Annotated in this window: 210 protein-coding genes and 3 pseudogenes (1 of these 213 only partly in view); 112 read left to right on the forward strand and 101 right to left on the reverse strand. The window is 60.0% G+C overall.

The annotated features are described in order from the left end of the window. The 5 genes and pseudogenes from FHT86_RS00005 to FHT86_RS00025 form a co-directional block, all read right to left on the reverse strand. Positions 1-621 (reverse strand): annotated as a pseudogene (locus tag FHT86_RS00005) (hypothetical protein); the annotation flags it as partial. A gap of 861 nt (positions 622-1,482) precedes the next feature. After that, positions 1,483-2,214: a TylF/MycF/NovP-related O-methyltransferase gene (locus FHT86_RS00010; protein WP_133704829.1), complete on the reverse strand. Its 732-nt coding sequence runs from the start codon at positions 2,212-2,214 to the stop codon at positions 1,483-1,485. Positions 2,215-2,335: 121 nt separating this feature from the next. Then, positions 2,336-2,578 carry a DUF982 domain-containing protein gene (locus FHT86_RS38725; protein ID WP_133704830.1) on the reverse strand — a complete coding sequence of 81 codons (243 nt, stop codon included), beginning with the start codon at positions 2,576-2,578 and terminating at the stop codon, positions 2,336-2,338. 114 nt (positions 2,579-2,692) lie between these two features. After that, positions 2,693-2,953 carry a DUF982 domain-containing protein gene (locus FHT86_RS00020; RefSeq protein WP_133704831.1) on the reverse strand — a complete coding sequence of 87 codons (261 nt, stop codon included), beginning with the start codon at positions 2,951-2,953 and terminating at the stop codon, positions 2,693-2,695. Positions 2,954-3,096: 143 nt separating this feature from the next. Beyond that, the gene (locus FHT86_RS00025; RefSeq protein WP_133704832.1) at positions 3,097-3,765 is read right to left on the reverse strand and encodes a TetR/AcrR family transcriptional regulator; all 669 of its coding nucleotides are present in this window, start codon (positions 3,763-3,765) and stop codon (positions 3,097-3,099) included. 323 nt (positions 3,766-4,088) lie between these two features. Between FHT86_RS00025 and FHT86_RS00030 the strand changes: the two genes are divergently transcribed. The 5 genes from FHT86_RS00030 (at position 4,089) to FHT86_RS00050 (ending at position 9,345) form a co-directional block, all read left to right on the forward strand. Next, positions 4,089-5,291 (forward strand): multidrug effflux MFS transporter, encoded by a 1,203-nt coding sequence (locus FHT86_RS00030; RefSeq protein ID WP_133704833.1) that lies wholly within the window; start codon positions 4,089-4,091, stop codon positions 5,289-5,291. A gap of 134 nt (positions 5,292-5,425) precedes the next feature. Then, positions 5,426-6,121 carry a DNA-3-methyladenine glycosylase I gene (locus FHT86_RS00035; RefSeq protein WP_133704834.1) on the forward strand — a complete coding sequence of 232 codons (696 nt, stop codon included), beginning with the start codon at positions 5,426-5,428 and terminating at the stop codon, positions 6,119-6,121. Positions 6,122-6,178: 57 nt separating this feature from the next. Then, the gene (locus FHT86_RS00040; protein ID WP_133704835.1) at positions 6,179-7,210 is read left to right on the forward strand and encodes a hydroxyacid dehydrogenase; all 1,032 of its coding nucleotides are present in this window, start codon (positions 6,179-6,181) and stop codon (positions 7,208-7,210) included. A gap of 123 nt (positions 7,211-7,333) precedes the next feature. Continuing rightward, positions 7,334-7,816, forward strand: coding sequence for a VOC family protein (locus tag FHT86_RS00045; protein ID WP_133704836.1), 483 nt, complete (start codon positions 7,334-7,336; stop codon positions 7,814-7,816). Between the two features lie 158 nt (positions 7,817-7,974). Further along, positions 7,975-9,345, forward strand: coding sequence for an LLM class flavin-dependent oxidoreductase (locus tag FHT86_RS00050; protein ID WP_133704837.1), 1,371 nt, complete (start codon positions 7,975-7,977; stop codon positions 9,343-9,345). Positions 9,346-9,354: 9 nt separating this feature from the next. Here FHT86_RS00050 and FHT86_RS00055 read toward each other — a convergent pair whose 3' ends face one another. The 4 genes from FHT86_RS00055 to FHT86_RS00070 form a co-directional block, all read right to left on the reverse strand. Beyond that, on the reverse strand, positions 9,355-10,011 hold the full coding sequence (locus tag FHT86_RS00055) for a methionine ABC transporter permease (protein WP_133704838.1): 657 nt from the start codon (positions 10,009-10,011) through the stop codon (positions 9,355-9,357). Further along, positions 10,001-11,086, reverse strand: coding sequence for a methionine ABC transporter ATP-binding protein (locus FHT86_RS00060; protein ID WP_133704839.1), 1,086 nt, complete (start codon positions 11,084-11,086; stop codon positions 10,001-10,003). The genes FHT86_RS00055 and FHT86_RS00060 overlap by 11 nt, the downstream gene beginning before the upstream one ends. A gap of 121 nt (positions 11,087-11,207) precedes the next feature. Beyond that, positions 11,208-12,053: a MetQ/NlpA family lipoprotein gene (locus tag FHT86_RS00065; RefSeq protein ID WP_133704840.1), complete on the reverse strand. Its 846-nt coding sequence runs from the start codon at positions 12,051-12,053 to the stop codon at positions 11,208-11,210. 213 nt (positions 12,054-12,266) lie between these two features. Next, positions 12,267-12,758 (reverse strand): cupin domain-containing protein, encoded by a 492-nt coding sequence (locus FHT86_RS00070; protein ID WP_133704841.1) that lies wholly within the window; start codon positions 12,756-12,758, stop codon positions 12,267-12,269. A 344-nt stretch (positions 12,759-13,102) separates the two neighbouring features. Here FHT86_RS00070 and FHT86_RS00075 point away from each other — a divergent pair, with 344 nt between their 5' ends. Next, a complete protein-coding gene (locus tag FHT86_RS00075; RefSeq protein WP_133704842.1) occupies positions 13,103-13,492 on the forward strand; it encodes a hypothetical protein in 390 nt (129 codons plus the stop codon). Between the two features lie 62 nt (positions 13,493-13,554). Here the strand turns inward: FHT86_RS00075 and FHT86_RS00080 are convergent, their stop codons facing one another. Beyond that, a complete protein-coding gene (locus FHT86_RS00080) occupies positions 13,555-13,968 on the reverse strand; it encodes a carboxymuconolactone decarboxylase family protein (protein WP_133704843.1) in 414 nt (137 codons plus the stop codon). 242 nt (positions 13,969-14,210) lie between these two features. Between FHT86_RS00080 and FHT86_RS00085 the strand changes: the two genes are divergently transcribed. The 4 genes from FHT86_RS00085 (at position 14,211) to FHT86_RS00100 (ending at position 19,682) form a co-directional block, all read left to right on the forward strand. Next, entirely contained in the window at positions 14,211-15,371 is a 1,161-nt protein-coding gene (locus FHT86_RS00085; RefSeq protein WP_133704844.1) for a CaiB/BaiF CoA-transferase family protein, read from the forward strand. Positions 15,372-15,413: 42 nt separating this feature from the next. Further along, positions 15,414-16,691: an L-fuconate dehydratase gene (locus FHT86_RS00090; RefSeq protein WP_133704845.1), complete on the forward strand. Its 1,278-nt coding sequence runs from the start codon at positions 15,414-15,416 to the stop codon at positions 16,689-16,691. A gap of 548 nt (positions 16,692-17,239) precedes the next feature. Continuing rightward, positions 17,240-18,733 (forward strand): ABC transporter substrate-binding protein, encoded by a 1,494-nt coding sequence (locus tag FHT86_RS00095; protein WP_133704846.1) that lies wholly within the window; start codon positions 17,240-17,242, stop codon positions 18,731-18,733. 10 nt (positions 18,734-18,743) lie between these two features. Further along, positions 18,744-19,682: an acetamidase/formamidase family protein gene (locus tag FHT86_RS00100; RefSeq protein WP_133704847.1), complete on the forward strand. Its 939-nt coding sequence runs from the start codon at positions 18,744-18,746 to the stop codon at positions 19,680-19,682. An 18-nt stretch (positions 19,683-19,700) separates the two neighbouring features. Here FHT86_RS00100 and FHT86_RS00105 read toward each other — a convergent pair whose 3' ends face one another. Further along, positions 19,701-21,254, reverse strand: a complete 1,554-nt coding sequence (locus FHT86_RS00105; protein ID WP_133704848.1) for an alpha/beta fold hydrolase — start codon at positions 21,252-21,254, stop codon at positions 19,701-19,703. A 144-nt stretch (positions 21,255-21,398) separates the two neighbouring features. After that, positions 21,399-21,626 carry a hypothetical protein gene (locus FHT86_RS00110; RefSeq protein WP_133704849.1) on the reverse strand — a complete coding sequence of 76 codons (228 nt, stop codon included), beginning with the start codon at positions 21,624-21,626 and terminating at the stop codon, positions 21,399-21,401. A gap of 511 nt (positions 21,627-22,137) precedes the next feature. Between FHT86_RS00110 and FHT86_RS00115 the strand changes: the two genes are divergently transcribed. Then, positions 22,138-22,347, forward strand: coding sequence for a cold-shock protein (locus FHT86_RS00115; RefSeq protein WP_065696414.1), 210 nt, complete (start codon positions 22,138-22,140; stop codon positions 22,345-22,347). A 166-nt stretch (positions 22,348-22,513) separates the two neighbouring features. Here the strand turns inward: FHT86_RS00115 and FHT86_RS00120 are convergent, their stop codons facing one another. The 4 genes from FHT86_RS00120 to FHT86_RS00135 form a co-directional block, all read right to left on the reverse strand. Then, complete coding sequence (locus FHT86_RS00120; protein WP_133704850.1) at positions 22,514-23,899, reverse strand: cytochrome c; 1,386 nt, start codon at positions 23,897-23,899, stop codon at positions 22,514-22,516. Beyond that, positions 23,896-26,199 (reverse strand): xanthine dehydrogenase family protein molybdopterin-binding subunit, encoded by a 2,304-nt coding sequence (locus FHT86_RS00125; RefSeq protein ID WP_133704851.1) that lies wholly within the window; start codon positions 26,197-26,199, stop codon positions 23,896-23,898. Before FHT86_RS00125 ends, FHT86_RS00120 begins: the two co-directional genes overlap by 4 nt. Then, positions 26,196-26,648, reverse strand: a complete 453-nt coding sequence (locus tag FHT86_RS00130; protein WP_133704852.1) for a (2Fe-2S)-binding protein — start codon at positions 26,646-26,648, stop codon at positions 26,196-26,198. Before FHT86_RS00130 ends, FHT86_RS00125 begins: the two co-directional genes overlap by 4 nt. Before the next feature lie 199 nt (positions 26,649-26,847). Next, on the reverse strand, positions 26,848-28,302 hold the full coding sequence (locus tag FHT86_RS00135) for an MFS transporter (RefSeq protein WP_133704853.1): 1,455 nt from the start codon (positions 28,300-28,302) through the stop codon (positions 26,848-26,850). 486 nt (positions 28,303-28,788) lie between these two features. On the opposite strand from FHT86_RS00135, the gene FHT86_RS00140 reads away from it, so the two are divergent. After that, on the forward strand, positions 28,789-29,658 hold the full coding sequence (locus tag FHT86_RS00140; RefSeq protein ID WP_133704854.1) for an NmrA family NAD(P)-binding protein: 870 nt from the start codon (positions 28,789-28,791) through the stop codon (positions 29,656-29,658). A gap of 3 nt (positions 29,659-29,661) precedes the next feature. On the opposite strand, the gene ggt is transcribed toward FHT86_RS00140, so the two are convergent. Together ggt and FHT86_RS00150 are read right to left on the reverse strand one after the other, a co-directional pair. Then, positions 29,662-31,407: a gamma-glutamyltransferase gene (gene ggt / locus FHT86_RS00145; protein ID WP_133704855.1), complete on the reverse strand. Its 1,746-nt coding sequence runs from the start codon at positions 31,405-31,407 to the stop codon at positions 29,662-29,664. Between the two features lie 78 nt (positions 31,408-31,485). Further along, positions 31,486-32,241, reverse strand: coding sequence for a DUF4239 domain-containing protein (locus FHT86_RS00150; protein ID WP_133704856.1), 756 nt, complete (start codon positions 32,239-32,241; stop codon positions 31,486-31,488). Between the two features lie 256 nt (positions 32,242-32,497). On the opposite strand from FHT86_RS00150, the gene FHT86_RS00155 reads away from it, so the two are divergent. Continuing rightward, positions 32,498-32,683, forward strand: a complete 186-nt coding sequence (locus tag FHT86_RS00155; protein ID WP_133704857.1) for a hypothetical protein — start codon at positions 32,498-32,500, stop codon at positions 32,681-32,683. Positions 32,684-32,700: 17 nt separating this feature from the next. Here the strand turns inward: FHT86_RS00155 and FHT86_RS00160 are convergent, their stop codons facing one another. Beyond that, a complete protein-coding gene (locus tag FHT86_RS00160) occupies positions 32,701-33,966 on the reverse strand; it encodes a glycerate kinase (protein WP_133707026.1) in 1,266 nt (421 codons plus the stop codon). Between the two features lie 152 nt (positions 33,967-34,118). On the opposite strand from FHT86_RS00160, the gene FHT86_RS00165 reads away from it, so the two are divergent. Continuing rightward, positions 34,119-34,547, forward strand: coding sequence for an OsmC family protein (locus FHT86_RS00165; RefSeq protein ID WP_034503705.1), 429 nt, complete (start codon positions 34,119-34,121; stop codon positions 34,545-34,547). 2 nt (positions 34,548-34,549) lie between these two features. Here FHT86_RS00165 and FHT86_RS00170 read toward each other — a convergent pair whose 3' ends face one another. The 3 genes from FHT86_RS00170 to FHT86_RS00180 form a co-directional block, all read right to left on the reverse strand. Next, the gene (locus FHT86_RS00170; protein WP_133704858.1) at positions 34,550-35,092 is read right to left on the reverse strand and encodes a hypothetical protein; all 543 of its coding nucleotides are present in this window, start codon (positions 35,090-35,092) and stop codon (positions 34,550-34,552) included. Positions 35,093-35,104: 12 nt separating this feature from the next. After that, entirely contained in the window at positions 35,105-36,451 is a 1,347-nt protein-coding gene (locus FHT86_RS00175) for an LLM class flavin-dependent oxidoreductase (RefSeq protein WP_133704859.1), read from the reverse strand. A gap of 140 nt (positions 36,452-36,591) precedes the next feature. Then, positions 36,592-37,503 (reverse strand): LysR family transcriptional regulator, encoded by a 912-nt coding sequence (locus tag FHT86_RS00180; RefSeq protein WP_133704860.1) that lies wholly within the window; start codon positions 37,501-37,503, stop codon positions 36,592-36,594. 124 nt (positions 37,504-37,627) lie between these two features. Between FHT86_RS00180 and FHT86_RS00185 the strand changes: the two genes are divergently transcribed. The 3 genes from FHT86_RS00185 (at position 37,628) to FHT86_RS00195 (ending at position 40,749) form a co-directional block, all read left to right on the forward strand. Beyond that, on the forward strand, positions 37,628-38,368 hold the full coding sequence (locus FHT86_RS00185; protein ID WP_133704861.1) for an SDR family oxidoreductase: 741 nt from the start codon (positions 37,628-37,630) through the stop codon (positions 38,366-38,368). Between the two features lie 107 nt (positions 38,369-38,475). Beyond that, positions 38,476-39,378 carry an SDR family oxidoreductase gene (locus FHT86_RS00190; RefSeq protein ID WP_133704862.1) on the forward strand — a complete coding sequence of 301 codons (903 nt, stop codon included), beginning with the start codon at positions 38,476-38,478 and terminating at the stop codon, positions 39,376-39,378. 159 nt (positions 39,379-39,537) lie between these two features. Further along, positions 39,538-40,749, forward strand: coding sequence for an adenylate/guanylate cyclase domain-containing protein (locus tag FHT86_RS00195; RefSeq protein ID WP_133704863.1), 1,212 nt, complete (start codon positions 39,538-39,540; stop codon positions 40,747-40,749). A 6-nt stretch (positions 40,750-40,755) separates the two neighbouring features. Here FHT86_RS00195 and FHT86_RS00200 read toward each other — a convergent pair whose 3' ends face one another. Genes FHT86_RS00200 through FHT86_RS00235 form a run of 8 tightly spaced genes read right to left on the reverse strand, consistent with a single transcriptional unit; the run spans position 40,756 to position 49,907 of the window. Beyond that, complete coding sequence (locus FHT86_RS00200) at positions 40,756-42,723, reverse strand: 3-hydroxyacyl-CoA dehydrogenase NAD-binding domain-containing protein (RefSeq protein WP_133704864.1); 1,968 nt, start codon at positions 42,721-42,723, stop codon at positions 40,756-40,758. A gap of 26 nt (positions 42,724-42,749) precedes the next feature. Continuing rightward, positions 42,750-43,145 carry a RidA family protein gene (locus tag FHT86_RS00205; RefSeq protein ID WP_133704865.1) on the reverse strand — a complete coding sequence of 132 codons (396 nt, stop codon included), beginning with the start codon at positions 43,143-43,145 and terminating at the stop codon, positions 42,750-42,752. Then, entirely contained in the window at positions 43,123-43,554 is a 432-nt protein-coding gene (locus FHT86_RS00210) for an acyl-CoA thioesterase (RefSeq protein WP_133704866.1), read from the reverse strand. The genes FHT86_RS00205 and FHT86_RS00210 overlap by 23 nt, the downstream gene beginning before the upstream one ends. A gap of 8 nt (positions 43,555-43,562) precedes the next feature. Next, positions 43,563-44,744 carry an acyl-CoA dehydrogenase gene (locus FHT86_RS00215; RefSeq protein WP_133704867.1) on the reverse strand — a complete coding sequence of 394 codons (1,182 nt, stop codon included), beginning with the start codon at positions 44,742-44,744 and terminating at the stop codon, positions 43,563-43,565. A gap of 14 nt (positions 44,745-44,758) precedes the next feature. Beyond that, entirely contained in the window at positions 44,759-45,940 is a 1,182-nt protein-coding gene (locus FHT86_RS00220; protein ID WP_133704868.1) for an acyl-CoA dehydrogenase family protein, read from the reverse strand. 4 nt (positions 45,941-45,944) lie between these two features. Then, complete coding sequence (locus FHT86_RS00225; protein ID WP_133704869.1) at positions 45,945-46,796, reverse strand: enoyl-CoA hydratase family protein; 852 nt, start codon at positions 46,794-46,796, stop codon at positions 45,945-45,947. Next, positions 46,793-47,581, reverse strand: a complete 789-nt coding sequence (locus FHT86_RS00230; protein ID WP_133704870.1) for an SDR family NAD(P)-dependent oxidoreductase — start codon at positions 47,579-47,581, stop codon at positions 46,793-46,795. The genes FHT86_RS00225 and FHT86_RS00230 overlap by 4 nt, the downstream gene beginning before the upstream one ends. A gap of 7 nt (positions 47,582-47,588) precedes the next feature. After that, positions 47,589-49,907 carry a bifunctional salicylyl-CoA 5-hydroxylase/oxidoreductase gene (locus FHT86_RS00235; protein WP_133704871.1) on the reverse strand — a complete coding sequence of 773 codons (2,319 nt, stop codon included), beginning with the start codon at positions 49,905-49,907 and terminating at the stop codon, positions 47,589-47,591. Positions 49,908-50,208: 301 nt separating this feature from the next. On the opposite strand from FHT86_RS00235, the gene FHT86_RS00240 reads away from it, so the two are divergent. Then, complete coding sequence (locus tag FHT86_RS00240; protein WP_133704872.1) at positions 50,209-51,819, forward strand: AMP-binding protein; 1,611 nt, start codon at positions 50,209-50,211, stop codon at positions 51,817-51,819. A 5-nt stretch (positions 51,820-51,824) separates the two neighbouring features. Here FHT86_RS00240 and FHT86_RS00245 read toward each other — a convergent pair whose 3' ends face one another. The 5 genes from FHT86_RS00245 to FHT86_RS00265 form a co-directional block, all read right to left on the reverse strand. Further along, positions 51,825-52,673, reverse strand: a complete 849-nt coding sequence (locus FHT86_RS00245) for an ABC transporter ATP-binding protein (protein ID WP_133704873.1) — start codon at positions 52,671-52,673, stop codon at positions 51,825-51,827. After that, positions 52,670-53,542 (reverse strand): ABC transporter ATP-binding protein, encoded by an 873-nt coding sequence (locus FHT86_RS00250; protein ID WP_133704874.1) that lies wholly within the window; start codon positions 53,540-53,542, stop codon positions 52,670-52,672. The genes FHT86_RS00245 and FHT86_RS00250 overlap by 4 nt, the downstream gene beginning before the upstream one ends. Then, positions 53,539-54,432: an ABC transporter permease gene (locus FHT86_RS00255; protein WP_133704875.1), complete on the reverse strand. Its 894-nt coding sequence runs from the start codon at positions 54,430-54,432 to the stop codon at positions 53,539-53,541. The genes FHT86_RS00250 and FHT86_RS00255 overlap by 4 nt, the downstream gene beginning before the upstream one ends. Continuing rightward, positions 54,425-55,432, reverse strand: a complete 1,008-nt coding sequence (locus FHT86_RS00260) for an ABC transporter permease (protein WP_133704876.1) — start codon at positions 55,430-55,432, stop codon at positions 54,425-54,427. Before FHT86_RS00260 ends, FHT86_RS00255 begins: the two co-directional genes overlap by 8 nt. 216 nt (positions 55,433-55,648) lie before the next feature. Next, positions 55,649-57,184, reverse strand: a complete 1,536-nt coding sequence (locus FHT86_RS00265; protein ID WP_133704877.1) for an ABC transporter substrate-binding protein — start codon at positions 57,182-57,184, stop codon at positions 55,649-55,651. 378 nt (positions 57,185-57,562) lie between these two features. On the opposite strand from FHT86_RS00265, the gene FHT86_RS00270 reads away from it, so the two are divergent. Both FHT86_RS00270 and FHT86_RS00275 read left to right on the forward strand, forming a co-directional pair. Continuing rightward, entirely contained in the window at positions 57,563-59,716 is a 2,154-nt protein-coding gene (locus FHT86_RS00270; RefSeq protein WP_133704878.1) for an indolepyruvate ferredoxin oxidoreductase subunit alpha, read from the forward strand. A gap of 9 nt (positions 59,717-59,725) precedes the next feature. Further along, entirely contained in the window at positions 59,726-61,285 is a 1,560-nt protein-coding gene (locus FHT86_RS00275; RefSeq protein ID WP_133704879.1) for an indolepyruvate oxidoreductase subunit beta family protein, read from the forward strand. Between the two features lie 35 nt (positions 61,286-61,320). Here the strand turns inward: FHT86_RS00275 and FHT86_RS00280 are convergent, their stop codons facing one another. The 3 genes from FHT86_RS00280 to FHT86_RS00290 form a co-directional block, all read right to left on the reverse strand. Then, entirely contained in the window at positions 61,321-61,827 is a 507-nt protein-coding gene (locus tag FHT86_RS00280; protein ID WP_133704880.1) for a MarR family winged helix-turn-helix transcriptional regulator, read from the reverse strand. Between the two features lie 27 nt (positions 61,828-61,854). Then, positions 61,855-63,444, reverse strand: a complete 1,590-nt coding sequence (locus tag FHT86_RS00285; RefSeq protein ID WP_133704881.1) for a phytoene desaturase family protein — start codon at positions 63,442-63,444, stop codon at positions 61,855-61,857. A 72-nt stretch (positions 63,445-63,516) separates the two neighbouring features. Beyond that, positions 63,517-64,299, reverse strand: a complete 783-nt coding sequence (locus FHT86_RS00290) for a cyclase family protein (RefSeq protein WP_133704882.1) — start codon at positions 64,297-64,299, stop codon at positions 63,517-63,519. A gap of 398 nt (positions 64,300-64,697) precedes the next feature. On the opposite strand from FHT86_RS00290, the gene FHT86_RS00295 reads away from it, so the two are divergent. Together FHT86_RS00295 and FHT86_RS00300 are read left to right on the forward strand one after the other, a co-directional pair. Next, a complete protein-coding gene (locus FHT86_RS00295; protein ID WP_133704883.1) occupies positions 64,698-66,266 on the forward strand; it encodes a phytoene desaturase family protein in 1,569 nt (522 codons plus the stop codon). 98 nt (positions 66,267-66,364) lie between these two features. Next, positions 66,365-66,874 carry a MarR family winged helix-turn-helix transcriptional regulator gene (locus FHT86_RS00300; RefSeq protein WP_133704884.1) on the forward strand — a complete coding sequence of 170 codons (510 nt, stop codon included), beginning with the start codon at positions 66,365-66,367 and terminating at the stop codon, positions 66,872-66,874. 11 nt (positions 66,875-66,885) lie between these two features. Here the strand turns inward: FHT86_RS00300 and FHT86_RS00305 are convergent, their stop codons facing one another. The 6 genes from FHT86_RS00305 to FHT86_RS00330 form a co-directional block, all read right to left on the reverse strand. After that, positions 66,886-67,560, reverse strand: coding sequence for an amino acid ABC transporter permease (locus FHT86_RS00305; protein ID WP_133704885.1), 675 nt, complete (start codon positions 67,558-67,560; stop codon positions 66,886-66,888). Positions 67,561-67,656: 96 nt separating this feature from the next. After that, positions 67,657-68,454: an ABC transporter substrate-binding protein gene (locus FHT86_RS00310; RefSeq protein ID WP_133704886.1), complete on the reverse strand. Its 798-nt coding sequence runs from the start codon at positions 68,452-68,454 to the stop codon at positions 67,657-67,659. Between the two features lie 80 nt (positions 68,455-68,534). Then, complete coding sequence (locus tag FHT86_RS00315) at positions 68,535-69,743, reverse strand: pyridoxal phosphate-dependent aminotransferase (RefSeq protein WP_246779347.1); 1,209 nt, start codon at positions 69,741-69,743, stop codon at positions 68,535-68,537. Between the two features lie 210 nt (positions 69,744-69,953). Then, entirely contained in the window at positions 69,954-70,430 is a 477-nt protein-coding gene (locus FHT86_RS00320) for a DoxX family protein (protein ID WP_133704887.1), read from the reverse strand. Positions 70,431-70,503: 73 nt separating this feature from the next. Beyond that, positions 70,504-70,965: a tetratricopeptide repeat protein gene (locus tag FHT86_RS00325; RefSeq protein WP_166656714.1), complete on the reverse strand. Its 462-nt coding sequence runs from the start codon at positions 70,963-70,965 to the stop codon at positions 70,504-70,506. A 19-nt stretch (positions 70,966-70,984) separates the two neighbouring features. After that, positions 70,985-71,962 (reverse strand): MBL fold metallo-hydrolase, encoded by a 978-nt coding sequence (locus FHT86_RS00330; protein ID WP_133704888.1) that lies wholly within the window; start codon positions 71,960-71,962, stop codon positions 70,985-70,987. A gap of 436 nt (positions 71,963-72,398) precedes the next feature. Here FHT86_RS00330 and FHT86_RS00335 point away from each other — a divergent pair, with 436 nt between their 5' ends. Both FHT86_RS00335 and FHT86_RS00340 read left to right on the forward strand, forming a co-directional pair. Then, positions 72,399-73,097 carry a sigma-70 family RNA polymerase sigma factor gene (locus FHT86_RS00335; protein ID WP_133707029.1) on the forward strand — a complete coding sequence of 233 codons (699 nt, stop codon included), beginning with the start codon at positions 72,399-72,401 and terminating at the stop codon, positions 73,095-73,097. After that, a complete protein-coding gene (locus FHT86_RS00340) occupies positions 73,094-73,897 on the forward strand; it encodes an anti-sigma factor family protein (protein WP_133704889.1) in 804 nt (267 codons plus the stop codon). Before FHT86_RS00335 ends, FHT86_RS00340 begins: the two co-directional genes overlap by 4 nt. 11 nt (positions 73,898-73,908) lie before the next feature. Here the strand turns inward: FHT86_RS00340 and FHT86_RS00345 are convergent, their stop codons facing one another. From FHT86_RS00345 to FHT86_RS00360, 4 genes are all read right to left on the reverse strand, one after another. Then, positions 73,909-74,679, reverse strand: a complete 771-nt coding sequence (locus FHT86_RS00345; RefSeq protein ID WP_133704890.1) for an HpcH/HpaI aldolase family protein — start codon at positions 74,677-74,679, stop codon at positions 73,909-73,911. Between the two features lie 180 nt (positions 74,680-74,859). Then, a complete protein-coding gene (locus FHT86_RS00350; protein WP_133704891.1) occupies positions 74,860-76,140 on the reverse strand; it encodes a cysteine desulfurase-like protein in 1,281 nt (426 codons plus the stop codon). 103 nt (positions 76,141-76,243) lie between these two features. Then, on the reverse strand, positions 76,244-76,972 hold the full coding sequence (locus FHT86_RS00355) for a GntR family transcriptional regulator (protein WP_133704892.1): 729 nt from the start codon (positions 76,970-76,972) through the stop codon (positions 76,244-76,246). Between the two features lie 97 nt (positions 76,973-77,069). Next, the gene (locus tag FHT86_RS00360; protein WP_133704893.1) at positions 77,070-78,041 is read right to left on the reverse strand and encodes a DMT family transporter; all 972 of its coding nucleotides are present in this window, start codon (positions 78,039-78,041) and stop codon (positions 77,070-77,072) included. A gap of 123 nt (positions 78,042-78,164) precedes the next feature. On the opposite strand from FHT86_RS00360, the gene FHT86_RS00365 reads away from it, so the two are divergent. After that, positions 78,165-78,926 (forward strand): AraC family transcriptional regulator, encoded by a 762-nt coding sequence (locus tag FHT86_RS00365; RefSeq protein ID WP_133704894.1) that lies wholly within the window; start codon positions 78,165-78,167, stop codon positions 78,924-78,926. 5 nt (positions 78,927-78,931) lie between these two features. Here FHT86_RS00365 and FHT86_RS00370 read toward each other — a convergent pair whose 3' ends face one another. Next, positions 78,932-79,816 carry a sigma-70 family RNA polymerase sigma factor gene (locus FHT86_RS00370; protein WP_133704895.1) on the reverse strand — a complete coding sequence of 295 codons (885 nt, stop codon included), beginning with the start codon at positions 79,814-79,816 and terminating at the stop codon, positions 78,932-78,934. Positions 79,817-79,955: 139 nt separating this feature from the next. On the opposite strand from FHT86_RS00370, the gene FHT86_RS00375 reads away from it, so the two are divergent. After that, positions 79,956-80,414, forward strand: a complete 459-nt coding sequence (locus FHT86_RS00375; protein WP_133704896.1) for a carboxymuconolactone decarboxylase family protein — start codon at positions 79,956-79,958, stop codon at positions 80,412-80,414. A 49-nt stretch (positions 80,415-80,463) separates the two neighbouring features. On the opposite strand, the gene FHT86_RS00380 is transcribed toward FHT86_RS00375, so the two are convergent. Continuing rightward, the gene (locus FHT86_RS00380) at positions 80,464-81,375 is read right to left on the reverse strand and encodes a LysR family transcriptional regulator (protein ID WP_133704897.1); all 912 of its coding nucleotides are present in this window, start codon (positions 81,373-81,375) and stop codon (positions 80,464-80,466) included. 233 nt (positions 81,376-81,608) lie between these two features. Here FHT86_RS00380 and FHT86_RS00385 point away from each other — a divergent pair, with 233 nt between their 5' ends. From FHT86_RS00385 to FHT86_RS00415, 7 genes are all read left to right on the forward strand, one after another. Then, positions 81,609-82,421, forward strand: coding sequence for an alpha/beta hydrolase fold domain-containing protein (locus FHT86_RS00385; protein WP_133707030.1), 813 nt, complete (start codon positions 81,609-81,611; stop codon positions 82,419-82,421). A gap of 79 nt (positions 82,422-82,500) precedes the next feature. After that, complete coding sequence (locus FHT86_RS00390) at positions 82,501-83,691, forward strand: efflux RND transporter periplasmic adaptor subunit (RefSeq protein WP_133704898.1); 1,191 nt, start codon at positions 82,501-82,503, stop codon at positions 83,689-83,691. Positions 83,692-83,811: 120 nt separating this feature from the next. Beyond that, positions 83,812-87,009: an efflux RND transporter permease subunit gene (locus tag FHT86_RS00395; RefSeq protein WP_133704899.1), complete on the forward strand. Its 3,198-nt coding sequence runs from the start codon at positions 83,812-83,814 to the stop codon at positions 87,007-87,009. Positions 87,010-87,267: 258 nt separating this feature from the next. After that, positions 87,268-88,254: a D-erythronate dehydrogenase gene (gene denD, locus FHT86_RS00400; protein WP_133704900.1), complete on the forward strand. Its 987-nt coding sequence runs from the start codon at positions 87,268-87,270 to the stop codon at positions 88,252-88,254. After that, positions 88,251-89,135, forward strand: a complete 885-nt coding sequence (locus tag FHT86_RS00405) for an NAD(P)-dependent oxidoreductase (protein WP_133704901.1) — start codon at positions 88,251-88,253, stop codon at positions 89,133-89,135. The genes denD and FHT86_RS00405 overlap by 4 nt, the downstream gene beginning before the upstream one ends. A 7-nt stretch (positions 89,136-89,142) precedes the next feature. After that, positions 89,143-90,927, forward strand: coding sequence for an IlvD/Edd family dehydratase (locus FHT86_RS00410; protein ID WP_133707031.1), 1,785 nt, complete (start codon positions 89,143-89,145; stop codon positions 90,925-90,927). 101 nt (positions 90,928-91,028) lie between these two features. Continuing rightward, on the forward strand, positions 91,029-92,906 hold the full coding sequence (locus FHT86_RS00415; protein WP_133704902.1) for a bifunctional diguanylate cyclase/phosphodiesterase: 1,878 nt from the start codon (positions 91,029-91,031) through the stop codon (positions 92,904-92,906). Here FHT86_RS00415 and FHT86_RS00420 read toward each other — a convergent pair. Next, positions 92,869-93,891 carry a YeiH family protein gene (locus FHT86_RS00420; protein WP_133704903.1) on the reverse strand — a complete coding sequence of 341 codons (1,023 nt, stop codon included), beginning with the start codon at positions 93,889-93,891 and terminating at the stop codon, positions 92,869-92,871. The genes FHT86_RS00415 and FHT86_RS00420 overlap by 38 nt on opposite strands. Before the next feature lie 117 nt (positions 93,892-94,008). On the opposite strand from FHT86_RS00420, the gene FHT86_RS00425 reads away from it, so the two are divergent. After that, positions 94,009-94,890 (forward strand): LysR substrate-binding domain-containing protein, encoded by an 882-nt coding sequence (locus tag FHT86_RS00425; RefSeq protein WP_133704904.1) that lies wholly within the window; start codon positions 94,009-94,011, stop codon positions 94,888-94,890. A 103-nt stretch (positions 94,891-94,993) separates the two neighbouring features. Here the strand turns inward: FHT86_RS00425 and FHT86_RS00430 are convergent, their stop codons facing one another. Beyond that, positions 94,994-95,803 carry a DeoR/GlpR family DNA-binding transcription regulator gene (locus FHT86_RS00430; RefSeq protein ID WP_133704905.1) on the reverse strand — a complete coding sequence of 270 codons (810 nt, stop codon included), beginning with the start codon at positions 95,801-95,803 and terminating at the stop codon, positions 94,994-94,996. 333 nt (positions 95,804-96,136) lie between these two features. On the opposite strand from FHT86_RS00430, the gene FHT86_RS00435 reads away from it, so the two are divergent. The 6 genes from FHT86_RS00435 (at position 96,137) to FHT86_RS00460 (ending at position 105,663) form a co-directional block, all read left to right on the forward strand. Then, positions 96,137-97,015 carry a choline kinase family protein gene (locus FHT86_RS00435; protein WP_133704906.1) on the forward strand — a complete coding sequence of 293 codons (879 nt, stop codon included), beginning with the start codon at positions 96,137-96,139 and terminating at the stop codon, positions 97,013-97,015. Between the two features lie 9 nt (positions 97,016-97,024). After that, entirely contained in the window at positions 97,025-99,472 is a 2,448-nt protein-coding gene (locus tag FHT86_RS00440; RefSeq protein WP_133704907.1) for an FAD-dependent oxidoreductase, read from the forward strand. 832 nt (positions 99,473-100,304) lie between these two features. Next, positions 100,305-102,722, forward strand: coding sequence for an arylsulfatase (locus FHT86_RS00445; RefSeq protein ID WP_246779432.1), 2,418 nt, complete (start codon positions 100,305-100,307; stop codon positions 102,720-102,722). A 538-nt stretch (positions 102,723-103,260) separates the two neighbouring features. Then, positions 103,261-103,962: a uracil-DNA glycosylase gene (gene ung / locus FHT86_RS00450; protein ID WP_133704909.1), complete on the forward strand. Its 702-nt coding sequence runs from the start codon at positions 103,261-103,263 to the stop codon at positions 103,960-103,962. A gap of 142 nt (positions 103,963-104,104) precedes the next feature. After that, on the forward strand, positions 104,105-105,037 hold the full coding sequence (locus FHT86_RS00455) for a VOC family protein (RefSeq protein ID WP_133704910.1): 933 nt from the start codon (positions 104,105-104,107) through the stop codon (positions 105,035-105,037). Between the two features lie 14 nt (positions 105,038-105,051). Next, positions 105,052-105,663 carry an alpha/beta hydrolase gene (locus FHT86_RS00460; RefSeq protein WP_133704911.1) on the forward strand — a complete coding sequence of 204 codons (612 nt, stop codon included), beginning with the start codon at positions 105,052-105,054 and terminating at the stop codon, positions 105,661-105,663. 49 nt (positions 105,664-105,712) lie between these two features. Here FHT86_RS00460 and FHT86_RS00465 read toward each other — a convergent pair whose 3' ends face one another. Continuing rightward, positions 105,713-106,237, reverse strand: a complete 525-nt coding sequence (locus tag FHT86_RS00465) for a hypothetical protein (protein WP_246779349.1) — start codon at positions 106,235-106,237, stop codon at positions 105,713-105,715. 110 nt (positions 106,238-106,347) lie between these two features. Between FHT86_RS00465 and FHT86_RS00470 the strand changes: the two genes are divergently transcribed. From FHT86_RS00470 to FHT86_RS00480, 3 genes are all read left to right on the forward strand, one after another. Beyond that, on the forward strand, positions 106,348-107,244 hold the full coding sequence (locus FHT86_RS00470; RefSeq protein WP_133704912.1) for a DMT family transporter: 897 nt from the start codon (positions 106,348-106,350) through the stop codon (positions 107,242-107,244). A gap of 62 nt (positions 107,245-107,306) precedes the next feature. Then, entirely contained in the window at positions 107,307-107,696 is a 390-nt protein-coding gene (locus FHT86_RS00475; protein ID WP_133704913.1) for a RidA family protein, read from the forward strand. 82 nt (positions 107,697-107,778) lie between these two features. Further along, positions 107,779-108,516 (forward strand): bifunctional 2-polyprenyl-6-hydroxyphenol methylase/3-demethylubiquinol 3-O-methyltransferase UbiG, encoded by a 738-nt coding sequence (locus FHT86_RS00480; RefSeq protein WP_133704914.1) that lies wholly within the window; start codon positions 107,779-107,781, stop codon positions 108,514-108,516. Positions 108,517-108,553: 37 nt separating this feature from the next. On the opposite strand, the gene FHT86_RS00485 is transcribed toward FHT86_RS00480, so the two are convergent. The 6 genes from FHT86_RS00485 to FHT86_RS00510 all read right to left on the reverse strand — a co-directional run bounded on the left by FHT86_RS00485 (position 108,554) and on the right by FHT86_RS00510 (position 114,709). Beyond that, positions 108,554-109,135: an NAD(P)H-dependent oxidoreductase gene (locus FHT86_RS00485; RefSeq protein WP_133704915.1), complete on the reverse strand. Its 582-nt coding sequence runs from the start codon at positions 109,133-109,135 to the stop codon at positions 108,554-108,556. Continuing rightward, positions 109,132-110,541, reverse strand: coding sequence for an FAD-binding oxidoreductase (locus FHT86_RS00490; protein WP_133704916.1), 1,410 nt, complete (start codon positions 110,539-110,541; stop codon positions 109,132-109,134). The genes FHT86_RS00485 and FHT86_RS00490 overlap by 4 nt, the downstream gene beginning before the upstream one ends. Position 110,542: 1 nt before the next feature. Then, positions 110,543-111,856 (reverse strand): cytosine deaminase, encoded by a 1,314-nt coding sequence (locus FHT86_RS00495; RefSeq protein WP_133704917.1) that lies wholly within the window; start codon positions 111,854-111,856, stop codon positions 110,543-110,545. Then, positions 111,856-112,722, reverse strand: coding sequence for an ABC transporter permease (locus FHT86_RS00500; protein ID WP_183868513.1), 867 nt, complete (start codon positions 112,720-112,722; stop codon positions 111,856-111,858). Before FHT86_RS00500 ends, FHT86_RS00495 begins: the two co-directional genes overlap by 1 nt. Continuing rightward, complete coding sequence (locus FHT86_RS00505) at positions 112,722-113,546, reverse strand: ABC transporter ATP-binding protein (RefSeq protein ID WP_133704918.1); 825 nt, start codon at positions 113,544-113,546, stop codon at positions 112,722-112,724. Before FHT86_RS00505 ends, FHT86_RS00500 begins: the two co-directional genes overlap by 1 nt. Positions 113,547-113,692: 146 nt before the next feature. After that, on the reverse strand, positions 113,693-114,709 hold the full coding sequence (locus tag FHT86_RS00510; protein WP_133704919.1) for an ABC transporter substrate-binding protein: 1,017 nt from the start codon (positions 114,707-114,709) through the stop codon (positions 113,693-113,695). A 184-nt stretch (positions 114,710-114,893) separates the two neighbouring features. On the opposite strand from FHT86_RS00510, the gene FHT86_RS00515 reads away from it, so the two are divergent. Beyond that, on the forward strand, positions 114,894-115,862 hold the full coding sequence (locus FHT86_RS00515) for a LysR substrate-binding domain-containing protein (RefSeq protein WP_133704920.1): 969 nt from the start codon (positions 114,894-114,896) through the stop codon (positions 115,860-115,862). Here FHT86_RS00515 and FHT86_RS00520 read toward each other — a convergent pair. The 3 genes from FHT86_RS00520 to FHT86_RS00530 form a co-directional block, all read right to left on the reverse strand. Next, positions 115,850-116,647 carry a creatininase family protein gene (locus FHT86_RS00520; RefSeq protein WP_133704921.1) on the reverse strand — a complete coding sequence of 266 codons (798 nt, stop codon included), beginning with the start codon at positions 116,645-116,647 and terminating at the stop codon, positions 115,850-115,852. The genes FHT86_RS00515 and FHT86_RS00520 overlap by 13 nt on opposite strands. Before the next feature lie 155 nt (positions 116,648-116,802). After that, a complete protein-coding gene (locus tag FHT86_RS00525; protein ID WP_133704922.1) occupies positions 116,803-117,672 on the reverse strand; it encodes an SDR family NAD(P)-dependent oxidoreductase in 870 nt (289 codons plus the stop codon). Between the two features lie 54 nt (positions 117,673-117,726). Further along, positions 117,727-118,299 carry a TetR/AcrR family transcriptional regulator gene (locus FHT86_RS00530; RefSeq protein ID WP_133704923.1) on the reverse strand — a complete coding sequence of 191 codons (573 nt, stop codon included), beginning with the start codon at positions 118,297-118,299 and terminating at the stop codon, positions 117,727-117,729. A 252-nt stretch (positions 118,300-118,551) separates the two neighbouring features. Between FHT86_RS00530 and FHT86_RS00535 the strand changes: the two genes are divergently transcribed. Then, positions 118,552-119,082: a flavin reductase gene (locus FHT86_RS00535; protein ID WP_133704924.1), complete on the forward strand. Its 531-nt coding sequence runs from the start codon at positions 118,552-118,554 to the stop codon at positions 119,080-119,082. 19 nt (positions 119,083-119,101) lie between these two features. Here the strand turns inward: FHT86_RS00535 and FHT86_RS00540 are convergent, their stop codons facing one another. Then, positions 119,102-120,106: an NAD-dependent epimerase gene (locus tag FHT86_RS00540; RefSeq protein WP_133704925.1), complete on the reverse strand. Its 1,005-nt coding sequence runs from the start codon at positions 120,104-120,106 to the stop codon at positions 119,102-119,104. Positions 120,107-120,120: 14 nt separating this feature from the next. Next, positions 120,121-121,443 (reverse strand): UDP-glucose/GDP-mannose dehydrogenase family protein, encoded by a 1,323-nt coding sequence (locus FHT86_RS00545; RefSeq protein ID WP_133704926.1) that lies wholly within the window; start codon positions 121,441-121,443, stop codon positions 120,121-120,123. Between the two features lie 257 nt (positions 121,444-121,700). On the opposite strand from FHT86_RS00545, the gene FHT86_RS00550 reads away from it, so the two are divergent. The 4 genes from FHT86_RS00550 to FHT86_RS00565 all read left to right on the forward strand — a co-directional run bounded on the left by FHT86_RS00550 (position 121,701) and on the right by FHT86_RS00565 (position 127,994). Further along, a complete protein-coding gene (locus tag FHT86_RS00550; RefSeq protein WP_133704927.1) occupies positions 121,701-123,008 on the forward strand; it encodes an amidohydrolase family protein in 1,308 nt (435 codons plus the stop codon). 102 nt (positions 123,009-123,110) lie between these two features. Then, positions 123,111-123,965, forward strand: coding sequence for a GNAT family N-acetyltransferase (locus tag FHT86_RS00555; protein WP_133704928.1), 855 nt, complete (start codon positions 123,111-123,113; stop codon positions 123,963-123,965). 359 nt (positions 123,966-124,324) lie between these two features. Then, complete coding sequence (locus FHT86_RS00560) at positions 124,325-125,620, forward strand: adenylosuccinate synthase (protein WP_133704929.1); 1,296 nt, start codon at positions 124,325-124,327, stop codon at positions 125,618-125,620. Between the two features lie 61 nt (positions 125,621-125,681). Next, complete coding sequence (locus FHT86_RS00565; protein WP_133704930.1) at positions 125,682-127,994, forward strand: hypothetical protein; 2,313 nt, start codon at positions 125,682-125,684, stop codon at positions 127,992-127,994. 102 nt (positions 127,995-128,096) lie between these two features. On the opposite strand, the gene rpoH is transcribed toward FHT86_RS00565, so the two are convergent. Continuing rightward, entirely contained in the window at positions 128,097-129,005 is a 909-nt protein-coding gene (gene rpoH, locus FHT86_RS00570; protein WP_133704931.1) for an RNA polymerase sigma factor RpoH, read from the reverse strand. A gap of 514 nt (positions 129,006-129,519) precedes the next feature. On the opposite strand from rpoH, the gene FHT86_RS00575 reads away from it, so the two are divergent. From FHT86_RS00575 to FHT86_RS00590, 4 genes are all read left to right on the forward strand, one after another. After that, complete coding sequence (locus FHT86_RS00575) at positions 129,520-130,401, forward strand: NmrA family NAD(P)-binding protein (protein ID WP_133704932.1); 882 nt, start codon at positions 129,520-129,522, stop codon at positions 130,399-130,401. A 30-nt stretch (positions 130,402-130,431) separates the two neighbouring features. Next, positions 130,432-130,806, forward strand: a complete 375-nt coding sequence (locus FHT86_RS00580; protein WP_133704933.1) for a hypothetical protein — start codon at positions 130,432-130,434, stop codon at positions 130,804-130,806. Positions 130,807-130,876: 70 nt separating this feature from the next. Next, positions 130,877-131,593 (forward strand): SDR family oxidoreductase, encoded by a 717-nt coding sequence (locus tag FHT86_RS00585; RefSeq protein ID WP_133704934.1) that lies wholly within the window; start codon positions 130,877-130,879, stop codon positions 131,591-131,593. Between the two features lie 94 nt (positions 131,594-131,687). Beyond that, positions 131,688-132,149: a MarR family winged helix-turn-helix transcriptional regulator gene (locus tag FHT86_RS00590; RefSeq protein WP_133704935.1), complete on the forward strand. Its 462-nt coding sequence runs from the start codon at positions 131,688-131,690 to the stop codon at positions 132,147-132,149. Between the two features lie 182 nt (positions 132,150-132,331). Here the strand turns inward: FHT86_RS00590 and FHT86_RS00595 are convergent, their stop codons facing one another. Next, positions 132,332-133,357: an RluA family pseudouridine synthase gene (locus FHT86_RS00595; protein ID WP_133704936.1), complete on the reverse strand. Its 1,026-nt coding sequence runs from the start codon at positions 133,355-133,357 to the stop codon at positions 132,332-132,334. 49 nt (positions 133,358-133,406) lie between these two features. Between FHT86_RS00595 and FHT86_RS00600 the strand changes: the two genes are divergently transcribed. Continuing rightward, positions 133,407-133,784 carry a hypothetical protein gene (locus tag FHT86_RS00600; RefSeq protein WP_133704937.1) on the forward strand — a complete coding sequence of 126 codons (378 nt, stop codon included), beginning with the start codon at positions 133,407-133,409 and terminating at the stop codon, positions 133,782-133,784. Between the two features lie 10 nt (positions 133,785-133,794). Then, positions 133,795-134,625, forward strand: a complete 831-nt coding sequence (locus FHT86_RS00605; RefSeq protein ID WP_133704938.1) for a TrmH family RNA methyltransferase — start codon at positions 133,795-133,797, stop codon at positions 134,623-134,625. Positions 134,626-134,649: 24 nt separating this feature from the next. On the opposite strand, the gene FHT86_RS00610 is transcribed toward FHT86_RS00605, so the two are convergent. Continuing rightward, a complete protein-coding gene (locus tag FHT86_RS00610; protein WP_133704939.1) occupies positions 134,650-135,843 on the reverse strand; it encodes a hypothetical protein in 1,194 nt (397 codons plus the stop codon). 190 nt (positions 135,844-136,033) lie between these two features. Next, the gene (locus tag FHT86_RS00615) at positions 136,034-136,645 is read right to left on the reverse strand and encodes a DUF1134 domain-containing protein (protein ID WP_409527559.1); all 612 of its coding nucleotides are present in this window, start codon (positions 136,643-136,645) and stop codon (positions 136,034-136,036) included. A gap of 307 nt (positions 136,646-136,952) precedes the next feature. Between FHT86_RS00615 and chpT the strand changes: the two genes are divergently transcribed. Further along, positions 136,953-137,600 (forward strand): histidine phosphotransferase ChpT, encoded by a 648-nt coding sequence (gene chpT / locus FHT86_RS00620; protein WP_133704940.1) that lies wholly within the window; start codon positions 136,953-136,955, stop codon positions 137,598-137,600. 208 nt (positions 137,601-137,808) lie between these two features. Beyond that, entirely contained in the window at positions 137,809-138,171 is a 363-nt protein-coding gene (locus FHT86_RS00625) for a PleD family two-component system response regulator (protein WP_133704941.1), read from the forward strand. 135 nt (positions 138,172-138,306) lie between these two features. On the opposite strand, the gene ctrA is transcribed toward FHT86_RS00625, so the two are convergent. Beyond that, positions 138,307-139,008 carry a response regulator transcription factor CtrA gene (gene ctrA, locus FHT86_RS00630; RefSeq protein WP_069611718.1) on the reverse strand — a complete coding sequence of 234 codons (702 nt, stop codon included), beginning with the start codon at positions 139,006-139,008 and terminating at the stop codon, positions 138,307-138,309. A 440-nt stretch (positions 139,009-139,448) separates the two neighbouring features. Here ctrA and FHT86_RS00635 point away from each other — a divergent pair, with 440 nt between their 5' ends. Further along, complete coding sequence (locus FHT86_RS00635) at positions 139,449-139,805, forward strand: flagellar export protein FliJ (protein WP_104824014.1); 357 nt, start codon at positions 139,449-139,451, stop codon at positions 139,803-139,805. A 191-nt stretch (positions 139,806-139,996) separates the two neighbouring features. On the opposite strand, the gene FHT86_RS00640 is transcribed toward FHT86_RS00635, so the two are convergent. Beyond that, positions 139,997-140,278, reverse strand: a complete 282-nt coding sequence (locus tag FHT86_RS00640) for a GNAT family N-acetyltransferase (RefSeq protein WP_133704942.1) — start codon at positions 140,276-140,278, stop codon at positions 139,997-139,999. Positions 140,279-140,482: 204 nt separating this feature from the next. On the opposite strand from FHT86_RS00640, the gene FHT86_RS00645 reads away from it, so the two are divergent. Then, the gene (locus FHT86_RS00645) at positions 140,483-140,944 is read left to right on the forward strand and encodes a paraquat-inducible protein A (RefSeq protein ID WP_246779351.1); all 462 of its coding nucleotides are present in this window, start codon (positions 140,483-140,485) and stop codon (positions 140,942-140,944) included. Between the two features lie 34 nt (positions 140,945-140,978). Here FHT86_RS00645 and FHT86_RS00650 read toward each other — a convergent pair whose 3' ends face one another. Beyond that, positions 140,979-141,254 carry a DUF1153 domain-containing protein gene (locus FHT86_RS00650; RefSeq protein ID WP_004107124.1) on the reverse strand — a complete coding sequence of 92 codons (276 nt, stop codon included), beginning with the start codon at positions 141,252-141,254 and terminating at the stop codon, positions 140,979-140,981. A 231-nt stretch (positions 141,255-141,485) separates the two neighbouring features. Then, positions 141,486-142,280: a 3'(2'),5'-bisphosphate nucleotidase CysQ gene (gene cysQ, locus FHT86_RS00655; RefSeq protein ID WP_133704944.1), complete on the reverse strand. Its 795-nt coding sequence runs from the start codon at positions 142,278-142,280 to the stop codon at positions 141,486-141,488. Positions 142,281-142,607: 327 nt separating this feature from the next. Here cysQ and FHT86_RS00660 point away from each other — a divergent pair, with 327 nt between their 5' ends. The 12 genes and pseudogenes from FHT86_RS00660 to FHT86_RS00715 all read left to right on the forward strand — a co-directional run bounded on the left by FHT86_RS00660 (position 142,608) and on the right by FHT86_RS00715 (position 157,323). Further along, a complete protein-coding gene (locus FHT86_RS00660) occupies positions 142,608-143,858 on the forward strand; it encodes a sarcosine oxidase subunit beta family protein (RefSeq protein ID WP_133704945.1) in 1,251 nt (416 codons plus the stop codon). 13 nt (positions 143,859-143,871) lie between these two features. Continuing rightward, complete coding sequence (locus FHT86_RS00665; RefSeq protein ID WP_133704946.1) at positions 143,872-144,150, forward strand: sarcosine oxidase subunit delta; 279 nt, start codon at positions 143,872-143,874, stop codon at positions 144,148-144,150. Beyond that, positions 144,147-147,104, forward strand: a complete 2,958-nt coding sequence (locus tag FHT86_RS00670; protein ID WP_133704947.1) for a sarcosine oxidase subunit alpha family protein — start codon at positions 144,147-144,149, stop codon at positions 147,102-147,104. The genes FHT86_RS00665 and FHT86_RS00670 overlap by 4 nt, the downstream gene beginning before the upstream one ends. Positions 147,105-147,111: 7 nt before the next feature. Then, complete coding sequence (locus FHT86_RS00675) at positions 147,112-147,666, forward strand: sarcosine oxidase subunit gamma (protein ID WP_133704948.1); 555 nt, start codon at positions 147,112-147,114, stop codon at positions 147,664-147,666. Between the two features lie 219 nt (positions 147,667-147,885). Beyond that, positions 147,886-150,312 carry an FAD-dependent oxidoreductase gene (locus tag FHT86_RS00680; RefSeq protein WP_133704949.1) on the forward strand — a complete coding sequence of 809 codons (2,427 nt, stop codon included), beginning with the start codon at positions 147,886-147,888 and terminating at the stop codon, positions 150,310-150,312. A 306-nt stretch (positions 150,313-150,618) separates the two neighbouring features. Continuing rightward, a complete protein-coding gene (locus FHT86_RS00685; RefSeq protein WP_133704950.1) occupies positions 150,619-151,521 on the forward strand; it encodes a branched-chain amino acid ABC transporter permease in 903 nt (300 codons plus the stop codon). A gap of 97 nt (positions 151,522-151,618) precedes the next feature. Further along, a pseudogene (gene livM, locus FHT86_RS00690) lies at positions 151,619-152,917 on the forward strand (high-affinity branched-chain amino acid ABC transporter permease LivM); the annotation flags it as partial. Continuing rightward, on the forward strand, positions 152,917-153,789 hold the full coding sequence (locus tag FHT86_RS00695) for an ABC transporter ATP-binding protein (protein ID WP_133704952.1): 873 nt from the start codon (positions 152,917-152,919) through the stop codon (positions 153,787-153,789). The pseudogene livM and the gene FHT86_RS00695, both read left to right, overlap by 1 nt. After that, positions 153,789-154,517 carry an ABC transporter ATP-binding protein gene (locus FHT86_RS00700; RefSeq protein WP_133704953.1) on the forward strand — a complete coding sequence of 243 codons (729 nt, stop codon included), beginning with the start codon at positions 153,789-153,791 and terminating at the stop codon, positions 154,515-154,517. The genes FHT86_RS00695 and FHT86_RS00700 overlap by 1 nt, the downstream gene beginning before the upstream one ends. 24 nt (positions 154,518-154,541) lie before the next feature. Beyond that, complete coding sequence (locus FHT86_RS00705) at positions 154,542-154,895, forward strand: DUF6867 family protein (RefSeq protein ID WP_133704954.1); 354 nt, start codon at positions 154,542-154,544, stop codon at positions 154,893-154,895. A gap of 183 nt (positions 154,896-155,078) precedes the next feature. Then, positions 155,079-156,200, forward strand: a complete 1,122-nt coding sequence (locus tag FHT86_RS00710; RefSeq protein WP_133704955.1) for a branched-chain amino acid ABC transporter substrate-binding protein — start codon at positions 155,079-155,081, stop codon at positions 156,198-156,200. A gap of 151 nt (positions 156,201-156,351) precedes the next feature. Beyond that, a complete protein-coding gene (locus FHT86_RS00715; RefSeq protein ID WP_133704956.1) occupies positions 156,352-157,323 on the forward strand; it encodes a D-glycerate dehydrogenase in 972 nt (323 codons plus the stop codon). Between the two features lie 29 nt (positions 157,324-157,352). On the opposite strand, the gene FHT86_RS00720 is transcribed toward FHT86_RS00715, so the two are convergent. Together FHT86_RS00720 and FHT86_RS00725 are read right to left on the reverse strand one after the other, a co-directional pair. Then, on the reverse strand, positions 157,353-158,276 hold the full coding sequence (locus FHT86_RS00720) for a response regulator transcription factor (RefSeq protein WP_133704957.1): 924 nt from the start codon (positions 158,274-158,276) through the stop codon (positions 157,353-157,355). Then, entirely contained in the window at positions 158,269-161,658 is a 3,390-nt protein-coding gene (locus tag FHT86_RS00725; RefSeq protein WP_133704958.1) for an ATP-binding protein, read from the reverse strand. Before FHT86_RS00725 ends, FHT86_RS00720 begins: the two co-directional genes overlap by 8 nt. A gap of 233 nt (positions 161,659-161,891) precedes the next feature. On the opposite strand from FHT86_RS00725, the gene urtA reads away from it, so the two are divergent. The 16 genes from urtA to ureG all read left to right on the forward strand — a co-directional run bounded on the left by urtA (position 161,892) and on the right by ureG (position 176,062). After that, on the forward strand, positions 161,892-163,181 hold the full coding sequence (gene urtA / locus FHT86_RS00730) for an urea ABC transporter substrate-binding protein (RefSeq protein ID WP_133704959.1): 1,290 nt from the start codon (positions 161,892-161,894) through the stop codon (positions 163,179-163,181). 177 nt (positions 163,182-163,358) lie between these two features. Further along, positions 163,359-164,984 carry an urea ABC transporter permease subunit UrtB gene (gene urtB / locus FHT86_RS00735; protein WP_133704960.1) on the forward strand — a complete coding sequence of 542 codons (1,626 nt, stop codon included), beginning with the start codon at positions 163,359-163,361 and terminating at the stop codon, positions 164,982-164,984. Then, positions 164,981-166,144, forward strand: coding sequence for an urea ABC transporter permease subunit UrtC (gene urtC / locus FHT86_RS00740; protein ID WP_133704961.1), 1,164 nt, complete (start codon positions 164,981-164,983; stop codon positions 166,142-166,144). Before urtB ends, urtC begins: the two co-directional genes overlap by 4 nt. A 4-nt stretch (positions 166,145-166,148) precedes the next feature. Beyond that, complete coding sequence (gene urtD / locus FHT86_RS00745) at positions 166,149-166,904, forward strand: urea ABC transporter ATP-binding protein UrtD (RefSeq protein ID WP_133704962.1); 756 nt, start codon at positions 166,149-166,151, stop codon at positions 166,902-166,904. A 1-nt stretch (position 166,905) separates the two neighbouring features. After that, on the forward strand, positions 166,906-167,601 hold the full coding sequence (urtE, locus tag FHT86_RS00750) for an urea ABC transporter ATP-binding subunit UrtE (RefSeq protein WP_133704963.1): 696 nt from the start codon (positions 166,906-166,908) through the stop codon (positions 167,599-167,601). Between the two features lie 165 nt (positions 167,602-167,766). After that, the gene (locus FHT86_RS00755) at positions 167,767-168,588 is read left to right on the forward strand and encodes an urease accessory protein UreD (protein ID WP_133704964.1); all 822 of its coding nucleotides are present in this window, start codon (positions 167,767-167,769) and stop codon (positions 168,586-168,588) included. Between the two features lie 31 nt (positions 168,589-168,619). Then, positions 168,620-168,922: an urease subunit gamma gene (locus FHT86_RS00760; protein ID WP_034503828.1), complete on the forward strand. Its 303-nt coding sequence runs from the start codon at positions 168,620-168,622 to the stop codon at positions 168,920-168,922. Positions 168,923-168,944: 22 nt separating this feature from the next. Next, positions 168,945-169,250, forward strand: a complete 306-nt coding sequence (locus tag FHT86_RS00765) for an urease subunit beta (RefSeq protein ID WP_133704965.1) — start codon at positions 168,945-168,947, stop codon at positions 169,248-169,250. A 20-nt stretch (positions 169,251-169,270) separates the two neighbouring features. Beyond that, complete coding sequence (locus FHT86_RS00770) at positions 169,271-169,708, forward strand: lysozyme inhibitor LprI family protein (protein WP_133704966.1); 438 nt, start codon at positions 169,271-169,273, stop codon at positions 169,706-169,708. 17 nt (positions 169,709-169,725) lie between these two features. Further along, on the forward strand, positions 169,726-170,349 hold the full coding sequence (locus FHT86_RS00775) for a Urease operon accessory protein (RefSeq protein WP_133707035.1): 624 nt from the start codon (positions 169,726-169,728) through the stop codon (positions 170,347-170,349). A gap of 3 nt (positions 170,350-170,352) precedes the next feature. Beyond that, on the forward strand, positions 170,353-172,065 hold the full coding sequence (gene ureC / locus FHT86_RS00780; protein WP_133704967.1) for an urease subunit alpha: 1,713 nt from the start codon (positions 170,353-170,355) through the stop codon (positions 172,063-172,065). 2 nt (positions 172,066-172,067) lie between these two features. Next, positions 172,068-172,838, forward strand: a complete 771-nt coding sequence (locus FHT86_RS00785) for a hypothetical protein (RefSeq protein WP_133704968.1) — start codon at positions 172,068-172,070, stop codon at positions 172,836-172,838. 357 nt (positions 172,839-173,195) lie between these two features. Next, positions 173,196-174,056 (forward strand): GGDEF domain-containing protein, encoded by an 861-nt coding sequence (locus FHT86_RS00790; RefSeq protein ID WP_133704969.1) that lies wholly within the window; start codon positions 173,196-173,198, stop codon positions 174,054-174,056. Positions 174,057-174,135: 79 nt separating this feature from the next. Next, the gene (gene ureE, locus FHT86_RS00795) at positions 174,136-174,651 is read left to right on the forward strand and encodes an urease accessory protein UreE (RefSeq protein ID WP_133704970.1); all 516 of its coding nucleotides are present in this window, start codon (positions 174,136-174,138) and stop codon (positions 174,649-174,651) included. Positions 174,652-174,657: 6 nt separating this feature from the next. Further along, complete coding sequence (locus FHT86_RS00800) at positions 174,658-175,344, forward strand: urease accessory protein UreF (protein ID WP_133704971.1); 687 nt, start codon at positions 174,658-174,660, stop codon at positions 175,342-175,344. A gap of 106 nt (positions 175,345-175,450) precedes the next feature. Next, positions 175,451-176,062, forward strand: a complete 612-nt coding sequence (gene ureG, locus FHT86_RS00805; protein ID WP_133704972.1) for an urease accessory protein UreG — start codon at positions 175,451-175,453, stop codon at positions 176,060-176,062. Between the two features lie 44 nt (positions 176,063-176,106). On the opposite strand, the gene FHT86_RS00810 is transcribed toward ureG, so the two are convergent. From FHT86_RS00810 to FHT86_RS00840, 7 genes are all read right to left on the reverse strand, one after another. After that, positions 176,107-179,433: an efflux RND transporter permease subunit gene (locus FHT86_RS00810; RefSeq protein WP_133704973.1), complete on the reverse strand. Its 3,327-nt coding sequence runs from the start codon at positions 179,431-179,433 to the stop codon at positions 176,107-176,109. A 14-nt stretch (positions 179,434-179,447) separates the two neighbouring features. After that, positions 179,448-180,599, reverse strand: a complete 1,152-nt coding sequence (locus tag FHT86_RS00815; RefSeq protein WP_246779435.1) for an efflux RND transporter periplasmic adaptor subunit — start codon at positions 180,597-180,599, stop codon at positions 179,448-179,450. 442 nt (positions 180,600-181,041) lie between these two features. Continuing rightward, on the reverse strand, positions 181,042-182,010 hold the full coding sequence (locus tag FHT86_RS00820; protein ID WP_133704975.1) for an ABC transporter substrate-binding protein: 969 nt from the start codon (positions 182,008-182,010) through the stop codon (positions 181,042-181,044). A gap of 57 nt (positions 182,011-182,067) precedes the next feature. After that, positions 182,068-183,201, reverse strand: a complete 1,134-nt coding sequence (locus tag FHT86_RS00825) for an ABC transporter permease (protein WP_133704976.1) — start codon at positions 183,199-183,201, stop codon at positions 182,068-182,070. Then, positions 183,198-184,085 carry an ABC transporter permease gene (locus tag FHT86_RS00830; protein WP_133704977.1) on the reverse strand — a complete coding sequence of 296 codons (888 nt, stop codon included), beginning with the start codon at positions 184,083-184,085 and terminating at the stop codon, positions 183,198-183,200. Before FHT86_RS00830 ends, FHT86_RS00825 begins: the two co-directional genes overlap by 4 nt. A gap of 2 nt (positions 184,086-184,087) precedes the next feature. Next, complete coding sequence (locus tag FHT86_RS00835; protein WP_133704978.1) at positions 184,088-184,423, reverse strand: hypothetical protein; 336 nt, start codon at positions 184,421-184,423, stop codon at positions 184,088-184,090. Positions 184,424-184,432: 9 nt separating this feature from the next. Then, on the reverse strand, positions 184,433-185,224 hold the full coding sequence (locus tag FHT86_RS00840; RefSeq protein WP_133704979.1) for an ABC transporter ATP-binding protein: 792 nt from the start codon (positions 185,222-185,224) through the stop codon (positions 184,433-184,435). Between the two features lie 124 nt (positions 185,225-185,348). Between FHT86_RS00840 and FHT86_RS00845 the strand changes: the two genes are divergently transcribed. Next, complete coding sequence (locus FHT86_RS00845) at positions 185,349-185,762, forward strand: cupin domain-containing protein (protein WP_133704980.1); 414 nt, start codon at positions 185,349-185,351, stop codon at positions 185,760-185,762. 30 nt (positions 185,763-185,792) lie between these two features. Here the strand turns inward: FHT86_RS00845 and hydA are convergent, their stop codons facing one another. Together hydA and FHT86_RS00855 are read right to left on the reverse strand one after the other, a co-directional pair. After that, a complete protein-coding gene (gene hydA, locus FHT86_RS00850; RefSeq protein ID WP_133704981.1) occupies positions 185,793-187,247 on the reverse strand; it encodes a dihydropyrimidinase in 1,455 nt (484 codons plus the stop codon). A 49-nt stretch (positions 187,248-187,296) separates the two neighbouring features. Further along, a complete protein-coding gene (locus FHT86_RS00855; protein ID WP_133704982.1) occupies positions 187,297-188,550 on the reverse strand; it encodes a Zn-dependent hydrolase in 1,254 nt (417 codons plus the stop codon). Positions 188,551-188,850: 300 nt separating this feature from the next. On the opposite strand from FHT86_RS00855, the gene FHT86_RS00860 reads away from it, so the two are divergent. After that, on the forward strand, positions 188,851-189,495 hold the full coding sequence (locus FHT86_RS00860) for a TetR family transcriptional regulator C-terminal domain-containing protein (protein ID WP_133704983.1): 645 nt from the start codon (positions 188,851-188,853) through the stop codon (positions 189,493-189,495). 83 nt (positions 189,496-189,578) lie between these two features. On the opposite strand, the gene preA is transcribed toward FHT86_RS00860, so the two are convergent. The 4 genes from preA to FHT86_RS00880 form a co-directional block, all read right to left on the reverse strand. Next, the gene (gene preA, locus FHT86_RS00865) at positions 189,579-190,892 is read right to left on the reverse strand and encodes an NAD-dependent dihydropyrimidine dehydrogenase subunit PreA (protein WP_133704984.1); all 1,314 of its coding nucleotides are present in this window, start codon (positions 190,890-190,892) and stop codon (positions 189,579-189,581) included. A 13-nt stretch (positions 190,893-190,905) separates the two neighbouring features. Then, entirely contained in the window at positions 190,906-192,267 is a 1,362-nt protein-coding gene (locus FHT86_RS00870) for an NAD(P)-dependent oxidoreductase (RefSeq protein ID WP_133704985.1), read from the reverse strand. A gap of 513 nt (positions 192,268-192,780) precedes the next feature. Beyond that, positions 192,781-193,734 carry a sensor histidine kinase gene (locus FHT86_RS00875; protein ID WP_183868738.1) on the reverse strand — a complete coding sequence of 318 codons (954 nt, stop codon included), beginning with the start codon at positions 193,732-193,734 and terminating at the stop codon, positions 192,781-192,783. 225 nt (positions 193,735-193,959) lie between these two features. Further along, the gene (locus FHT86_RS00880) at positions 193,960-194,754 is read right to left on the reverse strand and encodes a response regulator (RefSeq protein WP_133704987.1); all 795 of its coding nucleotides are present in this window, start codon (positions 194,752-194,754) and stop codon (positions 193,960-193,962) included. Between the two features lie 269 nt (positions 194,755-195,023). Between FHT86_RS00880 and FHT86_RS00885 the strand changes: the two genes are divergently transcribed. Then, entirely contained in the window at positions 195,024-195,230 is a 207-nt protein-coding gene (locus tag FHT86_RS00885; protein ID WP_133704988.1) for a NepR family anti-sigma factor, read from the forward strand. 12 nt (positions 195,231-195,242) lie between these two features. Beyond that, positions 195,243-195,794: an RNA polymerase sigma factor gene (locus tag FHT86_RS00890; protein WP_120705100.1), complete on the forward strand. Its 552-nt coding sequence runs from the start codon at positions 195,243-195,245 to the stop codon at positions 195,792-195,794. A gap of 207 nt (positions 195,795-196,001) precedes the next feature. Here the strand turns inward: FHT86_RS00890 and FHT86_RS00895 are convergent, their stop codons facing one another. The 7 genes from FHT86_RS00895 to hemP all read right to left on the reverse strand — a co-directional run bounded on the left by FHT86_RS00895 (position 196,002) and on the right by hemP (position 201,049). Next, complete coding sequence (locus tag FHT86_RS00895) at positions 196,002-196,406, reverse strand: hypothetical protein (protein ID WP_133704989.1); 405 nt, start codon at positions 196,404-196,406, stop codon at positions 196,002-196,004. Between the two features lie 9 nt (positions 196,407-196,415). Further along, a complete protein-coding gene (locus FHT86_RS00900) occupies positions 196,416-196,766 on the reverse strand; it encodes a DUF883 family protein (protein ID WP_133704990.1) in 351 nt (116 codons plus the stop codon). Positions 196,767-196,948: 182 nt separating this feature from the next. Beyond that, positions 196,949-197,740, reverse strand: a complete 792-nt coding sequence (locus FHT86_RS00905; RefSeq protein ID WP_133704991.1) for a heme ABC transporter ATP-binding protein — start codon at positions 197,738-197,740, stop codon at positions 196,949-196,951. Positions 197,741-197,747: 7 nt separating this feature from the next. After that, positions 197,748-198,854, reverse strand: a complete 1,107-nt coding sequence (locus FHT86_RS00910; protein WP_133704992.1) for an iron ABC transporter permease — start codon at positions 198,852-198,854, stop codon at positions 197,748-197,750. A 1-nt stretch (position 198,855) separates the two neighbouring features. Beyond that, positions 198,856-199,788: a hemin ABC transporter substrate-binding protein gene (locus FHT86_RS00915; protein WP_133704993.1), complete on the reverse strand. Its 933-nt coding sequence runs from the start codon at positions 199,786-199,788 to the stop codon at positions 198,856-198,858. A gap of 10 nt (positions 199,789-199,798) precedes the next feature. Further along, positions 199,799-200,866 (reverse strand): hemin-degrading factor, encoded by a 1,068-nt coding sequence (locus FHT86_RS00920; protein WP_133704994.1) that lies wholly within the window; start codon positions 200,864-200,866, stop codon positions 199,799-199,801. 9 nt (positions 200,867-200,875) lie between these two features. After that, entirely contained in the window at positions 200,876-201,049 is a 174-nt protein-coding gene (gene hemP, locus FHT86_RS00925) for a hemin uptake protein HemP (RefSeq protein ID WP_107109434.1), read from the reverse strand. Between the two features lie 194 nt (positions 201,050-201,243). Here hemP and FHT86_RS00930 point away from each other — a divergent pair, with 194 nt between their 5' ends. The 5 genes from FHT86_RS00930 to FHT86_RS00950 all read left to right on the forward strand — a co-directional run bounded on the left by FHT86_RS00930 (position 201,244) and on the right by FHT86_RS00950 (position 204,167). Next, on the forward strand, positions 201,244-201,693 hold the full coding sequence (locus FHT86_RS00930) for a hypothetical protein (RefSeq protein WP_133704995.1): 450 nt from the start codon (positions 201,244-201,246) through the stop codon (positions 201,691-201,693). A gap of 4 nt (positions 201,694-201,697) precedes the next feature. Continuing rightward, positions 201,698-203,038 carry an energy transducer TonB gene (locus tag FHT86_RS00935; protein WP_133704996.1) on the forward strand — a complete coding sequence of 447 codons (1,341 nt, stop codon included), beginning with the start codon at positions 201,698-201,700 and terminating at the stop codon, positions 203,036-203,038. A 122-nt stretch (positions 203,039-203,160) separates the two neighbouring features. Continuing rightward, positions 203,161-203,559, forward strand: a complete 399-nt coding sequence (locus tag FHT86_RS00940; RefSeq protein ID WP_133704997.1) for a DUF2325 domain-containing protein — start codon at positions 203,161-203,163, stop codon at positions 203,557-203,559. Continuing rightward, positions 203,556-203,834 carry a hypothetical protein gene (locus FHT86_RS00945; protein ID WP_133704998.1) on the forward strand — a complete coding sequence of 93 codons (279 nt, stop codon included), beginning with the start codon at positions 203,556-203,558 and terminating at the stop codon, positions 203,832-203,834. The genes FHT86_RS00940 and FHT86_RS00945 overlap by 4 nt, the downstream gene beginning before the upstream one ends. A gap of 18 nt (positions 203,835-203,852) precedes the next feature. Continuing rightward, a complete protein-coding gene (locus tag FHT86_RS00950) occupies positions 203,853-204,167 on the forward strand; it encodes an antibiotic biosynthesis monooxygenase family protein (protein ID WP_133704999.1) in 315 nt (104 codons plus the stop codon). Between the two features lie 102 nt (positions 204,168-204,269). On the opposite strand, the gene FHT86_RS00955 is transcribed toward FHT86_RS00950, so the two are convergent. The 3 genes from FHT86_RS00955 to FHT86_RS00965 all read right to left on the reverse strand — a co-directional run bounded on the left by FHT86_RS00955 (position 204,270) and on the right by FHT86_RS00965 (position 206,228). Beyond that, positions 204,270-204,647, reverse strand: coding sequence for a DUF423 domain-containing protein (locus tag FHT86_RS00955; protein WP_133705000.1), 378 nt, complete (start codon positions 204,645-204,647; stop codon positions 204,270-204,272). A gap of 8 nt (positions 204,648-204,655) precedes the next feature. Further along, positions 204,656-205,045 carry a group II truncated hemoglobin gene (locus tag FHT86_RS00960; RefSeq protein ID WP_133705001.1) on the reverse strand — a complete coding sequence of 130 codons (390 nt, stop codon included), beginning with the start codon at positions 205,043-205,045 and terminating at the stop codon, positions 204,656-204,658. Positions 205,046-205,184: 139 nt separating this feature from the next. Next, positions 205,185-206,228, reverse strand: coding sequence for a substrate-binding domain-containing protein (locus FHT86_RS00965; RefSeq protein ID WP_133705002.1), 1,044 nt, complete (start codon positions 206,226-206,228; stop codon positions 205,185-205,187). A gap of 134 nt (positions 206,229-206,362) precedes the next feature. Here FHT86_RS00965 and FHT86_RS00970 point away from each other — a divergent pair, with 134 nt between their 5' ends. From FHT86_RS00970 to FHT86_RS00995, 6 genes are all read left to right on the forward strand, one after another. Further along, positions 206,363-207,397, forward strand: coding sequence for a Gfo/Idh/MocA family protein (locus FHT86_RS00970; protein WP_133705003.1), 1,035 nt, complete (start codon positions 206,363-206,365; stop codon positions 207,395-207,397). A gap of 13 nt (positions 207,398-207,410) precedes the next feature. After that, positions 207,411-208,304, forward strand: coding sequence for a sugar phosphate isomerase/epimerase family protein (locus FHT86_RS00975; RefSeq protein WP_133705004.1), 894 nt, complete (start codon positions 207,411-207,413; stop codon positions 208,302-208,304). A gap of 248 nt (positions 208,305-208,552) precedes the next feature. Then, positions 208,553-209,821 carry an ABC transporter substrate-binding protein gene (locus FHT86_RS00980; protein WP_133705005.1) on the forward strand — a complete coding sequence of 423 codons (1,269 nt, stop codon included), beginning with the start codon at positions 208,553-208,555 and terminating at the stop codon, positions 209,819-209,821. Positions 209,822-209,893: 72 nt separating this feature from the next. Next, on the forward strand, positions 209,894-210,796 hold the full coding sequence (locus tag FHT86_RS00985; protein ID WP_133705006.1) for a carbohydrate ABC transporter permease: 903 nt from the start codon (positions 209,894-209,896) through the stop codon (positions 210,794-210,796). A 1-nt stretch (position 210,797) separates the two neighbouring features. Next, positions 210,798-211,682 (forward strand): carbohydrate ABC transporter permease, encoded by an 885-nt coding sequence (locus FHT86_RS00990; protein WP_133705007.1) that lies wholly within the window; start codon positions 210,798-210,800, stop codon positions 211,680-211,682. A gap of 53 nt (positions 211,683-211,735) precedes the next feature. After that, positions 211,736-212,848, forward strand: a complete 1,113-nt coding sequence (locus FHT86_RS00995; protein ID WP_133705008.1) for an ABC transporter ATP-binding protein — start codon at positions 211,736-211,738, stop codon at positions 212,846-212,848. Positions 212,849-212,949: 101 nt separating this feature from the next. Here FHT86_RS00995 and FHT86_RS01000 read toward each other — a convergent pair whose 3' ends face one another. Continuing rightward, on the reverse strand, positions 212,950-214,215 hold the full coding sequence (locus tag FHT86_RS01000; RefSeq protein ID WP_133705009.1) for a hypothetical protein: 1,266 nt from the start codon (positions 214,213-214,215) through the stop codon (positions 212,950-212,952). A gap of 190 nt (positions 214,216-214,405) precedes the next feature. Between FHT86_RS01000 and FHT86_RS01005 the strand changes: the two genes are divergently transcribed. The 10 genes and pseudogenes from FHT86_RS01005 (at position 214,406) to FHT86_RS01055 (ending at position 224,307) form a co-directional block, all read left to right on the forward strand. Then, a complete protein-coding gene (locus FHT86_RS01005; RefSeq protein WP_133705010.1) occupies positions 214,406-214,969 on the forward strand; it encodes a TetR/AcrR family transcriptional regulator in 564 nt (187 codons plus the stop codon). Between the two features lie 19 nt (positions 214,970-214,988). Beyond that, complete coding sequence (locus tag FHT86_RS01010; RefSeq protein ID WP_133705011.1) at positions 214,989-215,330, forward strand: SMR family transporter; 342 nt, start codon at positions 214,989-214,991, stop codon at positions 215,328-215,330. A 206-nt stretch (positions 215,331-215,536) separates the two neighbouring features. Next, the gene (locus tag FHT86_RS01015) at positions 215,537-216,322 is read left to right on the forward strand and encodes a ThuA domain-containing protein (RefSeq protein ID WP_133705012.1); all 786 of its coding nucleotides are present in this window, start codon (positions 215,537-215,539) and stop codon (positions 216,320-216,322) included. Between the two features lie 8 nt (positions 216,323-216,330). Then, positions 216,331-217,374, forward strand: coding sequence for a Gfo/Idh/MocA family protein (locus tag FHT86_RS01020; protein WP_133705013.1), 1,044 nt, complete (start codon positions 216,331-216,333; stop codon positions 217,372-217,374). Positions 217,375-217,673: 299 nt separating this feature from the next. Beyond that, a complete protein-coding gene (locus tag FHT86_RS01025) occupies positions 217,674-218,774 on the forward strand; it encodes a helix-turn-helix transcriptional regulator (RefSeq protein WP_133705014.1) in 1,101 nt (366 codons plus the stop codon). A 278-nt stretch (positions 218,775-219,052) separates the two neighbouring features. After that, positions 219,053-219,937: pseudogene (locus tag FHT86_RS01035) on the forward strand (SDR family NAD(P)-dependent oxidoreductase). A 124-nt stretch (positions 219,938-220,061) separates the two neighbouring features. Beyond that, positions 220,062-220,886 (forward strand): class I SAM-dependent methyltransferase, encoded by an 825-nt coding sequence (locus FHT86_RS01040; protein WP_133705017.1) that lies wholly within the window; start codon positions 220,062-220,064, stop codon positions 220,884-220,886. Between the two features lie 258 nt (positions 220,887-221,144). Then, positions 221,145-222,548 carry a voltage-gated chloride channel family protein gene (locus tag FHT86_RS01045; RefSeq protein ID WP_246779352.1) on the forward strand — a complete coding sequence of 468 codons (1,404 nt, stop codon included), beginning with the start codon at positions 221,145-221,147 and terminating at the stop codon, positions 222,546-222,548. A 160-nt stretch (positions 222,549-222,708) separates the two neighbouring features. Next, a complete protein-coding gene (crcB, locus tag FHT86_RS01050) occupies positions 222,709-223,098 on the forward strand; it encodes a fluoride efflux transporter CrcB (protein ID WP_133705018.1) in 390 nt (129 codons plus the stop codon). Positions 223,099-223,461: 363 nt separating this feature from the next. After that, on the forward strand, positions 223,462-224,307 hold the full coding sequence (locus tag FHT86_RS01055) for an aspartyl/asparaginyl beta-hydroxylase domain-containing protein (protein ID WP_133705019.1): 846 nt from the start codon (positions 223,462-223,464) through the stop codon (positions 224,305-224,307). A gap of 95 nt (positions 224,308-224,402) precedes the next feature. Here the strand turns inward: FHT86_RS01055 and FHT86_RS01060 are convergent, their stop codons facing one another. The 3 genes in view from FHT86_RS01060 to FHT86_RS01070 are tightly spaced (at most 5 nt apart) and all read right to left on the reverse strand, a layout consistent with a single transcriptional unit that may run on beyond the window. Next, positions 224,403-226,109, reverse strand: a complete 1,707-nt coding sequence (locus FHT86_RS01060) for a flotillin family protein (protein ID WP_133705020.1) — start codon at positions 226,107-226,109, stop codon at positions 224,403-224,405. Next, entirely contained in the window at positions 226,109-226,759 is a 651-nt protein-coding gene (locus FHT86_RS01065; protein ID WP_133705021.1) for an OB-fold-containig protein, read from the reverse strand. The genes FHT86_RS01060 and FHT86_RS01065 overlap by 1 nt, the downstream gene beginning before the upstream one ends. Before the next feature lie 5 nt (positions 226,760-226,764). Beyond that, a protein-coding gene (locus FHT86_RS01070; RefSeq protein ID WP_133705022.1) for a PspA/IM30 family protein crosses the window boundary here: on the reverse strand, positions 226,765-227,817 show its 3' portion. Its footprint extends 93 nt past the window's final position; the window shows 1,053 of its 1,146 coding nt (coding positions 94-1,146); its start codon lies off the right edge, out of view — the gene reads right to left on this strand; its stop codon occupies positions 226,765-226,767.

A 227,817-nucleotide genomic window follows, 5' to 3' on the forward strand; every position in this document is an offset into this window, starting at 1 on the left:
GCCCGCCAGAGCTGCGGTGCTGAGGGCGGCGATCTCGTCGGTGGAGAAGGTGGCGATGTCGGCAGTGGAGAGGGCGCCAACTTCGGTTGCCGTCAGGGCACCGATCTGCGAGCTCGTCAGAGCGGCGACCTGATCGGTGGAGAGGGCGGCGATCTGCGTCGACTTCAGCGCGGCGACCTGGGCGGTCTTCAAGACACCGATCTGATCGGTGGAGAGAGCCGTAACATCGGCGGTGGAGAGAACCGCAACCTGTTTCGTAGTTAAAGCGCCAAACTGCGTGGTCGTAAATGCGGCGATCTGATCGGTGGAGAGGGCCGCAACGTCGGTTGTCGAGAGCGCGGCGACCTGCTCCGTGGAGAGACCCCCTAACTGGGCCGTGGAAAGAACCGCCAGCTGGTCCAAGTTCAAGCCGAGAATGGCGGTCGCCGAAACGGCGCTCATCTGCTCGGAGGTGAAGGTCGAGATATCCCCCGTCTCGAAAGCGGAGATCTGCGTTGAGCTCAGCGCCTTGATCTGGGCGGTGCTCAGCGCCGCCACGTCATCCGTGGTCAGCTGTTTAATCGTTGTGGTGGCAAGAGCCTTAATCTGATTGATGCTCAGAGAAGAAATAACTGAAGTCATGGACGCGCGCCCCTTGAGTTAGCTGACTGCCAATATCATTCCCCTGCCGTCGGCCGCGCGAGAAGACCAGCAAAGCCTTTTTACGGCGCACTTAGGCGCACGCTTGCTGGCAGCGTTACCCGCTTAATCGGACACCAATATCGGTGTCGACAATTCGGGCGTCCTGTCGGAAGAAAATGAAATTACACGGAACATGGCTCGGACGAGCCGGCGCGTTGGAAGGGCATCATGCTTCCAGAGCCATGCAACGGCCCTGATCCCTACGCCAGTGGATGCGAACGTCTCGCCTTGCAACCCCGTTTCGCCCAGATCTGTCATCAACACATCGGCGAATCGCGTTCTTCAGCAGAACTCTCGCGACCAAGAAAACTTTTATTCTTTTGCTTTTAATTTTGAATTAACGGCTCGCCGCCCTCCGCTTTTTCCCTGCAACAGCTGCAGTCCAATACTTGCTCGCATTATTTTGCAAAAGCTGACAGGCGTGCGGGTTTCCGACGTGCGGGGCGCGTTACTGTGCATCTCACTCTTTTAATGCCGCGATGCCCTCTGATCGCTCGCGATCGAGAAGCCCGCAGTCATGGTGTCGAGAGATGATAGTAAAAGGTCTTGCCCGCAGGGAGGTGTTCGGAACGAGGCTATATGCTGGGCGCAGAAAGCTGCATTGAAGCTGTCCCCTTTTACAAGGGTCGAAACATCGTCCTGACTGAGAAGCATCGATCAGCCAACGGGTTTCCTATTCGGTGGCCGAGATCGCGCTCTATCGACCAGCGAAGTGAGCAGCAGGCGCGAACGCACACCTCGGCGATGAACGTGATGCCAGGGTCGATTCACCGAACGGATCGGCGTCGACCTTGGCCTGGCCTAAGCGGAGGGACGGCGATTATGGATGCCTGTAACGCGGACCACAACCTGCTGGTGATTGGGGTAAACGGCGATATACTCATACTGGAGACCGGCACTTTCTACGAACTCCTTGAACGCTTTGAATTCGTGCATCTCCCAGCCGGGATAGTTGAAATACTCGTCAAACACGATGATCGTCCCCGGCACGAACCGTTCGCGGAGCTGCGTCAAAACTGTTTGCGTCGAACTGTAGAGGTCGCAATCGATGTGTACGAGACACACCGGGCCAGGATGAGCGTCCAGGAACTGCGGCAAGGTCCTGTCGAACCATCCGACAACCAGTTCTACGTTGGACGCGACTTGGGGAAGATCCTTGCGGCCAAAGGCACCTTTGTCATACCCCTCGCGCCAGTTTTCCGGAAGCCCCTCGAAGCTGTCAAACCCGTAGACAGGACCCGATCTGCCCTGCGCGATGCGATTGATCGATCGGCCCGAGAAGACGCCGAATTCCAGCGCGAGCCCCTCAACGCTGGCGCAAGAAACGGCGTAGTCAATCAGTTCCACCGCGGTGTTGAGACGTTTTGCCCCGATCATGCGGGAATAAAGGTACTGTGAGGATGATACCGCGGCGGAAAGACGCGCGATTGTATCAAGGTTGAATGCGTCTCCTCGAGGATTCCCCAATATCTGCTCGACGATAACGGCCAGAAACTGCACAAATTGCGGGCTGTCTAGTGGTGGGACATTCATGTGTTGATGGCCTTCCGTGGCGCTGGCTAAAGCTTTTCTCCTCGATACACGTAGGGAGAGAAGCTTACCCGGAGCGTACGTCGATGAGGACCAGCAGCGACGATAAAGCGGCCTTCTGGCATCATGCACTTATCAGGGCATTTGCCTCGCGACAGGCGGCGACGAAGGCCACGCGGGTTTCATTTGCAGTCGTATAGCCTTCAAAGCAATCAATGCAGGCGCGCAAGGCCGCCTCATAGGCGTTTCCGCGGCGTATCGGCCAATCCACGGTCAAGCAATCTGTCGCCTCGGCTGCCGTCCGGATGATGCGGATATTTCTCGGCAGGCGCACGACGACAGGCTTTCTCCAGGCGGTTTGAAACATCGCGCTCCTCGTTTTGGCATTTCAAAACGGTATTGCGGCAGTTTCGTTCCAAGCATTGTTCCGGGTAGTGGCATGAAGTCGCAGCGCGGAGAGGGTTCGGTGGTGCAGCCGATCTTATTCTACCATCGTGGTTTCGATCGGTACGCCGGCTTCTTTGGCTGCGGCGACAAAGCTGTTGCGCGCGTCCAGCGGCTGCCTGATCCCGATTTCGACATCCGCACATATCTGCAAGGCCATCATGAACGCCTTGCCCTCAGCAACCGGCCATGCATTCAGCAGCATGTCCAACGCCTCTTTCGTGGTGCCAACGGTATAGATTTTTCCCGTTCGGTTGCAAATGACCATCACCGGGAAATTCCAATGTCTATTACTCATCGTTGCAAGCTCCGACCCTACGCCATGCAGGTTAACGCTAGGGGAGGCAAAGGCACAAGCAAATTTCGAGACGCCGTCGGATGCGCGTTTGGGAAGCGGGGGTTGTTGTTGAAATGGCTTGGAGAGTAGCGTGAATGCCGGGCTTAGAGCACGGGTTCGGTTCGAACTCCGTAACCACGCAAAAACATGTCGACCGCCTGCTCCGCCGCATCCCGAATCTCCTCCTCCTTCGGCGTTCCACCCAACAATGTGGTCATCTGCAGGTCGGCGTTGATCAGCGCGGTGAATTGGCGGGCGGCGAGGTCGCAGTCAGGGATGTGGAGGAGGCCCTGATGGTGGAGGCGGGCGAAGATGGCGCCTAGCGCCATACCGATCTTGCAGGGGCCATGTTCGCGCCAGGCTTCGAACAGGTGCGGATAGCGGGGACCTTCCGACTGGACGAGCTTGCGCAGGAATTTTCCGTCCTGGTTGTAGAGGCAGTTGCGGTTGAGATCGACGGCGAAGGCGATCAGGTCCTCTCGAAGGTTTTCTGGCTTGTCGGGGAAGGCGGCCAGAGCGGCGAACAGGGCGGTATTGGCGCGCGCCGTCACGTCGGCGACAACAGCAATGAACAATGTCTCTTTTTCGCGGTAGTGATTGTAGATGGTCTGGCGGGAGACGCAGGCTTCCTCTGCGATTTCGTCAATGCTTGCGCCGGAAAATCCCTCACGGCAAAAGACCTCCGCCGCAGCGTCGAGGATGGGAACACGCTTCAGGCATTGGGCGGGTCTTATTGTCTTTGCCTGCGAGGCGGCGGCGTTTCGGCTTTTCATGGAATGAAGATAATCCGCATTGACGGTTTGGACAATAGTGTCTATTTTTACATTCATGTCCAAAATGGTGGACGTGAATGTTAAGCGTATTTCGGGGCCCGCGCTTTCCTCCCAAGACCGTGTGGCGTTCCTATAACGCAATCCAAGAATCCGTCGGCATTCCGTCGATTTTCGGGTGGTTTGTTCGTCGAAGAGAAGGCAGTTGAGCCCTTGTTGGGCCTCGATTGCCTGGTGCAGCACATTGTTTTCAACGTCTCCCGTGGGAGATGCCGCGTGAGGGCAATTCGGCTTTCGCGCTCAAGATTTTCTGAAAGATCATCATCATGACGACGTCTTTCCTTCGCAATGCGATCATCCTTGGCCTGCTTTCGGCCATCGGTCCCTTCGCGATCGACATGTATCTCCCCGCTTTGCCGTCGATTGGCAAGGATCTCGCGGCTGAGAACAGTGTCGTTCAACTTAGCTTATTGTTCTTCTTCATTCCCTTCGCCGTCTTTCAGCTGCTCTATGGGCCGCTTTCGGACATGTGGGGCCGCAAGGCGCCGCTATATCTCGGCATCGGCCTGTTTGCGGTGGCCAGCATCGGCGCCGCCACGGCAAGCAATATCGAGACGCTGATCGCTTTTCGCTTTCTGCAGGGCATCGGCGGAGCGGCCGGCATGGTGGTGCCGCGCGCGATCGTGCGCGACATGCATACCGGTATACAGGCGGCACGGCTGATGTCGTTGCTGATGCTCGTCTTCAGCATTTCGCCGATTCTCGCGCCGCTGACGGGGAGCGCTGTCATCGTGTTCTATGGCTGGCGGGGTGTTTTCTGGGCGGTGACGATTGCGGCGGTCATCGGGCTGATCCTCTTGTCGACACAGCTCGAGGAAACTCGGACGAAGGCGGACCGCTCGGAAAGCGGCCTGCGCAGCGCGATGGCGGCTTATCGCCTGCTGCTCGGCGATCGCAATTTCCTGACGCTGACCTTCATCGGCGGTCTCGGCATCTCGGGCTTTCTGGTCTATCTCGCCAATTCGCCTTTCGTGCTGATCGATCACTACGGTCTTACGCCGATGCAATACAGCTTCGCCTTCTCGATCAATGCCGTCTCCTTCTTCGCGGTGTCGCAGCTGACCGGCTGGCTCGGTGAGCGTTTCGGCCTGGTGCGGGTGATGCGCGTCGCCGTTACCGCCTTCGCCACCACCATGGCGGCGCTGGTGGTGGTCATGAGCCTTGGTTTCAGCCAGTTGCCGGTGATGGTCGTGTTCCTGTTCGTCGGTTATGGTTTTCTCGGCCTGGTCATCCCGACGACGGCCGTACTGGCCTTGGAAGATCATGGAGAGATCGCCGGTACGGCCTCGGCCCTGATGGGCACGCTGCAGTTCGTCACTGCCGCCATAGCCATGGTCGTTGCCGGCCTGTTCTTCGATGGTACTGCCCTGCCTATGGCCGCCGGCATTGCGCTCTGCGCTGTCGCCGCGTTCCTGCTGACACAGGCGACCATTGCCCGCCGGCCGGTCGCGGAAGTGGCCGCGGAATAGGGCTGTTTTTCATGCAGGAATGGGGAAGGCCGGAGCATTGCTCCGGCCTTTTCGATTCAGGTGTCTGCAAGTGTCTCTTGCGGAGAGGGGCAAGATCATCAAAGACTTGGGATGCGACGGAAGGAGATAGGCGGATGGGTAGTTTCGCGGGGATTTTGGAGCGGGCGGAAAAGCGCAAGGGTGGGGCGGAGGCGCTGAAGGCGCTCATGCCAAAAGCGCCGGATCACCGTGCCTTGCGCGCCATGCCGGACGATCGGCTACTGTCGGAAATGACGCGCTATGTCTTCTATGCCGGTTTCGTGCGCAATGTCATCGATTCCAAATGGCCGGGTTTCGAAGCAGCTTTCTCCGGTTTCGACCCGGCATTCCTCAACCTCGCGCCCGATGATTATTGGCATGATCTGACCTCCGATGCGCGTGTCGTGCGCAACGGCGCCAAGATCATGTCGGTGCGAGCCAATGCACAGTTCGTTCGCCAGCTTGCCGATGAGCGTGGCAGTGCCGGCCGCTTCTTCGCCGATTGGCCGGTGGAGGATCATATCGGTCTGCTGGCTGTCCTCGATAAACGCGGCAACCGGCTCGGCGGCATGAGCGGCCAATATATCCTGCGTGCCATCGGCCGCGACAGTTTCGTTATGAGCCACGACGTGCTCGTCTGCCTGCGCCTCTCCGGTCTGCCGATCTCGGAGGCGAAGCCGACCAAGAAGGATCTCAAGCTGATCCAGGACCAATTCAATGCCTGGGGCACTGAGACGGGCTTGCCACAAACCTATCTCTCGCGCATCTGCGCCTTCTCTGTGGGCATGCCGGGGGAAGAGGAAGAGCTCTGATTGATTTGACTGGTCGAATGATATTGGATCGTCCTCGGGAATAGAGAGGAGACTATCATGTCGACCGACAACAGGCCTTTGGCCATCAGCGCGCCGGAGCCGCGCTCGCTTGAGCTTATCTTCAGCAAGGATGCGCTGTCGCTCCTCCATTCGAAATACCGGATCGTCGAGGCGGACCCGGAGAATATTGCTGGGCTTGGCGACGACGTGCTCGGCGAGGCGCGCTATATCATCGGCCAGCCGCCGCTGTCGAAGGAGACGCTCGACCGTATGCCGCGCCTGCGCTGCATCCTGAATGTCGAAAGCAATCTCATCAATAACATGCCCTATGACGTGCTGTTCGAGCGCGGCATTCATGTCGTCACCACCGGACAAGTGTTCGCCGAGCCGGTGGCGGAGATCGGGCTCGGGTTTGCGTTGAGCCTGGCACGCGGCATCGTCGATGCCGATCTCGATTTTCGGGAGGGCAGGGAGCTTTGGGGCGGTGACGGCAATGCCAAGGCGCGGCTGATCGCGGGGAGCGATATCGGTATCGTCGGTTTCGGTGATCTCGGCAAGGCACTGAACCGTGTGTTGTCGGGCTTTCGCGCGACGATCAGGGTGTTCGATCCCTGGATGCCGCCTTCGATCCTTAGGGAACACGGTGTCCAACCGGCTGGTCTCGACGAGGTGCTGTCGGGCAGCGATTTCATTTTTGTCGTCGCCTCCGTCACCAGCGAAAACAGGGGTTTTCTCGGCGCCGAGGCTTTTGCGCGCATGCGCAAGGGGGCGGCCTTCATCCTGCTTAGCCGCGCCGATGTCGTGGATTTCGAAGCGCTGATGGCCGCGGTTGCCTCCGGCCATATCGTCGCGGCGAGCGATGTCTATCCGGAGGAACCACTTGGCAAGGATCATCCGGTGCGCGGCCTCAAGGGTTTCATCCGCTCGGCTCACCGTGCCGGTGCCCTCGACAGTGCCTTCAAGAAAATGGGCGACATGGTGCTGGAAGATATGGACCTGATGGACCGTGGGCTGCCGCCGATGCGCTGCAAGCGGGCGGAGCGCGAAACGGTGTCGCGGATGCGTTCAAAGCCGGTCACGCGCAATTGACGGCGGTCTGGTCGATTCCGCTCTGTTGTCTCGACGGGACGGAGTCGGTTGATACAGTTTCTTCCAGGGCGCGGCCTCAGTGCAAACGCCGAGGCCGCTTTTTTGATTTGAAAGGATAATTCCATGCGAGAGCACCTTCTTGACGAAGATGCCATCATGCAGATCTGCTTTGTCACCGATGACGTACAGAAATCCGCGAGGTGGTTTTCCGATCTCGTCGGAAAGCCGGTACCGCCGGAAGGCAAAGCCGCCGACCCCGACGAGGCACAGGCAATTTATAACGGCAAGCCGGCCAGCGTGGGCTGCCGCATGATCATCTTCAAATTCGGCAATATCGATGTCGAATTCATCCAGCCCGGCCCGGAGAAAAGCGCCTGGCGCGATCTTCTGGAACAGAAAGGACCCGGCTGCCACCACATTGCCTTCAAGACCCGCAACCTTACCGAGCGCAATCGTTATCTGGAGGACAAGGGTCACGGGTTGCTGCAACGCGGCGAGTTCACAGGTGGCCGCTATGCCTACTACGACACCGTCCCGCAGCTGGGAGTCATGCTGGAGCTTTTGGAGTTCGACAATGACAAGGAGCCACAAACGACGGTCGTCTGAGGACGGTCAGGCGGTGGGTCACAGTCTGCTCAGGCGCATAGGTTTCTGACCAGTATTCGTCCGTGGTGAAAACCGCGGACGAAATGTTTTATCGATTGTAAAATATATAGAAATCATGGAGGTAATAGCCGTGTACTCTAGGGATTGAGGACTGTGCGATGAAGCCGATGCAGATCTATGCCTTCGACATGAACTGCGTCGGGCATATAAATCATGGTCTCTGGACGCATCCGCGCGACACGTCGCTGAGTTATACCGATCTCGACTATTGGGTCGATTTCGCGCTCACTGCGGAGCGCGGCAAACTGGACGGCATTTTCCTCGCCGATATTGTCGGCGTCTATGATGTTTACAAGGGCAGCCCCGAGACCTCGATCCGGACAGGCGCGCAGATACCGGTCAACGATCCGATCATTCCGTTGTCGGCTATGGCCTATGTAACCAAACATCTGGGCTTCGGCGTCACCGTCAATACGACTTACGAGCCACCCTTTCTGTTCGCGCGGCGCATGTCGACACTCGATCATCTGACCAAGGGCCGCATCGGCTGGAATATCGTCACCGGCTATCTCGATAGCGCGGCCCGCAGCATGGGCATGGAGCGCCAGCCGGATCACGATGCCCGTTATGACGCTGCCGAAGAGTACCTGGAGGTCGTCTACAAACTCTGGGAGGGAAGCTGGGACGACGATGCGGTCAGACGCGACAAGATGGGCGGTCTGTTTGCCGATCCCTCCAAGGTGCGCGCCGTCCGGCATGAAGGCAGCCATTATCGGATGGACGGTATTCACCTGAGCGAACCGTCGCCACAACGGACACCGTTGCTGTTTCAGGCCGGTGCTTCGGCGCGTGGGCAGGATTTTGCCGCGCGGCATGCCGAATGCGTCTTCATCGCCAGCCCCACGCCGCAGGGCGCGAAGCCGATGACGGACGCGCTCCGGCAGCGGGCCGTCGATTTCGGCCGGCGGGCCGACGATCTCAGTATCCTCAATCTCATCACCGTGGTCGTTGGCCGGACGGAGATGGAAGCCGAGGACAGACTGGAGGATTATCGCCGCCATGCCAGCGTCGAGGCGTCGCTTGCACATTATTCCAGCTCGATTGGCATCGATCTTTCCAAGTTCGGGATGGACGAACCGATCGAACAGAAGACCACGAATGCGCAGCAGGCTGCGCTTGCCGCGGTAACTGGTAAGAGCAGCGGCAAACCGGCGATGACGCCGCGCCAGATCATCGACCAGATGGTGCTCGGCAGCCGGCAGAAGCCGATGGTCGGCTCGCCGGAGCAGATCGCCGATCGCTTGCAGGTTTGGGTGGAGAAGGGCGGCATCGACGGCTTCAACTTGGCCCGGACGGTCGCGCCGGAAAGCCTGCGCGATTTCATCGATCTCGTCGTTCCCGTGTTACAGGAGCGCGGGCTATTCAAGGCCGATTATGCCGAAGGGACGTTGCGGGAAAAGTTGTTTGGCCGAGGCGATGGGCGGCTGCCCGAAAGCCATCCGGCAGCCGCGTTCCGTCATCGGATTTGACCGACCAGTTCAGCGATGATCGAGCTTCGCGACGAAGCGGTCGCCGAGCCATTGCATACCGCAGACGAGGATGATCAGCACGATGACGACGGCGATCATCACGCCGGTTTCAAAGCGCTGATAGCCGTAACGGATCGCTAGGTCGCCGAGGCCGCCGCCGCCGATGGTGCCGGCCATAGCCGAGGCGCCGATCAGGGTCACCAGCGTCACCGTAAAACCGGCGACGATACCGGGCAGTGCCTCCGGCACCAGCACTTCGCGAATGATTGTCCAGCGATTGCCGCCCATGGCGCGTACGGCGTCGATCAGGCCGCGATCGACTTCGCGCAGCGAGACTTCGGCGATACGAGCATAATAGGGGATCGCCGCGATGGTGAGCGGTACGATCGCCGCGGTCGTGCCGAGCGCGGTGCCGACGATCAGTCGCGTCAGCGGGATCAATGCGATCAACAGGATGATGAAAGGCACCGCGCGAAAGCCGTTGACCAGCGCCGCGAGGACACGATTGACGGTGAGTTGCTCAGCGATGCCGTCGCGACCGGTAATGACCAGGGCGAGGCCGAGTGGCAGGCCGATGACCAGCGAGATCAGGCCGGATGCGCCGGTCATCCAAATCGTCTCCCAGAAGGAGCGCCAGAGCAGGCCAAGGATGATGTCAGTTGTCATAGCCTAAAACCTCCACCCGGGCGGACCGGGCCGTCAGAAAATCAGTCACCTGCGCCGGCAGTTTCATATCGCGTGTCGGCACGGCGATGAAGAAACGGGCGACGGGCTGGTTTTGAATATGATCGATGCCGCCATGCACCAGGCGGAAGGAATGCGGCAGCGCCGCGGAAAGCTCGGCGAAAAGCGCGCCCTGCGCGGCCGGGCCGGCGAGATCGACGCTCAGAATCGCCTCGATCCCCGGCGTCTGCGACAGGCGTTCGGCGATATGTTCGGGGAGTTGCGGGCGAATGGTGCTGAGCAGGCTTGCGGTGATTTCGGTCTGCGGATTGGCGAAGATCTGCCAGACCGGGCCTTCCTCGACGATGCGACCGGCATCGATGACGGCCACACGGTCGGCAATCGAGCGCACCACTTCCATCTCATGGGTGATGAGCAGGATGGTCAGGCCGAGCTTGCGGTTGATATCCTTCAGCAGCGCTAGGATCGATCGCGTCGTCTCGGGATCGAGGGCGGAGGTCGCTTCGTCGGAAAGGAGGAGGGCTGGGCGGGCTGCTAGCGCTCGGGCGATGCCGACGCGTTGCTTCTGCCCGCCTGAGAGGGCCGAAGGATAGGCTTTTGCCTTTTCGGCTAGACCGACGAGTTCGAGCAATTCGCGGGCGCGCGCCAGGCGTTCGGCCTTGGCGACGCCTTCGATCTTCAGCGGCAATGCGACATTGTCTTCGACGGTCTTGGCCGAAAGCAGATTGAAATGCTGGAAGATCATGCCGATGCGGCGGCGCAGCGGCTGCAGTTCGTTTTCCGACAAGCCGGCGATATCGCGTCCTTCGATATGGATCTCACCGCTATCGGCCCGCTCCAGCCCGTTCAGGCAGCGGATCAGGGTCGATTTGCCAGCGCCGCTGCGGCCGATGATGCCGACGATTTCGCCGCGGCGGGCCGTCAGCGAAATACCGTCGAGCGCCGGGGTGGTCCCGAACCGGCGGCGAACATCGACGAGGCGGACGATCTCGTCACTCTCCGACGCGCCGGGCGGGGCATGTCCTTTGATGGCAGTGGCGGAAACGAAGGAATTCATGTCAATCTTCTCTCGGCTTTACGGCGTCGGGCGTTGATCTCCTGGAAACACCGAAGGCGGCCCGAGCAAAAATGCCCCGGCCGCCCTGGTGCTCAGCGCTGCCCCCGGCGCTGAATTGGTGTTAGTAGGCGCTGAGGCCCGTGCCCTTATAGACCTTGTCGAACTCGGCCTTGACCGTGTCATTCTGGTAGGAAGCCACCAGGGTCTTCACCCAGGACTCGTTCTCGCTGCCCTGCTTGACCGCGATAAAGTTGCGGTAGGGATTGCCGTCGATCGGCTCCTGCGCAATACGGTCCTTCGGCGAGAGGCCACTTTTCAGCGCCCAATCCGTGTTGACGACGGCAGCATCGAGATCGTCGATCGAGCGACCGACGATGCCGGCATCGAGTTCCTTGATTTCGACATTCTTCGGGTTCTCGACGATGTCGGCGGTGGTGGCGAGAATGCCGGTGCCGTCCTTGAGCTTGATGACGCCCTCATTCTGCAGCACACGCAAGGCGCGGCCTTCGTTGGACGGGTCGTTCGGCACGCCGATGACCGCGCCCTTCGGCAGGTCGGCCACCGTCTTGTATTTCTTGGTATAAAGGCCGATCGGCCAGACGCCGGTATAGCCGACACGGACGATGTGATAGCCGTGCTGCTTGATCTGGTTGTCGAGATAGGGCTGGTGCTGGAAGGCGTTGGCGTCGACTTCGCCGCGATCCAGCGCTTCGTTCGGCTGGGTATAGTCGTTGAAGACGACGGTCTCGATCTTCAGGCCCTTCTTGGCGGCTTCCGTGGTGACCACGCGCCAGACGTCTTCGTCTTCGCCGCTCATGATGCCAACCTTGATCGTCTTGTCCGCAGCAAACGAGGGGGCGGCTGCCGTCAAGCCGAAGACGGCGACAGCGGAGGCGATGAGGACTGCAAGGCCGGTCCGGCGCGGGAAGCGCAGCGCAGCGAGACCTTCAGAAGACTTTTTCGTCATGGGAAATCCTGTTCCATGTGATTGAGACGCCATTGTCTCGTTGACGGCGTGGATCATCTCAGACGGTTGTGGGTCGCGCGAAGCAGGATCATTTGTTGTGCGCCGCACTTCTGAAAAACTCTTTTTGGTGCGCGGCCGATCGGGAACTAATATTCTATAGACATAGTCGATTTTTGTGCATCGGAGATTCCGAGTGCATCGAAATTGTGCAAATCAGCGATGGATCGGGTCTTTCCAGAGCACTTCTTCCGGCTTTTCCACTGGTTCGATGTCGAGGTTGACGACAACGGGCTCTTGTCCGGAGCGGACCAGCACGCATTCCAACGTTTCGTCGCGGCTGGCGTTGATCTCCTGATGCGGCACGAAGGGCGGCACGAAGATGAAGTCGCCGGGGCCGGCTTCGGCGACGAATTCCAGGTTCTCGCCCCAGCGCATCCGCGCTTTCCCCTTGACGACATAGATGATGCTTTCGAGATCGCCGTGATGGTGGGCGCCGGTCTTCGCGTTGGCGTGAATCGTCACCGTTCCGGCCCAGATTTTCTCAGCACCCGCGCGGGCGTGATTGATCGCAGTGGCCCGGTTCATGCCCGGTGTCTGCGCAGTGTTCGGATCGAGCGCATTGCCAGGGATGATCTTGACGCCGTGCTCGCGCCAGTCGACCGGCTCGTGGTGTTCGTCGTGATCGTGTCCATGATCGTTGCTCATGGCTGTCCTTTCACTGCCGAGGAAGGGATTCGCATCACTTCCAGAAATAGGGTGTTACATCAGCCTACGGCGAAACCATTCAAAAATATAGGGAATTGCAGAAAATTTCAAAAGAGGCTTTTCAAGACGAGATTAATCTATAGACTCGATCAAGTTAGTTGACCGGCGGGAACATTCCGTGTTCGTCCCGCGTTGCGCCGGTCGCGAATAAACGATTTGCCGTGCCATTGTCCGATCAAATACGTTCGGGGCGCGCCAGATCCAGAAGCAGCGCGTCGGCCTCAGCCAGAGGCCGGATAATTTTTCAGATTATGCGCCGGACTTCCACTTGAAAGGAGACAGACATGAGCAATGCCTTGCCGCCCCTTCATGAGGGTCATGCCCCCATTACTTTGCAACAGCTCTTCAGGGAAGCGCTCTATGCTTTCGAGGAATGGGACACAGAAGTCACTGAACCGATCGTGACGTTCGAAGGGAAGATCCTTCCCGTCAGAGTTGTTTTCGAAGCCATGCGTGAATGCACTGACATCGTACCTAACAATATCGTCTCTGCTGTTACCGAACGGCTGACAAAACCTTGGGAAGGCGAAGGTCCTCTCGACACGATGACCTTTTCGACCGCAGCCCGAGTGATGGGTGTTCTCGTTCGCAAACGTCTTCTGGTCGTCAACAACGGTGTCGATGTCGCCGCCGTTGTTGCGGAGACACAGGCGACGGAAAAGTCGGACCGCTAAAGCAGTGCATGATTTATCAAAGAACCCGCCGGCTTGTGCCGGCGGGTTCTTTTTATGCGATATCAGCGACGGCTGACGTCGAATTCCGGATCGACGGGGATCTGCATCGCCGTCACCAGATGGTTCGTTTGTCCGGCAAGGCCGATGACGGCCAGCAACTCGCCATGTTGTGCGTCAGTCATGCCTTTTGCCCGGGCGGCAGCGGTATGGGAATGGATACAATAGGTGCAGCCGTTGGCCGTGGATACGGCGATATAGATCATTTCGCGCACCAGCGGATCGAGCGCGCCATCGGCCATCATGACCGCCTTCAGCCCCTCCCAGGTGCGCTTCAAGAGCGCTGGGTCATTGGCCAGACCCCGCCAGAAATTGTTGACGAAATCGGATTTTCTGACGGCGCGGATGTCATCGAATACGGCCTTGACCGCCGGGATGGCCTCGACCTCCGCATCATCTAGCAATTTGACTGTCGTCATCTCAAAGTCTCCTTTCAGCAATCCGAATTGGCGTGAAAGCTATAGCGCATTTTCGCGAGGTCTTCGCCGGATGGAAGCTGCCCACGTCACCTCTTTTTGTTTGCAAAAATCATCCATATGTGAAAATACTATTTACATAAGAAAAGTCGGTCGCGGGACGCGGGGAGTTTGGCAGACGGAAACGTCGGCCGAAGCGGAGATGTGCGGCCTGCCGGATTGATGCTAGGGAAGCGGAAATAATCATGGTGGTGGAAAAGGAATTGCCGCTGGCCGGCCTGGTGGTCGTGGATATGAGCCAGTTCCTGTCCGGGCCCTATTGCACTCTGAGATTGATGGATCTCGGCGCCAGGGTCATCAAGATCGAGCGGCCGGAGGGCGGCGATCTCTCGCGGCGGCTTTATCTAAGCGATAGCGAGAGCGGCGATTCGACCATTTTCCACGCGATCAACCGTTCGAAGGAAAGCCTGGCTATCGACTTGAAGAGCGAGCGCGACATGCGGGCGCTACGCAAGCTGATCTCCAAGGCCGATGTCTTAGTACAGAATTTCCGGCCGGGAGTGATCGAGCGGTTAGGGCTGGATTTTGAGGCTGCTCGGGAGATCAATCCGCGGCTCGTCTATTGCTCGATCAGCGGCTACGGCGACGAGGGTCCCTGGGTGTCGCGACCCGGGCAGGATTTGTTGGCGCAATCGCGCTCCGGCGTCATGTGGCTGAACGGCGATGAAGGGCAGGGGCCAGTGCCGTTCGGCCTGGCGATCGGCGATATGCTGGCGGGCGCGGCAGCAGTTCAGGGCATTCTAGCGGCTCTGGTGCGCCGCGGTGTCACCGGCAAAGGGGGGCTGGTGGAGACCAGCCTGTTGGAGGCGCTGGTCGATCTGCAGGTGGAGGTCCTGACCGTCCATATGAACAGCGGTAATAAACTGCCGCAGCGGTCCAGCTTTCGCAGTGCCCATGCTTACCTTTCCGCTCCCTACGGCGTCTATCCGGCCACCGACGGCTATCTCGCCATCGCCATGACGCCGATCTCGAAACTCGCCGACCTGCTCGGCATGGGTGAGCTCGCGCCCTACCGCGACGATCCGAAAGGCTGGTTTACGGCGCGAGACGAGATCAAGGCGCTGATCTCGGCGCGAATCGCCACCCGCACAGTGGATGAATGGCTGGCAATCCTGGAGCCGGCCGATATCTGGTGCGCCAAGGTGCTGAATTGGCCGGAACTGTTGCAGAGCGAGGGATTCGGCGTGCTCGACATGCTACAGACGGTCGGCCGCGACGACGGCATTTCCGTGCGTACCACGCGTTCGCCGGTTCGTATCGACGGGCAGCGGCCGAAATTCGAACGTGCGGCACCGCATGTCGGCGAGCATAATGCGGCGATCTGGGAAGAATTCGACCTCGGGTGATTGTCCGAGAGATCGCCCGACAGAATTAGAAGGAGTTTTCCCATGACGCGCATCACCAATCTCCGCGTATTCGACCTGCGCTTTCCGACCTCGCAGAGCTTGGACGGCTCCGACGCGATGAATCCGGACCCGGATTACTCCGCCGCCTATGTCATTCTGGACACCGACAAGCCAGGCCTAGAAGGCCATGGACTGACCTTTACGATCGGTCGCGGCAACGACATCTGCTGCATGGCGATCGAGGCGATGCGGCATCTGGTCGTCGGCACCGAGCTCGCGACCGTGCTGGAAAATCCCGGTAAATATTGGCGGCATCTGACCAGTGACAGCCAGTTGCGTTGGATCGGCCCGGAGAAGGGCGCGATGCATCTTGCCACCGGTGCCGTGGTCAACGCCGTCTGGGACCTGCTTGCCAAAGAGGCCGGCAAGCCGGTCTGGCGGCTGGTGGCCGAGATGGATGCGGAGCGCATCGCTGATATCGTCGATTATCGTTACCTGACCGACGTTCTGACTCGCGACGAGGCCGTCGCCATCCTGAAGAAGGCCGAGGCCGGCAAGGCGGAGCGTATCGCCGTCCTCGAGCGCGAGGGCTATGCCTGCTACACGACCTCGGCCGGTTGGCTCGGCTATGACGATGCCAAGCTGCGTCGCCTGTGCCAGGAGGCGATCGACGCCGGTTTCAACCATGTGAAAATGAAGGTCGGGCGCGATCTCGAGGACGATATCCGTCGTCTCACCATCGCCCGCGAGGTGATCGGTCCCGATCGCTACCTGATGATCGACGCCAACCAGGTGTGGGAAGTCGGCCAGGCGATCGACTGGGTGCAGAAGCTTGCCTTTGCAAAGCCCTTCTTCATCGAGGAGCCCACCAGCCCCGACGATGTCGCCGGCCATCGCAAGATCCGCCAGGCAATCGGGCCGGTAAAGGTCGCGACCGGCGAGATGTGCCAGAACCGCATCATGTTCAAGCAGTTCATCGCCGAAGGGGCGATCGACATCGTGCAAATCGATTCCTGCCGCATGGGCGGGCTGAACGAAGTCTTGGCCGTGCTGCTCGTCGCCGCGAAATACGGACTGCCTGTCTGGCCTCATGCCGGCGGCGTCGGGCTCTGCGAATATGTGCAGCACCTGTCGATGATCGACTATGTCGCCGTCTCCGGCACCAAGGATGGTCGGGTGATCGAATATGTCGATCACCTGCACGAACATTTCAAAGACCCGTGTATCATCCGCGACGCCGCCTACATGCCGCCGAAGCTGCCGGGTTTCTCGATCGAGATCAAGCCCGAGTCGATCGCTGCCTATACGTTCAAGGGGTGATCCATCACCCCATGAGGAGGAGAAGCAAAGGCCCGCCGAGCGGCGGGCTTTTGTTGTTTTGAGCGGGCAATCGCGGATCAATGCAGAATTGGTTCAAGAATTTGTTCGCCCCGTTGTAGGGTGCTGCATTACCGAAAATTGGCCCACGGCTATTTTCTATGCCGATTGGTCAATTAACGCGCAAATTGTGAGCTGCTCGGACTCCAATTGGATCATCGGCTTAGCGGCAGCCTGCCCATATTTTCAGCGTGGCCGTTGCCGGTGGCACAATCATTGATCAAATTTTCCAAAATAATCTTCCATTTCATGTGGTTAGATGACCGTCGAATGTCCCTTGACAGCCGCGAGAGCCTGGACTGTTATAGCCACCTATAACAAATTCAAAAGATTGACGGGATTTCGAGACAACCGACGGAACGGGCTCAGACACGAGGCCGGGCCGCCCAAAAGTTGCGTTTGAATGAGGCCGTGGCAATGGCGATCCAATCAGGAATTGGTTCACGAGCGGTCAGCAGCGCGATGGACCGTTTGAAACCAGGAGATTGAGAATGAGATTGATATTCGCACTTCCGCTGATGGCGATGCTATTGGCGGGTACGAGCACCTTAGCCAACGAAATGAAGATCGGCCTCCAGGACGATTTGGACGGGCTTGATCCGGTAAAATCGCGCACCTTCGTGGGGGAGGTGGTTTTCAAATCGCTTTGTGACAGTCTTGTCGACGTGGGGCAGGACCTGCAGGCCAAGCCGGAACTCGCCAGCAAATGGTCGTGGAACAGCGACATGACCGAGCTGACCATGACCCTTTTCCCGAACTTGACCTTTCATGACGGCTCGCCGATCAATGCGCAGGCGGTCAAGGCCAATCTCGATCGTGCGATCACCCAGCCGGACAGCATGCGCAAGAGTGAGCTGCAGTCGATTGACAGCGTGTCGGTGATCGACGATCTCAATTTCAAGATCAAGCTGAAGCGACCGGACCCGACGTTGCTGCCGCAGCTTTCCAATCGCGCCGGCATGATGGTGGCGCCGGCCCATTTCGATACGGCGGTGACCGCGCCAGTCTGCTCCGGGCCGTACAAGTTTGTCTCGCGCCAGCAGAACTACAGCATCTCGCTGGAAAAATTTCAGAATTATCGTGACGCCGCCGACTATCATTTCGACAAGGTGACGTTCATGATCATGCCGGATACGACCGTGCGCCTCGCCAATCTGCGTTCCGGCGGCCTCGACATGCTGGAGCGTTTGGCTCCGTCGGATATCCCTTCCGTCAAGTCCGATGCCAACCTCCAGCTCGCCGCGATCACCAGCGTCGGCTATCAGGGCCTCACCATCAATGTCGGCAATGGCTCAGGCGGCAAGAGCCCGCTCGGCAAGGATAAGCGTGTTCGCCAGGCTCTGCAGCTTGCCATTGACAAGGATGCCATCAATCAGGTCGTCGGTGCGGGCACCTTCGAGCCGGCCCAGCAGCCGTTCACCAGCGTCAGCCCTTTCCACAACACGGCGATCAAAGTCAGCGAGCATAATGTCGAGAAGGCCAAGGCACTCCTCGCCGAAGCTGGAACGCCGAAGGTTTCCTTCGAGATGATCTATGCCAATTCGACGACGAGCGACCAGATCGCCCAGATGATCCAGGCCATGGGCGCGGAAGCTGGCTTCGACATCAAGCTGCATGCCGTCGAATTCACCACGATGTTGACACAGGCTCAGAGCGGCGATTTCGACACCGTGTTGACTGGCTGGTCGGGACGCTACGATCCGGATGGCAATATCCATCAGTTTCTGGCCTGCAAGGACAGCCTCAACTATGCCGGCTATTGCAACAGCCAAGTCACGGGCGACCTGGACAAGGCCAAGGTCGAAGGCAATTTCGATGCCCGCAAGAAGCTCTATGACGACGCCCAGAACATCATTCAAGACGACCTGCCGATCATCTATCTCTATCATCAGCCCTGGCCCTTCGTTCTCTCCAAGAAGATCCACGGCTTCCAGCCGTTGCCGACGGGCCTCATCAGCCTCAAGGGCGTGACCAAGGACGACTAGGACATATCTCATGGATCATCATCTGCCTGCTTCTTCAGCAAACTGCGCTTGGGGTTATTTCGACCCCAAGCGTCCGCCGGCTCTGACGGTGGATAGCGGCGACACGGTCGTCATCGACACGGTATCCGGCGGGCCGGACGTGTTGCCGAAGGGTGAATTTTTCATCCCACCCGAGCTGCTGGACGTCCACAAGAACTCCATTCAGGAAATGCCCGGCCACATCCTCACCGGACCCGTGGCGATCCGTGGCGCCAAGCCTGGCCAGGTTTTGGAGGTACGCATCAAGGATGTGAAGCTTCGCCAGAACTGGGGCTACAATGCCATCCGTCCGCTGGCCGGTACTTTGCCCTACGACTTCGAGACGGCGCGCCTGCTGAATATCCCGCTCGACGTCGAGGCCAATGTCGCGCATCTGCCCTGGGGTTTGAAGCTGCCCCTGGCGCCGTTCTTCGGTGTCATGGGCGTCGCACCGCCACCGAATTGGGGCCGCATCTCCTCGATCATGCCGCGCGCCCATGCCGGCAATATCGACAATAAGGAACTGGTTGCCGGCACGACGCTCTATCTGCCGATCTTCAACGAAGGTGCTCTGTTTTCCTGCGGCGACGGCCACGGAGCGCAGGGTGATGGTGAGGTCTGCATCACGGCGATCGAAACGGCGCTGCGTGGTACCTTCCAGTTCATTGTCCGCGATGACCTCAGCTTTACCTATCCGCGCGCTGAAACACCCACCCACTACATCACCATGGGCATGGATCCGGACCTCGATCAATGCTCGATCATGGCGCTGCGCGACATGATCGTGCTGCTCGGCGAGAAGGCTGGGCTGTCGCGGGAAGATGCCTATACGCTTTGCAGCCTCGCCGGCGACCTGCACGTCACGCAGACAGTCAACGGCAACAAGGGTGTGCACATGATGATGGCGAAGAGCCTGTTGCAGCAAGCTTGATTGCCGGCGTTGAAGCGCTCAGTTCGAGCGCTTCAACCATGCCTGGATGATCGGCACGTCAGCGTCGGTCAGTTCGTGGCCATGGGGGATCGTTTGCAGGTTCACCGTCGCGCCGTCGGCACGGAGACGCTCGGCAAGTGGTTGCGCGTAGGGTCCATATTCGTCCTTCGCGCCGGCGATGATCAGGACATCTGCATCCGACATGTCCACCGGCGGTGGATCGGTGAGGACGGCCATGGAGCGCAGTAGCACGGCACGGCGGATCAGATGCGGATGTAGCGACAGCATGGCATTGATCAGGTTCGCGCCGTTCGAATAGCCAATATAGACGATGCGTTCGGGGTCGAGACCGTAGGCATGCGTCGCGCCGTCGATGAAAGCGGCAAAGGCTTCGGCTTCGCTGGCGATATCGGCCTGATCGAAGGTAAATGGGGTGATGCGGCGATACCAGCGTGGCGCGCCTTCCTCGAGTGCCCGGCCGCGCACGCCGAGCAGCGTCGCCTGCGCGTCTATCTTGTGGGCGATCGGCATCAGCGTCGTTTCGCTGGCGCCGGAGCCATGCAGCAAAATGAAGACAGTACCGTCCGGCTCCTGCGGCGTGAAGAAGCGATGCACGAACGGCAGGTCCCGATAAATGACGCGCGGCTCGCCGGGCATCGAGAACTGTGGCAGGATGACGCTAAGCTCCGCCAGGCGTTTCGGGTTGTCGTCGGGTGCGAACAGGCGTGTGCCGAGAGTCGCCTCGTCTTCGTCGACCAGCATGCCCGGCGCATCGGTCGCGAGCTCGAACAGGATGCGGCCAGGCTCGCGGACATAGAGTGAGCGGAAATATTTGCGGTCATGCATCGCTGTCGGCCAGGAATTGACCGCTTGCAGCGCCGTGCGCACCGATTGCAGCTCGGCATCGTCAGAGGCGCGAAACGCCACATGATCGACCGTGCCGGTTCCCGGTGCGCTCGCCCAGAAACCCCGCGCATCGCGGATGTCGATGATATCGCCGGGCTCGGAGACAAGGCGGCTGATCGCACCGTTGATCGCCTGCGGCTGGTAGTCGAAATGCTTCACGAGAAGATTTTGCGTCTCTTCGGGCGTCTCGCTGAACAGCGTTGCGCCGCGAATGCGCCGGATGGCGTGTTCAAGCGGGATTTTCTCGCTTGCCCAGGGTGCGGCCGATTGTAGATCCTTGGCGCCGACCAGTTTGACGATGACACCATCCGGGTCTTTCAATCGCAGCACCGGTTCGCCGAATTCGTCCGAAGGGCCTTCCGGTTTCAGTCCTGCACTTAAGGCACGCGTCAGCCAGAAGCCGATGCTCATGGGATCGATGGAAAGCGAGATCTCGCCGACCTGGCCGATGCCGGGACGACCGGGGGAACCGTCTTCCCATACGAGGAAAGTCACCAGCGAGCCCGGAGACCCCGTTGCATCGCCGTATAGGAGATGCAATTGCGTTGCGTCCTCGAAGCCGCCGGTGCGTTTGACCAGCCGTAGGCCAAGAAAGCCTGCATAGAAATCGACATTCGCCTGCACCTTACGTGTGATCAGCGTGATGTGGTGAATGCCGGCGACCATGTGATGCTCCAGGATGGATTGCGCAGTTGGTCGCTATCTAGGGCAGAAGCCGCGCTCAATTCAATGCGTCGTCCATGGAGGCTGTGTTCACGAAAAGCGCAACGTCAACCGCCGAAGCATGTCATAGATCGGATGGGGCTTTGCCTATTCCGATACTTTGGCGGTCTTTCGCTTGGCCTTGGCCTTTGGCTCCGGTACCGGCTGCAGCGCCTCTTTCTCAAGGCGAAGCTCCCGCAGGCGCGCCGTTTTGCGCTCGCGGATCGTCTGTTCGCTGGCGAGGATTTCCTTGACGGTGGAGTCGAGCTGGCTGGCCTTGACCAACGATGCCTGCTTCTTGGATCCGAACAGGTTGTCTTTGTTAGGTGGCGCCATCTTGGCCTCCATGGTTCGTGTCGGCGTTGGCGTTGCTTGTGGACTTTGGGCGGATGATCATCCGCGCCCACAACGCGGGAAGTCCCATCCTGTATCGGATGGCATTCGTATTGGCGATATAATTCTGTCGCTTTCCAAGAAATCCGGCGGAATTTTCGCGCAGAAATCCGGGAGATAAAAAGAAAAATGCCGACAAACCCTACATAGGATAGCGCAAAAATCCCGGAAATAGCGGGAGAAACACTATCGGATTTTGATCGTCAATAAGTGATTATTTTATGTCGCGCGGGCCATTTTGGGCGAAATATTTAGTCATTTTCGATATTTTACATGTTTTTCCTTGTGGCAAATTCAATCATCCGGTATAAGCCGTGCATCGATATTGCTGAATGAACTTTGCCTCGACGCACTCTGCGCGACACTGACGAACTTCCCTCTCAAAATCGGTCTACTGCACCCGGGCGGTTGCCTGGAATGCGATCTTTATATGAGTGATTGAAAGGTCATCGTTATGAGCACAGGTACTGTAAAGTGGTTCAATGCTGCCAAGGGTTTTGGTTTCATTCAGCCTGACGACGGCGCGACGGATGTTTTCGTGCACATTTCCGCGGTTGAACGCGCTGGAATGAGCAGCCTCCGTGACGGCCAGAAGATTTCCTACGAGCTTGTCAAGGACAAGCGTTCGGGCAAGATGTCGGCTGACCAGCTTGAATCCATGTAAGGCATTTGCTTCCGGTCTTTGACCACGGATGTACTGGCATCGATCGTTGAGGCGATGAAGGAAGAGGTCGGGTTAGCCCGGCCTTTTTTGTATTTTGCTCCAGGCGAGCAGCAGTGAATCGAAGAGCGCCGGTCTTGAACCGGCGCTCTTTTGTTTTTGCTGCGGCTCAGGCGGGATATGGCGTCTGGCGGCCGCGTCTGGTCACAAGCAGCGCGGCAATCACCAGCACAATCACCAGGATTGCGGGGATGATCCATTTGGCCAGCGCCAGGATGCCGAGATCCTGTTCGCCGCTGCGCATCTTCGCCACCGTCTCGGCGGTGATGCCGGCCTGCTTGCCGCCGAAGCGGTCGACGACGAAGTTGGCGACAGCGGCAATCTCCGTGTCCGTCAGTGCGTTGGCAAAGGCGGGCATACGCATGTCGCCATTGGCGGTATGAACCGTTTGGCCGTTCAGCACGACCTGCACAAGGTTCAGCGCTTCGGTGTCATTGGCTGCACCGCTGCCCTTCAGCGCGGCATAGGGCGTTTGCAGCCCGCTGCCGTCCCAGCCGTGACAGCTAGCGCAGGAGCCTTCGAAAATGCGTTGCCCGACCGAGGGATCGGTCGAGGACGGCACGTAGGCCGCATCGCGTAGAGCTGGCGGTTCGGGGTCAACGACGGGATCGTCGGAGCTTGCCTGCGGGGGCACCGAGCGCAAATAGGTGGCCAGCGCATGAATATCCTCTTTCGTTAGATGGCTGAGGCTGAGACGGACGACCTCTTCCATCGGTCCGGAGGCGGCGCCGCGGCCATCCGCGTGGCCGTTGGAAAGATAGGATTCCAACTGTTCGTCGGTCCAGTTGCCAAGACCGTGATCCTTGTCGGAACTGATATCATAGGCTCGCCAGCCATCGACAGGAGAGCCCGCAAAGGCCTTCGAACTATCGAGACCGTAAGCAGCGGTGCGTGGCGTGTGGCATTCGCCGCAATGACCGAGCACATTGGCGAGATAGTTGCCGCGATTCCAGTCCGCCGATTGCTTCGGATCAGGTTGGAAACGCGCGTCCGTGAAGTAGAGCGCATTCCAGAAGGTCATGCCCCAACGCTGATTGAAGGGAAAGGACAGCGCGTTTTGCTTTGCCGGCGCATGCATCGGCGGCAGGCTGAAGAGATAGGCTTTGATCGCCAGCGCATCCTCGCGGCTCATACCGGAATAGGAGGTGTAGGGGAAGGCCGGATAGAGGTGCTCACCGTCCTTGCCGATGCCCTGGTGCAGAGCGCGAACGAAATCGTCGTCGCTCCAGTTGCCGATGCCGGTGTCCTTGTCGGGCGTGATGTTCGGCGAATAGATAACGCCGAAGGGCAACTTGAAATCACGGCCACCGGTGAAGGGCTGGCCGCCGGGTACGGTGTGGCAGGCTTGGCAGTCCGCAGCCTGCGTCAGATATTGGCCGCGGGCGACCAATCCCGGGTCGGCGGTATTTTGAGCCACTGCAAGCGTGGCGCTGACAGCGAACATCACGCCAGAGACAATAGGCGTCGCCAGCCGGGAGAAGAGGGAATGGTTCATAGGCCTTCTCCCTCCCGACGCTCACTGCCCGCTTCCGATCGGCTGAGCGCTGTCTGCGCCAGCAGCGCCAGACCGGCGCCGCCGATAGGGGCGAGGTTGCCGACCACATGCTTGTCGGCACCCTGCGACATCAGTTGCATACGGTCGTAGGGCAGGCGGCGCAGCCGGACGCCGGTGGCGGCAAAGATGGCGTTGCCGAGGGCCGGGGCCGCAGACACCGTTCCGACCTCACCGATGCCACCCGGCTTTTCGGTGTTTTCGGCGCGATAGACTTCCAGCTTCGGTGCTTCGTCGATGCGCAGGATGCGATAGTCGTGGAAATTGCTCTGCACGGTGCGGCCGCGATCGAATTCGATGCCACTGTAAAGCGCCGCCGACAGGCCGAAGATCGTCCCACCTTCGATCTGCGCCACGACGGTATCGGGATTGACGGTGTAGCCGCAATCGATCGCTGCGATGGCCTTGTTCATGCGGATATCGCCCTGTGGCGAGACTTCGACCTCCAACACCAGGGCGCAGAAGCTGCCGAAGGCCTGATGCAGGCTGATGCCGCGGCCGCTGCGCGCCGGCAGCGGCTGACCCCAGCCGGATTTTTCCGCCGCAAGATTGAGCATGGCGAGCGCGCGCGGATTATCCGCCAGCATCTTGCGGCGGTAGTCGACCGGGTCGTCCTTGGCGGCATGCGCCAGTTCGTCGATGAAGCTTTCGATGACGAAGACATTGTGGTTCGGGCCGACGCCGCGCCACCAAGAGATAGGAAAATGCTCCGGCGGGTCCTGGCGGACATATTCGACCAGATGCTTCTCGATCTTGTAGGGCGTTTCCGTCGAGCCTTCGACAGCGTCGCGGTCGAGCCCGTTTTTCGGGAGCGCGCCCGGGGCGTAATGCGCGAGTACCGAGCCGCCTGTGACACGATGCCAGAGCGCGGTCGGTACGCCATCCGGGCCGAGGGAAGCCGAGATGCGATCATGATAGGCCGGCCGGTAGTAATCGTGCCGGATATCCTCTTCGCGCGTCCAGACGACCTGCAGGGGGAAATCGACCTGTTTTGCCAAGGCGACCGCCTGGGCGATCGAATCCGCTTCCAGACGCCGGCCGAAGCCGCCGCCGAGGAGCTGGTTGTGCACGTTGACGCTTTCCGGCGGCAGGCCGGTGATCTTGGCAGCAATCGCCGTGGCCGTGGCCGGTACCTGCGTGCCGCACCAGATATCGCAGCCGTCCGCGCGGACATGGACGATGGTGTTGATCGGCTCCATTGTCGCATGCGCGAGAAAGGGGAGGTCGTAGATTGCGTCGATCCGCTTGTTGTCCTTCTCGATCGCGTCGCGCGCGCCGCCTTCGTCCAGCGCCACGATCGGCGAGCCCTGTTCCAAGCTTTGTGCCAGTTGGGCGTGGATGTCGGAGGAGGAGTGCGCGACATTCGCCCCTTCGTCCCAGGTGATGTTCAGCAACCGCGCTGCCTTCTGCGCAGCCCATGTATTGTCGCCGACGACGGCGACGGCATTATCGATGGTCAACACCTTGATGGCGCCCGGGACGGCCAGCGCCGCCGTGCTGTCGACGGCCTTCAGCGTGCCGCCGAAGACGGGACAGGCAATCACGTTCGCAACTTTCATGCCGGGCACGCGGATGTCGAGACCGAACTTCGCCGTTCCATTGACTTTGGCTGGCGTGTCGAGCCGCTTCATCGGTTTGCCGACGATGCGGAAGGTGGAGGGATCTTTCAGCGGCACATCTGCCGGAACGGGCAGATTGGCGGCGTCGGCGGCGATGGCGGTGTAGGCGATCGTACGGCTGCTTGCGGGATGCAGCACGGCGCCGCGTTCGGCCTTGCAGCTTGCCGGATCGACCTGCCATTGATTGGCGGCGGCTGATATCAGCATGGTGCGGGCACCTGCGCCTGCCTTGCGCAGCGGTTCCCACCAACTGCGAATGGATGTGGAGCCGCCGGTTCCCTGCGAATGGAGCAGGGCGGTGGCATAGAGTTTCGGGTTGGCCGGAGCTGCTTCCAACTGGATCTGGTCGAGATCGACCTCCAGCTCCTCGGCCATCAGCATGGCTTCGGCGGTGTAGATGCCCTGGCCCATTTCGACATTCGGGATAACGAGGGTGATGCCGCTCCTATCGATTCTAATGAGACCGTAGGGGTGGAAGGCAGCGTTGTCGCCTGCACCGACAGCCGCTGCTTCCGCAAGCGCTGCGGCGCGCAGCCTGCCGGTTGCGAGCGGCAGTGCGAAGGAGAGAACGAGCGCGCCCTTCAGCAGCGAGCGACGCGTGGGAGTAAAGACCTGATCGCTCATGCGCTTGCGGCCTCCTTGATGGCGCGGCGAATGCGCTCATAGGTGCCGCAACGACAGATGTTACCGGCCATGGCCGCATCGATCTCAGGGTCGGTCGGGTTGGGAACATGGGCCAGCAGGGCGGCGGCCGACATGATCTGCCCGGATTGACAGTAGCCGCATTGGACCACTTCTTCCTTCAGCCAGGCGGTCTGCACGCGATGGCCGGCATCGGTCTCGCCGATTTTCTCGATCGTCGTCACGTTGCGGTTACTGACAGCGGAAATGGGCAGCACGCAGGAGCGCATGGCCCTGCCGTCGATATGGACCGTGCAGGCGCCGCATTGGGCGATGCCGCAGCCGAATTTGGTACCGGTCATGCCAAGGGTGTCGCGCAGCACCCACAGCAAAGGCATATCGCCGGGCACGTCGACCTCGACGTTATGCCCGTTCACATTCAGTTGGATCATATTGAGGACTCCCCTGGGGCAGGATTCCAAATACCGTGAAGCGGTTTTGGATAAGATCGTGCCAAATCAAACGAATGGCAGGGGAGAAAGATAACACCGAAAACTTCGTTGCCTTTGTTAGTTTTCGTTCAAAGGCTTTGAAGTGTTCATCTTTTTGATCACAATGCAGTGAGCTTTTCGAGGCCTTTGTGCGACCAACTTAGTGCCCGCCGAGCGCATCCTCGGGCGACTTCTTGCGGTGTCCGCTGATTTCTGAGCCGGCAGTGCTCGAGAAGCGGGCATTCCAGACCATTGCGAGAAGCGCGATCAGGGTGACGACGATAAAGGCGACGGAGAAGTCGCTCATTTCGGCGGTCGCATGTTCACGCACATACATCGAGCCATGCAGGGCAAGGGCTGCGACGCAAATGCCGAGCGACAGCATCAACTGCTGGAACGTCGTGTAGAAGCTCGTTGCCGAGCTCATGCGGTCGCGCTCGATCTCGTCATAGGCGATGGTGTTGTAGGCCGTGAACTGGAACGACATGAAGAAGCCGCAGAAGAACAGAATCACGAAAATTAGCGGCAGCGGCCAGTCGGGCCGGAAAGTTGAGCAAAGCCCGTAGCCGAGTGTACCGATCACGCCGAAGATCAGCAGGCTGGTGCGGAAGCCGAGTGTACGCAGGATTCTCAATTGAATCGGCTTCATGGCCATCGAGCCGAGGGCTGTGGCGATGGAGATCTGGCCGGCAGAGGCGGCCGACAGGCCGAAGCCGAGCTGCAGCATCAGTGGAATGAGGAAGGGCGTGGCGCCCTGGCTGATGCGCGTCAGCGAGCCTGCTATGACCGATGCACCGAAGGTCGGCACCTTCATCAGCGAGAAATCCATGATCGGCGACGGATGCTTGCGAGCATGACGAAGGTAAGCGATGCCGAACAACAGGCCGATCGAAATCAGGAAGACGGCCAGATAACCTTCACCTTCGCGGCTCGACATTTCGAAGCCGAATAGCAGAGAGCCGAGTGAGATGCCGGAGAGGACGAAGCCCGACAAGTCGAAGCGGCCGTTCATCGGGCCCTTAACGTCTTCGATGAACATCGTCACGAGGCCGAAGCCGATAATGCCGATAGGCACGTTGATGTAGAAGATCCAGCGCCAATCCAGATAGGTGACGAACATGCCGCCGATCGGGGGGCCGAGAATCGGGCCGACAAGCGCCGGAATGAGCAGCCAGGACATGGCGGACACCATGTCCTTGCGCGCGACGCTGCGCATCAGCACGAGGCGGCCGACCGGGATCATCATAGCGCCGCCGAGGCCCTGGATCAGGCGGGCGACGACGAGGAAAAACAGGGTCGGCGCCTGGGCGCAGAGGAGCGAGCCGACGACGAAAACGGCGATGGCGGTGCGGAAGACCGTGCGCGAGCCATAGCGGTCGGCGATCGCGCCGCTTGCTGGAATGAAGATCGCGAGGCTAAGCAGATAGGAGGTGAGCGCTATGCTCATCGCCGGCGCGCTGACGCCGAAATCTCTCGCCATGGTCGGCAGCGCTGTGGCGAGCACGGTCGCGTCAAGCTGCTCCATGAACATGGCGCTTGCTACGATAAGCGCGATTACACGAAAACTAGGGGCGGCCCGCCGGGTTGGGGCGGCCTGGAAAATCTGGTCCGACATTGTCGGGGATCGCTCTCGATGGCGCGGTGGGGTCCAAAGACAGAACCGCAAGTCTGGTAACAGCGCAAAGGCCGATTGGAACGAGGGCTGTATACTCCCGCTCAGGCGTCATGGCTATATCCGAATTTGCAAATCTTATTGATCGAAATGGAAAAAACGACGCACGTGGGCAGGAATGTCACAGCCGATGAATGCCAGATGAACAGACGGTGATGCTCAGCGGTGGTTGTGTCGATCACGGTCTGTTTTCCCGCGTAAGATGGTGTGTTCAATTGTTGATTTTATGTCAGGAATCTACTGACATAATGGCGCTTAAGTCACGTTCTATCTTGTTGCATAAGGTTTCCGAAACCAAATCGGAGACCGGCCATGAACATCGAAGGGAGTGCATTCCACAGCATTCGCCGCGCGCATGCGATTTTTGCCGCCGGCCCGGCCTGGGCTACCTGACTTCCAACACTTAATCATATCTTCAAGGAGAAGATCATGTTTGCAATCACTGCCGTCACCGGCAAGGTCGGTGGCACGACCGCACGCGCCCTCATCAATGCCGGCCACAAGGTCCGGGCCATCGTTCGCGACCGGGCGAAGGGCGCGGAATGGGAAAGGCTGGGTGCGGAAGTTGCCGTCGCCACTTTCGATGATGCCGATGCGCTGACGCGGGCTTTCGAGGGCACCGAAGGCGTCTTCGTCATGGCCTCGCCGAATTTCGCACCCGATCCGGGCTTCCCGGGCGCCCGCAAGGATGCCGCGGCGCAAGCGGCCGCCATCCAGCGCGCGAGGCCGGGCAAGGTCGTGATGCTGTCGTCAATCGGCGGTCAGCGCACCTCCGGCCTCGGGCTCATCACCCAGGTACACATGCTGGAAGAGGCGCTGGCGCCGCTGACCATGCCGATTGCCATTCTGCGGCCGGCCTGGTTCATGGAGAATTCGTTGTGGGATATCGCACCGGCACGAGAAACCGGTGAAATGGCGAGCTATCTGGCGCCGCTCGACAAGCCTTATTCGATGATCGCCACAGCCGATATCGGTGCCATTGCTGCCAGGACGATGGCCGAGAGCTGGACCGGCCGCCGGGTGATTGAGATCGAAGGGCCGAAGCGTTATACGCAGGCCGAAATCGCGACCCTGATCGGCCAGGCCGTCGGTCGCCCGGTCGTCGCCAAGCCCGTCCCGCGCGCCGAGTGGGAAGAGCTTTTCCGGGCACAGGGCGCGGCTTGGCCTGAGCCGCGCATCGAGATGATCGAAAGCTTCAACTCCGACTGGATCGACTTCGAACCGGCTGGCGTCAACGAGCACGTGGTCGCGCCGACGCCCTTTGAAACCGTGTTGGCCGAGCTCGCCAAGATCGCCTGAGGATCAGTATCCTTCGGCGAGACCAGAACCGGCGCGGCTGTCCATCGCGCCGTTGTAGCGAGCTCCTCCACCCTCGGCGATATCGCTGAGACTCTTGCCGCCGACGAGAATGCCGGCGGCCTGACCCCAGACCGGCCAAGCGCCGCCCACCTGGACATTGTAGCCCATGCCGGTCAGCAGTTTGATCGTGTCGGGAGACAGCGCGTAGGGCTCGGTATAGACGTTATCCGGCAACCACTGATGATGGATACGCGGCGCGTCGATCGCCTGCTGAATATCCATACCGAAATCGACGACGTTGACGATCGCCTCGAGGGTGATGGTAATGATGCGCGCGCCACCCGGGCTGCCGATCACCATGAAGGGCTTACCGTCCTTTGCCACGATCGTCGGGCTCATCGAGGAGAGAGGCGTCTTCTTCGGCTGGATGGCGTTGGCCTCGCCTTGCACCAGACCATAAAGGTTTGGCACGCCCGGTTTTGAGGTAAAATCGTCCATCTCGTTGTTGAGCAGGATGCCGGTGCCTGGCGCGACCACGCCGGCGCCGAAGGAGCCGTTCAGCGTGTAGGTTACGGCAACCGCATTGCCGTCGTTGTCGATGATCGAATAATGCGTCGTCTCATGGCTTTCGCCGAGGCCTTTAGGCATCAGATCCTTGGAGACGCCGGCGCGATAGGAATCGATGCTGTCGCGAATCTTCTTGGCGTAGTCTTTATCCAGCAGCTTGCTGACGGGATTGTCGACGAAATCGGGATCGCCCAGCGCGGAATTGCGGTCGACATAGGCGTGGCGCATGGCCTCGACCATGAGATGCACGGTGTCGGCCGAACCGTATCCGGTATAGGAAAGCGGATAGCCTTCCAGCACGTTGAGGATCTCGCAGATGATCACGCCGCCGGAAGAGGGTGGCGGCGAGGAAATGATCTCGTAACCGCGGTAATTGCATTTGACCGGATCGAGCTCGCGGACCTTGTACTGCTCGAAATCCTCCTTTGCCAGGATGCCGCCCTTGTCGTGGCTGGCCTTGACGATGGCGTCGGCGGTTGACCCCTTGTAGAAGCCGTCCGGGCCTTGTTCCGAAATGCTGGAGAGGGCCGCGCCGAGCTCCGGCTGAACCAGGCGGTCGCCGGTGGAAAAGGGAGCGCCGTTCGGCTTGGTGAAGATCGCGGCCGTGGCTGGATCGCGCGACAGCCACTTCACGCGCTCGTTCAGCTGGGCAGCATCGGCCTGGTTCAGCGTAAAGCCTTCCTTGGCGTAGCGGATCGCCGGCGCCATCAGTTCCTGGCGGGTTTTCGTGCCGTATTTCTCGCGGGCCGTCTCGAAGCCCATGACGGAGCCCGGCACGCCGACGGCGAGATAGCCGTCCGTGCTTGCGCCTTTGACGACATTGCCTTTGTCGTCGAGATACATGGTTTTGGTCGAGGCGAGCGGTGCGCGTTCGCGGAAATCGAGGAAGGCCGTCTTGCCATCCTTCAGCCGGATGGTCATGAAGCCGCCGCCGCCAATATTGCCGGCGGTCGGATAGACCACAGCCAAGGCATAACCAACCGCAACTGCGGCATCTACGGCGTTGCCGCCGCTCTTCAGCACGTCGACGCCGACATCGGTCGCCAGATGCTGGGCAGTTACCACCATCCCGTGCTCAGCTTCGACCGGCTGTGGCGCGGCGGCTTGAACGGTGGTGATGGAAAAGAGCCAGAAGGCGAGGATGGTGGCTGAAGATATCGCCCGTTGGCGGAAATGGCGCATGATGGTCCCTCCCGAAAATCAGGTTTCGCTGTAAGGGAGCCTATCGGAAGCGTTGTGTCCAGTGGCGTTGCGCAATTTCTATTGCTGAAATTCCGCGAGCGCCCGCCGCATTGGCGCGTCGGAAACCTGGATCGGCCCGGAGAAAGGCACATCCAGATCGAGGATCAGATAAAGCGAAGCGGAAATTAGAAAGGCGGAAAGGACGAACATCGTTACGATGACCATGTTGCGCGGCGCACGATAACCGAAGCTGGCGAAGATCAGGATGAGCCATGCAACCAGCATGACGATCAGCAGCGGCGGAATTGACCCTTCGGACTGTTCGACAAGCACCCAGCGCTGCTCGACGATTTTCCGAAATTGTTGGCGGGCATCAGCCCAGAGCGCGGCTTGTTGGTCATCCGCTGGCTTGATGGCGTTCAAGCTCTTGCCGACGCTTTCCAGCATCGCCTCCGAGGTTCTGTCGCCCCTGACCAGTGGGTCTTCTGTGGTTTCGTCGACATTTACGGCACGTCGCACATAGGTGATCAAGCCTTCATGCACATCGTTCGCGGCAGGGCCGATTTCGCGGGCCGTTCTGTCGAAGAGGATCAAGGCGGTAGCATAGGCATGAACGTTGTGGTCAATTGCTTCGAAGGTGTTCTTCGCTGAATTGATCATGAGTCCGAGCACCAGCGACGTCATGACGACGAAGATATTGGCAACCAGCCGCACGGTAGTGTTCGTGTCTTCCTGACGATGGTGCGGGGCAAGCTTTCCATAGGTCAGCAAGGTTCCGAGCGAGGCACCGACCAGGCACACAAAGATCAGTGCCGCGACAATAATTTCGTGCATGAAACCCGCCTCCCGCTTCCAGCACAGTTTGCCGATTTGCCATCGCGCGATCAATCCACCGCCCAATTGGGTTATACCTGCCGATTCGGACTAACCTCACAGAATTAGATGGAAATTGCGCAACCGATCTTTCGTATTAGAACCCTTTAAAATCATAGGGATAAGCGCTATTTCGCACTCGCAATATTTCTTTGATCACAGCAGTCTACTTTAGGTAAGGCCTCATCGAGGCGGAAGTATTGCGTGGAGAATTGACATGACCGTCACGAAACTTGAGCAGTGGAAGAACGAACGCGACAATCAGCCGAAAACGTTCATCATCGCCAGGAAGACGCATGTCGTCGAAATCGAATGTGTGCATTGTCACCGCCACTTTTTCCGATGGATCTCGACGGCTCCGGCCTATTGGCGCTGTGAGGATTGCGCCACAACCAGTCATTGATCCGCCGGTCCTGCAGGTCAGCGGATCAAAATAGCGCGGAAATCGTTGACGTTAGTGCCGGTGGGGCCTGGGACGAAGAGGTCGCCGATCGCGTTGAATGCCGACCAGGCGTCGTTGTTTCTCAGCATCTCAGCAGGTACCAGCCCAGCCTTGCGCAGCCGCGCCACCGTGCTCGCGTCGGCAAAGGCGCCGGCATTGTCTTCGCTGCCGTCGATACCATCGGTATCGGCAGCCATGGCGTAAATGCCGGTGTGGCTGTCGATGTCGATCGCCAGCGACAGCAGGAATTCGGAGTTTCGCCCGCCCTTGCCTTTACCCGTCAGCGTCACGGTCGTCTCACCACCCGACAGCAACACGATCGGCTTGGCAAAAGGCCGGTTGCGATGAAGGATCTCGCGGGCGACGGCGGCATGCACATGCGCTGCCTCGCGCGCTTCGCCTTCGATCGCATCCGAAAGAATAGCCGCCTCGATGCCGGCCTGGCGCGCCACTTTGGCCGCAGCCTCCAGCGAGACGCCGGCGGATGCGATGACATGCACTTCGTTGCGTGCGAAGCGCGAATCATCCGGCCGCGGTGCATCGGCTTCCGGCTTTTCGATATGCGCGAGGACGGCGGCGGGCAGTTCGATGCGGTAGAGACGGATGAGGTCGAGCGCTTCGGCGCGCGTGCCGGCGCCGGGCACGGTCGGACCGGAGGCGACGAGAGCCGGATCGTCGCCTGGAATGTCGGAAACCACCAGTGAGACGACCTTTGCCGGATAGGCTGACGTTGCGAGGCGGCCGCCTTTGATGGTCGACAGATGTTTGCGGATGACGTTCATTGCCGAGATCGGCGCGCCGGACGCGAGCAGCGCCTTGTTGACGGCGATCTCGTCAGCAAGAGTAAGGGCGCCTGCCGGGGAGGGCAGTAGCGCCGAGCCACCGCCGGAGATCAGAGCGATCACCAGATCGTCCTCGGTCAGTCCCTCGACGAGCTTCAGCAGCCGCCTGGAAGCGACGAGGCCGGCCTCGTCCGGAACAGGATGGGCGGCTTCAATGATTTCGATGTGTCGGCAGGGAGCGGCAAAACCGTAGCGCGTCACCACCAGTCCTTGCAGCGGGCCGTCCCAGCATTGCTCCAAAGCGGCTGCCATCTGTGCCGATCCTTTGCCGGCACCGATGACGATCGTCCGCCCTTTTGGTTTTGCCGGCAGATGGGTGCGGATGCCGGTCATGGGATCGGCGGCGCGAACGGCTGCATCAAAGAGGGAGGTGAGGAAGGTGCGGGGATCGGAAACGGTCATGTCGAAATCTACCTGTCTGCGATGGGCTCTAGCCATTTGGTGGCTCAACTGACGCGAACACGCAAGGCCTGGTAACGCCGATTGTGTCGGGCGAGGTGAATCCCTATGTTTTAAGCAGCAGTTTCAACGATTTTACCTAAGGGATTTTCGATATGGCCGAATTGAAGGTGAAGACGAGACAGACGGGCGCTACGGCAACGGTCGGCCGCACCGGCCTTCCACATGTGACGTCGGTGACGGGCGGCGAGATCGATATCGTCACGTCGCCATCGCAGCCGGGCTTCAATCCGCTCGACCTGCTTTATTCGTCGCTGTCCGCCTGCCTCGTCCTTAGCGCCCGCATGGCTGCGAGCAGCCTCGGCGTGCTCGACAAACTGACGGAAGTGACCGCCGTCGTGACCGGCGAGAAGGCAACGGAAGGGCTGTCGCGCGTCGAAAAATTCAACATCGCCTTCACGATCAAAGGCGACTTCGGTGACGAGATCCGCAATGCCATCGCGCACGCCGCCGAGGATGAGATCTGCACGGTCAGCAATACAATCCGAGGAAATCCGAAATTCGAGACGGTGATTTCGGGGTGATTTCACCGTTCGGGCAGCTCAAACCCTTCGAGATATGGTCCAAGCTCGGGATCGACATCCACTTTCACGACGTTGTTGTAGACCGCCGTGGCGATCATGATGCCGGCGAAAGCCACGAGGTTGGCGAGAGTCGGTTCATCATAACGTGCCTTCAATCGGTCCCATAATTCTTCCGGCACGGCGTTGGAATCCCTGACGATGGCGTTGCCGAAATCGATCAGCAGCGCCTCGTCTTCGGTCGGCACGATCGTTTCCGGCTTCAGGCCTGCGTTGATCAACGCCCGACGGAAGAAACCGATCGGAATAGTCGAGCGGCTTTCCAGCGATATCGCGTGGCAGAAAAGCCAGACCGCGCGGTCGTCCAGCGCCGGGCGCAGTTCATCGCGTAGCGTGAACCATTCGGCATAGATACGGTGTGCCACTGGTGAGTGCAGCAGCGTCCGCTTCATATTGGTCATGCGGCCGCGTAGCTGGACTTCGCGATCATGTTCGGCGCGGACGGCTTCGGAGGCGGTGTCGTAATCGATCGGCGTGATATGGCTCATCGGCTTTGTCTTTCACTGCGCCGCTTTGGAAACCGGTGTAAAGAAGCGATTCTGCGGGCGCGGCAGGCCGAGATGGTCGCGCAATGTCGTGCCCTCGTATTCGCGACGGAAAATGCCGCGGCGCTGAAGTTCCGGAACGACGCGTGTGGTCACGTCCTGCAAGCCCTGCGGCAGGAAGGGGAAGATGACGTTGAAGCCATCGGACCCTTCTTCATGCAGCCATTGTTCCATCTCATCGGCGATCGTCTGCGGCGTGCCGATGAAAGCGAGTCCGGCATAGCCGCCAAGGCGCTGAGCAAGCTGTCGCACGGTCAGCTTCTCTTCCTCAGCCAATGCGATGACGCGCTCGCGGCCGCTCTTGCTTGCGTTGGTTTCCGGGATTGCGGGCAGCGGGCCATCAGGATCGAAGGCGGAGACATCGTGACCGAGCGCGATCGACAGGGAGGCGATGGCGCTGTCGTAATGCACGAGGCTATCGAGCTTGGCGCGCTTGGCCTTGGCCTCTTCGATGGTATCACCGACAACGATAAAGGCGGCGGGAAGGATCTTCAGATGATCCGGATTACGGCCGATATGCTTCATCCGGCCCTTGATATCGGCGAAGATGGCTTTGCCGTCGGCGAGATTGCGCGGGGCGGCGAACACCGCCTCCGCCGTTTCGGCGGCAAGCTGGCGACCGGCATCTGATTGTCCGGCCTGGACGATCACCGGCCAACCCTGTGGGGTGCGGGCAATATTGAGTGGTCCGCGCACGCTCAACTCCTCACCCTTGTGGGCAAGTACATGCATCTTTTCTGGATCGAAGAAGATGCCGCTTTCGACATCACGAAGAAAAGCGTCGTCGGCGAAGCTGTCCCAGAGGCCGGTGACGACATCATAGAACTCGCGGGCGCGGTGATAGCGCTCGCCATGCTCCATATGTTCGTCGAGGCCGAAATTCAGCGCCGCGTCCGGATTGGATGTCGTCACGATATTCCAGCCGGCGCGACCGCCGCTGATATGGTCGAGAGAGGCGAAGCGACGGGCGATGTGGTAGGGCTGGTCGAAGGTGGTGGATGCCGTGGCGACGAGACCGATCTTTTCAGTGACGGCGGCAAGCGCCGAGAGCAGCGTGAAAGGCTCAAAGGATGTCACGGTATGGCTGCGCTTCAACGCCTCGATGGGCATGTTCAGCACAGCGAGATGATCGGCCATGAAGAAGGCATCGAATTTCGCCTGTTCAAGCGCCTGCGCAAAACTCTTGATGTGCTTAAAATTGAAATTCGCATCCGGATAGGAGCCCGGATAGCGCCATGCGCCGGTATGCAGGCTGACGGGGCGCATGAAGGCCCCTAGCTTCAATTGCTTCTGTTCAGTCATGGGTCCCATCCCTCTCGAACATCACTGGTTCACGGCGGCATATAAGAAGGCGCCCGGCGTGAAGATCCCCTTCGACGTAGGAGCGCTGTCGGCGCATTCAAAGAGCCGATTTCATTTATTTGATCGGTTCCTGGGAATTTTCATCCAACACCGCTTTCCACATCGGTCTGTTGGGCAAAAACCCTGACGAGCCAGTCGATGAAGACGCGCACACGTGGGGAGAGCTGGCGGCTGCGGGGATAGAGCATCGAGACAGGCGTCTTCGTCAGCGGAAAGTCCTTGAGGACGTGAACCAGTTCGCCGGATTTCAAGGCGTATTCGGCGTGATAGCGTGGCACTTGAATCAGGCCGAGGCCGAGCTTGGCCGCTGAAAAATAGCTTTCGGCGGCATTGACTGAGACCGTTGCGGGCAGGGTGATATCGCGCACCGCGCCGTCGACGACGAATTCCAACGGCAGCAATCCGCCTGTGGCCGAAGAGCGGAAGCCGACCATGCGATGGCCATCGAGACCTTCCGGATGGAGAGGCATGCCGAAGCGCTCGATATAGGCGGGCGCAGCTAGCGTGATTTCCTCCAGCAGAGCGACTCGGCGGGCGATCATGTCAGTATCCTGCGGTGTGCCGACGCGTAGCACGCAATCGATGCCTTCGCGGATCAGGTCGACGAAGCGGTCGCCTTCCGTCATGTAAAGCTCGATCTCGGGATAGGTTTCGAGGAAAGTCGGCAGGTTCGGCAGTACGAAATGCCGAGCCAGAGTGCCGTGTACGTCGACGCGCAGAAGGCCCTTGGGCTTGGCACCGGCAAAGGCACCCTCGGCGTCTTCTATATCTGATAGAATGCGCAGGCAGCGCTGGTAATACGCCTCGCCGTCAAGCGTCGGGCTGACATGCCGCGTCGTTCGTTGCAGCAGGCGAACGCCGAGCCGCGCCTCCAGTTGTTTAACGGCATCCGTCACGGTGGAGCGCGGCAGACCGGTGTCTTCGGCCGCCAGCGTGAAGCTGCGCCTTTCCACGACGCGGGAAAACACCCGCATGGCATCGAATCTGTCCATTTTTATTTGTTCGGCTATTTCGGATAGTGATGTCAAATAATGGCTGATTATCCGCTGTCTGAAAAGAGGCATCTTCTTCTCATCGAAACGCGCTGCGGCGCAGACACAGCGAAGGATGAAGACAATGACGAACAATTCCAATAAAGTAGCTATCGTTACCGGCGCATCGCGAGGCATTGGCGCCGCTGTTGCGGAACGTCTCGCCCAAGACGGCTTCACCGTCGTCATCAATTACTCCGGCAGTGAAGCCGCCGCCGAGGAGCTGGCCCGCAAGATTGAAGAAAAGGGCGGCAAGGCGCTGACCGCCAAGGCAGACGTTTCCGATGCCGAAGCCGTGCGCCGCATGTTCGACGCAGCCGAGGCCGCTTTCGGTGGCGTCGACGTCCTGGTCAACAATGCCGGCATCATGCAGCTCGCCAAGATCGCCGATGCAGACGACGCCCATTTCGACCGGCACATCGCCATCAATCTGAAGGGTACGTTCAACACGCTGCGCGAAGCCGGCAAGCGTCTGCGTGACGGCGGCCGGATCATCAACTTCTCGACCAGCGTCGTCGGGCTCAAGCTTGAGACCTATGGCGTCTACGCTGCCACCAAGGCCGCCGTCGAAACGTTGACCGGCATCATGTCCAAGGAAATGCGCGGCCGCTCGATCACGGTCAACGCCGTCGCTCCCGGTCCGACGGCCACTGACCTCTTCCTCAACGGCAAGAGCGACGAGCTGATCGACCGCATGGCCAAGATGAACCCGCTGGAACGCCTGGGCACGCCGGAAGACATCTCCGCTGCCGTCTCCTTCCTTGCCGGCCCGGATGGCAGCTGGATCAACGGCCAGACGTTGCGCGCCAACGGCGGCATGATCTGAGCCTCCCAAGCAGCGGCGACGGGACAAGCCCCGTCGCCAATAGCCCATATCGACCTGAACCCATTTCACCCATTCGCAGCATAGCCATTTCGAAAAGGAACACGATCATGAGCAAGCAAGTTATTGTCATCACGGGTGCATCGAGCGGCTTCGGCGCTCTCACTGCCCGCGCTCTCGCCAAGGCCGGCCACACTGTCTACGCCACCATGCGCGAAACGGAAGGCCGCAACGCGCCGCAGGTGGCGGAAGTGGCCGCTTTCGCCAAGGAAAACGGCGCTGACCTCAAGGCCGTCGAGCTAGACGTTGCCTCGGACGCCTCCGTCGAGGCCGGCATCGCCAAGGTTATCGAGCAGGAGGGCCATATCGACGTCATCATCCACAATGCCGGGCACATGTCCTTCGGTCCGGCGGAAGCCTTCACGCCGGAACAGTTCGCCCAGCTCTACGACATCAACGTCCTGAGCACGCAGCGCGTCAACCGCGCAGCGCTTCCCCATCTGCGCAAGCAGGGCAAGGGCCTGGTGGTCTGGGTGTCGTCGTCCAGCACCCGCGGCGGAACGCCGCCGTACCTCTCGCCCTATTTCGCCGCCAAGGCTGCCATGGATTCGCTCGCCGTCTCCTACGCCTCCGAACTGACCCGCTGGGGCATCGAGACCGCCATCATCGTGCCCGGTGCCTTTACGAAGGGCACCAACCACTTTGCCCATTCCGGCTCTCCCGCCGACAAGGCGCGTGCTGCCGAATATGACGATGGCCCCTATGCCGGCGTTCCGGACCAAGCGCTGAAGGGTCTGGCTTCGCTGGAGCCCGCCGATGCCGACGCCGCCTCGGTTGCTGTCGCCATTGTCGATGTCGTCAACATGCCCTACGGCACGCGCCCGTTCCGCACTCATATCGATCCGTCGGAGGATGGCGCGGAAATCGTCAACGGTGTCGCCGACCGTGTCCGCGCCGAACTTTTCCGGCGCATCGGCCTGGAAGACCTGTTGAAGCCGCATGTGAAGGGTTGAACCGGCCGTCCTGCCGCACCATTTAAACGCGTCAAATCGCCGCTTCTGTTCCGCAGGAGCGGCGATCATTTGTTTTGATCGGACTATTTTGTGTTGTGCGGCATTCCAAGCCTATAAGTTTCGTATTAAAGCGAACCCTTTCTGAGTCAGGAGATATCCATGAACGATAAGGACATTGGCGAAATCGCCTCCTGGCTCATGCAGAGTGGCCTCAAAGGCATGGGCGAAGCCGACATTCTGGCCGGGTTCTGCGAGGCATGCCGCCAGCGTGGGCTAAACGTCGACCGCGCCATGGCGCTGATGGATACGCTGCATCCGGTCTATGAAGGCCGTGCCTTCCGCTGGGACGGCAACCAAGTGATCGAACGCGAGTTCGAATATGGTCCGTCGCATCAGGGGATCGCTGCCGAGAACTGGCTGCGTTCCTCCTTCTATCATTTGCTGGAGTCAGGCGGGGACGAGGTGCGTCGCCGCATCGGTTTTGGCGACCCGATCGATTTCTTCGGGCTCGATACGCTGAAGACTGATGGTCACACCGACTACCTCGCCATGGTGCATCGATTCGAGGAAGGGGGCACCATCGGCGAGATGGATTGTTTCTATTCTCATTTCGCTACCGCCTCGGGAGCGGGTTTCCTCGACGAGGACCTGCGCGTGCTGCGCAAGCTCACACCGGCTTTGGCATTGGCGATCAAATGCACCGCCATGGGTCGTATCGCCCGAACCATCGCCGAGGTCTATCTGGGCGAAGACGCCGCCCGGCAAGTTCTCGAGGGCAAGATCACACGCGGTAAGGCCGAGCGCATCTCGGCGGCGCTGTGGTTTTCCGACCTCGCCAACTATACACGGATCTCGGACACGGCCGAGCCCGATGAAATCATTCCGATGCTGAATGCTTACGCCGACGCTGTGATTTCCTCGATCCACGAGGCCGGCGGCAATGTGCTGAAACTGATCGGCGACGGCACGCTGGCGATCTTCAAGGCGCGCGATGCAGGTGATGCCTGCGCTGCGGCGCTGATGGCGGAATCGCTGCTGCGCCAGCGGTTGCGTGATCTCAATGCCCAACGGCAGATCGAGGGCAGACCAGTGACCGACGTCTATCTCGGCCTGCATATCGGCGATGTCTTCTACGGCAATATCGGCAGCATGGACCGGCTTGATTTCACCGTCATCGGCCCGGCAGTCAACGAGGTCAGCCGCATTGCCTCCATGTGCCGGTCGGCCGACCGCAATATCCTGATGTCGTCGAATTTCGTTGCGGCACTGTCGTCCAGCCAGAGCAACGATCTCGTCTCCGTCGGCCGCTACGCGTTGCGCGGCGTCAACCGGCCGCAGGAGTTGTTCACGTTGCTGTCGTCAGCGGCGTGATGGTTTTCACCGGCGGCCGGCGACGAACATCGGGCCGCCTTTGTGTGGCGGAAAACCGTAGCCGTTGATCATCACCAGATCGATGTCGCTGGCGCGGGCAGCTATGCCCTCGGTCAGGAGCGCATCGCCCTCAGCGGCCATGGCTTTCAGCAACCGGGTGACGATCTCGTCTGCAGTAAAGCTCTGAGGTGCAATGTCCTTTTCGGCGCGGGCAGTTGCGATCATGGCCGTGACTTCGGGGTCGACGGTACGCTTGCCATCGGGATAGGCATACCAGCCGCGTCCAGCCCTCTGACCGAAGCGGCCGGCTTCGCAGAGGCGGTCGGCGATGGCGACATAGCGGGCGGCGGGATCGCGCGTTGCCGCCTGGCGTTTGCGCCGCGCCCAGGCAATTTCGAGACCAGCCATGTCGTAGACCGCAAAGAGGCCCATCGGGAAGCCGTAGGCCTCCAGCGCCGCATCGATCTCATGCGGCAATGCGCCATCCTCCACCATGAATTCAGCCTCACGGCGATAGGCGGAGAAGATGCGGTTGCCGATGAACCCCGCGGTGACGCCGCAGACGATGGGGAGTTTTCCGAGGCCCTTGGCGAAGGCGAGAGCGCTCGCCAGCACATGCGGCGCAGTCTTTTCGCAATTCACCACTTCCAGCAATCGCATGATATTGGCAGGCGAGAAGAAGTGCAGGCCAACGATGCGCTCGGGATGGGCGGTTGCGGCAGCGATGACATTTGGATCGAGGTAGCTGGTGTTGGTCGCAAGGATCGCGTCGGCGCGAACAATGCCGTCGAGGCGTTGGAACAGCTCGGTCTTGACGGCCAGATCATCGAACACAGCCTCGATGACGAGATCGGCTTCCGCGAGCCCTTGCGCATCGGCGACGACCGCCAATCGGCCCAGGCGATCATCCCGACCTGCGATATCGAGGCGGCCTGATTGCACGGCTTTGTCCAGGATGCCAGTAATCCGCTCGCGGCCCTTTTGAGCGGCTTCCTGGGTTTGCTCGATGCCAATGATGCGATAGCCGGCGTTCAGCGCAGCCACCGCGATGCCGGAGCCCATCAGTCCGGTACCGACGATGCCGACGGTTTCGATCTTGCGTGGCGCGACGTTTTCCAGGCCTTCAACCTTGCCGGCGGCGCGCTCTGCGAAGAAGACGTGGCGCAATGCCGCCGCCTCTTCGCTGTCGCGGAGTTCGACAAACGTGCGGCGCTCTTCGGCCAGCCCTTCCGCCAGGGATGTCGCGGCGGCAAGGCGAACGAGACGGACAGCTTCGGCGGGGCCACGCTGACCGCGCGCCTTGCGAAGGGCTTCTGCGGCTGCCTTGTCGATGGCTTCCGTAGATTCTGGCGGGACGGGCAGCGTGCCGGTGCGCCGCAAGGGGGAATCGGCTGCGCTCCTGGCAATGGCAACAGCGGCATCGATCAGTGAGCTTTCGATAAGGCTATCGATGATACCGAGCTTGCATGCTTCGTTGGCCGAGACAATGCGTCCGTTGGAGATCAGTTCGATGGCGGCGACGGTGCCGATCAGGCGCGGCAGGCGCTGCGTACCGCCGGCACCGGGAACGATACCGAGTTTGACTTCGGGCAAGCCGATTTTCGCAGAGGGAACGGCATCGCGCTCGTGACAGGCAAGCGCCACTTCCAGGCCGCCGCCTAGAGCCGCACCGTTAATGGCGGCGACGACGGGTTTGGAAAAATCTTCGATCCGGGCAATAACTTCCGGCAGCAACGGCTCGACTGGCGGCTTGCCGAATTCCTTGATGTCGGCCCCGCCGATGAAGGTGTTGCCGGCCCCTATCAATACGACGGCGGCGATCGCGCTGTCTTTCTCGGCGTGACCGAGCGCCGCCATCAGGCCGGCGCGGACATCGGCCGAGAGCGCGTTGACGGGCGGATTGTCGATGGTGACAACGAGAACGCCATCCGTCAGCGTCGCCGAGATAGTGTCCGAAAAGCGCAATGCCGACATGGTTCGTTCAACCTAGCTAGGTGATCCTATTCCGGAATGACGGCGGTCGCCTGGATCTCGATCTTGGCGCGATCCTCGACGAGGGCGACGACCTGGACGGCGGCCATGGCCGGAAAATGCCGGCCGATGATCTCGCGATAAACCTGGCCGATACCCTTGAGATTGCCCAAATATTCGCTCTTATCGGTGAAATACCAGGTCATCGAGGTGATGTGCTGCGGCTTAGCACCGCCTTCGGCGAGGATGGCGACGACGTTCATCAGCGTCTGCCGCACCTGCTCGACGAAATCGTCGCTTTCGAATTCGCACGCGGCGTTCCAGCCGACCTGGCCGCCGACGAACACCATGCGGCCGGTCGCCGCCATGCCGTTGGCATATCCGATCGGTTTGGCCCAGCCTTCAGGTTGCAGGATGGTGTGCATCGGTCGTCTCCAGATGAGGGGTCAGTGCGGCACGGATATCGTCCGGCCATGCAAGCGATTGATGAGTGTCGAGGGAAGTGGAAACGACACGATGTCGAGCGGTCCACAGGACCTGGCCATTCGCCGAGACCTGATGTTCCAGATCAAGCGAGGAGCGACCGATGCCGCGCACCGCCACCGCAAAATCGAGTTCGTCGCCCTGAAAGCCGGGTCGCATAAAGGTCACATCGAGCCGCACGGTCGGCACGCCGATGCGGCGGTTACTAACCAGTGTCTTCCAGGGGAAGCCCAGAGAGGCAAAATAGTCCTCCAGCACCCCGACGAGGATGTTCAGATAGGACGGAAAATAGGCGATCCCCGAGGGATCGCAGTCTCCGAAGCGCAGAGGTCTGGTGGTTTTGAACGCCACGGCCGGCCTCAGTTCGAAAAAGCGGCGATGCCGGTGATGGCGCGGCCGAGGATGAGGGCATGAATGTCGTGGGTGCCTTCGTAGGTATTGACGACTTCGAGGTTGACGAGATGGCGGGCGATGCCGAACTCGTCGGATATGCCGTTGCCGCCGAGCATGTCACGGGCCGCACGGGCAATGTCGAGCGCCTTGCCACAGGAGTTGCGTTTCAGGATCGAGGTCAGCTCCACCGGCGGATGGCCGTCTTCCTTCATCCGGCCGAGCCGCAGGCAACCCTGCAGGCCAAGGGTGATCTCGGTCACCATGTCGGCAAGCTTCTTCTGGATGAGCTGGTTGGCGGCCAATGGCCGGCCGAACTGCTTGCGGTCCAGCACATATTGCCGCGCCTTGGCGTAGCAATCCTCAGCCGCTCCTAGAGCACCCCAGGCGATGCCGAAGCGGGCCGAGTTGAGGCAGGTGAAGGGACCTTTGAGACCCGATACGTTCGGCAGCAGGTTTTCTTCCGGCACGAAGACATTGTCCATGACGACTTCGCCGGTAATGGAGGCGCGCAATCCCACCTTGCCGTGGATGGCGGGGGCGGACAGGCCCTTCCAGCCCTTTTCCAGGATGAAACCTCTGATAACGCCGTCTTCGGTCTTCGCCCAGACGACGAAGACATCGGCTATCGGCGCATTGGAGATCCAGGTCTTGGCGCCGGTCAGGCTGTAGCCGCCATCGACTTTCTTGGCGCGAGTCACCATCGAGCCGGGATCGGAGCCATGGTTCGGTTCGGTGAGGCCGAAGCAGCCGATCCATTCGCCGGTGGCAAGCTTCGGCAGATATTTCTGCTTCTGCGCCTCGGAGCCGAAGGCATTGATCGGCACCATGACGAGCGAGGACTGCACACTCATCATCGAGCGATAACCGCTGTCGACGCGCTCTACCTCGCGGGCGATCAGGCCATAGGCGACATAACCGAGGCCGGCGCCGCCATATTCGGGAGCAATCGTCGGGCCGAGCAGGCCGAGTTCGCCCATTTCGCGGAAGATCGAAGGATCGGTCTTCTCATGGCGGAAGGCGTCGAGAACGCGGGGCGCCAACTTCTCCTGCGCATAGGCATGGGCCGTGTCGAGCACCATGCGTTCGTCATCGCTCAACTGCTCCGTCAGCCGGAACGGATCGGCCCAGTCGAAAATCTCGCGGCTCATGCTCGTATCTCCCATCAATTTGCCTTCAGAAGTTCGCGCGCGACGATGAGTTTCTGAACCTCCGTCGCACCTTCGTAGATGCGAAGCGCGCGAATTTCCCGATAGAGTTTTTCCGTTATCTCTCCCGCCTTGACGCCACGGCCGCCGAAAAGCTGGACGGCGCGGTCGATGACAGCTTGCGCGGTTTCCGTGGCCGTCATCTTGGCCATGGCCGCCTCGCGCGTCGTCGGCAGGTGCTGCACGTCGCGACGCCAGGCCGCCCGATAGGTGAGCAAGGCCGCGGCGTCGATGCCGGTCGCCATATCGCCGAGGGCGGCTTGCGTCAACTGGAGGTCGCCAAGCGTCGCGCCGAACATTGGCCGCGTGCGGACATGCGCCAGCGACTCGTCCAGCGCCCGCCGCGCAAAACCAAGGCTCGCGGCGGCAACGGAGGCGCGGAAAATATCGAGGGTGCGCATCGCAATCTTGAAGCCTTCGCCCGGCGCGCCGAGGCGCCGCGAAGCGGGAATGCGGCAATTCTCGAAACGGATCGTCGCGAGCGGATGCGGCGCAATCACCTCGATGCGCTCAACGATCGAGAAGCCCGGATCGTCGGCAAAAACGACGAAGGCGGAAATGCCACGTGTGCCCGGCGCCTCGCCTGTGCGGGCGAAGACGGTATAGACGTCAGCGATGCCGCCATTGGAAATCCAGGTTTTCTCACCGTCGAGGACATAGTGATCGCCATCGGTACGGGCCGCACAGCTCATCGCGGCGACATCCGAGCCGGCGTCCCTTTCCGACAATGCAAAGGCGGAAAGCCAGTCGCCGGCACCAACTTTCGGCAGTACGGCGGCGCGAAGCTCGGGCGAGCCGGAAAGGCCGATCGCGCCTGTGCCGAGGCCCTGCATGGCGAAGGCGAAATCGGCAAGGCCGTCATGCCAGGCGAGCGTTTCGCGGGCGAGGCAGACGAGGCGGGAGTCAATCAGCGGGGCGCTGTCTGATGTACCGGTCGCGGCCGCAAGGAGGCCGGCGTTGCCAAGCGCCTTGACCAGCTTGCGGCAGGCACTGTCGACATCCTTGTGGTCAATGGCTGCCATAGTCGGAGATTTGGCGAAAGCGTCCACTTCAGCCACGAATTCCCGGTGGCGTTCATCGAAGAACGGCCAATCCAGATGGTCCCGGGTCGGACCGGGAAGGCTTGATACAGCGGACATTGCCTCAATTCCCCTGGAATTCAGGCTTGCGCTTGGCGGCGAAGGCCTCGAAGGCGCGGCGGAAATCCTGGGTCGCCATGCAGACTGCCTGGGCCTGCGCCTCGGATTCGATCATCTCGTCGATCCCCATCGCCCATTCCTGGTTCAGCATGGTCTTGGTCATGCCATGCGCGAACCATGGCCCATCGGCCAACGAACGGGCGAGCTTGACGGCTTCCTGCTCCAGATCGGCGCTGGCATGCAGGGCGTTGTAGAATCCCCAGGCATGGCCTTCGGCTGATGTCATCGAACGGCCGGTGAACAGCAATTCGGCGGCGCGGCCCTGGCCGATGATGCGGGGAAGGATGCCGCATGCGCCCATGTCGGCGCCGGCAAGGCCGACGCGCGTGAAGAGGAATGCGGTCTTGGCTTCGGGCGTCGCAAGGCGCAGATCGGAAGCCATGGCCAGGATGGCGCCGGCGCCGGCGCAGATGCCATCGACGGCGGAGATGATCGGCTGCGGGCACTTGCGCATGGCCTTCACGAGATCGCCGGTCATGCGGGTAAAGGCGAGGAGTTCCGGCATGGCCATGCGGGTCAGCGGCTCGATGATTTCGAAGACATCGCCGCCGGAGGAGAAATTGCCGCCCGCGCCAGTCAGCACGACCGCGCGGACGTCGGAGGCATAGGCGAGATCGCGGAAGAGGTTGCGCAGCTCGGCGTAGCTCTCGAAGGTCAGCGGATTTTTGCGTTCCGGCCGGTTCAGCCGGATCGTGGCGACGCGGCCATCATCGCTGACTTCCCAGAGGAAATGTTGCGGCTTGTAGTCTCTGAAGGGCTTGAGATGGCCCTGCATCGTCATGTCCCGATCGCTCATCCCGCTAAAACCTCCCCACCGGCAACCGCGATTGCCTGTCCATTGATCGATGCCGCGGCCGGCGACGCCAGCCACAGAACGGTGTCGGCAACCTCCTCGGGCTTGACGAGCCGTCCCTGCGGATTGGATTTGGTGAATTCCGAAAGCGCCTGTTCCGCCGTGCGTCCTGTCTTGGCGACGATGGTGGCGATCGAGCGTTCGATGATCGGCGTATCGGTGAAACCGGGGCAGACCGCATTGACCGTGATGCCAGTCTTCGCCAGCTCCAGCGCCAGCGAGCGCGTCAGGCCGACGACGCCATGTTTGGCCGCGACATAGGCAGAGACATAAGCGTAGCCAGTCAGACCCGCCGTCGAAGCGATATTGATGATGCGGGCGCCGGCTCCATACGCTTTGAGATCGGGTAGGGCGGTTTGCGTTACCAGGAAAACACCGGTGAGATCGACCGTCAGGACGCGGTTCCACATGTCCAGGCTGGTCTTCTCGAAAGATGCACTCGGTGCCTCGCCGGCATTGTTGACGAGAATATCGACAGGGCCGAATTTTTCGCGGGCAGCGTTCAGCCCGCTGGCGATTGCCTCGACGCTGGTCACGTCGAAGCCGTCGACGACCACGGCGTTCGCGCCAATCTCTGCAGCGACGGCCTCAAGCGGTTCTCTTCTCCGCCCAGCCAGCGTCACGCGTGCACCTTCGGCCGCAAGTGCCCGCGCAATCGCGGCGCCAATGCCGCTGCCGGCGCCGGTGATGAGGGCGTGACGGCCCGCGAGTTTGTCGGTCGACGTCATCGGTTCCTCACTTCGCCGGCGCGGTGGAGGCCGCGCGGGCAAGGTTGGTTTCGTATTGCGTCTTGCCGGAGAGATATTGCTTCGGCCAGGGGATTGAGGTCAGGCCGATCTTGGCGGCTTCATGCAGCGACCAGGCGGGGTCGGCTAGATGCGGGCGGGCAACTGCGCAGAGATCGGCGCGGCCGGCGGCGATGATCGAATTGGCATGGTCGGCCTCCGAGATCGCACCGACTGCAATGGTCGGAATGCCGATCTCATTGCGGATCTTGTCCGAGAAAGGCGTCTGGAACAGGCGGCCATAGACCGGCTTTTCCTCTTTCGACACCTGGCCGGATGAACAATCGATCAGGTCCGCACCGGCTTCCTTGAACATGCTCGCGAAAATCGCTGCATCCTCCGGCGTGTTGCCGCCGTCCGTCCAGTCATGGCAGGAAAGGCGGACGGACATGGGCTTGTCCTCCGGCCAGATAGCACGCATGGCGTGGAAAACCTCCAGGGGATAACGAGCGCGGTTTTCATGGCTGCCGCCATATTCATCCCCGCGCAAATTGGTAAGTGGCGACAGAAAGCTCGACAGGAGATAGCCGTGGGCGCAGTGCAGTTCCAGCCAATCGGCGCCAGTGGTAATCGCCAGTTCGGTGGCGCGCACGAAATCGGCCTTGACGCGGTCCATGTCGGCACGGTCCATGGCCTTCGGTACCTGACTGTTCTTGAGATAGGGGACGGCGGAGGCTGAGATCAGCGGCCATTCGCCTTCGGCAACCGGCTGATCGATCCCCTCCCAAGCCACTTTCGTTGCCCCCTTGCGGCCGGCATGACCGAGCTGGATGCCTACCTTGGCTGCGCTGTTGGTATGGACGAATTCGACCAGCCGCTTCCACTGTGCCGCTTGTTCCTCGTTCCAGAGACCGAGGCAGCCGGGTGTGATACGGGCATCGGGCGTGACGCAGGTCATTTCCGCGAACACCAGACCAGCACCGCCGAGGGCGCGTGAGCCGAGATGGATGATGTGGAAATCGTTCATAACGCCGTTTTCCGCCGAATACATCGCCATCGGCGAGACGACGATGCGATTGATCAGCGACACGTCGCGTAGCTGATAGGGCGTGAACATCGGCGGCAGGCAGCGGTCGTTGCCGACTGCAAGGCCGGATTTCCTGGCGAACCAGCGCTCATAGCCTTCCAGCCAGTTTTTATCGCGCAGGCGCAGGTTCTCGTGGCTGATGCGCTGCGAGCGGGTCAGCATCGAATACATGAACTGCTCGGGTTCCAGCGTGTCGGCATAGCGGCGACCAACCACTTCGAACCATTCCATGGCGTTGCGCGCCGCATTCTGGATGCGGGCGACGTCGACGCGTCGGATCTCCTCATAGGTCTCGAGAACCGCCGGTATCTTGTCCTTGCTGTGCCCGTGAATCTGGAATTGCCGGGTCAGTTCGATAGCGTCGTCAATGGCGAGTTTGGTGCCGGAACCGATGGCGAAATGGGCGGTGTGGGCAGCGTCACCCATCAGCACCACATGCGAATTGCCGTTGAAATGGCTCCACTTGCCGCAAATCAGCCGGTTGAAGTTCAGCCAGGCGGACCCGCGGATATGGCGGGCATTGGTCATCAGCGAGGCGCCGTCGAGCACTTCCGAGAACAGGTGCTCACAAAAGGCGATCGAGCCGTCCTGGTCCATCTTGTCGAGGCCGTGGGCGAGATAGGCTTCCTCGGTGGTTTCGACGATGAAGGTCGAGGTCTTGTCATCGAACTTGTAGATATGCGCCTGGAACCAGCCATGCTCGCTCTTGCGGAAATCGAAGGTGAAGGCGTCGTACTGCTTATTGGTGCCGAGCCAGATATAGCGGTTCGGGCGCGTGATCATGTCCGGCTGGAAGACTTCGGGGTAGTGATTGCGGATCCGCGAGTTCAGGCCATCCGAACCAATGACAAGGTCGGCGTCGGGAAAATCGAGGTCGGAGGTGACGTCGGTTTCAAAGATCAGCTCGACGCCAAGCGCTTCGCAGCGCTTCTGCAGGATATTCAACAGCTTCTTGCGGCCGATGCCGACGAAGCCGTGGCCGGAGGTGCGCTGGCGCGTGCCCTTGAACCAGACTTCGATATCGTCCCAATGATTGAAGGCATCCTCGATTTCGGCGGCACTTTCCGGGTCCCATTCGCGCATCGACACCATGGTGGCATCGGAGAAAACGACGCCCCAGCCGAAGGTGTCATAGGGGCGGTTGCGCTCGACGACCTTGATGGAATGCTCGGGGTGCAGCTTCTTCATCAGAAGCCCGAAATAGAGCCCCGCGGGTCCGCCGCCGATACAGACGATTTGCATCGCTTATCCCTCCTGTGACGCCAAAGTCGGGTCACTCGAATTATTTAAGTTTAAAATATCTTGTCGGCGCCGTTCGTCAAGAGTTGTCTTGCGGGATTCTCCGCACGAAATACGATCCTGATGGCGCAACGAAATCAAAATACGCTTTTGAATCAATGCATATCCAGTATTATTTTAGGCTTAAAATTTCTTGCTTGAACATTTGCTTCTTCGGTGCAATCATTTTCCACAATGCTGCACACGCTGCCGGGAGATCGGCGTTGGGCGGCGAATTGGGTCGAGAAGAACGCGGGAGCGAGCCATGCTTGGACCGACTGGTCATGCCGATACATTCACGCGGGACAACCTGCCGCCAGCGGGAGAATGGCCAGAGCTATTGATGGATGGCTTCGACTATCCCGAATGGTTGAATGCCGGTGTCGAGCTCAGCGACCGCATGGTCGAGCGCGGCTTCGGCGATTATGTCGCGCTGATCGGCAATGGCCGCCGGCGGACCTACAAGGAACTGGCGGACTGGACCAATCGCATCGCTCATGCGCTCGTCGAGAATTTCGGCATCAAGCCCGGCAATCGTGTTCTCATCCGCTCGGGCAACAATCCGGCAATGATTGCCTGCTGGCTGGCGGTGACCAAGGTCGGCGCCGTCGCGGTCAACACCATGCCGATGTTGCGAGCGGGTGAGCTTTCAAAGATCATCGACAAGGCAGAAATCTCATTCGCCCTCTGTGATACGCGGCTGCTGGAAGAACTCGTTGCGGCGGCTAAGGACAGCCGGTTTCTGAAGCAGGTCGTCGGCTTCGACGGCACCGCCAATCACGATGCCGAGCTTGATCGTATCGCGCTCAACAAGCCGGTGCGTTTTGAGGCGGCAAAGACGGGGCGGGATGATGTGGCGCTGCTCGGATTCACCTCGGGGTCGACGGGCGTTCCCAAGGCCACCATGCATTTCCATCGGGACATCCTGATAATCGCCGATGCCTATGCCAAAGAAGTGCTGCAGGTCACACCCGATGATGTTTTCATCGGCTCGCCGCCGATAGCCTTTACCTTCGGGCTTGGCGGTCTGGTCGTGTTCCCGTTGCGATTCGGGGCATCGACGGCGCTGCTCGAAAATGCCTCGCCGAAGAATATGATCGAGATCATTCAGGAATACGGAGCGACGATCAGTTTCACCGCTCCAACCGCCTATCGCGCCATGCTCACGGCGCTGGAGGAGGGGGCGGACCTTTCTTCCCTCCGCGTTGCGGTTTCCGCCGGCGAGACGCTGCCGGGCCCGATCTTCGAAGAGTGGACGCGAAAGACCGGCAAGCCGATCCTCGACGGTATCGGCTCGACCGAGTTGCTGCATATCTTCATTTCCAACCGGGTTGATGATGCCAAGCCCAACTGCACCGGCAAGCCGCTCGCCGGCTATGAGGCGCGCGTCGTTGACGATGACATGAACGACGTCCCGTGTGGCACCATAGGCAAGCTCGCGGTTCGCGGCCCGATCGGTTGCCGCTACCTCGCCGACCACCGTCAGCCCGATTATGTCAGGGATGGCTGGAACCTGACGGGCGACAGCTTCATCGAGGACGAAGATGGCTATTTCCATTTCGCCGCGCGCTCTGACGATATTATTCTTTCGGCTGGCTACAATATCGCCGGGCCGGAAGTGGAGGCGGCACTTCTATCGCATTCCGACGTGCTGGAATGCGCCGTCGTCGGCAAGCCGGACGAAGATCGTGGCCATATCGTTCAGGCGCATGTGGTGCTGATGCCCGGCATCAGCGGGTCGGATCTGCTGGTGAAGACGCTGCAGGATCACGTCAAAACAGTGATCGCGCCTTATAAATATCCCCGGTCGATCCTCTTCGTGGACGCTTTGCCGAAGACGGAATCGGGCAAGATCCAGCGCTTCAGACTTAAATAGCCAGCTTAGGCTGCATCCTCCTGTTCGGTCTCGCGGCCGAGCCAGGTCGGGTCGATTTCCGGTAGCGGAATGGCGTCAAGCAGCATGCGGGTATAGCCGGAGGCGGGCGCGGCAAAGACGCGGTCACAGTCTCCTTCCTCCACCACCCGGCCGTGGCGCATCACATAGACGCGGTCGCAAATGGCGCGAATGACGGAGAGATCGTGGCTGATGAAGGCCATGGATAGGCCGAGGTCGCGAGAAAGCTCCTTCAGCAAGTTCAGCACCTGCGCCTGGGTCGAGACATCGAGGCCGGAGACGATTTCGTCGGCAAGCACGAAATCCGGTTCGAGCAGGGCGGCGCGGGCAATGCCGATGCGTTGGCGCTGGCCGCCGGAAAGTTCATGCGGATTGCGATCGAGACAGGTCTGCGGCAGCGTCACGCGTTCGAGGATCATGGCGACGCGACGTTCGGCAGCCTGCCGGTCAGTTTCCAGCCCATGCAGCAGCAGCGGTTCGACCAGGATGCGGCGGATCGTATGGCGCGGGTTGAGCGAGGCCATTGGGTCCTGGAAGATCATTTGCATGCGCCGACGTAGCGGCCGCATCTCGGCGTCCGGCATATGGGTAATGTCCCTGCCGTCGAAATGGATCGCACCGGCGGAGACGTCGACCAGCCGCAGAAGCGCTCGGCCGAGCGTCGTCTTGCCGGAACCGCTTTCGCCGACGATCCCCACGGTCTCGCCGCGACGGATATCGATATCGACGCCGTGCAGCACCTTGTTGCCGCCGTCAGCCGGGCCAAAAAGACGGCGCTTGGCGCCGTAGGTGACGCCGAGGCTTTTCGCGGAGAGGAGGGTCTCGGACAAACTCATTTTCCGCTCTCCCGAATACCGATTTCACGGCGCAATTGTTCGAAGACCACCTGCGGCACCGGCGTCAGCCCGGCGTCGGGCCGGTCATAGCGCGGGCCGGCGGCGATGAGGGATTTTGTATAGATGTGTTGGGGATTGCCGAGTACGTCTGATGTGCGGCCTTCCTCGATGACCTTGCCGGCGTAAAGCAGGGTGACAGTATCGCAGATCTGCGCGACGACGCCGAGATCGTGGGTGACGAAGATGACGGCTGTGCCGTGCGCCTCCTGCAGGCCGCGGATCAGCCGCAGGATCTGTTTCTGCACCGTGACGTCGAGAGCCGTGGTCGGCTCGTCGGCAACCACCAATTTCGGTTCCAGCGCGAAGGCGGCGGCGATCAATATGCGCTGACGCATGCCGCCAGAAAGCTCGTGCGGATAGGCGCGCAGCACACGTTCGGCATCGCGGATATGCACTTCCTCCAGCAATTTCAGAGCCCTTTGCCTGGCATCGCGCGACGACAGGCCGCGCTTCAACCGCAAGCCATCGGTCAGTTGTGCTTCGATACGGCGGCCGGGATTGAGGGCGGTTTGCGGGTCCTGCGGGATCAGCGAAATCTCGTTGCCCATGATGTCGCGAAGGTCCTTGGCGGACAGCTTCAGAAGATCGCGGTTTTCAAACAGAATGGAGCCGTTGGTAACGCGCACCGTGCGCGGCAGAATACCGAGCAGGGCTTTGGCGATGGTCGATTTTCCGGCGCCGCTTTCGCCGACGAGGCCGCGGACTTCGCCGCGTTCCAATGTCAGCGAGACGTCTCGCAGGATCGGCGCGCCACTATCCCGGTCGGAGACGGCGTTCAAGCCAGTGATGGAGAGAAGTGGCCCGGTCATCGGCGCATCACCGGATCGAGGGCGCGGCGCAGGCCGTCGCCGAGCTGGTTGAAGGCGAGCACCGTGGCGAAGAGGGCGATGAGCGGCACGACCAGCACCCACCAGCCTTCATAGATGATCTGTCGTCCCTCGGCGATCATGCCGCCCCAGGTCGGCGTGTCCGAGGAGACCGACAGACCGACAAAGGAAAGGATGGCTTCGACGATGACGGCGATGCCCATTTCCAAGCTGACGAGGGCGATCAGAACCGGCGCAACGTTCGGCAGGATTTCGCTGAATAGGATTTTCGCGCGCGAGAAGCCGATCGTGCGGGCGGCGGTGACATAGTCCATTTGAGCCTGCGCCTGAGTTTCGGAGCGCACGACGCGGCAGAAGCGCGTCCAGTCTATGATGACGATGGCGGCGATGACCGAATGCACGCCGGAGCCGAAGACGGCGACCAAGAGGATCGACAGCAATACCGGCGGAAAGGCCATCCAGATATCGACAAGGCGGGAGATCACCTTGTCGATCCAGCCGCCATACCAGCCGGCGACGAGGCCGAGCAGCGTGCCGATCAGTGCCGCCAGCCCAGCCGCGACGAAGGCGACGATGAGGGCGACGCGCGAGCCGAAGATGGCTCGGGACAGCACGTCGCGGCCAAGATCGTCAGTGCCAAGGAGAAAGCCCGGATCGGAACCGTCGAGCCAGACAGGCGGCAGGGTGCCCGACATCAGGTCCTGCTCCAGCGGGTCTTTCGGTGCGATATAGGGCGCGAAGATCGCAAGGACGATCAGGATCAAGATGAAGCCGCCCCCGAAGATCACCTTCGGTTCCGACAGCAGCGCGCGCAGGCGTCTGGCGGTGCGGGACGGCGGTTTGGGTGAGGCGGTCGCAGCGACGTCAGCCATGGGCGAGCCTCGGATTGAAGGCAGCCACCAACAGATCGACAGCCAGATTGATGAGAATGAAGAGGGCGCCGAAAACCAGCACAAGACCTTGGATCAGCGGCAGGTCGCGATTGATAACGGCGTCGATCGCCATGTTGCCGATGCCGGGATAGGCGAAGATGCGTTCGACGATGACGGTGCCGCCGATCAGGAAGGTGAATTGCACGCCTGTGAGTGCGATCGTCGGGCCGACAGCGTTGCGGAGCGCTTCCTGCAGCACCAGGCGCAGGTTCGACATGCCTTTGAGCTTGGCGAGCAGGATATAGTCCTGCACCATCGCTTCCGAGAGGGTCGCCTTCAACACGCGAGCGATGATGGCAGCGAGCGGCAAGCCGAGCGCCAGCACCGGCATGACCATGTGGGCGGCGATATCGGCTGACATCTGGAAGCGGAGGGTCACCAGGCTTTCGATGAGATAGAAGGATGTCGCGAATTGTGCATCGATGCTCGGATCGATGCGGCCGGAGAGCGGGAAGAGCGGAAAGAGAACGCCGAGGACCAGGACGAGGGCGAGTGCCCAGACGAAATCCGGGACGGCGAGAAAGAGGCCGTTGAGGCTGTCGATGATGGACTCCAGCGGTGTGCGCCGGACAAGCGTGCCTATAACCGCCACTGTACCGCCCAGGAGAACGGCAAGGACGAGGGCTGCAAAGGCAAGCTCCAGCGTCGCCGGCAGGCGCTCGCCGAGCAGGGAGAGAACGTCACGCTTCAAGGAGATCGACGTACCGAAATCGCCTGTCAGAACCGATTTCAGCCAGATGCCGAACTGCACGGGCAGGCTGGCGTCAAGGCCATAATGGGCACGGAGCGCGGCGATATCGGCGGGAGTTGCGCCCGGCGAAATCATCATCGCAATCGGATCGCCAGGTACGACGCGCAGTAGCACGAAGACGATCAACGCCACGCCGAACAGCGTTACCGCGGCCATGATCAGGCGATTGAGAATGGAGACTGCTAGCATTCGTTATGGATTCCGATCGCGCTTGCTGGTGGCGATGGAGAGCCTCAAGCCCCTCATCCGCCCTGTCAGGCACCTTCTCCCTGTGCCTACGGGGAGAAGGGGATAGGCGCACCCACAACCGTCCCCTCCAGCTATTTGCTCAGACGAGCGTACAGAGGCCGTCGCCTCTCCCCGCCTGCGGGGAGAGGGCCAGGGTGAGGGGCGAAACTCGCCCCATCAAGCCTTCGAAACCAGCGTCGGCTGCAGGGCACCCGAAACATTCGGCGTCACCTTTAGGCTCGACTTATAGACGATCGGCTGGACATATTGCAGTAGCGGGATCACGTAGCCCTGCTCGGCGATGTATTTAATCACCGCTTTCCAACCTGCGATGCGCTTCGCTTCGTCCTTTTCGACCCAAAGCGGCCCCATCATGTCGTCGACATCCTTGGTTTTCCAGGCCGAGTGCGGCGAAGGGCCAAACATGGCGAAGCCGGTGGAGGTCGTCGGATCGCCGATGGCGTTGCCCCAGTTGTAGAAGGCAGCCGGACCGAGCTGGTGTGCAGCACGCAGCTCGAAATGCTTGGCGATTTCGTAGACTTCGATGTCGGCCTCGATACCGACCTTGCGCCACATGCCGACGATCGCCTGGATCATCTCATAATCCTTCGGCTTGAAGCCGCGGGTGGTCTTGATGCTGAACTTCACCGGCTTCTCCGGCGAATAGCCGCTGGCGGCCAACAGCTTCTTCGCCTGGTCCGGATCGTAAGGAATTTTGACCGAAGGATCGTAGGCATCGTATTCCGGCGCCTCCAGGGTCGAGAGCGGCTTACCGTAGCCGCGCAGCAGGCGCTTGATGATCGCTTCCTTGTCGATCGCCATGTTGGCGGCGAGGCGGACGTTCTTGTCCAGCATCGGATCGACATTGCTGATGAAGATCATGCCGATATCGGAGATCGGCGTGGCGACCCCGGCAAGGCCCGACTTCTTCTTCAGGCGGTCGAAATCCTCATAGGGGATCTCGAGCGTCACGTCCGAGGAGCCGGATTCGATCTCGGCGACGCGGCTTGTTGTATCCGGCACGAATTTGAAGATGACGGTATCGAAGGCTGGCTTGCCGCCGAAATAGTTGGGGTTGGCTTTCAGCCGCAGGTAGGAATTGCCTTCATAGGCATCGACCATGTAGGGGCCGGTGCCGACGGGCTTCTTTTCGAAGCCTTCCGCACCGACCTTGCTATAGTATTCCTTGGGCAGGACATAGCCGGTGAGGAAAGCCATCCATTTGAAATAGGTGGGCTCGAAGCGGACGACATCGCCGGTGATGCGATTGCCCTCTACCTTATAATTGTTGGCCGTAGACCAGATGAACTGGATCGGATTGCCAGTCTCCTGCTTGGCGGCGCGTTCCAGCGACCAGACGATGTCGTCGGGCGTGAATTTGGAGCCGTCATGCCAGGTGACGCCCTCGCGGACGTCCATCCAGACCTTGGTCTTATCGTCGTTCCAGCCCCAGGCAGTGAGCAATCCCGGCTGGAACTTCAGGTCAGGGCCTTGGCCGATATATTGGTCGAAGACCGAGCGATAGATCGCCTGGATGGTCGGATTGACCGCCGATGGACCGGTGGTCGGATCGAAAGAGGGCAAATTGACGTTGAAGGCAATGGTCAGCGTGCCGGCTTCGGCGGCTTCCACGCTCGTTCTGCCTGCGAGAATTCCAGTAATGAAAGCAGCTGCGCCGAGGCTCAATGCCTCGCGCCGAGTAAGCGTTGTCATGGTCACTCCGTTCCCCTGTTAAGTGGTAGAAAAGCATGAAGCCCGCCTGCCACTGGCGATTTATTTTCGGAATGTTTTAATCTTAAAATAAGGCTTTTGAACCGGCAAGCGCTTTCTCAGGACATTTCGCAGATTCCGGCACGGCTTTTTGATCATGGATTTCGACAAGGAAGCCCATAATTTATGCATCTGCATATATGTACGTTCGTCATTTATGACTTAAAATGGTATTTTTCGATACCTCAACCCTGTGTATGGCTCTGGCAATAATATGGATCGCAGAGTTTCCCATTTGTTCATTGACAGTCGGACGAGGTTCAAAATATGATTTTGCAAATGATTTAAGAACAAGCCCGATAGGGCAAAGGGGTAACTTCGATGGCCGAACGGTCGTTTGCGCGCGAAGTCGAGGATCTCAAGCTCGGGGAAGGCGATATCTTCCGCGGCGAAGGCATTCTCGCAATCACCAAAGCGTTGTTGCAGTCCGGTGTTTCCTATGTCGGCGGTTACCAGGGATCTCCGATTTCCCACCTCATGGATGTGCTGGCCGATGCCAAGGACGTGATGGAGGATCTGGGCGTTCATTTCGAGACTTCGGCTTCGGAAGCCGCCGCTGCCGCCATGCTCTCGGCCTCGGTCATGTATCCGGTGCGCGGCGCCGTCACCTGGAAGTCGACGGCGGGCACTAATGTTGCATCCGACGCGCTCTCCAACCTGTCGTCTGGCGGCGTCACTGGCGGCGCGCTGATCATCATCGGTGAAGACTATGGCGAAGGCTCCTCGATCATGCAGGAGCGCAGCCACGCCTATGCGATGAAGTCGCAGATGTGGTTGCTCAATCCGCGCCCGAACCTGCCGTCGATCGTTCAGGCGGTCGAGGAGGGGTTCGAACTGTCGGAAGCCTCCAATACGCCGGTGATGCTGCAGGTCGGCATCCGCAGTTGCCATGTTCACGGCCAGTTCGAAGCCAAGGACAACAAGCGGCCGGCCTATACGCTGAAGCAAGCGCTGGAAAATCCGGTCCGCGACGTCAATCGCATCGTGCTGCCGCCGGCCTCCTTCTTGCATGAGAAGGAGAAACTGGAGAAGCGCTGGCCGGCCGCTGTCGAGTTCATCAAGAAGCGCCAGCTCAACGAATTCTTCGGTCCGTCCGAAGGCGAAGTCGGCATTATCCTGCTTGGCGGCATGTATAATGGCGTCATGCGCGCGCTGCAGCAGCTTGGCCTTGCCGATGTCTACGGCAACTCCGCCGTGCCACTCTACGTCCTCAATGTCGCCTATCCGTTGATCGACGATCAGATGGCCGAGTTCTGCGCGAACAAGAAGGCCGTGCTGATGGTCGAGGAAGGGGCGCCGGAATATATCGAGCAATCACTCAACACCATCCTGCGCCGCCGCGACATCCAGACCAGGGTTTCCGGCAAGGATGTGCTGCCGATGGGCGGTGAATATACCTCGCCGGTGTTGATGAAGGGCATCAAGAACTTCCTTGAAACGCATCAGAGAGTATTGCTCGGCAACCAGCCGCCTCTGCCGGACCCGACGCCTGTTCTCAACGACCCGAAGGTCAAGGCGCTGGCCGAAGTCGTGCCGCCACGCCCGCCGGGTTTCTGCATCGGCTGTCCCGAACGGCCGATCTTCGCGGCGATGAAGCTGGTCGAAAATGAACTCGGCCAACATCACATCTCCGGCGATATCGGCTGTCATCTCTTCTCGATCCTACCGCCTTTCAATATCGGCAGCACGACGATGGGCTATGGTCTCGGCCCCGCCGCCGCTTCCGCATTCAACGTCGCCGCCGATAAGCGTGCGATCTCGGTCATGGGCGACGGTGGCTTCTGGCACAATGGCCTTGCCACCTCGGTCGGCAACGCCGTCTTCAATAAGCAGGATGGCGTCATCCTCGTTGTCGACAACTACTATTCGGCGGCGACCGGCGGCCAGGATATCCCGTCATCCCGCGCGCTCAACCCGCGCCGCAAGACCAACAATTCCATCGTCAATGCCGTCAAGGGCATCGGCGCGACCTGGGTTCGCCAGATCGATCGCACCTACGATGTCGGCAAGATGCGCGACACGCTGCGCGAGGCGCTGACCTCGAAAGAGCCGGGTCCGAAGATCATCGTCGCCTCGTCGGAATGCATGCTGAACAAGCAGCGGCGCGTGAAGCCGCAATTCGCCAAGGCGGTGAAGGACGGCAAGCGTATGGTCAAGGAGCGCTTCGGCGTCGATGAGGACGTGTGCACGGGCGATCACGCCTGCATCCGTCTTTCCGGCTGTCCGTCGCTATCGGTCAAGCATACGGACGATCCGCTGAAGGACGATCCGGTGGCAGCGGTCGACAATAATTGCGTCGGCTGCGGCAATTGTGGCGAAGTGGCGGAGGCTGCCGTCCTCTGTCCCTCCTTCTACCGTGCCGATATCATCCACAATCCAACCGGCTGGGATCGCTTCCTTGCCCGCATGCGTGCCGCCGTCATCGGCTGGCTGCAGGCCCGCCGTCAGGCTGGCCGCATCGTTTTTGCGGATTGAGGGATCGATATGAACGAGCATGTCAGCATGACCGATATAGGTTCCAATCGTCTGTCGACCGACAAGCCGCTGTCGCTTGCCATCCTCGCAATGGGCGGGCAGGGTGGCGGTGTTTTGGCCGATTGGATCGTCGGGCTTGCCGAAGCCGAAGGCTGGATGGCGCAGACCACCTCTGTGCCCGGCGTCGCGCAGCGCACGGGCGCGACGATCTACTATATCGAAATGTTGCCCGCCCGTGACGGTCACGCGCCGATCTTTTCGCTGATGCCGACGCCCGGGGATGTCGATGTCGTCTTGGCGGCGGAGCTGATGGAAGCCGGCCGGTCGGTGCTGCGCGGCCTCGTCACGCCCGACAAGACGGTGCTGATCGCCTCGACCCATCGTTCTTTCGCTGTCGGCGAAAAGGAGAAACCGGGAGATGGGATCGGCAATCCGGAAGTGGTGGTCGACGCGACGGATTTTGCCGCCAAGCGCACCATCGCCTTCGACATGGAGACGCTGGCCGTCAAAAACGGCAGCGTGATTTCCGCCGCGATGTTCGGTGCGCTCGCGGCCTCGGGAGCACTGCCTTTCGCTAAACAAGCTTTTGAAGCCATGATCCGCGCCGGTGGCAAAGGCATAGAACCCAGCCTGAAGGCGTTCAATGCCGCTTTCGACCGCGCCAAGGACAAGCCGCGCGATGCGGTTTCCGCGACGCCGCCAAAACATTTCGACGCCTTGCCGGAGACGGCGGGCCACCCGGCGCTCGACCGTCTGGTGCATCGCATCCGCGCCGAATTCCCGCAGGAAGCGCGGCCGCTGCTGTTTGCCGGCGTCAAGAAGCTCACCGACTTTCAGGATCCGGCCTATGCCGACGAATACCTGACTCGTGTTGCAGCACTCTACGCCCTGGATCGCAAGGCAGGCGGTGCGGCCAAGGATTTCGCCTTCACCGTGCAGGCGGCGAAATATACCGCGGTCGCCATGGCTTATGATGATGTCATCCGCGTCGCCGATTTGAAGGTGCGCGCTTCGCGCTTCGATCGCGTGCGCAAGGAAGTCGGCGCCAAGGACGACCAGATCGTCTATATGACCGAATATATGCACCCACGCATGGAAGAGGTCTGCGGCACCTTGCCGAAAGGCCTCGGCCTCTGGATCGAGAGCCGGCCCAACCTCTTCAACCGTCTCGATCGCATCGTCAACAAGGGCCGTCGTGTGCAGACGGGCACGCTCTTCTGGTTCCTCGGGCTTTACATCGTCTCAGCGCTGCGCCGGACCCGCCGCGGTACACTGCGCCATATGCGTGAAGTCGAGCATCGCGAAGCCTGGCTCGCAGCCGCCACCAATCTTCTCAGCGTGAATTACGACCTCGCCGTCGAAGTCCTCAACAACCGCCGTCTGGTCAAAGGCTATTCCGACACGCATGCGCGTGGTCTGTCGAAGTTCGATCGCGTGATGTCGGCGCTGTCGATGCTGCGTGATCGTGACGATGGGGCTGCGTGGATGAAGCGGCTGAGGCAGGCGGCGCTGCTGGATGAGAACGGCATTGCGCTGGATGGGGCGCTGAAGACGGTGGCGACGCTGTGAGTCCATTCACCTCTCCTCGAGGAGAGGTGAATATCTCAAATCTCATGCTTGCGAATATTATGCAACACCTTGTGCAGCGTCGAGATAAACGCCCGGTACTCCGTCTCTTCCACCCCATCGAACATCTGCAAAAACAGATCGTACATAGTCGGCCAGACCTTTTCGAAGGCAGCGCGGCCTTCTTCGGTGATGGAGACGTCGCGGATGCGCATGTCCTCAACGCGAGGCTGGCGGCGGATGAAGCCTTGCTGCTCCAGGGAGTCCAGCGTGCGGCTCATCGTCGATTGTTCGGTGACGGCAAAGACGGATAGTTCGTTGATGGTGACCGAGGAAGAGACGCTGAGGACAGCGAGAGCGCGCATCTTCGCGGTCGTCATGTCATATTCGCGCAGCTCTTCCGACATGTTGATGTTCCAGCGGGCCATCAGCCGGTTCATCAGATAGGGGGCGAAATGATTGAGCCCGATTTCGCCCATGGTCGGACGTTTTCCGGTGCTCTCCTGGCTACGCCGTAAAACGGTGCCTGAAAACCGCTCCTCCATTGGACGATATCTCCCTGTGGAATCTTATTATTTTAACGATGATGCAAGCAGGAAGCCCGAGCCGCCGCCGAGCCCCGGACCGGGATGCGCCGAAGCACCAATGTGGTATAGGCCTGCTACATGGGTGCGGTGGTTAACAGACGACTTGAAGGGGCGCCAGAGGAAAAACTGGTCTATGCCGCAGTAGCCGCCATAGGGGTCGCCACCAACGAGATTCATGTTCATGGCTTCGAGATCTGCGGGTGAATAGCAGCGCCGGGCGAGCTTTATGCCGGAGAAATTCTCGATATGGCTTTTGAGCAGCGACTCGATGCGATCGGCATAGCGCTCGCGCACCTCTTCCGTCCAGCCGCCGTCCGCCGGTATCGTGATCTCGCCCGCCGCATCGCCCTTGATATGCCGCGGCGCTTCTGGAAGCTGCAGCCAGAGGATCGATTTACCTTCCGGCGCACGGCTGGGATCGAAGGAGGTGGGCTGACCGACGCAGATGGTCGGTTCAGCCGGCAGCAGCCCGCGTTCGCATTCATTGGCCGCGCGCGAAACGCCGTCGAGACCAGGCGTCAAATGAAGAAGCGCGACCTTGCCAAGCTCGGCATTGGCCTTCCAGCGCGGCGGTTCCGAGAGCGCGTAGTGGATCTGCATATTGCCCTTGCCATAACGATAGCGGGCAACCCCGGTCTTGACGTCGGCCGGAAGCGTCGTCGGCCAGTCTTTCATCAGCTGCTCGTAGAGCTGGTTTGGCGTCACCGAGCAGATGACGCCGGCATTGGCTTTCAGCGTTTCGCCATTGACAAGCTTGACGCCGCCGGCGCGTCCGCCGGGACCAGGAGTGACGCTTTCGACATCGGCGCCGGTGCGGATCTCGCCGCCATTGTCCCTGATCAGTCGTTCGAAAGTAGCGAGCAGCGCACTCGCGCCGCCTTTGACGACCGGAGCGCCCGCGAGCTCTATGGCAAAGCCGATGACCTTCAGCATTTCAGCCGAATAGGCGCTTTCCGGCCCGAGGCCGCAATGCAGCACCCAAGGCGCCCAGAGCGCGTGTATATCTTCCGAGCGATAGGTGGTTTCGAGGTAGCCCCGGGCTGGCGTCAACGCGTCGCCGAACCAGGCGGCGAGCTTGCGCAGGCCGCGGCCCCAGCCTTGCCTTGCGACTGTCCTCAAAGTAGGGCCTGACCAAAGCGCGCCGCCAAGCAACGAAAACAGGAAGGGGGCGTCGGCGCCGAGCGCATCCATCTCGCGCAAAAACGTCTGGCCGTCGCCGAGCGACAGCTCATCGAAAGTGGCGATGTTCCGCCGCCTGTCTTTCGAGAAGATGACGTGGGAACCATTCGGCTTCAGCACGCCGGTCGGCAGATCGGCATGCGCGAATTCGAGGCCACGGGCCTCCAGATCCCTGCCGATGGCGCCGTAGGCCGGCGACGTGAGGAACAGCACCATCGTCGTTGCCATGACGTCATGGATGAAGCCTGGCTCGGTGACCTCCTCGCTGCGCAGGCAACCGCCGATGCGGTCGTTGCGCTCGAGGACGAGCACCTTGCGGCCCTTCTTGCCCAGCATGGCAGCCGCGACCAGCGCGTTGATGCCGCTGCCAACGATAATGTAGTCATGGTCGCTCATGCCGCCGCCCTGGGCAAAGAGGAATGCAAGAAAGGGCCAAAGCGTCCCCGCGCTCCGACCCTTCCTGGTCCATCAGGCAATCAAGGCCAGCGCGCGCACCGGGGAGCCCGTACCCTTGACGAACTTCAGCGGCGCGGCGATCAACACGGCGCCCTTGGCCGGAAGCTGATCGAGGTTGGAGAGGCTGGCGAGACCGTAGCGGTTGTTCTTGTGCATCAGGTTATGGGCCGGGAAGGGCGGGTTCATGCCGCCGGCGGAACCGGCGTCGGTGCCGATCGTTTCCGAACCCCAGCCGATGATGCCCTTCGTCAGGAGATATTCGATCGCCTCAGCGGTCGGGCCCGGCGAATGCGGGCCGTTTTCGTCGGCGTTGAGGAAGGTTTCGGACGAGCCGTTGCGCTTGTACCAATCGGTACGCAGCAGCACCCAGGTGCCGGCTTCGATCGCGCCGTGCTCGGCTTCCCATTCCTTGATGCTGTCGACGGTCAGCAGATAGTCAGGATTGGCGGCAGCTTCCTTCGAACGGTCGATGACATTGACCGGAGCGACAAAATTTTGCGGCGGGATGGTGTCGGTCGTATTGTTCGGGTTGTCTTTGCCGGTGATCCAGTGGCAGGGCGCGTCGAAATGCGTGCCGGTGTGCTCGCCGAGTTCCAGCCAGTTCCAGGCCCAGAACGGACCATCCTGATTATATTCGGAAATCGTGTGTACTTTGACCGACGGCGTGTTCTTGCCGAACTGCGGCGGCAGGTAGAGCACCGGTGTTTCGGGGCCGAGCGGCGCGGTCAGGTCGACAACCTTGATGGAGCCCGAAACGAGGGCCGTGGCTAGGCTGGCAAGAGTATTGGTGGTCATGTTGCGTTCCCCTTAGTTTAGCGTGATCTTGCCCGAGACCCCCTGTCGGGACCTTCGATTCAGGACCAAGTTCGAAAGCCGATACCGCCGAGCGCACAGCGTGATTCCTCACATCGCAAAGCCGTGCGCGGCGGCTGGATGAGGGCGAGCCTATGTTACAATATATGATAATGCAAGCATTCCGCCGGTGTCCCAAGAGCCAAAAATAGCATAAGCCATCCGCACCCTGCAACTCATGCAATTGCCGGAAAATAAAGGCCATTTATGCGCTATTTTCCTGCGAAAACGACATCTGGTTGTGGTCTCTCAAGGCGATTTTCCGCCCCAGGTACTTGAAGCCTAAAGCTCAAAATGTATGCATGTGACAATAATAATCACGACATAAGAGGGATCAATCAATGAGCTATGATGCGATCATTGTGGGTGCTGGTCACAATGGCCTGGCGGCAGCGGTGCATCTGGCGGCGAAGGGCTGGAAGGTCGCCGTCATCGAAGGCAATGCCGAGCCGGGCGGTGCCGTGAAAACCCGTGAAGTGACCTTGCCGGGTTTTCGGCATGACCTCTGCGCCATGAACCTCTCGATGTTCGCGGGCTCCGCCTTTTTCGCGCAGTACAAGAATGAGTTGACCGCCGCAGGCCTCGGCTTCGTGCCGGCTGCCGATTGCTTTGCCAGCGTCTTCCGCGACGGCACCTATCTCGGCGTCAGCACCGATCTGGAAAAGACAACGGGCGCGATCGCCGATATCTCGCCGCAGGATGCCGCGGCCTGGCGGGCGATGCTGTCGGAGTTCGGTTCGGAAGCGCCGCACATCTTCGGCTTGCTCGGGGCACCCATGCCCTCGGCGGCGGCGGCACGAGTCGTCTGGAAGGCCTGGCGGGCAAAGGGGGCCGGCTGGCTCTATGAGACCGCACGCATGCTGTTTGCTTCGCCGCGCGATTTTCTCGATGCGCGGTTCCAGAATGCCAAGCTCAAGACAATGATGGCCGCCTGGGGCCTGCATCTCGATTTCGCGCCGGATGTCGCCGGTGGTGCGCTTTTTCCCTATCTTGAATCGATGGCCAACCAGGCCTTCGGCATGGTGATCGGGAAGGGTGGCGCCGATACGATCGTCAAGGCGATGGTGGGCGTGCTCAAAGCCAAAGGCGGCGAGCTGATGCTTGGCACGCGTGTCGACAAGATCGTCACCTCCGGCGGCAAGGCGACCGGTGTTGTGCTCGCCGATGGGCGCCGCTACGAAGCCAAGCGCGCTGTCATCGCCAATATCCACCCGCAGATCCTGTTTGGAAAGCTTCTCGATCAGGATGCCTCCCGTCAGGAGTTCGACCGGAAGCTTCTCCGCTTCCGCGCCGGCCCCGGCACGATGATGATCCATCTGGCGCTCTCCGGTCTACCGGACTGGACGGCGGGCAAGGAGCTCAAGACGTTCGCCTATGTCCACATCGCACCTGACCTTGAGATGATGTCGCGTGTCTATGCCGAGGCAATGGGTGGGTTTTTGCCGGCGGAACCGGCATTGGTGGTTGGCCAGCCAACGGCGATCGATCCGTCGCGTGCGCCAGATGGGCAGCATGTGCTCTGGGTGCAGGTGCGCGTCTTGCCGGCTGAGTTCAGTCGCGATGCGGTGGGCGAGATCAGCGGGCGGAATTGGGACGAGGTGAAGGATGCCTATGCCGAGCGGGTGCTCGACATCATCGAGCGCTACGCCCCGGGTTTGCGCGCGAAGATTTTGGGTAGATCGGTGTTTTCGCCCGTCGATCTCGAGCGTGAGAATCCCAATCTGATCGGCGGCGACAATCTTTCCGGCAGCCACCATCTAGACCAGAATTTCCTGTTTCGCCCTGTCGCCGGCTATTCGCGCTACAAGACACCTGTCGGTTCGCTCTATATGTGCGGCGCTTCTACCTGGCCGGGTGCGGGCACTGGCGCTGGCTCCGGTTTCTTGCTGGGGAAAATGCTGGCGAAGTGACCCTCTTCGGGCTTGACGCGTAAACCTTTGACATTTGAAATATTGCTCCGTAGACCGTTCATATATGAAATTGCAACGCGATGATTTGAGCTGACATCATGGCTGAGTCCGAGAGTGGAACCGTCGATCTGGAAATCATCGTCCAGGGGACGCAAGAGGGCAAAAAGCAGGAGCTGCGGCTCTGGCTACGCATGCTGTCGACCACAAAGCTTGTGTCGCAGGAGGTCCGCCGCCGCTTGCGGAACGAGTTCGGCGCAACCTTGCCGCAGTTCGACCTGATGGCGCAGCTTTATCGCGAGCGTGACGGCCTGCGGCTAGGTGAGCTTTCCAAACGTACGATGGTAACGAACGGCAATGTCACCGGTCTGGTCGAGCGGCTGGAAACGGACGGTCTGGTGTTGCGCGAAACCCCCGACGGCGACCGGCGCGTGACGGTCGCGAAATTGACGAAGAAGGGCGAGGAGCTTTTCGGCGCCATGGCTGCCGCCCACGAGGGCTGGCTGCGCGACATGATGGCGGATGTCGATCCCGCCATCGTCACTGAGCTATGGAAGGACATCGGCGAGGTGAAGTCGTCGGTCAACAACCACCTTTCGGGCGCCGATTGAGCGGGTAGCGATCACCGCGCCTTCTCGCTCTTGAATCTCTTTTCAAGCACGCTCACAAGCCGCACCATCGGCCAAAGCAGGATGATATAGATCACGGCGGCCATGATCAGCGGCGAAGGGTTGGCGTAGAAGCCCTGCGCGTTCTGTCCTTCTTTCAAAAGCTCCGGCAGCGCCACGGTCGAAGCGAGCGACGTATCCTTGAACATCGAGACGCAGTTGCTGGTGGTGGGCGGAATGACGATGCGGATCGCCTGCGGCAGCACGACCTTGTAGAGCGTTATCAGGAAGGGAATGCCGAGGGCGGCAGCCGCCTCGAATTGACCGCGCGGCACGCTCTCGATGCCCGACCGAAAGACTTCTGCCGAATAGGCGGCAAGCACAATGGAGAATCCCAGGATCGCGGACCACCAGGCGGAGAAGCTGATGCCGACAAACGGCAGGGCGTAATAGATCAGGATCAACACCACCAGCATCGGCATGGCGCGCATGATGTCGATATAGGCGACCATCAACAGCCGGATCGGCTTGGGCGCATAAAGGCGGATCAGGCTGACGACGAGACCGCCCGAAACGCCGATCAGAATGCTGACCACGCCAAGCGCTATCGTCATCCAGAGACCGCGCAGCAATTGGGGGAAGGCCGAAATCATGACGTCGGAATTGAAGAAGGTATCGACGAGCGACATTGGCACTCCCATTAGGCGGAATAAAATGAAGGTCTATCACAATTGCGCCGGCCGAAACGGCCGGCGTTAGAATTTGTTCTGGAAATGATCTTTTGATCACGCCTTGGGGATAGGCATTTCGGTGACGGTGGAGGAGCCGGCGGGAGCCTTGCTGCCGAACCACTTTTCGTGGATCTTTTCCAGCGTTCCGTCTTTCTTCATCGCAGTGATGGCGTCATTGATCTTGCCGACGAGCGGCGAGTCCTTGGTCATCATCAGGCCGTATTGTTCGCCGGTCTTGATGCGGTCCTTGATGGCAAAGCCCTTCGTCTTGACGAAGAGGTACTGCATGCCGGGAATATCGCTGACGACAGCGTCGATGCGGCCGGCGCCGAGGTCGAGGAACATGTCCTGCTGGGAATTATAGCCCTTGACGTCCCCAAAGCCGTTGGCGGCCTTGTTGTCGTTGACCCACTTTTCGCCAGTCGAGCCCGAGAGAACGCCAATGATCTTGCCCTTGAGATCGGTCAGGCCCTTGATCGCGCTGCCGTCCTTGGTGGCGATGCCCATGTCGGAGTCGTAATAGGGCTGGGTGAAGGACTGCGACTTCAGACGTTCCGGCGTGATGGTGATCGAGGAAATCGCCACATCGATGCGCTTGGAGCTGGTGGCGGCGAACAGTGCCTGGAAGCCATAGTCGGCAATGTTGGTCGTCATGCCGGCCCGCTTGGCGGCTTCGTTGACGATATCGACCTCGAAGCCCTCGAAGGTACCGCTGTCGGTCTTGTATTCGAAGGGCGGGTTGTTCGGGTAGGAGCCGACGTTCAGCACATCGGCGGCATAGGCGAAGTGGCTTCCGCCGGCCATGCCGACGACGGTCGCAAGGACCAGTAGATTACGACGGGTAAAATTCATTTGGTTTGTCTCCCTCTGGTTATGACCGCGGGCGCCATATGCCTGCGGGTATTGCCGGTCCGCCGATCTGGGCGGGTCCGTCATGTCATGGCGTCGACCATGCGATCGAGCGCGATACGCATCTGTTCGGTGTCGCGGAATGTACACATGCGCAGGAATGCGCGCGACGATTCCCCGAAATGATAACCGGGCGCCAGGCCGACGCGCGCGGTTTCGAGAATACGCTCGCAGACTGCCGTGGCATCGGCTTCGCCCTTTAGCGCGAAGAAAGCATACATGCCGCCGCGCGGTTTTTCCGGAAGGATGATGCCCGGTATCTGCGGTAGTTTTTCATAGGCAAGGTCGAGGCCGGCTTTGATCCTGGCGCGGATTCCGGCGATCAATGGCTCGCCGTCGCGTATGGCGGTCGCGGCGCCTGCCTGGATCATCGCTGATGTGCCGCTATTGACATATTGCGTCATCGCGCCGAGCTGATCGGCGACACCTGAGGGATGCGTCAGCCAGCCGATGCGCCAGCCGGTCATCGCCCAGGCCTTGGAGAAACTGTTGACGGCAATCACTCGGTCGCCGTCTTCGGCTACCTGAAGGATCGACGGTGCGATCTCGCCGTCGAAATAGAGGCGGGCATATACCTCGTCGGAGATGATCCAGATGCCGGTGCGACGGCTGAAGTCGAGCAACGCCTGCATTTCCTCGCGTGTCGCGGTCCATCCGGTCGGATTGGCCGGCGTCGACAGGAAAATGGCGCGGGTGCGGGCATCGCAGCGAGCGAAGAGCTTGTCGAGGTCGAGCCGCCAGTCGGTGTCGAAATCGAGCGATACTGGGCGCGGTTCGCCGCCGATCAGATGAATGGCATTGTGTATGTTGGGCCATTGCGGCGCCACATAGACGACATTGGTGCCGACATCGACCAGCAGCTCCAGTGCCATGTAGAGCGCCTGCATGCCGCCGGGAGCGACGGTGGTGCGCTCGATCGGAATCGGCCGGCCGTGCCATCGGGTCTGATAGTCGGACAGGGCCTCATTCAGTGCCGGCAGGCCGCGCATGTTCGGCACGTAGAAGGTCTGACCCTCGTCGAGCGCCTTTTTGGCGGCGTCGCGGATGAAGGCCGGCGTTACCATGTCGCCTTCGCCGAACCATAGCGGAATGACGCCGCCGAGCTCGCGAGCGCGCTTGGCGAGCACAGCGATATTATCGGTGCGCAGGTCACGAATCTGGGCGCGGATGCCCTCGAAGGCGTTGCGGTTGCGTGTCGTCTCGGACAAGCTGTGCGGTGGTAGAAGAGACAAAGAACGTTCCCTGGAAGCCTGATGTCAAAGGGTCGTTCCGTCGCGAATGACGGCGTTCAGATCGCCCTTCATTTTTGGATGGTTATCCAAAATGAGACGCATTTCAAGGAAAAAGTTTTAAGCTTAAAAAATCGGTGGAAATGCCGAAAACAACCCCGACGGAGGCTGTTTTCGACAGGCATTTCACGTGGATGGATATTTGTTAGGCATTTAGAGAATTCCCCTCTCGATTGCGCGGCGCAGCGGCCTGCGAGGCTTGTCGCCTGAGGCCATGATGCGGCGTTCGAGAAAGCGATCCACCGACAGAGCGCCGGCACCCACAGTCACCAGAACGAACATGCCGCCGGCGATCGCCAAGTCTTTTTCGAAATGCAGGATTTCGTTGTGGTTGGCGAAATCCGCATGGAACAGCAACGCTGTCGACAGGCAGAACAGTGCGAGCGACAACGCGCCGAGGCGGGTCAGCAAACCGAGGGCCACCGAAAGGCCGGCAGCAAGCTGCAAGCCAATCACGGCGACGACCAGCGGCTCGAAAATGCCGAGCTTCGCCATGGCGGTGACTGCGCCGTCGAAATTGAAGGCCAGCGCCATTCCTTCGTGCAAAAAAATCCACGCCAGCAACAGCCGGCCGGCCAGAAGCGTCATGTCCATTGGATGCAGGACATTTGCATTTTCCGAATAGTCCATGTGTCACCTCCCTTTGGGGCGATGCGCCTGCGAGGCGTCGTTCGGCTTCGCAGGCGCGTGCTTTGGTTTGAGGTTAGTTGGTAGTCTTGGCATCGATCGCCTTTTGCAGGTCTTCCAGCTCCTCGCAGCCGCTTGGGCAAAGCTGCTTTAGCGTCGCCAACTGTTCCTTTGCTTTGTCCATATTGCCGGTCTCGACATAGAGCTCGCCGAGATATTCACGGGCGCCCTTGTGATCGGGCTGCAACTCCAGCGCCTTGGTGTAGTAGGTCAGCGAGGTCTTGAAATCGCCGGTCTTTCTGAGCGTGAAGCCCAGTAGATTGTAGACATCCGCCTGCTGATGATCCTCCGCCAGGTCGCGAAGTTCAGCCAGTGCTCCGGTATAGTCCTTCGCGTCGATCTTGGCGCGGACGGAGGTCAGATCCGGCGCATCCGCAGTTTCCATGTTGTCGACGGCAAAAGCCGGGAGCGCGATGGCTGCAGGAAGGATGATGACGGCGCAAAGGCTGGCGGCGCCGAAGATTGCGTATTTGATCATGGTATATCTCCTTGAGTTTTCAGGCTTGTGCTGTCGGCGTAAAGCCATAGGCGTTGCCGTCCTTCACGAAGGTGCCGGAGCCCGGGAAGGGGAAGTGCGAACCGCAAATCCTGATATTGTCGGCGATGACGCGGTCGATCAGCTTGCGGCGCGTGACCACGGCTGTCGGTCCGTCCTGGTCGTAGCTGCCCTCCCATTCCGGATGGGGAGCGAGCAGCGCCGGCACGTACATGATGTCGGCGGAGACCAGAAGTTGCTCCTTGCCCGAGGCGACGAGGAAGGTGGAATGGCCGGGCGTGTGACCGGGTGCGGCGATGAGGTGAACGCCGGGAGCGACTTCCGCGCCGTCGCCAACCAGTTTCCAGTTCTTCCATTTTGGAAAGACTTCGGCGATGCGGCGTCCGGCGTCTTTGCGGCCTGCAGCAAGCTTGTCGACGCGGCCGGGCGCCGTCCACCAATTAAATTCGTCGGCGTTGGTGACGAGTTCGGCATGGGCGAAAACCGGCGCATTCGTGCCCTTTTCCATCAGGCCCCAGACGTGGTCGGGATGGAAATGCGAGATGATGACCGTATCGATGTTCTTGTAGTCGATGCCCGCGGCTGCCATGTTGCCCGGCAGATGGGTGGCGTTGGCCTGCCATTGGCCGACACCTGAGCCGGCGTCCATCATGATGAGCCGGTCGCCGATCTTCAGGACGACGACGGTGAGTGGGATCGGCATGAATTCTGTGGTCTGGCCGGCGGCGGCGAGCGCTTGCTTGGTATCCTCGATGGAGGCGTTCTTGATGAAAGCAGGATCATGCGGCTTGCGCCAGATGCCGTCATAAATGGCGGTGACTTCGACATCCCCGACCTTATAGCGATAGAAGCCGACGGTCGGCTCCAGCGGCGTTGCGGCCATGGCCAGCGACGGGATGAATTCCAGCTTCGCCGCCAGACCGAAGGCGGCTGCAGCGGCGGCCGAGCTGAGAACGGTGCGGCGTGTCATGTTGAACATTGTCTTATCTCCTCTTTGAGTGGCATCGCCACGCGAAGCGGAGGACAGGGGTCAATCAATGCCTCCGCTGTCGAAGGAGATCGCGGGTGCAGGGAGATTATTCTCAGCGCACGGCATCTTTCTGATAAGATTTTGATATGCTTGAGCTAATTCTACTGGCGGGGGTAGGCAGGCAGGTGCACAGTGGGGCAGCCGAGGGAAATACTGCCGCTCGGCGCTGTCGCTGACGAAAAATATTTGCAGGCCGCGAGAATAAAACGCGGTCTGAAACGATCTGGAGAATGAAGTGCAACATTCGCGTCAGAGCCGAGCCTGACCGAACCGACGCCGGAGCAATGCAGGGATCATGACGACGGATATCTATTTCGCCTTCTCCACATTTGGTGGTCGCACGCCGCCGCCGCTCGTTTCAGCCTTGAGTTGGCCGGTGATCGGGATGCGAGCTGTGGTCGCCTTTGTCCGGCAGACCGTCGCGCCATCCGCAAAGAGGTGCTCGGCCGTCGCCATCAATATCGTTGGTCCGATGCTGCAATCGCTGCACCACGAAAATCTTGGGAGCCTCTCGCCGGCGTCACGCGACCTGATGCTGCAGTTTCAAAATACCGTCGTTCCACACCTCGATGCCGCCTATAATTTCGCGCGGTTTCTGAGCCGGGATGCCGATGCGGCGCAGGATATCGTGCAGGAAGCCTTTTTGCGCGCCTATCGCAATTTCGAGGGCTATCGCGGTGGTGAGCCCCGCGCTTGGATGTTTGCCATCGTCCGGAACTGTTACTACGTCTGGCTGAGCGAAGGCAGGCGCAAGGCGCGCTTCGAAACGCCGTTCACGGAAAGCGAAGCGAAGGACGAGGAGCAGCTACGCGGCGGTGTTCACGACGTTGCCTCTGACGAAGATTCGCCCGAGGCGGCCTTGATCCGTAAGACGGAGTCGCAGAGGGTCCGGCAAGTTATCGGCTCTCTTCCGGACTTGTCGCGGGAAGTGTTGGTGCTCCGGGAGCTGGAAAACCTGTCCTATCGCCAGATCGCTGACATAACCGACGTGCCGATCGGAACCGTGATGTCGCGACTCGCCAGGGCGAGGCGTGAATTTGGCGAGGCATGGCAACTGGGCGAGAGAGGCGGGGCCGCGTCATGAGCGAGAAAACCCCGGAAAGCTGCCCGGAATGGGAAACGATCCTGCATAGCTATGTGGATGACGAACTCGACGCTGTCCACACCATCCAATTTGAACAGCATCTTGCAACGTGCCCGCATTGCACCGCCGCCTTGGAAGGGCTCAAAGACATGAAGCGGGTCGTCGGCCGGGATGGCGTGAAGTGGAAGGCTCCCGACGAGGTTCGCGCGCGTATCATGACGGCTATTTCTCTTGAAGAAGCGCAGCGGCCGGCGCCGGCTTCGGGGACGCGCCGTCAGCAAAGCGCGTGGTGGCGTGGCCTGCAAATGTTCGGGCAATGGAGCTTCGTACCCTCGCTGGCTGCTTTGGCGGCGAGCCTGATGCTGGTACTTGGCAATCCGCAGACAAGCGCGCCCATCCAGAATGAATTGCTCGCCAGCCATGTGCGCTCGATGCTCGCCAACCATCTGGTCGATGTGCAGACATCCGACCAGCATACGGTCAAGCCCTGGTTCAACGGCAAGATCGACTTCTCGCCGCCGGTGGTCGATCTTGCGGCGGACGGTTTTCCGCTGATCGGCGGCCGCGTGGATTACGTCAATGGTCGGGTTGTTGCGGCGCTTGTCTATCGCCGCCACGGCCATGTCATCAATCTCTTCGTCTGGCCGGGTGCAAAGGTCGAGCGGAGCGAGACGATGCACGACGGTTATAATCTCACCGAATGGTCAGGGGGAGGGCTGGTCTTCTGGGCGGTTTCGGACGTCAGCCCGCCCGATCTTGCCGCTTTTCGCGATAATTTTTCCCGAGCGGCAGGCCTTTAGGCGCTGTAATTCTAGCGTTTCGCCGTGCCTTGCTGACGTGCCTGGGCAACCCCGTCAGCAAGGCCGGCGCCAAGAAACATGGTGTCGCTGGCCAGCAGGAAGAAGCTGATGCCGGCTGCGGACCATGTGCCGATATCGTCCGACGAAGGCCGGAAGATGCCGACCGTGCGGCCGGCGGCGAGCGCGGTTCTGGTGATGGTTTCGATGGCCGTGTTAAGCTTGTCTTTCCCGGCCGGGCCCATGGCGTCGATCGAGACGGAGAGATCGCCGGGGCCGATGAAGATGATGTCGATGCCATCGACCGCGGCGATTTCCGCGATATTGGTGAGCCCCTCCGCGGTTTCAACCTGGACGGCAAGGACGAGTTCGGCATTGGCCTTTGCGAGATAATCTGGAATGCGATAGCCGTAGGCGGCCGCCCGACCGGGGCCGACGCCGCGCTCGCCGATCGGCGGATACCGCGTCGCGAGAACTGCAGCCGTCGCCTGCGCCGCCGTAGATACGCGGGGTACCAGCACGCCGGCCGCGCCTGCGTCCAGCACCGAGGCAATGGACTCCGGCGCATGGCCAGGTACACGGACCATAGCAGGAACACGATGGACGTCGGCGGCGCGGATCAGATCTTCTATTCGTTCGCGGCCGATCTGCGAATGCTCCCAATCGATGCAGAGGAAATCGACGCCGGATGCCGCCGTGACCTCGATCGCGACGGGATGCGGTATGGCGGCGAAGGTGCCAATGAGCAGATTTTTCTCGATGCAGTTTTTGCGGAAATTGCCCATTATTTTCTTCGCTCTCCAACGATCCCTGCGAAGAGGGATAACCGCAAATCAAACGTCTGCGAAGCGGCAATCCATTTTAGGCTTGAAGTATTTTATATACCCACGTCTTCGGGCAGGATTGGAGAGGAGAGAGATCGCGGTGGCGGAGTTGTTCGGGCGCCGCCACCGCTCATACGCGGCTTATTTGTGCCGCGCGATGACTTCGGTAAGCACTTTTTCGAAGCGGGCGATTTCTTCGACCTTGTTGTAGTGTACCAGAGATACACGGATTGCGCCGGTTTCCATGGAGAGACTGAGGCGTTTCATCAGGCGCGGGGCAAACATGTGGCCGTCGCGCAGCCCAATGCCGGCTTCACCCATCTCAGCAGCGAATTGCTGCGGCGTGATATCAGGCATGTTGAAGCAGATGGTCGGCACGCGCTGTTCGAGGCGAGCGTCATCGGAAATGCCATAGATGACGGCACCATGGCGCTTCAGAACGGCGATCATCTCGCGCGACAGCATCAATTCGTATTCGCGGATCGCGCCCATCGCGGCGGCAAGCGCTTCGCGGCGAGTATGTTGGCCGGCCGGCAGGAACCGGAGGCCGAGGGCTTCGAGATATTTGACGGCGGCGTTCATGCCCGCCACGTTTTCGTAGGTGAAGGTGCCGACTTCGATCTTGTAGGGCGGCACGTCCGGGATAAAGTCTTCCTTGAAGGTAGGCAGCTTCACCAGCGCATCGAAGCGGCCCCAGAGGAAGCCCATGTGCGGCGAGAAATTCTTGTAGCCCGAGCAAACGAGATAGTCGCAATTCCAGGCTTGTACATCCATCAGGCCATGCGGGCCATAGTGAACGCAATCGAGAAAGACCTCCGCGCCTGCCGCATGTGCCAGCTTGCCGACGGTCTTCACGTCGACGATCGTGCCGATGGAGTGGGCGGTCACGGTGCAGGCGACGAGGCGCGTCTTGTCGTTCAGAAGCGGCTTCAGGTCCTCGGTATGAAGCGTGCCGTCTTCGCGCATGCGCCACCAGACGATCTTCGCACCATCGGCCTCCAGCGCCAGCCAGGTGGCGATATTGGCGTCATGGTCCATGTCGGTGATGACGATTTCGTTGCGCTCGCCGAGCAGCTTGGCGATGCCGAGACTTACCAGGCGGATGAAGGACGTGGCGTTCTGACCGAAGGAGATTTCTTCGGGGCGGTAAGCATTGACCAGCATGGCAACGCTCTCGCGCGCTTCGGCCAGATTGCGGTCGACGCCCTGGCTGTGTTGGTATTTCGCCATGCGCTGGACGTTGTAGTCGATGAGATGGTTGGCGACCGCATCGACCACCGCCTGCGGCACCTGCGCACCGCCGGCATTGTCGAGAAACACGAAATCGCCGGCCTTCTGAATAGCCGGAAACATGGCGCGGACTTCATCGACCGGGAAGCTATTGTGGCCGGAAAATTTCGACGGGGAAGGAGAGGCGCTCATAAGGATCTCGCTACGAATGATGGGTTCAAAACTAACGTCATGATCATTTGATCACAAAGTATTTGAGGGTTCAACTAAATTCATGCCGTTGCGCCGGAATGTCTCACCGCCGTTGTGCGGAGGCCGGTCCTTTGGCGCGGGGTTCGTCTTCAGTTGCGGGGCAGTAATCGCGCAGGATCTCGTGGGTGCGGCGGATGTCGGCGACGACGCCATCCCGGGCGCGGGCGAAATCGCCGGCTTTCAGCGCTTCAATGATCGGAAAATGCGGACCGGCGGGATCGATTTCGCCGCTACGCATCAGCGGTTCGACAGAGGCTGACAACATGCGCATATAGGGACCGAAACGCAGCCATAGCGTTTCGATCAACTGCAGCAGCACATCCGAACCGGAAGCGCGGTAGATGGTGAAATGGAACTGTTGGTTCCTCGCCATGAGTTCGTAGACATTGCTGCTGCGGCCGATGGCGTGCTGTTCGGCTGCGATGCGCTCCAGTGTTTCGATGTCGGTGGCGGTCAGCCTGGGAATGCCGAGTTCGGCCGCCAGTCCTTCGACGGCGATGCGGGCGCGGCAGAGATCGTCGAGGCGGGCAAGTGTCACGATCGGGATGCGGGCCGAGCCGTTCGGCGCGACCTCCAGTGCATTTTCCGCCGCCAGCCGTCGCAAGGCTTCACGCACCGGCATGTTGCTGGTGCCGAACGTTTCGGCGAGCGAGGCGATGGTCAACGTCTGGCCGGGATCGAAATGGCCGGCCATCAGCGCATTGCGCAATTGCTGGTACACGCCCTCTTGGATGGTCGTTCTCGAAGACACCGGTTCCAGGGCTATGCGCACGCTCGTTTCCTTCTTGCTTGGGCGACTCCAGTCGTGGCTGGCATGGTAGAACGAAGGGCGGCTGGATGGAAAGTGTTTCGACGCGGAGATCGGAACGTCAAACCTCCTCAGTCTCCCAAGCCGCCTGATCGGCGCCTGGCTCCGTCTCGCCCCTGGCGATTTTCGCCTGCCTTAGACCGAGGCCGACACCGATGAGGGCGAGCGCGCCGCCGATGGCGTGATAGGCGTGCAACTGTTCGCGCAGGATCGCCCAGGCCAAGACCGCGACGATGATCGGCAGGAGATTGATGAGCAAGGAGGTGCGCGCGGCTCCAAGTTTCTGGATGCCGATCATCCAGCAAAGCGGCGCGACCAGCGATGTCGGGATAGCCGCATAGAGGATCAGCGGCAGATTGGCCGAGGTGATCGGCGAAATTTCGCCCATCAGGAAAACCGGGATCAACAGTATGGTCGAGAAGCCGATTTGCCAGAACAATTGCTGCCACATGGAAAGGGGCATCGCCCAGCGCTTCAACATCACGCCGTAGAGCGAGTTGGACAGCACGGCAATGATCATCAGGCCGTCGCCAATATGGAAGCCGCCACTCAGCAGTGTCACCGGGTGGCCCTGGGATGTCAGATAAATCAGGCCGATCAGCGAGATGGCCCCGCCTGCGAGGCTTGTGGCCGTCAGCCTTTCGCCGGCCAGAGCGCTTGCGAGCAACGTCGACAGCAGCGGCATCAGCGCCAGCATCACACCCATGTTGACCGCAGAGGTGGTCTTGGCGGCCTCATAGGCAAGACTTTGGTAGATGACCATACCGAGTGCGCCAAGCGTGGCGAGCTTCAGCCAGTATTGCTTGACGAGTGTGCGGTTTTGCCATGCAGCCCGGCCGACGAAAGGCAGGAGCACGAGAAAGGCCAGCAGCCAGCGATAGAAGGAGATTGAACCGGGCGAGATGACGCCGGATGCAGCCTTGGTGACGATGGTGTTGCCGGACCAGATGAGGACGGTGCAAAGCGGCGCAAGCGCTGCGCTCGTCATTATGGAGGCTGTGCCGGTGGCGGGAGAGGGCGGGTTGCTGCTCATGGCAGTCCTCCTGGAGGATGGTCGGACTGGTCGGATCGGTCGAGATTATATTGGTATCGCTTTTACCGTCTGTCTGATTACTGGTATATAGCGAGTTTCAGACATCGGTAGTGGATTACGGACATGAGCGCGCGCGAACCACGCGTAGAAGGAGACCCGCCGCAGCCGGTCTCCTTCCGGACGGAGAATTATAAAGGCGGCACGGTCTTTCCCGCAAAGCGTCAGACTTGGGGTGAGCTGAACTATGCGCTCGCCGGCGTCGTCGATTTCGATATTCAGGGTGTGCGTTATCTGTCGCCGCCGCATTATGCGATCTGGATTCCTCCCGATGTGCTGCACGAGGCGTGGAACCAGTATGACGTTCGCTATGTCACCGTCTATGTCGAGCGGTCGCTCTGCGCCAATCTTCCGGCAGCACCGGCAACGCTTGGCCTCAGCCCGCTTCTGAAGGCGATCCTTGCCGATTTCGCGGCCCGCGACATCACCTTGCCGAAGACCGAGGAGGACCTGCGGCTGGCACAGGTGCTGGTCGATCAGATACGCTTGGCACCGCGCAGCGAGAGTTACCTGCCGCTATCGGACGATGTGTTGCTCGGGCCGGTGCTCAAGGCGCTGCAGGCCGATCCCGGCGATCGGCATTCTCTGGCAGAATGGGCGCGCCGGATGAAAACGACCGAGCGGACGCTTTCCCGCCGCTGTCACGACGATCTCGGCATCTCCTTCAACGAGTGGCGCCAGCGGCTGAAACTGGTCGCGGCGCTGGCCCTGATCGAGGCCGGCCAGCCAGTGCAACGGATCGCGGCGCAACTGGGGTACAGCAACGCCTCCGCGTTCATCGCCATGTTTCGCCGGCTGACCGGGACGAGCCCGACGCAGATGCGCTAGCGCCTTCACGGATCAATCACCAACACATCGAGCTTGCGCAGTTGCTCTGGATCAGCCATCGCGTCCATGCCGATAATCCGGCCGTCATTGCCAACGGTGAGACGGAGCGCGATCCGCAATTGTCCGCCAAGGACGACGACGGCGCCGACAGCACCGTTGATGACGGCCGGCAGGGCCGCTTGGGCTCGGCCGCGGAAGGCTTCGGCCACTGCCGCCTGGCCGCGGATTTCCGCCAGCGAGCCCATTTGTGCGGCCACTGCATCGGCGCGGAAGATGACGTCGGGATCGAGAACGGCAAGAAGCGCATTCATGTCGCCGCCGCGCGAGGCCGTCAGGAAGGCGTCGACCACATGGCGCTGGCGGCTAAGATCGGCTTCCGCAATGACCGGTGCTCCCTGCACCCGGCGGCGGGCGCGGCTGGCGAGCTGGCGTGTGGCGATGGTGGTGCGTCCAACGATGGGGGCGATGTCGTCGAAGGGTATGTCGAACATATCGTGCAGCACAAAGGCCAGCCGCTCGGCAGGGGCAAGCTTTTCCAGCACCACCAGCAGTGCCAGCCCGACCGAATCGGCGAGCAGCGCGTCCTGCTCCGGGTCAGTGCCGGTGCCGTCCTCGTGGCTGACGACCGGTTCGGGGACACGGATGGTCAGCGGCTCCTCGCGCCTGGATTTGCGGGAGCGCAGCAAGTCGAGACAGATGCGGGCGGTAACCGTCGTCAGCCAGCCGCTGAGGTTTTCGACCTCCGAGGTATCCGCACGGCTGAGCCGTAGCCATGCCTCCTGCACGGCGTCCTCCGCCTCGGTGCGCGAGCCAAGCATACGGTAGGCGACCGCGCGCAAATGCGGCCGGTTGGCCTCGAATTTTTCTGCCTGCCATTTTTTTTCGTCCATCGGTCACATTCCTTGCGTGCGCTCCGTCATGCCTATGACGAACGAAACCAAGCTGGTGTGACAAAGGATCGGCATGGGACCGTGTCGTCAAGATCGGCCCCCTGTTGGGCTCACCTGAAAACACCTCAAGGAGAGAATAATGCAAGCCCGCATGAAGAACCCCGCCGTCATCCTACCGGAAACCCTGCAAGCCCTTTTGGCCGTCAGCGCTTCGATCAAGGATCGCGGCGTGTCCGAAAACACCATGGATCTCGTGCATCTGCGCGTCAGCCAGATCAATGGCTGCAGCGTCTGCACCGACATGGGCTTCCGCAAGCTGCAGAAGGAGGGGGAAACGATCGAACGCATGGTCGGCGTCTCCGCGTGGCGTGAAATGCCCTATTTTAGCGAGGCCGAACGCGCTGCCCTTGCGCTCGGCGAAGCCATGACTCGGCTTGCCGATCGGCCGGAGGCGGTAAGCGACGAGATCTGGAACGAGGCGGCCAAGCACTATGACGAAAAAGCACTGTCCGCTTTGATCGTCTCGATCGCCGTCGACAATGTCTGGAATCGGCTGAACTCGACGGTCCGGCAGCAGGCTGGAGCTTCCTGGAACTGATCGAAGCCACGTGCGCACCTTCTCCCGTCGGGAGAAGGTGTCCTACATCTCAAATCTCCCCAACCCTCGATGTTACAAGCAGTTTCGCCAGCCAGTCGACGAACACGCGCACCTTGTTGCTCAGGTGCCGGTTGGGGGGATAGACGATATGCAGTGGCAGGGGGCTGTGGCTCCAGCCGGGAAGGATGGGGATGAGATCGCCCTTGGTGAGCGCGTCACGAACCATGAAGGTCGGTGCCTGGGCGATGCCAAGGCCGGTCAATGCGGCGTTGACATAGCTGCGGCTGTCGTTGACCGAGAGGATGTAACGCGGGCTGATCTCGAGCGACTCGTTGCCGCGCTGGAATTCAAACGGAATGGTCCGTCCTGTCTGCGCCCGAAAATAGCTGACGGCATAGTGATTGCTCTCCAGCTCTTCCGGCCGTTCGGGTACGCCGAATTTTTCGATATAGCGCGGTGCGGCGCAAGTGATGAGTTGTATCTCTCCCACGCGCCGGGCAATCAGCGACTGATCGCTCGGCATGCCCGCACGCAGGGCGCAGTCGACATTCTCCGCCAGATAATCCACCAGGCGGTCGCCCACACCGAGGTCGATATGGATGTCCGGATAGCGCTGGTGAAAATCGCAAAGCGCCGGCATGACGATGTTGTCGGCGAAAGCGCCGGCCATTTCGACGCGTAAACGACCGCTCGGCAGACTCTGCGAATTGCTGATGCTGCCGTCCAGTTCCTCGATTTCGGAAAGGATCTGAATGGCACGTTCGTAGTAGAGCGCGCCGTCTGTTGTGACCATGACGCGGCGTGTCGTGCGGTTCAGGAGCTTGGTGTGCAGATGCGCCTCGAGCGACTGGATAAGCGTCGTCACGGTCGCCTTCGGCATGGAGAGGGTTGTGGCGGCGCGGGTGAAATTGCCCGTCTCCACCACGCGTGCAAATGCCCGCATTGCTGATAGCTGGTCCATTCTAAGGCGCCCTTCGACCATAGCGAAAAGAGGTCGATTGTTTGTTCTCATGAATAGTCTGATCGAATATAGGCTACTTATTCTCAGAACGGAATAACAATATGTTGTAGCCGTGAATGTTGCAACGCGGCATGGGGCGCTTGGGGCCGCGCAATCCGGAACATGATCCGAAACGTGTGGGAACAGTTTTCGGAAGAGATCATGTTCAATCGAATAGACAAGGATATGGGTCCATGAGTGCGCCGTGGAAAGATGTGATGCTGGAAAACGTGCCCACGGGGCCGGTGGCAGCGCGGGTCTACAACGGCGAAGGTCTCCAGAAGGCGGCACCCATCGTGCTTTACCTGCATGGTGGCGCTTTTCTCGATACCGAGCGTGCTATTGACCGCCCGGTGGCCGCAAGTCTTGCGGATGCCGGTGCGATCGTGGTTGCTGCTGATTATAGCAGCGGCAACCAGAATGCGTTTCCGCAGGTGCTGGAATGCGCCTACGGGATTCTCGCCTATCTCGGCAACAAGCGAAACATGCTTGCGCTGGGCGGGGCGAAAAAGTCGCTGCTCTTTGTCGCCGGTGAGGAATCGGGTGGCAACGTTGCGGCGGGCGTGGCTTTAAAAGCGCGCGATCAGATGCCGGGTTCGCTGGACGGACAGGTGCTGATATCGCCGCTGCTTGATCCTTTCATGGGATCGAAATCTTTCCTCCAGGCGGAGGAAAGCGGCATGCGCGAGCGTTGGACAGAGGGTTGGAACCGCTACCTGGGTTTTCTGGGCGGTGTCTGTCACCCCTATGCTGCGCCTCGATACTGTTCGCGGCTTTCGGGCCTCGCGCCGGCATTGGTGCTCACGGCCGAGGACGACCCGCTCCGCGACGAGGGCATGGAATACGGCAGCCGCCTGAAAGGGGCCGGCGTTCGTGTTCGCCAGCAAGTCCTTCCCGCCGGGACAGGCTGGCCCACCATTTACGGCGGGCAGTCGAAAGACAAGCCGACATGGCAGCAGGATGTCTGCTGTTGTTTCAGGCACTTTGTCGAGGATGTGCAGGCTTGATCGACTAAGTCTGATGATGTCGAGACGATAGGAATTTTCGGTCCCGTGTCCCAAGCCGGGATCAAAAGGAGAGACTAACATGAAGTCCAACGGTAAGCGCTGGGCCCTGTGGGGCGCCGGCATGGGTGTTGCTGCGGCCGTTGCAGGCACAGCCTTCTATCTGGATTTGCCGCGCGGCGCTCAAGCGACCGAAGCGGCCGCCCCGGCAGCGATGCCGGCCATCCCCGTTACTGTCGCCGCCGTCGAGGCGCGCGATATCACGACCTGGCAGGAGTTTTCCGGCCGGCTCGAAGCCATCGATCGTGTGGAGGTGCGCCCGCGTGTGGCCGGCGCCATCCAGTCGGTGCATTTCCGCGAAGGCGCGTTGGTCAAGCAGGGTGACCTGCTGGTGACGATCGACCCCGCACCCTATGAGGCGGCCGTCGCCCAGGCGCAGGCGGAAGTTGGTGCAGCTAGCGCCAAGCTGGATCTCGCCAAGGTCGAAGTCGACCGCGGCCAGAAGCTCTCCGATAACAAGACGATTTCGCAGAGCGACATGGATACGCGCGCCAGCAATTATGCCGAGGCGGTTGCCAATCTGAAGGCGGCGCAAGCTGCCCTGCAGACGGCACAGTTGAACCTCGACTATACGCAGGTTCGCGCTCCGATCGCCGGCCGCGTCGGTAAGATTGAGGTCACCGTGGGCAATCTTGTCGCGGCTGGTTCCTCCTCGCCCGCGTTGACGACGGTCGTATCCGTCGATCCGATCTATGCCAGCTTCAACGCCAACGAGCAGGTTGTCACCGGCGCGCTCGCCCAGCTGCCGGCCGGCGACGGCGCGGTGCCGCCGGTTGAGCAGATCCCGGTGCAGATCGGCACGGCCAGCGACGACGGCACGCCGATCACCGGCAAGCTTCAGCTCATCGACAACGAGGTGGATGCCGCCAGCGGCACGATCGTAGTGCGTGCCGTCTTCGACAATCCCGGCGGACGCTTGATCTCTGGCCAGTTCGTCCGCGTGCGCATGGGCCAGCCGAAGGCCGAGAATAGAATCGTCATCGATGACCGCGCAGTCGGCACCGACCAGGACAAGAAGTTCGTCTTCGTCGTGGATGGCGAAAACAAGGTCAATTACCGGCAGGTCCAACTCGGTTCGCTGGTCGACGGCCAGCGAGTGATCGAGAACGGCCTGAAAGTCGGCGAAAAGATCGTCGTCAACGGGCTGCAGCGCATCCGTCCTGGTGCAGTCGTCGCACCGCAGTTGGCAGAGAAGGTCGCGACCGCTCAGTAAGACTTCGCCTTCTGCCCGCGCGGGAGAAGGCCGATATCCGAAATCACATGATCCGCCGGCGGCTCTCAAATCGCCGGACGGGGATTTTGCATCCGTTTTCACCCCAGAGGGGGCTTTGATATGAACATCTCCAGATTCTTTGTTGACCGCCCGGTCTTTGCCGGTGTTCTTTCGGTCCTCATCGTGGTCGCCGGCCTGATCGGCCTCAGAGCGCTGCCGATCTCCGAATATCCCGAGGTCGTGCCGCCGTCGATCGTCGTGCGCGCCACCTATCCCGGCGCCAACCCGACCGTCATCGCCGAAACGGTGGCGACGCCGCTCGAAGAGCAGATCAACGGCGTCGACGGCATGCTCTACATGTCCAGCCAGGCGACTTCAGACGGCGTTCTCAACGTGACGGTAACATTTAAGCTTGGCACCGATCCGGATAAGGCGCAGCAGCTCGTGCAGAACCGCGTTTCGCAGGCCGAGCCGCGCCTGCCCGCGGAAGTCCGTGCCCTCGGCATCACGACCGTCAAGAGCTCGCCCAACTTCATCATGGTCGTCAACCTCGTCTCGGACGGGGCCGACCACGACATCACCTATCTGCGAAACTATGCGACCCTGAACGTCAAGGATCGGCTCGCCCGCATCGAAGGCGTCGGGCAGGTGCAGGTCTTCGGCGCCGGCGACTATTCCATGCGCGTGTGGATCGATCCGCAGAAGGCGGCCGAGCATAATCTTGCCGCCAGCGACATCAGCAATGCGATCAGCTCCCAGAACGTCCAGGCTGCGGCCGGCATCATCGGTGCCTCACCCAGCCGGCCGGGCGTGGATCTGCAGCTCAACGTCAATGCCCAGGGCCGCCTGCGCACACCCGAGGAGTTCGGCAACATCATCGTCAAGACGGGTGCCAACGGCGAGATCACCCGCCTTCGCGACGTCGCCCGCGTCGAGCTCGGTGCGGAAGACTATACGCTGCGCTCGCTGCTCGACGGCAAGCCGGCCGTCGCCGTCGCGGTTCTGCAGGCGCCCGGTTCGAACGCGATCGAGATCGCGAACAACGTGCGCTCGACCATGAACGAGCTGCAGCAGGCCATGCCGGCTGGTGTCAAGTACGAGATCGTCTACGACACGACGAAATTCGTCCGTGCCTCGATCGAGAAGGTGATCGACACGCTGCTCGAAGCCATCGCGCTCGTCGTCCTCGTCGTCATCCTGTTCCTCCAGACATGGCGCGCATCGATCATTCCGTTGATCGCCGTTCCGGTGTCGATCATCGGCACCTTTGCGGTAATGTATGTCTTCGGCTTCTCGATCAACGCGCTCAGTCTGTTCGGCCTGGTGCTGGCGATCGGTATCGTCGTGGACGACGCGATCGTGGTGGTCGAGAACGTCGAACGCAATATCGAGAACGGGCTCAGTCCGCGAGACGCCACCTACAAGGCCATGAAGGAAGTCTCCGGTCCGATCATCGCGATCGCGCTGGTCCTCGTCGCGGTCTTCGTGCCGCTCGCCTTCATCTCCGGCCTGTCGGGCCAGTTCTACCGCCAGTTCGCGCTGACGATCGCCATCTCGACCGTCATCTCGGCCTTCAACTCGCTCACCCTGTCTCCGGCACTGGCATCCCTGCTACTGAAGGGTCATCATGCGCCGAAGGATCGGCTGACGCGGGTCATGGACGCGATCTTCGGCTGGTTCTTCCGCGGCTTCAACCGGGCGTTCGGAGCCGGTTCGAAATACTACGGCAAGGGCGTCGGCGGCCTGCTGTCGCGCAAGAGCATCGTCATGGTGCTATATCTCGCGCTGGTGGGAGCGACCTATAGCCTGTTCACAACGGTTCCCGGCGGTTTCGTGCCGTCGCAGGACAAGCAGTATCTGATCGGCTTCGCACAACTTCCGGATGCCGCAAGCCTCGACCGCACGGAAGACGTGATTAAGCGCATGACGGACATCGCGCTGAAGCAGCCGGGCGTCGCCAATGCGATCGCCTTCCCAGGCCTGTCGATCAACGGCTTCACCAATTCCTCGAATGCCGGCATCGTTTTCGTCACGCTGAAGGACTTCGACGAGCGCAAGACGCCCGACCTTTCTGGCGGGGCGATCGCCATGGCGCTGAATCAGAAGTTCGGCGCCATCCAGGATGCCTTCATCGCCATGTTCCCGCCGCCGCCGGTCAACGGTCTCGGCACGACAGGCGGCTTCAAGCTGCAGATCGAGGATCGCGCCGGCCTCGGCAACCAGGCGCTCGACCAGGCGGCCAAGGCAGTGATCGCCAAGGCCTACCAGACGCCGGAACTCACCGGCATCTTCTCGAGCTTCCAGATCAACGTGCCGCAGCTCTTTGCCGATCTCGACCGCGCCAAGGCCGAGCAGCTCGGGGTCTCCGTCACCGACGTCTTCCAGACGCTGCAGATCTATCTCGGTTCGCTCTATGTGAACGACTTCAACGCCTTCGGCCGCACCTACAGCGTCCGCGTGCAGGCCGATGCCAAATTCCGCGCTCAGCCGGAAGATATCGGCCAGCTGAAGGTTCGTTCGGCATCGGGTCAAATGATCCCGCTTTCAGCCTTGCTGAAGGTGGACGCCACCACCGGTCCGGAACGCACGAACCGCTACAACGGCTTCCTGGCGGCCGACATCAACGGCGGTCCGGCGCCCGGCTTCTCGTCGGGCCAGGCACAGGCGGCGATCGAGAAGATCCTGCACGAGACGCTGCCGGCCGGCATCGACTTCGAGTGGACAGACCTGACCTACCAGCAGATCCTGGCCGGCAATTCGAGCGTCGTTGTCTTCCCGCTGGCGCTGCTCCTGGTCTTCCTCGTGCTGGCCGCCCAATACGAGAGCCTGACCTTGCCGTTGGCGATCATTATGATCGTGCCTATGGGCGTATTGGCCGCGCTGACAGGCGTCTGGCTCACGGGTGGAGACAACAACATCTTCACCCAGATCGGCCTGGTGGTGCTCGTCGGCCTGTCGGCGAAAAATGCGATCCTGATCGTGGAATTCGCCCGCGAGCTGGAATTCGAGGGCCGCACACCGGTTCAGGCGGCGATCGAGGCCAGCCGCCTGCGTCTACGCCCGATCCTGATGACCTCCATGGCCTTCATCATGGGTGTCGTGCCTTTGGTTACCTCGACCGGTGCCGGTGCCGAGATGCGTGCCGCCATGGGTGTGGCGGTGTTCTCGGGCATGATCGGCGTAACGTTCTTCGGCATCTTCATGACGCCGGTGTTCTACGTGCTGATCCGCAGGCTGACGGGCAACCGTCCGCTGAAGCAGCATCACCACAACGACAACAACCATTCGGCAGAGGTTCTTCCGATCGCCGCCGAATAGGAATGCCGTGTCGGGTAGTACCCCCAGTGCCCGATATGTCATGGGCGGGACCGCAAGGTCCCGCCCTTCTTTTTTGATCTCGTGTTGGTTTTGATATTTTCCGTTTCGGCCAATCTGTTTTTCGAAGATTTTGCCTCTCGCCCGCCAATTTCATTTGCATGCTGACGCCATGGGTTTATCAAACACCTAGGCAAAATGATTGACGTACATCGGGCCAGAGGAGCTGCCCGCTGGTGGTCATTTGCGAGGGAGGATTCCATGCACATAGCCATCATTGGAGCAGCCGGCATGATTGGCCGGAAACTAACGGCAAGGCTGGTGGCCGATGGCGGTCTCGGCGGCCGGGAGATCACGCGGCTGTCGCTGATCGACGTCATCGAGCCGCCTCTGCCTCAGGGTTTCACTGGCAAAATGAAGGCCCGTGCCCGGGATCTGTCAGCCCCAGGAGCGGCGGAGAAGATCGTGGCCCGCCGGCCGGATGTGATCTTCCATCTTGCGGCGATCGTCTCGGGCGAGGCGGAACTCGATTTCGACAAGGGTTATCGCATCAATCTCGACGGCACGCGGCAACTGTTCGAGGCGATTCGTGCCGCCCATGCGGAGGACGGCTATAAGCCGCGCGTCGTCTTTACCTCTTCATGCGCTGTTTTCGGCTCGCCCTTTCCGACGCCCATCCCCGACGATTTCCATCTGACGCCTCTGACCAGCTACGGTACACAGAAGGCAATGAGCGAGCTGCTGCTGGCTGACTACACGCGCCGCGGCATTTTCGACGGCGTCGGCATTCGCCTGCCGACGATCTGCATTCGTCCCGGCAAGCCGAATCGCGCCGCCTCGGGTTTCTTCTCCGGCATATTGCGGGAGCCGTTGATCGGCATGGAAGCTGTGCTGCCGGTGCCGGAAGACGTGCGGCATTGGCATGCTTCACCGCGTTCGGCGGTTGGCTTTCTCGTTCACGGCGCGACGATTGATCTTGCACCGCTTGGTGCCGACCGCAATCTTTCCATGCCGGGCGTCAGCGCCACGGTCGGCGAGCAGATCGAGGCTCTGCGCCGGATCGCGGGCGACAAGGCGGTGAAGTTGATCCGCCGCGAGCCGGACGAGCTTGTGATGCGGATCGTCTCCGGCTGGGCTCAGGGCTTTACGGCGACGCGGGCGAGGGAGCTCGGTTTTGTAGCGGAGAGCTCCTTCGACGAGATCATTCGTGCCCATATTGATGACGAGTTGGAGGGACGCCTTCCATGACCGATCGGAAGGTTGCTTTTCTCGGAACAGGGCTGATGGGCGCCCCGATGGCGCGGCGGTTGCTTGGGGCCGGCTTTGCCGTCACGGTCTGGAACCGCGATCGGAGCAAGGCCGACGCCTTGGCATCAGACGGAGCCACCGTTGCTGCGACAGCGGCGGAGGCGGCTAACGGTGCCTCTGTCTTGTTCACTATGTTGACCAATGCCGGCGCGGTTGGTGAGGTCCTGTTCGGAAGCGGTGTCGCCGAAGCATTGGAGCCCGGCGCCGTCGTGGTCGACAATAGCTCCATCCCGCCGCCAGTCGCCCGCGAGCACGCGGCAAAGCTGGCGGAGCGCGGTATCCGTCATATCGACGCGCCGGTTTCGGGCGGTGTGGTCGGCGCAGCGGCCGGTACACTGGCGATCATGGCGGGCGGCGACGCCGATGTCATCGATAGCATCCGCGATGTAATGGCCCCGCTCGGCCGCGTCACCCACGTGGGACCCAGCGGCGCCGGCCAGCTTGCCAAGCTCGGCAACCAGCAAATCGTCGCGGTTACCATCGGCGCGATTGCCGAAGCCATGCTTTTGGTCGAAGCTGGAGGAGGTTCGCGCGAGGCGTTTCGCGCCGCTATTCGCGGCGGCTTCGCCGAAAGCCGGATTCTGGAGCTGCACGGCCAGCGGATGATCGAGCGCAATTTCGTACCCGGCGGCACATCGCGTAATCAACTGAAAGATCTCGATGCCGTTCTTGCCGCCGCTCAAAGCTTGTCGCTTCATATGCCGTTGACCGAAGCCGTCAGGGCAGAGTTCGCCGAATTCGTAGAGAACGGCGGCGGTGAAAGCGACCACAGCGGCTTGCTACAGCATCTGGAAGAAAAGAATGCTCGAGGAAAGGCTTGAGGAAGACATGACCGACATCGGTACATCCAAACGTCGTCTGCGTTCGCAGGATTGGTTCGACAATCCCGATCATATCGACATGACCGCACTCTACCTCGAGCGCTTCATGAACTATGGCATCACGCCGGAAGAGCTGCGTTCCGGCAAGCCGATCATCGGCATCGCGCAGAGCGGCAGCGACCTGACGCCCTGCAATCGCCATCACCTCGATCTCGCCAAGCGCGTCCGCGACGGTATTCGCGATGCCGGCGGCATTCCGATCGAATTCCCGACCCATCCGATCTTCGAGAATTGCAAGCGCCCGACGGCGGCACTCGACCGCAATCTCGCCTATCTCGGCCTTGTCGAGGTGCTTTACGGCTATCCGCTCGACGGTGTGGTACTGACGACCGGTTGCGACAAGACCACGCCGTCGGCGCTGATGGCGGCTTCCACGGTCAATATTCCGGCGATCGTCCTTTCTGGCGGTCCTATGCTCGATGGCTGGCATGATGGCGAGTTGGCCGGTTCCGGCATGGCGATCTGGCGCTCGCGCCGCAGGCTTGCCGCCGGTGAGATCGATGAAGAAGAATTCATGGAAACCGCGCTTGCCTCCGCGCCCTCGGTGGGCCATTGCAACACGATGGGCACGGCCTCGACGATGAACGCCATGGCCGAGGCGCTCGGCATGTCGCTGACCGGCTGCGCCGCCATTCCTGGCGCCTATCGCGAACGCGGGCAGATGGCTTATCGCACCGGCCGCCGCGCCGTAGAACTGGTGATCGAAGACATCAAGCCGTCCGACGTCCTCAGCCGTTCGGCCTTCCTGAATGCCATCCGGGTCAATTCGGCGATCGGCGGCTCCACCAATGCGCAACCGCATCTGGCCGCCATGGCGAAGCATGCCGGCGTCGATCTTTACCCCGATGACTGGCAGGTGCATGGGTTCGACATTCCGCTGCTCGCCAACGTGCAGCCGGCGGGCGCTTATCTCGGCGAGCGCTTCCATCGCGCCGGCGGCGTGCCGGCCGTCATGTGGGAATTGCTGCAGGCGGGCAAGCTCGATGGCGACTGTCCGACGGTCACCGGCAAGACGATGGCGGAGAACCTGAAAGGCAGGGAAGCGACGGACCGCGAGGTCATCCGCCCCTTCGCCGAGCCCTTGAAGGAGCGGGCGGGATTTCTGGTGCTGAAGGGCAATCTCTTCGACTTCGCCATCATGAAGATGAGCGTCGTTTCGGAGGATTTCCGCCGCCGCTATCTGCAGGAGCCGGGCCGCGAGGGCGTATTCGAAGGCAGGGCTGTGGTTTTTGACGGCTCGGAGGACTATCACAAGCGCATCAACGATGAGGCCCTCGGCATTGATGAGAACACTATTCTCGTCATTCGCGGGGCCGGGCCGATCGGCTGGCCGGGGTCTGCCGAAGTCGTCAATATGCAGCCGCCGGATGCGCTGCTGAAGAGTGGCATCCGCAGCCTGCCGACGATCGGTGACGGCCGCCAGTCAGGTACAGCCGACAGTCCGTCGATCCTCAACGCCTCGCCGGAAAGTGCGGCAGGCGGTGGCCTCGCATGGCTGCGGACCGGCGATACCATCCGCATCGATTTCAACCACGGCCGCTGCGACATGTTGGTGGAAGAGGCGGAAATCGAGCGGCGCAAAGGCGATGGCATTCCGGCGGTTCCGCCGGACGCGACACCCTGGCAACGTATCTACCGGCGTTCAGTCACGCAACTTTCCGACGGCGCGGTGCTCGACGGCGCTGCTGACTTCCGCAACATCGCGGTCAATCCGCCGCGTCATAATCATTAACCAAGAAATGATTGCAGCGAGAGTTGCGGGGAAAAGCCCACAACTGTTGAGGGGTTATTAAATATCGCTAAAGGGAGTGGTGCAAAGATATCGCCGAAATCATGCAGACTTTCCATGTGTCCGGAGGGGGTTCGAACCCGGTGGAAGAGGCGGCGTCAGGGCGATCCGAGCAAGAATTCCAAGACCTTTTGAGGAGGCTGGAGTTGGCGTTGGAGACGTCGCAAATCGGGGTGTGGGAGCATCATCTCAACGAACAGGAAGTGCTTTGGGATCTGCAGATGCACAAGCTCTACCAGACCGGCCGTACCAATCGCAAGGTGTCGTCGTCGGTCTGGCTGAACGCCCTCCACCCCGACGATGTCGGGCGTGCAATTGCCGAGTTCGATGGAGCAATTGCCGAAAAGGGCTTCTACAATTCGCAATTTCGCATCATCCTGCCCAGCGGAGAGGTGCGCTATCTGCGCTCTCGCGCCCATTTCTACGAGGGGCCTGATGGCCAGCCGTCTTTCATCGGCGCGGAATGGGATGTCACCGCCGATGTCCTGCTCAATCGCGAACTGACCAACCAGAAGGCGGTCGCGGAAGCCCGGGCTATCGCACTGGAGCAGAGCCGCGCACGTATCGAACATGCCGCCGACCATGACTACCTGACCGGTCTCCCCAACCGCCGCTATTTCGATCGCCGGCTGGCGGAGCTGCGCGCCGATGCGGCGGTGAAGACGCTGGCGGTCCTTCATATCGATCTCGATTGTTTCAAGCAGATCAATGACAAATGGGGTCATGCTGCTGGCGATGTGACGTTGCAGAATGCGGCGGTGCGGATTTCCGGGGCGATTGCGGCTGATGATATGGTCGCTCGCGTCGGCGGTGACGAGTTCGTCGTGGTGCTGGTCAATATCGACACCGCCGATGAGCTCAGAACCATCGCCGAGGATATTCTGTGGCGGCTGCGGCGCGACATACGCTTCGGCCACGACATGCTGCAGGTGGGCGCCTCGATCGGCGCGGCCTGGAGCGCTGCCGACGGAGCCGGCAATCTATTGGCGGAATCCGATGTCGCGCTTTATCAAGCCAAGAAACTCGGCCGCAACCGCGTCGAATTCTTCACGCCGAAACTGCAATCCGATTTGCAGGCCGAACGACAACTGGCAGACGAATTGCGACTGGCGCTGATACGGCAAGAGATCGTACCTTTCTATCAAATCCAGGTGGATGCGCGCAGTCGACGGATCGTAGGGCTAGAGGCTCTGGCTCGGTGGTGGCATCCGGAGAAGGGGCTACTGGCACCGACGGCTTTCCTCAAGGTGGCTGAGGAGTACGGGCTGACGGCCGAGGTCGATGCGGCCATTCTCAACCGCGTATTGTTCGACCGCGCCACCTGGGCTTTGCAGGGCCTGACGCCACCGCGTATCGCCGTCAACATCTCCGGAAGCCGTCTTGCCGATCCAGCCCTGATCGAACGGCTACAGGCTCTGAACATACCGCGTCATGCCATCGCCTTCGAGTTGATCGAGACGATCTTTCTCGACGATCCCGACGATAACGTGCTCGCCAATATCGACGCGATCAAAAAGATGGGTATCGAGATCGAGATCGACGATTTTGGCTCCGGCCATGCCTCGCTGATCGGCCTGGTGAAGCTGAAGCCGAAGCGGCTGAAGATCGATCGGCAGTTGGTGACGGCAATTACCGTCTCGGACGAACAACGCCGCCTGGTCGGCTCGATCGTGGAAATAGCAAGAGCCCTCAGCGTTGAAGTCATCGCCGAAGGCGTGGAGACCGAAGACCATGCGCGGCTTCTCGCGCGCGCCGGCTGTGACGGACTTCAGGGCTATGCGATCGGCTATCCTTCGTCGGTAAACGAGATCGCGGTGCTGCTGACATCGGTTCAGCGACCGGATCTGCACCGGGCTTCCGACAATTCCCAAGGCAATGGCGGGCCTACTGGATTTGCAGGATGGCGATCAGCCCATAGCTGATGACGCCGAGCGTCAGCAGCGACAGCGTAGCTGCCGTGATCACCCGGCCGCCGGCATGCGCAACGGAGCGAATGTTCACCGACAGGCCGAGCGCGGCCATCGCAATGACCGTCAGTATGTTGGAGATCAGTGCCATCGGCGCGACCAATCCGTCAGGGATCAGGCCGAAAGAACGCAACGCCATCAGCCCCAGAAAGCCGCAGATGAACCAGGGAACCAGTGAGTGGCGGCGGCCTGTGCGGCTGTCCGCACCCGCCGTTTCGGTCTTGGTGATGACGCCAAGCAAGAAAATAACAGGCCCGAGCATCAGGACACGGACGAGCTTGACCAGGGTGCCGGTCTGCACGGCAAGGATGCTGACCGGTGCGGTAGCGGCAAGAACCTGCGGCACAGCGTAGACGGTCAGGCCGGCCAGCACGCCATATTGCGGCACGCTCATGCCGGCATGGAAATAAAGAAGCGGCAGCAGGAAGACGGCGGCGATGCCGAGCACGGCGGTGAAGGCAAGGGCGGCGGCGATCTCTTCCGAACCGGCCTCGATAACTGGGGCAACTGCGACGATGGCCGAATTGCCACAGATGGAGTTGCCGCAAGCAATCAGCGTAGCCAGTTTTGGCGGTAGGCCGAGCAGCCGGCCAATTGTATAGGTCGCTGCGATCGACAGAACGACGACGACGGCGATGCCGCCGATCAACCAGACACCGGCGCCACTGATGGCCGAGAGGCTGATCGAGGCACCGAGAAGGACGATGGCGATTTCCAGCAGAATCTTGGCGCTGAAATCGATGCCGGGGCGCAAGGCGGGCTTCAGCGGCTTTATGGTGCAGACGACAATGCCGAGCGCGATGGCGAGCACCAGGCTCTCGATCCATTTGCCGCCGAGAATACCGATCTCGACGCGCTCACCGGCATAGGCGAAAAGGGCTACGGCGCTCGTGAGGGCAAGGCCGGGGAGAATAAGGTTGGCTCGGTGAAAAAGGGGCATGCGGAACCGCCATTCGGCTATGGAGAACTTGATATGGCGGAGAAAGTCTCACCTCCTGACGTCGACATCCATCGAATATTATCCTATGTTTCATTCGATAAATTAGAATGATTTCCCATGACCTTCGAGCAACTCGCCATTTTTGTCGCCGTCGCCGAGCGGGAACATCTGACCCACGCGGCTGAGGCCATCCATCTGACACCGTCGGCGGTCAGCGCGGCCATTAAGAATCTCGAGGCGTATTACGGCGTAGAGCTGTTTCATCGCGTCGGCAGGCGGATCGAACTGACGGAGACCGGTCGCACCTTCCTCGGTGAGGCCAAGGCGACGCTCGCCCGCGTGCGTTCGGCTGAGCTCATGCTTTCCGAACTCGGGGGCCTGCAGCGCGGCCGGCTCAGCCTGCGCGCCAGCCAGACCATCGCCAGCTATTGGCTGCCGCCCGTGCTGATGCGCTTTCACCGCGACTATCCGGGTATCGACCTCGATTTGACGATCGGCAATACGCGTACGGTCACCGAGGCGGTGATCGAAGGCACCGCGGAACTGGGCTTCGTCGAAGGAGAGGTGGACGCGCCGGTTCTGTCGATGAAGGTCGTAGCGCAGGATGCGCTTGTCATCGTCGTGCCGCCAGATCATCCCTGGGCGGACGGCCGGCGGCTTACCGCTGCCGATCTTGCCACCGGCACGTCATGGGTGATGCGCGAGGAAGGTTCGGGCACGCGGTCCGAGTTCGAAAATGCCATCATCAAGCTCGGTACGTCACCGCATGATCTTGGCGTGGCTTTGGTGCTGCCGTCGAACGAGGCCGTGCTGTCGGCGGTCTGCTACGGACAGAGTGCGGCGGCGATCTCCAGCGCGGCGGCTATGGCTTATCTACAGCAGGGATTACTGGTTCGGGCAGCGTTCGACTTGCCCATCCGCAGTTTCCGCCTGCTGCGCCACAAAGAGCGCCACGCCAGCAAGGCGGCATTGACGCTGGAAGCCATGTGCAGGGATTAGAGCGGTTCAGCTTTTCACGGAATCGCAGAACCGTTCTATCTTTTTGTTTTTTCGCAATCCCGGACGGAAAACCGCTTTCGCACTTTTCCTCGTATTGCTTTAGTTAGCGCTGCTCCATCCGGCGCTGATTGGCGACGACGAGGTCGATTTCGTTGCGGTCGAGCATGGCACGAATATCCGGAGGCGGCACGTCGTCGGTGACCATCATGTCGTAGATGGAGGGATCGTCGATGATGATTGGGGCGCTACGGCCGAATTTGGCGCTGTCGGCGACGATGATGCGGTTTTCCGCGCGCCGCGCGGCTTCGCGTGAATATTCCGCCTCCTCCAGATCGTGCAGCATGAAGCCGGAGACGGCGTTGACGGCGCCGACCGACAATATGGCGTGGCGTACATTGAAGCGGCGCAGGAAATTAGTCGCTTCCATGCCGAAGGCGCCGCCGTCGTGGCTGCGCAGCTCGCCACCGGCGAAGAAGACGCGGTTGCCGTTGCGGGTCGCCAACGCGTGGGCGACTGAGACGGCATTGGTGACGATGAAAAGGTTCTGATGTTTCTGCAGCGCTACTGCAATGAAAGCCGTCGTGGAGCCGATGTCGAGGAAAAGCGTGTCGCCGTTCTGGATCATTGCCGCGACGCGGGCGGCGATCATGCGTTTGGCCTCCGCGTTCTCGTTCATTCGGAAATGCAGAGGCTGCTCTATGATCGAGTCCTTGATATGGACGCCGCCATGGACCTTGGTGACGAGACCGTTGGCCTCCAAGCTGCGGATATTGCGGCGGATGGTCTCTTCCGAGACGGCCAGTCGCTCGGCGAGGAACTGAATACGGCTTGCGCCGCCCGCAAGCCGTAACTCCTCCAGGATCTCGCGTTCCCGATGATTCGAATGAAGCGGCACCTGGGAGATGTCCGACATGGTATCGATCCTATCTAGGGCATGATCCCAAAAAGTGCGAAGCGGCTTTCGGATAAGACCATGCCTGATCAAACATCTAGAGCGCGATAACGACTCGAAGGCAAGTTATCTCGTTCCAATCACCTCGAGATTGAATTTTTAAGTCAAATCTCACCTACGGTGAAGCTTTCTGTTGCAAATATCCATAGCCCAATAGGGATTAGACCTTCATTCCCCGCATAATCCAACAAAAAACCAAATGATCGTTTCATTTTGTGGCTAGTTCTTGACAGTTCCCCTATTGTGGGGAACCTTTTGCATCCGAAAGACGCGCGCCGTCGCGCCGGAGGAGGGATGACCGTAACGCCCGAAGACAAGATACATGCTCTTGGCATTTGGCGCGGATCGATCGAGATCGCTCCGCTCGTGGGCGGCATCACCAATCGCAATTACCTTGTCACCAATGGCGGTCGGCGTTTTGTCGTCAGGCTGGGAACGGATATTCCTGTTCACCACATCAGCCGCGCCAACGAGCTAGCGGCGAGCAAGGCTGCCCATGCGGCCGGACTATCGCCCGCCGTCATTCACTATGAGCCGGGCATTCTTGTGCTGGATTACATCGACGCCAAGCCGCTTGCAGCGGAGGATATTCGCGAGCCCTCGATACTGCCGCGAATTGTACCGCTTGTCCGTTCATGCCACCAAAATGTCGCGAAACATTTTCGTGGCGCCGGCGTCATCTTCTGGGTTTTTCATGTCGTACGCGACTATGCCGCCGTTCTCGAAGAGGGTGGTAGTCGGCATGGAGCATTGCTGCCGACTTTCCTCGATATTGCCGAGCGACTGGAACGGGCCGCATCGCCCTTCGACATCGCTTTTGGCCACAATGATCTTTTGGCCGCCAATTTCCTCGACGATGGAAAAAGACTCTGGCTGATCGATTGGGATTATGCCGGTTTCAACACGCCGCTCTTCGACCTCGGCGGTCTTGCATCCAACAACGAATTTTCCGACGACCAGGAAACGACGATGCTGGAGGCTTATTTCGATGCGCCGGCAAGCGACGATCTGCGGCGGCGCTATCAGGCAATGAAATGCGCTTCGCTGTTGCGCGAGACGATGTGGAGCATGGTTTCGGAGATCCATTCCCGTATCGATTTCGATTATTCAGCCTATACGAGCGAAAATCTGGCGCGATTTGAACGTGCCTATCAATCATTCCGGAATTCTTGAGGTGATGCGATGAAAGAACTGCCCCAAACAGCGAAGGCGGTCGTCATCGGCGGGGGTATTGTTGGCTGTTCGACAGCCTATCACCTTGCCAAGCTCGGGCTAACAGACACGGTCCTGCTGGAGCGAAAGAAGCTGACCTCGGGCACCACGTTCCACGCCGCCGGTCTCGTCGGTCAATTGCGGACCAGCGCCAACATCACCCAGATGCTCGGCTATTCCGTCGATCTCTATAAAAGGCTGGAGGCCGAGACGGGGCTTGCCACCGGCTGGAAGATGAATGGCGGGCTGCGCCTTGCCTGCAACGAAGAACGCTGGACGGAGGTGAAGCGGCAGGCGACGACGGCGCAATCCTTCGGGCTGCAGATGCATCTGCTGACGCCGCAGGAAGCTTTCGATCTGTGGCCGCTGATGGATATAGACGATCTGGTCGGTGCGGCCTATCTGCCGACCGACGGGCAGGCCAATCCCTCCGATATCACCCAGGCGCTGGCGAAGGGTGCCCGCATGGCCGGCGTTTCCCTGTTCGAGGATACCGAAGTCCTCGATCTGGAGATCGACAAGGGCAGGATCCGCGCTGTCATCACCGACAAGGGCCGCATCGAATGCGAGCGCGTCGTGGTCTGCGCCGGGCAGTGGACGCGGAGCTTTGCGGCGCGCTTCGGCGTCAACGTGCCACTCGTCTCCGTCGAGCATCAGTACCTTATCACCGAATCCTTCGGCGTGCCCTCCAACCTGCCGACGCTGCGCGATCCCGACAGGTTGACCTATTATAAGGAAGAGGTCGGCGGGCTGGTCATGGGCGGCTATGAGCCGAATCCGATCCCCTGGGCGATCGACGGCATTCCGAAAGAGTTTCACTACACGCTGCTTGATAGCAATTTCAACCACTTCGAGCAGATCATGGAGCAAGCCTTGATGCGTGTGCCGGCACTGCAGACGGCGGGCATCAAGCAACTTCTGAACGGTCCCGAGAGCTTTACGCCCGACGGCAATTTTATCCTCGGCGAGGCACCGGAGCTCATGAACTTCTTCGTCGGAGCCGGCTTCAACGCCTTTGGCATCGCCTCAGCGGGCGGAGCGGGCATGGCGCTTGCCGAATGGGTAGCGAAGGGCGAGCCGCCCTATGATCTCTGGCCGGTCGATATCAGGCGCTTCGGCCGTCCGCATTTTGATACGGACTGGGTACGTACTCGCACGCTCGAGGCCTATGGCAAGCATTACACCATGGCCTGGCCGTTTGAGGAGCATTCGAGCGGCCGCCCCTGCCGCAAGTCGCCGCTTTACGATCGGCTGAAGGCGCAGGGCGCCTGTTTCGGGGAAAAGCTCGGCTGGGAGCGGCCGAACTGGTTTGCCGACCTCTTTGCCGGCGAGGAGCCGAAGGATATCTACACCTATGGCCGGCAGAACTGGTTCGATGCCGTCGGCCGCGAGCACAGGGCGGTGCGCGAGGCGGCCGTGATCTTCGATCAGACGTCTTTTGCAAAATTCGTGCTGAAGGGGCGAGATGCCGAAGCGGCGATCTCGTGGATCGCCTCCAACGATGTCGCCAAGCCGGTTGGCGCATTGACCTATACCCAGATGCTGAACGACAAGGGCGGTATCGAATGCGATGTCACCGTGGCGCGCGTCGCCGAGAACGAATTCTACATCACGACAGGCACCGGCTTCGCCACGCATGATTTCGACTGGATCGCCAGGAATATCCCGGCTGAGATGCATGCTGAACTGGTGGATATTACCTCCGCCTACTCTGTCCTGTCGTTGATGGGGCCGAATTCGCGCAGAGTGCTCGAAGCGGTTACGTCAGAGGATGTGTCGAACGCTGCATTTCCTTTCCTGCGGGTGAAGACCATCGGCATTGCCGGCTGCCCGGTTCGAGCGCTGCGTATGACCTATGTCGGCGAGCTTGGTTACGAGCTGCATGTGCCGGTGGAATATGCGGCTACGGTGTACGACGCTCTGATGGCCGCCGGCCGCGATCACGGGTTGGTCAATGCCGGCTACCGCGCGATCGAAAGCTGCCGGCTCGAAAAGGGCTATCGTGCCTGGGGCTCCGACATCGGCCCCGACCACACGCCGGTCGAGGCGGGGCTTAGCTGGGCGGTTAAGATTAAGAAGAATATCGCCTTTCGCGGCAGGGAGGCTATCGAGCGGCAACTGGTTTCGGGGGTAAAGAAGTTGTTCGCCAGCTTCGTGCCCGAGGATCCCGAAACTGTACTCCTCGGCCGCGAGACAATTTATCGCAACGGCCAGCGCGTCGGCTGGTTGTCCAGCGGCGGCTACGGCTACACGATCGGCAAGCCGATCGGCTACGGCTATGTCCGCGATCCCGATGGGGTTACCGAGGATTTCGTGCTCGGCGGCCGCTATGAGCTCGACGTTGCCCAACGCCGCGTGCCTTGCCAGGTGTCGCTGAAGCCGCTCTATGATCCGCAGATGGCGCGGATCAAGGGGTGATCGTTGAAGGGGAGAAGCGGTTTTCGGGTACGATCAAGCTGCGCTGTGTAGCAGATGCCACCAGCCCTCTCCGGAATTATCACCTTGGCCGGATTGCGCCATAAGCGGTCGGCGGGCCTTATGAAGTGTTCCCGGCATCTACCCTGTGCTCTCGTCCCGAACTTTTTCCTTGGCATAGTGCGGAATAGCCGCTCGTGTGCGCCAGTCCCGGATCCGACGCCCCTTCGCTCGCGTTCTTTTCGATACGCTCTGTCTATAAAGGGAGAGACCATCACATTGATGGCTACGGCGAGCATCCCGGCAAAAAAAGATCAAAGGCTGCCATGTTCGGCCGCTGGTTTCTGGGCCCCGGATTTCTGTCTCATCTTCGCTTCCTCCGATCGAGCTACGATGAGCCGGAAATCCTCTCTTCTCAATTAAGCCGCTTCTGTCTCATGGGCGCCGATCCGGGACAGGGAGACGAGGTACTAGGTTGAATCGCCAATCTAGCGGTCTCAGGCCAACGGCGTGTACCAGTAGTAGCACCCGTGGATGATTATCTTCCAATTCTTCCTCCCCTGGTCCGCCACCACGACAACATGATGGCCCTCGACCAGAACCTTGTGGGGTTAACGCTGAAATTGATTGCGTCAACGAGCCCTGCAACCGATGGCGTTTCGCGCTGCGACCGGGACGGAATTAATCCGATCTTACCGGCCGAACCGCTCGACCATTGTGCTATACTCGCGCGTTGGGCCTTAATGTTCAGACGTCGCCTACTGCAAGTGAATGAACCGTATGGAATGAAAGGAAATTCGATCATCACTTAGTTGGAGAAACCGTCATGAAACCTATGGGATTGATTTCATTGGCCTCGACCGCCGCAGCCTTCGCCTTGTCGGTTGGCTCGGCATGCGCACAGCAGGTCACCGGCACCCCAGGCTCGCCCGATGCAACGACGACGATTGATGGGAGATATTTGCCCCCACAACCGCCAGCGTTCGGGGGCGAGATCAACCTTCAGGCCAGCCAGTCGAAACCGTATTGGCCGCCTCAGGTGGTGCCGCCCAAGGGTGCTCCTAACATCCTCCTCATCATGACCGACGATCAGGGCTATGGCGTTTCAGGCACGTTCGGCGGTGTAATCCCGACACCGACAATGGATCGAATAGCGCAAATGGGGCTGCGTTACACGCAGTTCCACTCAACTGCTCTCTGCTCACCGACGCGGGCCGCATTGATCACCGGACGCAACCACCACTCGGTCGGCTTCGGCATCATTTCCGAACAATCCACCGGCTATCCTGGCTACGACAGCGTCATCGGCGTCGACAACGCCACCATCGGCGCGATCCTCAAGCAAAATGGCTACGCGACATCCTGGTTTGGCAAGAACCACAATACCCCGAGCTACCAGTACAGTGCGGCCGGCCCATTCGACCAATGGCCGAACGGGATGGGGTTCGACTATTTCTACGGCTTCATGGGCGGCGAGACCGACCAATGGACGCCCTACCTCTTTCAGAACCTCACGCAGATTTTCCCCTGGGTCGGGAAGCCCAACTACAACCTCACCACCGATCTGGCGGACGAAGCGATCCGCCATTTACGGCAGCTCAACTCAGCCGCGCCCGACAAGCCGTTCTTCCTCTACTATGTCCCAGGCGGTACCCATTCACCGCACCAGCCAACCAAGGAGTGGATCGACAAGTTCAAGGGCAAGTTCGACATGGGTTGGAACGCTCTGCGCGACCAGATCTTCGCCAACCAGAAGCGGCTCGGTGTGATCCCCGCGAACACCGAACTGACGCCCTGGCCGGATGATCTGAAGAAGTGGGACACGCTAACCGCTGACGAAAAGCGACTGTTCGCGCATCAAGCGGAAGTGTTCGGCGCCTATGCGGCCTACACCGACCATGAGATTGGCCGGGTAATCCAGGAGGTCGAGGATGAGGGAAAGCTCGACAACACTCTGATCATCTATATCAGCGGCGATAATGGCACCAGCGCCGAAGGCACCACTGTCGGCACGCCAAACCAGATGACCGCCTACAACGGCATTCTCGATCTTCCGATCGCGGATCAGTTGAAGGCCTATGACGCCTGGGGACTCCCCCCAACCTATCCGCACATGTCGGTCGCGTGGTCATGGGCGTTTGACACACCGTTCAAATGGACCAAGCAAGTGGCGTCGCATTTCGGCGGTACCCGGCAGGGTATGGTCATCGCATGGCCAAACCACATCACGGACGCGGGCGGGATCCGCACGCAGTTTCACCACATGATCGACATCGTGCCGACCATCCTGGAGGTGACCGGCATCCCGGCGCCTCTGGTTGTCAACGGCATCGCGCAAAAGCCGATCGAGGGGGTGAGCATGGAGTACACCTTCGACAAGGCTAACGCCAACGCTCCCTCGAAACGCACCACCCAATATTTCGAAATGTTCGCGAACCGCGCGATCTATCACGATGGCTGGATCGCGGCGACGACCCCACCAGCCCCACCCTGGCTCCTCGGCACCGCGAAGCTACCCGAGGATGTCATCAACGGCTATAAATGGGAGCTCTACAACCTCACCGACGACTATTCTGAGAACAACGACCTCGCCGCCAAAATGCCCGACAAGCTGCGCGAACTGCAGCAGCTGTTCCTGGTGGAGGCAGAGAAGTACAACGTATTTCCTCTCGACAACTCTGTCCTGCCACGCATCATAGCGCCACGGCCCAGCGCGACTGCAGGGCGAAGCCTCTTCACCTACCCGGGCGAGGTGTCCGGCATACCGGTTAGTGACGCACCGAGCATCCTGAACAAGTCCTATACCATAACCGCCGAAGTAGATGTTCCCCAGGGCGGGGCGGAGGGAATGATCACCACTTTGGGTGGCCGCTTCGGTGGCTATGGCCTCTATCTGCTCAAGGGCAAGCCGGTATTCCTCTATAACCTCGTCGATCTTGAACGCTTTCGCTGGCAAGGGCAGGACCCGCTGGCACCGGGCAAGCACACCATCGTTTTCGACTTCACCTACGATGGGCCGGGCTTCGGAAAAGGCGGCACCGGCGTGCTAAGGGTGGACGACAAGGAAGTCGCCAACCAGAAAGTCCCGCACACCGTGCCCTTCATCATGGCGATCGACGAAACCTTCGACGTGGGCGTCGATACCCGCACTCCCGTCGACGACGGCGACTACAACGTGCCTTTCCCCTTCACCGGAAAGCTCGACAAGGTTGCCTTCAAACTGGGGCCGACACAGCTAGGCGCGAATGAATAAGCAATTGTCCGGAGTGAGCTCGCCAACGCGAACAACTAGGCGCTATAGGATGGCGGGCTCCCTATCCGGGGTGCCCGTAAGTGCTTACGAAGGACCGGCGGCGCTAGTTTCATCCTAGTGTTCGAGAGTGGTGACGAGCGGGGGGCGATGTCGCCACCACCCTCGAGAGGAGGTAGTATACTCTTCCTACGGCTAACGGCGCACCGATAGGGTCGTAACCGCTATATCGATGTTTGCTCTTCTTCCTCCGCCTTGCTGACAGGGGGTAAATTCACTGGAGAGTTTGTCGAGAGTCGTCGCCACTTCCTTCGGACCCACTGAGGCAGAAGGCTTCAGCAGTCCTTCCGGGCTGCATGCTGTCTAAGGTCCGCTATGGGCCTGAAAGTTGCCATTGGTGGCATTTAACACATAAGATTGGAATCAAACCGCGCCACCCTTCAAAAACTGTGATCTCTCGGCCGCAGCACCGGCCATTTTCTTGACACGCCATCGCTTTCATCCTCAATCGAAATGCTGACGAAAGATGGAGGCAAGGGCGATGGCGGAAGCGGGTATCAAGCTGGAGGAAAGCTGGAAAGAGGCGCTGTCACAGGAATTCGTCAGCCCCTATATGCAGCAGCTCAAATCCTTTCTTGTCGAAGAGAAGCAGCGCGGCAAGGTGATTTTTCCACGCGGCAGCGAATATTTTCGAGCGTTGGACCTGACGCCGCTCGATGAAGTGCAAGTCGTGATCCTCGGGCAAGACCCCTATCATGGCATCGGCCAGGCGCATGGGCTGTGTTTCAGCGTTCGCCCCGGCGTGCGCATCCCGCCGTCGCTGGTCAACATCTACAAGGAACTGGAAACCGATCTCGGCATTCCGCCGGCGCGTCACGGCTTTCTCGAAGGCTGGGCGAAGCAGGGCGTGCTTCTGCTCAACAGCGTGCTCACGGTCGAGGAATCACAGGCCGCCTCGCATCAGGGCAAGGGCTGGGAGCGCTTCACCGATGCCGTTATCCGCAGGGTCAACGACGAATGTGACGGCGTCGTCTTCATGCTCTGGGGCTCCTACGCGCAGAAGAAAGCCGCGTTCGTCGATACGCAGCGGCATCTCGTGCTGAAAGCTGCGCACCCGTCGCCGCTCTCCGCCCACAACGGCTTCCTCGGCTGCCGGCATTTCTCCAAGGCCAATGCCTATCTGGTCGAGCACGGCAAGGATCCGATCGACTGGGCTCTGCCGAGCGATCCAAACAATAGCTGATGCCATATTGAACGACGGCTTTTCATCGTTCAACAATTGGAGACAATCCGTTTGGCTAATAGGGGCTATCGAAAAACGGCCTCTGCGACCATCTTCTACTCATCAGAAACGCCTGCCGTTGCGGGCGAGACAAGGGTTAGAGATGCTCAACCAGATCAAGGGTCTTCACCACGTTACCTCGATGGCGGAAGACGCCCGCACCAACAATAAGTTCTTCACGAATACGCTCGGCCTGCGCCGCGTCAAGAAGACGGTCAATTTCGACGCGCCCGATGTCTATCACCTCTACTACGGTGACGAGATCGGCACGCCCGGTACGATTATGACCTATTTCCCGTTTGCGAAGATGGCCCGTGGCCGTCCGGGCACCGGCGAAGTCGGCAATACCGTTTTCTCCGTTCCGGAAGGCGCGATCGGCTATTGGACCGACCGGCTTGGCAAGCAGGGCGTCGAAGCTCTGAAGACCGATGAGTCCTTCGGCCAGAAGCGCCTGCATTTCGCCGGCCCCGATGGTGACGGCTTTGCGCTTGTCGAGGTCAAGGACGACCATCGCGAGCCCTGGACCCATGGCGGCGTCGATGCAGAACATGCGATCAGAGGCTTTCATTCCGTCGCCATGCGGCTGCGGGACGAGGGCGCCACGGCTGAGCTGTTGAAATATATGGGTTATGAAGTGGTCGACACGCATGAAGGCGTCAAGCGGCTCGCCATTCCCGGCGGCAACGGCGCAGATTTCGTTGATCTCGAAACCATGCCGAACATCGGCCGCGCGCTTCCCGGTGCGGGTTCCGTTCACCACGTCGCCTTTGCCGTCGAGAACCGCGCAAAGCAGCTCGAAGTCCGCAAGGCGCTGATGGATACGGGATACCAGGTCACGCCGGTCATCGACCGCGACTACTTCTGGGCGATCTATTTCCGCACGCCAGGCGGCGTACTGTTCGAAGTCGCCACCAACGAGCCCGGTTTCAACCGTGACGAGGATACGGCCCATCTCGGCGAGGCGCTGAAGCTGCCGGAACAGCACGCTCATCTGCGTGCGTTGCTCGAGCAGCATCTTGAACCGTTGGACGCTTAATTAAGGGGGATATCATGACGGATACGACCTATGTGCACCGGGTGAAGCCCGGTGCACCCGGCAAGCCCATTCTATTCACCTTTCACGGTACGGGTGGTGACGAGAACCAGTTTTTCGATTTCGCCAACCGCCTGCTGCCGGAAGCGACCATTGTCTCGCCGCGTGGCGACGTTTCGGAACATGGCGCGGCGCGCTTCTTCCGGCGCACGGGCGAGGGCGTTTACGACATGGCCGACCTTGCCCGCGCAACGGAGAAGATGGCCGCCTATGTTAAAAGCCTGGCGGTCGACCACGGCGCCTCAAAGGTTCTTGGTCTCGGCTTTTCCAATGGCGCGAATATTCTTGCCAATGTGCTGATCGTACACGGCGACCTCTTCGATGCCGCCGTGTTGATGCATCCGCTGATCCCGTTCCAGCCGCGCGACAACGCCAAGCTCGACGGCAGCCGGGTATTGATTACCGCCGGCGAACGCGACCCGATCTCGCCGGCGCCGGTGACCAAAGCGCTGGCGGATTATTTCACGCGGCAGAAGGCTGAGGTGACACTCGAATGGCATCCGGGCGGCCATGATATCCGCCCGAACGAGATCGAGGCGATCCGCAGCTTCTTCGCGCCCTACGCCTGAATATGAACGAAACCGGGCGCATAGCGATTATCGATCGCAATGCGCCCGGCTATTTCCCGATGAGTTCCAGCATTGTCTTTGCCTGGGCCTCGGCTGCGCGTCGTCCCACTTGATCGACATAAGTCGACCCGCAGAAATGCTTGAGATTCATGGTGTCGGTACGATCCTGCTCCGCGTGTCTGGAGTTGATGATCACGAGGCGCCAGGCGCAGCCGAGGATCTTGTCGGGTTGAATGGCGTTGTCGCAGCCCGTGCTCAGGCAGAATGCGACATTTCTCTGGCCCTGATACTTTCCGGCCGTGGCGTCATCGTATTCTGTTTTCCACATATCCCGCGTGTGCTGACAATTACCTGGATTGCCGCTTTGACTGCATACCATCGTCGAATTGATGTAGCTTTCGGCAGCCGGCCACAGCGGGGCGTCGACCAAGCTCACGCAGCCGCACGCAAACAGACCTGCCAGCAATAGCTGCATTGATTCTCCCTCTGCCGAATATTCATACCCTAAAGGCACCCGGAATATCCGCAAGACAAAGGAGTATTTGGGGCCGAGATAGGCGTGGCGGTTCTGCAACCGCTGCCTCCTCTTCTTGTGCCAGCGACATCTCTCGCCGCAAGCTTCGCTTGTAGGCTCTCCCGGCGCTCGATAATAGTCGAGGCTTAAAGGGGTTGGGGAGATTCGTCGTGACGCTGGCGGAGCAGCAGCAATATCGGCTGGGCGTGATCTATGTGGCGTTTTCAGCCCTGGCATGGTCGACGTCTGGTCTTTTCGTGCGCTCGATCCACGCCGATCTGATGACCATCCTCTTCTGCCGCGGCATCGTATCCGGCCTCGGCGTCTTCACGCTGTTTTTCTATATCGAGCGGGGTAATGCCTGGCGCATTCTTCGCTCCATGCGCGGGCCGTCGCTGGCCGCGACGGTGTTTTCCACCGCGTCGATGATCAGCGGCATCGGCTCGATCTATTACACCTCCGTCGCCGATGCGATGGTGATCTACGCGACTGTGCCTTTCGTCACTGCCGGTGTCGCCTATGTCTTCATCAAGGAACGCCCAAGTGTGGCGACGTTGGTCGCCAGCGCCGTGGCACTCCTTGGCGTGCTCGTGATGCTGTCCGGCGAGGCGGCCGGCAGCGGTGGTTGGCTTGGCAAGGTCTTGGCCGGCGTCATGACGTTTACGGTCGCCGGTCTCGCCGTCGTCATGCGGCAGCACCGGGATGTGCCGATGCTGCCGGCGATGGCCTTGTCCGCGTGGCTCTGCTCCTTCATCACCTTCTGGTTCGCTTCGCCGTTGACAGTATCGGGCCATGATCTCGGCCTGATCATCGCCTTCGGCATCATCCAGAACGCAATGGGTCTCAGCCTTTATACATTCGGTTCGCGACTGATCCCGGCCGCCGATGCCAGCTTGCTGACATCGCTCGAAGTGCCGCTGACGCCTTTGTGGGTCTGGATATTCCTCGCCGAGCGGCCGTCGCAGGCAACATTGATCGGTGGCCCGATCGTGCTTGCCGCGCTCTTCGGCCATATCCTGCTGGAAGTGAGGCGAAATCGGGCGGAAGAACCGGCGCAAGCACTCTGAGCGGCTTGCCCGGCTGCCAGCGAAATGCTGAAGTCGGCCCGATCAAATGGGAACCGACGACGATGAAAAAGACCTTCAATCCGCCCTCCGTCCGCCGTCCCTTCGGCAACTACAATCATGGCCTGCTGGTGCCGCCCGGCGCGAGCCTCTTGGTCACGTCCGGCCAACTCGGCATTGCGCTTGACGATAGCGTTCCACCTGACATCACCAGGCAGGCGGAACTCTGCTTCGAGGCGATCAAGGTGATCCTCGAGGAGGCGGGCATGAGCTTCGCCGACGTCATCCGCATTTCCGGCTTCGTCACCAGACGCGAGGATTTTCCCGCCTATATGGCTGTCCGTGACCGCTACACGCTCGACCCGAAACCGGTTTCGACGCTGATCATTGTCGGCGGATTCACGCGGCCGGAGTTTCTGGTGGAGGTTGAGGTTACCGCAGCGAAGGTAACGTAAAAGCACCCTGCAGCGAGCAGATGGTTGACCTGTGAGGTCGACGCAGGTTTGGGCGGATGCTATCGGGCGTTTGGAGGCGAATGTGACCCAGAACATCTACGACGATCCGGACTTTTTCGAAGGCTACTCCCAGCTTCAACGATCGATCGACGGATTGGCGGGCGCGGCGGAATGGCCGTCGATGCGGGCGATGCTGCCCGAGTTGCATGGCCTTGATATCGTTGATCTTGGCTGCGGCTTTGGTTGGTTCTGCCGCTGGGCGAGGGAGCACGGCGCCTCCGGCATATTGGGTTTGGATGTCTCCGACAATATGCTGGCACGCGCCCAGGCCGAAACGGAAGGTGAGGGTATTCGCTACGCCAAGGCCGATCTTGAAAATCTCCAGCTTCCGGCGGCTGCTTTCGATCTCGTCTACAGTTCGCTTGCTTTTCACTACATCAGAAACTTTGCCGGGCTTCTGGCCACAATCCATCAGGCGTTGAAGCCAGGCGGTCGACTGATTTTCTCGATCGAGCACCCGATCTACATGGCGCCGCGACGTCCGGATTGGCTGGTCGATGCCGAAGGCTATAAGACGTGGCCGCTTGACAGCTATCAGATGGAGGGACCGCGGGTGACGAACTGGCTCGCGGAAGGTGTCGTAAAGCAGCACCGCACGATGGGAACGACGCTCAACCTACTGATAGGCAGTGGTTTTCGGATTATGCATGTCGAAGAGTGGACGCCGACCGACGAGGACCTGGCCATGTATCCGGATCGAGTAATCGAGCGCGAGCGACCGATGTTCCTGTTGATATCGACGTTAAAGCCGTCGTACTGACGTCGGGTGCTCATCGCCAAGATGGGCGGTGCGATTTCTAGAAGCGCTCCATTTCCCGCTTCACCTTTTCCAGGAACCGCTTTCTCGTCTCATCCGTCGAGCGGTTCATGTCGTAGTGTGCGAGGAAGACGACCGGGGCAAAGGGTTTGATCATCGCGCGGAGCATGCGCTTGATGATCTTCTTCGGCGGGTTGCCGACGATGAAGGCGCGGAAGGGATCGGCGCCGTAGGTCATCACGGCGCCGAGCTTGCGGATGTGCCGCAATTTCGAGGTCACTTTGCCGTTTACAAGTTCGAAGGTCACACCCGGCAACCAGACGCGGTCGAAATAGCCCTTCAGGATCGCCGGAAAACCGAAATTCCAGACTGGCGTCACGATGACGAGCGCTTCCGCCCGCTGCAGGCGCTCGACATAGGATTTCACCGCCTCGGTATTTTCCGGATAATCGTGATAGATCATCCGGTCGTGGCGGGAGAGCACGGGGTCGAAGCCCTCGGCATAGAGATTGCAGTCGTCGACCTCATGACCGGCCGTTTTCAGGCTCTCGATCGTCTGCCGGTGCAGGGCTGCGCCAAAACTTTCCTCGACGGGATGCGAATGGAGGACGAGAACCCTCATGAGGCCTCCATCAGCGCCGCAAGGCCAGGAAAGAGATAGTTCTTGCCGGCCTTGAAATCGAAGTTCGGGTTGTCCCAGGCGATCATCTTGCCGGGGTTCAGCAGGCCCTTCGGGTCAGTCTCTTTCTTGAAGGCGAGCTGGACGATATCCGTCTGCTTCATGCCGCCTTCTTCTAGCGTATAGCGGTGCGGATTGAAGATCGGGCAGCCATGGTCCTGATGGATGCGGATGATCTCTTCCAGCCGCGCCTCCGTCGTGTAGCGCACCAGCGGCAGACCGGAGCACTGGATCTGGCCGTCGAACTTGATGAATTCGAGATGGCCTGGCACTTCGTCGCCGAAGATCTCGACCATCTTCTGTACCTTCGCGACGTGATCCGGACCCGGATACTGCACTTGCAGATAGGTGATGGTTGGGTCGACCTTGATGGCGCGCAGCGTCGTGTGGTTCCAGGCGAGCTCATAGGCATGCGGGATGCCCTTCATGCTCTCGACCTTGTCGGAGCGGAAGGTGATTTCGCCCTTCTGCTGGCCGGTAAAAGCCAGGAACGGGTCCATGGAATGCGGCGCGATCATCAGTGCCACGATCGATTGGCCCTGACGGATATAGGGCTTGTGCCGGCTGAAATATTCGAAAGGGATGGGCGCGGCGATCGGTGCGATTTCCTTGACCAGGATGCCGTTGCATTTGGCGAGCGCGTCGGAGAAGCGGACGGCTTCCATGAAATCATCATAGCCGACCAGCACGTCCACCCAGTCGTAGGCCGGGGCGAGCGGCATTTCGATCTCGGTGATGATGCCGTTGGTGCCGTAGGCGTGGCTGACCTTGGTCAGGTCCCAGCCGGTGAGATCGAGCACGCGCGGCTCGGCCTCCATTGTGACGACGCGGAGCCGCAGGATATTGCCGATATCGCGCAACCCGCCCCAGGTGATCGAGCCAACGCCGCCGGAACCGCCGGCGATGAAGCCGCCGATCGTCGCCGTCTGCGCGGTCGAGGGGTGAAAGCGAAGTTCCTGTCCGGAATGCGCCTTTGTCTGGCGGTCGAGCTCGGCGATGACGATGCCTGGCTCGCAGATGACGCGGCCGGGGTGGATTTCCTTGATCTTGTTCATGGCCGCGAGGTTCAAGACGATGCCGCCGGAAAGCGGCATGGCCTGGCCGTAATTGCCGGTGCCGGCGCCGCGCGGGGTAACCGGCACATCATGGGCATAGGCGACCCTCAGCGTTCGGATTACCTCTTCCTCGGTCTTCGGTGTCACGACGAGGTCGGCGGTGACATTGTCGAGCTGTGCCTTCAGGATCGGCGAATACCAGTAGAAATCCCGACTCTTCTGGCGCACCAGCGCCGGATTGTCTTCGACGGCGATGCCCTCGAGTTCTTTCTTGATGAGCTGATAATCCGGCATGTCACGCTCCAATAACGGTATCGAGTTCACGGTAATCCGGCAGGCTGCGGTCGATCACCTTGCCTTTGCGAAGGACGACGCGGTCGGACTGCGGACGGGAGAGGAATTCGCTCCAGCGCCTGGCGCTGAAGAGAACGAGATCGGCAGGGCTGCCGACGGCGATGCGGCCGATATCGGAGCGGCCGAGAATATCGGCAGGCGAGGTGGTGATAACCCGGGCAGCCGTATCCAGCGGATGATCGAGATGCAGGATGCGCACGGCCTCGCGGAAGACCTCGACGGGATCGAGATCGCCGTAGGCGTAGAAGGGGTCGCGGGTATTGTCGGAGGCGACGGCAGTCGGCACGCCGGCGGCGGCTAGCTCATGCAGCAAGGTGACGCCGCGCCAGCGGGGCGTGCGGCCCGGTCGGCGGTCCTGCAAATACATGTTGCACATCGGGAGGGAGACGACGGAGATCCCGGCCTTGGCAACGAGATCGATCGTGGCCGCGGCGACATCCTCGTCCTGGCGGGCGAGCGAGCAGCAATGGCCGGCGGTGACCTTGCCGGTGAAGCCGTTGCGCAGCACCGCCTCGGCAATCACTTTCAGCGTCAGCACCTGTTTGTCCTCGGTCTCATCGACATGCAGGTCGATATCGAGGCCGCTGTCCATCGCGGCGTGGATCAGCTTGTCGAGCTGGCGGTCGATATCGGGGTTCATCTGCATGACGCCGCCGATCAGGCCACCGGCATCGCGGATCACCATGAGGAGATCGGCGAAGAAGGCGTCCTCGGCCATGGCATCGAGCGGGAACAGGGCGACAGCCTGCAGCGCGATCTTGTCTTTCCAGGCCTCGCGCACCTCCGAGAACACTTCGAAGGAAATGCGGTGCTGCGGCGCCAGCGAATCGAGATGGGTGCGGATCAGGCTGGTGCCGTGGGCATAGGCCGAGCGCAGTGAGAATTCCATGCGCTTCCTGACATCGGCAGCCGACCAGTTGGCCTCGCGGTCAGCGCGCACGGCGTCGAGGGCGCCCACGAAACTGCCGTCCGGATTGGCGCGGCGCTCCCAGATGTGGCCCTTGTCGAGATGGGTATGCATGTCGGCGAAGGTTGGCCAGATCATGCCGTCTCTCATGTCGGCCTTGGCGAATTCCGACGGCGCGCTGCCGGCCGGCAGGATGTCCTTGATGAGGCCATCCGCAACCACGATGTCGGCTTTCATAAGGCCCTCGCTTGAGGGGCCGCTGAAGCCGGCGACAGTCACGGCCGGGACAGTGGCGTTGCTCAGCACGAAGCGCGCCGCGTTCGGCGGGGACATGAAGGAATAGGACATCAGTTTTCCCGCTTGAGGCTGCTTTCATGCCAGCGATGCAGGCTCAGCCATGAGATGAAGGAGGTGAGGGCGAAGATGGCGACGCCAAGCGCCGAAAGGAGCAGCAGGGCGGCAAACAGGCGGGGCATGTTCTGACGGTATTGCGCCTCGAGAAGGCGGAAGGCGAGGCCGGAATTGGGACCACCGGAACCGGCGGCGAATTCAGCGACCACGGAGGCGATCAGTGACAGGCCGCCGCCGATCCTGAGGCCCGTCATGAAATAGGGCTGGGCCGCCGGCAGCTTCAGATGCAACAGCATCTGCCAGCGCGAGGCGCCGTAAAGATCGAAGAGGTTCAGGAGATTATGGTCGACGCTCTTCAGGCCTTGCACCATGTTGGAGAGGATTGGAAAGAAGGCGACGAGGAAGCCGCAGATCAGCAGCGCGGATTCGCGGGTCGGCGCGTAGATCAGGATCAACGGTGCGATCGCAACGATCGGCGTCACCTGCAGGATGACGGCGAGCGGATAGAAGGCGAGTTCGATCCAGCGCGATTGCACCAGGAAAATCGCAAAGCCGACGCCGCCGATCAGCGCCAGTGCCAGCGAGATGAAGGTGATCTCGGTTGTCACCCAAAGCGCCGGTGAGAGAATGCCCCAATCGGACACCAGCGATTTCGCGACGGCGAGCGGACTCGGCAGGATATATTGCGGAATTTCGGCGCCGATGACGAGAAGCTGCCAGAGGACGACCAAGACGACAACGGTCAAGATCGGTACGATAATGCCGAGGGAGCGTTCGGCAATCCTGGTCCGCACGGCCGCTTCCGGTGGCGCATCGGCCGCTTCTGCGGAGAGGTTGACGGATAGGCTGGTGCTGTCACTCATCAATGGGCCTCCGGCCAACCAATGGCCTCGATCAGGGAACGGGACACCTTTTCACAAACTTGCCGGTATTCCTCGGAAGACCGGTAGAGGGGATCGCGCTCGCCGCTGGTGTCCAAGGGAAAGTCTGTATGCACACGGCCGGGCCGCGCCTTCATGACCACGATGCGGTTTGAAAGATAGGCGGACTCGTAGACGGAATGGGTGACGAAGATCACCGTGATGCCGGTGGTCTTCCACAGCCGCAGCACATCGTCGTTGAGCTTCTGGCGGGTGATCTCGTCGAGTGCTGCAAAGGGTTCGTCCATCAGCAGCAGCTTCGGCTTGGTGACCAGCGCACGGGCGATGGACACGCGCATCTTCATGCCACCAGACAATTCGCGTGGATAGGCGTCGGCGAAATCCTGCAGACCGACGGTCGCCAATGTGCCCATGATCTGGTCGTAGGCGGCCACTTTGGAAACGCCGCGTAGCTTCAGCGGTAGATGGACATTGCCGAAGACGGTCTTCCAGGGCAGCAGCGTCGGTTCCTGAAAGACGAAGCTGATGTCGCCCTCCGGAAGGCCCTTGGAATTGATGCGTGAACTCGGCCAGTCGATCGTGCCGCTGGAGGCTCCGCCAAGGCCGGCGATGATGCGCAGCGCCGTCGACTTGCCACAGCCGGAGGGACCAAGCAGGCTGATGAACTCACCGCTTTCAACATTGATCGACATGCCGGAGAGCGCCAGCGTGCCGTTGGAGAAGAGTTTGGAGACCTGCTCCATAACGACCAGCGGCCGCTTGCGCAGCTCGGTCTTGGTGGTTGCAATTGCTTCAGACGGGGTCATGGTTCGGCTCATTGTTGATCCACCCTCCCCTTGAGGGGGAGGGTCGGAGCGAAGCTCCGGGGTGGGGTGATCCCTAGCATCTCCGGGTGTTACCCCCACCCGCCACTTTGCGGCGACCTCCCCCCTTCAAGGCGGAGGTACTGAACTTACTTCTTCAGCGCCATCCCGACACCCTTGCAGACGAACTGCGAGTCGAAAGCCTTCTTGTAATCCGTGTCGGCGTCGAAGAGCTTGATCTGCACCATTTGGTCGAAGAACTTCTTGTAGTGCGCGTCGGTGATACAGCCGATGCCCTTGTCGACGGCGTCGCCGGATTCCACGATGCCGTACTCCTTCATCTTGGCGATGGAATAGGCGATCTGTTCGTCCGTCATATCGGGATTGTCTTTCTTGATCAGATCGTTGGCCGCCTTGTTGTCGCCGTAGAGATAATTGTACCAGCCTTCGATTGAGGCGTTGACGAAGCGCTGCACAAGGTCGGGATTCTTCTGAACCAATGACGTCTGCGTCGTGATCATCGTCGCGTAGGGCGAATAGCCGGCGTCGGCGAGCAGGAACACCTTCGGCTCCCAGCCGGTCTGCTTCTGGATTTCATAGGGTTCGGAGGTCAGAAAGCCCTGCTGAGCCGACTGCTTGTCGGCAAGGAACGGCGCCGGGCTGAAATTATAAGGCTTGAACTGCTCGTCCTTGAAGCCGGGGAAGTTCGCCTTCATCCACTCGAAATAGGTGATGTAGCCGTCCTTGCTCATGAACAGGGTCGGCAGCTTGGCGAGGTCCTCGAATTTCTCCACGCCGGCGTCCGGATGGGCGATCAGCACCTGCGGATACTTCTGGAATATCGCGGCGACATCGACAATTGGGATGCCTTGTTTGACGGCATCGATTTCCTGCTGCGGGCCGCCCATATAAAAGTCGATCTTGCCGGAGATCAGCAGCGCCTGGTTGGCAGCGTTCGGGCCGCCCTGGACAATTTCAACATCCAGGCCGTATTTTTTGTAGGTGCCGTCGGCGATCGCCTGGTAGAAGCCGCCATGTTCAGCCTCGGCCAGCCAATTGGTCCCATACGTCACCTTGTCGAGGGCACTCGCGGGCTCAGCCGCGGCAATAGAGGCCAGCAGGCCCATGACGGCGAGAAATGCTTTGGTCTTCAATGCATTGGACATGGCCGGTTGTTCCCCTTATCTGCCATGGGACGCCGCCAGTGACGCCCATTTTCTGCATTTGAGCGATTGCCTTGCGCTTTGAAAAGCATCAAAATTCGTGCGCATTGATGCCTTTTAGGCATCTCAGCCCGCGCCTGTGCCTAAATTGTGCGGCCTGGGCAAATTTTATGCAATGGGGATGTGTATGCTGCACTCGAGGCGACTTCTTTACATCAACGAGATTGCCCGCTGCGGCTCGATCCGCAAAGCGGCGGCTAGGCTCAATGTGGCATCCTCGGCGGTCAACCGGCAGATCCTGGCGTTGGAAGAAGAGATGGGAGCGCCATTGTTTGAGCGGCTGCCGCGTGGGCTCAGGCTGACGGCGGCGGGTGAGCTCTGCATCGAGCATATTCGCGAGGTGCTGAAGAATTACGAACGGCTGGAAGGGCGCATCCGCAGTCTCAAGATGCAGCAGGCCGGCAAAGTCAGGATCGTTACGACGGTCGGGCTCGCCTCCGGGCCGCTGCCGGAGATCATCGCGCGTTTTCTCTCCGAACATCCGCGTGTCTTCATCCAATTGCGAAATGATTCCGGCTCGACGACCGTGGCGCCGGTCCTGTCGGGCGAAGTCGATATCGGCCTCGGCTTCAACATCCCGGCGACACCCGGCATCCGTTCGCTTGGCAATTTCGATATTCCGATCGGCGTCGTGCTGCCGCCGGGTCATCCGCTGATCGGGCCTGGGCCGATCAGCCTCGCCGATGTCGTGGAGGAGCGGCTACTGCTGGCGCAGCCGGGCACCAGCCTGCGCGAGATCATCAATTTGACGCTGGCGCGGCTGTCGGTACAAGTCGAGCCGGTGCTGGAAAGCAATGCATCGGAGATGCTTAAACAGCTAGTCAAATGCGGAGCAGGGCTGACGCTGCTGAACCCGCTCGACGTCATCACCGAATGCCGCCGGGGCGAACTGGTGTTCCGGCCGATTGCCGAGCCGCATTCGCGGCATCAGCCGATGAAACTATTTGCCCGCACACGTGCGCCGCTCGATGCGGCGACCAGCCTGTTCGTGGAATATCTGCTCGCCGAACTGGCCGGCCTGGTGGAGGAGCTGCAGGCGAAAGGACATATCCTGATCGCGTCGGAACGCCGCCGGCCAGATGCCTACTTCGAATAGAGGTTCGACAACGGGTAGTCCCTGAGATCGCGCAGCATTTCGATGAAACCCTTGACCTGATGGCGGCAGATGAGCGCGCCCTTTTCTGCCGTGCCGTTGGCGGCATTGCCGACGACGCCGTTGGGATTGAGATCGTGAGCGATCCAGGCGAGCGAATGCGGCGGCAGCGGCTGCAGATAGTTCGACTGCTCCTTCATCCATTCCGCCTTGGAGACGAAGTTCTCGGCCTTGTCCATGCGCACCAGTTCAGGGCGGAAATGCAGCATCAGCGAGGTCTCGACGTCGCCGCCATGGATGCCGTAGCGCTGCTCATGGTCGCTGATCATGCCGTCAGGCGTGCCGAAACGCGTCCATTGCGTGGCAACGACGGCCATCCGGTAGCGTACGCGTAGTTCGCGCGCAACGATGCCCATGATGTCGAGATTGCCGCCATGGGAATTGACGATCACCATCTTGCGAATGCCGGCCTCGGCAACCTTCGCGCCGATCGCCGTCCAGACCGGGATCAGCAGTTCGGCGCCGAGGGAGAGCGTGCCGGGTCCGTAGATATGTTCGTTGGCCTTGCCGATTTCTTGGGTCGGCAGCACCAGGAAGTCCAGGTCGTCTGGGCGCTGCGCCTTCATTTCGGCCAGCATGCCGTTGGCGATGGCCACGTCGGTCGCGATCGGCAGATGCGGGCCATGCTGTTCGGTCGAGGCGATCGGCAGTACGGCGATGGTGGTGTCGGGCGAGAGGCCGGCGAAATCATAGGTGGTCAGTTCGTTCCAATAGAAGGGCTTCGCCATCGCCATTTCCTCTCATGTGCTTCTCTTTCATAACGGATACGGCAAGGATTATGGCGGGGGAAAGCATCAATTTGCGGGCGTGCTGCTGCCTTTTTGTGTGCACGCTCTGCGGAATGGGCATCGCGACCGTTGCCGCCCGCGATGCCGTCCACTGTTCATTCGATCGCGCCGCCGGTGAATACCGAGACGTCGCTGCCGTCGAAATCGGTTGAGCGGCTGACTTGTTCCCATTCCGCCGCTGCCTTGGTGCGTGCGGCTTCCGCCAGGCCGAAGACGAAGAGAGCGTCGCTGCCGAGGAGGAGGTGGTTGGGAAGAGTGTCCCTTTGGGCCAGATCGAGGATCACTTCCGAGATCTTCTGGGGATCGCCGAATTCCTTGCCCGCGAGGTGCTTCAGCATACCGTAGACAGCACCGACGCTCGGCTGGTATTCGGGCAACAGCTCGACATCAGCACCGGCAGCGGTCTGCGCCCAGTTGGTGCGCATGCCGCCGGGCTCGAGCGCAATGACCTTGACGCCAAAGGCCGCGACTTCCTTGGCGAGGACCTCGGTGAAGCCGCCGACCGCCCATTTAGCCGCCTGATAGGCACTGAGGCCCGGTGTGCTGACGCGACCGCCGACCGAGGAGATGTTGATGATGTGGCCGGAGCGCTGCGCGCGCATCACGGGCAGGGCGGCTCGCGTCAGGTTGACGACGCCGTAGAAGTTCGTGTCGATCTGCGCTTTGAACTCGTCTTCCGATGCCTGTTCGAACGGCGACATATGTCCGAAGCCGGCATTGTTGACGAGCACGTCGAGGCCACCGAAGGTATCGACTGCCATTTGAACAGCCGCTTTCGCCGCCGCAGCGTCGGTGACGTCAAGGGCGACGATCTTGATCCGATCGCCATATTGCTTTTCCAGGTCGTCGAGCCGGCCCGGATTGCGTGCCGTCGCCACCAGGCGGTCGCCGGCGCCGAGAACAGCCTCGGCCAGCGTGCGTCCGAGTCCGTTGGCGCTTCCTGTTATTAACCACGTCTTTGTCATTTCTGTCTCCTTTTGAGTGAGTACATGCTCATTATTCGTAGAAATAAAAAGGGCTCAATTGTTGGAAATCGCCCCCCAATAGGTCTGGAAGCCTGCACGCCGATAATTCTCGATATTGCCGGGATCCCGATGGATGAATTCGAGGACCATATCGGTCAGCACCTCAGTGGTGGCGCTAAGCATGTCTTTTGGCTGCTGGCGCAAGATGCCTGATCGAAACCCTTCTTCGAGCATCGATTGGATGTCGCGAAAGGCAGCCATGCCGGTCTTGCGGCTCGCCTCGGTCACTTTGTCCGAAACGCCGAGCTGCCGTATGGCTTTCCGCTTTGCCGGGTTTTTCGCCCCCCAATCGATTGATTGGTTCCAAAGATGCTCGCAACGCTCTTTCACGCTCGCCTCTGTCGGATAGCCGGCGGCAATGGCGGCCCTCATGTCTGCCTTGAGCGCAAGGTAGAGTTCGTTGAGCAGGTCGTCCTTCGTCGGGAAATAGACGAACAATGTTCCCTCGGCGATGCCGGCATCCTTGGCGATCTTCGCGGTGGAGGCGGAAACGCCAAGCGACGCCACGGCTTCGGCCGCCGCCGCCAATATGGCGTTACGCTTTTCTTCGCTGAGGGGACGTGCCATGGCTTCATTTAATGAGTGAGTACATCCTCAGCTATAAAATCTTCAGTCGGCGATGTCAACAATGGTTGGCTTTTCCAAATTTAGGGAATGTGCGATATGGGGGAGGAGGGAATTGCTTTTCTTTTGTCTATAGATTTTATAGAAAACTAATTGCTCTTCAAATGCGGGTTCCGTGAAACAGCGTTGCTTGAGACTAGCGTCTTGACCCACTACTTTTGCCCGCATCCGGCGCGAGTTGTGGGGATGATGGGAATGAACATGAAAACATCCGTGGCGATCGAGAAGGCGGTGCCTGTCGCCGATCCCGATGTGGTCAAATCAGAGTTCCGTAACGCTATGGCGCGGATGGCGGCGGCTGTCAGTATCGTGACGACCAACGGACCGGCTGGACTGGCCGGTTTTGCCGCGACCGCCGTCTGCAGTGTCTCCGATAGTCCGCCGACGCTGCTCGTCTGTCTCAACCGCACCGCTTCGGTTCATCCTGCTGTCACGGAAAACGGTGTTCTTTGCGTCAACGTGCTTTCGGAGGGACATCAGGACTTGTCGCGCCTCTTCGGGGGCAAGACGCCGGTGGCGGAGCGTTTTGCCGCGGCCGCATGGTCGGAACTTTCGACCGGCTCGCCGGCATTGGAGGATGCGCTCGTCTCGTTCGACTGCCGCATCGTGCACCGCGCCGATGGCGGTACGCACGATATCCTGATGTGCGAAGTCGATGCTATCCGTCTGCGTGACGGCGGGCAGGGGCTCATCTATTTCGACCGGGCCTATCACCGGGCCGGATAGGCCGGATCAGCCAGCTTTCTCAGTAGTTTTCCTGATACCATTCGACGAAGCGGCGCACACCTTCTTCGACTTCGATCTGCGGCTTGAAACCGGTCAAAGCCATCAGCAGGTCGGGCACGGCATAGGTATTGTGCACGTCGCCGGGCTGCATTGGCAGCATGTGTCGGATCGCCTTTTTGCCGAGCATCGCCTCGATGGTCTCGACAAAGGTCATCAGCCCGACCGGCTGGCCGCCGCCGATGTTGACGACGCGGAACGGCGCGTGTTTCGACAATGTGTCGCAGATGGTTTCCGAAACGATCCGGTTGTCTTCCGACGGCACGACGTCGATCAGCCGCACGATGCCTTCCACCAGATCGTCGATATAGGTGAAATCGCGGCTCATCTTGCCTTCACCGTAGATTTCGATCGGCCGATCGTTCCTGATGGCGTCGACGAATTTGAACAGCGCCATGTCGGGACGGCCCCAGGGACCGTAGACGGTGAAAAAGCGGAAAGCGGTGGTCGGCACGCGAAAGAGATGGGCGTAGCTATGCGCCATCAGTTCCATGCTCTTCTTGGTCGCCGCATAGATCGTCATCTGCTCGTCGGCCTTGTCGCTTTCCGCGAAGGGGATCTTCTCGTTGGCGCCATAGACAGAGGAGGTGGAGGCAAGCAGCAGGTGTTTCGGCTGCAGGCTTCTCGCCAGCTCCAACACGTTAAACGAGCCGGTGACGTTGGAATCCACATAGGACCGCGGATTTTCCAGGCTGTAGCGTACGCCTGCCTGGGCTGCGAAGTGGACGATGACGTCGGGTTCCGCGAGCTCCGCGGCGTGATCCAGCGCCGCCTTGTCTTCCAGCATGCCGGTGACAGCCTTGAAGCCATTGGAGCGGGCAAGGATGGCGGTGCGCTTTTCCTTGAGCTTGACGTCATAGTAAGGCGTCATGCCGTCGAAGCCGACAACGAAATGCCCATCGTCGAGCAGGCGCTTTGCGAGATGGAAACCAATGAACCCGGCGGTTCCGGTAATAAGATAGCGCATTCGTCGGCCTTTGCTTACAGTTCGGCCCCGCCCATGGGTCTGCCGATGCTGGTATAGGCAAACCCGTGCTTTGTGACCTCGTCATGGCGATAGATGTTTCTGAGGTCGACAAGAACGGGGGCCCTCATGACGGCCTTCAGCCGGCTGAAGTCGAGCGCGCGGAACTGGTTCCATTCGGTGACGATGACGAGAGCGTCGGCGCCGCGCGCCGCTCCGTAGGCGTCATCGGCATAGACGATGTTGTCGATTACCTGGCGGGCGTTGTCCATGCCTTCGGGGTCGTAGCCGGTAACGGTCGCGCCGCCGTCCAGCAGAGTCTGGATGATCGAGATCGCCGGGCTGTCGCGCATGTCGTCGGTGTTCGGCTTGAAGGTCAGGCCGAGCACGGCAATAGCCTTGCCGCGGACATCGCCGCCCATGGCTGCGATCACCTTGCGGCCCATAGCGCGTTTGCGGCTGTCGTTGATCGAAATCGTCGTCTCAATCAGGCGCACCGGGCTATCGTAGTCCTGTGCAGTCTTGGCCAGCGCCAGCGTGTCCTTAGGGAAGCACGAGCCGCCGTAGCCTGGACCGGCATGCAGGAATTTCGAGCCGATGCGGCCGTCGAGGCCGATGCCGCGCGACACTTCCTGTACGTTGGCGCCGACCCTCTCGCAAAGATCAGCCATCTCGTTGATGAACGTGATCTTCATGGCGAGGAAGGCGTTGGCGGCGTATTTGATCAGCTCCGAGGTGCGGCGGGCGGTAAAGAGCAGCGGCGCCTGGTTGAGATAGAGCGGCCGGTAGACCTCTGTCATGACGCCGCGGGCGCGGTCATCGTTGAGGCCGATGACGATGCGGTCGGGGCGCTTGAAGTCCTCGATGGCCGCGCCTTCGCGCAGGAATTCCGGATTGGAGACGACCGCAACGTCGGCATTCGGATTGGTTTCGCGAATGATGCGTTCCACTTCGTCGCCGGTGCCGACCGGCACGGTCGATTTGGTGACGATGACGGTAAAACCTTTGACGTGCTGCGCGATCTCACGGGCGGCGGCATAGACATAGGAGAGATCGGCGTGACCGTCGCCGCGGCGCGACGGCGTGCCGACGGCGATGAAAACGACGTCGCTAGCGGCAACGCTGGTTTCGACTTCGGTCGAAAAAGAGAGGCGGCCGGCGCGGACATTGTCGGCGACGAGCTGTTCCAGACCGGGCTCGAAAATCGGGATTTCGCCGCGGTGCAACGCCTCGATCTTGCCGGCGTCCTTGTCGACGCAAATCACGTCGTGGCCGAAGTCGGCAAAGCAGACCCCAGACACAAGACCCACATAACCCGAACCGATCATGGTGATGTGCATGAAACTTCGTTCCTTTTGCTAGCGGCGGGCTCAGCGTCGGAACGCGATCCCGTCTTTGGCGATTGCCTGCGCTTATACACAGGATCGCCGGTGACGCCTATACGCGATGGTGCTTATCCAGGCGGTTGCGACAGAAGTGTCATAAAGACGATACCCGTCCTCACCGGCGTTGTTTCGACCGGTCGAGCGGCTTGTCTGCCCACCGCGGCATGCTAGACATGCCGATAAGGCTTCTCCTAATCCAAAGGCAATTCCCCATGACGTTCGATCTCATCGTCCGCAATGCCAGCCTTCCCGATGGTCGCCAGGGACAGGATATCGCCATTGCCGGCGGCAAGGTCGTGGCTGTTCAGTCGGGTATGGAGGGGGAGGCGGGGCGCGTGATCGATGCCGATGGGCAACTGGTTTCGCCGCCGTTCATCGATTGCCATTTCCATATGGACGCGACGCTGTCGCTCGGCCTGCCGCGGCTGAATACGTCGGGTACGCTGCTGGAGGGCATCGCGCTCTGGGGAGAGTTGAAGCCGTTGCTCACACATGAAGCGGTGGCGGAGCGAGCTTTGCGCTATTGCGACCTTGCTGTGTCGCAGGGGTTGCTGGCCGTGCGGACTCACGTCGATATCTGCGACGATCGCTTGCTTGCCGTCGAAGCACTGCTGGAGGTGAAGAAGCAAGTCGCGCCCTATCTCGATCTGCAGCTCGTCGCCTTCCCGCAGGACGGATATTACCGTTCGCCAACAGCTGTAGGGAATCTGGAGCGCGCTCTCGATCTTGGCGTCGATATCGTCGGCGGCATTCCGCATTTCGAGCGGACGATGGAGGACGGCGCGCGTTCCGTGCGTGCGCTCTGCGAGATCGCCGAAAGGCGCGGTTTGATGGTCGATATGCATTGCGACGAAACCGACGATCCGCTGTCGCGCCACATCGAGACGCTGGCCGCCGAAACGGTACGACTCGGGCTTCACGGCCGGGTGGCCGGCTCGCACCTGACCTCGATGCATTCGATGGACAATTACTACGTCTCCAAACTCCTGCCGTTGATCGCGGAGGCGGGGGTGCATGCGATCCCCAACCCGCTGATCAACATCGTGCTGCAGGGGAGGCATGATACCTATCCGAAGCGGCGCGGGCTGACCCGGGTCAAGGAGATGCGCGAATTCGGCATCAACATCGCCTTCGGCCAGGATTGCTGCATGGACCCGTGGTATTCGCTCGGCGGCGCCGACATGCTGGATGTCGCCCATATGGGATTGCATGTCGGGCAATTGACTTCGCGTGAAGCCATGCGCTTCTGTTTCGATGCGGTCACCGTCAATCCGGCCAAGGTGATGGGTATCGACGGTTATGGGCTGGAGGTTGGCTGCAACGGTGATCTCGTGGTGCTGCAGGCTCGGGATCCGATCGAAGCCGTCCGCATGCGCGCCGCCAGGCTCTTTGTCGTCCGACGCGGCAAGGTGATCAGCGAGACGCCGGCACGGATCGCAAAACTGTCGCTCCAAGGCCGGCCGCAATCGGTCGAACCGGCCGCTTATGCGCCCAACGCCACCACGAATTTGACCCGTTAGGCATACTGCAGCATACCGCTTGTGATTGCTATCGCGTTGCAGCAAGATAAATTGGGCGCAATCGTTCCGGCGGGGGACGAATGGGCGATTCGGGGCAGTTGCATGAAGTCGACTTTCGCCGTGCGTACAATGCGGGCTGGGGAATTGGAGCTCGCTCTCGAATGGGCGCGGCAAGAGGGATGGAATCCCGGTATCGACGACGCCCCGGCGTTTTGGGAAGCAGATCCTTCCGGATTCTTTGTCGGTGTGATCGGCGAGGTGCCGGTCGGTTGCATTTCCGTCGTGCGTTACGGTGAAAGCTTCGCCTTTCTCGGCCTCTACATCGTCCATCCCGAATTTCGCGGTAAGGGTTATGGCAAGGCGCTGTGGAACAAAGCTATGGCGTTCGCGGGCAATCGTACCATCGGTCTCGACGGCGTCGTCGCGCAGCAGGAGAACTACCGCCGCCGCGGCTTTGAAATGGCCTATCGCACCGTGCGCTATGGTGGCATCCCGGAAATGTCCGAAAAAGGCGGAGGGGGTGTAGACGTCGGTCCGGTCACGCAGACGAAGCTCGAAGGCTTGTTGCGGTACGATGCCGGCATTTTTCCGGGGCTGCGCTATTCGTTCCTCACCGCCTGGTGCGGCGCGCCGGAAAAACGAAAGTCCGTCATTGTCGGCGGCGGCAGCAAGATCCGTGGCTACGGCACGATTCGGCGCTGTTTCGATGGTTATAAGGTCGGTCCGCTGTTCGCAAATAGCCCCAAAGTGGCGACGGCCTTGTTGGCCAAATTGCTGCCGGAGGCCAAGGGCCGGTCTGTGTACCTTGACGTGCCCGCAGACAACACTGACGCGATCAGGCTTGCCGAGGCTTTCGGGCTGTTGCCAGTGTTCGAAACGGCACGAATGTATCGTGGTGAAGCACCCCAAATGCCACTTCACCGCGTCTTTGCCGTAACTACGCTCGAACTCGGTTAGATCCGTTCTTTTTCCTGCGAACGGGCGCGTGAAATCCCATGGGATCAAGAACCCCTGCGATGCTGCATGTCGCCTAACCCTTTGCATAGAGCGGGCGGGGCGTCTTCATCACCATCAAGCCAGCCATTTCCTAGAATCGCCAGCTGTTTCGGCAGGAGGCGTCGATAAACAGACTGCGGTCGTGACATTGCCTCCCATCAACGCGCGCAGAAGGGAAAAATCCTGTTGGAGGCGCTGATTCGTCACGTAAAAAGCCGAATCTCCTGAGACAACAGGGTCGCTTTCCCAAAAACAAAGCTTTATAGATGCGCGGGTTTGAGCAAGGCGCGCCTCTGTGCGCAGGAAGCGGGAATGGAGAAATGACGAACGTAGTTGTGATCGGTTCGCAATGGGGTGACGAAGGCAAGGGCAAAATTGTCGACTGGCTTTCGGAACGCGCCGATGTGATCGTGCGCTTTCAGGGTGGCCACAATGCCGGTCATACGCTGGTTGTCGACGGTGTCAGCTACAAGCTCGCGCTGCTGCCCTCGGGACTGGTTCGCGGCAAGCTCAGCGTCATTGGCAATGGCGTCGTCGTCGACCCCCATCATTTTGTCGCTGAGGTCGAAAAGCTGCGTGCCCAGGGCATCGCGGTGACGCCCGACGTGCTGCGCATCGCCGAAAACGCCCCGTTGATTCTGTCGCTCCATCGTGACCTCGACGCTCTGCGCGAGGACGCCGCCTCCAACAGCGGCACGAAGATCGGCACGACGCGCCGTGGCATCGGCCCGGCCTATGAAGACAAGGTCGGCCGGCGGGCCATCCGCGTCATAGATCTGACCGAGCCGGAAACGCTGCCGGCCAAGATCGATCGCCTTTTGACGCATCACAATGCGCTGCGCCGCGGCATGGGCCTTGCCGAAATTTCCTTCGACGCGCTGCATGAGGAATTGAGTTCGGTCGCAGAACATATTCTTCCCTATGTCGACCACGTCTGGCGGCTGCTCGACGAGCAGCGCAAGGCCGGTGCGCGCATTCTTTTCGAAGGCGCGCAGGGCGCTTTGCTCGACAACGATCACGGCACCTATCCCTACGTGACCTCGTCAAACACGGTTGCAGGCCAGGCCGCTGCCGGGTCCGGTCTTGGCCCGACAGCGCTCGGCTATGTGCTGGGCATCACCAAGGCCTATACGACGCGCGTCGGTGAAGGGCCGTTCCCATGCGAACTGCACGATGAGATCGGCAAGCACCTGTCGACGGTCGGTCGCGAGGTCGGCGTCAACACCGGTCGTCCGCGCCGTTGCGGCTGGTTCGATGCCGTGCTGGTTCGCCAGACGGTGAAGACTTCCGGCATTACCGGCATCGCGCTGACCAAGCTCGATGTGCTCGACGGTCTCGACGAGTTGAAGATCTGCGTCGGCTACAAACTGGACGGCGAGGAGATCGATTACCTGCCGGCGAGCCAGGCCGCGCAGGCCCGCGTCGAGCCGATCTACATCACGCTCGAAGGCTGGAAGGAATCGACCGTCGGTGCCCGTAAATGGGCCGATCTGCCGGCGCAGGCGATCAAATATGTCCGGCAAGTCGAGGAATTGATCGGTGCGCCCGTAGCGATGCTTTCGACCAGTCCTGAGCGCGAAGACACCATACTTGTGACCGATCCGTTTGAGGACTAATGTCGCGGATCAATGACGAATCCCGGTCCGGCCACGTGCCGGGCATCATGAGAAAGTACTGATGGCGGATTTTGTAGCAGTCATTCGACGGGCCGTGGATGGCTTGGCCGATAATACTCCCGAGATGCGGGTCAAGGTTTACGAGCGGGCTCGCGGTGCCGTTCAGCGGCAGCTTGAGAGCATGAAGCCGCGCCCGCCGGAGGAGATGCTGCGCCGTCAGCTCGACAAGCTGGAAGCCGCGATCGTTGAGGTGGAAGCCGAGCATGCGGAGGCGTTGCCGCTTGCTGAAGAGCCTGTTGCGGAAGCGCCTGCAGTGCAGGAGGAGCCGCAGCATGCGCCTCCTGAAGAGCATCACGCTGCGGACGAGCCTCATGTAGAGCAACCGGAGCCAGCCTATGCGGAGGCCCATGCGCAGGAGGAGCCTGCCGCTTACGAGCCGGTGCACGAAGAGCCTGCCTACGAAGATCCCGCGCATGTTCAGCAGTCCGCTGACCACCACGAGCCGGTAGAGGAGTGGGTCGATGCGCCGCAGGAGCACGCGCCTGCACTGGCTCATCACGCCGAGGCCTATGTCGAGCCTGTTGCTGAGCCAGCTCATCAAGAAGAACCGGAGCACTACGCAGAGGACGTGCCGGTCGTTGCCGCCGAGCCCGAGCCTGTTGCTCCACAGACGCATGCCGCTCAGGCACCGGCCGATGACGTTATCAGTCAGGTCGAAGAGATTTGGGCCGAGGTTGATGCGCCTGTAAAGCGTGGTGCATCCGAGCCGGTGACCGAAGCTGTCATGCCTGCTGCCGCCTTTGTACCGGCTCCCTTCGGTCATCCCGTGGAGCAGCCTGCCGCGGCGAAGGCACCGGCAGCCGACAAGGCTTTTGCCTGGGATGCGGACGTTTTCGAGGAGCTGGAGGCGGCGGTACCGGCGCCAGCCGTCAAACCGGCCCAGCCCGGCCGACAGATGCCGGACAATGCCTTTGACGATGTCGATCTCTTCGCCGATGTGCATTCTTCGCCCAGAGCAACACCGAAGAACGATGGCGATGGCTGGCGCGAGCTCAAGGAGCTTGCGGGTTTCGACAAGTTCGCCGATGGGGAGCGTGGTGGCGGTTCTTCCATACCGCCGGACCTCGATCAGGCTATGGCATCGAAGCTGCAGGGTAAGAGCTTCCGCATGGAGCCGAAGCGTCGCCGCTTCAGCGTGACCGGCGTTGTTCTGACGCTTCTCGGGCTTGCGATCGTCGCTGGCGGCGGCTATGCCGCCTGGCTGAACCGCGAAGCGCTCAACAAGATGGTCGCCGACCTTATCAGTTCGGCACCGAAAACCGCGACCAGCACCGCTCCGGCTTCCGACACGGCCAACAACAATGCGGCGGCTCCGGCCGCGACCGCGCCTGCGGCATCGACGCCGGCTACGACCGCTCCTGCACAAAGCAATAATGCAGCCGCGCAGCCGCCCGCAGCGGCCAACACCAATGTTGCCTCGCTCGACAACGATGCCAATACGGTCAGCACGAAGTTCACCCAGCGCCTGTTGGCCAACGGCACCGAAGAGGATGAGGGTCCACCAGCAGGTGGACAGCCGGGTGTGGCCGAAGGCAAGTCTGTGGCGGAACAGAATGTAGCCGCTGCCGCCCCTCCGGCCGGAGTGGCGACGGCGCCCGCCAACAATGCGAATGCTGCGCAAACACCGGCTGCGACTGCGCCGGACTCTGCACCGCCTTCGGGGGACCAGCAGGCATCCGCTGCAGCCCAACAACCGCCTGCCAACCAACAGCAGCCGCCCGCCGCGCAACAGCAGACGGCGCCGGTTACGGATGGGCAGAAAGTATTCCTCTATGAGGAGCGTCTCGGCCAGACGTCGCCGACGGCTTTCGAAGGCACGATCACCTGGTCGCTGCAGGAAGGCAAAGGCGAGGATGGCCGGCCGGAACCTTCCGTCCAGGGTCTCATCAGTGTTCCCGTGCGTGGTTTGACTGCAACGATCACGGTGTCGCGCAATACGGACGCCTCATTGCCGGCAAGCCATCTGGTTGAGCTTGCCTTCCAGGTTCCGCCGAATTTCGAAGGCGGCGCTATCGACAGCGTTCAGCGCATCGCGCTCAAGTCGACCGAACAGGATCGTGGCGACGCTCTGATCGCGGTGCCAGCCAAGGTTACCGACGACGTTTATATGGTCGCGCTCAACGATTTTCCGGATGCGCGCAAGACCAATCTCGATCTCCTGAAAACCCGCAACTGGATGGACATTCCCGTGGTCTACCGCAATGGCCGTCGCGCATTGCTGACCATGGAGAAGGGGCCGGCCGGTACCGACGCCTTCAACAAGGCGATCGCCGAGTGGCAGGCGCTTGGCGGTGTCGCTTCGAGCGGCCAATAAGCGGTTTTAAATCACCGGAATCAAAAAGGCGGACTTTTCAGTCCGCCTTTTTGTTTGAATTCAGTCGGTAACGTTTCACGGTAACGGCTGATATCCGAAGAGTTAAGCGGTGGCTTCAACCACACGCAGTGCCTTGGCGCGTTCCAGCGCATCCTTCTGCACGGCTTCCTGCACCTTTTCGAAGGCGCGGACTTCGATCTGGCGGACGCGTTCGCGGCTGATATCGAATTCAGCCGACAGATCTTCCAAGGTCACCGGATCTTCGGCGAGGCGGCGAGCCTCGAAGATGCGGCGCTCGCGGTCGTTCAAGACGCTCATGGCGCGGGCCAGCATGCGGCGGCGCGTGTCAAGTTCGTCCTGTTCGATCAGCACGTCTTCCTGGCTGTCGTGATCGTCTACAAGCCAATCCTGCCACTGGCCGGAATCACCCTCAGCGGCTTTGATCGGCGCATTCAACGAAGCGTCGCCCGAGAGGCGGCGGTTCATCGAAACGACCTCTTCCTCGGAGACGTTCAGCTTGGTGGCGATCTCCGCAACATGCTCCGGCTTCAGATCGCCGTCATCGATGGCCTGGATGCGGCCCTTGAGACGGCGCAGGTTGAAGAACAGACGCTTCTGGTTGGCGGTCGTGCCCATCTTCACCAGCGACCATGAGCGCAGGATATATTCCTGGATCGAGGCCTTGATCCACCACATGGCATAGGTTGCCAGGCGGAAGCCGCGTTCCGGATCAAACTTCTTGACGGCCTGCATGAGGCCGACGTTGCCTTCCGACACGACTTCGCCGATCGGCAGGCCGTAGCCGCGATAACCCATGGCAATCTTCGCCACGAGGCGCAGATGGCTGGTGACGAGCTTATGCGCGGCCTGACGGTCGGCATGTTCCGCATAGCGCTTGGCGAGCATGTACTCTTCCTGCGGCTCCAGCATCGGGAACTTGCGGATTTCGTCGAGATAACGGTTGAGGCCGGCTTCACCGGCGGTAATGGACGGCAAGGTATTACGGGTCATGAATGCACCCTCCTATTCGAGATCTGGCCCCTTCTAGAGGCGTATTGCGCGCCCTTTGCGAAGCAGACCAAGGCGTGCAGGTCCTGAAGACCCCGCACTAAACCAATATGTAGATAAGTACGGCAAAACAGTGATTCAAGAACGTAGTCACGCAAGAGTTACACCGGCGTGACAGCTATGTCCGCCGTAATGTTTGCCCTTGAGACTATCCTCCCGAATGCTCCGGTCTTGTGAGATTTTGCCGCTTCAATACCAAAAACGCGTTGGCTTTTGGATGACTGAGGGACGCGTGCCGGAGATCGGTTTCTTTGTTATTATAGGCGGCGAAGGGCCGGGCGTCCAGTCACGCATTTGCGGTATTCGCCAAAAATTGCAACCAGTGGTGATCAACCTTTCCTTTTCGGTCCATCAAGGCGAAGGGTGCATTCATGAAAAAGCTTGACAATAGGGGCATATGCTCCTATATCGACATCAGTAAGAGCATATGCTCTCATTTAGCAATGGAGAAGCGATCATGAGCGAAGCTGAGATACTTGTAAGCGGTGCAACGGGACGGACCGGAGGCGCGGCTATCGATGAACTCCTGAAGATGGGCAAAAGTGTGCGTGCCTATGTGCGCTTGGACGATGAGCGGGCAGCGGCTCTCAGGCAGCGAGGGGTCGATATTGCCGTTGGAGACTTTACGGATATAGACGACATTCGAGCCGCCATGGAAGGCGTCGGATCGGCATATTTCCTTCATCCCATCGCGCCAGGAATCATTGGTGCCGCGGCTTACTTCGCACAGGCCGCAAAGGAGGCAGGCGTCACGGCAATCGTCAACATGTCGCAGATTTCGGCGCGCCGGGAGTCGGCAAGCCATGCAGCGCAGGACCACTGGATATCCGAGCGGGTCTTCGACTGGTCAGGTGTTCCGACGACGCATCTTCGCCCTACCTTCTTTGCTGACTGGCTCGTCTATCCGCATTTCGCAAAGCAAATCTGGGCCACAAAGAAGATCGAGTTCCCCTTTGAAAGCGGGCGGCACGCGCCCATCTCCTCCGATGATCAGGGTCGGGTGATCGCTCATGTCCTGGCGAATCCGAAGGGGCATGAAGGTAAGATCTATCCGCTCCATGGTCCGGTCGAGATGAACCACACGGAGATCGCCGCCGTCATGAGCGAAGTGCTTGGCGCGAAGATCGAATATGCGCCGCCCTCGATAGAGGCGTTCAAGGACAAGATGGAAAATCTCTACAAGTTTCCGCCGTTCCTTGTGCAGCACCTCGTCGAAGTCGCCCAGAACTATCGCGACGGCATCTTCTCGGGAACCAATGATGTGGTCGAGACGATTACCGGAACTCCGGCTCTCTCGGTCCAGCAATTTGTCTCCAACAATCGCGCCGCCTTCGCGTGAATTCCACAAAGAAAAATCGGAGATTCTACAATGTCACATGCTCAAGATGAACGTCATCCCTTTCTGGATGACCTGACCACCGACGCGGAGCTGACCAGCTCTGTGTTGCGCGGTTCCGTCATCGGACGCGACGAGATCAGGCTCGCCGTGAATGCCGTCGGAACCTTCTATGCCTCGCAGACGCCGACGTTCCTTCAGATCGTCGGCTCCCGGCTCTTCCTCGAATATGAGGCCGTTCTGACGAACGGGGAGAAGCTGACCGCCGGCGTGGTCGTCGATCACGCCTCCGACGGCTCGGTGCCCCGGGTCAGCGTGCGGATGAGCCCGCTTGGCTCTGTTCTATCACTCGCCGACCATTTGCGCGGGGCGCTCTCCGGGCAGTTGCCCGAAGACCTTTTTCTTTGAACCCAACCGACCGCCAGGCCAGCGACAAACATCTGTACGCTGACCTGTGGCCCTAGAAAGGAAAATTGCTATGGACGTCACCAACAACACAGTCTTCATTACCGGTGCCAATCGTGGCCTGGGCCTAGCCTTCGCACGCGAGGCACTCCGCCGCGGAGCATCGAAGGTCTACGCGGGCATGCGCAACACGAGCGGCTTCAACGAGCCGGGCATCGTCCCGGTCAGGATCGATGTCACGGATAAAGCATCGATCGCCGCAGCGGCAGGATTGGCAACGGATACGACGCTATTGATCAACAACGCAGGGATCGCCGCCCTAATCGACGGGCCTCTGGCAGACGATGTCGAAGCGCAGTCGCAGCGCCTCTTTGACACCAATTATTATGGCGTGGTGCGCGTCTCGCAGGCCTTCGAGCAAATCCTGTCGGCCAAACCACATGCCGCCATCATCAATGTGCTGTCCGACATCGTCTGGCTTCCGCGGCCCTTCCTGACACCTTATGCGGCATCCAAAGCGGCGGCATGGAGCTATACGAACCAGCTTCGCTTCCACCTTCGCGATCGCGGCATCGAGGTCCTTGGCTTGCATGTCGGATTCGTGGATACCGATCTGACCAGCGGCATAGACGTGCCGAAGGCCAGCCCGGAGGACGTTGTGCGCCAGACCTATGACGCACTCGCTGCTGGCAAGAGTGAGATCATGGCCGATCAAGGGACGGCACTGCTGAAGAGCACACTTGCGGACGAAGTGCCCGGCTACATCGCCCCGCCGGAGGGGCTATTCTAAATCCGGCGATGCCGGGAATTGCTATGGGACGCGGAGATTCCTTGAGCTTCGCGCCCATGGCTCGGGTAAAGAATGAAATCGAAAGGAAACTGAAATGTTGTCGGCCAACCAACCGCTTGGAATCGATCAGTGCAACTGTTCCGCCATGAGAAAGGCGAGCCGACAGATTACGCGGTTTTATGATGACCATCTTGAGCCGGTCGGGCTGCGCATCACGCAGTTTCTAATTTTGGCGGCTCTTGAGGAGGCTGACGGTGCCACGGTCAACGTTCTCGCCGAGCGGCTCGACATCGAGCGGACGGCGATGGGAAAGATGGTCGGCTTCCTGGAACGCGACGGGTTCGTTACCATCAAGCCGTCTCCTGCAGATGGCAGGGTTCGTATCGTTGAACTCACCAAGGACGGCCGTCTCCTGCACAAGAGAGCGGAGCCTCTCTGGGAGAAGGCCCAGCAAGAATTCGAGCAGTTAAACGGGGCCGCAAACGTCGCAACTCTGCGCCAGGGACTGAGACAAATCACGGGCGGCGATTTCGCGAAGGTCTCATCCGAAGACTAAAGCCTCGGATTGATTGCCGTGACAGCGTGGGACTACCTCCGCAGAGGATGGTCTCCTCGCGCACGGCTTAACCGAGGATGTCGAATAGCTTCTCCCGCGAATTGCAAGCCATACCAGTGGCACTATGGGGAGGGCCGGTCACCAATCTGCCATGGCCCTTTCAAGCAGTTTGAGGCCGCTCTTCAACCCCGCAAGGCTGCGGCCAGCTCCTCCATATCGTCCGGCAGAGGCGCTTCGAAATGCATCACTTCGCCGGTGCGGGGATGTTCGAATTGCAGGAGATAGGCGTGGAGTGCCTGACGGGGGAAGCGGTTGACGACTAGCTTGGCAGCCTCCGGCAGGAGGTTGGCCTTGGTCTTGAAACCGCCGCCATAGACGGCGTCGCCGAGCAGAGGATGGCCGATATGCGCCATGTGGACGCGAATCTGATGAGTGCGGCCGGTTTCGAGGTGGCAGTCGATCAACGAGGCGAGTGCGGTGGCGTCCGGAGCCTCGTGAAAACGTTCCAGCACTTCGTAATGCGTGATGGCCTCGTCGGCGTCCTGATTATCCGGACGCTTGACGGCGCGTCGGGTCCGGTCGCCAGTGGAGCGGCCGAGCGGCGCGTCGATGGTGCCGATCAGTTGGCGGGGGCGGCCCCAGACGATCGCCTGATAGGCGCGTTCCAGCGACGTGGTGCGGCCGTGGTCGGCGAATTGCTGGGACAGATGGCGATGGGCAATATCATTCTTAGCTACGACCATGACGCCGGTGGTGTCCTTGTCCAGCCGGTGGACGATGCCGGGTCGGCGTACGCCGCCGATGCCGGAGAGGCTGTCGCCGCAATGATGGATCAGCGCGTTGACCAGCGTGCCCGTCCAGTTGCCAGCGGCGGGGTGAACCACGAGGCCGGCCGGCTTGGAGATGACGATGACGTCGTCGTCCTCGTAGAGTACATCGAGCGGAATGTCTTCGCCCTGCGGCGTCGGGTCTTCGGGTTCGGGCAGGGTGATCTGGTAGGTATCACCCGGGCGCACCTTGCGCTTAGCGTCGGTAACCGGTGCGCCGTTGAGCAGGACGGCATTGTCCTTGATCAAGGCCTGGATGCGGCTGCGTGAAAACTCCTCGCCGACCTGCGCCGTCAGCCATGCGTCGAGCCGGCCTTCGGCGGATTCATCGGCGGTTAGGACTTTTCTAATGCCCGCGGCTTCTTTAAAGGGGTCGCTCAAACGCATTTCTCCGGCGCATAGGCGCTCTCTAGGGAATAAGGACGCATCGATGACGAATCTCGAGCCAGACGATCAAGAGGAAAAGCCCCTCGATCCGGCCCTGGAAAATGTCCGACGCAAGATGGTCCGCCTGCAGATCGTCTCGGCCGCCATCATGGTGGTGAGCCTTATGGCGGTGTTCGGCGCCGTTGTCTACAAGACGATGCGCGCCGCGCCGAAGGCAGCGGGCTCTGCCGCTTCGAATATTCCCTCCGATGCACCCGTCGCCGTGACCGCAGCGCTGCCACAGGGTTTTACCGTGCAGTCCACGGCGCTCTCGGGAAGCCAGGTGCTGTTCTATGGCACGCTCGCCAGCGGCCAGCGCCAGGCTCTGGTCTTCGACTACGGCATCGGCCGCATCGTTGCGACCATATCGCTTTCCAACTGATGGCTTTGCGATGACGGGCGACCGGCTGATCGAGATCACGCATCCCGACGATCCGCGCATCACCGAATTTCGCGATATCCGCGAGCGCGATCTGACTGGCCGCGAGAGCCGCTTCATTGCCGAGGGTACGGTGGTGTTGCGGCTTCTGGCCGAGGCGCATGTGGCAGGCGGAGACTTCGTGGCCGAAAAGGTGCTGCTACTGCGCAACCGCGTCGCGGGGCTGGAGGAGATCATCGCGGCCTTTCCGCCTGATGTGCCGGTCTATGTTGCAGAAGCCTCGGTGCTGGACGGCATTGTCGGCTTCCATCTGCACCGCGGCGTGCTCGCACTCGGTCGACGCAAGGCGGAAAGGGATATCGCTGCCTTCCTCGATCAGTTGCCGGAGCGGGCGCTCGTCCTTGCAGGCAGCGGCATTTCCAATCACGACAACGTCGGATCGATGTTCCGCAATGCCGCCGCCTTCGGGGCCGATGCGGTGCTGCTCGACGAAACCTGCTGCGATCCGCTGTATCGCAAAGCGCTGCGCGTCTCGGTGGGTTCGGTGCTGACTGTCCCATATTGTCGTCAACTGAGCGGTGTCGATCTGCTCACCGCGCTGATGGAGCGCGGCTTTTCCGTCTGGAGTCTCTCGCCACGCGGCGAGGTCGATATTCGCGCCGTCCCGCCGGCTGATCGCATGGCGCTGGTGGTTGGCACTGAAGGAGAGGGACTGCCGCAGAAGATCTTATCTACCTTTGGCAGCCTGCGGATACCGCAGGCGCCGGGCCTCGACAGCTTGAACGTCGCGACGGCGAGCGGCATCGCGCTCTTCGCGTTGGCGTCCCTGACCAAACGCGTCTGAACTTTCCGTCTTTGTACTAAGCCCTTATTGCTGCTTGGGCAGCAGGGCCGCAGTGCGTTCAGCAAGGCTGACGCGTGCGCCTTGCTCGGCGGCACCCGTTTCCTTTGGCAGGAGATCGAAGATTGGCGATTTGTCGCCTTCTCTCAAGGCGGTCAGTGCCACCATGTTGGCAGCGATGGTGGCGATCTCCTCGCGCATGGCTTGGTCATGCGAGGGCGAGCGTGATTTGAGCAGGCGATCGGAAAGGGCTGCGGCACGGTTGCGCACCTCTTCCGTCATTTGAGCGATGTCGTCTTCCACGTTGCGCTCCGGTTCTGCTGCGTTGGCGTCATGGCTGGCAATTTCCACGATTCTCGGTCCGGCCGGCGGCTTCGAGCCGTTGGTCAGCTTGCCGGATGGGACTAGACCGGCGGCCCGCAGCGCCCGCCCGGCTTCCTGCGCCTCGGCATTGGCCGTTTCCAGCTTTTCCTTCAGGCGCACCACGTCCTGAACGTGGCGTTCGATCGCGGTTTCCTTGTCGGCATTGCCGGCGATCTCACGGTCCAGCCGTTCCTCAAGCCGCTGCGCCTTGTCGCTTTCCTGGCCCAGCCGCAATTCTGCATCCTTGGCACGCAGGCTTGCAAGGTTCAGGTCCTGGCGCAGTGTGTCGCGCTCGTCCCGCAGTGTGTTGATGCGAAGCTTCAGGCTCTCGATCTCGGTCTCGCGGGTCGCGAGATCGATCTTCAGATTGTCGGCGTCGGCCGCCATCTTGGTCATCCGCTTGCGCAAGCCGTCGATGTCGGCATCCTTCTCAGCGCCGACCTGTTCAGCGGCATGAATGCCGGATTTGAGCTGGCTGATATAGCTCTCCTCGCGGCGCAGGCGCGAGCGCAGTTCACCGGCTTCGACCTCCATGTCGTCGATCCTGGTCCGCAATTCGCTGTTTTCAGAGGCGAAGCGACCAGCTTCCTGCTGAAGTTTGCCGTTGCGGATTTGCAGGGCGACGCTCTTGTCGCGTTCCTGCGTCAGCACCTGTTCGGTTTTGGCGTTTTCGGCGGCGAAGAGGGCGCGTGCCATATCCTTCTGCGCGCGCACCTCTTGCGGGCTCAGCGGCATGGTCGCCTTCAGTCGTTTTTCCGTGAACCAGACGACCCGGCGATGCACCGCAGGCGCGATAAGGAAGACCAGAAAAGCCGCGGTCAGAAAGCCCAATCCAAACAGTAGAGCGAATTCAATCACGGCGCAGCCAGCATTTAGGAGTTGTTTTCGGTCTCAATAAAGTGATTAAGCAAATGATTAAGCATGAGGTCGGCGCGTGGGCAAGCATTTAAATCGGATATGGTTTACCGGCGCGTGCCGGAAGTTCGTCACGAAAAAAGGCCCGCGATCCGCGCGGGCCAGGGGGAAATTGGGGAATATCGCCTGGGGATCAGAAAGGATTCCACGTCGGGTTCGGTGTAACCTTCAGGTAGCCGAGGTTGACGCCAAGACGAGCGCCGAGGCCGGTGCGGATCGGCACCAGCACGATGTCGTTGTTTTTCAGCACTGTCATGCCGACGCCCGCGACAACGAAGGCCTGTCCGCTGACGCCGCCAAAGCGGGTATAAACGCTGTTGATGCTCGGCAGGTCGTAGACCAGCATCATGACGCGGGTACCTTGACCGCCGTAATCGAGGCCGACCGACGGACCCTGCCAATAGAGCGGGTGTTCGCCGGCATTCTTGGTGTTGAGCTGGCCCTCTCCATAGGTCAGGCCGGCGATGAAGGCGCCGGAACCTTCCTGGCCGAGGATGTAGCCGTTCGGCAGGCCATATTGCTGAAAGGCCCGCTCGACCACCTTGGCGAGGCCGCCGCTGGTGGAGCCGAAGAAGGAATGGCCGGCGTCGACGATTTCCTGCATCGAATATTGGTTATTGGCCGCAGCCGCCGCCTGACGAATCGGCAACGCGAAGCTTACGAGCGCAACGAAAGTTAAGATCAGGCCGAGGCCGACCGTTCTCGTGCCGAGGCTTGGCATTCTCTTCAGGAGTTGATAGCGCATGACAGTCATCCGTTCATCATGGTCGGTGCGAAGGGGAGCGGATGCGCTGCGCATTCGCATGAACGCGCCGAGTACACCTTGCTCCTCGGTCCAGACCGTTCCGCCCCATGTTCCGCACCGCGAATCGCGCGCGTAAGGGTCTGGTGGTGATGAATGCATTTTGCGTCGATCATCTTAACAATCGGTTTACCAAATATGGTGTCTTTATGGCGTGCGGTACGCCGCCTGCGGCAACCCTCGGGCAATCTTGCCGTGGCAACGTAGAATTATACTGCGTTCCGCCTTGCCAGCATTCAGGAGACAATGAATGTCGAAGAATCCGAACCTCACCTTGACCGGACCAGATCTGGCAGCGCTGCTGTGCAGCCGCGTTTGCCATGATGTGATCTCTCCGGTCGGTGCGATCAACAACGGCCTGGAGCTGCTCGACGAGGGCGGCGCCGATGCCGACGCGATGGACCTGATCCGCACCAGCGCCCTCAACGCCTCCGTCCGCCTCAAATTTGCTCGCCTTGCCTTTGGCGCATCCGGCTCTGTCGGTGCCTCGATCGATACCGGCGAAGCCGAACGCGCCGCCAAGGATTTCGCCGCCGCCGAAAAGAAGACCGAGGTCAGTTGGATCGGCCCGCGCGCCATCGTCGCCAAAAACCGTGTGAAATTGCTGCTCAATCTCTTCCTCGTCGCCTATGGCTCGATTCCGCGCGGCGGCAATATCGAGGTCGCGCTGGAAAATCCCGAACTCGACGCGAAATTCACGATCACGGCCAAGGGCCGGATGATGCGGGTGCCACCGAAATTCGCGGAGATCTGCTCGGGTACACTGGAAGAGGCAGTCGATGCCCACTCTATCCAGCCCTATTATACCGTGCTTCTGGCCGATGAGAGCGGAATGGAACTCTCTTATAACGCCACGCCGGAAGAGCTGACTTTTATCGCGACCATGCGCGGCGAATAAATACGATTCACACGACTTATATCGATAATGCTGCAGCCGCATATCCAGTTGCAGCATTATCTCTAGCTGTATTATTTCTGTTCCTGTAGACTTTCGGTTGTCGCGCAATTAAGAATACAACGGTAACGAATCCTTAGCCTCGTGCGCCTATCGTCCCAATTTGAGGTTGGTGCCCGATCGATGGCAGCCGGGCGCGAAGGAGCTGACAATGCAGCGGTTCATGATTACGGATACGTCGGATGTCGTACGCAAGGTCGGCAAGCGAATTCTGTCCGAACTCGATTTTCTCGTCAGCGAAGCCGGCGATGCCCGCGAGGCGTTGACGCGCTGCCAGGCTGAAATCCCCGATTATCTGATCGTTGATGCCGGCATGGAGGGCGCCCTCGACCTGATCGCCGCCATTCGCGCCATGCCGAACGGCAAGGACGTGAAAATCTATTATTGTGTCATCGAAGCGGACCTGCGCAAGCTGATGGCCGGCAAGCGCGCCGGTGCTACCGATTTCCTGCTGAAGCCTTTCGACCGCAAGATACTGACCGCCGTCTTCGGCAATCGCGCCGTCGCCGCCTGATTGTTTCTAAGACTGTTGAAGCCATGATGGCCGCCTCTTCGGGCGGCCTTATTTTTTTGGTGTTTGAAAACACGGCATAAAAAATCCCGCCTGAGAAGGCGGGATTTTGATGTTTCGGCGGTGGGGGGAGGAGGCTCAGGCGCTTTCGGCGAAATCGCTGCTGTCGGGCTCGCGCAGCACATAACCACGGCCCCAGACGGTTTCGATGTAGTTGGCGCCGCCGGCGGCGTTGGCGAGTTTCTTGCGCAGTTTGCAGATGAAGACGTCGATGATCTTCAGTTCCGGCTCATCCATACCGCCATAAAGGTGATTGAGGAACATTTCCTTGGTGAGCGTGGTGCCCTTGCGGAGCGAAAGCAGCTCCAGCATCTGGTATTCCTTGCCGGTCAGATGCACGCGCTGGCCGCCGACTTCGACGGTCTTGGCGTCGAGATTGACGATCAGTTCGCCGGTCATGATCACCGACTGGGCATGGCCCTTGGAGCGGCGGACGATAGCGTGAATTCGCGCGACCAATTCATCCTTGTGAAAGGGTTTGGTCATATAGTCGTCCGCACCGAAGCCGAGACCGCGAACCTTGTCTTCAATACCGGCCATGCCGGAGAGGATGAGGATCGGTGTCTTGACCTTCGACAGGCGCAGCGTGCGAAGCACTTCATAGCCGGACATGTCGGGAAGGTTAAGATCGAGCAGAATGATATCGTAGTCGTAGAGCTTTCCGAGATCGACGCCTTCTTCACCGAGATCGGTGGTGTAAACGTTGAAACTTTCGGATTTGAGCATCAGTTCGATGCTCTGCGCTGTCGCGCTGTCGTCTTCAATAAGTAGAACCCGCATAATTATCCCCTTTACCGCCGCCGAAAGGTCGTCAGCCCCCTACGCGATACCGAACAAATCACTGCCTGATTTGGAAGCTGCCACGGAATGGTTAACAAATTCTGATTCACTCTGGCAAGACGTATCGAATTTATTAAATAATTTTTCCATTGCACTGTTTTCCAAAGACAATCAGCAAATATCATTCCTAAAGTGTTGCATTAAGAAGACACGCTAAATGATTCATTCGACTCACCAATGCCGACATCTCGAATTCCGACCGTGACATTTACTGACCCTTAAATGATCGTCCCTATCATTAACGATGCCCGTAAACGAAAGGTTACCAGCGGTAGGTTTTTATTAAGATCGCTGGAATTTTTTTTAACCAAGCCGTTTCAAAGCGGTGCGGTGGGTCAACATATCGAGAGCCGGGGTCTCGCATCACGGGAGTAATGCGTATGAAGTCACGTGAGAGCCTAACTCGCCTGAAAGAGTTTCAGGTGAACGAAAAACGTCGTCAACTGCAGCAATTGCAGATGATGATGGCGGAATTCGACCGCATGACAAAGGATCTGGAAAGCCAGATCGTGCTGGAAGAGAAAAAGTCCGGCATTTCCGATCCAAACCACTTCGCCTACCCGACCTTTGCAAAGGCCGCACGTCAGCGTGCGGACAACCTGCAGGTGTCGATCCGGGAGTTGCAGGTGCAGGAAGAGGCGCTGGAAACATCGCTGGAAGAAATGCAGGCCGAATACGCCAAAGCCGCAGCGCTCGAAGAGCGCGATGGTTCGGGCCCTGTAAGGGCACGCGCCTGAATTAACCATTCCGTCGCCCTTTCTTGATTTCGCATAATTCCGTTCCAAAATCGGAACGATTTTCGAGGTTATGCGAGAAGCGGCGGAAACGGCTCGAAAGCCGTGCATGACTGGCCATGGTGGGTGGCCGGCCATGCACGGCTTTTGGTGTTTTCAAATGGAGACGCCGACTATCTGTGCTGACGGCGTGGCTACATGTTCACCACATCGCGCCATTCCTCGTGACGCTGGGCTTGCGCCTTGAAAAACGGGCAGAGCGGGATGATCTTCCAGCCGCCGCGGCGTGCCTCTTCGACGGCGTGAAGAGCGAGGGCCTGGCCGACTCCCCTGCCGCGAAGTGCATCCGGAACCGCGGTATGGTCGATGATGATGAGCTTGGGGGAGGCGCGGGAAAAGGTCATTTCCGCCTCGTGGCCTTCAACCGTTGCGGCATAGCGGCCGCCCGATGCGTTGTCTTCGTTGCGAATGTCCATGATTTTCCCTTTGACTACCAATGTTTTCGGCTCGACGTGGGTAAGCGTCTTGTCTTAGACCGATGCTAACAAACCTGCTGCCGGTGGCAAGCCGCGGTCACGCGCAGCCATTCCAGCGTTCGAAAAACGATTTGGATTTCCGGTCTCATGCGCTATGCGGCTGTGAAACGGGCGATGCAACCAGTTGGGAGGTTTCAGGCACCAATGCGCAATCTGCAAGCCGTGCTTTTGGTTACCGTCCCGTTCCTGCTGGCTTTCGGTCTGGTATTGCCGTTGGTTCGTTTCGAAAAGCTTTACTTCTTTAGCGATACGCCATCCCTGCTCGGGATCATCGCTTCTCTCTGGCGGACGGAAAACTATCTTCTCGCCGCCATCGTCGCTCTGGTCTCAGTGGCGCTGCCGATTTTGAAGACCGTGAGCCTGGCGATTGAAGCGGTGGGGACGCAGAGAAAAAGCGAGGGAGGGTTCTTTTTCGACCATATCGTGCCGCAGTTGGCGCGTTGGTCGATGGCGGATGTGCTGCTGGTGGCAATCGTCATTGCCGCCGCCAAGACCAGTGGGCTCGCCACCGCGTTTTCGCAGCCGGGCCTTTGGTTCTATGCGAGTTCCACCATGTTTTCGGGCCTTCTTCATATCCTGTTGAGGAAGGAAAAAGGCCCGAAGTGAAGATCAAACGAATGTCGCGTCTAGCTAGCAGTCGTCAGTGACGATACTGCTGTATGCGGGTCGTCCTGAGGCCGGCGAGGCCATGGGTATTGATGGACGACTGCCAGGAGAGAAATTCTTCGACAGTGAGCGTATAACGTTCGCAGGCTTCTTCCAAGCTCAGCAGGCCACCGCGCACGGCGGCGACAACCTCGGCCTTACGACGGATAACCCAGCGGCGCGTATTCGGCGGCGGAAGGTCAGCAATCGTCAGCGGGCTGCCATCGGGGCCGATGACATACTTCACTCGGGGACGTATCATTTCGGTCATTGGACTCTCTACACATACTCAAGACCACGAGAGCCACTCTAACTTGCCACATTTAAAAATTGCCTAAGCGCTTAGTAACACTTTGCTAAGAATTTTAAGGAAAGCCGATACAGACTGATTTGCCCGTATCACGATGACGCCACAAGCCATGCAATCCGCTGTTATTGCAGCGGAAAAGTCGATCGTTCTATGACATTTCGTCAGTGAAAACTTACGCTTCCGGACCGATGCTCACGCACCGACCAGGTTCTTCTTGCCGCCCCAGCAGATGAAATTGGGGTTGGCAAAATCGCAATCTTCGCTCTGATCGGTCTTGCCATAGGAGAGCGGACGACCGTCGAGAGTAAGGGTAGCACCGCCTGCAGCACGCAATACGGCGTCACCAGCCGCCGTGTCCCATTCCATCGTGCGGGTGAAGCGCGGATAGACATCGGCCTTGCCTTCGGCAAGGAGGCAGAATTTCAGCGACGAGCCGATCGAGGTGCAGGCGGAGACGGCATTTTCCGCCAGAAAGCTATCCGTCTTTGGGCTGGTGTTGCAGCGGCTGGCAAGCGCCAGCAAATTCTCAGGCCGCGCCCGCACCGCGATTACAGAGCGGTCGGCAACCGTGAAGTGGTCGGTGATGACGAGCTTCCGCGCCTTGCCGGATTCGCCGGTGAAGGCAACGCCGAGTGCTGGCGCAAAGACGATCCCCGTGACGGGAACGCCATTCTGGATATAAGCGATGTTGACGGTGAACTCGTCACGATGCTCTATGAATTCGCGCGTGCCGTCGAGCGGATCGACGAGGAAGAAGGGGCGGCCGCGAATGTCGGGAACCTTGCCGGCGGCCACCGATTCCTCGGCAATTGCGGGAATGTCCGGAAAGTCGCGCGTCAGATGTTCGAGAATAATGTGCTCGGCGCGTTCGTCAGCGATGGTGACGGGGCTCATGTCCTGCTTCAAGGCGACAGCGTAGCCTGCGCGGTAGACCTCCAGGATGGCCTTACCTGCCTCAAGGGCTGCTTTTTCAAATGTCGCGAGCATTCGCCTGTTCGTCTTTCCGCAGCTCGTCTGCGTTTCGCACCTTGAACATATATAGTTATGAAATCTTCGCCATGAAGTTTAGACCTTGCGCCGATCACGTTTTTACCGCGTAGCGATTGCATCGTGACTTCGCAACAGGGCTTTGCATCCCAATGCAGAAGTCGGCGACATCTGCGGGGGTTGCGTGTTTTTTGAGATACAGTGCTCCGCTTTGCTGCGCATTCGGGAAAGAACATGTTCTGTTTGCGAAGGTTTTCCGTCCTTTCCGGACTTGTCGTTTTTGTTGCATATGCGAATGTGTGCCCGGCAAGAGACTGGGATTAATACATGCGTTATTCGGCATATCAGGTTCTGAAACAGGCGCTTTCAGGAAACCGTCATTGGCAGCCTGTCTGGCGAACCCCGGAGCCGAAACCGTATTATGACGTGATCATCGTCGGCGGCGGCGGGCATGGACTGGCGACGGCCTATTATCTCGCCAAGGAGTTCGGCATCACCAATGTTGCCGTGCTGGAAAAGAGCTATCTCGGCTCCGGCAATGTCGGCCGCAACACCACCATCATCCGCTCCAACTATCTCCTGCCTGGTAACGAGCCCTTCTACGAATTCTCGATGCGGCTTTGGGAGGGACTGGAGCAGGACTTCAACTACAATGCCATGGTCTCCCAGCGCGGCGTCATCAACCTTTTCCACTCCGATGGCCAACGCGACGCCTATGCCCGGCGCGGGAATGCCATGCGCATGCACGGGGTCGATGCGGAACTTTTGAACCGCGATCAGGTCCGCAAGATGATGCCCTATCTCAACTTCGACCACGCCCGGTTTCCGATCCTCGGCGGGCTGCTGCAGGCACGCGGCGGCACGGCGCGGCACGATGCCGTCGCCTGGGGTTATGCGCGCGGCGCCGACAGCCGCGGCGTCGATCTCATCCAGCAATGCGAAGTGATCGGTATCCGCCGCGAAGGCGGTGCCGTGACCGGCGTCGAGACAACGCGCGGCTTCATCGGCTGCAATAAGCTGGCACTGGCGGCAGCAGGCCATACCTCGATCCTCGGACGCATGGCGGATCTGGAACTGCCAATCGAAACCCATGTGCTGCAGGCTTTCGTCTCGGAGGGGCTGAAGCCGGTGATCGATCATGTCATCACCTACGGTGCCGGCCACTTCTATATATCGCAGTCGGACAAGGGCGGTTTGGTCTTTGGCGCCGATATTGATTATTACAGCTCCTATGCCCAGCGCGGTAATCTCGCCACCGTCGAGCATACGATGGAGGAGGGGGTGTCGTTGATTCCCGGCCTGTCACGCGTCCGCGTGCTGCGTAGCTGGGGCGGGGTGATGGATATGAGCATGGACGGCTCACCGATCATCGACCGCACGCCCGTCGAGAATCTCTATCTGAACTGCGGCTGGAACTATGGTGGCTTCAAGGCCACGCCCGCCTCCGGCTTCTGCTTCGCTCATCTGATCGCCAAGGGCGAAAGCCACGAGGTCAGCCGCTTCCTGCGCCTCGACCGTTTTGAACGCGGTTTTGCGATCGACGAAGGCGGCAAGGGTCCGCAGCCTAATCTGCATTGAGGGCACGAAACCAATGGCAAGCTTGATCACCTGCCCGCATTGCGGTGCGCGCCCGAAAGAAGAGTTCAGCATTCGCGGCTCTGCATCCGTCGTCCGTCCGGCGCCGTCTGCTCCAGATGAGGATTGGCATCGCTATGTCCATGTCCGCGACAACGAGCGCGGGCGCATTCTCGAATATTGGCATCATGCGGCCGGTTGCCGCCGCTGGCTGATCGTCGATCGCAGCAATGTCACGCACGAGGTCTTTTCCGTCACCGATGCCGCGGACAAGGCGCGGGAGGCGGCGCAATGACAGCCTATCGTCTTTCCTCCGGCGGGCTCATCAATCGCAGCCGGCCGCTTTCGTTCAAGTTCGACGGCAGGGATATGAAAGGGATGGAGGGCGACACGCTCGCCGCAGCCCTTCTTGCCAACGACCAGTTACTTGTCGGCCGTAGCTTCAAGTACCACCGCCCGCGCGGCATTCTGACGGCGGGTTCTGCTGAACCGAACGCGCTCGTGACAATCGGCAAGGACGGACGTGCGGAGCCGAACACCCGCGCTACCGTCGCCGAGCTCTATCAGGGCATGAACGCCGTCAGCCAAAACCGCTGGCCGTCACTGAAGCATGACTTTGCCTCGATCAACGGCCTGTTCTCGCCTTTCTTCGGCGCCGGCTTCTACTACAAGACCTTCATGTGGCCGGCGGCTTTCTGGGAGAGGGTTTATGAGCCCCTGATCCGCCGCGCAGCCGGTCTCGGCAAGGCGGCTATGCAGGCCGATCCCGATCGCTATGAGAAGGCCTGGGCGCATTGCGATCTGTTGGTGATCGGCTCCGGTCCCGCAGGGCTGATGGCGGCGCTGACGGCGGCGCGCGCTGGACTGCGCATCATCCTTGCCGACGAAGGATTTCGTCTGGGTGGATCACTGCTGTCGGAGAGACTATCGATTGGCGGCGTTTCCGCGGATGCCTTTGTGCACACAGCGCTCGAGGAACTCCAGAGCTTCGAGAATGTCACTTTGATGCCGCGCACCACGGTGTTCGGATGGTACGACGACAATGTCTTCGGCGCGGTCGAAAAAGTGCAGAAGCATGTGGCGATGCCGTCACCCGATCTGCCGGCCGAGCGTCTCTGGCGCATTGCCGCCAAACGCGCCATCCTTGCTACCGGCGCGGAAGAGCGGCCGTTGGTTTTCGGCGGCAATGACAAACCCGGCGTGATGATGGCTGGCGCCATGCGCAGCTATCTCAATCGCTATGGTGTGGTGGCGGGGCAGAAGGTGGCGGTGTTTACCAATGGCGGGTCCGGCTATCGCACCGCGTTGGATCTGGCTGCGGAAGGCGTCGAAATATCGGCCATCATAGATACGCGCAGCGCGTCATCAGACGCTGCACCACAGGGCGTTCGCATCATCCATGGCGGCAGTATACAGGCCACGAAGGGACGGCATCGGATTAGTGGTGTGATTGCCGATCGTGGTGGCCTGGACGAGCTCATCGCCTGCGATGCACTCGCCATGTCCGGCGGCTGGTCGCCGATTATTCATCTTGCCTGTCAGCGTGGCGCAAAGCCGGTATGGTCGGAAGAGAGACAGGCTTTCATGGCGCCGACGGTCGGCGGTGAAATGGAGATTGCCGGATCGGTTGCGGGCATCGACAATGTTCCGGGCTGTCTTGCCGATGGCGCCGAAAAAGCGCGGCGGGTGGTCGAAAGCCTCGGACGCAAGGCACAGGAGGCTGAGATGCCGGAGGTCGAAGGCGATTACGATCCGACCTTCGCGGCCATCTGGCATGTGCCGGGCGCCAAGGACAAAGCCTTCGTCGACTTCCAGAACGATGTCCACACCAAAGATCTAGGCCTAGCCTTGCGCGAAGGCTTTGGCCATGCGGAGCACGCCAAGCGCTATACGACGAGCGGGATGGCGACCGATCAAGGTAAACTCGGCAATGTCAACGCTGCCGGTATCATCGCGGGCATGCGCGGCGTCAGTCCGGCCGCTGTCGGCACGACGACATTCCGGCCTTTTTATACGCCCGTCTCGTTCGGTGCCTTGGCAGGCACGGCGCGCGACAAGCATGCGCAGCCGGTGCGGGAATCGCCGCTGCATGGTTGGGCGAAGAAAAATGGCGCGACTTTTGTCGAAGCCGGCCTTTGGTATCGCTCGGCCTTGTTTGCGCGTCCGGGGGAAAAGACCTGGCGCGACAGCGTCGACCGTGAGGTCCTGAATGTCCGCAACAATGTCGGCCTCTGCGATGTCTCGACGCTCGGCAAGATCGAAGTGTTCGGCAAGGATGCGGCGGAGTTTCTCAACCGGCTCTATTCCAACGCCTTCCTGAAACTGCCGATCGGCAAGGCGCGCTACGGGCTGATGTTGCGCGAGGACGGCATGGTCTTCGACGATGGCACGACGAGCCGACTGTCGCCGAATCATTTCTTCCTCACCACCACGACCGCGATGGCCGGCGAGGTGATGACCCATATGGAATTCTGCGTCCAGACCCTCTGGCCGCAACTCGATGTGCGTTTCGTCTCCTCGTCGGATCAATGGGCACAGATGGCGATCGCCGGACCGAAGGCGCGTCAGGTTCTGGAACAGATTGTCGAAGACGACATCTCCGACGAATTCTTCCCGTTCCTGGCCGCCGCTGAGGTGATGCTGAAGGGCGGGCTGAAGGCGCGGCTGTTCCGCATCTCCTTCTCCGGCGAGCTGGCCTACGAGCTCGCGGTTCCCGCTGGCTATGGCGAAGCGGTGGCGGATGCGATCATGGAGGCGGGTAAGGCGCATGGAATCTGCGCTTACGGAGTCGAGGCGCTGAATGTGCTCCGCATCGAGAAGGGGCATGTCACCCATAGTGAGCTCGATGGCCGCACCACGCCCGACGATGTCGGCCTCGGCCGGATGATGGCGACGCAGAAGCCGGATTTCATCGGCAAGCGGCTTTCGACCCGCTTCGGCCTCACTGCGGCCGATCGCGTCCAGCTTGTCGGGCTCAAGCCGGTCGATGCCACCAAGGAGATTCGGGCAGGCGCCCATCTCTTGAAGGAAGGCGCCAAGCCTTCGACGGCGAATGACCAGGGGCATGTTTCTTCCGCCTGCTTCTCCCCGGTTCTCGGTCATGCCATCGCATTGGCTTTCCTAAAATCCGGCCGCGAGCGAATCGGTGAACATCTGATTGTCTGGGACGGGCTGCGCGGTGAGGAGGTGCTTGCCGAAGTCTGCAATCCGATCTTCGTCGATCCTGACAACAAAAAGCTTTTAGGATGAGAGGCCGATGAGCGTCGCATATCAAAACCGGCACGTGCTGGAAGATCACATCTCCGGCTTCGAAGGCGAGCCCAATCCGAACCATCTTGCCGTCGTCCGCCGTCCCGTCATCTTCTCCGTGCTCGCCCATGCCGGACAGGGAAATTGGACGTTGGCGGCGCTGAAAGCGATGTCTGATATTTCGGTGCGCCATGCCGGGCCGGATGAATGGCTGGCGGTATCGGAGGTGTTGGCGGCCGAGACCCTGGCGCGCGATCTTGCCATTCTGGATGCCGGTCGCGTTTCCTTCTTCGAACAGAGCGATGGCCGGGGGATATTGCGCATTTCAGGCCCGAGTGTCCGCCGCATCCTGGCGAAATGCGTGGCCGTCGACCTGCATCCGCAGGTCTTCGCCGAGGGACAGTCGGCCAACATGCTATGTTGCCATGTCAGCGCCAATCTGGCCCGCACCGGTCCCGACTGCTTCGAGATCATCGTCCCGCGCTCCTATGCCGGCAGCGTGTTCGAGGAACTGATGGAGATGGGGCGCGAGTTCGCGCTGACGGCTGGATTTGCGGATTGAGCGCATAAATCGAAAAGGCGTGAAGCGGTTTTCCGAAGGGCTTGTGCGTCGGAGAGAAGATGGCGCGATCCGAACAATTGCGATGGCGCAAACAGGCAGATCGGTTTCGCAGTTCGGGCTATTTGGCTTCCGGGATAGTCTCTAGGCTGCCCTGCAAATGCGGCCGGTCACATGGGAAAACCCCCCGCAGACTTCGCGCCGAACACAGGGGATTTTTAGATGAAAAGCCATGCCAAAGTCGTCGTCATCGGCGGTGGGGTCGTCGGATGTTCGGTGCTCTATCACCTGACGAAATTCGGCTGGACGGATGTCGTGCTGCTCGAGCGTTCCGAGCTGACCTCCGGGTCGACATGGCATGCGGCCGGCGGCATGCACACGATCAATGGCGATCCCAACGTCGCCAAGCTGCAGAAATACACGGTCGAGCTCTATAAGGAGATTCAGGACTATTCCGGCCAGGATATAGGCCTGCACATGACGTCCGGCTTGATGCTGGCGGCGACGCCGCAGCGTTTCGACTGGCTGAAATCGATTCTTGCCAAGGGCCGCTACAATGGCCTTGAGGCGACCTTGCTGACGCCGAAGGAAGCGCATGAAATGATGCCGCTTCTCGATCCCGATCAGTTCGTCGGCGCTCTCTACGATCCCGTCGAAGGCCATCTCGACCCTTATGGCACCACACATGCCTATGCCCGCTCGGCGAAGAAGAACGGCGCCGACATTTACCTGCATACTAAGGTCGAAGAACTGGTGCAGCGCGAGGATGGTTCCTGGCGGGTGATCACCAATCAGGGCGAGATTATCGCCGAACATGTCGTCAACGCCGCCGGTCTCTGGGCGCGCGAGGTCGGACGTATGGTCGGGCTGGAGCTGCCGGTGCTTGCCATGGAGCACATGTATCTGATCACCGAGGACATGCCTGAGGTCGCCGACTTCAACAAGTCGAGCGGCAAGGAACTGATGCACTGCGTCGATTTCGATGGCGAGATCTATCTGCGCCAGGAGCGGCAAGGCATGCTGATGGGCACCTATGAAAAGGCTTGCCGACCCTGGTCGCCGGTGACCACACCCTGGGATTTCGGCCATGAGCTGCTGGCCGAGGATATCGAGCGCATCACGCCGGAGCTCGAAGTCGGCTTCCGACATTTCCCCGCCTTCAACAACGCTGGCATCAAGAAGATCATCAACGGCCCCTTCACCTTCTCGCCGGACGGCAATCCTCTGGTCGGGCCGGTGCGGGGGCTGACGAACTACTGGTCGGCCTGCGCCGTGATGGCTGGCTTTAGTCAGGGCGGCGGCGTGGGGCTGGCACTCGCCAACTGGATGATCCATGGCGATCCCGGCTTCGACGTCTTCGCTATGGACGTCTCGCGCTATGGTGACTATGCGACGCTTGCCTATACCAATGCAAAGGTGCGCGAGAACTACGCCCGGCGGTTCTCCATCCGCTATCCCAATGAGGAATTGCCGGCGGCACGGCCGCTGCTGACCACGCCGATTTACGACAGGCTCAAGGCCGCGGGTGGCGTCTTCGGCGCCTCCTACGGGCTGGAGCAGGCGCTGTGGTTCGCGCCCGCGGGCGAAGCGGATGAATTCTCCTGGCGGCGCTCCAATGATTTCGATGTGGTTGGCGCCGAGGCGAAGGCGGTGCGCGACAGCGTCGGGCTGATGGAGACCTCCGGCTTTGCCAAATATTCGGTCAAGGGGCCGGGCGCGGAAGCTTTTCTCGACCGGCTGCTCGCCTGCCGCATTCCTGCCGTCGGCCGCATGACGCTGGCGCCGATGTTGAAGCATGATGGCAAGCTGATTGGCGATTTCACACTCGCCAAATTGGGCGAGGGCGATTTCCTGGTCATCGGCTCCGGCATTGCCGAAGCCTATCATATGCGCTGGTTCGAGAGCCAACTGCCCAAGGACGGATCGGTAGAACTGAAGGCGCTCGGTCTGTCGCTGCTTGGACTTTCGATTGCGGGGCCGAACGCGCGCAAGCTCCTGGAAAAGCTGACGCACCAGGATGTCTCTGCCGCCGCTTTCCCCTTCATGTCCATACGGCGTATGGATCTCGGCATGGCGCCTGCCATCGTCGGCCGCGTCTCCTACACCGGCGATCTCGGTTATGAGATCTGGATGAAGCCGGAGCATCAGCGCTATCTCTTCGATCTGCTGATGGAGGCGGGCGCCGAATTCGGTATCAAGCTCTTCGGTCTCAGGGCGTTGAACGCGCTGCGCCTCGACAAATCCTATGGCAGCTGGGCGCGCGAATACCGTCCTCTTTACGGGCCGCTTGAGGCCGGGCTTGGCCGCTTCGTCGCGCTTTCCAAGGAGGCTGATTTCATCGGCAAGTCGGCGGCCGCCAAGGAGAAAGTGGAAGGCGGAGCTATGAGGCTACGCACCTTCATTCTCGCGGCCAAGGATGCGGACGTCATCGGTGATGAGCCGATCTATCACAACGGCGCCGTCTGCGGCTGGGTGACCTCTGGCGGTTATGCGCATGCCTCCGGAGTTTCGGTCGCAGTTGGTTATGTGCCGACAGAGATAGCCGACGAGGGGCAGGGATGGTCGATCGAATTGCTCGGCGAAATATTGCCTGCGACGCTGCAATCACAGCCGTTGTTTGATGTCGACGGTGCGCGCATGCGCTCCTGACAGTCGAGCTCAAACGGCCAAGAACGGGTTCCTCTGGGAGCCCGTTTCTGACGAGATGTCTTCAGTCCACAAGACCCGTTCGGTCAATCTTGGCTATTTTTGAGCCAGGAGATGCCGTTTTTCTGCCTTTTCTGGTTCGAATCGCGTCATTGCACGACCATTTGAAAAGAATTTGTCAATTTCCTGCCTTTTTGGCTTCACATTTCCTTCGAAAACAGTATGGAATCGCGCCCACGGGCCCTTTCGGGGGAACCCTAACCAATAAGAGATGCGGTCCACAGACTCCGCATCCAGGGGAAATGACATATGGATTATTTTATCCAGCAGCTCCTTAATGGGCTGACTCTCGGGTCGATTTATGGCCTGATCGCCATTGGCTATACCATGGTTTACGGCATCATCGGCATGATCAATTTTGCCCATGGCGACGTTTTCATGCTCGGTGGCTTTGCCGCTCTCATCACTTACCTGGTTCTTGTATCGCTCTTCGCAGGCCTGCCAGTGGCGATCCTGCTTCTGGTGATGCTCATCGTCGCGATGCTGATGACGAGCTTGTGGAATTGGGTGATCGAACGTGTCGCTTATCGGCCGCTGCGCGGTTCGTTTCGCCTGGCGCCGCTGATCACGGCGATCGGCATGTCGATCGTGCTGTCGAACTTCATTCAGGTCGCACAGGGTCCGCGCAATAAGCCGATCCCGACACTGGTGGGCGATGTCTACAACTTCGATGGCGTGTCGCTGTCGCTGAAGCAGATTATCGTCTTCATCATCACTATCGTTCTGCTTGCGGCGTTCTGGTATCTGGTCAACAAGACTGCGCTTGGCCGCGCCCAACGCGCCACGGAGCAGGATCGCAAGATGGCGGCGCTGCTCGGCATCAATGTTGACCGAACCATTTCCATCACCTTCATCATGGGCGCAGCGCTCGCCGCCGTCGCCGGCACGATGTACCTGATGTATTACGGCGTCGCCAATTTCTCCGATGGCTTCGTTCCCGGTGTCAAGGCGTTCACCGCGGCCGTTCTTGGCGGCATCGGCTCGCTGCCGGGTGCCGTTCTCGGCGGTTTGATGATCGGTTTCATCGAGTCGTTCTGGTCGGGAAATTTCGCTATCGCGTATAAGGATGTCGCGACCTACGGCATCTTGGCCTATGTGTTGATCTTCAAGCCGACGGGTATTCTCGGACGGCCGGAAGTCGAGAAGGTATAACGCCATGGCAAATTCAAACTTCGTTCCAGGCAAGACCGCTCCCGGCCTTGTCCAGAAGGGGCTTACCGATGCCCTCTGGACGGCGGTCATCACCTTTGGCATGTTCGTGCTCTATATCGGCCTGAAGACCGATCAGAACATCGACAACAGGCTGATCATCGTTCAGCGCTGGGGCTTGCTGGCATCCATCGTCGCCGTAGCCGCTGTCGGCCGTTTCGTCATGACGGTGTTCGTGCAACCCTATCTGGCGGCCATGAAGGCGACCAAGGCGAAGGCTCCGCCTGTTGAAGCCGAACCCGGCTTCATCTCGAAGAACTTCACCAAGATTGCGTTGGTCTTCCTGCTTATCTATCCGCTGCTGGCGGTGGCGCTTTTAGGCCCGCAGGGATCGCTGACCTATGTCGACAATTTCGGTATCCAGATCCTGATCTACGTGATGCTCGCCTGGGGCCTGAATATCGTCGTCGGCCTGGCCGGCCTGCTCGACCTCGGCTACGTCGCCTTCTACGCGGTCGGTGCCTATTCCTATGCGCTGCTGTCGACGCATTTTGGCCTGTCTTTCTGGATCCTGCTGCCATTGTCCGGTATTTTCGCAGGGTTGTGGGGCGTGATCCTCGGCTTCCCGGTGCTGCGTCTGCGGGGCGACTATCTGGCGATCGTGACGCTGGCCTTCGGGGAAATCATACGTATCGTCCTCACCAACTGGACGGATGTGACCCGGGGCAGCTTCGGCATTTCCAACATCACCAAAGCTTCGCTGTTCGGCCTCTACACCTTCGATCTCAAGGATCCGCATAACGTCATCCGGACTTTCGGCCTGCCGATGTCGTCGGCCTGGTACAAGATCTTCCTGTTCTACGTCATCCTCGCGCTCTGCATGTTGACGGCTTATGTGACGATCCGGCTGCGCCGCATGCCGATCGGCCGTGCCTGGGAAGCGCTTCGAGAAGACGAAATCGCCTGCCGGTCGCTTGGCATCAATACCGTGACGACGAAGCTGACGGCTTTTGCGACCGGTGCGATGTTCGGCGGCTTTGCCGGCTCGTTCTTTGCCGCGCGCCAAGGTTTCGTCTCGCCGGAATCCTTTGTGTTCCTCGAATCAGCTGTCATTCTCGCCATCGTCGTTCTCGGCGGCATGGGTTCGTTGAAGGGGATCGCCATCGCCGCGATCGCCATGGTTGGCGGCACGGAACTATTGCGCGACATGGATTTCCTCAAGTTGATCTTCGGCCCTGATTTTACCCCGGAACTTTACCGCATGCTGATCTTCGGCCTCGCCATGGTCGTCGTCATGATAGTGAAACCGCGCGGCTTCGTCGGGACCCGCGAGCCGACCGCCTTCCTCAAGGAGCGAAAAGCGGTGTCCGGCAGCTTTACCAAGGAGGGCCACGGCTGATGAACGCTGTGACCGCAACCCCTGACGACATTCTGCTCAAGGTCGATCATCTCTCGATGAGATTCGGCGGCCTGATGGCGATCAACGACTTCTCCTTCGAGGCCAAGCGCGGCGATATCACTGCGCTGATCGGCCCGAACGGCGCCGGCAAGACCACCGTCTTCAATTGCATCACCGGTTTCTACAAGCCGACGATGGGGATGATCACGCTCAACCAGAAGAGCGGCAAACAATTCCTCCTGGAACGGCTGCCGGATTTCCGGATCACGCGCGAAGCCAAGGTGGCGCGCACGTTCCAGAACATCCGTCTGTTCTCGGGCCTGACCGTGCTTGAAAACCTGCTGGTGGCCCAACACAACAAGCTGATGAAGGCATCCGGCTATACCGTGCTCGGTCTGCTCGGCATCGGCAAATATCGCGCTGAGGCCAAGAACGCCATCGAGCTGGCGCGCTTCTGGCTGGAAAAGGCCGATCTCGTCGATCGCGCCGACGATCCGGCTGGCGATCTTCCTTATGGCGCGCAGCGCCGGCTGGAAATCGCCCGCGCCATGTGCACCGGCCCAGAACTTTTGTGCCTGGACGAGCCGGCTGCGGGTCTCAATCCGCGCGAGTCGCTGGTGCTCAACGAGTTCCTGCGCAGCATTCGCAGGGATGCCGACACGTCGATCCTTCTGATCGAACACGACATGTCGGTGGTCATGGAAATTTCCGACCACGTCGTCGTGCTTGAATACGGACAGAAGATTTCCGATGGTACGCCGGATGAGGTCAAGAACGATCCAAGGGTGATCGCGGCCTATCTCGGCGTCGAAGATGTAGAAGTGGAAGAGGTGATTGCCGAAGTCGAGCACCTCCAAGAGGGCGAACGCTGATGACGGGGCAACCGCTTCTGAAAGTTGAGGGTGTCGAAACCTATTACGGCAATATCCGTGCTCTTGCCGGCGTCGACGTCGAAGTCAACAGCGGCGAAATCGTCAGCCTGATCGGCGCCAACGGTGCCGGCAAGTCGACGTTGATGATGACCATCTGCGGCAGCCCGCAGGCCCGCAACGGGTCGGTGACCTTCGAGGGCCGCGACATTACCCGCATGCCGACCCATGAGATCGCCCGGCTGCGCATTGCGCAGTCGCCCGAGGGGCGGCGCATCTTCCCGCGCATGACGGTCTATGAAAACCTGCAGATGGGCGCAAGCCTCGACAAACTCAAACATTTCAACGAGGACGTCGAGAAGATCTTCACCCTGTTTCCGCGCCTCAAGGAGCGCCAGTCGCAGCGCGGCGGTACGCTGTCGGGCGGTGAGCAGCAGATGCTGTCGATCGGTCGTGCGCTGATGGCGCGCCCGAAGCTGCTTCTGCTCGACGAGCCGTCGCTCGGCCTTGCTCCGCTGATCGTCAAGGGCATTTTCGAAGCTATCAAGGTTTTGAACAAAACCCAGGGGCTCACCGTCTTCCTGGTTGAGCAGAACGCCTTTGCCGCGCTGAAGCTCTCCGACCGCGGCTATGTCATGGTCAACGGCCGGGTGACGATGAGCGGCTCCGGCAAGGAACTGCTCGCCAATCCGGAAGTGCGCTCCGCCTATCTCGAAGGCGGTCACCATTGAGCCTCGTTCTGCGGAGAATTTGATATGCAGGGACTTTTCTTCGAAAGCGATAGCGGCGGGCGCATCGTCATTCGTGCGGTTATCGTTCTCCTGGGTTTCTGGACGGCATGGCGCGCCGGCCGGGCTGTGGCGAGCAACTGGAACTCTTATCCGCTGGCCGTCATCTATACTTTTCTAATCGGCCTTGGGTTGCAATTCCTGCATCATGCGCTGTTCAACGGCCCGGTATTCGACCCCTACAACTATATTCTCGACGTGGTTCTTCTCCTTATCTTCTCCACGGCTGGATACCGCTATCGCCGCACGAATCAGATGGTGAACAACTACTATTGGCTCTACGAAAAGACCTCGGCCTTCTCGTGGAAGAAGAAGAATTGACAGTGCGTCGAAACTAGGCTCAGTCTGAATTCAAGGTTGAGTATGATCCTGTCTGAAAACGGCTTCAAGTTCACGGGATCATCTCCTCCAGACACCGAAATACAAGCTTACCGGCGCGATGATTGGTGGGTATTGCGCAGGGCAAATCAAACGGAACCCGCTCAAAAAATTGGGAGTAACAATATGAAGAAGTATCTTCTGTCGGCCGTGGCTCTGTCGGCGATGATCGCGTTCAGCGGCGTTGCGAAGGCTGACATCATCATTGGCGTTGCAGGCCCTCTGACGGGTGCAAACGCTGCCTTCGGCGCTCAGCTCCAGAAGGGTGCTGAACAGGCCGTTGCCGACATCAACGCAGCCGGCGGCATCAACGGCGAAAAGATCAAGCTCGAACTCGGCGACGACGTTTCTGACGCCAAGCAGGGCGTTTCGGTCGCCAACAAGTTCGTCGCTGACGGTGTTAAGTTCGTTGTCGGCCACTTCAACTCGGGCGTTTCCATCCCGGCTTCGGAAGTCTATGCCGAAAACGGCATCCTTCAGATCACCCCGGCTTCGACGAACCCGGTCTTCACCGAACGTGGCCTGTGGAACACCTTCCGTACCTGCGGTCGTGACGACCAGCAGGGCGCGGTTGCCGGCAAGTACATTGCTGACAACTTCAAGGGTGCCAAGGTTGCCGTCGTTCACGACAAGACCCCGTATGGCCAAGGCCTTGCCGACGAAACCAAGAAGAACCTCAACGCAGCTGGCGTAACCGAAGTCATGTACGAAGGCATCACACCTGGTGACAAGGACTACTCGGCCCTCATCGCCAAGATGAAGGAAGCCGGCGTCGACTTCGTTTACTACGGCGGTCTGCATACCGAAGCCGGCCTGATCATGCGTCAGATGGCCGACCAAGGCGTCAAGGCTCACTTCATGTCCGGTGACGGTATCGTCTCGAACGAACTGGCCTCGATCGCTGGCGACGCCGTTGACGGCACGCTGATGACCTTCTCGCCGGATCCGCGCAAGAACCCGGCTTCTGTCGATCTCGTCGCCAAGTTCCGCGCTGCCGGCTACGAGCCGGAAGGCTACACGCTCTATTCGTACGCCGCCATGCAGGTCATCGCCGACGCCGCAAAGGCTGCCGGCTCCAACGACCCGATGGCTGTTGCCGACGCGCTGAAGGCAAAGGGTCCGTTCAAGACCGCCATCGGCGAACTCGGCTTCAACGAAAAGGGCGACATCACCCGTCCGGACTACGTGATGTACAAGTGGTCCAAGGGCTCCGACGGCAAGTACAACTACGCCGAAATCGAAAAGTAATCTTTGCGACGCCGGATTTCCGGCGGCGCATTCGATCTATGAAGCCCGGTCATTGGCCGGGCTTCTTTCCGTTTGGGCCGTGACGAACGCCATTTCCTTCGCAACAATCGTGCTTTAAGTCTGAGCCCATCTTGGCAGGAGACGATGCAGCATGACCAGACCCCGTATTCTCGTCACCCGGCGCTGGCCGGCGGCAGTTGAGGCCGTACTTTCCGAACGCTTCGATGCGACGTTCAATTTGGATGATATCGCGCTCGATGCCGGGCAGTTGCGCGCGGCTTTGCTGGCCTATGATGCTGTGCTGCCGACCGTTTCCGACAGACTGCCGGCTACACTTTTCGAGGGCGATGCTATCAGGACGAAAATCCTGGGCAATTTCGGAGTCGGCTTCAATCATATCGACGTCGCTTCAGCCAGGGAGAAGGGCATCGTCGTCACCAATACGCCGGGCGTACTGACCGACTGCACCGCCGACATCGCCATGTTGCTGTTGCTGTCCGTAGCGCGCCGCGGCGGGGAAGGGGAACGCGAGTTGCGTGCCGGCGAATGGAGCGGCTGGCGGCCGACGCATATGATCGGCACGAAAGTCACCGGCAAAACCGTCGGCATCATCGGTTTCGGCCGCATCGGCAGAGCTTTCGCGCAGCGCTGTCATTTTGGTTTCGGCATGGATGTCGCCTTCTACAATCGTTCCGCCATCGATCCGATGGAAGCGGCGCGCTACGGTGCAATGCAACTTCCGACGATCGAGGATGTGCTTGCAGCCTCCGATTTCGTTTCGCTGCATTGCCCTGACGGCGCGGAAAACCGCCATCTGATGAATGCAGCCCGCTTCGCCGCCATGAAGCCCGGCACCTTCTTGATCAACACCGCCCGTGGCGACGTTGTCGACGAGGCGGCCCTGATTTCTGCACTGGAGCAAGGCACGATTCGTGGTGCCGGCTTGGACGTTTACGAAGCGGAGCCGAATGTGCCGGAGAGGCTGAAGGCAATGGAGAATGTCGTGCTGCTGCCGCATCTCGGCAGTGCGACCGAAGAGACGCGCACGGCCATGGGTATGAAGGTGGTGGATAATATCACCGCATTTTTCGAAGGGCGCGAGCCGCCGGATCGGGTGGTTTAAGCCCTTCTCCGCCTCGGGCGATGGTAGAATTACATTTCATGCAGCACATGCGCCGCCTTTACCGCGGCGGAGGCCCGGTTTTCGACGCCGAGCTTCACATAAATCTGCTCCAGATGTTTGTTCACCGTCCGTGCGGAGAGCCCCAAAATCTCGCCGATATCGCGGTTTGATTTGCCCTTGGCGATCCAGAGCAATACTTCGGATTCGCGCTGGGTGAGCGCAAAATGCTGGCGCAGCACGCCGTCGTCGGCGCGCTGGTTGGTGGCGGTCAGGCGGAAAAGATATTCGTCCGCTCCGATCGCGCCGAGGAAAGCGAGCTGCAGAGCCGCCTGGCCGCCATTGCTGATCGAGAGCAGGTTGTCGCGCGCCGGGCTTGGCCGTTCGCGCTCGCGCATGAAAGTGGCGATGTGTTTCGCCACAAGATCAAGGCCGTCGTCGCTGCCTGTTGCGGCGTTGATGAGGCGTGTGGCTTGCGGGGTCGACCAATGAATCGCGCCATCGCCTTTGACCGCCAGCAGATGCCGGCCGGCAGCATCTAGCGCGACCCTGGCACTCTGGGCGGAGCGGGCATTGCGCAGGTGAACGCGGATGCGGGCACGCAGTTCATCAACGTTGATTGGCTTGGTGAGGTAGTCGACACCGCCCGATTCCAGCGCATGCACGACGTGCTCGGTTTCGGTCAGTCCGGTCATGAAGACTACGGGAATCTGGGCGATGCCGGCGTTCGCCTTCAGCCGCCGGCAGGTCTCGAAACCGTCCATCGATGGCATCACGGCATCGAGCAGGATCAGGTCCGGCGTGATGCGTTCGACGATGTTCAGCGCTGCCGAGCCCGATGTGGCGATCAGCACGGAAAAGCCCGACTGCTCAAGGGCATCGGTCAGGAATCCGAGCGCCTCCGGCGAATCGTCCACGAGCAAGACTATATCGCGGGGAAGGGCGGGCTCAGCCAATCGGTTCTACCTTTTCATTGTCGAATTTGCGCAGGAAATCCAGAAAACCGCCGATGTCGAAGGCTTGAACATAGGTTCTCAAAGCATCGGTGAAGGGTTGGTTCTGATCGAGCTTGGCAAGATCCGTGAGCTTCGCCTCGATGCCTCTGACATAACCGATCTCGCCAAGCCGTATCAACTCGCGCACATGCTCTATCCCCGGGCTCTTCATCGGTGGCGTGGGTTTCGGCAAGGCGGGTGCGGAGCCGTCGGCATAGACCCATTTCAGACCGAGATGCAGTGCTAGCTTGTCGCGAAGCTGACGGATATCGATAGGTTTGGCGATAGCGTCATTATGGCTGTCGTCGCTGTCCTTGGCGGCGGCACCATCGCCGATGTTGGCCGACAGCATCAGGATCGGCGCCATCTGGCCGCTCTCCCTGAGCCGCGAGACCAATTGCCAGCCGTTCATGCCCGGCATGGAGATATCGACCAGGAAAAGATCCGGCTTGATGCCTTCGATCAGCGTCAGACAATCCGGCCCGCCAGCGGCTGTCAAGACAATGAAATCGAGGGGCGACAGCACTTCGCGCATCAACTCGCGATGATCCTCGTTGTCGTCGACTACGACGATGGTGCGGCGCGGGCCTTCATAGCTGACGATCCGCTGCTCCTGGGCTGGTGGTTTCATCGGCCGGATGACCGCCGACAGCATCAGGCGGACCTTGAAAGTCGAGCCCTTGTCCTTTTCGCTGACAACAGCAATCTCGCCGCCAAGCGTATTGGTGAGCAATTGGGTGATGGTCAGCCCGAGGCCGAGGCCCGGCATGGGGCGGATGCTCTCAGCCTCGCCGCGCTGAAAGGGCTCGTAGATGCGGGTAAGATCCTTCTCCGCGATGCCGCGACCAGTATCGGCAATGGTGAAGCTCGCGACCTGGCTGCGATAGCCAACCTCGAAACGTACGCTGCCCGTATCGGTAAATTTGATGGCGTTGGAGAGCAGGTTGACGAGGATCTGCCGCAGCCGCTTTTCGTCGGTGCGGACATAATCGGGCAAGGCGGCGGACCGCTCATGGATGAAGGCAAGACCCTTGGCCTGCGCCTGCGGGCGGAACATGTCGATGATCTGGTCGAGAAAATCCTGAATGTTGATCTCGTTAGAATAGACCTGCAGCCGGCCGGCTTCGATCTTGGAAATATCCAGCAGGCCGTCAATCAGTCCGGAAAGATGTTCGGCGCTGCGGCGGATCACCTTCAGCGAGGATTGCCGCGGCGCCGGAATCGTCTCGTCGCGCTCGAGGATCTGGGCGTAACCGAGCACGGCGTTGAGTGGCGTGCGAAGCTCGTGGCTCAAGCCGACGACGTAGCGGCTCTTGGCGCGGTTCGCTGCTTCTGCGGCCTCCTTGGCGGTCTGCAATGCGGCGTCCGTCTTCTTGTGGGCGGCGATTTCCTTGAGCAGCAACGTGTTCTGGCGGGAGGATTCTTCCTCCGCGACGACGCGGCTGTCGTGGGCGAGCACATAGAACCAGCAGACGACGCCGGCGATGACGGCGAAGACGAAGAAGACGATCAGGATAGTGCGGTCGACCACCACGGCGGTTTCGGGCGAAGCGGAGCCGACCTGATGCGCGATCATCGCCAGGATGGCACCCACGGCGGTCAGCGCCACCGCGACGGCGATGCCGTAGCGGCCGAGGCGGGTGGCGAGCTTGGCGACGATGGTCTCCGGCAGCAACGTCTTGGCGACGGTGCCCACCTGCGTGTTGAACCGCGCCTTCGGCTTGCACATGTCGTGGCAGCGGCTGTCCAGCGAGCAGCAGAGTGAGCAGATCGGCGCGGCATAGGCCGGGCACCAGGCCATGTCCTCCGGCTCGAATGGATGTTCGCAGACCGAGCAGGTGATGGTGGCGAGGTTCTTCCAGCTTTGGCGGGGTTTGCGGGCGAGATAGAATTTGCCCTTGGTCGCCCAGGCGATCGTGGGCGAGGCGACGAGCGCAATAACCAAGGTGATGTAAGGGGCGAGCGAGGCGGCGATCGTGCCGAAGGCGCCGAAATGGGCGATGAGGGCAATTGTTGCCGACAGCGCCATGGCCCCCAGGCCAACGGGATTGATGTCGTAGAGATGCGCGCGCTTGAACTCGATGCCGGGAGGGGCAAGGCCGAGCGGCTTGTTGATGAAGAGATCGGCGGAGATCGTGCAGAGCCAGGCCATGGCGATGATGGAGAAGATGCCGAGTGTCTCTTCCAGCAGCCTGTAGATGCCGAGTTCCATCAGCAGTAGGGCGATGGCGACGTTGAAGACCAGCCAGATGACACGGCCGGGATGGCTATGGGTCAGCCGCGAGAAGAAATTCGACCAGGCAAGCGAGCCGGCATAGGCGTTCATCACATTGATCTTCAACTGGGAGACCATGACGAAGGCGGCCATCAAGAGCAGCGCGGCATTGTGCCAGGGTATCATATAGCCGAAGGCGGTGAGATACATCTGCGCCGGATCGGCGGCGCGATCGGCCGGGACGCCGGAGCTTAGCGTCAGTACCACCAGGAACGAGCCGGCCAGCAGCTTCGGCGCACCGATGATCACCCAGCCAGGACCGGCGAGGAAAATCGCCAGGTGATGCCGCCATTTGCGGCGGCCTTCCGGCGGCAGGAAGCGCAGGAAGTCGGCCTGCTCGCCGATCTGCGACATCAACGCCAGGATAACTGCCGACGCGGCGCCGAATTCCACGAGATCGAAAGGCGAGGCACTGCCGGCCACTGCCGCGGGGTGATGGATGCCGGCGAAAGCACGCCAGAGATCGAATTTTTCCCAGTCGGAAAAGGCGATGAAGATGAAGGGCAGGATGTTGAGGACGATCCAGAAAGGCTGCGTCAGAAGCTGAAACCGGCTGATCAGACGGACACCGTACGTCACCAGCGGAATGACCATGACGGCGCTGACGATATAGCCAATCCACAAGGGTATGCCGAGCGTCAGCTCCAGCGCGCCCGACATGATGGATGCCTCGATCGCGAAAAGCATGAAGGTGAAGCTGGCATAGATCAGCGACGTGATGGTCGAACCGATATAGCCGAAGCCGGCGCCCCGGGTCAGAAGGTCGATATCGACTCCGTGTCGGATGGCGTACCGGCTGATCGGCAGGCCGATCGCAAGCATCGCGATGCTGGCGACGATGATGGCGTAGAAGGCGTTGGTCGTGCCGTAGGAGAGCGTGATGGCGCCGCCGATCGCCTCCAACGCCAGGAAAGAGATGGCGCCGATCGCCGTCTGCGAGATGCGCTGCGAGGAAAATTGTCGGGCGCTTTTGGCGGTGAAGCGCAGGGCATAGTCTTCCAGCGTCTGGTTTGCGACCCAGCGATTGTATTCGCGCCTGACCGGAATGATGCGTTGCCGCGCTGCCATGCCCACCCTTCAGCAGTCTTGCCCTCAAATAGTTTGGCAAGTGTAATTCACGTCGTAACACGGATCGTCGCAGTCCTTAAGTGCATGAACTGCTAATATGCTGCACATTTCGCCCCGCTTCCTACGTCATATTACGTATGTGGAATCCCTTGGTGCTGCCGGATAGTCGCGGCAGGCAACGGTTAATCTTTGTTTACGAACTGTTGCGGCAGACAAAAAGAGGGGAACTATACATGAAACTGAAGACTCTTGTCTCCGGCGCGCTTCTGGGCGCCATCATGTCGACGACCGCATTCCACGGAGCTTTTGCCGCCGACGACACCATCAAGGTCGGCGTTCTCCATTCGCTTTCGGGCACTATGGCAATTTCGGAAACGACGCTGAAAGACGCCATGCTGATGCTCATCGACGAGCAGAACAAGAAGGGCGGCGTCCTCGGCAAGAAGCTGGAGCCCGTCGTCGTCGACCCGGCGTCCGATTGGCCGCTGTTTGCCGAAAAGGCGCGCGAGTTGATTCAGAAGGACAAGGTCTCGGCCGTGTTCGGTTGCTGGACTTCGGTGTCGCGTAAATCGGTCCTGCCGGTGTTCAAGGAACTGGACTCGATCCTCTTCTACCCCGTGCAGTTCGAGGGTGAAGAGTCCGAGCGCAATGTATTCTATACGGGTGCCGCTCCGAACCAGCAGGCAATCCCTGCCGTCGATTATCTGATGCAGAACGAAGGCGTGCAGCGCTGGGTTCTGGAAGGCACCGACTACGTCTATCCGCGCACGACCAACAAGATCCTTGAAGCCTACCTGAAGTCCAAGGGTGTCAAGGACGAAGACATCATCGTCAACTACACGCCGTTCGGCTTCTCCGACTGGCAGACGGAAGTCTCCAAGATCAAGACTTTCGGCTCGGCCGGTAAAAAGACTGCTGTCGTCTCCACGATCAATGGCGACGCCAACGTACCCTTCTACAAGGAACTCGGTAACCAGGGCGTCAAGGCGGAAGACATTCCGGTCGTCGCCTTCTCGGTCGGCGAAGAAGAGCTGGCGGGCGTCGACACCAAGCCGCTGGTCGGCCATCTCGCCGCCTGGAACTATTTCCAGTCCGTCGACACGCCGGCAAACGCCGCGTTCATCAAGGAATGGCACGCCTACACCAAGAACGACAAGCGCGTCACCAACGACCCGATGGAAGCCGCCTACATCGGCTTCAACATGTGGGTGAAGGCCGTCGAAAAGGCCGGCACCACCGATCCGGACAAGGTGATCGACGCTCTCGTCGGCGTCTCGGTTCCGAACCTCTCGGGCGGCTATGCCACCATGATGCCGAACCATTACATCACCAAGCCGGTGCTGATCGGCGAAGTCCAGGACAACGGCCAGTTCGACATCGTCTCGCAGACTCCTGAAGTCGTCGGCGATGAGTGGTCCGACTATCTGCCTGACAGCAAGGATCTGATCTCGGATTGGCGCATGCCGATGAACTGCGGCAACTTCAATGTTTCCACTGGCAAGTGCGGCGGCAAGGGTTCCTGAGTACCGCCCAATGTCGGGGCGGCGATAAGCCGCCTCGAATAATTCCTTGATATCGCATGATCTTATCCGAAAACCGCTTCGCACTTTTCGCTGACGCGGTCCTACCGTTCTGGATCATGCGCGCAGATTGCCGCGGGCAGGCTCCTCTGCCCGCGGCAGCATGAGGGGACAAGCGTGATGTTCGACAAATTTGTTTACCGCATGGCCTTGGCGCTGGCCGCCGGTTTTTGCCTGATAGTGGTGCTGACCTCGACCGCGCTGCGCGCCCAAGAAGATGCGCATAGTCTCATCAATGCGCTGGGTCCGGCGAACTTCCAGCAGGCCGACGAAATCGTCAAGAATCTAGCCAAGACCGGCGATCCCAAGGTAGTGCCGGCGCTGCAGGCTTTTTCGGACGGCGATCTCTACGTTCGCAAATCCGACAATCAGGTTTTCATCGCCAGATCTTCCGGTGACGTCATGGCCTTGATCGATCCGTTGACCGGGCAGACAGCCGGCGAGGAAGCCAAGGGCAATCTCAGCAAGATCAAGATCAACAACAATCTCCGTCGCTCGGTCCGTGCGGCGCTCGGCGGCCTGACGCTGATGAGCCCGGATCGTGGTGTCCGACTGGAGGCGGCGCAATCCGTATTAAAATCGCCGAGCGCGGATTCGCTGGAGGCGCTGGAAGCCGCGTTGCAAAACGAGAAAGATGGCGAAATTCGCAGCGTGCTCGAGAAGGCGCGCGCGGTTGCCGTGCTAAGTTCCGATCGTTCGCCGGAGCAGAAGAAGGCGGCGATCGAGACGATCAAGACAGAAGGTGGGCGTGACGCCATCGGCATTCTCTCTTCGGTTTCCGTCGATGACAGCCTGAAGCCCGATGTCGCCGCCGCCATCGCCGGCATCCAAAGCCAATTGGTGATCTGGGATGCGGTACAGAACGTCTGGTACGGCCTGTCACTCGGCTCGGTGCTGCTGCTTGCCGCCATCGGGCTTGCCATCACCTTCGGCGTCATGGGCATCATCAACATGGCGCATGGCGAGATGGTAATGCTCGGCGCCTATTCCACCTTCATGGTCCAGAGCGTCATCCGCAGCTCCTATCCGGAACTCTTCGACTGGTCACTGGCGATCGCCTTGCCCGTAGCGTTTCTGGTGACCGGTGCCGTCGGCCTTGTCATCGAGCGGGGCGTCATCCGCTTTCTCTACGGCCGGCCGCTGGAAACGCTGCTCGCCACCTGGGGCATCTCGCTGATCCTGCAGCAGGCGGTGCGCTCGATCTTCGGGCCTACCAATCAGGAAGTCGGCAATCCCTCCTGGATGTCCGGCTCCTTTGATCTCGGCTATCTCTCGATTACCTGGAACCGTCTCTGGATCATCGTTTTCGCGCTCGGTGTCTTCGTCGCCCTGCTGTTGCTGCTGAAGCGCTCGGCATTCGGGCTGCAGATGCGGGCGGTGACGCAGAACCGGCGCATGGCTTCCTCCATGGGCATTCGTACGCCCTGGGTCGATGCATTCACCTTTGCCTTGGGGTCGGGCATTGCGGGGATGGCAGGCGTTGCGCTCTCACAGATCGACAACGTCTCGCCAAACCTTGGCCAGAGCTACATTATCGACAACTTCATGGTTGTCGTCTTCGGTGGCGTCGGCAATCTCTGGGGAACCCTGGTCGGCGCCTTCTCGCTCGGCATCCTCAACAAGTTCCTCGAACCCTATGCGGGGGCGGTGCTCGGCAAGATCCTTGTGCTCGTTCTCATTATCCTCTTCATCCAGAAACGTCCGCGCGGGCTCTTCGCCCTCAAGGGAAGGGCGGTGGAAGCATGATCACGGCCTTTATCTTGCGTTCGCTCGACCGCCGCATCAGTATCGCCATCGCGATATTGATTGCCGTCGCCTTCGTCGTGCCGCTATCGAACCTGCTGTTGCCGGAGACCAGCGCACTGCATGTGCCGACCTATTTGATGTCGCTGTTTGGCAAATATCTGACCTATGCGCTGCTCGCCTTGGCGCTTGATCTCGTCTGGGGCTATTGCGGCATTCTCTCGCTCGGCCATGGCGCCTTCTTCGCGCTCGGCGGCTATGCGATGGGCATGTATCTGATGCGGCAGATCGGCTCGCGCGGCACCTATGGCAATCCCATCCTTCCGGACTTCATGGTGTTCCTGAACTGGAAGGAACTGCCCTGGTTCTGGTACGGGTTCGATCACTTCTGGTTCGCGATGATCATGGTGCTGGCCGCACCCGGCCTGCTGGCCTTCGTCTTCGGCTGGTTCGCTTTCCGCTCACGCGTCAACGGCGTTTATCTGTCTATTATCACGCAGGCGATGACCTATGCACTGCTGCTTGCCTTCTTCCGCAACGACATGGGCTTCGGCGGCAATAACGGCCTGACCGATTTCAAGGACATTCTCGGCTTCAACATCCAGGCCGACGGCACGCGCGCCGTGCTCTTTGCCATCACGGCGCTGTTGTTGGCGCTGGCGCTGATGCTGTCGTCGGCCATCGTGCGCTCGAAGTTCGGCAAGGTGCTGGTCGGTGTGCGTGATGCGGAGAGCCGGACGCGCTTCTTGGGTTATCGCGTCGAACACATGAAGCTTTTCGTCTTCGTCGTGTCGGCGATGATGGCCGGCATTGCCGGTGCACTGTATGTGCCACAGATCGGCATCATCAATCCCGGCGAATTCGCGCCCGCCAATTCGATCGAAGTGGTCATCTGGACAGCGGTCGGCGGTCGGGCAACGCTAATCGGCCCGATCATCGGTGCCATCCTTGTCAATGGCGGCAAGACGATCTTCACCGGCCTGTTCCCCGATTTCTGGCTCTTTGCTCTGGGTGGCCTCTTTGTCGCGGTGACGCTGTTCCTGCCCAAGGGCATCGTCGGCACGGTGGCGCAATATATCGGCAGCGGTCGCAAGCTGGTCAGCCCGAAGCCCGAGGCAGAGGAAGACGAAGCCGGCAAGACGACCATTCAGGCGGCGGAGTAAGGCCATGATCCCGAACATCAAGCCCAACAGCATGCTCTATCTCAACAACGTCTCCGTCTCCTTCGACGGTTTCAAGGCGCTGAATTCGCTGTCGATCGTCATCGAGCCGGGGGAACTTCGCGCCATCATCGGCCCGAACGGCGCAGGCAAAACGACGATGATGGACATCATCACCGGCAAGACGCGGCCTGACGAGGGCGAGGTGTTCTTCAACGGCCAGATCGATCTCACCAAGAAGGACGAGGCAGACATCGCCCAACTCGGCATCGGCCGCAAGTTCCAGAAGCCGACCGTTTTCGAAAGTCATACCGTTTGGGACAATCTCGAGCTGGCGCTCAACCGCAAACGTGGCGTCTTCGCGACGCTCTTCTATCGCCTGACGCCGGAAGATCGTGACCGCATCCACGAAATCCTCGATACGGTGCGCCTTTCCCACCGACGCGACGAGCTGGCGGCCAACCTTTCGCATGGGCAGAAACAATGGCTGGAGATCGGCATGCTGCTCGCGCAGGAGCCAAAGCTGCTTTTGGTCGACGAGCCCGTGGCCGGCATGACCGACGCCGAGACGGCGGAGACAGCGGTGCTGCTGAAGGAGATCGCCAAGACGCGTTCCGTGGTGGTGGTGGAGCACGACATGGGCTTCATCCGTGACCTCGGCGTCAAGGTGACGTGCCTGGCGGAAGGCTCAGTGCTGGCCGAAGGTTCGATCGATTTCGTCAGCAACGATCCGAAAGTCATCGAGAATTATCTGGGGCGATGAGATGCTGACAGTTGAAAACGCAAATCTGCATTATGGCGCCGCTCAGGCACTGCGCGGTATCTCGATCAAGGCGGAGATGGGCAAAATCACCTGTGTGCTCGGGCGTAATGGCGTCGGCAAAAGCTCGCTGCTGCGCGCCGTCACCGGCCAACATGCGCTGTCGGCGGGTTCGGTCGCCTTCAACGGCGTGACGCTGAATGGCATGGCGCCCTTTGCCCGTGCCAAACAGGGCATCGGTTATGTGCCGCAAGGGCGCGAAATCTTTCCGCTGCTGACGGTCAAGGAGAATCTGGAGACAGGCTTCGCACCCGTGCCGCGCCGCGACCGCAATATTCCCGAGGACATCTACAATCTGTTTCCGGTGCTGAAATCCATGCTGTCGCGCCGCGGCGGCGATCTCTCCGGCGGTCAGCAGCAGCAGTTGGCGATCGGCCGAGCGATGGTGACGCGGCCGAAAATATTGGTGCTGGATGAGCCGACCGAGGGCATTCAACCGTCGATCATCAAGGATATCGGCCGAGCGATCCGCTATCTCAGGGATTCCACCGGCATGGCGATCCTGCTGGTCGAGCAATATCTCGATTTCTGCCGCGAACTTGCCGACTACGTCTATATCATGGACCGTGGCGAGATCGTTCATGAAGGCCTGGGAGAGACGCTGGATACGCCCGAGGCGCGCCGGCATCTGACTGTCTAAGGCGAAATGCCCTTCTTTTCATCATCTGGCGAAAAATGCAGCGGGTGCCCGCTACGGCAGGCCGCTGTTCCGCGCAACTGCACAAGGCACGGAAATTGCCTGCCTTTGTTCGCTGGCGGGTTTCAATGACCCGCGATGACATGATGTAATGAGCGGAGACACGGAATGGCGATGCTAGGGGCGAGCACGAGACCGCAGAGGGCGCGCGGGCGCGGCCATCTGGCGGCCAAGGCGCTTGATGGACGCACGCGCCTTGCCGAACTTTTCCAGGAAGGCGCGGCGAAGATCCGTCTGCCCGATACCTTCGACAACTCCATGGAAGCCGTCATCATCAACACTGCCGGTGGGTTGACCGGCGGCGACCGCATGGATTGGAGTATCGTCGCCGGGCCGGCGACGCGCATCGATGCGACCACCCAGGCCTGCGAGAAGATCTACAAGGCATCCGCCGGCACAGCCGAAGTCGTGACTTCGATCAAGGTCGGTGCTGAGGCACGCGTCGATTGGTTGCCGCAGGAGACGATTTTGTTCGACCGCGCATCGCTTTCCCGCAGGCTCGATGTCGATCTCGATGAGACCGCCGAATTTCTGGCCGTCGAAGCGATCCTATTGGGTCGCAAGGCCATGGGCGAAGCCATGCTACAAGGACTGTTCCGCGATCGCTGGCGCATTCGTCGCGCCGGGAGGCTGATTCATGCCGAAGAATTGAGGCTCGACGGCGATGTCGCGGCGTTGACGGCTGAACATGCCGTCCTTAGCGGCCAAGTCGCATTCGCGACGTTGCTCTATGCCGGGCCGCTGGCGGAGACCTATCTCGCCAAGGTGCGGCCGCTTATCGAGGGGAAGATGGGCGGTGCCAGTCAATGGCGTGACAAGCTGGTGGTACGGCTGGCGGCGCCTGACGGCTTCGCCCTTAGAAAAATCCTGATCCCGGTCATTTCCGCCTTGCGCAACGGAACGCCAGTGCCGAAAGTCTGGAATCTGTAGTTCGAGCAAATAGCAATCACATAGGTAGGCGATGAACCTCACTCCGAGAGAAAAAGATAAGCTGTTGATTTCCATGGCGGCGATGGTGGCGCGGCGACGGCTGGAGCGCGGCGTCAAGCTCAACCATCCCGAAGCCATCGCGCTGATTACCGATTTCGTTGTCGAGGGCGCCCGCGACGGTCGCCCAGTCGCCGAACTGATGGAAGCCGGCGCCCATGTCATCACCCGCGACCAGGTGATGGAGGGGATTGCCGAGATGATCCATGACGTACAGGTCGAGGCGACATTTCCGGACGGGACGAAGCTCGTGACCGTGCACGAGCCGATCCGCTGAACGACGGGCAGAGGAAAAGACGATGATTCCAGGTGAAATTTTTGTTGCAGGCGGCGACATCGAACTGAATTCTGGCGCGCCGACCGTAACGCTTGACGTCTCCAATACCGGCGACCGTCCGGTGCAGGTTGGCAGCCACTATCATTTTGCCGAGACGAATGGCGGTCTCGCCTTCGATCGCGACAAGGCCAAGGGTATGCGTCTCGATATTCCTGCAGGGACCGCCGTGCGTTTCGAGCCTGGCCAGACCCGCTCGGTGACGCTGATCCCGCTCTCCGGCAAACGCGAGGTCTACGGCTTCCGCCAGCAGATCATGGGCAAACTGTGAGACCTGCAGGGAGGGGCAATATGTCTTTGAGATTGCTTGCGTCCGGCACATTCGTCGCGACGGTTTTGATGTGCGGTTCGGCCTATGCGCAGAACGATCCGGACCAGCCGAAGGTCGATTGCAACAATGCCCAGACGCAGATGGACATGAACATTTGCTCGCAGCGTGATTACGACAAGGCCGATAAGGCATTGAACGAGCAATACAAAAAGACGCGTGCGGCGATGGTTGCCATCGATTCCGATCTGGACGCCGACCTCAAGGGCGCCGAAAAGGCGCTGGTCAAGGCGCAGCGCGCTTGGGTCGATTATCGCGATGGCGAGTGCGAGGCGGAAGGATTCCAGGCGAGGGGCGGGTCGATGGAGCCGATGCTCGTTTCCGGATGCAAGGCGACATTGACCGTGCAAAGAACCAAAGAGTTGAAGACGTTGGCCGATGGGCCAGAAGGTGCGAAGTGAGCGCGAAACGCAGGATCATGATCGTTGGCAACGGTGAGATCGCGGAAGGGGCGGCAACGGAGATCGACGCCGCCGACCTGGTCGTGCGTTTCAACGATTGCCGCTCCATCGAGACCGGCGGCAGCCGCACCGATGTCGTCGCGGTCTGCAATACCGGTCGGCCGGCGCGTGCGATGCTCGGTTCTGCGGAATGGCGCAACAGCCCGCCGGTTGCTGCCGCATCGGAAATCTGGAGTGTGCGCGATCCCCGCAAGTTCGCCGCCCTGCGCGTTCCGCTGTCGCAATCGCATCCGGAACTCAACGATTTCTGCGACGATTACACCGATCAATTCACCGCTTTCTGCAATGCCACCGGCAAGCGCCATGTGGTCATCGATCAGTCCGTTCATGAGAGTGTCGACGAGGCACTCAGGCCGCATGAGCCCGGCCCCTATGTCGTGCCGAGCAGCGGTATGATCGTGATCGCTCGACTGCTTTTGCGCTACCCCGACGACGATATCGCCATCACCGGCTTCGGCCATACCGGTTGGGATGGTCATCCGTTTGCTGCGGAGAAGCGGTTGGTCGATCTTTATATTTCCCTTGGTCGCCTGAGGCGCATTGCCAACAAGACTCTCATTCTTTCCTCCCAAGGAGCCTGATATATGCCCTACAAGATCTCCCGCGCCGCCTATGCCAACATGTTCGGGCCGACTACCGGCGACAAGGTGCGGCTTGCCGATACCGAGCTTTTCATCGAAGTGGAGAAGGATTTCACCACCTATGGCGAGGAGGTGAAGTTCGGCGGTGGCAAGGTCATTCGCGACGGCATGGGGCAGAGCCAGGTGACGCGCGCGAACGGCGCCGTCGATACCGTCATTACCAACGCGCTGATCGTCGATACCTGGGGGATCGTCAAGGCTGATATCGGCCTTAAGGATGGCCGAATCGTTGCGATCGGCAAAGCCGGCAATCCGGATATGCAGCCGGGCGTCAACATCATCGTGGGGCCGGGCACGGAGGCGATCGCGGGTGAGGGCAAGATCGTCACCGCCGGCGGCATGGATAGCCATATTCACTTTATCTGCCCGCAGCAGATCGAAGAGGCGCTGATGAGTGGCCTGACGACCATGCTCGGCGGCGGCACAGGCCCCGCACACGGGACGCTCGCCACCACCTGCACGCCAGGCCCCTGGCACATTGCCCGCATGATCGAGGCTGCCGATGCCTTTCCGATGAATCTTGCCTTTGCCGGCAAAGGCAATGCCTCGCTGCCCGGCGCGCTTGAGGAGATGGTGCTTGCCGGTGCAACTTCGTTGAAGCTGCACGAGGATTGGGGGACGACGCCCGGCGCGATCGACTGCTGCCTGACGGTTGCCGATGAATATGACGTGCAGGTGATGATCCACACGGATACGTTGAATGAAAGTGGCTTCGTCGAGGACACGATCGGCGCCATCAAGGGCCGTACAATCCATGCCTTTCATACCGAAGGTGCGGGCGGCGGCCATGCGCCCGATATCATTAAGATCTGCGGCCAGTCGAACGTCATCCCGTCCTCGACCAACCCGACGCGTCCGTATACGGTTAACACGATTGCCGAGCATCTCGACATGCTGATGGTCTGCCATCACCTGTCGCCGTCGATCCCGGAGGACATTGCCTTCGCCGAAAGCCGCATCCGCAAGGAGACGATTGCGGCGGAGGATATTCTTCATGATATCGGCGCCTTCTCGATCATTTCGTCCGACAGCCAGGCCATGGGCCGTGTCGGCGAGGTGGCGATCCGCACCTGGCAGACCGCCGACAAGATGAAGCGGCAGCGCGGCCGCTTGGCCCAGGAAACCGGCGACAACGACAATTTTCGCGTCAAGCGCTACATCGCCAAATATACGATCAATCCGGCGATCGCTCATGGCCTCAGCCATGAGATCGGTTCGATCGAAGTCGGCAAGCGCGCTGACCTGGTGATCTGGAATCCGGCCTTCTTCGGCGTCAAACCGGACATGATCCTGCTCGGCGGCTCAATCGCGGCCGCCCCCATGGGCGATCCGAACGCCTCGATCCCGACGCCGCAGCCGGTGCATTACCGCCCGATGTTTGCCTCTTTTGGCAAGAGCCTGACGAACTCCTCGGTTACCTTCGTGTCGCAGGCGTCGCTCGATGCCGGTCTCGCCGGCAGGCTCGGTGTCGCCAAGAGCCTCGTGGCCGTCAAGAACACCCGCGGCGGCATCTCCAAGGCATCGATGGTCCACAACAGCCTGACGCCGCATATCGAGGTTGATCCGGAGACCTACGAGGTGCGTGCCGACGGCGAACTTCTGACCTGTGAGCCGGCGACGGTGTTGCCCATGGCGCAGCGTTATTTCCTGTTCTGAGCATGTTCTGGTCTTCCAAGCCGACGATAGATGCCGACGACGTCGAGTGGCAACTGTCCGCATGGGGATGGTTGCTCGACAATCTCGGCGGCGCGACCGCATTGAAGACATTCGCATCGAAATATCCAACGCACGCCGATTTTCCGAAATCGGGGCTGTCTGGGCACGAGCATGTGGCCTTCGTATTTTCGCAACTCTGCCAGTTGCTGAAACTGGACACCGGAGCCTTCGAACTACGCAGACAGGGTGAGGCGATTGATGCGCATGTCGGGCATCTGGCCGTGGTGAAGAACCTGCCCGGGCAAGCGGCGGGCACTTATCGTGCCGCCAACAATCGCCAGATTATCAGCTACGACCCCAAGATCGCCCGCGATCTTGGGGCATTGATCGCTGTTCTCGCTCATGAGCTTTGCCACTCCGTACTGCATTCCATTCCGACAAGGTCTGCCGACTGGAACAGCAATGAGGAATTCGTGACCGATCTGGCCACGGTCTTTTTCGGCTTTGGCATTTTCGGTGGCAATCAGTCGTTTCAATTCAGTCAGTTTCGAGATGTCGGCAGTGGTACGCAGGGGTGGTCGACCCGGCGTCTCGGCTATCTAACGCAGAACGAATGGGGCTTTGCCCTAGCCATCAGGGCCTTGCTGACGAACGAAGATGTGTCGCCGATCAGGAAACACGCCACCGCGGGGCTCTATGCCAGTTTCCAGAAGAATTGCCGTTACCTCGAAAAGAACCACGGTAAACTCGCTCAGTTGATTGCCGATCATTGACGCTTTTTTGAGCCGGGGCGCTCTTGGTCTTACAATGCCGACCTATAATGGTCGGACCGGCGGCGTTACTTTCTATCCCGTGCGGTGCTGCGGCGTTTTATCCTCGATTTATTGCGACGCGCCTAAATGCCCTGCGGTTTTTCGTAAGGCGTCCGAACTAATTCAGTATAATCAGAGACTTGTAATTGCCTATGCCAGAGTTGCTGCATACCCTTACGTTAGGTTCGCCTATGACGATCATTTTTAATGGTTCATAAGTTGGGAAACGCGACACATTTTAACTATTGCGTTAAAGACCTGGAAGAGCCTTCGCTTCTAACTGCTTTCTCGGAGCAAGGGCTGAGGAAGGTGAATCGCATGAAATGGTGGATTTCGCTGCAAGCCGAACATGGTAACTTTCAGCAACGCAGCGCGATCTTTACTTTCGCGCTTAAGATGTGTTTCCTCGCGGTCATTCTGTCGGTTGCGATCATCCTCCTCTTGATAGCCGTCCTGAAATGGTTGGAGCTTCTGCCGCTACCATTGCTGGATGCGATTCGCCTCGGCGTCCTGCTTGCGTGGTTTATCGGCGGCATCGTCTCTGGCCTTTTGGCGCTGCTGGCCGGCTATGCCATTCATAAGCTCGCCGTCTCTCGCGCCGAATTTGAGCGGCTGAGCCGTACCGATATGCTGTCCGGCCTGCTGAATCGTCGTGCCTTTACCGAGGCCCTGGACGAGGTGGCGGATAATGCCTCGCTGGTGATTTTTGATGTCGACCGGTTCAAGATGATCAATGACCGGTATGGACATGCCTCCGGCGATGCCGTCATCGTTGCCGTGTCGCAGATCTTTTCCAACCTTTTCGAAGGCAAGGATGCGGTTGCCCGCCTCGGCGGCGAAGAGTTCGGCGCCATCGTCCACGGCCGCGACATGGCCGAACGCATCGCCCGTATCGAGGGCGTGAAAACGCTGATTGCCAATCACGCTATTGCCGTCGAAGGCGGCGCGGTGAAGATTACGATTTCGGCGGGGATCGCCGACATATGGGGCGAGCGCAAGAAAGAGGTGGTCTATGCCGCTGCAGACAAGGCGCTTTATCTTGCCAAGGCGCTCGGCCGCAATCGTGTCGTTCATGAAAGTGAGTGGCAGAATCATGTCTGGCATCGCCGCATAATTGAAGGGGAGCAGGAGACTGCACGCGATTATGTGGAGCAACATCGCTACGGACAGGGGATATAGCTCTGCGAAACCGGCACTGGTCCTTGCGCGGAAAGTCGCTATTTTGCATGGTCTGACAAAGCTTTGAATTGGACAAGCCATGCAACGCGTCACTTCCTATCTGCCGGCCGGCACGCCGTCCTCCGACCCGATCCATCGTGTCGAGCTACCTCATGATCTCCGGCATCTGCGCCGCAAGCTGTTGCATCTCGAAAACGGCGAGATGGTAATGCTCGATCTGAAAGAGCCGGTCCTCTTCGCCAATGGCGACTTGCTGGTGCGCGAAGACGGCGAGCTGATCGAGATCGTTGCCGCTGCGGAAAAGCTGTTCGAGATTAAGCCGCGCGATCGCCGGCATTTGATCGAGCTTGCCTGGCACCTCGGCAATCGGCACCTCTCCGCACAGATCGAGGAAGACCGCATCCTCATTCTGCGCGACCATGTCATTCGCTCCATGCTCGAAGGTCTCGGCGCAACGGTGACGGAGGTCAGCGAAGCTTTCCAGCCGGCGCGCGGCGCCTACCATGCGCATGGCGGTCATTCGCACGGTCACGATCACAGGCATAATCATGATCATGGGCATGGGCACGACCATCACGATCATTCGCACGACTGAGCGTCGATGACCGGAGTTTCACCAACGGGGGATAAGGATCTGCAGGCGCTCTTGCGGCTGATGGCCTGGCTGTCGCCGGCTTTCCCCGTCGGTTCCTTCGCCTATTCGGGTGGCCTCGAACGGGCTGTCCATGACGGCTTGGTGCGGGATGTCACGAGCCTTCGGGAATGGATCGCGGCGTTGATCCGCCATGGCTCGGTCTGGAACGACGCCGTCTTGCTTGCAGAAGCACATGGCGCGGCGGAGGATGCCGCGCGGCTGGTTGAGACAGCCGAGCTTGCAGAAGCGCTGGCCGGTTCGAAGGAGCGCCACCAGGAAACCATGCTACTCGGCGAAGCCTTCCTCTCCGCCGCCGGCGCCTGGCCGCATCCGGTCTTTTCCATCCTGCCCGCGAAGACGGCCTATCCGGTGGCGGTTGGTGCGGTGGCTGGCGCGCATGGCATATCCCGGGAAAAAGCGGTCGCGGCCTTCCTGCATGCGCTGGCGTCGCAGATGCTGTCGGCCGGCATTCGGCTCGGAGTGACCGGACAGAAGGACGGCGTCGCGATCCTGGCGGCATTGGAGGATGTCATCGCCGAGGTCGCAAAGCGAGCTGCGCAATCGAGTCTCGATGATATCGGTGCGGCGACGGTGCAGGCCGATATAGCAAGCCTTCGTCATGAGACGCAGGGCACCCGGCTCTTTCGCTCCTGAGGGAAGGGCTCAAGCAAATGTTGCGGTCGAAGCAGATCCTACGTCATTCGCCGCTGTGCGAGACGCGTATGCTTCGCTATTCTATGACTTTATCGGAGTTTCGGGCATGAAATCGAGAAATGGACCTCTGCGCGTCGGCATTGGCGGCCCCGTCGGTTCGGGCAAGACGGCGCTGACGGAGAAGCTGTGCAAGGCAATGCGCGACGACTATTCCGTCGCGGTAGTGACCAATGATATCTACACGACCGAGGATGCCGAAGCGCTGGTGCGCATGCAGGCGCTTACGTCGGATCGCATCGTCGGCGTCGAAACCGGCGGCTGCCCACACACAGCCATTCGCGAGGATGCAACAATCAACCTGCAGGCCATCGCGGACCTCAACGAGCGGCTTCCCGATCTCGACGTCGTCTTCATCGAATCCGGCGGCGACAATCTGGCAGCGACCTTTTCGCCAGATCTTGCCGATATCACCATCTATGTGATTTCGGTCTGCCAGGGTGAGGAAATTCCGCGCAAGGGCGGTCCAGGTATCACCAAGTCCGATCTTCTCGTCATCAACAAGAAGGACCTCGCACCCTTCGTCGACGTTGATCTCGATGTCATGGACCGTGACGCGACGCGCATGCGCCAAGCCCGCCCCTTCGTGTTCTCCGACATGAAGCGGGGCGATGGTGTTGGAACGATCGTCGATTTCCTAAAGGAACAGGGCGGCCTGTAAGCCGCCCTGCCATCGTCACGTCCATTTAGTCAACTTGCCGCGTTTTACTCGGCGGCGAACGGCGGCAGTTTCAAGATATTCGTCTTGGCTTTTGCGCCGCGTTGAGGGGCGCTGTTGTTTTCCATGGCGTCAAGACGTTCTTCCAGTGCGGTGAGCGTCTTGCGATTTTCGTTGACGGCGGTTGCCAGTTTTTCCTTGGTCAGAACCTCGTCATCCACATCCTTCTTGCCGACGAGACGGCCGAAGAGCCAGGCAAGCAGGCGCGACAGATCGTCCATGATCAGGAAGAAGGACGGCACGACCACCAGACTGAGGACGGTGGAGACGATGATGCCGCCGATCACCGCAATCGCCATCGGTGCGCGGAACGAGCCGCCTTCGCCGACGCCAAGTGCGGATGGCAACATGCCGGCCGACATGGCGATAGAGGTCATGATGATTGGCCGAGCACGCTTGCGGCCGGCCTCGACCACGGCTTCCAACCGGGGCATGCCATGATGCATCATTTCGATCGCGAAATCGACGAGCAGAATGGCGTTCTTGGTGACGATACCCATCAGCATCAGAATGCCGATCATGACGGGCATGGACAGAGCATTGCCGGTCAAGATCAGCGCCAGCGCCACACCACCGATCGCCAGAGGCAGCGACAGCAGAATGGTGAAGGGCTGGATCACGTCCTTGAACAGCAGCACCAGCACGGTCAGCACCAGCAGCAGGCCTAGCAGCATGGCGTTGCCGAAGCTCTGCTGCATTTCCTTCTGGATCTTGGTGTCGCCGCTTTCAGCCAGATGGACACTGGCCGGAATTTTGGCATTGTTGACGATATTGAGAAAATGGCTCGAAGCCGTGTCCAGCGCCACACCCTGCGGCAGGTCTGCGCCGATCGCGACGACACGGTAACGGTTGTTACGCTTGATCGAAGACAGGCCTTCTGAATAGTCGATGTCTGCCACGCTCGACATTGGCACTGTGGTGCCCATGGCGGTCTTGATGCGCAATGCCCGGATCGCCGCAAGGTCGCGGCGCATACCAAGCGAAGCTTGAACGCGGATGGGAATCTGGCGGTCATCAAGCGAAATCTTGGCAAGCGAGGCGTCGATATCGCCGATGGTCGCCACGCGCACCGTGTCGGAAATCTGCTGCGGCGTGATGCCGAGGCGAGCTGCCTCGTCCTTGCGCGGATAGATTTGCAGCTCGGGCCGCGGCAGGGCGCCGTCGGCGCTGACATTGGCAAGTGCCGGATCGGTGCGCAGCTTGGCTTCGAGGATGCCGACCGCTTCGTTTAGATCTTTCTCGTCGCGGGATAGAAAGTTGTAGGTCAGGTCACGGTCGCCGCGGTCGTTGAGCTTGGTGATACGAACGTCGGGAATCGAGCGCAGCTTGGCGAAGACTTCCTTTTCGATCTCCCATTGCGGCCTGATGCGGCCATGGACGGCGACCTTCGGCAGATGGGGGCCGATGACGGGCAGCGAACCCAGCACATCGTTGACCAGCTTCTTGACGAGCGACTGATCGAGCTTGCCGAGTGTCAGCGTTACCGTCGCGCGACGCAATTCCAGATCGCCCTTGGGCGAGGCGCCGCCGAGGACGAAGACGCTCTCGACGCCGTCGATATCCTTGACGCGCCTATAAATTTCGTTGGTTGCCTGCTCGGTGTCATCGAGCCGGGCATTCGGCGGCAGTTCAGCCGACAGCACGATACGGGAGGCATCCTCCGGCGGGATGAAACTCCCGGGCACAAACATGATCAGCGCGAAAACCGAGGCGACGGAGAACGCAAAGGCGGCAAGCAATGTCGGATAGCGGGTATACCATCTCCTCGTCGTTACCCGAACCAGCCAGCTATAGCCGCGCATGAACCGGCCGTCATTGTCCTGATGGTCATCGACGGCATCCTCGGCGCGCATGAAATAAGCGGCCATCATCGGTGTGATCAAGCGTGCGACCAGCAGCGAGAAGAACACCGAAAAGGCGACCGTCAGACCGAACTGGATGAAATACTGGCCTGGAATGCCCGGCATGAAGGAGACCGGCACGAATACGGCAATGATGGTGAAGGTCGTCGCGATGACAGCGAGGCCGATTTCGTCGGCGGCATCGATCGCAGCGCGGTAGGGCGTCTTGCCCATCTTGATGTGGCGAGCAATGTTCTCGATCTCGACGATGGCGTCGTCGACAAGAATACCGGTCGCGAGCGTCAGCGCCAGGAAGCTGACGAGGTTCAGCGAGAAGCCGATCTGGTTCATGATCCAGAAAGTCGGGATTGCCGAAAGCGGCAGGGCGACAGCCGAAATCAGCGTCGCTCGCCAGTTCCTGAGGAACAGGAAGACGACGAGAACGGCGAGCAATGCGCCTTCCAGCAGCGTGTGCATCGCCGCTTCGTAGTTGCCGTATGTGTAGTAGACCGCGTCGTCGATCAGCTCGATCGAGACGCTCGGGTTCTCGGCACGCACCTTATCCAAGGTGTCGGCCACGGTCTTGGCGACGGTGACTTCGCTGGCACCCTTGGCACGGAACACGCCGAAGGTCACGACGGGCGTGCTGTTGAAACGCGAGAAGGACTTCGGCTCCTGATAGGTGTCCTTGATGAAGCCGAGATCGGAGAGCTTGACGAAGCGGCCGTTGGTCAATGCGATGGTGGTGTCGGCGAGTTGGGCGACATCGCGGGCGTCGCCAAGGACGCGGATCGCCTGTTCGCTGCCGGCCACCTGACCGCGACCGGAGCCGAGATCGATATTGGTGCCGCGCAACTGCTGGCTGACCGAAAGCGCGGTAATGCCGTAGGCGTTCAGCTTGTTCGGATCGAGTTCGATGCGCACTTCGCGGTCGGCGCCGCCGTAACGGTCAACGCGACCGATGCCGGCCTGGCCTTGCAGCGCACGCTTGACCGTATCGTCGACGAACCAGGACAGCTCCTCGAGTGTCATGTTCGGCGAGGAAACGGCGAAGCTCTGGATCGCCTGGCCTTCGACGTCGACCTTGGAAACGATCGGCTCATCGATGGTCGACGGCAGATTGCCGCGAATGCGGTCGATCGCGTCCTTCGTATCCTGAACGGCCTGCTCCGTCGGCACCTCCAAACGGAAGATGACAACGGTCTGCGACTGGCCGTCGGTGACCGTCGACTGGATCTCGTCAATGCCGTTGATGCCGGCGACGGCGTCTTCGACTTCCTTCGTCACCTGCATTTCGAGTTCGGCGGGCGAGGCGCCGCTCTGCGTCACGGTCACGTTGACGACCGGCACGTCGATATTCGGAAAACGGGTGATCGGCAGATTGAAGAAGGCGTGAGCGCCCACCACCATCAGCAGGAAAAAAGCCAGAAGCGGCGCGACCGGATTTCGGATGGACCAGGCGGAAAAGTTCATCTTGCCGTTCTCGCTCAGTTGGACGCTTGCGGCGCTTCTTTGACGGGTGTGATGTGATCACCGTCGCGGACATACGCGCCGGCTTTGGCGACGACTTCGTCACCATCCTTCAGGCCGTTGACGATTTCGACATAAGCGCCGTCCTGAATGCCGGTTTGGACATTGACGAATTTAACGACTCCACCTTCGACCTTGCGGGCGGAAGAGCCATTTTCGTCGCTGTTGACCGCCGTCAACGGCAGGGAGACACCCTGTGTCTCGCGGACGATGATCTCGGCGCTGCCATACATGCCCGCGCGAGCCTTTTGGTCGTCATCGATGGAGATGTGCACCGCCCCGAGGCGGGTGACCGCATCGACGATCGGCGCAACAAGGCGGACGGAGCCGGTTAGCTTTTCGCGGCTGCCGGAAAGCGAAATCAACGCCTTCTGGCCGAGGGTAATCTTTGTGATATCGCTCTCGGAAACATCGACCACCAGCTCCAGGTCGCTGTCGCGGATGATTGTGAACAGCGGATCGCCATTGCCGTTGGCGATGGCTCCCATGCGGGCGTTACGCGAGGCGACGGTGCCTGCGACGGGCGTTCTGACGCCGGTGCGGGCGAGTTTCAGGTCGGTATCGGCGATCTGGCTGTCGATGACCTTGAGATCGGCTTCGGCAACCGCAATTGCCTGTTCGGCCGAGGCCACGCGCGCCTTGTTGGCGGCAGCAGCAGCATTCGCTTGCTCGACCGATGAGGTCGAGACCGTGCCCTTGGCACCCATCGCGACGGCGCGGACGCGCTGCAATTCCGCCTCCTCCGCATTGGCATGCGCCTCGGTGAGCTGCGCTCGCAACTGGGCAAGCGTAGCTTGGCCCTTGGCCTTCGTCGCCTCCATCTGGCTCTTTTGCAGAACCAGCGCATCATCATTCAACGTGGCAAGCGTGCTGTTTGCCTCGACCTTGTCGCCGACATCGGCGTTGAGCGAACGGATGGACAGGCCATCCACCTGCGGCTGGATATAAACCTCTTCCACCGCTTTCACCGTGCCGGTGGCGACGACCTTGTCGGTCAGCTTGCGCGTCACGGCCTGCGTGACGACGATCGCGGGTAGGTTCTGCTTTGGCGCAGTGACGACAGGCTCCTCGGCAAGGGCCGCCGGCGCCGTCAGGAGAACAAGCAACATTGCGGTCGTGCTCAGAAATCTGTGCGGCGTGAAGGCCATGCGTTCAATTCCAGTTCGGTATTTTGTGTAAATGGATTTCGCTGTTTTCCGTCGCGAAAACGGGGGTCCATGCGTGCGGCCGGCTCTTCCCGGCGGATCAATATCCGTCTGTCATGCCTGCAAGTCCCTCATCTCATTTTGTCCCATTAGGTGGGAACGATTTCCAAATCCTGCAAGATCACGAGAAAATGATTTCTGTCGCTGTCGCCGCATAATTCTAATGTGCGTTGCACCACGAATCAATCACAGGTTCGTGATGCGTCCATTCAGAAGCTTGATCGACGCATGGCTTTTCAGGCAAACGCGGCGACAAAGCCAGCCTTTTATCGCCTCTGTTACAAAATGAAAAAAACGCGCGGAGGATGCACCCCGCGCGTTCCGTTGGTTTTTTTGGACGTCGGACCTATTTCAGCGCAGCGTCGGTGATCTCATGCGTATAGGCGCCAGTCGGCTTCTTGCTGATGATCTTCTGATCGAGAAGCGCTGCCACCGTGCGATCGTAGAGTGTTGGGTCGAGCTTGCCGCTGCCGATCAGCTTGGCGACTTCACCCATCATGCGCTTCTGGTGATTTTCGTCCTGGCCGCCATTGTCCATGACGATTTCGGCGGCTTCATCCGGATGCTCGACGGCGTATTTCCAGCCCTTCATCGAAGCGCGGACGAACTTGACCATATTGGCCTTGAACTTCGGGTCCTTCAGCTTGGTCTCGTTGACATAGAGGCCGTCTTCCAGAAGGTCGTTGCCGAGCTTGGTATAGTTGAAGACGATCAGGTCTTCCGGCTTGAAGCCGGCATCGACCGCCTGCCAGTATTCGTTATAGGTCATGACCGAGATGCAGTCGGCCTGTTTCTGGACGAGCGGCTGAACGTCGAAGCTCTGCTTCAGGACGGTGACGCCGTCCTTGCCGCCGTCAGTCTTCAGGCCGATCTTGTGCATCCAGGCGAAGAAGGGATACTCGTTGCCGAAGAACCAGACGCCGAGCGTATGGCCCTTGAAATCGGCTTCAGTCTTCACCGGGCCGTCCTTCGGGCAGATCAGCTCCAGGCCGGACTTGTCATAGGGCTGGGCGATGTTGATCAGCGGCACGCCCTTTTCGCGAGCAACCAGGGCGCCACCCATCCAGTCGACGATAACATCGGCGCCGCCGCCGGCGATTATCTGCTCCGGCGCGATATCCGGACCGCCCGGCTTGATGTCAACGTCGAGGCCTTCCTCCTTGTAGAAACCCTTATCCTTGGCGACGAAGTAGCCTCCGAACTGACCTTGCGCCACCCACTTGAGCTGCAGCGTCACCTTGTCGGCAGCCATCGCTGCCTGTGCTGCGGCCAGCGCCATTGCGCCCGCCATCAATCCAACCATCAGTTTTTTCATATTTTTTGTCCTTTTCCCTCTGAAGTTATGCCTTGATCCCTTGGCCGGAATCTTAGGCTACGTCTGTCCACCACGGAAAGACGGATGCCAGAATGTCGTCATCCTCTCCAGAATGGCGACGATACCGTAGAAGACGGACCCCGCAACCGCGGCGACTGCGATTTCCGCCCAGACCATGTCGACATTCATCCGGCCGATTTCGGTCGAGATGCGAAAGCCCATGCCCGACATAGGTGTGCCAAAGAACTCCGCCACGATGGCACCGATCAGGGCCAAGGTCGAGTTGATCTTTAGCGCATTGAAAATAAAGGGAGCTGCGGCCGGCAGGCGAAGCTTGAGCAGCGTCTGCGTATAGCTCGACGCGTAGGTGCGCATCAGGTCGCGCTCCATGTTGCCGGCGGCGGCAAGGCCGGCGACCGTGTTCACCAGCATCGGGAAGAAGGTCATGATGACGACGACGGCGGCCTTCGACTGCCAGTCGAAGCCGAACCACATGACCATGATCGGGGCGACGCCAATGATCGGCAATGCCGAGACCAGATTACCAATCGGCAGCAGGCCGTGACGGAGAAACGCGACGCGATCGGCAAGAATGGCTACGAGGAAGCCGCTGGCGCAGCCGATCATGTAGCCGATCAGTACCGATTTGAAGATCGTCTGCTGCACGTCGGTCCATAGGGTCGGGATGGAGCCGGCGATCCTCGCTCCGATGGCACCCGGTGGCGGCAAAAGGATGAAAGGGATGCCGGCGCCACGGGTCGCGGCTTCCCAGATGATCAATATCCAGGCGCCGAAGATCGCCGGAATCAGCAGCCGTAGGCCATAGTTGCCCGCAGCCGAGCGCGGCCGGATCGTGGACAGCACGGAGACGCAGCGCCAGGCGAGCAGCCAGGCGGCGGCGATTAGCAGGAAGAAGGATACGCGCGCATTGCCTTCGTTGCCGGTGATCCCCGAGAGCAGCAGCCATGCGGCTCCATGTGCGCCGATGAACAGGATTGTGGCCGATAAAGCCGGCGACAGATTGATGAAGGAAATCGCAGCGGCAGCGGCGATCAGCAACAGGATGAAGATCGTTACACCACCGGTAAAGGGAGCAACTGCGTCTGCTGTAAGCAGCGGCAGCATGGCAATTGCAGCGAGGCAGAGGAGAAGGGCGAGCAGGCCCTGCCAGGAAAAATGAATGCCCTTCATGCCGGCCGGCCTCCCATCGAGCGATCAACGATGCGGGCTACAATACTGACGATGGCGACAAGGATCGCCGCCAGCACCGAGCCGGCAACGAGCGCCGCCCAGATGTCGATTGTCTGGCTGTAATAGGAGCCCGCGAGCAGTTTTGCGCCGATGCCGGCAACGGCCCCGGTCGGCAATTCGCCGACAATGGCGCCGACAAGGCTCGCGGCAATCGCCACCTTCATCGAGGTGAAGAGGAAGGGGATCGACGCGGGGACGCGCAGCTTCCAGAAGGTCTGCGCAGCACTGGCATTGTAGGTGCGCATCAGGTCGAGATGCATGACCTCCGGCGAACGCAACCCTTTCACCATGCCGACAGCGACAGGGAAAAAGGAAAGATAGGTCGAAATCAATGCCTTGGGGATCAAGCCGGTAATGTCGACCGCGGCGAGGACGACGATGACCATCGGCGCAATGGCCAGGATCGGCACAGTCTGCGAGGCGATGATCCAAGGCATCAGGCTCCGGTCGAGCGCGACGACATGCACGATGCCGACGGCGATCAGGATGCCGAGCACGGTGCCGAAAGCGAAGCCGACCGCTGTGGAGGACAGCGTCACCCAGGCATTGTAAACGAGGCTGCGGTTGCTGGTCGGGGCTCTCAGAAAGGTGTTTTCGAAGACATTCTGTGCCACCTGATGTGGCGCCGGCAAGATGGGCTTCGGCTGCGCAAGCGTCTTGCCGATGAATTCCATCGTCGTGGAGGTGACGTTGGCGCGCCGATCAAGATCGCGCTGAAACGGGGTGTTGAGAATGATGGCGAAGGCGTACCACAGAACAAGAATCGCCAGCACGATGGTCGTAACCGGCACGAATTTGTGCTTGAAGAATTGCTGCTCCTCCATGGTCACGCCCCTCCTTCCGTGGGAAACAGCATCAGCGCCATCGCGACAATGCCGAGCCCGACGCCGGCTAGCTGTGGCAAGCTGAGCCGCTCGCCGAAGACGATGAAGGCAACGATATTGACGACCACGAGCTGGGCGATGGCGGAGGCGGAAATCGCAAGGCCCAGCCCGCCCTCGCGCATGAGCCGAACCATCATCAGATTGCCGACACAGTAGAGGCAGAGCGCCAGAATGAGGACCAATATGTTGTTGCTGGCGATATAAGCCCGCGAAGCGGTCGCGCCGCCGATGAAGATCGCCATGGCGCCGGTGAGCCAGAGGAGGAATTGCGGGTTCATGGTGTGATCCTATTCCTCATAGCTATGTCCCGCCCTCAGTCCTTCGCGGACACGATGGGCGATTTCCAGGAATTCAGGGGTTTCGCGAATGCCCAGCGGGCGTTCGAGTGGAAGGGTGGATTCGATGACGTCGGTGACGCGGCCGGGACGAGGCGACATGACGACGATCTTGGTGGAGAGATAAACCGCCTCCGGGATCGAGTGCGTCACGAAACAGATAGTTTTGTTCGTTCGCTTCCAGAGTTTTAGCAGCTCTTCGTTGAGATGATCGCGGACGATCTCGTCGAGTGCACCGAAGGGCTCGTCCATCAGCAGAAGGTCAGCGTCGAAGGCGAGCGCACGGGCGATCGAGGCGCGCTGCTGCATGCCACCGGAGAGCTGCCATGGATATTTGTGCGCAAAGCCCGTGAGGTTGACGAGGTCCAGCGTCTGCGCAATGCGCTTGGCCTGATCAGTCCTGGCATAGCCCATGATCTCCAGCGGCAGGGCGATATTCTTTTCGATCGTGCGCCAGGGATAAAGGGCAGGCGCCTGAAAGACATAGCCATAGGCGCGGGCGGTGCGCGCCTCCTCGGGGGTCATGCCATTGACGGTGATGTCGCCGGAGGTCTTGCGCTCGAGATCGGCTATGACGCGCAGAAACGTGGTCTTGCCGCAGCCGGACGGGCCGATGAAGGAGACGAAATCGCCCTTCCGCACGTCGAGATCGACATTGCTCAGCGCATGCACCGGCCCGTCATTTGTCTCGTAGGTGAGGCAGAGGTCTCGCGCGGAGACGACGGAGGGAGCGGATGACGTCATTAACACCTACCAGTCATGTTTTGGCCGCGCAGTCGTGGCGGATTGCGTGTTATTCTACACGGCATCGCGGTGGTTTTAGAACCTGAGGATGCCGCAGAGCTATCGAATTTTACGGAGGAATGGCATGAGCGTTTCATCGAAGCCCACCTGCCGCATCGTGCAGCCCGGCGGTACCTATGCCGGGAAACAAGGCTTCAACTACTTCGAGGGTATCGCCGCAGAGACAGTCGGTTCGACCGGTATTTGCATGCATGTTCTGACAATACCGCCCGGCGGACGAGCGAAGGCGCATATGCATGCCTCGCATGAAACGGCGATCTATGCGCTGTCCGGCGAGACGCATTGCTGGTTCGGCGATCAATTGGAAGAGCATGTTGTCGTTCACGCCGGCGAGATGTTCTACATTCCGGCCGGCGTTCCACATCTGCCTGCCAATCTCAGCGATCAGCCGGCGACAGCCATCATCGCCCGCACCGATCCGAACGAACAGGAAAGTGTTGTCCTGTTGCCGGATCTGGAGCGGTATGTGCCGTTGTGAGCCGATGGACCGGAACGCCGTTGCCAAGCGTTACACCCCGCTGGCCGGGATGCCGCTGCGCTGAACCTTGCGCGGCGCCGTGACGTCTTTCCAGGCCGAGAGCGCGCGGTTGACGGCGGTGAAAGGCTCGCGCTTGACGAACTCGCCATGGCCCTGCTGCGTCTTGACCGTGCTTTCCTCGATGGCAACCACGCCGCGGGTCAGCGTATAGCGCGGCAGGCCCGTCACTTGCTTGCCTTCGAAGACATTGTAATCGATCGCCGACTGCTGCGTCTTGGCGGCGATGGTCTTCGAACGCTTCGGATCCCAGACGACGATATCGGCATCGGCACCGACGAGGATCGCACCCTTCTTCGGATAGACGTTGAGGATCTTGGCGATGTTGGTCGACGTCACCGCGACGAACTCGTTCATGGTCAGACGGCCGGTGTTGACACCATGGGTCCAGAGCATCGGCATGCGGTCTTCGAGGCCTCCGGTACCATTCGGGATCTTGGTGAAGTCGCCAAGGCCAAAGCGTTTCTGTTCGGTCGTGAAGGCGCAATGGTCGGTGGCGACCACCTGCAGCGAACCGGAGGCGAGGCCGGCCCAGAGGCTGTCCTGATGCTGCTTGTTGCGGAAGGGCGGCGACATGACGCGGCGGGCGGCATGGTCCCAATCGGCATTGGCATATTCGCTCTCATCGAGCGTCAGGTGCTGGATCAGCGGTTCGCCATAGACGCGCATGCCCTTCTGACGGGCGCGACGGATGGCTTCGTGTGCCTGTTCGCAGGAGGTATGAACGATATAAACCGGGCTGCCGGCCATATCGGCGATCATGATGGCGCGGTTCGTCGCTTCGCCTTCGACTTCGGCGGGGCGGGAATAGGCGTGCGCTTCCGGGCCGTTATTGCCTTCAGCAAGCAGTTTCGCTTGCATCTGCGCCACCACGTCGCCGTTCTCGGCGTGGACGAGGGGCAGCGCGCCGAGTTCGGCGCAGCGCTGGAAGGAGGAGAACATCTCGTCGTCATCCACCATCAGCGCCCCCTTATAGGCCATGAAGTGCTTGAAGGTGTTGATGCCCTTGTCGCGGACGACGGTTTCCATCTCGTTGAAGACCTGCTCGCTCCACCAGGTGATCGCCATGTGGAAGGAGTAGTCGCAGTTCGCCCGCGTCGATTTGTTGTCCCACATTGTCAGTGCTTCGAGCAGCGACTGGCCGGGTGAGGGGAGCGCAAAATCCACCACCATCGTCGTGCCGCCGGCAAGCGCTGCCCGCGTGCCACTCTCGAAATCGTCGGAGGAATAGGTGCCCATGAACGGCATTTCGAGATGCGTATGCGGATCGATGCCGCCCGGCATGACATAGCAGCCCGTGGCATCGAGCACTTCATTGCCGGACAGGTTCTGCCCGATCTCGACGATCTTGCCGCCTTCGACCTTGACGTCGGCCTTATAGGTCAGATCGGCCGTGACGATGGTTCCACCCTTGATGACTGTGCTCATGGCGTCTGCTCCCGATGTGTGAAATTCTGTTGCTGCGCGAGACGCGGTATCACGCCACGATCTCCGCAGTCTCCATGACCGCATGGAACAGGACATCCGCACCCGCGGCGGCCCATTCCTTGGAAATTTCTTCGGCCTCGTTGTGCGACAGGCCGCCGACGCAGGGACACATGACCATGGTGGCGGGCGCCACCTTGGCAGCCCAGCAGGCGTCGTGGCCGGCGCCGGAGATGATGTTCATGTGGCTGTAGCCCAGCTTCTCCGCGGCGTTGCGCACGGCGGTGACGAGCTTCGGATCGAAGGTCACCGGCTCGAAATGGCCGATGGCCTCGACGGAGCAGCCGACGCCGAGGGCATCGCAGATGTCAGGCGCCTCAGCCTCGATCTTGGCGCGCATACGGTCGAGTTTCGCCTTGTCGGGCGAGCGGATGTCGACAGTGAAGACCACCTTGCCGGGCAGCACGTTGCGCGAATTCGGCGAGAAAAATACCTGACCGACGCCGCCGACGGCGCCCGGCTGGTTTTCCATCGCGACGCCCTGCACCATTTCGATGATCCGCGACATGGCAAGCCCGGCATTGACGCGCATGTTCATCGGCGTCGAGCCGGTATGCGCTTCCTTGCCGGTCAGTGTGAATTCCAGCCACCACAAGCCCTGACAGTGCGTGACGACGCCGATCGTCTTCTCCTCGGCCTCGAGGATCGGACCCTGCTCGATGTGATATTCGAAGTAGGCATGCATCTTGCGGCTGCCTACCTCTTCTTCTCCGAGCCAGCCGATGCGCTTCAGCTCCTCGCCAAAGGTTTTACCTTCCGGGTCCTTGCGGCCATAGGCGTAGTCCAGCGAATGCACGCCGGCGAAGACGCCGGAGGCGAGCATGGCAGGGGCGAAGCGTGCGCCTTCTTCATTGGTCCAATTTGTGACCACGATCGGATGTTTGGTCTTGATGCCGAGATCGTTCATCGTGCGGACGACTTCAAGCGCGCCCAATACGCCGAGCACGCCGTCATATTTGCCGCCGGTCGGCTGTGTGTCGAGATGCGAGCCGACATAGACAGGCAGTGCGTCCGGGTCGACGCCGGGGCGGGTCGCGAACATCGTGCCCATCTTGTCGATGCCGACCTTCATGCCAGCATCCTCGCACCACGTCTTGAAAAGGCTGCGGCCTTCGGCATCGGAGTCGGTCAGCGTCTGGCGATTGTTGCCGCCGGCAATGCCGGGGCCGATCTTCGCCATATCCATCAGTGCGTCCCAAAGGCGATCGCCGTTGATACGCATGTTTTCTCCTGGCGCTACCACCATGATGCAATCCTCACCTGTTTGTCCCGGGTCATGCAAGGTGCATGCCCAATTGTTCCCGATGGTCACTCTCCGGAGCGCTTGCTTGTTTTTCTCGCCCCGGAAAATCGCCGGTTGCCTTTATAAGACATCTGACGGATAATTTGACCGATTGGTAAACATTACAACTTCCGTGGCGGCGCTCAAGACGAAAAGCACGAAAATTCCCGACAAAATTATAGGCAATTGCCCATATTTAGAGCGTGGGCGGGGGAATGAGAGCTTGGCCGAAGGGCTTGGATTTCAAGGAGAAACATCGCAGACATGGCCATCCCCAGAGCCGCCAAGACGCAACGCCGCACCCGCATTCAGGAAGAAAAAGAGGAAGTGATACTCGAAGCCGCGCTGGATGTATTTTCAGTGCATGGCTTTCGCGGATCGACCATCGACCAGATCGCGGAAGTCGCCGGCATGTCGAAACCCAATCTGCTCTATTATTTCCGCACAAAGGAAGCCATGCACCGCGCGTTGATAGACCGGGTGCTGTTTACATGGCTGGAGCCGCTGCGCGCCTTCGATGCCAATGGCAATCCCGAAAGCGAGATCCGCTCCTATATCCGCCGCAAGCTCGAAATGGCCCGCGATTTCCCGCGGGAAAGCCGCCTGTTCGCCAATGAAATGCTGCAGGGGGCGCCGCATGTCGAGGATGAACTTCGGGGGCCGCTGAAGAGCCTTGTCGACGAAAAGGCCGAGGTCATCCGCGCCTGGGCGAAGGCCGGCAAGATCGCCAAATGCGATCCCTATCACCTGATCTTCTCCATCTGGTCGACGACGCAGCACTATGCGGATTTCGACGTACAGGTGCGCGCGGTGCTCGGGCAGGAGCATTCGGGCGACGGGCGTTTCGAGGACGCGGCGCGCTATCTGGAAAAACTCTTCGTCGATGGGCTCGGTATGCGCCGGCCTTGACCTTTCGAATGCGGCGCAATCGCCAGCCTTCGCGCTTGTGTCAACATAAGCGCGAAGGCTGATCTATTGGGAACGGGCCTATCTTACTCCGCTGCCTGCCGTGCCATCGGGTTGTTCGGATGGGTCGTCCAGTTGGCGTAGTTCGGGTCGACGACCTTGCCGGTGCGCTTGTCGAGGCTGCCGGCCGGCAGCTCTTCCATGGTGATGCAGTTTTCGACCGGACAGACGCTGACGCAGAGATTGCAGCCGACACATTCCTCATCCATCACCTCGAAATGCCTGACCCCGTCGACCATGTTGGTGATCGCCTGATGCGAGGTATCTTCGCAGGCGATGTAGCAGCGACCGCATTTGATGCAGGCGTCCTGGTCGATCTTCGCCTTGGCGATGTAGTTGAGGTTTAGGTACTGCCAGTCGGAGACGTTGGGCACTGCGCGACCGATGATGTCGTCCAAATTGCGGTGGCCCTTTTCGTCCATCCAATCGGAGAGGCCGGTGATCATTTCCTCTACGATCTTGAAGCCGTAAGTCATCGCTGCCGTGCAAACCTGGACGTTGCCGGCGCCGAGGGCGAGGAATTCGGCCGCGTCACGCCAGGTGGTGATGCCGCCGATACCGGAGATCGGCAGGCCGTAGGTTTCGCGATCGCGGGCGATCTCCGCCACCATGTTGAGCGCAATCGGCTTGACCGCCGGGCCGCAATAGCCGCCGTGGCTGCCCTTGCCGCCGACGGTCGGGTTCGGCGCGAAATTGTCGAGGTCGACGGAGACGATCGAGTTGATGGTGTTGATCAGCGACACGGCGTCGGTGCCGCCGGCCTTGGCTGCGCGGGCCGGCTTGCGAATGTCGGTGATGTTGGGCGTCAGCTTGGTGATGACGGGCATGCGGGTATATTGCTTGCACCAGCGCACAACCATCTCGATATATTCCGGCACCTGGCCGACCGCGGAGCCCATGCCGCGCTCGGACATGCCGTGCGGACAGCCGAAATTGAGCTCGATGCCATCTGCGCCGGTTTCCTCCACCAGCGGCAGGATCGCCTTCCAGGATTGCTCCTCGCAGGGAACCATGATCGAGGCGATGAGGGCGCGATCCGGCCAGTTCATCTTCACCTGCTTCATTTCGCGCAAATTGGTGAAGAGGTCGCGGTCGGTGATCAGCTCGATATTGTTGAGGCCGAGCAGGCGGCGGTCGGCGCCCCAGATCGCGCCATAGCGCGGGCCGTTGACGTTGACGACAGGCGGGCCTTCCTCGCCCAGCGTCTTCCAGACGACACCGCCCCAACCGGCCTTGAAGGCGCGCTCGACGTTGTAGGCCTTGTCGGTCGGCGGCGCCGATGCGAGCCAGAACGGGTTCGGAGATTTGATGCCGACGAAATTATTGCGGAGATCAGCCATATCAATTCTCCCTTCAAGCGACAGCAACGGTCGGCTGCGCGGCGGCAGCGAACGCACGGTTGATGGATTCGGCCGCGTCACGGCCCTGCGCGACAGCGGAGACTGTCAGGTCGTCGCCGCCGAGGACGCAGTCGCCGCCAGCCCAGACGCCGTCGAGTGAGGTTCGGCCTTCGCCGTCGATGGCGATGCGGCCGGATTCCATGCGCAATGCGCCGAGGCCGGAGGCTTCGAATGTCTGGCCGATCGCCTTGAAGATCTGGTCGGCCGCAATGACGCCGGTATCGCCGGTGCTAGTCAGCTTGCCGTCGCGCAACTCGGTATATTCCACCTCGATGCCGGCAACCTTGCCGTCCTTTTCGAGAATGCGCTTCGGCGCCAGCCAGTGTCGGATGATGACGCCCTTGGAGGTGGCGAGATCCTGCTCGTATTCCGAGGCGTTCATGTGCTCCTTGCCGCGGCGGTAACAGATGGTCACTTCTTCGGCGCCGAGCAGCTTCGCCTGCACGCCGGCATCGATCGCGGTCATGCCACCGCCGAGAACGACGACGCGGCGGCCGATGGCGATGTCGGACTTGTCCTTCGCCTGGCGCAGATCGGCGATATAGGCAACGGCATCGGCGACGCCGTCGAGATCCTCACCTTCGGCACGCAGCGCGTTGACGCCGGCTAGGCCGAGACCAAGGAAGACTGCGTCGTATTGCGACGAAAGATCGGCAAGGCTGAAATTACGGCCGAGTGCCTGGCCATTCTTTACTTCGATGCCGCCGATCGAAAGCACATAGTCGACCTCTTTCTGCGCGAAATCGTCGACCGTCTTATAGGTGGCAATGCCGTATTCGTTGAGGCCGCCGGCCTTTTCGCGGGCGTCGAAGATGGTGACGTCATGGCCTTTCACAGCAAGACGGTGGGCGCAGGCAAGGCCGGCAGGACCGGCGCCGACAACGGCAATCTTTTTGCCGGTCGAGGCGGCGCGGGCATAAAACTGCTTGTTTGCACCCATGGCGGCGTCGGTCGCGTAGCGCTGCAGGCGGCCGATTTCGACGGGGCGCTCTTCGGCGGTGTTGCGCACGCAGGCCTGCTCGCAGAGCTGTTCGGTGGGACAGACGCGGGCGCACATGCCGCCCAGTATGTTCTGGTCGAAGATCGTCTTGGCCGAGCCGATCGGATTTCCGGTCGAGATCTGGCGGATGAACAGCGGAATGTCGATGGAGGTCGGACAGGCCGTCATGCACGGCGCGTCATAGCAAAAATAACAGCGGTCGGAAGCGACCAGCGCCTCATGATCGTCAAGGCGCGGATGCAGGTCGGAAAAATTCGCATCATATTCGGCTGGCGTCAGCCTGCCTTTATGAATCCCAGTTTCCAGTCGTCCCATTGAAGTTCCCTCATTATAGTAAACGGCTAGTGGAACAAACGGTAACTCAGGATAAAAAATTTATCAAACGGTAAAATTTTTGGATTTTTGGTTTTGCCGAAACAGATATTGTGGTTGCGATTGCACAGCGTTGCAGACGACGGAGGGGCATCTGCTAACGGCATGTTTTTATGTTGTATTTTTGAAATCGGTCGATGATTTTCTGGAAAGTAAACTATAAATTTCCTGGATTTCGGTTGGACTTTTGAAAGCCCGGCTGGTGGCCGTTGGCGTCCTTTTTGTCAGCTGCGATAGGCGCCAAAGAAAAAATCAGAATTTTTTTTAAAAAAGATGGGAACCAAGGCCCGGCACCGTCGTTAAGAATGTGTCTTGGTGATGATCGCATCAACCGATGCACGCCCCCCAAAAGTCATCGCCGGGCATCTACTCACGGTCCCCTCCCGATGAGTGAAAAGCAGCCAGTGCGCCGCCCTCGCACTGGCTGTTTTCGTTTGTGGTTTTTGTTCGGGATCGTCAGCGGCGCTTCAGGATTTCATATTCGGTTTCGGGGATCGTCAGGCGGTAGCCTATGCTGTCATCGTTGATCGCAAACTGGGCGCGCCCATTCATGGAGGTGGGGACCACCCGCTCCAACACGGTGCGGCTGAAGCTATTGTCCTCGAACTCATGGTCGGCAGGGAAGTAGAAGTGTTCCGACCAAGCCACCTCGATTGCCTTTTTGCCGTTGAGCTCGGCCTCTTTGCAATTGAGCGTGATGCTGGTGGCACCGGCGGAGATGGCGCCGTGCGAGGCGGAATTGACGATCAATTCATGCAGGGCAAGGCCAAGATGGACGGCCGCATTCGGAGTCAGATGCGCATTGATCCCGTAGATCGGCATCGGCATCCCTGCATCGGGCCAATAGGGGGCGAACTGCTTCTCAGCGAGTTCGAACAGATACGCGCCACGCCAGCTAGAATCGGTGATCAGGTCCTGCGAGTTCGACAGCGACTGCAGGCGGCCACGGAATTTGATCAGGAAATTGTCAAGCGACAGCGTGTGGCGGGCCGTCTGCGTGGCGATGCCCTGGATGATAGCCAGAAGGTTTTTGGAGCGGTGCGACAGCTCGCGCAGGAGCGATTTCAGTACTTTTTCGCGGTGACGGGTCTCGGTGACTTCGGAGATCACCGAAAGCAGGCCCTGCGATTTACGCCCGCCGATGCGCTCGATCTTCAGCTCGTAAATACGCACCCCATCGCCGGTCGGAAGCTCCACTTCCGCACTGACGGGCTTGCCGTTTTCCAGCACTCCACGTTTGAGCTGCAACAGATGTTCGCCGTCTTTCTCGCCGAAGAGATGGAGATCGGTGCCGCCGATGATAAGGGATGGTTTCAGGTGGTCGGGCAAGTTTTCGGCATAGCGGATCGCAAGGGTCGTATCCTGAAAGAGGATTGAGATGCCAGCGCTGCCAAGCGCCCGCTCCATCATAGCGGCCTTGCCTTCGAAACTTAAAGGCGCGCCGGATAATGGTTCAGTCGTATTCACCGGCTTGCCTTTCACTCGAATTTCGAGAAACCCGCCGACAGGGTATTCTCAACCGGAAGAACTCAAGCCGGTTTATACAGTCAATCGCTATAACAGTCGGTAAAGCGTCCCTAAGCAGCCGGAACGTCCGGCCGCTATCTTTGTTCCGCGACAAGGTGTCAAATCGTGTCAGGCGGCCACCTTTGTGGTTTCATTAAAGAAAAGGGCCTGGCTGATTAGGGCTTTCACCATGTCGGGATTGAATGGCTTGGTCACAAGGAAGGTCGGTTCCGGCCTCTCGCCCGTCAGCAAGCGCTCGGGGAAGGCAGTGATAAAAATGACCGGAATGCTTGATGTCTTGAGAATGTCGTTGACTGCATCGATGCCTGAGCTGCCGTCGGCGAGCTGGATGTCGGCGAGCACCATGCTGGGGTTGGTGGCGTTGTGAAGGGCAACCGCCTCAGCATGGGTGCGGGCGATGCCGGTGACCCGATGACCGAGGCTTTCCACCATCTGCTCTATGTCCATCGCGATCAGCGGTTCATCCTCGATGATCATGATATCCGTTGCGACCTGGCGCGAAATTTCCTGCGACGCCTTGTCGAGCAGCTGCATGGCTTCAGTTTCCGGTACGTCGAGAATATCGGCAATCTCGCCGAGGCGGAAATTTTCGACGGAAGCAAGAAGGAAGGCCTGGCGGGCGATCGGAGAAACCTTCGCGAGATTCACCGAGGCACGCTGCTCCCAGGCATAGGGTGAAGTCGGCTCGGGAATCTGGACCGCCGAGGAACCGAAGAGTTTGGTGAAGAGTTTATAAAGGGCAACGCGATCGTTGGGCGTGTCTGGAAAGATCGTGAGATCGGCGATGATCGCTTCCAAAACCGCCGCGACATAGGCGTCTCCCGATGTCTGGGTTCCCGTCAGCGCGCGGGAATAGCGGCGCAAAAAGGGAAGATGCGGCGCAATGCGTGTGGAAAGTGTCATCAATGGCTCCCGCCCTTTACCAATTTCTAATTGAAACACAGCCTCCAAGCTGCAATGAACGAACAAACGCCAATTCTGTAAAAAAGTTCCTCTGCGCCGGAACTTTTTTTAAATAAGGGCATTACCCTGCCGACAAACAGTAGGTTTCAACCTGTCCGATTCGGGCCGAAGCGGATAGGGGCGAGGCAGACTGGCCTCCCAGACCAGGGATGCCTTAAAGGCACACCCGAACCCATGAACGCAAGAAAATGCGGAAGCGAGCAGGTTAAATGACCACCCAAAATCAAGAGGATACGGACCGCAAACGGCCTGACGTGCGTGCTGTCGACATCCTCGATCCCAATAATCAGATCGGCAACCGACTGCGATCCTTTTACGCTGCGGTGCAGGATGAGGCTATCCCCGATCGTTTCCTTGATCTGCTTGAGAAGCTGGATCAGGCTGAACGTTTAGCTTCCGTAAAAGTCTCCGATTAAGGGGGAAGCGTCATGGAACCGCAACCGAGCTTCAAGCGCGAACTGCTGGCTGCCCTGCCGAGCCTGCGTGCCTTCGCCATCTCGTTGACTGGCCGCCACGACCGCGCCGATGATCTTGTGCAGGACACGATCATGAAGGCTTGGGCCAAGCAGGACCATTTCGAGATGGGCACGAATATGAAGGCTTGGCTCTTCACCATTCTGCGCAACGAACTTTACAGCCAGATGCGCAAAAGCGGTCGCGAGGTGCAGGACAGCGACGGCCTGTTTACCGAATCGATGGCGACGCATCCCTCGCAATATGGCGCGCTCGACCTGCAGGATTTCCGCAAGGCGCTGGATCAGTTGCCGGCCGATCAGCGCGAAGCCATCATCCTCGTCGGCGCTTCCGGTTTTTCCTATGAGGAAGCTGCCGAAATTTGCGGCTGTGCCGTCGGCACCATCAAAAGCCGCGTCAACCGCGCCCGCCAGCGTCTGCAGGAATTGCTGCAGATTTCCGGAGAAGCGGACTTCGGCCCGGACGCCACTTCCGCACCGCTGACGTCCAAAGCGTTTGCTTTCTAGATCACGTAATCTGGATCGCTGTTGTCATCGCCCTTTGGCGCAGACGCAATCTGTCGCGCGATAGGCCTATGGCGCGGCATAACGCTCATTCGAGATCGATCGCGGTCACGACAGCGCTTCTATGCGTTGGCCAACGACTCACAGGAATTGAGCTGCTTGTGGTGATGTGAGGACTTGTGATGCCACATGGGGTTGATCAAGTCGCTCTCAATCATCCCGCGTCTTCGTGCCAAGCAAGTTGCCGAATACCAGGGCGGCAGCGATGGCTGCGGTTAGCAGCGGTTGCGATTTAGCGAGGCCGAGTGCCGCGACGGCCATGGATTCCAACGCGGCGCGGCGTTCTTGGGCGCGACGTTCTTCCTGCTTGTTGATGATCGCCATGATAACCAGAACAATCAGGCCAAGCAGCAGGGCGCCGGCGGCAATCAAGAGCGCCGAAACGGCTGCGCCGTAGATGGCTGCCAGCCAGATGGCCGCGGCTATCAGGGCAAAGGCATAGGCCGTCAGAATGAGAATCGCGGCGATGCCGATAAAAATACCGCTGCGCTTGGTGCGCGCAACGGTACGGTTCAAACTGCCCGAGAGAAGCAGGCCGAGAAACGGAGCTAGCATTGCGGCTCCTTACCGACGCGACAGAAGCAGGGCAAACGCCAAGCCGAAAGCTGCAGCAGCCCCGATGGTGGCAATGGGGTGTTGGCGCACAGTCCGGCGCATCTCGCGCGTGCCTCTGGCATAGCCATGCTGCAACTCACGCAGCAGGTCTTCGCCGCGCGCCGCCAGATCCTCAAACCCGGTCTCGGCGCGCGCGCGCATCGTCTGGCTCTGCTTAGCACCGCTTTCACCGACGATCTTGGCAAAAGCGGCAATTTCGTTGCGCAGATGTTCGATCTGCTCCTCGATGCTGGCTTCGATGTCGTGCAGGCTGCCGCCATTACGCTTGGCTCGCGCCGAATGGAGGATTGATGTCGCCATGGTCTTGCTCCCTTAACTCGTTAGCATCTTTGTCCTGGCGCCTGAAAGCTGCGCCACCTTTTGCGATGACTGAATGCTGCCAGACATAGTGTGCTGCTGAGTGCGCCGAACATTGATCTGGATCACTGGTCATCAACGCAGCGATGCAACGAAAAGTTCCGGATTGTGCAACGAAAGGGCAATCAGATTGCTAGCGCGCTGTGGGCAAGAACGAATGGGACGCCATCTAGGGGGACGCGATTGACCCTTAGTGCACAGCCGAAGACATCCTGCAGATGCCGATCGGTCAAAACGTCGGCCACAGGACCGGCCGCCTGCAATCGCCCGTTCTTGAGCAGGACCATCTGATCGGCGAAGAGGGCGGTGAGATTGAGATCATGCATCACGGCAATGACACCGCCGCCGCGCTGACAGAATTGGCGGGCGAGCGTCATTATGGTGAGCTGATGGCTGATATCGAGGCTGGAAACAGGCTCATCGAGAAGCAGCCAGCAAGGCTTGCCGTCGATAGTAGGCTCCGAAATCTGGCATAGCACTCGGGCAAGTTGGACACGTTGTTGCTCGCCGCCGGAAAGTTCTTGATAGAAACGCCCCTCGAAGCCTGCGAGATCGACGGAGGAGAGGGCCTCCGCAGCGATGCGATCGGCCTGTTTTGGGTGGCGGTTGCGCCCGGTCGTCAGCCCCATGCGGACGATTTCGCGAACGGTGAAGGGAAAGGAAATGGCACTCGCCTGCGGCAGCACACCCCGCATTTCGGCCAGTTTCCAGGCGTGAAGGTTGCCGATCTCGGCCTCGTTGAGCCGCACCGAACCCTGATAGGCAAGCTCCCCCGAAACAGCCTTCATGATCGTCGTCTTGCCCGAGCCGTTCGGTCCGCAAATCGCTGTCAGCGCGCCGGCCTTGGCGGTGAAGGAGGCATCGTGCACGACTGTCTTGCCGGCGAGCCGGACGGAAAGGTTCAAGACGTCGATCATGGAAAACTCACAGGCTGAGGCGTGAGCGCTGCCGAAGCAACATCCACAGGAAGAACGGTCCGCCGACACCGGCGGTGATGATACCGATCGGCAGTTCGGCGGGCGAAACAATCGTGCGGGCCACCACGTCGGCGATGATCAGCAGCGAGCCGCCAAGAAGGGCGGAAGCCGGCAGGAGGAAGCGATGGTCCGGGCCGATCGCCATGCGCAGGATATGCGGCACGATGATGCCGACGAAACCGATGCCGCCGCTGACCGCGACGGAAGCGCCGATCGCGGCCGCAACGCTGACGATGGCGACATTCTTCAGCCGCTGCACAGCGACGCCCATATGGAAGGCTGCTGCTTCGCCGAGCGTCAGTGCATTGAGGCCGCGCGCCATGAGGGGCAGCGGCAGCATGGAGAGGATGATGATCGGTCCGGCGGCAGCAATCTTGGTCCAGGTCGCCCCGGCGAGCGAGCCCATGCTCCAGAAGGTAAGGTCGCGCAGTTGCCGATCATCGGCCATGTAGATCAGGACGCCTGTTGCCGCTAGCGCCAGCGAGCCGAGCGCGATACCGGCGAGCAGCATGGTCGCTATGGATGTCTGTCCATGCCGCGTCGCCACTCTGTAGAGGAGTATGGTCGTGACGAGGCCGCCGATGAAGGCGGCGATCGGCAAGGAGAAGATGCCGAAGACACGCGTGACCGGAGCGAGGATACTACCGCTGAGCACGATCATCGCCACTGCGCCAAGACTGGAGCCGGCCGAAACGCCGATCAGGCCGGGATCGGCCAGCGGATTGCGGAACAGGCCCTGCATGACGGCGCCGGAGACTGCGAGCCCGCCACCGATCAGGAAGCCGAGGATGGCGCGGGGGAGGCGGATGTCGAAGATGATGATACGGTCGCGGCTGCTGATCGCGTTGTCCGCTCCGCCGCTTGCCATGCCGCCGACAACGTCGACGATCGAGGCATTCGATGCGCCAGTCGTGATCGAGAACGCGAAAGCGATGAGGGCAGCGATCACGAGGCCGGTCAGGACGATGAGAGCAAGGGAAGTGCGGTCGCCCTCGCGATGGGCCGTAGCATGCGACATGCGCTTCACCCCCGGCATGACCTCGTTGAGTGCCATCTCAGCCCCCGTAGATCGCCGCGTTCAGCTCGCGCACCGCGCTTGCGGTGCGCGGCCCGAAGCCCAGCAGATGCAGGCCGTCCATGCGGATGATCGCCTTGTGGCTGGCTGCGGGTGTCAACGAAATCGCCGGCTGCTTCAGGAGGTCGTCGTCTTTCATCGACAGCGGGCCTTCGCGGTCCATGATCAGGATCACGTCGGGCTTGGCTTCGATGATCGCTTCATCGGTCAGCGGCTTGTAGCCCGAGAAATTGCCGATGGCATTGATGGCGCCGGCAAGCTTGATGATGCCGTCGGCGGCGGTGTTGCCACCCGAAGCGAGGATCTTGCCATTCTGATTGCTGAGGATGAAGAGCACGCGTTTACGTTCGGCCTCAGCGCGCTTCTCGGATTCCGTGATCGCGGCGTCGAGATCGGCGGCGACCTTGCCTTCGAGTGCCTTCGCCTTGTCCGGCACCCCAAGCAGCGAGCCGACGACGTCGATCTTTTTCAAGATGCCGTCGCGGTCATAGGTCTGCGGCACGGTCTCGAAGGGCACGCTGGCATTGCGCAGCACGGCCAGAGCTTCCGGCGGACCGGAGCCGTCCACCGCTATGATGGCGGTCGGATTGACGGCGAGAATGCCTTCCGGCGACAATGCCCGCATATAGCCGACATCTGGCAGCTTGGTTGCCGCCTGCGGATACATGCTGGTGGAGTCGCGGGCGATCAGCCTGTTTTCCTCGCCGAGCGCATAGATGATCTCGGTGACGTCGCCACCGATCGAGACGAGGCGGGAAGTATCGATTTTCGGTGCTTCCGCTGCACGGGCGCGCTCGACCAGATTGTAGCTGCCCTTGATCGGGCTCGCGGGAACGAGTGGCAGAGCCATCACCAGTGCCGTCAGCGCGATTTCCCACGGCTTGATGCGCTTGAGGTTCTTCAACATCGTCATGGCTTGATCCTTACGCGGCGACGCTGGCGTCGGCCTTCGGCAGGTTCTCTATGATGGCACGCCAATCACGGCGCTCGTCGAAGCCTTCCTGCCGCTTGCCGAAGAACTGAATGATCATCTCGCCTTTGGCATTGTAGGCCTCGAGCGAGGTGACATGACCATCCTTGGTCGGCTTGCGCACGGCCCAGGCCTCGGCGATATGGTCCTGGCGCAGATGCAGATGAAAGGTGGGATCCATGATGTTGATCCAGGGACCCATGGCCTGCACGTTGAAGATCGGTCCTGAATGGATCTGCACGATGCCGTCATTGGCGACGAAGCACATGATCGGCAGACCTTCGCCGACGGAGGCGTGCATCATCTCGGCGACCGCGTTCGTCTCCAGCTTCCAGGCGTAGTCTTCGCCAACCGCGCGGATCGCCGCCTGGCGGCCGATCTTCAGCTTCTTCAGCATGCCGAAGAATTCATGCGTGTCCGTCATGCGGCTCCAGTGGTCGCGCAGTTCATCGCGGCTGACATCACCGTCGATCTCGCTGACGTCATAACCGGAGCGATCCTCGATAAAATCCTGCGATTGGTCTTCGAGCCGCAGCTCGGCGACGATGGCATGATAGGCAGCGACGTTCGATGCGGGGCGCAGATGCACTTTATGCACGGCGTCGCCGGCCTTATCGAAAAACTGCAGGCTCAGCCGCTGTTGGTCGCCATCTGTTTTGGTGACGGCGAAGGCGTGCGCCCAGCGCTTCGGGAAGATGCGCAGATCGATGTTCTCGCCGAGCACGATGGCTGCTTGCGCGCCTGATTTGATGTTTTCGTAGACCCCGATCTTTTCGTGCACGGCGCTTTCGTTGCGCGACAGCGCCAGGACTTCGCCGAGAGAAGCGACGCGATCGAGGAAACGGTAGACATCTGCATCGATGCGAATAGCGGAAATGCCGACTTCGGCGGCAACCAGCGCCGCTTCGGAAACGCCCAATCGAGCAGCGATATCGCGCTCGCGCATTTTTGAGTTTTCGGCGCGGAAGGCGCGGATGCCGGCGGGGGCCAATCGGATCGTCTCTTTGGTCGTCTCAGTCATCTGCTATGCCTATTTGTTGAGAATGAGTTTGCCCTGGCGCGTGATCTTCATCCTGTAGATGACGCCCTCGTGCCTGATCATGATTTCAGTCTGGCCACGAAAAATATCCGTGCTCTCGACAATTCTAATGTGCGGTGCGGCTGTCGGCGGCACCGGCTGTATTGGGGTTTTCTCAGCAATCATCCTGCTTGGTTTTGCCTGAAAATTCATGGGGAGCCGGGCAATGCTCCGGCCAGATTTATCTTGACTCACATACTCAAGGTTTCCTAAAGACGCAATAGAAGACTGCTGGAGTCAAGTTTAAAATTTTGGGCGATGCACGCACAGGCATTGATGTTCGTCCGCGCTCGCCAAGAGATATTCAGGAGAGATTGCTGATGCCGACGAAGACGATTTTGGCGGTCGCCGCCAGTGGGCTGTTCGCCATGGCACCCTCCGTCTCGGCCTTCGCCCAGGATGCGACTGCGGCTCCAACGGCGAATGCCCAGAAGCTCAGTGTTGAACTCAATGCGCTGGTGCCGTCCCAGAAGGGATGCATGATGACCTTCGTCGCGGAAAATGATCTGGCGACGCCGATCGGAAAAATCTCCTTCGAGCTCGCTTTCTTCAACGACAAGAATGCGGTCGACCGCGTTACCGTCCTTGATTTTCGCGATCTGCCGGTCGGCAAGAAGCGGGTACGTCAATTCGATATGCCTGGCGTGAAGTGCGAGACCGTCAGCCGCATTATCATCAACGATACGCCGGTATGCGATGGCCCGGCAGCGGGGGAGTGTAAGGCCGCTCTCACGACACGTTCACAGCTTTCCGTTCCTTTCGAAGGCTGAGACCATGGCCTCCCGCTCGGTCAAGGTTTCCATCGAGCGTCGCCGCGCCGGCGATAGCATGAATGACAATCATCCGAGTGTCCTTCCAGGCCACGAGTTAGCGGGCCTTGACGGCGTCCCGCGCCCACCGGCCGCTGAGGCGGTCGCTCATTATAGCCGCTTCACGCAGATAGGCTCCTTTCCCGATCATCCGGCGGAGCCTGTGCCGGATGCGTCCGAGCCGCCCATCATGGATGCGCTGACGGAGAGGCCGGATCGCGCTCTTGCGACAATCAGGAGAAGTGTCACCTTCGCCTGCCTCGGCTCCTTCCTCTTTCACGCTGCCATTGTCACGGCTTTGTTGGTGACGATGGTTGCGGCGCCCGAAGATGCCGAGGAAGAGGCGGGCGATACTGTCAGCGTCATCATGCTCGGCAGCTCCGATTTGGATCAAATGTCGGCGGGTGAAGAAAGCGCGGAGCCACAGCCCGAGCAGGTCACGGCAGATGCAGTGCAACCGGAAACGGTGCAGCCAACCGATGTAAAACCCACGGAAGCGGAGGCGGTTCAGCCCCAACCGACGGCTGTTCAGCCGGTGGAGGCTGCCGAAGCTGTTCAACCGACGCCCGAAACTGTGGAGGCCGCGCAGCCGTCGCAGCCTCAGCAGCAGGTGTCGCCGGAAACAGCCGTCAGCCCGGAGCCGGAGGTGCTCGCGACGCAGGCGCCCGCCGAAACGACAGTAGTTCAGCCGATCACGGCGTCGGTGCAGCCGACGAATGCTGAGGCTGACGAAGTCCGACCCACCGAGACGAAACCTGTTGAAGTGCAGCCGACGGAAACTGCGCAGGCTGCCATACCGCCCACCGAAGTGTTGACCCCGGTCGAGAAGCCGGTTCAACAAGCCAAGCCGATCGAAAGGCCAAAAGATATCGTCAAGAAACAGGCGCCGAAGGCTGTGAAGGTGAAGGCCGGCTCCGGCGGCGAGAGCGAACAAGATTCGAAAAAGGGCTCTGCCGAAGGCACCGAAACGGCGCAGTCGGATACGAATTCGCTAACCGACGGCCGGCGCACCGGCTCGGGCAGTGCGGCTCTTGCCAATTACCCAGGCAAGGTGCAGTCCCGCATTCGTCGCGCCGTGCGCCTGTCCTCGAAATACGAGAAGGGTATAACGATTCGCGTGCGCCTGACGATCGGTGCGGATGGTGAGCTCAGTTCGCTCTCCGTAGCGCGGAGTTCTGGCATTCCTGAACTGGATCAAGCTGTCACCGATGGCGTACGCCGCGCCGCGCCGTTTCCGCCATTGCCTCCGGAATGGGGCAAGCCCAGTTGGTCCTTCACGCAAGAGGTTCAGGTGACAGGTCGATAGGTCGCGATAAAATATGATGAAAATTATCAACTTTATACTTTACTGTAAAACTCAACTTTAATATGGTCCGCTCGCGCTCGCTGGAATCGAGTGCGCAAGAGTAACCAGAAAACGGGTGATGCATGGCGCGTAAGGGGAAAAAGGATTTTGGCCGCGATAGCCGCGAGGCGCAAACGCCGGTGCAGGTATCCGGAAGATCCAGTCTCGACGGGCGCAGCTTCCTTTATGTTGGCGGTCGCGATTGCCAGGTGGCGCATCTGCGCCAGATCGCCAGCAGCTTCGGCGCCGAGCTGATCCATCACGATGGGGGCTTGCGCGAGGCGGTGTCGCGCATCGACACCGTGCTGCCTTCCGTCGACTGCGTCTTCTGCCCGATCGACTGTATCAGCCATGATGCTTGCCTGCGGGTGAAGACCGGCTGCAAGAAATTCGGCAAGGCCTTCATACCCTTGCGCAACGGCAGCAAGTCGAGCCTCGAGCGGGCGCTGCAGACGATGAACGAACGAGACAATTCCCGATGACTGACAAAGGCCCTGACGGGTTCATGATGATCGGCCTGCACAAGCTGGCCTCACAAAATGGCGACGGCTTGGTGCCGGAGCTCTACGAGCTGTTGATGCGCCGCGCCGAAGAGCAACGGCAGGCTTCCAACGTGACGGCCTTTCCCTTTTGGGAGGCGCGCCTTCCAGGTGAAGAACCAAATGCGCAGCTGGGTGTTTCTGCGCGCGACGGCACGAATGTCATTGCCTTTACGCAGAAGCCGGGCAAAACTGCCGGCCGTCGCAAGAAGGTCTGACCGCCGGGAGATCCAGCCATGTACATCGCGATGAACCGCTTCAAGGTCATCATCGGTTCGGAGAGCGCTTTTGAGGCCGTTTGGAAAGGGCGCGATTCCCGGCTGGAAGATGTCCCGGGCTTCCTGGAGTTCCGCCTGCTGCGTGGCGGTACGAATGTGGAGGAAGGCTATACGCTGTTTTCCTCGCATACGGTCTGGCGCAGCGAAGAGGATTTCATCAGCTGGACGAAATCCGAGAATTTCCGCATGGCGCACCGCAATGCCGGAGATAACAAAGCGCTGTACTGGGGACCGCCGCGGTTCGAAGGATTTAATGTGGTTGCCGGCGTCTGACGGCGATAGGATGTGCTCCTCGCCCTGCGCAATCCTGCCGGTTTAGAAGTTTTGCTAAGCTTTTGAATAGGCTGAGAGATAGGGCGCGAATATGCCGATATCTCAAGCGTTCGCCGCGCCTTTCCTGAAGAATGCTCCGAGCGCCACCACGGCCCATCCCGCTATCATGCCGAGCCCTCCTGTCGGTGCGGCCAGCGGGAAAAGCGAGTTGCCGCCAAAATGGCGGATGACAAGATCGCCGGCAAAGATCAGCGTTCCCAACCCGAGCAGCACTGCCGCCACTGGCGCGGTGCGGATGCGATCGTATCCGGCGTAGAGGGCGAGCAGCGCGGGAGCGTGCGCCAGGCACATGGTCGAGGCGGAACCGAGAAAATGCGCATCGCCGCCATGGGATGCCGCTGCTGCGAGCGCGACCCCAGCGCCGCCGAGGATGCCGGCAACAAACAGGGTAAGTGGACGGATTACGGCGCTGAAACTCATGTCTTCTCTTACTCCCGGTTCTGCATGTGAAAGGCGAGGCGCTCGATAGGCTCCCAGATGATGGCTCTCAGCTTCTCGTTCTGGATGGATTCATCCATGGCGCGGCGGAAGCAGAGCAACCATTCGTCGCGCTCCCTCGGGCCGATGGCGGCAATGAAATGGCGGCTTCGCAGGCGCGGATGGCCGCGTTTTTCGATATAGAGCTGCGGTCCGCCGAGATAGCCGGTCAGATATTCGTAGAGTTTTTCCCTGGAGCCTTCGAGGCTCGGCGGATGTACGGCGCGGCAGTTCGCCGCTTCCGGCAAGGTATCCATCAGTTCGTAGAAACGCGCCGTCAGCGCCCGCACGGTCGGATCGCCGCCGATCGCCTGGTAAAGTGTAATGGTCTCTTCGCTCAAATGCCGGTCCCCGTTCGCCGCGCTTTAAATGGCAACTCGCAAGGCTGGCCGCAACTGCCGATATCCTCATGCGGCGTTTCGGCGCTGGAATGGCATGATCCCGTCCAAAGATCGTTCTGCACTTTGGGATCCGGCGCCGCTATTCTGCTGCCATCAGATGGAAACTGTCGCTTTCGCCGGGAATGAGCTTCAGCGGCCAGATCATGTTGCGCGCGCTGTTGGGATAGAAGTGACTGTAGGCGGGCATGGTAGCAAGCAGGGTTTCGGCGAGTTCGGCGCCGAGATCGCGCAGCGACATGCGGAAGCAGGTCAGTGTCGGTTGCAGAAATTTGGCGCGGGGCTCCTCGCGGAAGCCGATGACGGCCAGGTCGCGACCGGGAATGACGCCGGCCTCGGTCAGCCGGCGATAAAGGCCGATCGCCATCAACTCGTAGATCAGGATCACCGCCGTCGGCCGGTTGCTGATCTGCAACAGTGCGTGGCCCGCTTGATAACCGCCTTGTTCGCTCGTTTTGACACGGATCACCAATGAGGGATCATAGGTGATCCCATGCCGCTCCAACGCGTGACGATAGCCATCGAGGAAGATGTAGCCAAGGTTGATATCGCTCGAGGGCGCGGCGATGGCTATGCGGCGATGCCCATGCGCCACCAGCCGGTCGACGGCGCAATTGACGACGCCATCGAAATCGAGGTCGATCCAGGAGGAATTGCCGCTCGACAGGCTGCGGCCGAGCGATGCGAAGGGGATCTTCGCCTTGGAAAGCAGGTCGATGCGCCTGTCGACGCGCTGGGTCGCCGAAATGATCATGGCATCGACCACGCGCCTTGCGACCATGCGCTTCAGATATTCGTACGGGTCCTCATCGTTGGGGCAGGGGAGCATGATCAAATCGAGCTTATGGCGGGCAAGCACGCTTTGCAGGCCGCCCGTCAGGCCGAGGAAGAAGTTGTCGCTGTCTTCTATCGTTTCCTTGCTGGATTCGATCATCAGGCCGATGACGTTGGTCGTACCTTGCCGGAGACTGCGTCCGGATTGGTTGGCGACATAGCCGAGTTCTTCGGCAGCAGCGAGCACGCGTTTGCGGGTTTCCTCGTTGACATCGGGCTTGCCGTTCAGCGCCCGCGACACCGTACCGATCGAGATATCGAGATGTTCGGCAAGCTGACGAATCCCCTTCATCGACTGTGATTTTCCTCCCTGCGGCAATTTCCGGCTCCCCCTCTATTGACACAGTAAATTCTTTTCGCATAGGATCGTAAACGTTTACGGGACGCGTGTCACGAGGAGTTTGGCGCCGTTCGCAGGAGGAAATCGTGAAATTTAATGCCATTCTGTGCGGGTGCGGAGCTATGTCCAAAGGTTGGCTTCGAGCTATTGCCTCGACGCCGTCGCTCGCCGAAGCCATTACGATTGTCGGCCTTGTCGATCTGAATCGCGCGACGGCAGAAAACCTTGCCAAAGAGTTCGGTCTCGAAGAGGCTGTCATCGGCTCGGATCTTGCTGACGTCATTGCCGCGACAAAGGCCGATCTCGTCTTCGACGTTGTCATCCCCGCCGCTCGCTTCGGCGTCGTATCGACTGCGCTGAAGGCTGGTTGCCATGTTCTCAGCGAGAAGCCGATGGCGACCTCGCTTGCCGAGGGCGCTGCCCTTATTGATCTTGCCGCCGAGACCGGCAAGGTGCATGCCATCATCCAGAACCGCCGATTTATTTCCGGCGTGCGACGCATGCGCCGCTTCGTCGAGGAGGGTGCTATCGGTGAGCTCACCGGCATCCATTGCGATTTCTTCCTCGGCCCGCATTTCGGCGGGTTCCGGGAAGAAATGGACAATGTGCTGCTGCTCGACATGGCGATCCATACTTTCGACGCCGCGCGTTTCGTTGCCGGCAAGACGCCGCTTTCGGTCTATTGCGTCGAAAAAAATCCTGTCGGTTCCTGGTACAAGCACGGTGCTTCCGCGCATGCGCTGTTCGAATTTTCCGATGATGTCGTCTTCAGCTATCGCGGCTCCTGGTGCGCCGAAGGCAAGCGCACGAGCTGGGAGAGCCAATGGCGCCTCACCGGCAGCAAGGGCATGCTGACCTGGGACGGTGAGGAGAATTTTGAAGCCTCCGTTGCCGGCCATGAGCCCGGCCTGTTGCACGGCTTTACCCCGATCGAAGTTCCCGGTCCCGAGCACGATGACGAGACGCATGGGCATGCCAGCGTCATCGCCTCGTTCATCGAGGCGGTGAAGACAGGCAAGCGGCCGGAAACTGAAAGCCGCGACAATATCCGCAGCCTCGCCATGGTCCTCGGTGCGATCGAAAGCGCCAAGTCGGGCCGACGTATCGAAATTTCAGCATAAGGATAGTGAGATTATGACAAATCCGGCAAAGGCCATCCGCATCGGCACGATGATCAGGGCGACCAACGAAGATGCCGCCGCGGGCATCGCCAAGATCGCCGATCTCGGCTTCGAAAGCTTCGAACCCTTCTTCTGGCAGACGACCAACGGCCAAAACCTTGCGGAGCTCGGCAAGCGCTGCGTTGCGGCGATAGGTGACCGCGACATCACCATTTCCACACTCGGCATGTTCGGCAATCCGCTCGAGGGCACCGATCTCGACCAGCAGACGTTGCAGGGCTGGAAGGATTGCATCGACAACGCCCATCATTTCGGCGCGACCTGCGTTGCCGGCTTTACCGGCCGCATCCGCAACAAGCCGCTCACAGACAGCCTGCCGCGCTACAAGCAGGTTTGGAGCGAACTTGCGAAGCGCGCCGCCGACAAAGGCATCAAGATCGCATTCGAAAACTGCGCAATGGACGGCAACTGGGCGACCGGCGACTGGAACATCGCGCATAATCCGGATGCCTGGGAACTGATCTTCAACGAGACGCCCGACGACAATATCGGCCTCGAATGGGAGCCGTGCCATCAGATGGTCTATCTGATCGAGCCGCTGCCGCAGATCCGCAAATGGGCAAAGAAGATCTTCCACGTCCACGGCAAAGACGCGACGATCCGTTGGGACGTCATCCGGGAGCATGGCATTTTCGGCAAGGAGAAGTTCGTCTTCATGCGCACGCCGGGCTTCGGCGACAGCAACTGGACGGATATCATCTCCGAACTGCGCCTTGCCGGTTGGTCCGGTTCAATCGATATCGAAGGCTGGCATGATCCGGTCTATCGCAACGAGCTGGAAATGACTGGTCAAGTCCATGGTCTCAACTATCTGAAGAAGAGCCGCGGCGGTGAATTCGTCGAATAGCATGCAACGCTTTAAATCGGGATCGATTTAAGGAAAGAGTTGTGCGTTAATTCGCGGAGCTGGAGCGGCGCCTTGTAACGCTCCAGCCCCGCCCGGACTTCAAAACGGAGGAGCGTTAAGAGGTCCAACGACCCGTTGTTGGCTCAGGGGAGCGGACAAACGCAAAGCCAAGAGGAACACGCCGACAGGCATCGCGAGCCATGCCGTCGGACTGATACCGTCACGGTTCGCAAAGTGGAGGAGAATATATGAACATGTTTTCGAAGCTGGCGATCACCGCCGGCATGTCGCTCTTGCTGGCTGCCGGTGTGGCGCAAGCCCAGAGCAAGACATTTAACGTCTGGTGGTACGAATTGCCGGATACCGCGCAGGCCAAGGCATGGACGCAGGCGCTCGGCGAACTGAAAGCCAAGCATCCGGACATCAATATCAATTTCGAACAGAAGACCTTCGAGCAGTTGCAGAAGGCTGGCAGCCTCATCCTTAATTCGGATCAGGCGCCGGATGTGCTCGAATATAACAAGGGCAACGCCACGGCCGGCCTCGTCGCTTCACAGGGACTGCTGACGCCGCTCGACGATGAATTCAAGTCGCGCGGTTGGGATAAGATCCTCAACGAAACCAATACGCAGCTCAGCAAATACGACGAAAACGGCATCTACGGCTCCGGTCCGATGATCGGCATTCCCGCCTATGCCGAATTTGTCTCGGTCTTCTATAACATCGACATGTTCAACGCGAATGGCGTCAAGGTGCCCACCACCTTTGAAGAGTTCGTGGCCGCTCTCGATACCTTCAAGAAGAAGGGCATCACGCCGCTCGCCTACGGCACTGTCGATTCCAACGCGCAGCATCTGCTTTATACGCTGGCACTGACCAAGGCTGATGATACCTGGGTCAAGAACTACCAGGGCCTCAAGGCTCCGCTCGACACCAAGCCCTTCCTGTTCGCCGCCCAGACGATCGTCGACTGGGTCAACAAGGGCTACATCTCCAAGGACTCGACCGGCCTCAAGGGCACCGGCGGTGCCGACAACCTGTTCTCTTCCGGCACGTCGCCGATGTTTGTCAGCGGTACTTGGAACAACGGCAATTTCGCCACCAATATCAAGAACTTCAAGTGGAGCCAGTTCATCTTCCCGACATCGAAGTACAGCACCGGTTCTACCGGCAGCATGTTCATGGTGCCGAAGAGCGCCAAGAACAAGGATCTTTCCTATGAGTTCATCGGCCTTGTGTTGAGCAAGGAAAACCAGAACGCGCAGGCAAATCTCGGCGGTGTCGCTATCGCTGCCGATCCGGCAGCCATCACGGACGAGGTCGGCAAGCGCAACGTTGAACTTTTCAACCAGATCTCCAGCAAGGGTGGCCTGGGCTTTTATCCGGACTGGCCGGTACCGGGCTACTATGAGCTGCTCATCCAGGCGACCACCGGTCTGGTGAATGGCTCAACGACGCCCGATCAGTTCGTCGCGCGCCTGAAGAAGGCCTACGACGACGTGCAGGCGGCTCAATAACACCATCGGCAACAATTCACGGCGGCGGGACGGCTTCAATGCCGCCTCGCCGTATCGGACTGGAGGAATTCGATGGAGAAGTCTCAGAACGCCGGGAAAGCAGGCTACTACTTTTATATGGTCCCAGGCATGCTGGGGTTTATCCTGGTGGTGCTCGTTCCGTTGATCGCCAATTTCGCGATCAGCTTCACCACCTGGAAGGGCGGAAACATTCCGCCACGCTACGTCGGATTTGAGAACTACCAGAGGCTGCTTGCCGATGCGGTGTTCTGGGGTTCGATTCAGCACACGCTTTTGTTCATCATTTCGATGACGATCGTGCCCATTCTTCTTGGGCTGGTTCTGGCGGCGGTTCTGTTTGACTACATCAGTGCACAGTTCAGCGAAACCTGGTCGAGTTTCTTTCGCGCCGGTTTCTATCTGCCGCAGATTTTGCCGTTGACGGCAGCAGGCGTTCTTTGGGCGTGGATCCTCAATCCGATCGGTATCATCAACGCGGTACTGAAAGGGATTGGACTCGATTTCCTGGCGAAGAACTGGCTGGGGGACGCAAGCTATGCGCTCTGGGCGGTTTCCGCCGTCATTGTCTGGGTCCAGGTCGGTTATTGCCTGGTCGTATTCATGTCCGGATTGGCCCGAGTGGACCCATCGCTCTATGAAGCCGCCGAACTCGATAATGCCAGCTGGTTCGGGCGTTTTCGCTACATCACAATTCCCATGCTCATGCCTGAGATTTTTGTCGTTGCCCTTACGACGCTGATCGCGGCACTCAAGGTCTTCGCGCCGATATACGTTCTGACGTCTGGCGGCCCCGATAATGCAACGACGGTGCCTTCCTATCTGTCCTACTATCATTTCTTCACGACAAACCGCGTCGGTTATGCGGCGGCAATCGCGACCCTGCAGACCGCGATGACGATCGTGCTCGGCGTCGTCTTCCTGCGCATGCAATCGAAACAAGAGGGAGGGCGCTGACATGACGACCACGGCTTCGCTTTCGACCGAGGTTACATCGGAAATGCATGTGCATCATGGCCAGAAGAAGGGCTTTGCCCGCTGGATTGTCCTGGCTATCCTGCTCGTCTTTCTTGCTGCCACGCTCTTTCCGTTCCTGCTGGCGGCCTTGAACGCCATCAAGACGCCGGCGGACTATGCGGCCAATGGTCCGCTTGCCTTGCCGCATAGTTTCGACCTGACCGCGCTCAAGAACTTCTGGCAGACTGTCGATTTCACCCGCAAGCTCTTCAACAGCATTCTAATCAGCGGCTGTACAGCCATATTGGCTGTGGTTCTGAGCCTGCTCAATGCTTATGCCATCGGCATCGGGCGCGTACGGGGCGGAAAAGTATTGCTGGTGGTCTTGCTGATTTCCATCATGGCCCCGCAGGAAGCGCTGGTTTACCCGCTTTACTACATGGCAAAGCAGGTGGGCCTGTTCGACTCGATGCTCTCCGTGATCCTGATCTTCGGCGTCTTGCACACCGCCTTCGGCACTTATCTTCTGTCATCGGTCCTAACGACGTTCCCTCGTGAGATCATCGAGGCGGCGCAGATCGACAATGCGAGCCGGTGGCAAATCCTTTGGATGGTGATCGTGCCGATACTGCGGCCGACGCTTGCAGTACTGGCAACCTTCTTCTTTATCTGGACCTGGAACGAGTTCCTGATTCCCCTGGTTTTCCTGGTCTCCAACAATAACCAGACGGTCTCCGTCGCCATGGGCGTGTTGTCGGGCGCCAATACGCAGGATCCAACCGCGATTGCGGCGGCGTCTTTGCTCGGCGTTACACCGACGGTGATCTTCTTCCTGATTTTCCAACGCACGCTGACGCGAGGCGTAGCGGTTGGTGCTGTCAAATAGACCGAGGGAAAAGGCAGGTCTGACAAGGTTCAATTCTCCTGGAGGAGGAAAAAGTGGCAGGAATCAACATCAAATCCCTCACCAAGCATTTCGGTGCGGTGCAGGTTCTGAACGACATAGATCTCACCATCCAGCGCGGAGAGTTCGTCGTGTTTCTGGGCGGGTCCGGTTGCGGAAAATCGACCCTGCTGCGGATGATTGCCGGGCTTGAGTCGATCACGAGCGGTGAGATCTGGATCGGAGGCAAGCGCGTCGACCAGCTTCCGCCCGGAGAGCGCGGCGTGTCGATGGTGTTCCAATCCTATGCGCTCTATCCGCATATGACGGTTCGCGACAACATGTCGTTCGGCCTCAGGAACATCAAGACCCCGAAAGCGGAGATCGAGAAGCGCATCGACGCGGCTGCCAAGATATTGGAGATGCCGCATCTGCTCGACCGCAAGCCATCCGAGCTTTCGGGCGGTCAACGCCAACGTGTCGCTATCGGCCGCGCTATCGTACGGGAGCCCGAGGTCTTCCTGTTCGACGAGCCGCTGTCCAACCTCGACGCCGGCCTGCGCACCCGCACCCGCGTCGAGCTCGCTCAATTGCACGAACGGCTGGGCGCAACGATGGTCTTCGTCACCCATGACCAGGTGGAAGCTATGACGCTTGCCGACCGGATCGTGCTGCTGAACAACAAGAAGATCGAACAGGTGGCCACGCCGGTGGAAATATATACGCGTCCGGCGACGCGCTATGTCGCGCAGTTTGTAGGCTCCCCGGGCATGAACTTCGTCAATGTGGCTGGTGTCAGCGAAGCCGGAGGCTTTGCGACGGCGACCTTGCCCGATGGGTCGATCATCAAGACGTCGGTTCCACTGAACGGCATGGCCCGCTCCGAATTGACGCTCGGCATCCGGCCCGAATATCTGGTGGCCACGACGGCGGAAAAGGGGGACATTTCCGGTACGGTCGAGACGGTGGAGAGATTGGGCGATCGTTCGCTCGTCCATGTCAGGCTGAAGGATGGCTCGAAGATCATCGGGACCGACCCGGGCATGACCACCATCGCCACGGGATCGCCGATCGCATTTGCCGTCAATGGTAGCAAGCTGACGATCTTCGACCAGAACGATGTCGCCCATCATTCCGCGATTGAGGGAGCGGAATATCAGCCGCATTGAAGTTCGAGGAAGTTCGGAAGGCATCGCCGACGCCGACTGCGAGCGAATGTACGCAGGCCCGCCGTCGGAGCGGTTCTGAGGGAGGCCCCGCAGTTTTGCGCTTAAATGCGCGATGTTCCGAAGGGGTTTGCGCTATAGTCTTCAATGCACAGATGTACGTTGCGCAGGCCGTAGTCAGCGAAAAATTTCGCCTGGGCTTGCGCCAGTGCGGATCTTTCGAGCTCAACCTTGAACACGCGCTTTGTTTCCTGCGAAGGCTCTGGTTGCCATCGAACGAGATGGTCATAGCTGAATGGCAGATGCTCTATGAAAGCCTCCCCTTCCTCGGTGGAGGCGATCGCCCATAATTCCATGGTGTCCGTGCCGTGAAATTGATGCTTCAGCAAGAATTCACACATTCCGTACACAAGGGCGGCCGAGCGTCGGGCGACGCAGATGCCCTTTTCCGCTTTCACCAGGATTGTTGCGATATAGGCCCGTTTAGCTCGCCGGGCAGCCTCGTAGTCGAGGGAATCATTGGGGTCGACCTTGACCGTGCCATCCTTGTCATAGAGTGCGGCGTCGAGCTTTTCGTCCGGCAGATGATAGATGTCGACGAAGCCGACGACATTGCGCTTCCGGTTTAACAAAACGACCATGCTGTAGGGATTTCTTTGAAATGCCTTTCTGTCGTCGGCCGGATCGATCAGTTCGCCGGGAGCCACGAATTGCGCCTTCGCTAGCTCCGCAGTCTCATCATATTCCTTCATGGAAGCCGGGCATTTGGCGATGTAGTAGTCTTGGAAATCCAGGCTCGCCATGCCGAACTCCCGCTGGATCGGCTGAGGACGGGCGCGTTGCAGTTCGTGCTCCTTTTGCAGGTATCGTTTCAAATCTTCAAAATCGGTCACGAGCTTCGTGCATATGTGCGGCAACAGGCCCTGGAATAGTTCCGGATCGAGCCTGATGCCTTCATAGATGGCGATGAGAATGTTTCTGATTTCTCCTTCCATCTCGATCTTGTCGGCAAGTGTTGGAAAACGCTTGTGGCTGAGAATTCGGTCGGCAGCCGCGCTTGAGTTCAGGTTGAGCTTGGCGAATTCCTCGTCGTTCAGGCCGTAGATGCCGAGCAGTTCTTCCGTCTCCAGGAAGATTGCCTTGCTGGTGCCTTCATCCAGCTTCGTGCGCTTTTTCAGTTCGTCGGCTATGCGGCAGGACATTTGCCGCAACCGCCGGCGGTTCATGGTATCATAGTGGCAAAAGGCGATCTCCAGCATGTCGCGGATCGGCGGTGTTTCGCCGATCAATGTCTTTGCGGTCGCTGTCGAGCCAACGAGATTGGCGACCGCCAGGATAGCTAGTTTTGTTGTGGCGAGAGTGACTATCATCTTATCACCAATGTTCCCGGGCATCGCGCATTTGAGGATAGCATTTCGCGGAAAAAGAGTAAGAACGGCTGGATAGTTCTTAAGTCGTAGATTATCGCAGCGGCGATTCATCCATTGATCCGAGTTGGGATAGCGGTCATTGGAGCTAAGATTGCTTGACGAAACCGTCTAATTGGTATGTTATGTCAGCATGTCCACCGCGCACCACAGAAAGAAGCAGCCTTTGCTCGTCCGCCAGCAGTTGCTGGAGGTGGCGGCACGGCTGGCGTCGGAGAAGGGGATGATGGCGGTGACGCTGGATGCCGTTTCAGGCGCGTCCGGCATCAGCAAAGGCGGGCTGCTGCATCATTTTCCCAACAAGAATACCCTTTTGGAGGCGCTGTTCGACAGCCTGATCGAACGCCTGGACCGGGCAATCGAAGAGGCGATGCGGGCCGATCCATTGCCGCATGGGCGTTTTACCCGCGGCTATCTCCGCGCCTGCCTCGCGCTTCGCGATCAACCGCAGGAAACGAAGGATTGGGCGCAGGTGACGATGGTGCTGCTCAGCGAACCGCAATTGCGGCAACGCTGGCGCGACTGGGTGCGCGAGCGCAGCGAGGAATATGTCGGCACGGATTCTTCAGTGGATGCTGCGGTCGTGCTGCTGGCGACCGATGGGCTCTGGCTTGCCGACTTGCTCGGTAGCCATGAAATGGATGAGAGCGCCCGGGAGAAGTTGGTCGACCGGCTGATCGAACTCACGCAGCTTTAGAAATCAAGGGAAGACCGGAATGGCGAACGCATCCATCTATGCGATGCTGCTGGTGGCGATTGTGCTGGAGGTGATTGGTACGACCGCGTTGCAGATGTCGCAGCAGTTCACTCGCCTCGGACCGTCCATCGTGCTCGTCGTATGTTACGTCGCGGCCTTCTACTTTTTGTCACTGACGCTACGTGTCATTCCGGTCGGCATCGCCTATGCCATCTGGAGCGCCCTTGGGATCGTATTGATCTCCGCAGTCGGCCTGGTGTTTTTCCGCCAGAAACTGGATCTTGCGGCAGTTATTGGCCTTGGGCTGATCATCGCCGGGGTCCTCGTGGTCAATCTCTTTTCGAAATCCGTGTCACACTAGACGGGTGTCGCGCGATTTATATCACGCTTTATGTCATATGACCGAAAACGTTTTCGGCAGCGGCAATTTTGCCTTTGTCAAATCGCTAATGAGGTACTATGTCTTGCTCGGGAAAGCCGGATGGAGGGCTTGGGGAGTGCTTGACTCTCAAAGCGCTTTGGATTGCCTAACATATTCAATTTCAATGGGTTTAGAGGAGTACCGAAATGACCATTCGCACCGTCGTTTGGGGGGAGAATATTCATGAGCAAACCAACAAGGTCGTAGCTGGGATTTACCCGGAAGGCATGCACACGACGATCGCCAAGGCACTGAACACCGATGCCGGCATAGAGGCGACGACGGCGACGCTGCAGGAGCCGGAGCATGGTCTGAGCGAGGCCCGTCTGAAGGACACCGACGTTCTCGTCTGGTGGGGCCATAAGGACCACGGCGCCGTGAATAACGAGGTCGTCGAGCGTGTCGCCAAGCGCGTTTGGGAGGGCATGGGCCTTATCGTGCTGCATTCCGGCCATTTTTCGAAGATCTTCAAGCGGCTGATGGGTACGCCCTGTGCGTTGAAGTGGCGCGAAGCGGGTGAACGCGAACGCCTTTGGGTCATCAATCCGCGCCACCCGATCGCCGCCGGCCTTGGCGAACATTTCGAGCTGGAAAACGAGGAGATGTACGGCGAGCAGTTCTCCGTTCCAGAACCGCTGGAAACGGTGTTCATTTCGTGGTTCCAGGGCGGCGAAGTCTTCCGCTCCGGCATGACCTGGCGCCGCGGCGCAGGCAATATCTTCTATTTCCGCCCGGGTCACGAGACCTATCCGACCTATCACAACGAGACTGTGCAGAAGGTGCTCATCAACGCCGTCAAGTGGGCGCACAATCCGCTCGGCACGCAGGCGAACATCCATGACGCGCCGAATGTGCCGGTCGAAAAGGCACTGGAGCCGATCGTCGAGCGTGGTCCGAAACTCCACCAGGCCGGCGAAGCCGGTTATCGCTGAGGTATAATATGCGTCTTATAGTCGTTGGCACGGGCGGCATGGCGAAGAACCATGTGGAGCATTTCGCCCGTATCCCAGGCGTCGAAATCGTTGGCGCCGTGGATACGGACGCGACGAGGCTCACAGCCTTCGCCGATATGTTCGATATCAAGAAACGCTTCTCGTCGCTGGACGAAGCGCTCGCCTGGGGCGAGTTCGATGCGGCGACCAACGTTACGCCGGACCGGGCTCACCATCCGACGACCTTGCCGCTGCTTGCCGCGGGCAAGCATGTTCTCTGCGAGAAACCGCTTGCGGAGAATTACGACAAGGCGCTGGAAATGACGGAGGCGGCCGAACGGGCCGGCGTCGTCAATATGGTCAACCTTACCTATCGCAACGTCGCGCCGCTGCAGAGGGCGCGCGAGATGGTGATATCAGGCGAGATCGGCACGGTGAAGCATGTGGAGGCGTCCTACCTGCAGAGCTGGCTCGTCTCCAGGGCCTGGGGCGATTGGCGAAGCGAATCCAAATGGTTGTGGCGGCTATCGACCGGTCACGGCTCGAACGGCGTGCTCGGCGATATCGGCATCCATATCCTCGACTTCGCCGCCTATGGCGCGGCGACGGATATCGATCATGTCTTCGCCAGACTGAAGACCTTCAACAAGGCGCCGGACGAGCGCATCGGTGAATATACGCTCGATGCAAATGATAGCTTCTCGATGTCGGTCGATTTTGCCAACGGCGCGCTCGGTGTCGTGCATGCGAGCCGCTGGGCGACGGGGCATCTCAACGAGCTAAAGCTGCGTATTTATGGCGAGCGCGGCGGGCTGGAGATCTCCCATAGTCCCGCCGGTTCTGAATTGCGCGGTTGCCTTGGCGACGATACGGAAACCGCGACATGGAGGGTTATCGAGGTTCCGCCCGTGCCGACCAATTATCAGCGTTTTGCCGACGCCGTGATGACCGGCAGCTCTCAGGACCCGAGCTTCCGCCATGCCGCCAATCTGCAGCGTGTGCTCGATCTTGCGATGGTCACGGAAAGGGAGCGACGTGAACTGAAGGTTTGACGTCACCTCTGTTCTATCTCCGACGTTCAAAGCGGCCGCCTTCGAGCGGCCGTTTCTTTGGGGAAACAGTAGAATTTCAAGGCGCGTTTTGATGTTCTTGGTAATATGATGATATCATTGATGTTTCTCTGTATATTAGATACAGTTTATATTTAATGTACTCTATAAAATATCGCTAATACCAAAAATGTTGCTTGTATTATTTAGAATTCGCATCAATAAACTGATTCGCACATAACGTTGGGGGACGTAATGGGTGAAATGCTTGGATCGGCCGATGTGGCCGAGATGAGGGGCTAATGGGGTTCGATCTTCATGCACTCGACCGGGCGACGGACGGATTTTTCGGCGCGGCGCTGGATCCGACGCTGTGGCCGGCTGTGTTGGAGAAAGTCTCCCAGGCAAGCGGATCCTACGGCGCCAACATCGTGCCGATCGAAGGCCGGCTGCTTCACACCTTCATCGTCACCGAAAGCCTTGTTCCCGCGATGGAGGATTATTTCGCGGGAGAATGGTACAAGCAGGATTTTCGCACCCGCCACGTGTCGATGTTGCGGCGGGCAGGGGTGATGCTCGAACAGGATTTTGCGGGCGAAGACGACTTCAAGACCCTCGATTTCTACCGCGCCCAGGCGCGTTTCGACCTTCGTTGGTCTGCAATGATTGGATTTTCATCCGGCGACGATTTTCTGGCTTTTGCCTTGCAGCGGCGGATCGAGGACGGTCCTTACAGCCGGAGGGAGGCAGAGAGTTTGCATCGCATACGTCAGAAACTCATGATCACGGCGAGAATAATGCGCGACATATCCGCGAGTGAAGTGAAGGGCATGGCGACCGCCTTCGAGATGGCCAATGTCGCCTGTGTGTTTTTCGACCGAATGGGCCTCGTGACCACGGTCAATGAGAAGATGCGCCGATTGCTCGGGCCTGATCTGCAAATCACCCAAGGGCAAATGCGACCGACCCGCAAGGAGGACGCGAACGCCTTCGATCGGCGGCTCAAAGCCGTACTCGGAGACGGAAACCTGCTGGCATCCGGGGAGCCGGAAATCTTGCTGCTCAGCCGCAAAGGCCGGCGGCCGCTGATCGTGCGCATGCAACGCCTCGACGGCGATCTGCAGGATGTTTTCTGCCATTCCTGTGCCTTCGCCACCGTCGAAGATCCCGAGGAGAAGGTCCGACAGCGGCCGGCGACGCTGACCAAGCTTTTTGGATTGACCCGCGCCGAGGCGGAAATCGCCCTGATGCTTGCCCAGGGCATGACCCTGCACGACATCGCGACACACCGCACCGTCAGCTATCAGACGGCCCGCGCTCATCTGAAATCGATCTACCGAAAGACCGATACGAACCGGCAACCGGAACTCTCCCTGCTGCTGGCAGGAATCAGGATGGGGTGAGGCGCGGTCGGCATAGCCGACGAAACGCAGCCGAGGTGCGGCGGATGCATGGGCCCATCTCGCCCGCCAAAGGCGAGATGGGCCTGTGTCTGCCGCGGTCTTTACGAAAACCCTGAATATCATTCATCCCCCATTGACGATCCTGTTGCGCGAGAGTCCCGCGTCCATTCTCCGCCTGTATTTTTTGCACAAATTACATATATGCACTTTATGCAAAAATATGGCTTGTTAGTTGAGCAAGAGATGTGAGCGAGATGGCGATCTGGACGGCGAGAGATATGCCGCAGCAGGATGGGAAGCGGGTGCTGGTGACCGGCGGCGTGGCTGGTATCGGTTTCCAGGTGGCTAAGGCGATGGGCGAGAAGGGGGCCAGGGTGTTGATCGCCAGCCGCGATGTCGGCAAGGGTGCACGCGCCCTGGCAGAGGTGCGCGCAGCGGTACCGGCTGGGGAATTCAGTTTCGGGCGGCTGGACTAGGCTGATCTCGGTTCGGTTGCCGAGTTTACCGATGGCGTGCTCAGGGACGGCGGGCCTCTGGATTATCTGATGAACGTCGCCGGCGTTATGGCGCTGCCGAAGCGGACGCTGGCCAAGGATGGGTTCGAGATGCATATGGGCACCAACTATTTCGGTCATTTCGCGCTTACCTGCCGACTGTTGCCTCTGTTCAGGGCGGCTAGGGGCAGGGTGGTGACAGTCAGCGCACGGGCCGCGAGCTGGTACAAGCTCGATTTGACCGACCTGCAATTTGGGAAAAAATATGGTCCGATGCGCGCCTATGGCCTGTCGAAGCTCGCCGGACTGCTGTTTGCCACCGAGCTCAACGGGCGCGGAACGACGATCGGCGTCTCCAGCATCGGTGTTGATCCGGGAACTGCCAAGACGGGAATCCAGCGACATGCGCCCGGCGCCGTCCGCTGGATCGGTGAAAGGCTGATGGACACGATAGGCTATCCGCTCGATCGTGTCGCGGATACGGTGGTCTTCGCCGCTACTGTCGCGAAAGCCGGCCCGGAGGCCTATATCGGCCCGACGACCATGATCCAATCGAGGGGTTCGCCTGGTTATATCAAGCTGCCCAAAGCCGCACTCGAACGCGATATGCGGGAAGGCCTGTGGCAGCGCGGTAAAGCACTGACCGGCGTGCGTTACGATTTTCCCTGACCTGCCTCGCGCGCCGCTTGTCCGAAGGGGCGGTTCTGTTGCCTCTATCGCTTGACGGGAGCAGGGGCGCGGGCGCAGCATTCCTCCAAGATCGTGTGAGTGCGAAATCATGGGAGGAGGGATCATGTCCACTGAAGAAAAGGTTGCAAGCCACTATACGCATGGTTCGCTTGAGTCGACGATCCTTGGCGCTCTCACGGCCAGCGGCAAGGATATCGATCACCTCAGCATTGACGACCTCGCCGGTGTCGACGAATTCCATCTCGGACGGCGCGAGGCAACGGTGGAATTCGCCAAAGATCTCGATCTGCTCGATGGTATGCGGCTCATCGACATTGGATCGGGGATTGGCGGATCGGCGCGCTATATCGCTAGCGAGTATGGCTGTATCGTCACCGGTATCGATTTGACGGATGAATTCGTCAATGTCGCTAATGCCCTGACCGCGCGCTGCGGCATGGCCATGCAGGTGTCGTTCCAGCGGGCGAGTGCGCTGGCACTGCCTTTCGCCGATGAAAGCTTCGAGCGGGCGACGCTGATCCATGTCGGCATGAACATTGAAGACAAGGCGGCACTGTTCGGGGAGATCCGGCGAGTGCTGAAGCGTGGCGGTCGGTTCGGCCTTTACGAGATCATGCAGGTTCGCGACGGTGCGCTGCCGTATCCGATGCCCTGGGCCATGACGCCGGAGACGAGCTTCGTGCGAAGCCCCGCGACCTATCGACAACTGCTTAGTGATGCCCGCTTGACGGTGGAGTTCGAACAGGACCGTAGCGCGTTGGCGATCCGGCTGGCGCAGGAAATGCGCGCCAGCGCCGAAAACGGCGGACAGGCGCTGAGCCTCGGTGCGCTGATGGGGCCGAGGGCAGCGGAGAGGATGGGCAATGTCAGCACGTCGGTCGTAGGCGGGTTGATTGCGCCGATCGAGATGGTCGCCAAGGCCGATTGATGGAGGCCGAGCTTGCGACACCTGGATTGACAGGGGCGCTCTTCTGTCTGTATGGAAAATCCAACGGCAATGGATTCTGCCGGGCCATGGTGGCCGAACCGCTACTCTGAATTTCCAGAGACGCTGATGACTCCTACTCGATACGCCCGGTGGGCGAAGGAGTAGAGTCGTGCCCGTAATCCTGCTGTTACCCCTTTCTCAATCAATGATAACTGTCCCCGACGGGCCTGCCGCTGGTCTTCCGGGAGGGGCGAACTGATGTCCGCATCCGCATTTTTTCATCATCGTTTTCAGCAACTGCGCAGCATATTCAAATGGATGATCCTGGTGTTACCGATGGCCGCCGCGGTCGGCTCGCTCTGCGCCCTGTTTCTGTGGAGCCTCGACCGGGCGACGGAGGCGCGTTTCGATTGTCCCTGGCTGATTTTTTTGATGCCGGTCGCGGGTTTCCTGATGGTGCTGGCCTACCAGCGCTTTGGTCGAGGGGCGGAAGGCGGCAATAATCTGATCGTCGATCAGATCCATGAGCCCGGCGGCGGTGTGCCGCTGCGCATGGCGCCATTCATCCTGGTCTCGACCGTATTGACGCATCTGGTCGGCGGTTCGGCGGGGCGCGAGGGGACCGCGGTGCAACTCGGCGGCAGTATCGCGAGCGCCTTCGCCAAGCTTTTCCGGCTGAGCCACGCCGAGGTTCGTATCCTGCTGATGGCCGGTATTGCCGCCGGCTTCGGTGCAGTGTTCGGCACTCCGATTGCCGGTGCTGTCTTTGCGCTCGAGGTTCTGACCATCGGGCGCATGCAATACGAGGCTCTGATCCCTTCTCTTGCGGCAGCGATTGCGGCTGACTGGACCTGCCATGCCTGGGGTATCGAGCACATTCAATATCACATCGCCTATCTTGCCGGCACGCCGGCAAGCACGTTCCATCTCGATGCGCTGCTACTTGCGAAGGTCGGCGTCGCCGGCGTGCTGTTCGGACTGATGGCCCGCTGCTTCAGCGAAATTTCCCATGGGATGTCAGCGGCTTTCAAAAGGGTGTGTGCTTATGCGCCGCTTCGGCCGGTGATTGCGAGCATTGTGCTGATCGGCCTCGTCTATGTCCTCGGCACGCGCGAATATCTTGGCCTCGGTGTCTGGTCGCCCAATCCCGGCGATGCGACGATTCCAGGTTTCTTCGATCCGGGGCGCATCGACTATTGGAGCTGGTTCTGGAAGACGGTTTTTACGATCGTGACACTCAGCGCCGGTTTCAAAGGGGGCGAAGTGACGCCGCTGTTCTTCATCGGCGCCGCACTCGGCAATGCCATTGCCGCCGTTCTCGGCGCGCCGGTCGATCTTTTCGCGGCACTCGGCTTTGTGGCGGTTTTTGCGGGGGCCACCAATACACCGCTCGCCTGCATGATCATGGGTGTCGAACTCTTCGGCTCGACGCATACCGTCTATCTCGCCGTTGCCTGCTTCCTTGCCTACATCTGTAGTGGCCACACTAGCATCTATCTGTCGCAGCGCATCGGCATTGCAAAAAGCGCCGCAGCCAATCACATTCCCTCTGATACTCCCCTTCGTCACGTTCGCGATTTCAAGGCCAATGCGTTGGGCGACGCGATCGGCGGAGCTCTCCAGGCGCCATCGCAATCCCAACGAAAAAGTTCGGGATCATGATCCGTCGCGAACTTGCTCCGAAAGAAATCGGCCTGGTCCGCATCTGCATCGGGCAGCGCGATAAGTTGCGGCCAAAGCATTGCGATGCGGTCGGCCTTGAGAGCAAGGCCAGCATGTTCCGCAATCAGATATCGTTGTCTGATTTTACGAGGGGAGTTCCATGAACTATCTGATCGTCTTCCTTGGCGCTGGATTGGGCGGCGCCTTTCGTCTCGGTGTCAATCAAGCCGCCGCCCGCTTGCTGGGCCTCGCATTTCCCTTTGGGACACTTGCGGTCAATATCGTCGGCTCATTGATCATGGGTCTGTTGACCGAATATTTCGTCCTCCGCAGTGGCCTGTCGCAAGAGCTGCGGCTTTTCCTCACGACCGGAATCCTTGGCGGCTTCACGACATTCTCAAGCTTTTCACTGGATACCGTCGCCCTTTGGGAGCGCGGTCAGTGGGCTGTCTCCCTGATCTATGTTGCACTATCTGTCCTCTTGTCGATGGCCGCGCTGATCGTCGGGCTCACGATTATCCGGCTGCTCGGGCAAGGCCAGGCCGCATAAAACTATTCACTGGGCAATTATTGTTTGGCACCGGCTGGCTGTCGAAAATGTGAAGCCGCCTGCGGCAAAAAGCATCTTTATCGGCCGTATTTTTGCCGATTCTGCGACACAGATTTCAGGAAATTCGTTGAGATTTCATCGCACAACAAAGCGCCGCTCTCGCGAACGGATTCTCTTGCGAAATTCGACTAACGGACTCATATAATCGCCTATTGTGATCATTGCATAACAGAGGAGTCGGGCACCGATCAGGGATGGGCCGGGCAAACACTGAAATTGTCGGACCTGTTGCCTCTCCAAGATTTCCACGCAGTCTCCCCTGAGACAAGATTTTCCTCCCCCAGATAGCCCCTACAGACAGATATGACGGAGAGCACTTTGAGCGCACCAGCTCCCACAACCACTGAGCCGCATGCTTCGGAGCAAACCTTCGGTACAGCCGGTATTGCGCCGATGGACCGCCCGAGCGCCATGACGCGCTTTTTCATGGGCATCGTCGCCTGGGCCGAAAGCCTCAATCTGAAATACGCCAAGCTCGGTAATCCGCCGGTCTATGACAATGCGACCTTCCCATGGGCCGCCGAGATCGAGAAGGAATATCCCGCGATCCGCGCCGAGCTGGAAAAGGTCCTGCTGCGCCAGAGCGAGCTGCCGACCTTCCAGGACATCTCCACCGACGTGAAGACCATTTCGACGGATAGCCGTTGGAAGACCTTCTTCCTTGTCGGTTTCGGCGTGAAGTCAGAGCAGAACATCAAAGCCTGCCCGAACACCTGGGCGGCGGTGCAGAAAATTCCGGGCCTGAAAACGGCGATGTTCTCGATCTTCGAGCCGGGCAAGCACCTTCCGGCCCATCGCGGCCCCTATAACGGCGTACTGCGCTTGCATGTCGGCCTCATCGTGCCTGAGCCGAACGACCAGCTCGCCATCCGCGTCGACAAGCAGGTCTGCCATTGGCAGGAAGGCAAGGCGCTGATCTTCGACGATGCCTATGAGCACGAGGCCTGGAACCATACCGACAAGACGCGCGTGGTTCTGTTCGTCGATTTCGTCAAGCCGCTGAAATTCCCGGCCCGCTTGGTCAATTGGGCGCTGATGAACCTGGCGATCTTCACGCCGTTCATCCGCGAAGGCCTCGACAATCACAAGGAATGGGAAAAGAAGTTCTACGCCGAAGCCGAAGCGCTGAGAAACCGTCCGAAGGCATAACGCGCATCGCCTGCGAACTTTATGGAAAACCCCGGAATCCTCTGCGGATTCCGGGGTTTTGTTTACAGGTAGCGCAGGTGGAGCTGCTACGCCGCCTACTTGTCTACTTCCACGTCTTCGAGATCATCTCCGTTCGGAGGCGCAGCAGCGGTCTTGCTATCCAGATTGGCAAGCAGTGCGGAGATGGCATTGTCTCCCTGGAAGCCGGCTTCCTTGAGCAGGCGATCGAGGATCGGCTTGTTGGCCTGGTAGGAGAGTAACTGACCGGCGAGGCCTTCGCCCAAGCCGACGCCGCTGCTGCCGTTCGTCCCGTTCCCGTTGCGACCAAGCATGCCGCCAGTGTCGAAGATCCGGATATCCGAAATCTTCTCGATCGGCTTGACCGCTTCTGCAAGCGCCGCGGGGACGATGCGGATGCGTTCGCGGGTGATCTCGTACTCGATAATGGCCGGGCTGAGCTTGTTGCGGGCTTCGTTGAGTAACGCCTCGCTCTCAGCCGTTGCCTTACCGGTTTCCAGAATCCCCTTGGCCTTGATGATCGCAGCATCGGCCTCGGCGGTAGCCAGGGTCTTGATAGCGTCGGCCTGATTGGTTGCCGCCTGCCTTTCGGCTTCGGCGGCAATAGTGACGGCCGTCGCCTGGGTCTGAGCCCGCTTTTGCGCGTCGATCACCGCAATCTGCTTTTCACGCTCGGCGATTTCGACGGCTCGGGCGGTGCCGACCTTTTCTTCCGCGGCAATAGCGAGTGCACGGGCAGCCTCGGCCTTTGCTTTTGCTTCCGACTCCTCTCGGCTCTTGTTGGCAACCGCAATGGCGCTTTCCTGCGCAACGATTTGAATATCGCGTTTCGCTTCGGTGTCGCGCTGCTGCACGGCTCGGGTCGAGTCGATATTGGCGGATTCACGCGCTTGCTTCGCAGTGGCTTCGCGTTCGGCGATTGCCTGCTCGGCCGCGATGCGGGCTTCTTCTTCCGCGCGTTTGGCGGCCTGTTCCTGCTGCGCGGTTTCGGCTCGGGTTGCGGCGGATTTGTTGGCGATGTCGCGCTGCTGGCTGAGTTCGGCCTCGCGCTTCGTCCGCTCGATGGTCAAGGATTGTTGTCGAGCTTCCAGGTCCTTTTGCGCGATAGCCACTTCGGTATCGCGCACGATTTCGTTACGCTCCTTCTTGCGGCCTTCGGTGACACGGGTGAGTGCCGCCAGACCGTGGGCGTCGAAGAAGTTGTTGGCGTTGAAGTGCTTGATATCCGTCTGATCGAGGCGTGTCAGCGACACGGATTCGAGTTCGAGACCATTCGACTGCAGGTCGGCGCCGACGGCTTCCTGCACAGCCTTGACAAAATCCATGCGCTGCTCCTGCAGGGCATCGAGGTTCATGGTGGCGGCGACGGAGCGCAGGCTGTCGACGAACTTCGCTTCGATCAACTGGCGCAGTTGCTCTGTGTCGTTGGTGCGGCTGCCAAGCGTCTGGGCTGCAAGCGCAATGGAGGATATGTCCGGCTTTACCCGCACATAGAATTCGGCGCCGATATCGACACGCATGCGGTCCTTGGTGATCAGCGCGTCACCTTCGCCGCGGTGGACCTCCAGCCGCAGGGTCTTGAGGTTGACGCGGGCGATCGAGTGGAAGATCGGCAAGACGACGGAACCACCGTCGAGGACGACTTTCTGGCCACCGAGGCCGGTGCGCACATAGGCTTCGTCCCGGCTTGAGCGGACATAGAGCGAGGCGAGGACAAAGCCGATCCCGAGGATCAGGACAATGCCGATGCCTGCTGGCAGAATAAGGTCGTATAGGCCGTTCATTAGTGTTGCTCCGTAGAGGATTGATCATCGGCACCGATAAGGTCCGATGGGGCGGGAACTGCGATGAAGATGTCGGCCTTGCGGTCGACAAGAAGGACTTTGGCACCGACTGCAAGTGGGCCTTCGCCTTTGGCCGCGCCGGCGCGCAACTGGTGCCAGTTGCCGTGCGCGTCCTTAACAGAGACGCGGCCGGGCAGGCCTTGGTCCAAAGGGCCGATGGTCACCTTGGCCGTGCAACCGACGAAATCGGCGATATCAACGGCATAGGTCTCGTCGCGCGGGACCAGCCGCGCGACGGTACGTGTCGAGCCTCTCACCATCGGGATGGTGAGCAGGATAGCCGGCGGCACCGCAGCGATGGTCGGCAGCGGCGCCCAGACGATGTCGGCGACCGTCTGGATCGCAAAGCCTGTAAAGGCGAAGATGCCAAGCGCCAGCAGGACCAGGATCAACAGCGGCACGCCGCCGACATTGATCCAGGAGAGCAAACCGGCGACAAAGCCGTCATGGCTCTCCAAATGCGGCTTGCCGATCAACTGGCTCAAGGAAAAGCCGAGCATCATCGACAGGATTTCGATCACGATCAGGCCGACGAGGATTGTTGCCGCGACCGCAAAGGGCGCGCATTCAGGTGCGAGAAAGAGGTGCATCGTCGTTACTGACTATTGGCCTTGAAGCGCGCAAGGCGGGCTTCGATGGCCTGTTCCCGGTGCAGCCGGTCAAGCTCGTCGAGTTCCGCACTGGTTGCGGGTTCGCCCGCGGGGACGCCGGTCATGCGCGAGACCGCGGCGGCGGCACGGGCGGCGTCGACGGTGGCCGTGTTGCGTGGCTTGCCGCCCGTTGCTTCCTCGGGCGAGTGGCGGGCCGCGCTGCGTTTGAAATCGACCAGCCGGGCTTCCGCCTCGCGACGTGTGGCGAGTATGGCCTGCAGGGCCTTCTGACCTTCGTCGATCTGCTGATGCGCATCGGCCAGCGCCTTGTCGATTGCAGCGATCTGGGCTTCAAGATCGATCTGACGGGCGACGCCGGCCTTGGCGAGATCGTTCCGGCCGGCCGAGACCGCAAGCCGGATCTTTTCGTCGAGGCTTGCGAGATCGTCGGTGATTTCAGTTCGGCGGCTCTGGATTCGGTATTCCTCGGCGCGTGACTTGCCGAGATCGGTGCGGGCCTCGTCGGCAGCAGTGTCGATTTCGCGCAGCGCCTGCTCGACGACTGCGATCTTGTTTGTGCCTTCGGCCTTGTCGACCGCCGCGTTGGCGAGGCCGGCTATCAGTCGTCCCATGCGGGACAGTATGCTTTCATTCATCATCATATTTTCCTCCGTTCGGGGGGAGTTTGGCGTTACGCCGATGTGAATCTCATAGTGGCCGCCATCGGCGATCAGGTAGGCGGGAAAGATGCTCTTCCATCCCCTGAAATAACCGGCCACGTCGAAAGGAACGGCCACACGGCCGCGCACCGTCGAGATCGTCAGGTCCGACGGACCCTTAATGGCAAAAAGTTTTTCATCGAGCGGCAGGCGGCTGACATCGACCGCTCCGCCGCGATTGGCCGCAAAATCACGCAGTCCGAGCGTCACAAAACGCGCGGGCAATCCGGTGCGTTCGCGGATGATTTCATAGGCAAGATCATGCAAAAGCACGAGGTTAGCCCCAGCTTTGTCAGAAGCAACCTCCGTCAGAATCGTCATCATCTGCGCGTATGCGGC

Source organism: Rhizobium sp. BK313 (assembly GCF_014193655.1).
GTDB lineage: Bacteria > Pseudomonadota > Alphaproteobacteria > Rhizobiales > Rhizobiaceae > Rhizobium.

Excerpts from the sequence above, each read along its gene's own strand:
- FHT86_RS00010 (WP_133704829.1), bottom strand. The coding sequence starts at position 2,214 with ATGAATGTCCCACCACTAGACAGCCCGCAATTTGTGCAGTTTCTGGCC.
- FHT86_RS38725 (WP_133704830.1), bottom strand. The coding sequence starts at position 2,578 with ATGTTTCAAACCGCCTGGAGAAAGCCTGTCGTCGTGCGCCTGCCGAGA.
- FHT86_RS00020 (WP_133704831.1), bottom strand. The coding sequence starts at position 2,953 with ATGAGTAATAGACATTGGAATTTCCCGGTGATGGTCATTTGCAACCGA.
- FHT86_RS00025 (WP_133704832.1), bottom strand. The coding sequence starts at position 3,765 with ATGAAAAGCCGAAACGCCGCCGCCTCGCAGGCAAAGACAATAAGACCC.
- FHT86_RS00030 (WP_133704833.1), top strand. The coding sequence starts at position 4,089 with ATGACGACGTCTTTCCTTCGCAATGCGATCATCCTTGGCCTGCTTTCG.
- FHT86_RS00035 (WP_133704834.1), top strand. The coding sequence starts at position 5,426 with ATGGGTAGTTTCGCGGGGATTTTGGAGCGGGCGGAAAAGCGCAAGGGT.
- FHT86_RS00040 (WP_133704835.1), top strand. The coding sequence starts at position 6,179 with ATGTCGACCGACAACAGGCCTTTGGCCATCAGCGCGCCGGAGCCGCGC.
- FHT86_RS00045 (WP_133704836.1), top strand. The coding sequence starts at position 7,334 with ATGCGAGAGCACCTTCTTGACGAAGATGCCATCATGCAGATCTGCTTT.
- FHT86_RS00050 (WP_133704837.1), top strand. The coding sequence starts at position 7,975 with ATGAAGCCGATGCAGATCTATGCCTTCGACATGAACTGCGTCGGGCAT.
- FHT86_RS00055 (WP_133704838.1), bottom strand. The coding sequence starts at position 10,011 with ATGACAACTGACATCATCCTTGGCCTGCTCTGGCGCTCCTTCTGGGAG.
- FHT86_RS00060 (WP_133704839.1), bottom strand. The coding sequence starts at position 11,086 with ATGAATTCCTTCGTTTCCGCCACTGCCATCAAAGGACATGCCCCGCCC.
- FHT86_RS00065 (WP_133704840.1), bottom strand. The coding sequence starts at position 12,053 with ATGACGAAAAAGTCTTCTGAAGGTCTCGCTGCGCTGCGCTTCCCGCGC.
- FHT86_RS00070 (WP_133704841.1), bottom strand. The coding sequence starts at position 12,758 with ATGAGCAACGATCATGGACACGATCACGACGAACACCACGAGCCGGTC.
- FHT86_RS00075 (WP_133704842.1), top strand. The coding sequence starts at position 13,103 with ATGAGCAATGCCTTGCCGCCCCTTCATGAGGGTCATGCCCCCATTACT.
- FHT86_RS00080 (WP_133704843.1), bottom strand. The coding sequence starts at position 13,968 with ATGACGACAGTCAAATTGCTAGATGATGCGGAGGTCGAGGCCATCCCG.
- FHT86_RS00085 (WP_133704844.1), top strand. The coding sequence starts at position 14,211 with ATGGTGGTGGAAAAGGAATTGCCGCTGGCCGGCCTGGTGGTCGTGGAT.
- FHT86_RS00090 (WP_133704845.1), top strand. The coding sequence starts at position 15,414 with ATGACGCGCATCACCAATCTCCGCGTATTCGACCTGCGCTTTCCGACC.
- FHT86_RS00095 (WP_133704846.1), top strand. The coding sequence starts at position 17,240 with ATGAGATTGATATTCGCACTTCCGCTGATGGCGATGCTATTGGCGGGT.
- FHT86_RS00100 (WP_133704847.1), top strand. The coding sequence starts at position 18,744 with ATGGATCATCATCTGCCTGCTTCTTCAGCAAACTGCGCTTGGGGTTAT.
- FHT86_RS00105 (WP_133704848.1), bottom strand. The coding sequence starts at position 21,254 with ATGGTCGCCGGCATTCACCACATCACGCTGATCACACGTAAGGTGCAG.
- FHT86_RS00110 (WP_133704849.1), bottom strand. The coding sequence starts at position 21,626 with ATGGCGCCACCTAACAAAGACAACCTGTTCGGATCCAAGAAGCAGGCA.
- FHT86_RS00115 (WP_065696414.1), top strand. The coding sequence starts at position 22,138 with ATGAGCACAGGTACTGTAAAGTGGTTCAATGCTGCCAAGGGTTTTGGT.
- FHT86_RS00120 (WP_133704850.1), bottom strand. The coding sequence starts at position 23,899 with ATGAACCATTCCCTCTTCTCCCGGCTGGCGACGCCTATTGTCTCTGGC.
- FHT86_RS00125 (WP_133704851.1), bottom strand. The coding sequence starts at position 26,199 with ATGAGCGATCAGGTCTTTACTCCCACGCGTCGCTCGCTGCTGAAGGGC.
- FHT86_RS00130 (WP_133704852.1), bottom strand. The coding sequence starts at position 26,648 with ATGATCCAACTGAATGTGAACGGGCATAACGTCGAGGTCGACGTGCCC.
- FHT86_RS00135 (WP_133704853.1), bottom strand. The coding sequence starts at position 28,302 with ATGTCGGACCAGATTTTCCAGGCCGCCCCAACCCGGCGGGCCGCCCCT.
- FHT86_RS00140 (WP_133704854.1), top strand. The coding sequence starts at position 28,789 with ATGTTTGCAATCACTGCCGTCACCGGCAAGGTCGGTGGCACGACCGCA.
- ggt (WP_133704855.1), bottom strand. The coding sequence starts at position 31,407 with ATGCGCCATTTCCGCCAACGGGCGATATCTTCAGCCACCATCCTCGCC.
- FHT86_RS00150 (WP_133704856.1), bottom strand. The coding sequence starts at position 32,241 with ATGCACGAAATTATTGTCGCGGCACTGATCTTTGTGTGCCTGGTCGGT.
- FHT86_RS00155 (WP_133704857.1), top strand. The coding sequence starts at position 32,498 with ATGACCGTCACGAAACTTGAGCAGTGGAAGAACGAACGCGACAATCAG.
- FHT86_RS00160 (WP_133707026.1), bottom strand. The coding sequence starts at position 33,966 with ATGACCGTTTCCGATCCCCGCACCTTCCTCACCTCCCTCTTTGATGCA.
- FHT86_RS00165 (WP_034503705.1), top strand. The coding sequence starts at position 34,119 with ATGGCCGAATTGAAGGTGAAGACGAGACAGACGGGCGCTACGGCAACG.
- FHT86_RS00170 (WP_133704858.1), bottom strand. The coding sequence starts at position 35,092 with ATGAGCCATATCACGCCGATCGATTACGACACCGCCTCCGAAGCCGTC.
- FHT86_RS00175 (WP_133704859.1), bottom strand. The coding sequence starts at position 36,451 with ATGACTGAACAGAAGCAATTGAAGCTAGGGGCCTTCATGCGCCCCGTC.
- FHT86_RS00180 (WP_133704860.1), bottom strand. The coding sequence starts at position 37,503 with ATGGACAGATTCGATGCCATGCGGGTGTTTTCCCGCGTCGTGGAAAGG.
- FHT86_RS00185 (WP_133704861.1), top strand. The coding sequence starts at position 37,628 with ATGACGAACAATTCCAATAAAGTAGCTATCGTTACCGGCGCATCGCGA.
- FHT86_RS00190 (WP_133704862.1), top strand. The coding sequence starts at position 38,476 with ATGAGCAAGCAAGTTATTGTCATCACGGGTGCATCGAGCGGCTTCGGC.
- FHT86_RS00195 (WP_133704863.1), top strand. The coding sequence starts at position 39,538 with ATGAACGATAAGGACATTGGCGAAATCGCCTCCTGGCTCATGCAGAGT.
- FHT86_RS00200 (WP_133704864.1), bottom strand. The coding sequence starts at position 42,723 with ATGTCGGCATTGCGCTTTTCGGACACTATCTCGGCGACGCTGACGGAT.
- FHT86_RS00205 (WP_133704865.1), bottom strand. The coding sequence starts at position 43,145 with ATGCACACCATCCTGCAACCTGAAGGCTGGGCCAAACCGATCGGATAT.
- FHT86_RS00215 (WP_133704867.1), bottom strand. The coding sequence starts at position 44,744 with ATGAGCCGCGAGATTTTCGACTGGGCCGATCCGTTCCGGCTGACGGAG.
- FHT86_RS00220 (WP_133704868.1), bottom strand. The coding sequence starts at position 45,940 with ATGTCCGCTGTATCAAGCCTTCCCGGTCCGACCCGGGACCATCTGGAT.
- FHT86_RS00225 (WP_133704869.1), bottom strand. The coding sequence starts at position 46,796 with ATGAGCGATCGGGACATGACGATGCAGGGCCATCTCAAGCCCTTCAGA.
- FHT86_RS00230 (WP_133704870.1), bottom strand. The coding sequence starts at position 47,581 with ATGACGTCGACCGACAAACTCGCGGGCCGTCACGCCCTCATCACCGGC.
- FHT86_RS00235 (WP_133704871.1), bottom strand. The coding sequence starts at position 49,907 with ATGCAAATCGTCTGTATCGGCGGCGGACCCGCGGGGCTCTATTTCGGG.
- FHT86_RS00240 (WP_133704872.1), top strand. The coding sequence starts at position 50,209 with ATGCTTGGACCGACTGGTCATGCCGATACATTCACGCGGGACAACCTG.
- FHT86_RS00245 (WP_133704873.1), bottom strand. The coding sequence starts at position 52,673 with ATGAGTTTGTCCGAGACCCTCCTCTCCGCGAAAAGCCTCGGCGTCACC.
- FHT86_RS00250 (WP_133704874.1), bottom strand. The coding sequence starts at position 53,542 with ATGACCGGGCCACTTCTCTCCATCACTGGCTTGAACGCCGTCTCCGAC.
- FHT86_RS00255 (WP_133704875.1), bottom strand. The coding sequence starts at position 54,432 with ATGGCTGACGTCGCTGCGACCGCCTCACCCAAACCGCCGTCCCGCACC.
- FHT86_RS00260 (WP_133704876.1), bottom strand. The coding sequence starts at position 55,432 with ATGCTAGCAGTCTCCATTCTCAATCGCCTGATCATGGCCGCGGTAACG.
- FHT86_RS00265 (WP_133704877.1), bottom strand. The coding sequence starts at position 57,184 with ATGACAACGCTTACTCGGCGCGAGGCATTGAGCCTCGGCGCAGCTGCT.
- FHT86_RS00270 (WP_133704878.1), top strand. The coding sequence starts at position 57,563 with ATGGCCGAACGGTCGTTTGCGCGCGAAGTCGAGGATCTCAAGCTCGGG.
- FHT86_RS00275 (WP_133704879.1), top strand. The coding sequence starts at position 59,726 with ATGAACGAGCATGTCAGCATGACCGATATAGGTTCCAATCGTCTGTCG.
- FHT86_RS00280 (WP_133704880.1), bottom strand. The coding sequence starts at position 61,827 with ATGGAGGAGCGGTTTTCAGGCACCGTTTTACGGCGTAGCCAGGAGAGC.
- FHT86_RS00285 (WP_133704881.1), bottom strand. The coding sequence starts at position 63,444 with ATGAGCGACCATGACTACATTATCGTTGGCAGCGGCATCAACGCGCTG.
- FHT86_RS00290 (WP_133704882.1), bottom strand. The coding sequence starts at position 64,299 with ATGACCACCAATACTCTTGCCAGCCTAGCCACGGCCCTCGTTTCGGGC.
- FHT86_RS00295 (WP_133704883.1), top strand. The coding sequence starts at position 64,698 with ATGAGCTATGATGCGATCATTGTGGGTGCTGGTCACAATGGCCTGGCG.
- FHT86_RS00300 (WP_133704884.1), top strand. The coding sequence starts at position 66,365 with ATGGCTGAGTCCGAGAGTGGAACCGTCGATCTGGAAATCATCGTCCAG.
- FHT86_RS00305 (WP_133704885.1), bottom strand. The coding sequence starts at position 67,560 with ATGTCGCTCGTCGATACCTTCTTCAATTCCGACGTCATGATTTCGGCC.
- FHT86_RS00310 (WP_133704886.1), bottom strand. The coding sequence starts at position 68,454 with ATGAATTTTACCCGTCGTAATCTACTGGTCCTTGCGACCGTCGTCGGC.
- FHT86_RS00320 (WP_133704887.1), bottom strand. The coding sequence starts at position 70,430 with ATGGACTATTCGGAAAATGCAAATGTCCTGCATCCAATGGACATGACG.
- FHT86_RS00325 (WP_166656714.1), bottom strand. The coding sequence starts at position 70,965 with ATGATCAAATACGCAATCTTCGGCGCCGCCAGCCTTTGCGCCGTCATC.
- FHT86_RS00330 (WP_133704888.1), bottom strand. The coding sequence starts at position 71,962 with ATGTTCAACATGACACGCCGCACCGTTCTCAGCTCGGCCGCCGCTGCA.
- FHT86_RS00335 (WP_133707029.1), top strand. The coding sequence starts at position 72,399 with ATGCGAGCTGTGGTCGCCTTTGTCCGGCAGACCGTCGCGCCATCCGCA.
- FHT86_RS00340 (WP_133704889.1), top strand. The coding sequence starts at position 73,094 with ATGAGCGAGAAAACCCCGGAAAGCTGCCCGGAATGGGAAACGATCCTG.
- FHT86_RS00345 (WP_133704890.1), bottom strand. The coding sequence starts at position 74,679 with ATGGGCAATTTCCGCAAAAACTGCATCGAGAAAAATCTGCTCATTGGC.
- FHT86_RS00350 (WP_133704891.1), bottom strand. The coding sequence starts at position 76,140 with ATGAGCGCCTCTCCTTCCCCGTCGAAATTTTCCGGCCACAATAGCTTC.
- FHT86_RS00360 (WP_133704893.1), bottom strand. The coding sequence starts at position 78,041 with ATGAGCAGCAACCCGCCCTCTCCCGCCACCGGCACAGCCTCCATAATG.
- FHT86_RS00365 (WP_133704894.1), top strand. The coding sequence starts at position 78,165 with ATGAGCGCGCGCGAACCACGCGTAGAAGGAGACCCGCCGCAGCCGGTC.
- FHT86_RS00370 (WP_133704895.1), bottom strand. The coding sequence starts at position 79,816 with ATGGACGAAAAAAAATGGCAGGCAGAAAAATTCGAGGCCAACCGGCCG.
- FHT86_RS00375 (WP_133704896.1), top strand. The coding sequence starts at position 79,956 with ATGCAAGCCCGCATGAAGAACCCCGCCGTCATCCTACCGGAAACCCTG.
- FHT86_RS00380 (WP_133704897.1), bottom strand. The coding sequence starts at position 81,375 with ATGGACCAGCTATCAGCAATGCGGGCATTTGCACGCGTGGTGGAGACG.
- FHT86_RS00385 (WP_133707030.1), top strand. The coding sequence starts at position 81,609 with ATGAGTGCGCCGTGGAAAGATGTGATGCTGGAAAACGTGCCCACGGGG.
- FHT86_RS00390 (WP_133704898.1), top strand. The coding sequence starts at position 82,501 with ATGAAGTCCAACGGTAAGCGCTGGGCCCTGTGGGGCGCCGGCATGGGT.
- FHT86_RS00395 (WP_133704899.1), top strand. The coding sequence starts at position 83,812 with ATGAACATCTCCAGATTCTTTGTTGACCGCCCGGTCTTTGCCGGTGTT.
- denD (WP_133704900.1), top strand. The coding sequence starts at position 87,268 with ATGCACATAGCCATCATTGGAGCAGCCGGCATGATTGGCCGGAAACTA.
- FHT86_RS00405 (WP_133704901.1), top strand. The coding sequence starts at position 88,251 with ATGACCGATCGGAAGGTTGCTTTTCTCGGAACAGGGCTGATGGGCGCC.
- FHT86_RS00410 (WP_133707031.1), top strand. The coding sequence starts at position 89,143 with ATGACCGACATCGGTACATCCAAACGTCGTCTGCGTTCGCAGGATTGG.
- FHT86_RS00415 (WP_133704902.1), top strand. The coding sequence starts at position 91,029 with ATGCAGACTTTCCATGTGTCCGGAGGGGGTTCGAACCCGGTGGAAGAG.
- FHT86_RS00420 (WP_133704903.1), bottom strand. The coding sequence starts at position 93,891 with ATGCCCCTTTTTCACCGAGCCAACCTTATTCTCCCCGGCCTTGCCCTC.
- FHT86_RS00425 (WP_133704904.1), top strand. The coding sequence starts at position 94,009 with ATGACCTTCGAGCAACTCGCCATTTTTGTCGCCGTCGCCGAGCGGGAA.
- FHT86_RS00430 (WP_133704905.1), bottom strand. The coding sequence starts at position 95,803 with ATGTCGGACATCTCCCAGGTGCCGCTTCATTCGAATCATCGGGAACGC.
- FHT86_RS00435 (WP_133704906.1), top strand. The coding sequence starts at position 96,137 with ATGACCGTAACGCCCGAAGACAAGATACATGCTCTTGGCATTTGGCGC.
- FHT86_RS00440 (WP_133704907.1), top strand. The coding sequence starts at position 97,025 with ATGAAAGAACTGCCCCAAACAGCGAAGGCGGTCGTCATCGGCGGGGGT.
- FHT86_RS00445 (WP_246779432.1), top strand. The coding sequence starts at position 100,305 with ATGGGATTGATTTCATTGGCCTCGACCGCCGCAGCCTTCGCCTTGTCG.
- ung (WP_133704909.1), top strand. The coding sequence starts at position 103,261 with ATGGCGGAAGCGGGTATCAAGCTGGAGGAAAGCTGGAAAGAGGCGCTG.
- FHT86_RS00455 (WP_133704910.1), top strand. The coding sequence starts at position 104,105 with ATGCTCAACCAGATCAAGGGTCTTCACCACGTTACCTCGATGGCGGAA.
- FHT86_RS00460 (WP_133704911.1), top strand. The coding sequence starts at position 105,052 with ATGACGGATACGACCTATGTGCACCGGGTGAAGCCCGGTGCACCCGGC.
- FHT86_RS00475 (WP_133704913.1), top strand. The coding sequence starts at position 107,307 with ATGAAAAAGACCTTCAATCCGCCCTCCGTCCGCCGTCCCTTCGGCAAC.
- FHT86_RS00485 (WP_133704915.1), bottom strand. The coding sequence starts at position 109,135 with ATGAGGGTTCTCGTCCTCCATTCGCATCCCGTCGAGGAAAGTTTTGGC.
- FHT86_RS00490 (WP_133704916.1), bottom strand. The coding sequence starts at position 110,541 with ATGCCGGATTATCAGCTCATCAAGAAAGAACTCGAGGGCATCGCCGTC.
- FHT86_RS00495 (WP_133704917.1), bottom strand. The coding sequence starts at position 111,856 with ATGTCCTATTCCTTCATGTCCCCGCCGAACGCGGCGCGCTTCGTGCTG.
- FHT86_RS00500 (WP_183868513.1), bottom strand. The coding sequence starts at position 112,722 with ATGAGTGACAGCACCAGCCTATCCGTCAACCTCTCCGCAGAAGCGGCC.
- FHT86_RS00505 (WP_133704918.1), bottom strand. The coding sequence starts at position 113,546 with ATGACCCCGTCTGAAGCAATTGCAACCACCAAGACCGAGCTGCGCAAG.
- FHT86_RS00510 (WP_133704919.1), bottom strand. The coding sequence starts at position 114,709 with ATGTCCAATGCATTGAAGACCAAAGCATTTCTCGCCGTCATGGGCCTG.
- FHT86_RS00515 (WP_133704920.1), top strand. The coding sequence starts at position 114,894 with ATGCTGCACTCGAGGCGACTTCTTTACATCAACGAGATTGCCCGCTGC.
- FHT86_RS00520 (WP_133704921.1), bottom strand. The coding sequence starts at position 116,647 with ATGGCGAAGCCCTTCTATTGGAACGAACTGACCACCTATGATTTCGCC.
- FHT86_RS00525 (WP_133704922.1), bottom strand. The coding sequence starts at position 117,672 with ATGACAAAGACGTGGTTAATAACAGGAAGCGCCAACGGACTCGGACGC.
- FHT86_RS00530 (WP_133704923.1), bottom strand. The coding sequence starts at position 118,299 with ATGGCACGTCCCCTCAGCGAAGAAAAGCGTAACGCCATATTGGCGGCG.
- FHT86_RS00535 (WP_133704924.1), top strand. The coding sequence starts at position 118,552 with ATGAACATGAAAACATCCGTGGCGATCGAGAAGGCGGTGCCTGTCGCC.
- FHT86_RS00540 (WP_133704925.1), bottom strand. The coding sequence starts at position 120,106 with ATGCGCTATCTTATTACCGGAACCGCCGGGTTCATTGGTTTCCATCTC.
- FHT86_RS00545 (WP_133704926.1), bottom strand. The coding sequence starts at position 121,443 with ATGCACATCACCATGATCGGTTCGGGTTATGTGGGTCTTGTGTCTGGG.
- FHT86_RS00550 (WP_133704927.1), top strand. The coding sequence starts at position 121,701 with ATGACGTTCGATCTCATCGTCCGCAATGCCAGCCTTCCCGATGGTCGC.
- FHT86_RS00555 (WP_133704928.1), top strand. The coding sequence starts at position 123,111 with ATGAAGTCGACTTTCGCCGTGCGTACAATGCGGGCTGGGGAATTGGAG.
- FHT86_RS00560 (WP_133704929.1), top strand. The coding sequence starts at position 124,325 with ATGACGAACGTAGTTGTGATCGGTTCGCAATGGGGTGACGAAGGCAAG.
- FHT86_RS00565 (WP_133704930.1), top strand. The coding sequence starts at position 125,682 with ATGGCGGATTTTGTAGCAGTCATTCGACGGGCCGTGGATGGCTTGGCC.
- rpoH (WP_133704931.1), bottom strand. The coding sequence starts at position 129,005 with ATGACCCGTAATACCTTGCCGTCCATTACCGCCGGTGAAGCCGGCCTC.
- FHT86_RS00575 (WP_133704932.1), top strand. The coding sequence starts at position 129,520 with ATGAGCGAAGCTGAGATACTTGTAAGCGGTGCAACGGGACGGACCGGA.
- FHT86_RS00580 (WP_133704933.1), top strand. The coding sequence starts at position 130,432 with ATGTCACATGCTCAAGATGAACGTCATCCCTTTCTGGATGACCTGACC.
- FHT86_RS00585 (WP_133704934.1), top strand. The coding sequence starts at position 130,877 with ATGGACGTCACCAACAACACAGTCTTCATTACCGGTGCCAATCGTGGC.
- FHT86_RS00590 (WP_133704935.1), top strand. The coding sequence starts at position 131,688 with ATGTTGTCGGCCAACCAACCGCTTGGAATCGATCAGTGCAACTGTTCC.
- FHT86_RS00600 (WP_133704937.1), top strand. The coding sequence starts at position 133,407 with ATGACGAATCTCGAGCCAGACGATCAAGAGGAAAAGCCCCTCGATCCG.
- FHT86_RS00605 (WP_133704938.1), top strand. The coding sequence starts at position 133,795 with ATGACGGGCGACCGGCTGATCGAGATCACGCATCCCGACGATCCGCGC.
- FHT86_RS00615 (WP_409527559.1), bottom strand. The coding sequence starts at position 136,645 with ATGCGCTATCAACTCCTGAAGAGAATGCCAAGCCTCGGCACGAGAACG.
- chpT (WP_133704940.1), top strand. The coding sequence starts at position 136,953 with ATGTCGAAGAATCCGAACCTCACCTTGACCGGACCAGATCTGGCAGCG.
- FHT86_RS00625 (WP_133704941.1), top strand. The coding sequence starts at position 137,809 with ATGCAGCGGTTCATGATTACGGATACGTCGGATGTCGTACGCAAGGTC.
- ctrA (WP_069611718.1), bottom strand. The coding sequence starts at position 139,008 with ATGCGGGTTCTACTTATTGAAGACGACAGCGCGACAGCGCAGAGCATC.
- FHT86_RS00635 (WP_104824014.1), top strand. The coding sequence starts at position 139,449 with ATGAAGTCACGTGAGAGCCTAACTCGCCTGAAAGAGTTTCAGGTGAAC.
- FHT86_RS00640 (WP_133704942.1), bottom strand. The coding sequence starts at position 140,278 with ATGGACATTCGCAACGAAGACAACGCATCGGGCGGCCGCTATGCCGCA.
- FHT86_RS00645 (WP_246779351.1), top strand. The coding sequence starts at position 140,483 with ATGCGCAATCTGCAAGCCGTGCTTTTGGTTACCGTCCCGTTCCTGCTG.
- FHT86_RS00650 (WP_004107124.1), bottom strand. The coding sequence starts at position 141,254 with ATGACCGAAATGATACGTCCCCGAGTGAAGTATGTCATCGGCCCCGAT.
- cysQ (WP_133704944.1), bottom strand. The coding sequence starts at position 142,280 with ATGCTCGCGACATTTGAAAAAGCAGCCCTTGAGGCAGGTAAGGCCATC.
- FHT86_RS00660 (WP_133704945.1), top strand. The coding sequence starts at position 142,608 with ATGCGTTATTCGGCATATCAGGTTCTGAAACAGGCGCTTTCAGGAAAC.
- FHT86_RS00665 (WP_133704946.1), top strand. The coding sequence starts at position 143,872 with ATGGCAAGCTTGATCACCTGCCCGCATTGCGGTGCGCGCCCGAAAGAA.
- FHT86_RS00670 (WP_133704947.1), top strand. The coding sequence starts at position 144,147 with ATGACAGCCTATCGTCTTTCCTCCGGCGGGCTCATCAATCGCAGCCGG.
- FHT86_RS00675 (WP_133704948.1), top strand. The coding sequence starts at position 147,112 with ATGAGCGTCGCATATCAAAACCGGCACGTGCTGGAAGATCACATCTCC.
- FHT86_RS00680 (WP_133704949.1), top strand. The coding sequence starts at position 147,886 with ATGAAAAGCCATGCCAAAGTCGTCGTCATCGGCGGTGGGGTCGTCGGA.
- FHT86_RS00685 (WP_133704950.1), top strand. The coding sequence starts at position 150,619 with ATGGATTATTTTATCCAGCAGCTCCTTAATGGGCTGACTCTCGGGTCG.
- FHT86_RS00695 (WP_133704952.1), top strand. The coding sequence starts at position 152,917 with ATGAACGCTGTGACCGCAACCCCTGACGACATTCTGCTCAAGGTCGAT.
- FHT86_RS00700 (WP_133704953.1), top strand. The coding sequence starts at position 153,789 with ATGACGGGGCAACCGCTTCTGAAAGTTGAGGGTGTCGAAACCTATTAC.
- FHT86_RS00705 (WP_133704954.1), top strand. The coding sequence starts at position 154,542 with ATGCAGGGACTTTTCTTCGAAAGCGATAGCGGCGGGCGCATCGTCATT.
- FHT86_RS00710 (WP_133704955.1), top strand. The coding sequence starts at position 155,079 with ATGAAGAAGTATCTTCTGTCGGCCGTGGCTCTGTCGGCGATGATCGCG.
- FHT86_RS00715 (WP_133704956.1), top strand. The coding sequence starts at position 156,352 with ATGACCAGACCCCGTATTCTCGTCACCCGGCGCTGGCCGGCGGCAGTT.
- FHT86_RS00725 (WP_133704958.1), bottom strand. The coding sequence starts at position 161,658 with ATGGCAGCGCGGCAACGCATCATTCCGGTCAGGCGCGAATACAATCGC.
- urtA (WP_133704959.1), top strand. The coding sequence starts at position 161,892 with ATGAAACTGAAGACTCTTGTCTCCGGCGCGCTTCTGGGCGCCATCATG.
- urtB (WP_133704960.1), top strand. The coding sequence starts at position 163,359 with ATGTTCGACAAATTTGTTTACCGCATGGCCTTGGCGCTGGCCGCCGGT.
- urtC (WP_133704961.1), top strand. The coding sequence starts at position 164,981 with ATGATCACGGCCTTTATCTTGCGTTCGCTCGACCGCCGCATCAGTATC.
- urtD (WP_133704962.1), top strand. The coding sequence starts at position 166,149 with ATGATCCCGAACATCAAGCCCAACAGCATGCTCTATCTCAACAACGTC.
- urtE (WP_133704963.1), top strand. The coding sequence starts at position 166,906 with ATGCTGACAGTTGAAAACGCAAATCTGCATTATGGCGCCGCTCAGGCA.
- FHT86_RS00755 (WP_133704964.1), top strand. The coding sequence starts at position 167,767 with ATGGCGATGCTAGGGGCGAGCACGAGACCGCAGAGGGCGCGCGGGCGC.
- FHT86_RS00760 (WP_034503828.1), top strand. The coding sequence starts at position 168,620 with ATGAACCTCACTCCGAGAGAAAAAGATAAGCTGTTGATTTCCATGGCG.
- FHT86_RS00765 (WP_133704965.1), top strand. The coding sequence starts at position 168,945 with ATGATTCCAGGTGAAATTTTTGTTGCAGGCGGCGACATCGAACTGAAT.
- FHT86_RS00770 (WP_133704966.1), top strand. The coding sequence starts at position 169,271 with ATGTCTTTGAGATTGCTTGCGTCCGGCACATTCGTCGCGACGGTTTTG.
- FHT86_RS00775 (WP_133707035.1), top strand. The coding sequence starts at position 169,726 with ATGATCGTTGGCAACGGTGAGATCGCGGAAGGGGCGGCAACGGAGATC.
- ureC (WP_133704967.1), top strand. The coding sequence starts at position 170,353 with ATGCCCTACAAGATCTCCCGCGCCGCCTATGCCAACATGTTCGGGCCG.
- FHT86_RS00785 (WP_133704968.1), top strand. The coding sequence starts at position 172,068 with ATGTTCTGGTCTTCCAAGCCGACGATAGATGCCGACGACGTCGAGTGG.
- FHT86_RS00790 (WP_133704969.1), top strand. The coding sequence starts at position 173,196 with ATGAAATGGTGGATTTCGCTGCAAGCCGAACATGGTAACTTTCAGCAA.
- ureE (WP_133704970.1), top strand. The coding sequence starts at position 174,136 with ATGCAACGCGTCACTTCCTATCTGCCGGCCGGCACGCCGTCCTCCGAC.
- FHT86_RS00800 (WP_133704971.1), top strand. The coding sequence starts at position 174,658 with ATGACCGGAGTTTCACCAACGGGGGATAAGGATCTGCAGGCGCTCTTG.
- ureG (WP_133704972.1), top strand. The coding sequence starts at position 175,451 with ATGAAATCGAGAAATGGACCTCTGCGCGTCGGCATTGGCGGCCCCGTC.
- FHT86_RS00810 (WP_133704973.1), bottom strand. The coding sequence starts at position 179,433 with ATGAACTTTTCCGCCTGGTCCATCCGAAATCCGGTCGCGCCGCTTCTG.
- FHT86_RS00815 (WP_246779435.1), bottom strand. The coding sequence starts at position 180,599 with ATGTTGCTTGTTCTCCTGACGGCGCCGGCGGCCCTTGCCGAGGAGCCT.
- FHT86_RS00820 (WP_133704975.1), bottom strand. The coding sequence starts at position 182,010 with ATGAAAAAACTGATGGTTGGATTGATGGCGGGCGCAATGGCGCTGGCC.
- FHT86_RS00825 (WP_133704976.1), bottom strand. The coding sequence starts at position 183,201 with ATGAAGGGCATTCATTTTTCCTGGCAGGGCCTGCTCGCCCTTCTCCTC.
- FHT86_RS00830 (WP_133704977.1), bottom strand. The coding sequence starts at position 184,085 with ATGGAGGAGCAGCAATTCTTCAAGCACAAATTCGTGCCGGTTACGACC.
- FHT86_RS00835 (WP_133704978.1), bottom strand. The coding sequence starts at position 184,423 with ATGAACCCGCAATTCCTCCTCTGGCTCACCGGCGCCATGGCGATCTTC.
- FHT86_RS00840 (WP_133704979.1), bottom strand. The coding sequence starts at position 185,224 with ATGACGTCATCCGCTCCCTCCGTCGTCTCCGCGCGAGACCTCTGCCTC.
- FHT86_RS00845 (WP_133704980.1), top strand. The coding sequence starts at position 185,349 with ATGAGCGTTTCATCGAAGCCCACCTGCCGCATCGTGCAGCCCGGCGGT.
- hydA (WP_133704981.1), bottom strand. The coding sequence starts at position 187,247 with ATGAGCACAGTCATCAAGGGTGGAACCATCGTCACGGCCGATCTGACC.
- FHT86_RS00855 (WP_133704982.1), bottom strand. The coding sequence starts at position 188,550 with ATGGTGGTAGCGCCAGGAGAAAACATGCGTATCAACGGCGATCGCCTT.
- FHT86_RS00860 (WP_133704983.1), top strand. The coding sequence starts at position 188,851 with ATGGCCATCCCCAGAGCCGCCAAGACGCAACGCCGCACCCGCATTCAG.
- preA (WP_133704984.1), bottom strand. The coding sequence starts at position 190,892 with ATGGCTGATCTCCGCAATAATTTCGTCGGCATCAAATCTCCGAACCCG.
- FHT86_RS00870 (WP_133704985.1), bottom strand. The coding sequence starts at position 192,267 with ATGGGACGACTGGAAACTGGGATTCATAAAGGCAGGCTGACGCCAGCC.
- FHT86_RS00875 (WP_183868738.1), bottom strand. The coding sequence starts at position 193,734 with ATGATGGAGCGGGCGCTTGGCAGCGCTGGCATCTCAATCCTCTTTCAG.
- FHT86_RS00880 (WP_133704987.1), bottom strand. The coding sequence starts at position 194,754 with ATGACACTTTCCACACGCATTGCGCCGCATCTTCCCTTTTTGCGCCGC.
- FHT86_RS00885 (WP_133704988.1), top strand. The coding sequence starts at position 195,024 with ATGACCACCCAAAATCAAGAGGATACGGACCGCAAACGGCCTGACGTG.
- FHT86_RS00890 (WP_120705100.1), top strand. The coding sequence starts at position 195,243 with ATGGAACCGCAACCGAGCTTCAAGCGCGAACTGCTGGCTGCCCTGCCG.
- FHT86_RS00895 (WP_133704989.1), bottom strand. The coding sequence starts at position 196,406 with ATGCTAGCTCCGTTTCTCGGCCTGCTTCTCTCGGGCAGTTTGAACCGT.
- FHT86_RS00900 (WP_133704990.1), bottom strand. The coding sequence starts at position 196,766 with ATGGCGACATCAATCCTCCATTCGGCGCGAGCCAAGCGTAATGGCGGC.
- FHT86_RS00905 (WP_133704991.1), bottom strand. The coding sequence starts at position 197,740 with ATGATCGACGTCTTGAACCTTTCCGTCCGGCTCGCCGGCAAGACAGTC.
- FHT86_RS00910 (WP_133704992.1), bottom strand. The coding sequence starts at position 198,854 with ATGGCACTCAACGAGGTCATGCCGGGGGTGAAGCGCATGTCGCATGCT.
- FHT86_RS00915 (WP_133704993.1), bottom strand. The coding sequence starts at position 199,788 with ATGACGATGTTGAAGAACCTCAAGCGCATCAAGCCGTGGGAAATCGCG.
- FHT86_RS00920 (WP_133704994.1), bottom strand. The coding sequence starts at position 200,866 with ATGACTGAGACGACCAAAGAGACGATCCGATTGGCCCCCGCCGGCATC.
- hemP (WP_107109434.1), bottom strand. The coding sequence starts at position 201,049 with ATGATTGCTGAGAAAACCCCAATACAGCCGGTGCCGCCGACAGCCGCA.
- FHT86_RS00930 (WP_133704995.1), top strand. The coding sequence starts at position 201,244 with ATGCCGACGAAGACGATTTTGGCGGTCGCCGCCAGTGGGCTGTTCGCC.
- FHT86_RS00935 (WP_133704996.1), top strand. The coding sequence starts at position 201,698 with ATGGCCTCCCGCTCGGTCAAGGTTTCCATCGAGCGTCGCCGCGCCGGC.
- FHT86_RS00940 (WP_133704997.1), top strand. The coding sequence starts at position 203,161 with ATGGCGCGTAAGGGGAAAAAGGATTTTGGCCGCGATAGCCGCGAGGCG.
- FHT86_RS00945 (WP_133704998.1), top strand. The coding sequence starts at position 203,556 with ATGACTGACAAAGGCCCTGACGGGTTCATGATGATCGGCCTGCACAAG.
- FHT86_RS00950 (WP_133704999.1), top strand. The coding sequence starts at position 203,853 with ATGTACATCGCGATGAACCGCTTCAAGGTCATCATCGGTTCGGAGAGC.
- FHT86_RS00955 (WP_133705000.1), bottom strand. The coding sequence starts at position 204,647 with ATGAGTTTCAGCGCCGTAATCCGTCCACTTACCCTGTTTGTTGCCGGC.
- FHT86_RS00965 (WP_133705002.1), bottom strand. The coding sequence starts at position 206,228 with ATGAAGGGGATTCGTCAGCTTGCCGAACATCTCGATATCTCGATCGGT.
- FHT86_RS00975 (WP_133705004.1), top strand. The coding sequence starts at position 207,411 with ATGACAAATCCGGCAAAGGCCATCCGCATCGGCACGATGATCAGGGCG.
- FHT86_RS00980 (WP_133705005.1), top strand. The coding sequence starts at position 208,553 with ATGAACATGTTTTCGAAGCTGGCGATCACCGCCGGCATGTCGCTCTTG.
- FHT86_RS00985 (WP_133705006.1), top strand. The coding sequence starts at position 209,894 with ATGGAGAAGTCTCAGAACGCCGGGAAAGCAGGCTACTACTTTTATATG.
- FHT86_RS00990 (WP_133705007.1), top strand. The coding sequence starts at position 210,798 with ATGACGACCACGGCTTCGCTTTCGACCGAGGTTACATCGGAAATGCAT.
- FHT86_RS01000 (WP_133705009.1), bottom strand. The coding sequence starts at position 214,215 with ATGATAGTCACTCTCGCCACAACAAAACTAGCTATCCTGGCGGTCGCC.
- FHT86_RS01005 (WP_133705010.1), top strand. The coding sequence starts at position 214,406 with ATGTCCACCGCGCACCACAGAAAGAAGCAGCCTTTGCTCGTCCGCCAG.
- FHT86_RS01010 (WP_133705011.1), top strand. The coding sequence starts at position 214,989 with ATGGCGAACGCATCCATCTATGCGATGCTGCTGGTGGCGATTGTGCTG.
- FHT86_RS01015 (WP_133705012.1), top strand. The coding sequence starts at position 215,537 with ATGACCATTCGCACCGTCGTTTGGGGGGAGAATATTCATGAGCAAACC.
- FHT86_RS01020 (WP_133705013.1), top strand. The coding sequence starts at position 216,331 with ATGCGTCTTATAGTCGTTGGCACGGGCGGCATGGCGAAGAACCATGTG.
- FHT86_RS01025 (WP_133705014.1), top strand. The coding sequence starts at position 217,674 with ATGGGGTTCGATCTTCATGCACTCGACCGGGCGACGGACGGATTTTTC.
- FHT86_RS01040 (WP_133705017.1), top strand. The coding sequence starts at position 220,062 with ATGTCCACTGAAGAAAAGGTTGCAAGCCACTATACGCATGGTTCGCTT.
- FHT86_RS01045 (WP_246779352.1), top strand. The coding sequence starts at position 221,145 with ATGTCCGCATCCGCATTTTTTCATCATCGTTTTCAGCAACTGCGCAGC.
- crcB (WP_133705018.1), top strand. The coding sequence starts at position 222,709 with ATGAACTATCTGATCGTCTTCCTTGGCGCTGGATTGGGCGGCGCCTTT.
- FHT86_RS01055 (WP_133705019.1), top strand. The coding sequence starts at position 223,462 with ATGACGGAGAGCACTTTGAGCGCACCAGCTCCCACAACCACTGAGCCG.
- FHT86_RS01060 (WP_133705020.1), bottom strand. The coding sequence starts at position 226,109 with ATGAACGGCCTATACGACCTTATTCTGCCAGCAGGCATCGGCATTGTC.
- FHT86_RS01065 (WP_133705021.1), bottom strand. The coding sequence starts at position 226,759 with ATGCACCTCTTTCTCGCACCTGAATGCGCGCCCTTTGCGGTCGCGGCA.